At 57.4% G+C, this 228579-nt stretch carries 218 protein-coding genes, 5 tRNA genes, 3 pseudogenes and 1 riboswitch (2 of these 227 cut by a window edge); of the genes and pseudogenes, 63 read left to right on the top strand and 163 right to left on the bottom strand.

The genetic code is table 11. The annotated features are described in order from the left end of the window. Together JZM60_RS09600 and JZM60_RS09595 are read right to left on the bottom strand one after the other, a co-directional pair. Positions 1–113: the beginning of a YtxH domain-containing protein gene (locus JZM60_RS09600; RefSeq protein WP_207162093.1), read on the bottom strand. The gene continues 202 nt to the left of window position 1, outside the view; the window shows 113 of its 315 coding nt (coding positions 1–113); the start codon lies at positions 111–113; its stop codon lies off the left edge, out of view. Between the two features lie 4 nt (positions 114–117). Next, positions 118–684, bottom strand: a complete 567-nt coding sequence (locus JZM60_RS09595; protein ID WP_241426207.1) for a DUF948 domain-containing protein — start codon at positions 682–684, stop codon at positions 118–120. A 54-nt stretch (positions 685–738) separates the two neighbouring features. Next, a riboswitch (SAM riboswitch) is annotated at positions 739–870 on the top strand. 94 nt (positions 871–964) lie between these two features. On the opposite strand from JZM60_RS09595, the gene metX reads away from it, so the two are divergent. Further along, positions 965–2074 carry a homoserine O-acetyltransferase MetX gene (gene metX / locus JZM60_RS09590; RefSeq protein WP_207162091.1) on the top strand — a complete coding sequence of 370 codons (1110 nt, stop codon included), beginning with the start codon at positions 965–967 and terminating at the stop codon, positions 2072–2074. Between the two features lies 1 nt (position 2075). Here metX and JZM60_RS09585 read toward each other — a convergent pair whose 3' ends face one another. Continuing rightward, entirely contained in the window at positions 2076–3098 is a 1023-nt protein-coding gene (locus JZM60_RS09585) for a GPMC system family 4 glycosyltransferase (RefSeq protein ID WP_207162089.1), read from the bottom strand. 129 nt (positions 3099–3227) lie between these two features. Between JZM60_RS09585 and JZM60_RS09580 the strand changes: the two genes are divergently transcribed. The 12 genes from JZM60_RS09580 to JZM60_RS09525 all read left to right on the top strand — a co-directional run bounded on the left by JZM60_RS09580 (position 3228) and on the right by JZM60_RS09525 (position 14692). Further along, positions 3228–3983 carry a GPMC system MBL fold metallohydrolase gene (locus JZM60_RS09580; RefSeq protein WP_207162088.1) on the top strand — a complete coding sequence of 252 codons (756 nt, stop codon included), beginning with the start codon at positions 3228–3230 and terminating at the stop codon, positions 3981–3983. 36 nt (positions 3984–4019) lie between these two features. Next, complete coding sequence (locus JZM60_RS09575) at positions 4020–5864, top strand: TIGR04442 family protein (protein ID WP_207162087.1); 1845 nt, start codon at positions 4020–4022, stop codon at positions 5862–5864. A 62-nt stretch (positions 5865–5926) separates the two neighbouring features. Beyond that, on the top strand, positions 5927–8737 hold the full coding sequence (locus tag JZM60_RS09570; protein ID WP_207162086.1) for a GPMC system transcriptional regulator: 2811 nt from the start codon (positions 5927–5929) through the stop codon (positions 8735–8737). Between the two features lie 199 nt (positions 8738–8936). Next, positions 8937–10220 (top strand): tyrosine-type recombinase/integrase, encoded by a 1284-nt coding sequence (locus JZM60_RS09565; RefSeq protein WP_207162085.1) that lies wholly within the window; start codon positions 8937–8939, stop codon positions 10218–10220. A gap of 13 nt (positions 10221–10233) precedes the next feature. Beyond that, positions 10234–10713, top strand: a complete 480-nt coding sequence (locus tag JZM60_RS09560) for a hypothetical protein (protein WP_207162084.1) — start codon at positions 10234–10236, stop codon at positions 10711–10713. A 99-nt stretch (positions 10714–10812) separates the two neighbouring features. After that, positions 10813–11031 (top strand): helix-turn-helix domain-containing protein, encoded by a 219-nt coding sequence (locus tag JZM60_RS09555; RefSeq protein WP_207162083.1) that lies wholly within the window; start codon positions 10813–10815, stop codon positions 11029–11031. 173 nt (positions 11032–11204) lie between these two features. Beyond that, on the top strand, positions 11205–12020 hold the full coding sequence (locus JZM60_RS09550; RefSeq protein ID WP_207162082.1) for a hypothetical protein: 816 nt from the start codon (positions 11205–11207) through the stop codon (positions 12018–12020). Next, positions 12017–13777, top strand: coding sequence for a toprim domain-containing protein (locus JZM60_RS09545; protein WP_207162080.1), 1761 nt, complete (start codon positions 12017–12019; stop codon positions 13775–13777). The genes JZM60_RS09550 and JZM60_RS09545 overlap by 4 nt, the downstream gene beginning before the upstream one ends. After that, positions 13765–14010 (top strand): hypothetical protein, encoded by a 246-nt coding sequence (locus JZM60_RS09540; RefSeq protein WP_207162078.1) that lies wholly within the window; start codon positions 13765–13767, stop codon positions 14008–14010. The genes JZM60_RS09545 and JZM60_RS09540 overlap by 13 nt, the downstream gene beginning before the upstream one ends. Before the next feature lie 2 nt (positions 14011–14012). Further along, positions 14013–14258 carry a hypothetical protein gene (locus JZM60_RS09535; RefSeq protein ID WP_207162076.1) on the top strand — a complete coding sequence of 82 codons (246 nt, stop codon included), beginning with the start codon at positions 14013–14015 and terminating at the stop codon, positions 14256–14258. Beyond that, positions 14251–14520: a hypothetical protein gene (locus JZM60_RS09530; protein ID WP_207162074.1), complete on the top strand. Its 270-nt coding sequence runs from the start codon at positions 14251–14253 to the stop codon at positions 14518–14520. The genes JZM60_RS09535 and JZM60_RS09530 overlap by 8 nt, the downstream gene beginning before the upstream one ends. 13 nt (positions 14521–14533) lie before the next feature. Beyond that, positions 14534–14692 (top strand): Lar family restriction alleviation protein, encoded by a 159-nt coding sequence (locus JZM60_RS09525; RefSeq protein WP_207162073.1) that lies wholly within the window; start codon positions 14534–14536, stop codon positions 14690–14692. Positions 14693–14746: 54 nt separating this feature from the next. Here the strand turns inward: JZM60_RS09525 and JZM60_RS16860 are convergent, their stop codons facing one another. Then, complete coding sequence (locus tag JZM60_RS16860) at positions 14747–14869, bottom strand: hypothetical protein (protein ID WP_277603695.1); 123 nt, start codon at positions 14867–14869, stop codon at positions 14747–14749. An 80-nt stretch (positions 14870–14949) separates the two neighbouring features. Here JZM60_RS16860 and JZM60_RS09520 point away from each other — a divergent pair, with 80 nt between their 5' ends. Further along, positions 14950–15369, top strand: a complete 420-nt coding sequence (locus JZM60_RS09520; RefSeq protein ID WP_207162071.1) for a DUF5681 domain-containing protein — start codon at positions 14950–14952, stop codon at positions 15367–15369. 192 nt (positions 15370–15561) lie between these two features. On the opposite strand, the gene istB is transcribed toward JZM60_RS09520, so the two are convergent. Then, positions 15562–16323 (bottom strand): IS21-like element helper ATPase IstB, encoded by a 762-nt coding sequence (gene istB, locus JZM60_RS09515; protein ID WP_207162069.1) that lies wholly within the window; start codon positions 16321–16323, stop codon positions 15562–15564. 16 nt (positions 16324–16339) lie between these two features. Further along, positions 16340–17857, bottom strand: a pseudogene (gene istA / locus JZM60_RS09510) (IS21 family transposase); the annotation flags it as partial. A 525-nt stretch (positions 17858–18382) separates the two neighbouring features. Here istA and JZM60_RS09505 point away from each other — a divergent pair. Continuing rightward, positions 18383–20479 (top strand): lytic transglycosylase domain-containing protein, encoded by a 2097-nt coding sequence (locus JZM60_RS09505; protein ID WP_207162065.1) that lies wholly within the window; start codon positions 18383–18385, stop codon positions 20477–20479. Positions 20480–20488: 9 nt separating this feature from the next. Further along, complete coding sequence (locus tag JZM60_RS09500) at positions 20489–21718, top strand: hypothetical protein (protein WP_207162064.1); 1230 nt, start codon at positions 20489–20491, stop codon at positions 21716–21718. Between the two features lie 16 nt (positions 21719–21734). On the opposite strand, the gene JZM60_RS09495 is transcribed toward JZM60_RS09500, so the two are convergent. Further along, positions 21735–22019 (bottom strand): hypothetical protein, encoded by a 285-nt coding sequence (locus JZM60_RS09495; protein WP_207162063.1) that lies wholly within the window; start codon positions 22017–22019, stop codon positions 21735–21737. 62 nt (positions 22020–22081) lie between these two features. Between JZM60_RS09495 and JZM60_RS09490 the strand changes: the two genes are divergently transcribed. The 5 genes from JZM60_RS09490 (at position 22082) to JZM60_RS09470 (ending at position 25904) form a co-directional block, all read left to right on the top strand. Next, positions 22082–22876 carry a phage baseplate assembly protein V gene (locus JZM60_RS09490; protein ID WP_207162062.1) on the top strand — a complete coding sequence of 265 codons (795 nt, stop codon included), beginning with the start codon at positions 22082–22084 and terminating at the stop codon, positions 22874–22876. A 17-nt stretch (positions 22877–22893) separates the two neighbouring features. Then, on the top strand, positions 22894–23838 hold the full coding sequence (locus JZM60_RS09485; RefSeq protein WP_207162061.1) for a hypothetical protein: 945 nt from the start codon (positions 22894–22896) through the stop codon (positions 23836–23838). Between the two features lie 391 nt (positions 23839–24229). Next, entirely contained in the window at positions 24230–25339 is a 1110-nt protein-coding gene (locus tag JZM60_RS09480; protein ID WP_207162059.1) for a hypothetical protein, read from the top strand. Beyond that, positions 25339–25653: a MerR family transcriptional regulator gene (locus tag JZM60_RS09475; protein WP_207162057.1), complete on the top strand. Its 315-nt coding sequence runs from the start codon at positions 25339–25341 to the stop codon at positions 25651–25653. The genes JZM60_RS09480 and JZM60_RS09475 overlap by 1 nt, the downstream gene beginning before the upstream one ends. 2 nt (positions 25654–25655) lie before the next feature. Then, the gene (locus JZM60_RS09470; protein WP_207162056.1) at positions 25656–25904 is read left to right on the top strand and encodes a hypothetical protein; all 249 of its coding nucleotides are present in this window, start codon (positions 25656–25658) and stop codon (positions 25902–25904) included. A gap of 246 nt (positions 25905–26150) precedes the next feature. Here the strand turns inward: JZM60_RS09470 and JZM60_RS09465 are convergent, their stop codons facing one another. The 3 genes from JZM60_RS09465 to JZM60_RS09455 form a co-directional block, all read right to left on the bottom strand. Then, positions 26151–26330, bottom strand: a complete 180-nt coding sequence (locus JZM60_RS09465) for a hypothetical protein (RefSeq protein ID WP_207162055.1) — start codon at positions 26328–26330, stop codon at positions 26151–26153. A gap of 182 nt (positions 26331–26512) precedes the next feature. Then, the gene (locus JZM60_RS09460; protein ID WP_207162054.1) at positions 26513–26941 is read right to left on the bottom strand and encodes a hypothetical protein; all 429 of its coding nucleotides are present in this window, start codon (positions 26939–26941) and stop codon (positions 26513–26515) included. A gap of 35 nt (positions 26942–26976) precedes the next feature. Further along, positions 26977–27522, bottom strand: coding sequence for a Panacea domain-containing protein (locus JZM60_RS09455; RefSeq protein ID WP_207162053.1), 546 nt, complete (start codon positions 27520–27522; stop codon positions 26977–26979). A gap of 603 nt (positions 27523–28125) precedes the next feature. Between JZM60_RS09455 and JZM60_RS09450 the strand changes: the two genes are divergently transcribed. After that, the gene (locus JZM60_RS09450; RefSeq protein WP_207162052.1) at positions 28126–28458 is read left to right on the top strand and encodes a hypothetical protein; all 333 of its coding nucleotides are present in this window, start codon (positions 28126–28128) and stop codon (positions 28456–28458) included. Between the two features lie 229 nt (positions 28459–28687). Here JZM60_RS09450 and JZM60_RS09445 read toward each other — a convergent pair whose 3' ends face one another. Further along, positions 28688–29425 carry a response regulator gene (locus JZM60_RS09445; RefSeq protein WP_207162051.1) on the bottom strand — a complete coding sequence of 246 codons (738 nt, stop codon included), beginning with the start codon at positions 29423–29425 and terminating at the stop codon, positions 28688–28690. 165 nt (positions 29426–29590) lie between these two features. On the opposite strand from JZM60_RS09445, the gene JZM60_RS09440 reads away from it, so the two are divergent. The 6 genes from JZM60_RS09440 to JZM60_RS09415 all read left to right on the top strand — a co-directional run bounded on the left by JZM60_RS09440 (position 29591) and on the right by JZM60_RS09415 (position 32662). Further along, entirely contained in the window at positions 29591–30697 is a 1107-nt protein-coding gene (locus JZM60_RS09440; RefSeq protein WP_207162050.1) for a DUF362 domain-containing protein, read from the top strand. Positions 30698–30837: 140 nt separating this feature from the next. Beyond that, entirely contained in the window at positions 30838–31233 is a 396-nt protein-coding gene (locus JZM60_RS09435) for a type II toxin-antitoxin system VapC family toxin (RefSeq protein WP_207162048.1), read from the top strand. Positions 31234–31245: 12 nt separating this feature from the next. After that, on the top strand, positions 31246–31503 hold the full coding sequence (locus JZM60_RS09430) for a FitA-like ribbon-helix-helix domain-containing protein (protein ID WP_207162046.1): 258 nt from the start codon (positions 31246–31248) through the stop codon (positions 31501–31503). Positions 31504–31724: 221 nt separating this feature from the next. After that, on the top strand, positions 31725–31994 hold the full coding sequence (locus JZM60_RS09425; RefSeq protein ID WP_207162044.1) for a DUF2442 domain-containing protein: 270 nt from the start codon (positions 31725–31727) through the stop codon (positions 31992–31994). Between the two features lie 132 nt (positions 31995–32126). Beyond that, positions 32127–32339, top strand: coding sequence for an antitoxin MazE family protein (locus JZM60_RS09420; RefSeq protein WP_207162043.1), 213 nt, complete (start codon positions 32127–32129; stop codon positions 32337–32339). Beyond that, on the top strand, positions 32336–32662 hold the full coding sequence (locus JZM60_RS09415) for a type II toxin-antitoxin system PemK/MazF family toxin (RefSeq protein ID WP_207162042.1): 327 nt from the start codon (positions 32336–32338) through the stop codon (positions 32660–32662). The genes JZM60_RS09420 and JZM60_RS09415 overlap by 4 nt, the downstream gene beginning before the upstream one ends. A 194-nt stretch (positions 32663–32856) precedes the next feature. On the opposite strand, the gene JZM60_RS09410 is transcribed toward JZM60_RS09415, so the two are convergent. The 14 genes from JZM60_RS09410 to JZM60_RS09345 all read right to left on the bottom strand — a co-directional run bounded on the left by JZM60_RS09410 (position 32857) and on the right by JZM60_RS09345 (position 44362). Next, positions 32857–34542 (bottom strand): ABC1 kinase family protein, encoded by a 1686-nt coding sequence (locus tag JZM60_RS09410; protein WP_207162041.1) that lies wholly within the window; start codon positions 34540–34542, stop codon positions 32857–32859. Beyond that, positions 34536–34853, bottom strand: a complete 318-nt coding sequence (locus JZM60_RS09405; RefSeq protein WP_207162040.1) for a phasin family protein — start codon at positions 34851–34853, stop codon at positions 34536–34538. The genes JZM60_RS09410 and JZM60_RS09405 overlap by 7 nt, the downstream gene beginning before the upstream one ends. 77 nt (positions 34854–34930) lie before the next feature. Beyond that, the gene (locus tag JZM60_RS09400; protein ID WP_207162039.1) at positions 34931–35584 is read right to left on the bottom strand and encodes a zinc ribbon domain-containing protein; all 654 of its coding nucleotides are present in this window, start codon (positions 35582–35584) and stop codon (positions 34931–34933) included. Continuing rightward, entirely contained in the window at positions 35577–36554 is a 978-nt protein-coding gene (locus JZM60_RS09395) for a zinc ribbon domain-containing protein (protein ID WP_207162038.1), read from the bottom strand. Before JZM60_RS09395 ends, JZM60_RS09400 begins: the two co-directional genes overlap by 8 nt. Continuing rightward, complete coding sequence (locus JZM60_RS09390; RefSeq protein WP_207162037.1) at positions 36555–37271, bottom strand: TFIIB-type zinc ribbon-containing protein; 717 nt, start codon at positions 37269–37271, stop codon at positions 36555–36557. It lies immediately after the preceding gene. Between the two features lie 3 nt (positions 37272–37274). Further along, entirely contained in the window at positions 37275–38336 is a 1062-nt protein-coding gene (locus tag JZM60_RS09385) for an SPFH domain-containing protein (protein ID WP_207162035.1), read from the bottom strand. Between the two features lie 89 nt (positions 38337–38425). After that, a complete protein-coding gene (locus tag JZM60_RS09380) occupies positions 38426–38638 on the bottom strand; it encodes a DUF2905 domain-containing protein (protein WP_207162034.1) in 213 nt (70 codons plus the stop codon). Beyond that, positions 38638–39180 (bottom strand): epoxyqueuosine reductase QueH, encoded by a 543-nt coding sequence (locus tag JZM60_RS09375; RefSeq protein WP_207162033.1) that lies wholly within the window; start codon positions 39178–39180, stop codon positions 38638–38640. Before JZM60_RS09375 ends, JZM60_RS09380 begins: the two co-directional genes overlap by 1 nt. Positions 39181–39366: 186 nt before the next feature. After that, entirely contained in the window at positions 39367–40335 is a 969-nt protein-coding gene (locus JZM60_RS16765) for a PEP-CTERM sorting domain-containing protein (protein WP_241426206.1), read from the bottom strand. A gap of 251 nt (positions 40336–40586) precedes the next feature. After that, positions 40587–41312, bottom strand: coding sequence for a DnaA/Hda family protein (locus tag JZM60_RS09365; RefSeq protein ID WP_207162032.1), 726 nt, complete (start codon positions 41310–41312; stop codon positions 40587–40589). A 9-nt stretch (positions 41313–41321) separates the two neighbouring features. Next, positions 41322–42335 carry a Holliday junction branch migration DNA helicase RuvB gene (gene ruvB, locus JZM60_RS09360; protein WP_207162031.1) on the bottom strand — a complete coding sequence of 338 codons (1014 nt, stop codon included), beginning with the start codon at positions 42333–42335 and terminating at the stop codon, positions 41322–41324. Positions 42336–42396: 61 nt separating this feature from the next. Further along, on the bottom strand, positions 42397–42996 hold the full coding sequence (ruvA, locus tag JZM60_RS09355) for a Holliday junction branch migration protein RuvA (RefSeq protein WP_207162030.1): 600 nt from the start codon (positions 42994–42996) through the stop codon (positions 42397–42399). Further along, positions 42993–43487, bottom strand: a complete 495-nt coding sequence (gene ruvC / locus JZM60_RS09350) for a crossover junction endodeoxyribonuclease RuvC (protein ID WP_207162029.1) — start codon at positions 43485–43487, stop codon at positions 42993–42995. Before ruvC ends, ruvA begins: the two co-directional genes overlap by 4 nt. A gap of 131 nt (positions 43488–43618) precedes the next feature. Beyond that, positions 43619–44362: a YebC/PmpR family DNA-binding transcriptional regulator gene (locus JZM60_RS09345; RefSeq protein WP_207162027.1), complete on the bottom strand. Its 744-nt coding sequence runs from the start codon at positions 44360–44362 to the stop codon at positions 43619–43621. Between the two features lie 158 nt (positions 44363–44520). Between JZM60_RS09345 and JZM60_RS09340 the strand changes: the two genes are divergently transcribed. The 5 genes from JZM60_RS09340 to JZM60_RS09320 all read left to right on the top strand — a co-directional run bounded on the left by JZM60_RS09340 (position 44521) and on the right by JZM60_RS09320 (position 49925). Continuing rightward, on the top strand, positions 44521–44919 hold the full coding sequence (locus JZM60_RS09340; protein WP_207162025.1) for a hypothetical protein: 399 nt from the start codon (positions 44521–44523) through the stop codon (positions 44917–44919). 350 nt (positions 44920–45269) lie between these two features. Beyond that, on the top strand, positions 45270–46037 hold the full coding sequence (locus tag JZM60_RS09335; RefSeq protein WP_207162023.1) for an IclR family transcriptional regulator: 768 nt from the start codon (positions 45270–45272) through the stop codon (positions 46035–46037). A gap of 137 nt (positions 46038–46174) precedes the next feature. Beyond that, positions 46175–46483, top strand: a complete 309-nt coding sequence (locus JZM60_RS09330; protein ID WP_207162022.1) for a DUF485 domain-containing protein — start codon at positions 46175–46177, stop codon at positions 46481–46483. Between the two features lie 14 nt (positions 46484–46497). Then, a complete protein-coding gene (locus JZM60_RS09325) occupies positions 46498–48468 on the top strand; it encodes a solute symporter family protein (RefSeq protein ID WP_207162020.1) in 1971 nt (656 codons plus the stop codon). A 245-nt stretch (positions 48469–48713) separates the two neighbouring features. Further along, positions 48714–49925: a putative nucleotidyltransferase substrate binding domain-containing protein gene (locus tag JZM60_RS09320; RefSeq protein ID WP_207162019.1), complete on the top strand. Its 1212-nt coding sequence runs from the start codon at positions 48714–48716 to the stop codon at positions 49923–49925. A gap of 18 nt (positions 49926–49943) precedes the next feature. Here the strand turns inward: JZM60_RS09320 and JZM60_RS09315 are convergent, their stop codons facing one another. The 5 genes from JZM60_RS09315 to JZM60_RS09295 are packed head-to-tail and all read right to left on the bottom strand — an operon-like array spanning position 49944 to position 55587. Continuing rightward, positions 49944–52898 carry a pilus assembly protein gene (locus JZM60_RS09315; RefSeq protein WP_207162018.1) on the bottom strand — a complete coding sequence of 985 codons (2955 nt, stop codon included), beginning with the start codon at positions 52896–52898 and terminating at the stop codon, positions 49944–49946. 6 nt (positions 52899–52904) lie between these two features. Next, on the bottom strand, positions 52905–53396 hold the full coding sequence (locus JZM60_RS09310; protein WP_207162017.1) for a pilus assembly PilX family protein: 492 nt from the start codon (positions 53394–53396) through the stop codon (positions 52905–52907). 4 nt (positions 53397–53400) lie between these two features. Continuing rightward, positions 53401–54405 carry a prepilin-type N-terminal cleavage/methylation domain-containing protein gene (locus tag JZM60_RS09305; RefSeq protein WP_241426205.1) on the bottom strand — a complete coding sequence of 335 codons (1005 nt, stop codon included), beginning with the start codon at positions 54403–54405 and terminating at the stop codon, positions 53401–53403. Positions 54406–54444: 39 nt separating this feature from the next. Beyond that, entirely contained in the window at positions 54445–54831 is a 387-nt protein-coding gene (locus JZM60_RS09300; protein ID WP_241426204.1) for a type IV pilus modification PilV family protein, read from the bottom strand. A 39-nt stretch (positions 54832–54870) separates the two neighbouring features. Continuing rightward, positions 54871–55587, bottom strand: coding sequence for a cytochrome C (locus JZM60_RS09295; protein ID WP_241426203.1), 717 nt, complete (start codon positions 55585–55587; stop codon positions 54871–54873). Between the two features lie 336 nt (positions 55588–55923). Between JZM60_RS09295 and JZM60_RS09290 the strand changes: the two genes are divergently transcribed. Beyond that, positions 55924–57117, top strand: a complete 1194-nt coding sequence (locus JZM60_RS09290) for a pyridoxal phosphate-dependent aminotransferase (protein WP_207162011.1) — start codon at positions 55924–55926, stop codon at positions 57115–57117. A 68-nt stretch (positions 57118–57185) separates the two neighbouring features. Here the strand turns inward: JZM60_RS09290 and JZM60_RS09285 are convergent, their stop codons facing one another. The 3 genes from JZM60_RS09285 to sucC form a co-directional block, all read right to left on the bottom strand. Continuing rightward, positions 57186–58778, bottom strand: a complete 1593-nt coding sequence (locus JZM60_RS09285) for a PAS domain S-box protein (RefSeq protein ID WP_241426202.1) — start codon at positions 58776–58778, stop codon at positions 57186–57188. Between the two features lie 266 nt (positions 58779–59044). Continuing rightward, complete coding sequence (gene sucD, locus JZM60_RS09280) at positions 59045–59920, bottom strand: succinate--CoA ligase subunit alpha (protein ID WP_207162008.1); 876 nt, start codon at positions 59918–59920, stop codon at positions 59045–59047. 85 nt (positions 59921–60005) lie between these two features. Next, on the bottom strand, positions 60006–61163 hold the full coding sequence (gene sucC / locus JZM60_RS09275; RefSeq protein WP_207162007.1) for an ADP-forming succinate--CoA ligase subunit beta: 1158 nt from the start codon (positions 61161–61163) through the stop codon (positions 60006–60008). Positions 61164–61337: 174 nt separating this feature from the next. Between sucC and JZM60_RS09270 the strand changes: the two genes are divergently transcribed. The 3 genes from JZM60_RS09270 to JZM60_RS09260 are packed head-to-tail and all read left to right on the top strand — an operon-like array spanning position 61338 to position 63074. Continuing rightward, positions 61338–61781 carry a tetratricopeptide repeat protein gene (locus JZM60_RS09270; protein ID WP_207162005.1) on the top strand — a complete coding sequence of 148 codons (444 nt, stop codon included), beginning with the start codon at positions 61338–61340 and terminating at the stop codon, positions 61779–61781. A 26-nt stretch (positions 61782–61807) separates the two neighbouring features. Beyond that, positions 61808–62206 (top strand): secondary thiamine-phosphate synthase enzyme YjbQ, encoded by a 399-nt coding sequence (locus tag JZM60_RS09265; RefSeq protein ID WP_207162003.1) that lies wholly within the window; start codon positions 61808–61810, stop codon positions 62204–62206. Further along, complete coding sequence (locus JZM60_RS09260; protein WP_241426201.1) at positions 62193–63074, top strand: alpha/beta hydrolase; 882 nt, start codon at positions 62193–62195, stop codon at positions 63072–63074. The genes JZM60_RS09265 and JZM60_RS09260 overlap by 14 nt, the downstream gene beginning before the upstream one ends. A 24-nt stretch (positions 63075–63098) precedes the next feature. Here the strand turns inward: JZM60_RS09260 and JZM60_RS09255 are convergent, their stop codons facing one another. Further along, on the bottom strand, positions 63099–63437 hold the full coding sequence (locus JZM60_RS09255) for a PilZ domain-containing protein (protein WP_207162002.1): 339 nt from the start codon (positions 63435–63437) through the stop codon (positions 63099–63101). 146 nt (positions 63438–63583) lie between these two features. Between JZM60_RS09255 and JZM60_RS09250 the strand changes: the two genes are divergently transcribed. The 4 genes from JZM60_RS09250 (at position 63584) to JZM60_RS09235 (ending at position 68288) form a co-directional block, all read left to right on the top strand. Further along, complete coding sequence (locus tag JZM60_RS09250; RefSeq protein WP_207162001.1) at positions 63584–64588, top strand: ribonuclease Z; 1005 nt, start codon at positions 63584–63586, stop codon at positions 64586–64588. A 75-nt stretch (positions 64589–64663) separates the two neighbouring features. Then, positions 64664–65974 carry an ATP-binding protein gene (locus JZM60_RS09245; RefSeq protein WP_207162000.1) on the top strand — a complete coding sequence of 437 codons (1311 nt, stop codon included), beginning with the start codon at positions 64664–64666 and terminating at the stop codon, positions 65972–65974. A 3-nt stretch (positions 65975–65977) separates the two neighbouring features. Next, entirely contained in the window at positions 65978–66526 is a 549-nt protein-coding gene (locus tag JZM60_RS09240) for a hypothetical protein (RefSeq protein WP_207161999.1), read from the top strand. Positions 66527–67073: 547 nt separating this feature from the next. Continuing rightward, positions 67074–68288, top strand: coding sequence for an ATP-binding protein (locus JZM60_RS09235; RefSeq protein WP_207161998.1), 1215 nt, complete (start codon positions 67074–67076; stop codon positions 68286–68288). A 66-nt stretch (positions 68289–68354) separates the two neighbouring features. Here JZM60_RS09235 and JZM60_RS09230 read toward each other — a convergent pair whose 3' ends face one another. The 7 genes from JZM60_RS09230 to nudC form a co-directional block, all read right to left on the bottom strand. Further along, the gene (locus JZM60_RS09230; RefSeq protein WP_207161997.1) at positions 68355–68741 is read right to left on the bottom strand and encodes a DUF309 domain-containing protein; all 387 of its coding nucleotides are present in this window, start codon (positions 68739–68741) and stop codon (positions 68355–68357) included. An 11-nt stretch (positions 68742–68752) separates the two neighbouring features. Then, the gene (locus tag JZM60_RS09225; protein ID WP_207161995.1) at positions 68753–69238 is read right to left on the bottom strand and encodes a YchJ family protein; all 486 of its coding nucleotides are present in this window, start codon (positions 69236–69238) and stop codon (positions 68753–68755) included. A gap of 105 nt (positions 69239–69343) precedes the next feature. Next, positions 69344–70426, bottom strand: a complete 1083-nt coding sequence (locus JZM60_RS09220; RefSeq protein WP_207161993.1) for a class I SAM-dependent methyltransferase — start codon at positions 70424–70426, stop codon at positions 69344–69346. Positions 70427–70431: 5 nt separating this feature from the next. Beyond that, positions 70432–71313, bottom strand: a complete 882-nt coding sequence (locus JZM60_RS09215) for a DUF2156 domain-containing protein (protein WP_241426200.1) — start codon at positions 71311–71313, stop codon at positions 70432–70434. Positions 71314–71440: 127 nt separating this feature from the next. Beyond that, positions 71441–73186, bottom strand: coding sequence for a hypothetical protein (locus JZM60_RS09210; RefSeq protein ID WP_207161991.1), 1746 nt, complete (start codon positions 73184–73186; stop codon positions 71441–71443). Positions 73187–73366: 180 nt separating this feature from the next. Beyond that, positions 73367–73807, bottom strand: coding sequence for a DUF4149 domain-containing protein (locus tag JZM60_RS09205; RefSeq protein WP_207161989.1), 441 nt, complete (start codon positions 73805–73807; stop codon positions 73367–73369). Positions 73808–73832: 25 nt separating this feature from the next. Next, on the bottom strand, positions 73833–74708 hold the full coding sequence (gene nudC / locus JZM60_RS09200) for an NAD(+) diphosphatase (protein WP_207161988.1): 876 nt from the start codon (positions 74706–74708) through the stop codon (positions 73833–73835). Between the two features lie 132 nt (positions 74709–74840). Between nudC and JZM60_RS09195 the strand changes: the two genes are divergently transcribed. Beyond that, a complete protein-coding gene (locus JZM60_RS09195; protein WP_241426199.1) occupies positions 74841–76823 on the top strand; it encodes an MASE3 domain-containing protein in 1983 nt (660 codons plus the stop codon). 21 nt (positions 76824–76844) lie between these two features. Here the strand turns inward: JZM60_RS09195 and JZM60_RS09190 are convergent. Together JZM60_RS09190 and JZM60_RS09185 are read right to left on the bottom strand one after the other, a co-directional pair. Beyond that, a pseudogene (locus JZM60_RS09190) lies at positions 76845–78452 on the bottom strand (methyl-accepting chemotaxis protein). 207 nt (positions 78453–78659) lie between these two features. Continuing rightward, a complete protein-coding gene (locus JZM60_RS09185; protein ID WP_207161986.1) occupies positions 78660–80312 on the bottom strand; it encodes a methyl-accepting chemotaxis protein in 1653 nt (550 codons plus the stop codon). Positions 80313–80580: 268 nt separating this feature from the next. Here JZM60_RS09185 and JZM60_RS09180 point away from each other — a divergent pair, with 268 nt between their 5' ends. The 3 genes from JZM60_RS09180 (at position 80581) to JZM60_RS09170 (ending at position 82909) form a co-directional block, all read left to right on the top strand. After that, on the top strand, positions 80581–81636 hold the full coding sequence (locus JZM60_RS09180) for an agmatine deiminase family protein (RefSeq protein WP_207161985.1): 1056 nt from the start codon (positions 80581–80583) through the stop codon (positions 81634–81636). A 2-nt stretch (positions 81637–81638) separates the two neighbouring features. Continuing rightward, positions 81639–82523 (top strand): carbon-nitrogen hydrolase, encoded by an 885-nt coding sequence (locus JZM60_RS09175; RefSeq protein WP_207161983.1) that lies wholly within the window; start codon positions 81639–81641, stop codon positions 82521–82523. Positions 82524–82630: 107 nt separating this feature from the next. Further along, positions 82631–82909, top strand: coding sequence for a cytochrome c7 (locus tag JZM60_RS09170; RefSeq protein WP_207161982.1), 279 nt, complete (start codon positions 82631–82633; stop codon positions 82907–82909). Between the two features lie 55 nt (positions 82910–82964). Here JZM60_RS09170 and JZM60_RS09165 read toward each other — a convergent pair whose 3' ends face one another. Continuing rightward, positions 82965–84473 (bottom strand): glycogen synthase, encoded by a 1509-nt coding sequence (locus tag JZM60_RS09165; protein WP_207161981.1) that lies wholly within the window; start codon positions 84471–84473, stop codon positions 82965–82967. A gap of 161 nt (positions 84474–84634) precedes the next feature. Between JZM60_RS09165 and JZM60_RS09160 the strand changes: the two genes are divergently transcribed. Next, a complete protein-coding gene (locus JZM60_RS09160) occupies positions 84635–85288 on the top strand; it encodes a hypothetical protein (RefSeq protein ID WP_207161980.1) in 654 nt (217 codons plus the stop codon). 107 nt (positions 85289–85395) lie between these two features. Here the strand turns inward: JZM60_RS09160 and JZM60_RS09155 are convergent, their stop codons facing one another. From JZM60_RS09155 to JZM60_RS16855, 22 genes are all read right to left on the bottom strand, one after another. Beyond that, complete coding sequence (locus JZM60_RS09155; protein ID WP_207161979.1) at positions 85396–86445, bottom strand: hypothetical protein; 1050 nt, start codon at positions 86443–86445, stop codon at positions 85396–85398. 10 nt (positions 86446–86455) lie between these two features. Then, the gene (locus JZM60_RS09150) at positions 86456–86707 is read right to left on the bottom strand and encodes a hypothetical protein (protein WP_207161978.1); all 252 of its coding nucleotides are present in this window, start codon (positions 86705–86707) and stop codon (positions 86456–86458) included. A 122-nt stretch (positions 86708–86829) separates the two neighbouring features. Then, complete coding sequence (locus tag JZM60_RS09145; RefSeq protein ID WP_207161977.1) at positions 86830–87021, bottom strand: hypothetical protein; 192 nt, start codon at positions 87019–87021, stop codon at positions 86830–86832. Positions 87022–87443: 422 nt separating this feature from the next. Continuing rightward, positions 87444–88832 (bottom strand): sigma-54-dependent transcriptional regulator, encoded by a 1389-nt coding sequence (locus JZM60_RS09140; RefSeq protein WP_207161975.1) that lies wholly within the window; start codon positions 88830–88832, stop codon positions 87444–87446. A gap of 38 nt (positions 88833–88870) precedes the next feature. Further along, entirely contained in the window at positions 88871–90841 is a 1971-nt protein-coding gene (locus tag JZM60_RS09135) for a cache domain-containing protein (protein WP_207161973.1), read from the bottom strand. 122 nt (positions 90842–90963) lie between these two features. After that, the gene (locus JZM60_RS09130) at positions 90964–93426 is read right to left on the bottom strand and encodes an EAL domain-containing protein (RefSeq protein ID WP_207161971.1); all 2463 of its coding nucleotides are present in this window, start codon (positions 93424–93426) and stop codon (positions 90964–90966) included. A gap of 141 nt (positions 93427–93567) precedes the next feature. Further along, positions 93568–94260 carry a PilZ domain-containing protein gene (locus JZM60_RS09125; protein ID WP_207161970.1) on the bottom strand — a complete coding sequence of 231 codons (693 nt, stop codon included), beginning with the start codon at positions 94258–94260 and terminating at the stop codon, positions 93568–93570. Continuing rightward, positions 94251–95048, bottom strand: coding sequence for an inositol monophosphatase family protein (locus JZM60_RS09120; RefSeq protein ID WP_207161967.1), 798 nt, complete (start codon positions 95046–95048; stop codon positions 94251–94253). The genes JZM60_RS09125 and JZM60_RS09120 overlap by 10 nt, the downstream gene beginning before the upstream one ends. A gap of 202 nt (positions 95049–95250) precedes the next feature. Beyond that, positions 95251–95997, bottom strand: a complete 747-nt coding sequence (locus JZM60_RS09115) for a sensor histidine kinase (protein ID WP_207161966.1) — start codon at positions 95995–95997, stop codon at positions 95251–95253. 238 nt (positions 95998–96235) lie between these two features. Continuing rightward, entirely contained in the window at positions 96236–97699 is a 1464-nt protein-coding gene (locus JZM60_RS09110) for an ammonium transporter (protein ID WP_241426198.1), read from the bottom strand. A gap of 31 nt (positions 97700–97730) precedes the next feature. Then, complete coding sequence (locus JZM60_RS09105; RefSeq protein ID WP_207161964.1) at positions 97731–98069, bottom strand: P-II family nitrogen regulator; 339 nt, start codon at positions 98067–98069, stop codon at positions 97731–97733. A 20-nt stretch (positions 98070–98089) separates the two neighbouring features. Continuing rightward, positions 98090–98842: a hypothetical protein gene (locus JZM60_RS09100; protein ID WP_207161962.1), complete on the bottom strand. Its 753-nt coding sequence runs from the start codon at positions 98840–98842 to the stop codon at positions 98090–98092. Positions 98843–99219: 377 nt separating this feature from the next. After that, entirely contained in the window at positions 99220–100371 is a 1152-nt protein-coding gene (nifV, locus tag JZM60_RS09095; RefSeq protein WP_207161960.1) for a homocitrate synthase, read from the bottom strand. 298 nt (positions 100372–100669) lie between these two features. Further along, positions 100670–101356 (bottom strand): type 1 glutamine amidotransferase, encoded by a 687-nt coding sequence (locus JZM60_RS09090; RefSeq protein WP_207161959.1) that lies wholly within the window; start codon positions 101354–101356, stop codon positions 100670–100672. A gap of 142 nt (positions 101357–101498) precedes the next feature. Beyond that, positions 101499–101831, bottom strand: a complete 333-nt coding sequence (locus JZM60_RS09085) for a cupin domain-containing protein (protein ID WP_207161957.1) — start codon at positions 101829–101831, stop codon at positions 101499–101501. A gap of 92 nt (positions 101832–101923) precedes the next feature. Beyond that, the gene (locus JZM60_RS09080) at positions 101924–102556 is read right to left on the bottom strand and encodes a hypothetical protein (protein WP_207161955.1); all 633 of its coding nucleotides are present in this window, start codon (positions 102554–102556) and stop codon (positions 101924–101926) included. Between the two features lie 174 nt (positions 102557–102730). Next, on the bottom strand, positions 102731–104710 hold the full coding sequence (locus JZM60_RS09075; RefSeq protein ID WP_207161953.1) for a (Fe-S)-binding protein: 1980 nt from the start codon (positions 104708–104710) through the stop codon (positions 102731–102733). A gap of 84 nt (positions 104711–104794) precedes the next feature. Then, complete coding sequence (locus JZM60_RS09070; RefSeq protein ID WP_207161951.1) at positions 104795–106126, bottom strand: electron transfer flavoprotein subunit alpha; 1332 nt, start codon at positions 106124–106126, stop codon at positions 104795–104797. Between the two features lie 23 nt (positions 106127–106149). Continuing rightward, the gene (locus JZM60_RS09065; protein ID WP_207161949.1) at positions 106150–106968 is read right to left on the bottom strand and encodes an electron transfer flavoprotein subunit beta/FixA family protein; all 819 of its coding nucleotides are present in this window, start codon (positions 106966–106968) and stop codon (positions 106150–106152) included. A gap of 201 nt (positions 106969–107169) precedes the next feature. Further along, on the bottom strand, positions 107170–107976 hold the full coding sequence (locus tag JZM60_RS09060; protein WP_207161947.1) for a GNAT family N-acetyltransferase: 807 nt from the start codon (positions 107974–107976) through the stop codon (positions 107170–107172). Positions 107977–107983: 7 nt separating this feature from the next. Further along, positions 107984–108856, bottom strand: a complete 873-nt coding sequence (locus tag JZM60_RS09055) for a radical SAM protein (protein ID WP_207161946.1) — start codon at positions 108854–108856, stop codon at positions 107984–107986. 161 nt (positions 108857–109017) lie between these two features. Next, entirely contained in the window at positions 109018–109146 is a 129-nt protein-coding gene (locus JZM60_RS16855) for a hypothetical protein (RefSeq protein WP_277603692.1), read from the bottom strand. On the opposite strand from JZM60_RS16855, the gene draG reads away from it, so the two are divergent. Both draG and JZM60_RS09045 read left to right on the top strand, forming a co-directional pair. Further along, complete coding sequence (gene draG / locus JZM60_RS09050) at positions 109145–110047, top strand: ADP-ribosyl-[dinitrogen reductase] hydrolase (protein WP_207161944.1); 903 nt, start codon at positions 109145–109147, stop codon at positions 110045–110047. The genes JZM60_RS16855 and draG overlap by 2 nt on opposite strands. Before the next feature lie 113 nt (positions 110048–110160). Next, the gene (locus JZM60_RS09045; protein WP_207161942.1) at positions 110161–111627 is read left to right on the top strand and encodes a cytochrome c family protein; all 1467 of its coding nucleotides are present in this window, start codon (positions 110161–110163) and stop codon (positions 111625–111627) included. Positions 111628–111753: 126 nt separating this feature from the next. Here the strand turns inward: JZM60_RS09045 and JZM60_RS09040 are convergent, their stop codons facing one another. The 7 genes from JZM60_RS09040 to JZM60_RS09010 form a co-directional block, all read right to left on the bottom strand. Continuing rightward, on the bottom strand, positions 111754–112455 hold the full coding sequence (locus JZM60_RS09040; RefSeq protein ID WP_207161940.1) for a nucleotidyl transferase AbiEii/AbiGii toxin family protein: 702 nt from the start codon (positions 112453–112455) through the stop codon (positions 111754–111756). Further along, entirely contained in the window at positions 112449–112964 is a 516-nt protein-coding gene (locus JZM60_RS09035) for a hypothetical protein (RefSeq protein WP_207161939.1), read from the bottom strand. Before JZM60_RS09035 ends, JZM60_RS09040 begins: the two co-directional genes overlap by 7 nt. Before the next feature lie 81 nt (positions 112965–113045). Further along, a complete protein-coding gene (locus tag JZM60_RS09030) occupies positions 113046–113843 on the bottom strand; it encodes an NAD(+)--dinitrogen-reductase ADP-D-ribosyltransferase (protein ID WP_207161938.1) in 798 nt (265 codons plus the stop codon). 63 nt (positions 113844–113906) lie between these two features. Then, a complete protein-coding gene (locus JZM60_RS09025) occupies positions 113907–114236 on the bottom strand; it encodes a NifB/NifX family molybdenum-iron cluster-binding protein (protein WP_207161936.1) in 330 nt (109 codons plus the stop codon). Between the two features lie 98 nt (positions 114237–114334). Continuing rightward, the gene (fdxB, locus tag JZM60_RS09020; RefSeq protein ID WP_207161934.1) at positions 114335–114598 is read right to left on the bottom strand and encodes a ferredoxin III, nif-specific; all 264 of its coding nucleotides are present in this window, start codon (positions 114596–114598) and stop codon (positions 114335–114337) included. A gap of 88 nt (positions 114599–114686) precedes the next feature. Beyond that, a complete protein-coding gene (gene nifX / locus JZM60_RS09015; RefSeq protein WP_207161932.1) occupies positions 114687–115073 on the bottom strand; it encodes a nitrogen fixation protein NifX in 387 nt (128 codons plus the stop codon). Positions 115074–115203: 130 nt separating this feature from the next. Continuing rightward, positions 115204–117963 (bottom strand): bifunctional nitrogenase iron-molybdenum cofactor biosynthesis protein NifEN, encoded by a 2760-nt coding sequence (locus JZM60_RS09010; protein WP_207161930.1) that lies wholly within the window; start codon positions 117961–117963, stop codon positions 115204–115206. Positions 117964–118359: 396 nt separating this feature from the next. On the opposite strand from JZM60_RS09010, the gene JZM60_RS09005 reads away from it, so the two are divergent. From JZM60_RS09005 to JZM60_RS08985, 5 genes are all read left to right on the top strand, one after another. Next, complete coding sequence (locus JZM60_RS09005) at positions 118360–118911, top strand: cytochrome c3 family protein (protein ID WP_207161928.1); 552 nt, start codon at positions 118360–118362, stop codon at positions 118909–118911. A gap of 208 nt (positions 118912–119119) precedes the next feature. Beyond that, a complete protein-coding gene (locus tag JZM60_RS09000) occupies positions 119120–119575 on the top strand; it encodes a Fur family transcriptional regulator (RefSeq protein WP_241426197.1) in 456 nt (151 codons plus the stop codon). Positions 119576–119632: 57 nt separating this feature from the next. Continuing rightward, positions 119633–120133, top strand: a complete 501-nt coding sequence (locus tag JZM60_RS08995; RefSeq protein WP_207161925.1) for a rubrerythrin family protein — start codon at positions 119633–119635, stop codon at positions 120131–120133. 43 nt (positions 120134–120176) lie between these two features. Beyond that, positions 120177–120752 carry a rubrerythrin gene (gene rbr / locus JZM60_RS08990; RefSeq protein WP_207161924.1) on the top strand — a complete coding sequence of 192 codons (576 nt, stop codon included), beginning with the start codon at positions 120177–120179 and terminating at the stop codon, positions 120750–120752. 131 nt (positions 120753–120883) lie between these two features. Further along, positions 120884–122386 carry a sensor histidine kinase gene (locus tag JZM60_RS08985; protein WP_241426196.1) on the top strand — a complete coding sequence of 501 codons (1503 nt, stop codon included), beginning with the start codon at positions 120884–120886 and terminating at the stop codon, positions 122384–122386. 40 nt (positions 122387–122426) lie between these two features. Here the strand turns inward: JZM60_RS08985 and JZM60_RS08980 are convergent, their stop codons facing one another. From JZM60_RS08980 to nifH, 7 genes are all read right to left on the bottom strand, one after another. Continuing rightward, positions 122427–122867 (bottom strand): response regulator, encoded by a 441-nt coding sequence (locus tag JZM60_RS08980; RefSeq protein ID WP_241426195.1) that lies wholly within the window; start codon positions 122865–122867, stop codon positions 122427–122429. Beyond that, positions 122860–124308 carry a sensor histidine kinase gene (locus JZM60_RS08975; protein ID WP_207161922.1) on the bottom strand — a complete coding sequence of 483 codons (1449 nt, stop codon included), beginning with the start codon at positions 124306–124308 and terminating at the stop codon, positions 122860–122862. The genes JZM60_RS08980 and JZM60_RS08975 overlap by 8 nt, the downstream gene beginning before the upstream one ends. Positions 124309–124317: 9 nt before the next feature. Further along, positions 124318–125268 carry a substrate-binding domain-containing protein gene (locus JZM60_RS08970; protein ID WP_207161921.1) on the bottom strand — a complete coding sequence of 317 codons (951 nt, stop codon included), beginning with the start codon at positions 125266–125268 and terminating at the stop codon, positions 124318–124320. A gap of 126 nt (positions 125269–125394) precedes the next feature. Next, the gene (locus JZM60_RS08965; RefSeq protein ID WP_207161912.1) at positions 125395–125823 is read right to left on the bottom strand and encodes an FKBP-type peptidyl-prolyl cis-trans isomerase; all 429 of its coding nucleotides are present in this window, start codon (positions 125821–125823) and stop codon (positions 125395–125397) included. 111 nt (positions 125824–125934) lie between these two features. Continuing rightward, entirely contained in the window at positions 125935–127404 is a 1470-nt protein-coding gene (gene nifK, locus JZM60_RS08960) for a nitrogenase molybdenum-iron protein subunit beta (protein ID WP_207161910.1), read from the bottom strand. 90 nt (positions 127405–127494) lie between these two features. Beyond that, complete coding sequence (nifD, locus tag JZM60_RS08955) at positions 127495–128940, bottom strand: nitrogenase molybdenum-iron protein alpha chain (RefSeq protein WP_207161908.1); 1446 nt, start codon at positions 128938–128940, stop codon at positions 127495–127497. A gap of 151 nt (positions 128941–129091) precedes the next feature. Then, a complete protein-coding gene (gene nifH, locus JZM60_RS08950) occupies positions 129092–129961 on the bottom strand; it encodes a nitrogenase iron protein (RefSeq protein ID WP_207161907.1) in 870 nt (289 codons plus the stop codon). A 426-nt stretch (positions 129962–130387) separates the two neighbouring features. Here nifH and carB point away from each other — a divergent pair, with 426 nt between their 5' ends. Next, positions 130388–133588, top strand: a complete 3201-nt coding sequence (gene carB, locus JZM60_RS08945; protein ID WP_207161906.1) for a carbamoyl-phosphate synthase large subunit — start codon at positions 130388–130390, stop codon at positions 133586–133588. A gap of 130 nt (positions 133589–133718) precedes the next feature. Here carB and JZM60_RS08940 read toward each other — a convergent pair whose 3' ends face one another. After that, the gene (locus tag JZM60_RS08940) at positions 133719–134243 is read right to left on the bottom strand and encodes an ANTAR domain-containing response regulator (RefSeq protein WP_277603690.1); all 525 of its coding nucleotides are present in this window, start codon (positions 134241–134243) and stop codon (positions 133719–133721) included. Positions 134244–134457: 214 nt separating this feature from the next. Here JZM60_RS08940 and JZM60_RS08935 point away from each other — a divergent pair, with 214 nt between their 5' ends. The 5 genes from JZM60_RS08935 to JZM60_RS08915 are packed head-to-tail and all read left to right on the top strand — an operon-like array spanning position 134458 to position 139616. Continuing rightward, complete coding sequence (locus JZM60_RS08935; protein WP_207161901.1) at positions 134458–135444, top strand: HlyD family secretion protein; 987 nt, start codon at positions 134458–134460, stop codon at positions 135442–135444. A 9-nt stretch (positions 135445–135453) separates the two neighbouring features. Next, complete coding sequence (locus JZM60_RS08930) at positions 135454–136380, top strand: ABC transporter ATP-binding protein (RefSeq protein WP_207161900.1); 927 nt, start codon at positions 135454–135456, stop codon at positions 136378–136380. Then, entirely contained in the window at positions 136377–137351 is a 975-nt protein-coding gene (locus JZM60_RS08925; RefSeq protein WP_207161899.1) for an ABC transporter ATP-binding protein, read from the top strand. Before JZM60_RS08930 ends, JZM60_RS08925 begins: the two co-directional genes overlap by 4 nt. After that, the gene (locus tag JZM60_RS08920; RefSeq protein ID WP_207161898.1) at positions 137348–138481 is read left to right on the top strand and encodes an ABC transporter permease; all 1134 of its coding nucleotides are present in this window, start codon (positions 137348–137350) and stop codon (positions 138479–138481) included. Before JZM60_RS08925 ends, JZM60_RS08920 begins: the two co-directional genes overlap by 4 nt. Before the next feature lie 4 nt (positions 138482–138485). Then, the gene (locus JZM60_RS08915) at positions 138486–139616 is read left to right on the top strand and encodes an ABC transporter permease (RefSeq protein WP_207161897.1); all 1131 of its coding nucleotides are present in this window, start codon (positions 138486–138488) and stop codon (positions 139614–139616) included. A 58-nt stretch (positions 139617–139674) separates the two neighbouring features. Here JZM60_RS08915 and JZM60_RS08910 read toward each other — a convergent pair whose 3' ends face one another. Next, on the bottom strand, positions 139675–140022 hold the full coding sequence (locus JZM60_RS08910; RefSeq protein ID WP_207161896.1) for a ferritin family protein: 348 nt from the start codon (positions 140020–140022) through the stop codon (positions 139675–139677). A gap of 239 nt (positions 140023–140261) precedes the next feature. Here JZM60_RS08910 and JZM60_RS08905 point away from each other — a divergent pair, with 239 nt between their 5' ends. Further along, on the top strand, positions 140262–141404 hold the full coding sequence (locus JZM60_RS08905) for an IS256 family transposase (protein WP_241426420.1): 1143 nt from the start codon (positions 140262–140264) through the stop codon (positions 141402–141404). Between the two features lie 247 nt (positions 141405–141651). On the opposite strand, the pseudogene rplQ reads toward JZM60_RS08905, so the two are convergent. The 68 genes and pseudogenes from rplQ to JZM60_RS08565 form a co-directional block, all read right to left on the bottom strand. Continuing rightward, a pseudogene (gene rplQ, locus JZM60_RS08900) lies at positions 141652–142165 on the bottom strand (50S ribosomal protein L17). Between the two features lie 33 nt (positions 142166–142198). Next, complete coding sequence (locus JZM60_RS08895; RefSeq protein WP_207161892.1) at positions 142199–143221, bottom strand: DNA-directed RNA polymerase subunit alpha; 1023 nt, start codon at positions 143219–143221, stop codon at positions 142199–142201. Positions 143222–143254: 33 nt separating this feature from the next. After that, on the bottom strand, positions 143255–143881 hold the full coding sequence (rpsD, locus tag JZM60_RS08890) for a 30S ribosomal protein S4 (protein ID WP_207161884.1): 627 nt from the start codon (positions 143879–143881) through the stop codon (positions 143255–143257). 42 nt (positions 143882–143923) lie between these two features. Next, a complete protein-coding gene (gene rpsK, locus JZM60_RS08885; protein ID WP_207161877.1) occupies positions 143924–144319 on the bottom strand; it encodes a 30S ribosomal protein S11 in 396 nt (131 codons plus the stop codon). A 23-nt stretch (positions 144320–144342) separates the two neighbouring features. Further along, a complete protein-coding gene (gene rpsM, locus JZM60_RS08880; protein WP_207161876.1) occupies positions 144343–144711 on the bottom strand; it encodes a 30S ribosomal protein S13 in 369 nt (122 codons plus the stop codon). 24 nt (positions 144712–144735) lie between these two features. After that, on the bottom strand, positions 144736–144849 hold the full coding sequence (rpmJ, locus tag JZM60_RS08875; RefSeq protein ID WP_011365704.1) for a 50S ribosomal protein L36: 114 nt from the start codon (positions 144847–144849) through the stop codon (positions 144736–144738). A gap of 29 nt (positions 144850–144878) precedes the next feature. Further along, entirely contained in the window at positions 144879–145625 is a 747-nt protein-coding gene (map, locus tag JZM60_RS08870; protein ID WP_207161875.1) for a type I methionyl aminopeptidase, read from the bottom strand. Continuing rightward, a complete protein-coding gene (locus JZM60_RS08865; RefSeq protein ID WP_207165548.1) occupies positions 145626–146273 on the bottom strand; it encodes an adenylate kinase in 648 nt (215 codons plus the stop codon). It lies immediately after the preceding gene. A 20-nt stretch (positions 146274–146293) separates the two neighbouring features. After that, positions 146294–147601 carry a preprotein translocase subunit SecY gene (secY, locus tag JZM60_RS08860; RefSeq protein WP_207161874.1) on the bottom strand — a complete coding sequence of 436 codons (1308 nt, stop codon included), beginning with the start codon at positions 147599–147601 and terminating at the stop codon, positions 146294–146296. Next, positions 147598–148044: a 50S ribosomal protein L15 gene (gene rplO, locus JZM60_RS08855; protein WP_207161873.1), complete on the bottom strand. Its 447-nt coding sequence runs from the start codon at positions 148042–148044 to the stop codon at positions 147598–147600. Before rplO ends, secY begins: the two co-directional genes overlap by 4 nt. Before the next feature lie 20 nt (positions 148045–148064). Then, positions 148065–148244 carry a 50S ribosomal protein L30 gene (rpmD, locus tag JZM60_RS08850; RefSeq protein WP_207161872.1) on the bottom strand — a complete coding sequence of 60 codons (180 nt, stop codon included), beginning with the start codon at positions 148242–148244 and terminating at the stop codon, positions 148065–148067. Positions 148245–148267: 23 nt separating this feature from the next. Next, a complete protein-coding gene (rpsE, locus tag JZM60_RS08845; protein ID WP_207161871.1) occupies positions 148268–148756 on the bottom strand; it encodes a 30S ribosomal protein S5 in 489 nt (162 codons plus the stop codon). A 24-nt stretch (positions 148757–148780) separates the two neighbouring features. Then, complete coding sequence (rplR, locus tag JZM60_RS08840) at positions 148781–149149, bottom strand: 50S ribosomal protein L18 (RefSeq protein ID WP_207161870.1); 369 nt, start codon at positions 149147–149149, stop codon at positions 148781–148783. A gap of 20 nt (positions 149150–149169) precedes the next feature. Then, entirely contained in the window at positions 149170–149709 is a 540-nt protein-coding gene (gene rplF, locus JZM60_RS08835) for a 50S ribosomal protein L6 (protein ID WP_207161869.1), read from the bottom strand. A 28-nt stretch (positions 149710–149737) separates the two neighbouring features. After that, positions 149738–150136, bottom strand: coding sequence for a 30S ribosomal protein S8 (rpsH, locus tag JZM60_RS08830; protein ID WP_207161868.1), 399 nt, complete (start codon positions 150134–150136; stop codon positions 149738–149740). A 35-nt stretch (positions 150137–150171) separates the two neighbouring features. Next, positions 150172–150357 carry a type Z 30S ribosomal protein S14 gene (locus tag JZM60_RS08825; protein WP_004514249.1) on the bottom strand — a complete coding sequence of 62 codons (186 nt, stop codon included), beginning with the start codon at positions 150355–150357 and terminating at the stop codon, positions 150172–150174. Positions 150358–150375: 18 nt separating this feature from the next. Beyond that, positions 150376–150915: a 50S ribosomal protein L5 gene (gene rplE / locus JZM60_RS08820; protein ID WP_207161867.1), complete on the bottom strand. Its 540-nt coding sequence runs from the start codon at positions 150913–150915 to the stop codon at positions 150376–150378. A 14-nt stretch (positions 150916–150929) separates the two neighbouring features. Further along, positions 150930–151256 (bottom strand): 50S ribosomal protein L24, encoded by a 327-nt coding sequence (rplX, locus tag JZM60_RS08815; RefSeq protein WP_207161866.1) that lies wholly within the window; start codon positions 151254–151256, stop codon positions 150930–150932. A 21-nt stretch (positions 151257–151277) separates the two neighbouring features. Beyond that, complete coding sequence (gene rplN, locus JZM60_RS08810; RefSeq protein WP_207161865.1) at positions 151278–151646, bottom strand: 50S ribosomal protein L14; 369 nt, start codon at positions 151644–151646, stop codon at positions 151278–151280. A gap of 13 nt (positions 151647–151659) precedes the next feature. Then, entirely contained in the window at positions 151660–151917 is a 258-nt protein-coding gene (gene rpsQ / locus JZM60_RS08805) for a 30S ribosomal protein S17 (protein ID WP_207165547.1), read from the bottom strand. A 10-nt stretch (positions 151918–151927) separates the two neighbouring features. Then, positions 151928–152116, bottom strand: coding sequence for a 50S ribosomal protein L29 (rpmC, locus tag JZM60_RS08800; RefSeq protein ID WP_207161864.1), 189 nt, complete (start codon positions 152114–152116; stop codon positions 151928–151930). Further along, positions 152106–152528, bottom strand: coding sequence for a 50S ribosomal protein L16 (gene rplP, locus JZM60_RS08795; RefSeq protein ID WP_207161863.1), 423 nt, complete (start codon positions 152526–152528; stop codon positions 152106–152108). The genes rpmC and rplP overlap by 11 nt, the downstream gene beginning before the upstream one ends. Positions 152529–152546: 18 nt before the next feature. Continuing rightward, a complete protein-coding gene (gene rpsC, locus JZM60_RS08790) occupies positions 152547–153182 on the bottom strand; it encodes a 30S ribosomal protein S3 (protein WP_207161862.1) in 636 nt (211 codons plus the stop codon). 19 nt (positions 153183–153201) lie between these two features. Next, positions 153202–153534, bottom strand: coding sequence for a 50S ribosomal protein L22 (gene rplV / locus JZM60_RS08785; RefSeq protein ID WP_207161861.1), 333 nt, complete (start codon positions 153532–153534; stop codon positions 153202–153204). 21 nt (positions 153535–153555) lie between these two features. Next, positions 153556–153837, bottom strand: a complete 282-nt coding sequence (rpsS, locus tag JZM60_RS08780) for a 30S ribosomal protein S19 (protein WP_207161860.1) — start codon at positions 153835–153837, stop codon at positions 153556–153558. A gap of 28 nt (positions 153838–153865) precedes the next feature. Further along, positions 153866–154690 (bottom strand): 50S ribosomal protein L2, encoded by an 825-nt coding sequence (gene rplB / locus JZM60_RS08775; protein ID WP_207161859.1) that lies wholly within the window; start codon positions 154688–154690, stop codon positions 153866–153868. Positions 154691–154717: 27 nt separating this feature from the next. Next, the gene (locus JZM60_RS08770; protein WP_207161858.1) at positions 154718–155002 is read right to left on the bottom strand and encodes a 50S ribosomal protein L23; all 285 of its coding nucleotides are present in this window, start codon (positions 155000–155002) and stop codon (positions 154718–154720) included. After that, positions 154999–155622 carry a 50S ribosomal protein L4 gene (gene rplD, locus JZM60_RS08765; RefSeq protein WP_207161857.1) on the bottom strand — a complete coding sequence of 208 codons (624 nt, stop codon included), beginning with the start codon at positions 155620–155622 and terminating at the stop codon, positions 154999–155001. Before rplD ends, JZM60_RS08770 begins: the two co-directional genes overlap by 4 nt. A 23-nt stretch (positions 155623–155645) precedes the next feature. Beyond that, complete coding sequence (gene rplC / locus JZM60_RS08760) at positions 155646–156278, bottom strand: 50S ribosomal protein L3 (RefSeq protein ID WP_207161856.1); 633 nt, start codon at positions 156276–156278, stop codon at positions 155646–155648. A 28-nt stretch (positions 156279–156306) separates the two neighbouring features. Then, positions 156307–156615: a 30S ribosomal protein S10 gene (rpsJ, locus tag JZM60_RS08755; RefSeq protein ID WP_004514236.1), complete on the bottom strand. Its 309-nt coding sequence runs from the start codon at positions 156613–156615 to the stop codon at positions 156307–156309. Between the two features lie 18 nt (positions 156616–156633). Next, positions 156634–157824, bottom strand: a complete 1191-nt coding sequence (gene tuf, locus JZM60_RS08750) for an elongation factor Tu (RefSeq protein ID WP_207161844.1) — start codon at positions 157822–157824, stop codon at positions 156634–156636. A gap of 29 nt (positions 157825–157853) precedes the next feature. After that, positions 157854–159932 carry an elongation factor G gene (gene fusA / locus JZM60_RS08745; protein ID WP_207161855.1) on the bottom strand — a complete coding sequence of 693 codons (2079 nt, stop codon included), beginning with the start codon at positions 159930–159932 and terminating at the stop codon, positions 157854–157856. Between the two features lie 38 nt (positions 159933–159970). After that, positions 159971–160441 (bottom strand): 30S ribosomal protein S7, encoded by a 471-nt coding sequence (rpsG, locus tag JZM60_RS08740; protein WP_207161854.1) that lies wholly within the window; start codon positions 160439–160441, stop codon positions 159971–159973. Between the two features lie 22 nt (positions 160442–160463). Beyond that, positions 160464–160835, bottom strand: coding sequence for a 30S ribosomal protein S12 (gene rpsL / locus JZM60_RS08735; RefSeq protein ID WP_011365696.1), 372 nt, complete (start codon positions 160833–160835; stop codon positions 160464–160466). A gap of 120 nt (positions 160836–160955) precedes the next feature. Beyond that, entirely contained in the window at positions 160956–165134 is a 4179-nt protein-coding gene (rpoC, locus tag JZM60_RS08730) for a DNA-directed RNA polymerase subunit beta' (RefSeq protein WP_207161853.1), read from the bottom strand. Positions 165135–165211: 77 nt separating this feature from the next. After that, positions 165212–169324 carry a DNA-directed RNA polymerase subunit beta gene (rpoB, locus tag JZM60_RS08725; RefSeq protein WP_207161852.1) on the bottom strand — a complete coding sequence of 1371 codons (4113 nt, stop codon included), beginning with the start codon at positions 169322–169324 and terminating at the stop codon, positions 165212–165214. A 163-nt stretch (positions 169325–169487) separates the two neighbouring features. Beyond that, positions 169488–169871, bottom strand: coding sequence for a 50S ribosomal protein L7/L12 (gene rplL / locus JZM60_RS08720; protein ID WP_207161851.1), 384 nt, complete (start codon positions 169869–169871; stop codon positions 169488–169490). A 47-nt stretch (positions 169872–169918) separates the two neighbouring features. Further along, on the bottom strand, positions 169919–170443 hold the full coding sequence (rplJ, locus tag JZM60_RS08715; RefSeq protein ID WP_207161850.1) for a 50S ribosomal protein L10: 525 nt from the start codon (positions 170441–170443) through the stop codon (positions 169919–169921). 178 nt (positions 170444–170621) lie between these two features. Next, complete coding sequence (rplA, locus tag JZM60_RS08710; RefSeq protein WP_207161849.1) at positions 170622–171326, bottom strand: 50S ribosomal protein L1; 705 nt, start codon at positions 171324–171326, stop codon at positions 170622–170624. A 19-nt stretch (positions 171327–171345) separates the two neighbouring features. Next, positions 171346–171771: a 50S ribosomal protein L11 gene (rplK, locus tag JZM60_RS08705; RefSeq protein WP_207161848.1), complete on the bottom strand. Its 426-nt coding sequence runs from the start codon at positions 171769–171771 to the stop codon at positions 171346–171348. Between the two features lie 64 nt (positions 171772–171835). Further along, complete coding sequence (nusG, locus tag JZM60_RS08700; protein WP_207161847.1) at positions 171836–172363, bottom strand: transcription termination/antitermination protein NusG; 528 nt, start codon at positions 172361–172363, stop codon at positions 171836–171838. Positions 172364–172377: 14 nt separating this feature from the next. Next, the gene (secE, locus tag JZM60_RS08695) at positions 172378–172563 is read right to left on the bottom strand and encodes a preprotein translocase subunit SecE (RefSeq protein ID WP_207161846.1); all 186 of its coding nucleotides are present in this window, start codon (positions 172561–172563) and stop codon (positions 172378–172380) included. Between the two features lie 26 nt (positions 172564–172589). Beyond that, positions 172590–172666, bottom strand: a tRNA-Trp gene (locus tag JZM60_RS08690). A 52-nt stretch (positions 172667–172718) separates the two neighbouring features. Further along, positions 172719–172868, bottom strand: a complete 150-nt coding sequence (rpmG, locus tag JZM60_RS08685; RefSeq protein ID WP_207161845.1) for a 50S ribosomal protein L33 — start codon at positions 172866–172868, stop codon at positions 172719–172721. 70 nt (positions 172869–172938) lie between these two features. Beyond that, the gene (gene tuf, locus JZM60_RS08680; protein WP_207161844.1) at positions 172939–174129 is read right to left on the bottom strand and encodes an elongation factor Tu; all 1191 of its coding nucleotides are present in this window, start codon (positions 174127–174129) and stop codon (positions 172939–172941) included. Positions 174130–174190: 61 nt separating this feature from the next. Further along, positions 174191–174266 (bottom strand) — tRNA-Thr (locus tag JZM60_RS08675). 13 nt (positions 174267–174279) lie between these two features. Further along, positions 174280–174356, bottom strand: a tRNA-Gly gene (locus JZM60_RS08670). Between the two features lie 108 nt (positions 174357–174464). Next, positions 174465–174550 (bottom strand) — tRNA-Tyr (locus tag JZM60_RS08665). Between the two features lie 23 nt (positions 174551–174573). After that, positions 174574–174649, bottom strand: a tRNA-Thr gene (locus JZM60_RS08660). 200 nt (positions 174650–174849) lie between these two features. Next, a complete protein-coding gene (locus tag JZM60_RS08655) occupies positions 174850–176661 on the bottom strand; it encodes a YgiQ family radical SAM protein (protein ID WP_207161843.1) in 1812 nt (603 codons plus the stop codon). Between the two features lie 9 nt (positions 176662–176670). After that, positions 176671–177711, bottom strand: coding sequence for an N-acetyl-gamma-glutamyl-phosphate reductase (gene argC, locus JZM60_RS08650; protein WP_207161842.1), 1041 nt, complete (start codon positions 177709–177711; stop codon positions 176671–176673). A 126-nt stretch (positions 177712–177837) separates the two neighbouring features. Beyond that, positions 177838–178230 (bottom strand): 30S ribosomal protein S9, encoded by a 393-nt coding sequence (rpsI, locus tag JZM60_RS08645; protein WP_207161841.1) that lies wholly within the window; start codon positions 178228–178230, stop codon positions 177838–177840. Between the two features lie 34 nt (positions 178231–178264). Beyond that, positions 178265–178696 carry a 50S ribosomal protein L13 gene (gene rplM / locus JZM60_RS08640; RefSeq protein WP_207161840.1) on the bottom strand — a complete coding sequence of 144 codons (432 nt, stop codon included), beginning with the start codon at positions 178694–178696 and terminating at the stop codon, positions 178265–178267. A gap of 104 nt (positions 178697–178800) precedes the next feature. Beyond that, entirely contained in the window at positions 178801–179535 is a 735-nt protein-coding gene (gene truA, locus JZM60_RS08635) for a tRNA pseudouridine(38-40) synthase TruA (RefSeq protein WP_207161839.1), read from the bottom strand. An 87-nt stretch (positions 179536–179622) separates the two neighbouring features. Further along, entirely contained in the window at positions 179623–180642 is a 1020-nt protein-coding gene (locus tag JZM60_RS08630) for an aspartate-semialdehyde dehydrogenase (protein WP_207161838.1), read from the bottom strand. Positions 180643–180645: 3 nt separating this feature from the next. Continuing rightward, a complete protein-coding gene (asd, locus tag JZM60_RS08625; protein WP_207161837.1) occupies positions 180646–181746 on the bottom strand; it encodes an aspartate-semialdehyde dehydrogenase in 1101 nt (366 codons plus the stop codon). 38 nt (positions 181747–181784) lie between these two features. Beyond that, complete coding sequence (gene leuB / locus JZM60_RS08620; protein WP_207161836.1) at positions 181785–182873, bottom strand: 3-isopropylmalate dehydrogenase; 1089 nt, start codon at positions 182871–182873, stop codon at positions 181785–181787. A 261-nt stretch (positions 182874–183134) separates the two neighbouring features. Then, a complete protein-coding gene (locus tag JZM60_RS08615) occupies positions 183135–184220 on the bottom strand; it encodes a cytochrome C (protein ID WP_241426194.1) in 1086 nt (361 codons plus the stop codon). A 12-nt stretch (positions 184221–184232) separates the two neighbouring features. Continuing rightward, positions 184233–186365 carry a PKD domain-containing protein gene (locus JZM60_RS08610; RefSeq protein WP_207161835.1) on the bottom strand — a complete coding sequence of 711 codons (2133 nt, stop codon included), beginning with the start codon at positions 186363–186365 and terminating at the stop codon, positions 184233–184235. Between the two features lie 272 nt (positions 186366–186637). Continuing rightward, positions 186638–187741, bottom strand: coding sequence for a NapC/NirT family cytochrome c (locus JZM60_RS08605; RefSeq protein ID WP_241426193.1), 1104 nt, complete (start codon positions 187739–187741; stop codon positions 186638–186640). Positions 187742–187753: 12 nt separating this feature from the next. Beyond that, entirely contained in the window at positions 187754–190168 is a 2415-nt protein-coding gene (locus JZM60_RS08600) for a PKD domain-containing protein (RefSeq protein WP_207161834.1), read from the bottom strand. 342 nt (positions 190169–190510) lie between these two features. Beyond that, positions 190511–192016 carry a B12-binding domain-containing radical SAM protein gene (locus JZM60_RS08595; RefSeq protein ID WP_207161833.1) on the bottom strand — a complete coding sequence of 502 codons (1506 nt, stop codon included), beginning with the start codon at positions 192014–192016 and terminating at the stop codon, positions 190511–190513. Positions 192017–192232: 216 nt separating this feature from the next. Then, positions 192233–192586, bottom strand: coding sequence for a hypothetical protein (locus tag JZM60_RS08590; protein ID WP_207161832.1), 354 nt, complete (start codon positions 192584–192586; stop codon positions 192233–192235). Positions 192587–192605: 19 nt separating this feature from the next. Continuing rightward, a complete protein-coding gene (locus JZM60_RS08585; protein ID WP_241426192.1) occupies positions 192606–193856 on the bottom strand; it encodes a LuxE/PaaK family acyltransferase in 1251 nt (416 codons plus the stop codon). After that, positions 193853–194680: a cytochrome c biogenesis protein gene (locus JZM60_RS08580; protein ID WP_207165543.1), complete on the bottom strand. Its 828-nt coding sequence runs from the start codon at positions 194678–194680 to the stop codon at positions 193853–193855. The genes JZM60_RS08585 and JZM60_RS08580 overlap by 4 nt, the downstream gene beginning before the upstream one ends. 67 nt (positions 194681–194747) lie before the next feature. Beyond that, positions 194748–195266, bottom strand: a complete 519-nt coding sequence (locus tag JZM60_RS08575; RefSeq protein ID WP_207161831.1) for a hypothetical protein — start codon at positions 195264–195266, stop codon at positions 194748–194750. A 31-nt stretch (positions 195267–195297) separates the two neighbouring features. Further along, positions 195298–196614, bottom strand: coding sequence for a cytochrome c biogenesis ResB family protein (locus JZM60_RS08570; RefSeq protein WP_207161830.1), 1317 nt, complete (start codon positions 196612–196614; stop codon positions 195298–195300). A gap of 43 nt (positions 196615–196657) precedes the next feature. Further along, entirely contained in the window at positions 196658–198715 is a 2058-nt protein-coding gene (locus tag JZM60_RS08565; RefSeq protein ID WP_207161829.1) for a right-handed parallel beta-helix repeat-containing protein, read from the bottom strand. Between the two features lie 97 nt (positions 198716–198812). Here JZM60_RS08565 and JZM60_RS08560 point away from each other — a divergent pair, with 97 nt between their 5' ends. Together JZM60_RS08560 and JZM60_RS08555 are read left to right on the top strand one after the other, a co-directional pair. Further along, positions 198813–199040: a type II toxin-antitoxin system RelE family toxin gene (locus tag JZM60_RS08560; protein WP_207161828.1), complete on the top strand. Its 228-nt coding sequence runs from the start codon at positions 198813–198815 to the stop codon at positions 199038–199040. Then, a complete protein-coding gene (locus JZM60_RS08555; RefSeq protein ID WP_207161827.1) occupies positions 199024–199371 on the top strand; it encodes a helix-turn-helix domain-containing protein in 348 nt (115 codons plus the stop codon). The genes JZM60_RS08560 and JZM60_RS08555 overlap by 17 nt, the downstream gene beginning before the upstream one ends. Positions 199372–199574: 203 nt before the next feature. Here the strand turns inward: JZM60_RS08555 and JZM60_RS08550 are convergent, their stop codons facing one another. Continuing rightward, entirely contained in the window at positions 199575–200480 is a 906-nt protein-coding gene (locus JZM60_RS08550; RefSeq protein ID WP_207161826.1) for a serine hydrolase, read from the bottom strand. A gap of 41 nt (positions 200481–200521) precedes the next feature. Continuing rightward, the gene (locus JZM60_RS08545) at positions 200522–201064 is read right to left on the bottom strand and encodes a hypothetical protein (protein WP_207161825.1); all 543 of its coding nucleotides are present in this window, start codon (positions 201062–201064) and stop codon (positions 200522–200524) included. Between the two features lie 186 nt (positions 201065–201250). Between JZM60_RS08545 and JZM60_RS08540 the strand changes: the two genes are divergently transcribed. Beyond that, on the top strand, positions 201251–202729 hold the full coding sequence (locus JZM60_RS08540) for a tetratricopeptide repeat protein (RefSeq protein ID WP_207161824.1): 1479 nt from the start codon (positions 201251–201253) through the stop codon (positions 202727–202729). On the opposite strand, the gene JZM60_RS08535 is transcribed toward JZM60_RS08540, so the two are convergent. The 11 genes from JZM60_RS08535 to JZM60_RS08485 all read right to left on the bottom strand — a co-directional run. Then, positions 202726–203772, bottom strand: coding sequence for an ankyrin repeat domain-containing protein (locus tag JZM60_RS08535; RefSeq protein WP_207161823.1), 1047 nt, complete (start codon positions 203770–203772; stop codon positions 202726–202728). The two genes, JZM60_RS08540 and JZM60_RS08535, sit on opposite strands and share 4 nt — an antisense overlap. A 217-nt stretch (positions 203773–203989) precedes the next feature. Further along, positions 203990–212470, bottom strand: a complete 8481-nt coding sequence (locus JZM60_RS08530) for a CxxxxCH/CxxCH domain c-type cytochrome (protein WP_207161822.1) — start codon at positions 212468–212470, stop codon at positions 203990–203992. A 44-nt stretch (positions 212471–212514) separates the two neighbouring features. Further along, entirely contained in the window at positions 212515–215127 is a 2613-nt protein-coding gene (locus JZM60_RS08525) for a CxxxxCH/CxxCH domain c-type cytochrome (RefSeq protein ID WP_207161821.1), read from the bottom strand. Between the two features lie 359 nt (positions 215128–215486). Beyond that, positions 215487–216317 carry a cytochrome c biogenesis protein gene (locus JZM60_RS08520; protein WP_207161820.1) on the bottom strand — a complete coding sequence of 277 codons (831 nt, stop codon included), beginning with the start codon at positions 216315–216317 and terminating at the stop codon, positions 215487–215489. Beyond that, entirely contained in the window at positions 216310–217638 is a 1329-nt protein-coding gene (locus JZM60_RS08515; protein ID WP_207161819.1) for a cytochrome c biogenesis ResB family protein, read from the bottom strand. The genes JZM60_RS08520 and JZM60_RS08515 overlap by 8 nt, the downstream gene beginning before the upstream one ends. 2 nt (positions 217639–217640) lie before the next feature. Continuing rightward, positions 217641–218207 carry a hypothetical protein gene (locus JZM60_RS08510; protein WP_241426191.1) on the bottom strand — a complete coding sequence of 189 codons (567 nt, stop codon included), beginning with the start codon at positions 218205–218207 and terminating at the stop codon, positions 217641–217643. Positions 218208–218257: 50 nt separating this feature from the next. Continuing rightward, a complete protein-coding gene (locus JZM60_RS08505) occupies positions 218258–222868 on the bottom strand; it encodes a CxxxxCH/CxxCH domain c-type cytochrome (RefSeq protein WP_241426190.1) in 4611 nt (1536 codons plus the stop codon). A 296-nt stretch (positions 222869–223164) separates the two neighbouring features. Beyond that, positions 223165–223620: a hypothetical protein gene (locus tag JZM60_RS08500; protein ID WP_207161817.1), complete on the bottom strand. Its 456-nt coding sequence runs from the start codon at positions 223618–223620 to the stop codon at positions 223165–223167. Between the two features lie 14 nt (positions 223621–223634). After that, positions 223635–224468 carry a cytochrome c biogenesis protein CcsA gene (ccsA, locus tag JZM60_RS08495; RefSeq protein WP_207161816.1) on the bottom strand — a complete coding sequence of 278 codons (834 nt, stop codon included), beginning with the start codon at positions 224466–224468 and terminating at the stop codon, positions 223635–223637. After that, positions 224469–225401 carry a cytochrome c biogenesis ResB family protein gene (locus tag JZM60_RS08490; protein ID WP_207161815.1) on the bottom strand — a complete coding sequence of 311 codons (933 nt, stop codon included), beginning with the start codon at positions 225399–225401 and terminating at the stop codon, positions 224469–224471. 68 nt (positions 225402–225469) lie between these two features. Next, positions 225470–228579 carry the 3' portion of a CxxxxCH/CxxCH domain c-type cytochrome gene (locus tag JZM60_RS08485; protein WP_207161814.1) on the bottom strand. It continues 2080 nt past the right edge of the window, so only the last 3110 of its 5190 coding nucleotides appear in the window; the start codon falls outside the window, past its right edge — the gene reads right to left on this strand; its stop codon occupies positions 225470–225472.

The raw sequence follows: 228579 nt of genomic DNA, 5'->3' as shown, positions 1-228579 counted from the left end.
TCCTTGCCGGTTTTCGGCGCCAGCAGGAGCCCGAGCCCCGCGCCGACCGCGGTGCCTGCCAGAAATGAGAGGAAAACCGTCCCGACACTTATCCCTTTTTCGTCGTCTGCCATGACATTACCCCCTTCTAGTAATAATTCGCTGTGTAAGAAACTTGCCTGCCGCCCTCGCGCCGGTAAGCCAGATCGACGAGGTGGCCGCCGCTTGCGCAACCGACCCGACAACGGCATTGATGGTGCGAAGGTTGCGACCGGTGTCGCCGACAGCCTCCATGAAGGTCTGCACATCCTCGCGCTTTTCGGCGATCCCTGCGGTTACCGTACGCAGTTCGGTCAGGGTCCGCTCAAGCTCGATGAGCACCGGCTTCAGTTCGCCTCCGGTCTGACTTACGAATCCCCGCAGATCCGCCGCGGCCTTCCGGATCTCAATCAGGGTCGGGATCATGAAAGCCACCAGCACCACAAGAGCAAGGGCCAGCACAACCACGGCAAATGCAGTCACACTCATGTAGAACTTTTCCTCCAGAATGGAAAGTAATGTAAGTATAGAATAGAAGCTGGACAATGCAAGCATCCGGCCGGGGCCGGAAGTGGGGGTAACTATACCCCATCCCCCGCGGCGTTTGCAAACGAAATGCTCAGCAGTGGCGCGGAGTTCGCCCCATGGGCCGACACAAATTTTCATTTGACAAACCCAGGAAGCTTTCGTATTCTCTCATGAAAACCAAATAGAAACGCATTCTTATCAAGAGTGGTGGAGGGACAGGCCCTGTGAAACCACAGCAACCGGCCTTTTCCGGCTCGCATTCGATCTCGAAGACGAACCGGAAGGTGTCAGGTGCTAAATCCTGCCGGCAGGCAAAGATGAGAACGGCGCTTAATAACAGCCATAACTGTAATAAAGCCCCTTCTCGCCACCGCTGGAAGGGGCTTTGCTTTTACAACCACTGAATCAGGATTGACGAATGTCCGTCGGCATCGTGCAAAAAAAATCTGTGACCTTCGACTCCGAACTCCGGCTGGAGAGCGGCCGTATCCTCGGCCCCATCACGCTGGCCTACGAGACCTACGGCGAGCTCAATGCCGAGCGCTCCAACGCGGTCCTGGTTGCCCACGCCTGGACCGGCGACGCCCACCTGGCAGGGAAACACAGCGAAGACGACACGAAACCGGGATGGTGGGACGCAATCGTCGGGCCGGGGCGGCTTTTGGACACCGACCGCTGGTTCGTCATCTGCTCCAACGTAATCGGCTCCTGCTACGGCTCCACGGGCCCAGCCTCCATCAACCCCAGGACCGGCAAGCGCTACAATCTCTCGTTCCCGGTAATCACCGTCCGCGACATGGTCAAGGCCCAGGCAATGTTGCTGGATTACCTGGGAATAGACCGGCTCGTCACCGTGCTGGGGGGGAGCATGGGGGGGATGCAGGCCCTGGAATGGGCAACCCAGTTCCCCGACCGGGTCCGCTCGGCAATCGCCCTGGCCACCACGAGCCGCCCCTCGCCCCAGGCCATCTCCCTTAACGCCGTGGCCCGCTGGGCCATCTTCAACGACCCCACCTGGAAAAAGGGTGAGTACCGGAAGAACCCGAAGGACGGCCTGGCCCTGGCCAGGGGAATCGGGCATATCGCCTTTCTTTCCGACGAATCCATGTGGCAGAAGTTCGGCCGCCGCTTCAGCGCCCGGGACGGCCTCTTCGACTTCTTCGGCCAGTTCGAGGTGGAGCGCTATCTCTCCTACAACGGCTACAACTTCGTGGACCGCTTCGACACCAATTCATTCCTCTATCTGGCCAAGGCCCTTGACCTCTACGACCTGGCATGGGGATACGAATCCGTTGAGGAGGCGTTCGCCCAGGTAAAGGCGCCGATACAGTTCTTCGCCTTCACCTCCGACTGGCTCTACCCCCCCTACCAGACCGAGGAGATGGCAAACGTCCTGCGCTCCCTCGGCAAGCCGGTGGAGTACCACCTGATCGAGTCGGCCTACGGACACGACGCCTTCCTTCTGGAGCACGAAACCTTCACCCCCATGGTTCGGGAGTTTCTGGACAAGGTGGAAGAATCGCCGTAAATCAGCGCGACAGCACCCTGCAATACAGATCGCGATACGCCGCCGCCTCCCGCTCCACCGAGAACTGCTCCCGCACAAGCCGGCTCCCCTCATCCCCCAGCCGCCTTCGCAGTGCGCCGTCGCGCAGCAATTTTTCGGCTTTTTCCAGGAATTCCGCTTCGTGCCGGAACAAAAGCCCCGTTTTCCCTTCCTTGACCAGGGACCGGTTCCCCTCGATGTCCGCAGCCAGCACCGGCCGCCCGAAAGCCATGGCCTCCAGAACGCTGTTGGCCATTCCTCCTTCGAAAACCGAGGTATTGAGCACGACATCGGCCCGCCGGTAGAGCGCCCCGATGGCACCACGGCCGACAGCCCCCAGATAACGGGCAAAGGGGTAACGTTCCAGTTCCTCCAGCAGCTGCGCTCCGTATGCAGGATCAAGGACGGGTCCGGCCACCAGCAGCCGGATTCGGGGATCATTTCGATGGAGTTCGGCCAGTGGGGCCAGGGCGGAATCGATGTTCTTTACCGGACGAAGCCCTGCCGGGAGAAAGAACACGAACTCGCCGCCATCGAAGCGCTCAGGCCCCCAGGTGAAATCCTCGCCGGGGAGTTCAACCCCCTGGGGGATAATCTGGATTTTTTCCGCGAGACTCGGGTGGTGGCCGGCAATTCGCTGCTTTACGCTCGAGTCGAAAACCACGATGGCAGCAGCGTCACGAAGTACGGCCAGGGTTTCCCCCCTCCGGCCGTCCAGCATGGCCTCATAGACGTCGGAGCCGGTAATCGTGACGACATAGGCGACACCGGCGGCAGCGGCGATCTCCCTTGCCGGCCGCCCCCCGTGAAAGGCATGGAATCCATGAATGACATCGGGGCTCGTCGGCAGGACTTCCCGGAGGATATCACCGGCAGTCAGCGCGTCGAGGGAATAGACTGCCGTCTCGCAGCCGGCAGCGGCAAGGTTGCCTGCTATGCGCCTGACGGTGACGGCGTTCCCCCTGACGGGGGGGTTATAATACGGTGTGATGAAGGCAATCTTCATGGTTGCGGCCGACTCCTTTCGCGGCACAGATAGTAGCCCGCCGGAGCCTTCGGATGCAAGGACAAAGCCCTTGCGCCACTGCTCCGCCTCATGATATTTTCTGCCATATATCAGAGGGAATTCAAGTCCATGAAAATAACCATCTTAGGCAGCGGCACCTCCACCGGGGTCCCCATGGTCGGCTGTCACTGTTCCGTCTGCTCGTCCAGCAACCCGAAAGACAAACGGACCCGCGCTTCCATCATGATCGAGACCGGTGGAAAGTACATCCTGGTGGACACCTCTCCCGATCTGCGCCGCCAGGCCCTTCGGCAACAGATTCCCCACATCGACGCGGTGCTACTCACCCACCCCCACGCCGACCACGTGAACGGCATCGACGATCTCCGCGGCTACCACTTCATTCACCGCAGGGTGATTCCCTGCCACGGCAGCCGAGCGACCATGGATGCGGTAAAAAGCAAATTTCCCTACATTTTCAGAGGTTTTGAAGCAGCCGGCTACGCCCCCCTCATGGAAGCCCACACCACAAATGATCCGTTCACCCTCTTCGGGCAGACAATCGTACCGGTTCACCTCTACCACGGTTCCATGCCCGCCACCGGCTACCGGATCGACGGCGCCGCCTATCTCACAGACTGCAGCCGCATTCCCGAATCCTCCCTGGCGCTTCTGACAGGTCTCGACATCCTCATTATCGACGGCCTCCGCTACACCCCCCACGCAAACCACTTCAATATTGAAGGGGCGCTCAGGGTCGTTGAGCAACTGAAACCGGGACGGGCCATTCTTACCCACCTTACCCACGAGGTGGCCCACGCCGACGAGACGCGGCTCCCCGCAGGAGTTGAGTTCGCATATGACGGCATGGAGATTGCTTTGTAGCGGTTGCCTCGCCATCACATTCGACACAAGGTTCCCATGAACAAGGACATCCGCCTCCACGGACATATCGACGAACGAATCGAATATTACGCCATCGTGGCAGGCGAGGATGCCCACCGGCGCTACTTCTTCAATGCCGCAAAGGGAGAGGAAGCCGAACTCCGCCTGTTCTCCCCCGGAAACGAATTCGTCATCACCCGCAACGGCATAAGGCATGCCGGCAACGGGGGCTCCTTCTGCGAGTACATGTTCGGGGTCGATCAGCCGGTGGCCGACCTGGCAAAAGGCGACGTCATCAACCGCCTGGTGATCTATGGCGCCCATTCAGGCGATGAGAAGGGATATCTCCACTTCAGCGGGCAAACCGGCGGGCATCTCGATTACGACAGGGTATTCTTCGAAGGAAATGCGGTTGCGAACTACTTTTTTTTCATTGCCTCGGAGAGTCTCGGCGCAAGCCTTCCCATGCAGCAGGAAGCAATCGTCCGGAGTATCGGCAAAGCCCTCAAGCGTTCACCCGCCGTAGGTTTCCAGGACGAAAACGCCATTATCAACGAAGTGCTCGGGCGCATGGGCGATCCTGGCGCCCTTTTTTTCCTCTTCAAGCTTGTGAATGTCCACCATCGGGAATACTACGACACTTTCCGCCGCCTCTATTTCGCCAATAAAAAGATTTCAGACGATGATTTCAACGGGCTTATCGCCATTGCCGACCGCCATAACATAGATCGGTACCAACAGGAACGGATCCGCATCGATGTAATGTACAAGCATCCGGCTAACCGGCGCATCGTCGACGAATACCGCAGCATCCTCATCGCGTGCCACCGCCGGGGAGAGATCAACTCCCTGGAAAATGCGCGGCTCACCCGCCTCAAGACCCTGTCGGTGCGGAACAAGATCCCCAGCGCGCTCTTTTTTGCCCTCGACGACATGTTGAAAAAAGACAAAAAAATCGTTGGTGCGGAAGAACATGAATCCATCGCCGAAACCCGGCAGATACTCGCAGGACTTTTTCTGAGGGAGCGGGACATCGAGAGCGTCATCAACCGGGACGACCTGGTAAAGCTCCTCTTCGCCAAAAAACATGCGTCGGAAGACCGGGACCACACCTTCGAGGAAATCCTCCTCGACGCAAGCAAGCAGTGCGACGAGAGAATCCGCGACGGAGCCGACATGTCGCTCCTGGAAGGGTTTTCCCATATCATCACCTATTTCGACCGGTATGACGCCACGTCCCAGATGGTCAACCAGCTGGCATTCATGGAAAACGTGCGCATCTCCGAAGACATGATAAGAAGCCTGATGGGCAACAGGTACGCATTCGAGGAACTGAAGCCGGGGCTGTTCGGGGAAATATTCATCGATGGCCTGATGAAAAACAAATACCTGGGGCGATACGGGCAGAGAAAAGTCGCGGCACTCATTAAGGGCCTTCGGCTCATCGAGGAAAACCGGCTCACAGTTACAACACTGCTGGAAGAGCTTCTGACCATCGACCGGGAAGAGCGGCTCGCCATAGCACTGCTCAACCATGTGCGGGAGAGGATCAGGAACTTCTATTCCAATTACTCCACCAGGGAGGACCAGGAGGCCCTCAGGCGCGAAGTGACCGAAGATCTGCGCAACAGCAAGCTCATAAGCGGCGGTGTACCTGACCGGCTTTTCGATGAAGCCATCGTCACCATCAAGAAAGAGGCCATGTATCTTCACAACCTCTTCCCCATCATCCTGGCCCGCAAAGACAGCTCACTGCGGGAGGATTTCCTGGATAACTCCGGTCTCGACCGTTTCTACGTGGAGGAACTGGAACGGGAATACTTCGAACTCCACCAACTGGACATGGAAGAGTTGTACCAGATACGGAAAGGATTGAGTTGACTTCCCCTTCCCCATTCCTCTACACTTCCCTCTGAGTACATTTTCTACACTCAGAGGTTCCCATGAACACCATAAAAGCACAACTCGCCCACCTGCGCGAGCGGGTAGAGGGGTACGGCAAGGAAAACCTTGAAGAGATGCTCCATGCCGTTGCCGAGGGAGTCCATCTCGTTTCGGGCCAGGATCGGGTCCGCATCTATCTGGAGGACCTGACCAGCGGGGTCCTTTCCTGCGTCTACGCATCGGGCTCCATGGCCGACGAAATCCGCTCGGTAAGCTTCCCCATCATCTCCAGGGAGACAACGGTTTCCAGCGTCTTCGTCACCCAGTACCCGGCCGAATACAGACACGCTCCAGCCGGCGGAAGCACCTTCGACAACGGCTTCGCGGAACGCTTTGCCATCGGCGTATCCTCCCTTCTGCCCGTAGTAAGCCAGGGGAAATCCATCGGCGTCACCTGCATCGACCGGTTCCAGCCCGCGGAACTGCTGCGAGGGAAAGAAAAAGCGATCCTGGGCGAGTTCATCACGTCCGTGGCAGACCGGATAGACTCGGCCCGCATCTACCACCAGCAGCTCCTCCTGGCCCGGCGGGTCGATGAGTACAAAAAACGCGAAGCCGCCTCCTTCATGGTGCAGTCGGCGGTGCGGCTCATCGACAAACTGATGCTCGCCTCAGTCCTCGTACCGGTAACCGGTGATGACGGGACATCGCGGCTCGCTATCCTTGCCAGCCACTCGGAAGATCCCGCATTCTCTTCCCGCTACGAAGAACAGGGTGAGATCGCGCTCCAGCGGGGCACCTCCCTCATCTCCCGCTTCATCGACGACAACGCGGTAATCTCCGACGAGCGGCTTTTGCGGCCGCTTTTCATCCCCGATCTCACCCAGCATGCATTGCAAAAAAAAGCGCTCACCGAAGAGATGTCGCTCCGCTCCCTCTACGTGGTACCCCGCTATGAGCCGTCGAGCCGCAAAGTCATCTGCCTGGTAAACTATTTCACCCGCGAGCTCTACCGCTTCTCCGACTTTGAAATGGGGCTTCTCCAGACCCACGCCGAGATGGCTGAGCGGGCCGTGAATGAAATCGGCGGCGAGCACCTGGAGATCCGGGTCCTGGCCGAAATCACCGAACTCCTCCAGGAACGCGCCGAGGAGCTTCAGCCCTTTCTCACCAAGGTCCTCTCCAAAGCCACGGAACTCATCGGCGCCGACACGGGGAGCATCGCCATCGTAGAGGAACGCGAGGGTGGAAAATGGCTCGTGGTGGAAGATGAAGAGGGGACCATCGTCGGCGCCAAGAACAAGGCGTGGCTGAAGAAATACATTCCCCCCTTCCGGATCGGCGGAACGGAGCTCCCCCCTGAAGAGCGAAGCCTCACGGGCTACGCGGCCTGGTCGAAGCAGCCGAAGATCATCGCCCACGTTGCCGACGAGCAGAGCGGCGGAGGGTTCCACCGCTCAATGCACGAGCAGATTAAAAGCGAAATCGCCGTCCCCATCGTCTGCGACGACGAAGTAATCGCCGTGGTCTGCCTCAACTCCCTGAAGCCGGCCTGGTTCACCGAAGAGCACAAGCGGATACTCCAGATCATCGAACGGCTCACGGCCCGGCATATCTCCGACCTTCAGCGGATCGAGGGACTCCAGAGCGAGGTAACCCGGCTCAAGTCCGACGTGGCCTACAAGGACCCCCAGATATCCTCCTACCGCCTCGGCAACATCATCGGCAACAGCCGCAAGGCCCAGGAAATAGTCGACTTCATCGAGACCGTTTCGGTCCCCCTCTTCAACCGGATTACCCTCTGGAGCAAGAACGTTCTCCAGGAAGCCACCATCGGCCTCCCCTCCATTCTGGTACTGGGGCAGACCGGCGCCGGCAAGGAATTCTTCTTCAACAACCTCTACAACAAGCTGAACGAGATGTACCAGGAAAAGCTGAACCCAAACGGCCAGCTCCCGGTAAAGAAGACCAACATCGCCGCCTACAGCGGGGACCTCACCTACTCCGAGCTCTTCGGTCACAAGAAGGGGGCTTTCACGGGCGCCTACAGCGACCGCAAGGGAATCCTGGAAGAGGCGGCGGGGGGGATAGTGTTTCTGGACGAAATCGGCGACGCCGACCCCAAGACCCAGGTGCAGCTGCTGCGCTTTCTCGACAACGGCGGGTTCGTGCGCCTTGGCGACAACCAGGACCGCTTCAGCCGGGTCCTGCTCGTTGCCGCCACCAACAAGGACCTGACCGAAGAAATCCGGATGGGGAACTTCCGGGAAGACCTCTACCACCGCCTTTCAGAGCTTTCCATGCGGGTTCCGTCCCTGAACGACCGGCGCGAGGATATCCCCGACCTCGCCACCCACTTCCTCGGCAAGCTCTACCGCACCTACCGGGGCGACGAGCCGAAGGAGGACACTCCCGTACTTGCCCCCGAGGCCAAGCAGATATTGATGAACCACCACTACCAGGGCAACATCCGGGAACTGCGAAGTATCCTGCTGCGGGCACTCTTTTTCCGCAGGGGAAAAGTTCTGACCGCCGACGACATCCGCCATGCCCTGGCCGCAGGCATGCGGGAGCTACCCACTGCCAACTCCGCCCAGAAACTCAACGAACGGCTGGCAATGGAAATCATACAGCGCATCATCAACGGCGAAACCTTCTGGGATGCGGTCTATGAGCCCTACTCCGAAAACTCCATCTCCAGGGACGTGGTGCGGCTCGTCATAGAGCGGGCAAAGGAAGCGGCAGGCAAAGCCATGCCCCAGGTGGCCCGCTATCTCAAAGCCGTAAAGGACGGCGAAACGGAAAGCAATGAAGAGCGGAGAAAATTTTTCAAATTCAAAAATTTCCTCTACAAGACAGTGAAGATATGAGGGTTTGAGCACAGTTTTTAACTGTTTTGAAATATGTTTAAAAATAAGCATGTTGCAACTTGACTTCGTACCTTTTACCCGCTAATCTTTAGGACAGATTAAGCGGGTTTTTTATTTTTCTTCGTACCTATATCGTACCTTTTTCACCGCAGACTAAAAAGGTACGAAAATTTGACTTGAACCCAGAAAGGACGCGGTTATGCCTAAGATCAAGTTTGATAAACGCAGTATTGACAAGCTTTCGCATCCCTCAAAAGGTCAGGAGGATTACTTCGACACCGAAACACCCGGGCTAGGGTTACGGGTGAGCACGAAGACGAAAACCTTCTTCGCCAAAACTGACGTGCGGGACACCAGCAAAGTAAGCGGCTATCGAACCGTCAAGAAGACCCTGGGCCGGTATGGGGACATTACCCTTGAAGAAGCAAAGAAGATGATGGAGGGAAGGACCGAGGTTCAGAACGGGGAGCGGGTCTTTGTTCCTGGCGCTCGAATGGAACTCAAGAAAGGGCCAACCGGCAACGGGACCACGGTCACGCTTGACGATATGCTAGACTTCTACTTCTCGGAGAAGAAGCGAGGCGACGGCAGACCTTTTAAACCGGCTACCGTCAAGGGGTATACCAGGATCATCAAGCGGCACTTTGAAAACTGGCTACCTCTTACCCTGCCGGAAGTCACCAAGCTGACGCCGGAGATGGTGATTGCTCGTCACGGGCAGATTGCCGGAGAACATGGGGCTTATGGTGCCCGTAACGCCTTCGTCATGCTCACGGCAATCATCAACTATGCCCTCATTCGTCACCCTGGGGCCATTGCCGTGAACCCTTTGAACGTGCTTCGCCTGGGCAAGCACATGAAGAAGATCGAGGCACGGACGGAAAAGCTGGACGGAAACGACTTCAAGACCTTCCTGGAGGGGTTACAGAAGTTCAACGAGATCACGCGGGACTGTTACCTTGTCTGTCTCTATCAGGGGCTACGGAGCGAGGAAGCGGCAAGTTTGAAGTGGGACCATGTAGACCTTGACAATCAAGTGCTACGCATCCCCGACACCAAGAACCGGAACCCGCTTCACGTTCCCCTCTCTCGGCAATCCTTGGCGATCCTCAAGCGGAGAAAGGAGCAGAACCCGGAAGGAAACCCGTTTGTGTTCCCTTCCCTCCCCCGACCCCAATGCCTGAACAAGACCGGCCACGTCCGGCTTATGGCGGCTGAACTCAGGGCAAAGACCGGATTGCAGATCACCGTTCACGGTTTGCGGCGCACCTTCATCACCACGGCGCGGCGGCTCAAAATCTTTGAGGACGCGGAACGCCTGACAAACCACGTTGACAATACGGTGACGGGCAAGCATTACGACGGAACCGATGTTGAAGACCTTCGGCAACCGTTGCAAAACATCTGCAACGAGATAGAGCGGCTTATGGTTGAGGGTGTAGGGGCGAAGGTGGTTCAACTGCCGACGGCACTGGGCCAATAGGGGGAGGGTATTCGTGACGGATGCAGAGATCGAATTCAAGGAGCGCGTAGAACTTGTCATGAAACTGTTGAACGGCGACAAAGTGACAGCTGCTATAAAAAAACGGATTCACCAACTAACCGGAATGTCGGCAATAGAATTGACACGGCTTAACACGGCGGACGGACGTAAGCACGCAGCTGAAAACTTGATAGGCAGGCGGATATGGGTGTCGCCACGAGTAAGGACGCAGGGCGGCAGGAAAACCGGTGGGAATATTGGCAAGAACATAGAATTTGCAAAAACCTACCAAAAAATAAAGGACTCCGGTGACAAGATCACGCAGGTAAAGGCTATCGAAGCAACTTGCGAGCAATTAGACGTCTTTATGGAAGAGGGAACCGCAAAAAACCATATACGCAAAGGCCGGAAACATGTGGACCCGGAGGAAGTAATAAATGACATAGCCGAAAGCTTGCAACGAGTATATGAAGCACAAGTAAAATTAAAATAAGTTCACGCCGTTTCTGGCTACCTGCCTAGTTTGAGCCCCCTTGATAAGGTTTGCGCAACGGATTTAATCGTTGCCAAACATCAGCAAGGGGGCTTTTCCATGTCAAACAAAATCAACATCGATGAGCACGAAGCCGCGGCACTTTATGGCCCTTCTGTGCACTGGTTCAGGAGGGCGCGCTGGGCTGGTGGCGGCCCTCCCTTCATCAAACTTTCGGGGAGGGTTCTTTACCGTGTCGAAGACCTTGATGCCTTCTTCGCCGGACGTGTTCGGCGGTCCACTGCCGACCCTGGCCCGGCAGTTAGGGGGCAGCGATGAGACCTCCCTTCCCCCTAACCTGGCTCGAACGTCGCGCCCTGCGTAGGATCGAGCAACGGCTCGCCGGAGTCGCCGAGCATGACCGAACGGCGGACAACCTTCTCCGGTGTGTCATTTCCCTCATTTTCGCGGACAGAGACGCCCGCCGGCGGGAGAGGTAAACGAGCCCCGCCATGACATTCATCCCCTCATCCATCACGGGTGGCTTCGCCAAGTCCTACCGAAAGGAACTGCACTCCGACGTCTGGATGATGCCCCCGATTTATCACCGAGTCTGGTACTGGCTCCGGCTCAATGTCCAGCATGAAGTCTACCTTTTTCCGACGCGTGAGAAGTTCGGTATCTGGGTGGTGCCTGGACAGCGGATCACCAGTCTTCAGCAGATTGCCGAGGGGGTCAAGTGGACGGAATGGGGTAAGGAAAAGGTCCCAAACAAGCGGACGATCAAGGCGGTTTTGGACTGGCTGGAGGGGCAGAAAATGGTAACGGTGGAAAGTAACGCGAAAGGAACACTTATTTCTATCGTTAATTGGCACAGTTACAACGATTCACCCCTAGAGAAAGTAACGGCCAAAAGTAACGCGCAGTATACGCGCTCTGCACACAAGGAAGAAGGAGTAGAAGGAATAGAAGTAAAAACAAAACCTCTTTCTTCCCCCGAAGCCTCCCGGCTGTCGGGTGTGTTGGCCGACCTGATTCTCCAAAACAACCCGGGCAACACAAGGCTGAACAACGGGAAGAGAGAGGCCACGGTGAAGCGGTGGGCGGTGGACATTGACAAGCTCGTGCGGATCGACGGGAAGCTCCCTGAAGAAATTGAGCGGGTCATCCGGTGGTGTCAGTCGGATTCGTTCTGGAAGTCTAACATCCTTTCCGGCGCAAAGCTCAGGGAGAAGTGGGACCAGTTGATAGTGAAGATGCAGGGGAACGGAAAAGCTGTGCATTCCATCACTGATGGAGAGCCGCGTAAGTTGAGGGTGGCGTTATGAGCAAAGACTGGACTGATTTCGGTATCACGATCCCTCAGGGGAAAACCGGCGAGGTCGCTACAACCTGCCCCCAGTGTTCGCCGCACCGGAAAAAGCAGAACGTCAAGTGCCTATCTGTCAACGTCGATAAAGGCGTCTGGCACTGCAACCACTGTGACTGGCGCGGCACCCTCAAGAGCGGGGCGGAAGAGCGAAGCAACCCCTACGCATGGACCCCGAAAACCTACCGCAAGCCGGAATATCGGCCTGAGCCTCAACCGGAAAGCGGCTCTCTTGTGGATTGGTTCGCGGCTCGTGGCATCCCCCTTGAGGTTGTCAAACGCAACCGGATCACCATCGGCAAGGTCTACATGCCGCAGCTCGAAGAGGAAGTGAACGCGATTCGCTTTCCCTACTACCGCGCCGGAGAGGTGGTCAACATCAAGAGCCGCGACCACCGGAAGAATTTCCGGATGGAGACCGGCGCCGAGCGGATCCTATACGGCCTGGATGATTGTGCTGGAGCCGACGTCCTCATCATCGTTGAGGGTGAGATAGACAAGCTATCCCTGGAAGTTGCCGGCTTTCTCAACTCTGTGAGTGTCCCGGACGGAGCACCGTCACCGAAGGCGAAAGACTACACCTCGAAGTTCTCCTTTATCGAAGGGGCCGAAGACTTCCTGTCAGGATTTCAGCGGATCATTCTCGCCGTCGACAATGACGAGCCAGGGAAGAAGCTTGAAGAGGAACTGGCGCGACGACTCGGACGAGAACGGTGCTGGATGGTCCAGTGGCCGGAGGGGTGCAAGGATGCAAATGACGTTCTCGTGAAGCGTGGCCGGGATACGTTGCGGGAGTGCATCGAGCAGGTGCGTCCCTACCCGGTTCAGGGGCTCTTCGACGTGGCTGACTTCTCGCCGCAGATCGTGAGGCTTTACGACAATGGCCACGTGTCCGGAGCCAAAACCGGCTGGCCTTGCCTTGATCGTTTCATTACCTTCGCCCCTGGCCAATGGTCCCTTGTCACGGGAATCCCAGGGAGCGGCAAGTCAGAATTCATTGATGCACTATTGGTCAATCTGGCCTTGGCCTACGGATGGACCTTTGCAGTGTTCAGCCCCGAGAATTACCCGCTGGAACTGCACGTCCAGAAGCTCGCGGAGAAGTTCGTCGGCAAGCCGTTCTTTGGCCGCTCCCGGATGGACCGGACGGAGCTCGACAAGGCTGTCCGCTGGGTGAATGAGCGGTTTACGTTCATGCTGCCAGAGGCCGACGAGTTGACCGTTGATCGCATTCTCAATCTGGCCAAGATAGCCGTAAGAAGAAAAGGCATCCGGGGAATTGTGGTTGACCCGTGGAACGAGATTGACCACAACCGTCCCGCTAACCTCAGCGAGACGGAGTACATCAGTCAATCACTTTCGAAAATACGTCGTTTCGCCAGAGAGCATGACATTCATGTCTGGGTTGTAGCTCACCCCGCCAAGCTCAGGAAGGAGAAAGACGAGGCGGGCAGGATGGTCTACCCGGTTCCAACACCCTACGACGTGTCCGGGTCGGCTCACTGGCGGAATAAGGCAGACAACGCCGTGACCGTTCATCGGGAAATCGGGTCCGATGACTCTATGGTGCAGGTTCATGTCCAGAAGGTTCGATTCAAGACATGCGGCAAACCTGGGGTGGTTGAACTGCGGTACGACTACTTTACCGGCAGATACAGCGACCCAGAAGGGCGGACTGTTCGCAGCATCGGAGGGAATGACGAATGTCCGTACTGATCAACAGCGCGAAGCTCAACCGGATCGTCCGCGTCTGTGACAGTCGGCAGGACGCACGGCAAGCCTGGCAGGATCACGCAGAAGACCGCGGAAGCATCTACCTCGCCTCCGAGGTCCGCTTGATGGGCGGAATCAGCGACGAGGCACTGGAAGCGGTCCAGATGGTCAAGGACGTATTCCTGGGGGCAAGAGTGCAGCGGTTCGACCCGGTGGAGACACAGTTAGGAGAGTGAGCATGAAAACACCGACGTTCATCGAAACAGACAATCCTTTTGAAGTGGCCTGGCTGGCGGCGCGGGGATTCAGCTACGAAATGGAGAAAATCGGACTGCGGTTCACCTTCATGTTCCCAGCATCCCCAGGATTGGAGCAGGCCCGCAAAGAATTTGAAGAGGACGAACCGTTTCAACGCTATGTCCGTTGCCGCAAGGAACTTGGCCGGAAGATGTGGAGGAAAGGGAGGAGCAAAGACCATGAGTAAAGGAGCAAAGACCATGAGCACTGAGAAACACCCCAACGAACTGCACTACCTCAAAGCCATTCGCCAAGCCTGCCCGCTCGAAACGTGGCAGGAGATCATGGCGAAGACCGTTGAGCAGGCCAAGGCCGGAGACGCGGACGCCCGGCTGTTCCTGGCCTTCTTCCTGGTAGGTCGCCCCACTCGACCATCAACACCCCTCTCGGGGATCGCCAGCGCCGAGGACGGAATCAAGTTGAATGAGATGCTCTTTGGCCAAGCCTGAAAGGAGGGGAACCATGGATACTAAGACCGAATGTCCCTTTTGTGGCGGGGAAATGATAACCCTAATCGAGGACGGCCGGCAGTTTTGCTGCATGTGTGGCGATTGCTATGCCCAAGGGCCGACCGCAAGCACCAAGGCCGGAGCGGCAGAAGCCTGGAACGAGCGAGCTTGACCAGACGGGAGCAGGCAAGTGACTGACGAGCAAATCCAAGAGAACAACGAAATCCTAGCCGCTTTCCTTGACGCGGTACTGGAAGGCGGGCCGGTTCCCCACGACATAGCGGCGGCAGCATGGGGTGTCTGGGCGTCCCGAAGTTACGAGGATACTCCGCAGCATGGACCAGACCATTGTCGACCTCGAAACCGCGCTCTATTTCGAGAGACTGCCGGGCGGCGGTTCGGCCTGATCTAATCAGGGAAAGAACAGAGATGGCACAATTCGCAAAAGGAAAATCTGGCAATCCGGGCGGCCGGCCGAAAGGACTGAAAGACAAGAGGACCGAACTCCGTTCTCTGTTTCAGCCGCATGCCACCAAGCTCATTGAACAAGTTGTGAGCTTGGCGCTTAAAGGCGACACAACCGCGCTTCGACTTTGCCTCGACCGGATATGTCCACCACTCAAGCCGCAGGCTGAACCCGTCACAACCCATGCGGCCGGTACGCTGACAGAGAGGGCCGAGCAGATATTCGTAGCGGCTACGACCGGAGAGCTTACCCCCGACGCTGCGCACGACCTCATGATGCTGATTCAGATGCAGGCCAAGGTGGAAGAGGTAGAAACGATGAAAGCAGAGATCGCCGAAATCAAAGCCATGCTTCAGGCCGCAGGCCACGGGGAGAAGAGGTGAAGTCATGCAGATCACAGCAGAACTCAAAAAGATCAAGGGGAATGCCGAGGTTGAGCGAATTAAGCGGATTGCGTATTCCGGTGAAAGCGGCCAGTCGAACTGACGTGATGGCGGCCACCGTTCCGCTGTGAATACGGCCAGCGTTCCGGTGATTCCGGCCAGTGGTGAGAGAGAGTCTCGGGGTGTGGGTTTTTACTCTGTCACAGTTTCTGTTTTCTGGTCAAGCACGGATCGTTTTCGTCTCATGGATTCACCCCTCAGTTCCAGCTTGTAGGCATTGTGCACCAGTCTGTCCAGTATGGCGTCAGCCAGAGTCGGATCCTGCATGGCATCATGCCAGGCCCTCACCGGCAGCTGGCTGGTGATAACGGTTGCCTTGCGGTCATAACGTTCCTCGACGATCTCCAGCAGTTCCCGCTGTTCCTCCCGCGTCAGGGGAGAGATGAGCATGTCGTCCAGAATCAGCACCTCGCATTTGGTTAGCGGCGCAATGATCTTGTTGTAGCGGCCATCGAGCCTGGATACCGCGATCTCCTGAAGCAGCCGCGGCACTCTCTGGTAGAGAACAGAGTGACCGTCCCGGCAGGCTTTCTGTGCCAGCGCACAGGCCAGGTAACTCTTGCCGGCGCCGGTCGGCCCGGTCACCAGGATGTTGTGATGGCTCTTCACCCACTGATTCCCGGCAAGGGACATGACCTGTGAGCGGTCAACACCTCTTCCCTGGCGGAAGTCCAGATCCTCGATCGAGGCAGACAGCCTGAGCTTGGCGTTCTTGAGTCGGTTCTGCATCCGCCGGTTTTCCAGATCGGTCATCTGGTAGTCCACGATCAGGCCGAAGCGCTCTTCAAAGGAGAGCTGTGCCATGTCCGGGCATTGCATCTGGTCCGCAAAGGCCCTAGCCATGGCTGTCAGTTTCATCGAGTTCAGCTTCTCGATGGTCGGTTGTGTCAGCATACAGTTTCCTTTCGTCGTTGTAGTAATCCGTGCCCCTGATGTTCTCGTGGGCAACCGGAAGTAGTTCCATCTGTTTGGGTAGCGCCTTCTGATCCAGGTTGTTCTCTAGGATCGACTTGATGCTTCTGTAGGTGACGCCTTTAATGGTGACTGCCCGTTCACAGGCCGCCTCCAGACGTTCTTTGGTATAGCGCTTCGCAAGCGAGATGATCCCCATGCAGGATCGGAAGCCGTGCTCGGGATATGCCTTGCGTGACAGAATGGTTTCCACCACCTGTGCCGTCGCTGTTCCGGTCTGGGCGGCCCAGGAGATGATCCGCTCCGGTGTCCACTCGGCGAACTCACGGTGGGCTTTGGGCATATGCTCCGGTGTGGTGGTGTGTTTGCCCTGGACAGATGACTTGGGATGGGAGGCAACCCGGTTTCCCTTGTAGAAGCACTCGACGATCGTCTCGGTGTAACGCACATCCACCTGTTCCTTCACCAGGCGATGCGGGACGCTGTAGAAGTGCCCTTCCAGTTCGACATGGTAATCGATGTGCACCCGGGCCTTCTTCCACTGGGCATACTCATAGGGTGTTTCCGGTAAAGGCAGCATGGCCGGAAGGTCAATCTCCTCGAACCGGCTCTGTCGGCATCCGGGCAGCTTCCTGAAGGGGCGGTTGTTCAGAAGGAGAAGGCGTTCACGAATGGCGGCATTGGCTTCGGCCAGGCTGAAGAAGGTCCGGTTGCGCAGGCCTGCCAGGATGAAACGCTGGGCAATCAGCACGCCCCCTTCGACCTTGGCCTTATCCTTGGGATGGCGTACACGGGCAGGAACGATGGCGGTGCCGTAATGATCGGCAAGTGCCGCATAGGTGGGGTTTATATCGGGTTCATAGCGGCAGGTCTTGGTGACGGCGGAGAGCAAGTTGTCGGGAACGATGCAATGCGGGACGGCGTCCATAAAACCGAACGCCCGCACATGGGATCCGGTCCAGTCTGCAAGTGACTGGGTCCAAGTGGCATCGGCATAGGTCTGGTTGCTGCCGCCCATGACACCCACGAACATCTGGGCGTCCCGGACCTCGCCGGTGGTGGCGTCCACAACCGGTACCGTCTGGCCACTGTAGTCGACAAAGAACTTCTCGCCGGCACGGTGCTCCTGGCGCATGGAGCGGTCGAGCTTCTTTCTCCATTGCCGGTACAGTTCGCAGAACTGGCTGTACTGGTAACCGGAGGGTTCGCCCTCCTTGTACTCCTGCCACAACAGCATGAGGGTGAGCTTCTTATGTTTGACAAGTTCATCGTGCAGAGCCCGCCAGTCGGGTTGGGGCAGCTTGCGGGAGGCTGGGTTGACAACGGGGGGATAGAGGCGCAGTTCAAGGGCTTCATCATCGAGATCGGCAGGCAAAGGCCAGGAAAAACCGGCGGCGACTGCCCGGTTGATGGTGTCATCCACGGTGCTCTTGCCGACACCGCAGGTCCTGGATGTATCACGCCGGCTCTGGTTACACGACCAAACAAGGCGGAGTATCTCTCGTATCTTTCGCATGGTAACTCTTTCTCTCGGCATCACGCCCTCCTCGTTATTCAATCAAGGAAGGCAGGATACCTGTTGGAGTTACCCCGCGACTACACTCTCATTTTACACTGGCCGGATTGCTCCGGAATGGTGGCCGCAATCAAATCGGAATGCCGGCCGGTTTCCCGTCGGAACGGTGGCCGCTTTCCCGCCGGAATGGTGGCCGGATTCGTCCGGAATACGCAGGATGGAGCAGAGCATTGAGAAGATATTAAATTACGATGGGCGGTGGGCCGTCTGTCATCCAATGGAAGGCCTTCTGAGATTGACGCAGCTTACTAACGCTGAGTCCGATTACCTTGGAAGGAAAATGGGATGGGATATCCCATATTACGGCGGAGTCGACTGGGACAAGGTCCCTACGAATTTCTTAGCGGTATGCGCTGCCTCCCCCGATGGTATGGATTGGCTACGGTTGCTCTATCCAGCGCCGGCGCAAGAAGCGTCTGACCGCACAGAGAGTACAGCGACGGACAGAATTGGAGGACACGACAGATGAGTACACTTGGTGTAGACGTCAAAGTCAATTACCGGCAGCTCCAAGAAGCCAGCAAAGCCGTTACGAACCTCAAGAAGGAACTGCGCGACGTTTCCGGCACTCCGCACAAAATCAACATCCACGAGCCGAAGGCGGGCATTCCTGATGCCTTGTTTCCGCAACGGGCGGCATCGGCAGCCGTGATAGAGCGGCAGAACAGGATACTCGAACAGTCACTCCGGGACACAGTAAACGAGGTCAGGCGCTCTACGTGGCGAGACCGGTACCGCATTGGCCCCCCGGCTGGGAGTGGAGGAGAAGGCGACGGTAACGGCGGGCTCATTCCTGGAAGCGTCGGTGTAGGAGGCGGAAGTTTGCTGGGCCGGTTTGGGAAAGCTGGTCTTGCACTGGGGTTTGCCGGTGGCGCCGTCTCCTTCCTGGCGAACTCACGCCGGCAGTTCCAAGAGCTGGTAGACATCGAGGCCGTTCTTGCCACCCGCGGCGCCGGGTACGACCGGGGGGGCTCCCCCTATGGATACGGACCGGCCGCAGAGGCAGAGATGGCAATGGCCCTCAACCGCTCTTCTGGCTACCTCGGCAATGGCGCTGCCCGGAGTGTCCAGCGGTTCGCCCGGGCAACCGGCACCGACGCCACCGTTGGCATCGGTTTCATGGGTGAGATGTACCGGATGACCGGAGCCGGCGCCGACAAGCAAGGGCGGATGATGGACGTGTTGGTGTCGCTGAAGGAGAATAGCAAGGACAAGCGCACCGAGGAGATACTGAAGCTCATCAACACCAACCTCGTGACCCTGTTCCGCGCCCAAGGCAACAAGGCCTTGACCGATTCCCAGATTGCCGGAGTCATGTCAACCACCATGGGTGTCTATAACAAAGGCGGCACCATGGGGAACAGCCCTGAGATGTTTAACACCATGCAGGGGGCCTTGAGGTTCGGCGGTGGTGACACCGTGGGCGACCTCTTGCGATGGAGGCTTATGGGGGGAAACGACGGACCCATGACCGCCGACAAGCTCCTTGAGATGCAACGGCGGCAGCAGATGGGCCTCCTTGACCCGGCCATGAGGGCCGAAGCGAACAAGATCATCAGCAGCGCCAGGAGCCGGGCAGAGAAGAACATCCTCGTCCAGCGGTTACTCCCCGGCAGCATCAACAATCCAGCCAACCAGCAGATCGCTGACATGTACATTGACCTGTTCGGCCCCGGTGGCAAGCTGACCGGCAAGAACGACCCCAAGCAGCAAAGCAAGGTCCTTCGTGACTACATTTCAGGGAAGCGGTTGAACCCGGCAATCCAGCTCGGAGCCGAAAAGCTCTTAGGTATCTACTCTCAAACGGCAGGGGCGAGAATAAGTCAGCGCCATGCCACCCGAGAAAACGCCAGGGCGGCCACGGGTGAGAACCTGGAGGACATCTTTGGAACTTGGGAGGACGTCACAACGAATACAGCTGCCGACGTTCTTAACAGCGGCCTATTGAAGGATGCAGCCAAGTTCCTCAACAAGAACGGCGCTGACTTCGTGGCCGGTGTCCGCGGCAATCGGATGGACCCGGTCTTCATCCAGATGGGGAAAAAGTACAACATTGACCCCAGCCTCCTGAAGGGGATTGCCGAGACGGAAAGCCAGTTCAAGTATGACGCCCGTTCGCCGAAGGGGGCACTCGGCATCATGCAGCTTATGCCAGGGACCACAAAGGACATGGGCGTCAAGGACCCGTTCAACCCGGTTCAGAGCATCGAGGGCGGTGCAAAATATCTCCGGTCGCTTCTCAATCGCTACCACGGCGACACGGACAAGGCCCTTGCGGCCTACAACTGGGGGCCGGGAAATGTTGACCGAAGTGGCGTCATGTCGCTCCCTGCCGAGACGAGAACCTACCTCAGCAAAGTCCATGCGGCTCAGATTCGGTATGGAAGCACAGAGGCGAATCTTGACCCCACCGCGCCTTCAGGCGGCCCCGGCATTTCGGATACCAGCTTTCTCGGCTGGGCCGGTCTTTTCAAGCGTGCTGTCGATTGTCTTGAACAGCTTGTCACCAACACCACCCCCGGAATGCCGCAGCCAACACCGCTCTCCGGATCCGTGAAATAGAGGTCTCACATGCGCACCTACTCCCCCAGGCACAGAGTCACCATCAAGGATATGCAGACCGGCCGAGTCAAACACGACCTGACAGGGGACCTGATTACCATCGCGACCAGCAAGACCAATGGTCGCGCCTTCGGAACGTGGCAGATCACGGCCACCTACCGGCACCCGCTCAACACCATCATCGCCCCCAACGACGTGGCACTGATCGAGCTGGATGCCGGCGACGGCTCCGGAATGCAGGCGGTCATGCTGGGGCTTGTGGATCGCGTAGCCCGGTTTCAAACCGTATCCGGCGACCAACCGACCCGTGTTTGGAAGGTGAGCGGAAGCGATATGGGAAAGCTCCTGGCAAACATTGATCTTGGGTGGGACATTTCCGGCCTTGCCGCCCGGCAGCAGTTCAACCAGATCGCCGATGCTTCAGTGAACAGAATCATGCTGCAAAGCGGGACACCGGGGCAACTGGTTCAACAGCTCTTTGACGTCTTCAGAAACCAGACGAAAGGCGCGTACTACCTTCAGCACATAGACGCCGACTGGCTGAATACGGACGACTCATGGATCCTCTTCGACCCTTACCTTGCCGTAACCCGTAACACGCCTGCATGGAGCGCCATGAAGCGGGTAGCAAACGAACCATGGAACCGATTATTCACAGAGACTGATTCAAAGGGAAAGTTTCACCTTGGCCTTGAACGGCAACCCATCAAGGACAACGGCAAGCTCAACCCGCGGACTTTCCACACCGTCGATTACAGACACATCGTTGCTGAAGACCTCGGGGTGTCCGATGACAGCCGAGTGAACCTCTTGGCCCATTGGCCGGCCAACTACCAGACCGTTGCCAACAACCAGCTTGACGTCATTCTCACCCACCCGGGACTCACCAAGTACGACGAACCGTCTGCAATCGCCGCCGGTGTCCAGCCGCATGTTATCGACACACCCTTCGTTCCCAAAAACTTCTATCTCAACGACGACCCCGTTGGGCAGGGTACGGATGAGGCCATAGAGCGGGCAGAAATCTATTGGAATTGGTACCGCAATAACCACACCTACGAATCAGGAACCATTACCACCCACGGGTGGCCGGAAGTGCGAAGCGGCAACGGGTTAATCAATGAGGCCACCAATACTGAATTTATGATTGAGCAGGTTCAGCACTCATATTCCGTATGGCCGCAGCCGGCATTCACCACCACCCTTCACTTGACCCGGGGGCAGCAGCACGGACAGTAGAAAACCCAGTCTGTTTCTACCTGATACCGGCGAGGAATATTGTCCCGAAAGCGGTGACCAATCCATAGATGCAGTAGAGGATGATAACGGCCGGCAGTGACGCGAGTGAAGCCTTGACCATGAACTTGACCATAGACCAAAACGGCACATTGAAATCAACGACATGCACGTACTGTCCGTTACGTCTCGCAAGAATATCAGCTTGTTTTTCCTCAGACTTGCGACGATATGTCTCTTCTTCGTTGTTTCGCCGCTGCCGCTCTTCTTCTGCCGCGTCATGGATTTTGTCAAGAACCCCCATCGCACACCTCCAAGAAAGGATTTGCCATGCTAAATGAAAATGGCTCAAGAAATCAAGAAAGCATGTACCGCAACCCGGCCGTCCAGGAGGTCCGGGAGTGCTTCTATACCTTGCGCGGCGTAATTCAACCCAATGGCGTGCTGTTCAAGGACGCTCCCCTGAACAAGACCGGGCAAACATTGGTGAATATCTCCCTCCTGGGCGGATACCCGGATATCTACCGTGTCCCTCTGGCATGCTCAAAGGCGAACCCAGATAACGGCGAGGAGTGGACCCCGGAACCCGGCGACCAAGTGTTGGTGCAATTCATCAACGGCAACTTTCATGCACCGGTGGTAACTGGCTTCCTCTATCAGCCGGGCAACAACCTCCAAGCCAATGCAGACGAAGCCCCCCGCTCCCACCGCAGGCGGAACGGTGTGGATGAGGTAATCACCAAGACGGGGAGCCGAGTAGTCCACATTGCCGAGCACGATAATCTGACAGTGGTGGGCGACGGCACCGTGACGATCCACGGCAGCGCCTCAGTGCATGTCTACGGTACCGCCGACATCACCGTGGACGGGGATACCACAATCACGACTCCAAACGCTATCGTCCATGCCGCTACAAAGGTACAACTCGACACGCCTCTGACGGAATGCACCGGCAACCTCAATGTAAACGGCGGCATTACCTGCCTAGGGACTTACGGAAGCACCGGCGGGAAGATCCAGACCCCCGGCGACATCGAGAGCACCGGCGGCGAAGTGAAGGACCAGGTAAGGGCCATGAGTGCCGACCGGAGCATATACAACTCGCATACTCATCCAGGCGACTCCGGCGGCACAACCGGCACGCCGACGCAGCAGCAGTGACGAAAGGAGAATGAACTATGGAAGTATCTGACATCAGACGAAAGGTCATTTCCGCAATTTCGCGGCATGCAGGCGCCATGAGTCGGGAGCAGATCGACCAGGCACTTGGAACATGGGACCGCGCCGTAAAGCACGACCTCATGAAGAGCGGAGACCTGACCATCGACACCACAGCAGCCGATAAGCGACGGGAAGAGCGGGAGGCTAAAGAGAGAAGAATCGGGAGGGGGCCAGCAGACAACATGAGCTTCATGGACCGTCTCAAGTCCAAGCACCGGCTGCCAAGAGGAGACAAGGGTAAGGACGATAGACCGCTGTCTCCTACCTTTTGGAAAGTTAAGCACCCTGACGGCAGTATTTGGGATTACAAGCTATCACCTTCCGGGGCGCTGTCATCTCGGGAGGAGGGGCAATACAAGATTCCAGTTTACACATTGGAAGAGTGGCAGAAGCTACACCAGAACATCCTCAAGAAGTCAAAAAAGGAAATGCTTATTCGAGGCCGGGCACTCATAGCAATCGGCTTCTCACCGAAAGAAGCGGCGAAAATGGCCGCTACGAGTTATCGAAAGGAGACTACGCTGATGAAGACGAAAAGCAAACCCGGGCCACGGCAACCATGGGGACAGTCAAGAAGCTTGTGGGGCAACCAGCCTGCCGAGACTTCAGCACCGGTGCAGCAGACGCAACCGACCCCGCAATCAGCACCCACCCGGCAACCATGGGGTACTCTCCCCCGGACCTTCGCTGGCAGGATACCGACAGCCGGACTAACGGGACACCAGGCCGCAGCTCTCCGGTGTGGCGTTGATATCGATAAGGTGTCTGCCTCTACTCTTGCCAGTATGGACCATAGCCAGATGCAGACCCTTGCTGCAGAACAGGTAGCGGTATCTGTCTCAGGCCTTGCGGAAAAGGCCAGCTTGGCTTACGTGCGGGACCCTCGCCAGCGTAGATGGTAAGAAGGTTCACCAAATGCAATGGCCGGGCTTCCTCCCCCGGCATCCCTTTCCCCCTGGTTCCTCCTTCCAGGGGGTTTTTTGTCATTTCTTTGTCAGGAAATTTCACCAACGGCATAAGCTCAGATTATTGCAGATGATTTCATGTTGGGGTGGTGGGCTCAGTACCCGCGTCTTTTTGATATGCGCAACATACTGATTCTATTAATTTTTTACATATAAAAATTATTTCAACCTGCATATTTGTCTAACTTGTCGGATTGATTCACATTAATTCATATATGTTGCGCATATCAAATGTAACTATGTGATTTTATTGTATTTTTTACATTGACAGGTTAAGTATTGATTGATACGCTCTGATTCAGATTATTGCAAATAAGGAGGGTCAAACATGTTGTGCATAGCGGTCACTATCTCAAAACCAACTACCCGCAGCACCGCATACAAAACCACCGTCCAAGTCGTCAACGGTGACGACCTCCAGCCGCGTCAGAAAGTCATGTTCAAGCCCACTGGAGCACCGCGGAAAAGACGTGGAACGGTCATAGGTCGGGACACCGCCGGCAACTGGCATATTGAAGGCGCACGGCAGGCGCACACATTCGCCCCTGAGCGGTTCACCCTCCCCCGAGAGCAGATATGGACCCCCGAAGAGCACGAGGCCCAGAAACGGCAAGCGAGGAGTACCAGGGAGGTAACGTTGGGTCATGGCCGGCAGGTGACGACCGCCGAAAGCAACCGCCGGGCGATTCGAGGATACCGCGCCCTTGGGATTACCGAAGACCAGATCATGAGCAACCCGCGGATTCTGGAAAGCGCCCGCGCCGCCCTGGCTGCCGTCGCCTCCCGCAACAACAACCTTTCCTCCGCATTCACCGTGTCCGGCGGCACTCTCCGCAACAATGACCCGGAAGCCATGACCCTCTACAGCGAATACGTGACCGCTGCCATTACCAACCTTCGGGGCCTGACGTCTACGGCGCCCAGGGAAGATCTGGAGGCCTTCCGCGCCTATCTCGCCGGCGAAGACGTCTCAAGCCGTATCGCGTACAACATCCTCCGTTCCGGCCGCACCGCTGCCATTCGCTACTTGCGCCGGCAGCACGAGGAGCAGGCGCGGGAGCAGGAATACATTACCACCGCTGAAGACGACAACCTGTCAGGGATGCGGCGCGTTGCCTCTACCGTGGCCCATTCCCCCTACCACGAGAGCGGCTTGGCGCGGAAGATCGCCATGGAACACGCCATAGAGAAGCAGCTTCACCAGGTTGCCCCCTTCGCGGCTGACCTGATCCGCCGCAAGTTCGCCCTGGGGGATTACGACCAGGAGCAGAGCAACGAGCAGATCGCCCGGGAGTTGGGAGGGACATGGAACAGGATGAAGGTAGGGACCGCCGTCAAGGATGCCTTGATGAAGTTTGCCCACACTGAAGGGGTAGAGGCGTTGCGCGGTTTCCTGAAGAACGTGAAGGACTGGACTACAACGAAAGGAGGAGACTGATGGAGAATGCCGAATTTTGTGCTCTGGTGGGGATGATGGCTGACTACCTCACCAAGCACCCGAAGGACGGAGCCGAACGCTTACGGGAGTTTCTAGGTAGCGGGGACAAGCTGCTTTCAACGGATGACGTGATGGCGTTGACGGGATGGAGCCGCGCCCATGTGGTCAGACTGTGCAAGCAAGGGTTCCTCCCCCACATTCCCAGCAATCCCCACAAGTTTCTTCGCGGACCGCTCATGCAGGCGTTACATGAGTTGCAGGTTGGCGGAGTGTACGGTCGGCAGAAGAGCAGGACCAAAAAGAAAGGAGCATGACCATGGATTGCGTTTTCAAACGGAGGGATTACCCGGAGTTGGCAGAGCGGGCAGAAGAGGCGGCCGGAGACATCCGGCGGGAGATCATGGAGCTACGGGACCAACTCACCGCAACCTTGACCCCGGATCAGCGGGCGATTTTCACTAAGCTGGACGACTTGACCGTTTCCGAGGGCGTGGCGTTGCAAGATGGAATGGCGCGGGCTTTGTGTGGTTGTCCGGAGTGCAGGGTGCTGGCGGTGGCGGCGTAGAGGAGGCCCCCTGCATCATATTGTGCAGCGGGCTTTACGTGGGTGAGAACATAGGCAAAGGCTTGATTGAGCTCTTCTGTGACCATTGCTATAATGGTTTCTGTAAGACGGTCGGCTTGCGATGCCTCCCCATCGGTTCGCGCAGGCACGAGGCCCACTGCAATGGGGTTTGCAGTGGGCGTTGCTTTTTCTGGTGTTTTTTTGTTCGGCATGATGGTCTTGTACCGTAAGATCTGCGGCAGTAGATCATCCCCGTCTTTCTGCATTACCAGAAAAGCCAAGACGGCTGGCCGTTTCCCTTTCCTGCTTTGCCGGCTTTCTCTCCGGCTTCTTGCTTTGGGGTGGATCGTCCCCCATTCTCCGCACCTGCTCTATGGCGTCCTGTACCATTTTCAGCTTCGCCGCCCGAATGTCTTTCGTGTCCACGGGCTTCCTCCTCTTGGTTTCGAGTAAAAAAGCACCGGTGCAGTGTGATGAATGTGGGGCCGCTGTCAGATCGGGATGTTTCGTCAAGGCAAGTGCTCCGAGGCCGGCGCCAAGGAGGAGGGCCGTTGTAGGAGTGCATCTCGAAACCACTGAGAAAATTTCGACTACAGAAATGGCCTGAATTAGAGGAGTCCGAATTGATTGCGAAGTTTCGCCGGGATGGATTTTGCACCAGCTACCTTAGCTTTTGCGGCATCCAGTGTAACAGGCGGAATCTCACCGAGATATACGTCGCCATCATCGCAGAAAATCCGCTCTATCTCTTGGGTAGACATTTTGAAGATATGCGAACAGTCGAGGTAAGAATCGTGCGCTAAAAACCCATAGTCAGCACATGCAAGCGGTAGTTGGAGCGCTTGCAACTCCGGGGTATTCAGACAGTTTGTGTTAATTTCAGAGTTAATATAAAGACATCCTGCAAGCGCATATTGTCCATCGTTACAGGTGGCAATTACGACTAAAATTTTAATTTTGGGAGGGTTCGTGTTGCAGACAAAAAGACGAAATACTGCGCCAGGGCGAACTTGGCGAGCACAAAAATCCTCCCGCATGTGTGCAGGGAATCTATCACCGAGTGTAGGGGCTGTCATCGATTACGAGCTACAGCAGTTTCCAGTTCAATACGTGAAGTGACATATTTGAGTAACTCAGGGGAGGCACCCGATACTTTTGCAATTTCACGTATAAGAATACGTCCATTGCGTGTCGAGCGTTCGTAAGCGTTGTCGTGGGATTTATTACGGAGTTGGGCGTAGTTGAGTCTGCCATTTTCCGCTATGGACTCATCGAGAGCCTCAATATCGGATTCCGACAATTCGTCTAAATCGGGGTCACGGCGCGGAGTTACGTAGTAATTTTGTACGCAAAAAAAGTCATCAAATTGGCCTGTTAGGTGATCGCGCACATCCTTGAGCATGTCGTAGATTTGTGACGGCACGGGGCCGTCTTTCATCGCGATATAAGTATCCCCGATAACCGGACGGCCAAACTTGGCAATATGCTTTTGATCCGCAAAATATAGAACCTTAAAAATCCGGTGCATATCGGGTTTGCGCGGAGTGCTTCCGAGCTTCTTAGCGATGTAAAGCACTGTTGCTATTGCTCTATTTTTGTCGTACGCGAACGCAAACATTGTATACAAATCTCCTCTTTTACAAATTACCACAACTATCAACTATTGTAAACGACGCTAATTTGTATCAATGTATACATATCGCAATTCTTGCAGCTCTTGAGTTAAGCCTATTGACGTGAAGCGTCTGATGATGGATACCAAACATCTTCCCGCTCTTCACCTTGGGTGAATCGGGCTTGTGAGCCTCCCGCAAGGGAGCCACCCTTGGCAACTACGATGATAAGCTAGCCAGGTGTGCCGTTTCAAAGCCTCGTGTCTGACCGGCACGGGGCTTTTGTTTTTTTGTCGCGTTCGTACCTATATCGTACCTATAAGTTGCAAGTTGCCAATATCACATAAATATTCAAGAATTTCCTCTACAAGACGGTGAAGATTTAGCCCCGACAATTTAGGCACTATTATTGCGGCATATTCAATCAGCCGATACAATATTACACATTCACCGGACATGACCGGAAAATTCAGTGACAAAATCCGTCATGCCCCGATTCTTCCATGACAAGATCTTGCAAAGCCAGCCATTTCCGCCTCGCGCGGACTGATTCTCCGGAAAAAAACCGGGAATAAGGTACTTTTATGAATCCGACCATAGAATGCCGGATGGAAAGAAGTAAACCGTACCTGTTCCTCTACTTCGATGGTCACCTCTCGGAAGATGACACCATGGAGGCTATACTTAAAATAATCTCTCTGTTCAAGGAGTGTAAGGGCAAGACCACCATGGTCTGGGAATGCACACGCATGACCGGTTACGATGAGGAGTCCAGGGAGATGTGGCAGGAATTCATGAAGGATATCAGGACCAGGCTGGAAGAGGTGCACCTCATCTCGCGAAATGTGCTGATACGGGTGGGAGGGTCGGTGGTGGGCATGTTTGCCGGCATGAAGATCACCACATGGTCAAGCATTGAGGAATTCCGGACAAAGCATTGACGGATTCCCCGCTTCACAATGCGAAAAGGCTGCAATAGCAATAGCTATGCAGCCTTTTCTCGAGACGATATCGATCCGGCACGAGCCGGAGATTCCGGTAGGCGTCAGCCTACCTCAGGTGCTACAGCAAGTTTTTCTGGACCGCTGTTTCGACCTGCGCCTCCTTTCGGATGCCTGCTCTGGTTATTTTTATCGGCAGGCACGGAGGAAACTTGAGGAATATTTCTCCTCAGCCCCGCCGCCGCAGGTATGAGGCGAATTCCTCCCGCGTCAGTTCTTTTTTCCTTACCAGATGCTCAACCTGACGGCTAAGAGCAATCTTCTCGCCTTCCTTCATGGCATCCTTTACCAGCACGAAAAAGGGGACATTCCTCACCTGCGGGTAAAGGCGGAATCGCTCCATGAGCTCAAAGGCCGACATATCGGGGAGCGTCACGGAGCAAAATGCCATGTAAATGCGCCCCGTGGTGGCCAGGGCGACCGCCTCCTTGCCGGTATAGGCGTTCACCACCTCGAAGCCGAGGGAGGTTATCGTTCTGGAAAGGGACTCCTCGCCCCGCTTCGTAACCACCATGACCTGCAGATCCCAGGTATCGGCTTCTTCCGTAAGCCCGAGCACCGCCAGTTTGGTAGCCAGGTAATCCGGCTCGATGGGAAGTGTAAAAAATCCGACTGCGGGAAAAACACTGCCCACCGTCCCTTCCTGACTGAGGAATACCGGCAGTATCGGCACGTCGCGGGTGGCCGGGTTGTTTTTTATATCGAGCAGGATTCCCCATCCGTCCTTCGAGAAGGGGGAGAGATCGAGGACGACCCCCAGGGGCCTCCCCTCCGCAAAATCATCGAGTCCGCGGCACACCACCCGATATCCGGCATACGCAAGATATTCACGCACTTTAGCCGAACGTTCCTCATCACATCCCAATCCCATAAGCCAGATTTCCGGCTGTCTCTGCATATCATCCATGGAATCCTCCGGACCTAGCGGGTAACCTGTTAATGAGTAAAATAACAGACTTTCCGTCAACCGCAAGGGGACGTGTGACAGAAAGCCCCAAAACATTGAAAACATGACAACCATGTGTTAGCGTTTCAAAGACATAACGACAGACAATTCCAGGGGGAAACGATCATGCCGAGTACAGTCTATTTCGCCGACATGCGGGCCGGGCACAAGGAAAATCTCTTCGCCAAAATCGGAAAGCTGATGATACTGGCCGGCATCAAGCAGCGAATCTCCACCGGCGATCTCGTGGCAGTGAAAGTCCATTTCGGCGAAAAGGGTAACCACACGTTCATCCGCCCCATCTTCGTCCGCCGCGTAGTGGACGAAATCAAGGGATGCGACGCCAGGCCGTTCCTGACCGATTCATCAACCCTCTACCCCGGCGAGCGGAAGGAAGCCGTTTCCGCCCTCAACTGCGCCATCGAGAACGGCTTCGCCTATGCGGTAGCCGGCGCCCCCCTCATCATGTGCGACGGCCTCAGGGGGAACTCGGCGGTCATGGTGGAAGTGAACGGCGAACTCCTCAAAAAAGTTCCCGTCGGTTCCGCCATCGCCGAAGCGGATGCCATGGTAACGGTCTCCCACTTCAAGTGCCATGAGCTGACCGGCTTCGGCGGCGCCCTCAAAAACCTCGGCATGGGATGCGCCAGCCGCGAAGGTAAGATGACCCAGCACTCAACCGTGGCGCCCAAAATCGCCGAGAAGTACTGCACAGGATGCTCCCTCTGCATCAAGGCCTGCGCCCACGACGCCATCGCCATCATCGAAGGTAAGGCGAAACTCGATCCGGCCCGCTGCGCCGGTTGCAGCCGCTGCATCACCATCTGCCCCACCACTGCCATCCAGATCCAGTGGAACGAGGCCGCCGACCTGGTCATGAAGAAAATGGTGGAATTCGCCAAGGGGGCCGTAGCGGGAAAAGAGAGCAAGTCTCTCTTCCTGAACTTCATCACCCAGGTTTCCCCCGCCTGCGACTGTTACGGCCACGCCGACGCCCCCATCGTGAACGACATCGGCATCTGCGCCTCCACCGACCCGGTGGCCCTGGACCAGGCCTGCGCCGACCTCGTCAACGAAGCAGTGGGAAACCAGAACACCGCCCTGGAAACCGGCCATGAACCGGGAGGCGATAAATTCCGCGGCGTCCACCCGGACATCGACTGGGAGGTGCAACTGGAGCACGCCGAGAAGATCGGCCTGGGGACTCGGGAGTATGAGCTGGTAAAAATCTAGTCTGGACGAAGTGGAAAAAGTGGAGCGGATCGTAGAGGGCAGGCGGAGCCGTCCCATTGCTGTAATTTTTCATTTGACACCGTCACAACGTGATAGCACTATGTATCCATAAAGTGACAGCACTACATTCAGGCGGGCATATGAAGCGGATCATCCTCGATACCAATTTTTACTCGGCCTTCAAGAAAAATGACGCTACTGCATTAGAGCTATTGAAACGCGTTGAATATATCGGCGTCAACACTGTCATTCTCGGCGAACTGCTGGCGGGCTTTCGCTGTGGCAACAGAGAGCAGCAGAATCGGCTTGAGTTGGATCAGTTTCTCGATTCTCCAAGGGTTGCCACGATTGCCATAGATGACGAAACGGCCGAATTCTATGCTCAAGTATTTTCAGAATTGCGCCAGAAAGGCCGACCCATTCCGTCAAACGATCTCTGGCTGGCTGCCTCGGCACTGCAGCACGGACTGGCCCTGGCGACCTATGACGACCATTTCAGCGCTATCAGTGGTCTGCTGTTGGCAGTAAGAGTTTAAGGAGAGCGAACAATGACTACGATGACGTTACGGGGCGTCGACGACGCCATCGCTGGGGCTTTGAAGGAAAGAGCCCGGCAGGAAGATTCCAGCGTTAATGCCGTCATGCTCAGGATTCTCAGGGAGTCATTGGGAATCGAGAAAAAGAAACGTGGTGTTGTTTATCACGATCTGGACCACCTGGCCGGCACCTGGAGCGACCAGGACGCTGCCGAGTTCGAGGGAGCCACTGCGGTCTTCGAAAAGGTGGATGCGGATATGTGGAAGTGAATGACCTTAATTGTTCCCGATAAATCGGGCTTGTGAGACTACCGCAAGGTAGCAGCCTCGACACTCGCTGACACACCGTCGGGGGACTTGGATGGGCCTCATGCTTCACAGCATGGGCTTTTGTCGTTCTTTGCGGGATTACGGCTGGAGCACGCCGAGAAGATCGGGCTGGGGATTCAGGAGTATGTGCTGGTGAAGCTTTGAGTTGAAGGCCGGTATTTATGTGGCACGACATAACTGGGTTCAGAAAACTTGGTGGTTATCGGCTGGAACTTGAATTCGAGAACGGGCGCAAAGGTGTTGTGGACCTCAAGTCCTATGCCCAGCGCAAGGGGGTGTTTTCAAGATTTGCCGACATGGACTACTTCAACGCAGTCTCTCTCAACACAGAGTTGGGCGTTCTTTGCTGGCCTGATGGCGTAGACATTGCTCCGGAAACGATCTACGAAGCGGCCATGGTTGCCGAGGAGGGGGAGCGTTACGAACCCTGACTTGGTGAGTGCGGACGGTTCTGGTATCCGACGGCCCCGAGCTGTCGGACACCGCCTCAATTTTATTCGGCACTCCTTGACATCGACGGACAAAAGCGGAATGTTACATGTAACCAACAATAGAGAAAGATCATGCAACATCTAACGGTCAAAGAACGTGTCAAGTCGCATCGAAACAGGCTTAGGGAGGCGGGTTTCAAGCCGGTCCAACTATGGGTACCGGACCCCAAAATCCCCGGCTTTGCGGCAGAGTGCCGCCGCCAGTCGCTCATAATCATGAACGATCAGGCTGAAATGGCCGATCTGGAGCAGCTGGTCGAATTGGCCGACTGGGGGGATGAATGAGGAGAGGCGACCTGGTTCTGGTGGCGACGCCGGGCGACTGCGACAAGCCGCGCCCGGCGCTGATCGTTCAGTCCGATCTTTTTTCCGAACATCCGAGTGGCACGATCTGCCTGCTGACCACACACCTCCAGCCGACCCCCCTCTTTCGCCACGAGGTTACTCCTACCGCCGACAACGGTCTGGTATCGACGTCACAAATTCAGGTGGATAAGATCATGACCGTCCCCAGAGCAAAGGTCGCTCAAGGCATCGGTCGGCTGACCGACCGGCAAATGAATGAGATAACGAAACTGCTGGCGCTCTGGATCGGTATTGCGGATTAGCACAAACTGTTTCCGATAAATCGGGCTGGTGATATCTAGGAAAGCATCCTCAAGATAACCACCAATGCCACCCGGCATGACGGTTGACCGAACAATCTCATGGGATAAAAAAACGCCCCGCCGGAATGAATCTGGCAGGGCGTTTCTGCGTCCAATGTAACCTGGCTTTAGTTCGGGCAACTGTTATGATATCGCTACAACCTCCCCGACCGGATGATGGCGAAGACCCACCAGAGGCCGATGAAGCCGGCTATTGTGTAGCCCATGAAGGCAAAGAGGGGGAATTCGAAAATCTTCGGCCCCTTGTCGGTCTGCATCACGATGGAAGAGCCGATGATGAGGGCGGCAATTATCAGGCTGAAGGAGAGGCGGTTGATGGATTTGTCGAAGTCCCTGAGAGCCTTGTCGAGCCCCCGGTGCTCCAGGTCGATCTTGAATTTGTTGCGGTTGATCCGGTTGAGCAGTTCCTTCAGGTCCCGGGGGAGATTACGGAACAGAGTCACATAGGACAATACGTGCGAACCCATTTCCCGCACGAGCTGTTCCGGCGAGTACCGGTCACGCATGGCCTTTTTCATGAACGGGCGCAGGTGTTCCACCATGTCGAAGGCGGGGTCCAGCTCCCGTCCCATCCCCTCGATGGCGACCAGCGACTTTGCCAGAAGCATCAGATCCGGCTGGAAGCGGATGTGGTACGTGGTGATAACCTCAAGGAACTCCAGGAGCATCCGCCCCACCTCGATCTCCTGGAGCGGCACCTCGTAGTAGCTGTCTATGAGTCCGGAAAGGTCCCGCCGCAAGGCTCTGGTATCGAGGGTGTCGGTAATGTCCCCGGAATAGAGGAGGATTGAAATCACCTCATCCACGTCCCGCTGGACAATGGCCAGGAGGATATCGGTCAGGTATCGCTGGAGCTGGGCGTCAAGACGCCCGACCATGCCGTAGTCCAGAAGGCAGATGACGTTATCGGGCAGAATCAGGACGTTGCCCGGATGGGGATCGCCGTGGAAAAAGCCGTGGGTGAGGACCATCTTGAGGAAGGCGTCGGCGCCCCGCCGGGCGATGAGCCTGCGATCGAGCCCCGCGGCGTCCAGTGCCGCCGTATCCGACACCTTTATCCCGTCGATGTGCTCCATCGTGAGAATCCCCTTGGCGGTCTGGTCCCAATGGACCGTGGGGAAATGGAGGGTCTGGTCGCCGGCGAAGTTCTCGGCAAATTTGCCGATGGTATGGGCCTCCCGGGAGAAGTCCATCTCACGCCGGATGGTTCGGGCGAACTCCTTCACGAGCCCAACGGGGTCGTAGATGTCGCTTCCGGGGATGTGCCGCTCGGCCAGTATTGCGAGCCCCATCACGGCGTCGATGTCGGTCTCCACCTTCCCCACAACCCCCGGGCGGCGGACCTTGATGACCACTTCCTCGCCGGAAACGAGCCGGGCCCGGTGGACCTGGGCGATGGATGCGGCGGCCAGCGGCTCCGGATCAATGAAGGAATAGCACTCGGACGGCTCCCTTCCCAGGTGCTTGCGGATCTGCTCTTCCACCGCTTCAAAGGGGAATGACGGCACCTGGTCCTGAAGTTTGGAAAACTCCAGGATGAAGCTGCGGGGTACCACGTCGGGGCGCGTGGAGAGTATCTGGCCGAGCTTCACGAAGGTGGGGCCCAGTTCCTCCAGGGCAAGGCGCATCCGCTCGGCCGGGGAGAGGAGGGCAAGCTCCGACGCCGGCCTGCGGAAGAGCTTGCGCCCCCGGGCAACGAACTGGGAGAGCCCCATGAGCTCCAGGGCATGGTCGAAGCCGTATTTAAAGAGGACCCGGATAATCTGCCGGTAGCGCCTCAGGCTCCGGATGTTGCGGTTGAGCTGGATGACGCTCAGCATTCAGTACCGGGTTCCTTGCTCGCAAGCTGCGCTTCCAGGGCATCCACACGCTTCAGCAGGCGGTCGTACTCCTCCCGGGGGACGAGGCCGAACCGCTCGATGGCCCCCTTGACCTCCTTGTCGGCCATATCGGCTACCCGCTCGCGGGCATCCTTGGCCATATTCTGGAGCTTCTCCACGAGAGCCTTCCCCTCGTCCTCACCCACCTTGTACTTTTCCTTAAGGTCAGTAACAAGCTCCTCGGCCTTCTTCTGGGAAAGTGACATAACCCCCAGGCCGGTCAGAACCGCTTTCTCGATAAGCTCGATCATGGTTGAATCCTCCTTAAAGTTCAGTCATCACACGAAATAAAGTTAGCAGGAATGCAGGAAAAGACAACCCTTGGCCCCTATACCTCCAGATCGAGATCGGGCTGATGGAGCCTCCCGTCCCGTTCGTCGAAGGGAATTGAAAGGAGACGACCACGGCTGCACCGTACCGAAAAGGATTCCAGGAACCGCGGGTTCACCCGCCGCTCCGTTGCGACGGTGGCAAGCACCACCGCTTCCGCCAGCGCCAGGGCATCGCTTTCGCGGAAAACGATGGGGACGACACGGGGAGGGACGGCGACTGAACGGCCGAAGGAAGGTGAGCGGAGCGTCAGGAGCCTTCCGGCCCGAAGAAGTGATACGGACTTTGCGGCGAATGCCGGCACAAAGACCAGTGGAGGCTTTTCCTCCCGGCCGGGAGACAGTTGCGCGACAGAGCCCGCAAGTGACAAGTACTCGCGGAGGGTGGCCACCTCCCCACCAGCCGTGGCCGCCCGGAAGGGGAACACCCAGAAGGGAAGCCGCAGCATCTCCCGCCGGCTTGCAGGGGGCGCGTCCAAATCTGGGCCGGCCGTGTGGAGCATCTCCCGCAGCACCAGTTCCTCCCCCACCAGTTCCCGCCAGGTGCCGCAGGAGCGGCAGGGGAAGATGACGTCATCGCCGCCGGCGGAAAGTGGGGAGCCGCACGCCGGACAACGGAGGGGAATGACGCGGAGATCGTGCCGGTCAGCCAAGGTCCACCTCCCCCTGCCGCTCCGCCAGGGCGAAAAACCAGGCCGCAAGGCGCTCGGGCGAAAGCCCACCGTTGGCGGCAAGCCACCCCAGGAACCCCAAGGCAAAGACCACGCCCAGCAGGTGATGGATCGTGAAGGCGAACACCAGGAGCGTCACCGTGAGCAGGGGGCGCAGAATCGTAAGCCGTGCCGCCGCCGGAAATCGCCCCGAAAGGACCCGGCCGTTCACCCCGTCTATAGTGACGGGATAAATTCTCTCCCCACGGGCAAAAGAGAGGCTCCAGACCGGGTAGGAAATGAGGGAAAGCCGCTCGCCGCACAGGGAGAGTCGCGCCGCGGAGCGGAGCACTCCCTTGCCCCCGCCATGGGCCCTGGCCTGGGCCACCGCCTCCCGCCGCACCTCGTCGGGTCCCTTAACCGGATCGAACACCGTCCCCCGCCTGGAGACAAGGGCGAAATCCATCCCCCGAAGGGGAAGGACGGCGCCGGCCACGGCAATCCCCCGCAGGCCGAAGCGCGACACATCACAGGCGGGAGAGCTGTAATCCACCGCCATCATGACACTCTCGGTCGTACACTGGCTGGGGCCCCGCACCTCCCGCACCGTCTTCATTCCGTTCTCGTCATATTCTTCCTCGCGCGTCACCGTTTCCCGCTCGCTCCAGAGCCAGCCGGCGGCATGTCCCCGCAACCGCCAGAAGGGGAGAAAGCAGAGCTCACCCCCTTCGAACCGGAGCCGCTCCACCACCCGCGGGTCGCCGCCGGCTTCGGCCACGGCCCGGCGGGCATTGGCCCGGGCCTGGGGCAGGTCGGTCCGCTCCTCGATCCAGAAGCGGGCAATTCCCGCCTCCCCGGAAAGGGCGAGGGAAGTGCCGCAGGATGGGCATCGGGCGTTGCGGTCCCCCTCCCGGAAGGAAAAGGGGCTCGCACACTGGGGACAGGAGATGGTGATGGTCTGCTGTTCCGCCATTCAGCCCTCCCGCCGCAGAAAGGCAAACAGGGAAAGATAGGAAACGCCGAAGATAACGGCAAAGGCAACGGCCCGGTGGAGATGGTTCCTCATCGACAGCCCCACGATGACGAGAAGCAGAGCATAGGCGGAAATCAGTGCCACATGTCTGAAGGGAAGCGTAACTGCCCGCCGGGGAGGAGAATCCAGGAGGTACACCCGGCGGTCCGTCGCCGAGACCACGGCCCGGCACTGGCTGCCGCCGGCCCGGAAGGAGAGGAGATAAAGGGGGAGGTGAACGAGGGACAGGGAGCCCGACTCTTTCCCGGCACCCTCCCCCAGGGCTTCGGCGGCGGTGATATCGGGAGGGGTGAAATCGCTCCCCTCGGGCACGAAAAGGAGATCGCCCCCCGGCAGAACGAGGGAGGACTCCCCTAGCCAGGGATGCCGCCGGGCGGGAACGAGGCGTCGGCCACCGTCCGGACGGGAAAGCCAGAACGGCGCCACGAGATAGTCGCAGCTCTCCTGCTCCACCGATGAATCGGCCCCCTCAACCTCCAGGGTCGAAACGAGGGCGCTCCATGCCAGCCGGTCGTCGCGCCCGTGGGCCAGGTGGTATTCGGCAATCCCCACCCCCGCTTCCGCAACGAATGAGGAGGTGCAGAAGGGGCAGTGGAGGAAGCGGGTTTCGGTGCGGGCCTCGACCGGCGCACCGCATTGGGGACAGGAGATGGTCACCGGCTACCCCCCGGCGGGCCGTCCGCATCCGGGGCAGAACCGGGCATCCCCCGGCAACTCCTTGCCGCAGCCTGCGCAGAAGCCGGTCCCCGCGGCGGCTCCGCACTGGTGGCAGAATTTTGCCCCGGCCACCAGAGGTGTCGCGCAGCGGGGGCAGGCGCCACCGGTTGGCGCCGGAGCCGCTTTCGCCCCCCCTCCCCCCATGGCGCCCGCCACCATGCCGGGAAGGATCATGCCGAGACCGGCACCGAGACCGAGTCCCATCCCCTGGGCCGCCTCCCCTCCACCTTCGGCCGAGGCCGCCTTCTCAATGCTCTGGGCCGCCTTGAACTTGAGGTATCGGTCCACATCACCGGCCGCCTCCATGGAGCTCCGCTCGTCGATGACCTTCTGGACCTCCGGCGGGGGCGTGACCGAGTTCACGTACAACTCGGCCAGTTCGATGCCGAAGCCGCCGAAATCCTTGGCAAGTCGCCCCTTGAGGGCTGCGGCCGTTTCGTCATAACGGGCCGGGAGGTCCAGAACCGTGTCGGTGGTTTCCCCCAGATAGTCGTTGAGCCGCGCCACGATGATATCCCGGAAAAACTCCTCCAGCTCGGCGCTCGTGTAGAGGCCTCTGGTCCCCACCAGGGCATTCACCAGAAGCTCCGGGTCCACAACCTTGAGAGTGTAAGAACCGAAGGCCCGCAGGCGCACCATGCCGAAACGGCTGTCCCGGAAGGGGACCGGCTCCTTGGTTCCCCACCGCAGGTCCGTGAAGGTATGCATCCCCACAAAGCAGACTTCGCAGCGGAAGGGGGAGGTGAATCCCCAGGGGAGCGCCAGGATCTTCGTCAGAACCGGGAGGTTGGCGCTGGTGAGGGTATGGCGGCCGGGACCGAAGCAGTCGGCGGCCTTGCCGTCCTTGAAGAAGACTGCTCGCTGGCTCTCCCGCACCACCAACTGGGCGCCGAACTTGATCTCCGCCGACCCCTGGGAAGGAATGCGGCGCACCATCTCCCGGCCGCTGTCGTCGAACCACTCGATAACTTCGAGAAAGACCGCATTCATCTCATTAATCGCCACGGGAACCTCCGGAAATGTTCTTGGTCAAGGGACTGCTTTGCTTTTCGACCGACAGGGACAAAACTTGAGAAATTTTAACAGAAAAGAGATTACTTTCTCAGGAGCCAGAGGATGAGGGAGAGAATCACCGAAACGAGGATGCTCGTGGCAAGGGGGAAATAGAAGGTGAAGTTGTCGCGCTTCACGTAGATGTCGCCGGGGAGCCGGCCGAGCCAGGGGATCTTGCCGGCGAAGGTAAGGACAACCCCCAGGGCGGCGATGATGAGCCCGAAGACGATGAGCGATTTGCCGAGCCCCGGCATCACTTCGCACCCTCCCGCGGATGGTACCGCTCCTTCTCGCTGTAAATGCAGCCGCAGTACTGCTGCCGGTAGAGCCCCAGCTCCTTGGAGAGGCGAATCCCCTCCTGCCACCCCCGCCGGTAGTCGTCGTAATAAAAGGATACGCTGTGGCGCTCGGCGGCCCGCTCGGCACAGTCGCGGATGGCATCGTGCTTCTGATAGCGGCTGTAGAGGAGCGTCGAGGAGAAGGCGTCGAAGCCCCCCGCGGCGGCGGCAGCCGCAACGGCATCCAGCCGCGAGAAGTAGCAGTAGTAACAGCGTTCATCAGGGTTCTGGGCCACGGCGGCCAGGAATTCCTCCAACCGGTACTCGTCGCGCCAGATCATATCGAGCCCCACCTTCTCCGCATAATCCCCCGCCGTGTCCCGGCGGCGGACGTACTCCTGGTAGGGATGGATATTATGGTTGAACCAGTAGCCGGTCACCGCCGCGCCCCGATCCCGGAGCTGGGCCACCGGATAGGCGGCGCACGGCCCGCAACAGATGTGGAGGAGAATTTTCATGCCTGAACCCTTGAGAATGACTGGTTTTTGAATGTACTCCGGCAATAGTACATCAAGTTACGCCGATGGCTCAAGCACTCATCTCAGGGACTACGCATGGGGACATCGAGAAGGGTCGCGGAAGACGCAAAAAAAGGGGGGCGAAGTATCGCCCCCCTCGTACCGGCAAACCGGCAGATGTTCCGCTTATTTTTTCGCCTTTCTCCGTCCATAGAGCCCAAGGCCCAGCAGTCCGGCACCCAGAAGCACAACAGTGGCCGGCTCGGGAACAGGCGGCGGCGGGGGGGTCACCGCGATAGCGCCGGTAAGGAATATTTCCTCGAACCCGTCGGTCAGGTTAGCCATATCGAAATGGGTAACGAAAATGAGGTCCCGATCGAACAGGCTCAGGTCCATCGTTGGGGCATAGGCAATGAAATCGGCTTTACCGCTGCCCAGGTTATGGTTCACCGTCCCGTAATCATAACCGGACGCACCAACCAGCGGGCCGATTTCCCCTGCCGCCAGCGCGGGGAAATCGGGGTCGTAATTGCCGTCACCGGCTTGCGGATTGCTGTCCAGCGCCCACGTATGCACGCGATTGCCGTTGGCATCGAGCAGATAGACCTCGCCGCCGAAGAAGAGGGAAGCTTCTTTGCCTATCTGGTTCAGATCCATGTAAAATACCGGGATACTGTTCAGGGGGTTGAACGCATGGAGATAATCGAGAACCTGGCCCACAGTAACCGGTCCGTTCACGTTATCGGGAATACCGTCATTTTTCTGATCGTTCTGTCCCCACCATCCGGAAACAAAGTTTGCGCCACCCGCCGGAGTAGGAGTCGGATTTTCGAAATTGAAGGTGCCGCCGGGGCCGGTTCCCAGGTTATCGGCACCGTTAGCACCGGTATACAGAATCAGGTCAAGGCCGCCGGTGCCAGTGGCGAAACCGAAATCGCCATAGGTCGAGATTGGCAGATACTGAGGTTGTTTATCCTGGATCGTGCGAAGGATCTGGTTGGAGTATGACCAGAAGTCATCGTACATGATGGCGGTCTGGATACCGTCCACAAAGCCGGGAGGCGTGGGAAGAGTTACCGCCGCCGCCGGTGAAGCATAGATCCCCGCGGCACTAAGGATAAGAGCGGATGCCGTAATTAATTTTTTCATTTTCATGATAGACCCCCTTCACGGCGTAATTCTTCGTATTTACCCCTCTATTCAGCAAAAAACACGCCAGAAACAACCACTTGATATCACTTGGCATTTTAACGACACATCGGGAACCCTCCACAAAATGTAAATTTAGCCGACGTTTTCCTCCACGAAAGTTTACAAAAAGGTTTCAGATCAAAAAAAATTGTTAACAATCGGGCTGGAGCAGATGAAAAAATCAATGGGGAAAAGGGCTAAAAGCCGCGGGAGCCTTACAGCACCAGCGCCTCACGGGTCAGGCGGACGGAAACTTTCCGCTTGGCGGCCAGTGCATAGCGGCTGATGGCATCGAGAGCCTCGATGAGGGAGGGTACGTCGCGACGGACGTGGAGCAGAAGATAGTCGATGACGTCGGAGGGGAGGACGATCTGCCTGTCGCCGGCAAGTTTCTTCATTATGAGGCGGCGGGAGTCGTCGTCGGAAATGTCGACACGGGCAACCAGCCCCCAGAGGAGGCGTGAGATAAGGTGGCCGTCAAGGGTGGGAAGTTCTTTTGGGGGGTAGAAACCGGTAATGGCAATGGGACGACCGGCCTGGTAGAAATCGTTGAACAGCTGCCAGAGCTCGACCCGCACGGACTGCTGGTCGGGGATGAGATGGATGTCGTCCACGAGAAGCGCCGGCGCATCCCGAAAACACTCGGCCAGTTTCGACACCGCCTCAGCCGGATATTCTCCGCCGTAGACCTCATCAACATCCTTGAAGGAGATGCAGGGAACCGACGAAAGTCCCACGCGCTCGCTGAACCGGGCGCCAACCGCCATGAGGAGGTGGGTCTTTCCGGAGCCGGATGGGCCATGGAGGTATAGAAGGTTCTCCGGCTCCCCCTCGTCCGTAAGGCGCTCGGCAAAACGGTAAGCGGTTTCATTGCCGGAGCAGACGACGAAATTGTCGAAGGAGTACTTTGGATTTACAGGAAAGTCGAAGACAAGCTGCATGGTAATGCTCTAAAAAAGGGTGCCTTGGGCTGACGGCGGCGCAATGCGGCCGAAGTGCTCAAAGGCGGTCCTGGTAGCCACGCGCCCCCTGGGAGTGCGGTTGATGAAACCGTGCTGGATGAGGAACGGCTCGTAGACATCCTCGATGGTGTCCCGCTCCTCGCCGATGGCCGCGGCAATGGTGTCGAGTCCCACGGGTCCGCCGCCGAACTTGTCGATGATGGCCAGCATTATGGTCCGGTCCATCTGGTCAAACCCCTTCTCGTCGATCTCCAGGAGTTTCAGGGAATCATCCACCACACTGGCGGTGATTACTCCGTCGGCCCGCACCTGGGCGAAGTCACGCACCCGGCGCAGCAGCCGGTTGGCGATGCGGGGGGTGCCGCGGCTCCGGCGCGCCAGCTCCCGGGCACCCTCCGGCTCGATGCCGATATCCAGAATCCGGGCCGAGCGGGTGACGATGGTGGTGAGCTCGTCGTCGGTGTAGAACTCCAGCCGGGAAATGACCCCGAAGCGGTCCCGCAGGGGCGAAGAGAGGAGCCCCGCCCTGGTGGTGGCCCCCACGAGGGTGAATTTCGGGAGGTCCAGCTTGATGGTGCGGGCACTGGGCCCCTGGCCGATGATGATGTCGAGCTGGTAATCCTCCATGGCGGGGTAGAGGATTTCCTCCACCACGTGTGAAAGGCGGTGAATCTCGTCGATGAAGAGTACGTCGTGGGGTTCCAGGTTGGTGAGAATCGCCGCCAGGTCGCCGGGGCGCTCGATGACCGGCCCTGAAGTCGACTTGATGTTCACCCCCATCTCACAGGCGATGATGTTGGCGAGGGTCGTCTTTCCCAGGCCGGGGGGGCCGTAGAGGAGGACATGATCCAGGGCTTCGTTCCGCTTCCGGGCGGCGTCGATGAATACCCGCAGGTTACCCTTGGCCTTTTCCTGGCCGATGTAGTCGTCCAGGGCCCGGGGGCGCAGGGACGATTCGATCATGTCGTCTTCAGTTATGTCAGGAGTCACGAGTCGGGTCATAACGGTCTGTCTTTAGGGTCAATTCGACCGCAAGGGCAATTCATGAATTGCCCCTGCATCGTCATTTCATCAGTATCTTCAACGCCTGCCGAAGGACCGCCTCGGTGGAGGCGCCGGGCTCGATGGTCATCTCGGCCAGCACCTTCCGCACCACAGCTTCCTTGTAGCCGAGGTTCACCAGGGCCGAGGCAACGTCGTCGGCCACCTCGGGGGCAGATTCGACGGGAGCCGACTCCTTTGCCGACGGCGCCACATCCATCTTGCGCACCTTCTCCTTCAGCTCCAGCACGAGCCGTTCGGCGGTCTTTTTCCCGATTCCCGGGATGGCCGACAGCCGGGCAAGGTTTCCCTGCACGATCGCGGCAGCCAGTTCGTCCGGCTGGATATTGGAGAGAATATCCCGCCCCATCTTGGGGCCTATGCCGGACACGGAGATGAGAAGCTGGAAGAACTCCTTCTCAACCACGGTCCGGAACCCGAAGAGGCTTATGGCGTCCTCCTTCACGTGGGTGTGAATGGAAAGGGAAACGGTATTTCCCTCATCGGGGAGCTCATAGTAAGTGGAAAAGGGGATCTGTACCCGGTAGCCGACGCCGTTCACATCAATAATGATGGCGTCGGGGGTTTTGTGGGCGAGCCTGCCGGTGAGAAGTGCGATCATCTGGCGCTCCGGAGGATGTTTTTCATGCCGGCCGAGTTTGCATGGCAAACCGCCACGGCCAGGGCATCGGAGGCATCGGCCTGGGCAATTTCAGGGAGATTCAGGAGGGATTTGACCATCTGCTGCACCTGCTCCTTCCGCGCATGACCGTACCCCACGACCGCCTGCTTCACCTGCATGGCGGTGTACTCGCTTACCGGGAGCCCCGCGTTTACCCCGGCCACGATGGCCGCCCCCCGAGCCTGGCCCAGTTTAAGGGCGCTTTGGGCATTGTGGGCCAGGAATACCTGCTCAATGGCCATTGCATCGGGGCGATACTCTTCGATAACCCCGCAGAGACCTTCGAATATCCGGTGGAGACGTGATGCAAAATCCTTGTGGTCGCCAGTATAGATGGCGCCGTTATCCACATGAACCAACCGGTTGCCCACCTTCTCGATGATGCCGTAGCCGGTAATGCGCGAACCGGGGTCGATGCCTAGAACTCTCATGGGGAAGCATTCTGCCACAGAGGGGACGGAGAGCACAGAGAAAAAAACGCGGAAGGAAAGACCTGGCTTCCAACTTCCGCGCTTAACCTTTTAGATATACTGAAGTGGGGGCGATGCCCCCCACCTTGCGGCTACATCAATTTTTCCATCTCTTCCATGGAAATATCGAAGTTGGCGTAGACGTTCTGGACGTCGTCGTTGTCTTCCAGGCGGTCCATGAGCTTCAGCATGTTCTCGGCGTTCTTGCCGTCGAGCTTGATCATGGTCTGGGGAATCATGGTGACTTCAGCCGACTCGTACGCAAACCCGGCCTTTTCCAGAGCTTCGCGCACTTCGATGAACATTGACGGATCGGCGAGGACTTCATACTGCTCCTCCTCATCGGTCACGTCTTCGGCGCCGGCCTCAAGGGCGACCTCGAAGAGTTTCTCGAAATCGGCATCCTTGCCGACGACAATGAGCCCCTTCTGATCGAACATCCAGGAGACGCAGCCGGTTTCCCCCATGTTGCCGTTGCACTTGGTGAAGGTGCTGCGCACGTCGCTGACGGTACGGTTGCGGTTGTCGGTCATGCACTCCACGAGCACGGCCACTCCGCCGGGGCCGTATCCTTCATAGACGATTTCCTCGTAGTTGACCCCTTCCAACTCGCCGGTACCCTTCTTGATGGCCCGCTCAATGTTGTCCTTGGGCATGTTCTCGGCTTTTGCCTTATCAACAGCGCTGCGCAACCGCGGGTTCCCGGCGGGATCACCGCCACCAAGCTTGGCGGCCACGGTAATCTCCTTGATAATCTTGGTGAATATTTTACCCCGTTTGGCGTCGGCAGCCCCTTTTTTATGCTTTATGGTGCTCCATTTATTATGTCCCGACATTGCGACTGCTCCTTCTGTTAATCGATGTATGGCGGTGCCCGAAATTGGCAGATATTAGCACGGGAAAATCTTGGTTGTAAAGGTCGAAAGTTCATGTAAAATGGACCATGCAGCGCCATTTAAAGGGCCTGTCACACCACTCTCTGCGAGGTACGTCCATGTCCCGTTTCGCCATCTCCCCCGGAGCCGCTTCCACCAAAACCGGCAGGCTCATTCGTCTCATGGCGGCCTCAGCCCTCCTCACCGCGTCCTGCGCCACCCTGTCCCCCAACACCGCCACCGATCCCAACAGACTCCCCCCTATCCTCGCCCAGGACGAAATCATCCAACCCTACACAAAGCTCGGTACCGTCGAGGTCAGCCGCGAACGGCTGGGCCACATTGACGATCTGAAAAACGAATCCGACGAATGGGCCTACGATGCATTGGGAGCCGAAGCCGCCAAGATGGGTGCTGATGCTGTCATACTTCCCGAAGTCCGTGCGGAAAAAGGGACGTACCTGTTCATTCCGTCAACATCCATCAAGGCAAAGGGGATAGCCATCAGGTTCAACTAACACCCTCCACACCCCCCTCTCTTTCGTCGCCCCACTGCGCCCACCGCCCGTTTTCCATCAAAACAAACGCCATCACACCAAGTTTTAAATGCTCAACGCGACAAACACTGACAACATGAACTGATTTTACGAATAAACCATGTTTCACCATAAAAAAAACGCATCAGCTCATTGTCTATATACAACGCATATATTCTCTAAATAACTGTTTATGCTGTATTTTTTAGCAAACAACAACTTTTTATCAAAAATACGCTTGACGCCAATAAAACGTCGTGTTAGAAATTAAATAAAAGTATAACGCTGTTTATAAAACAAGGCTGCACATCCAACTTTTTAGGAAGGCAACCATGACCAGGGAAAAAAGCTCATACGCGGTACAAACCGTTGAAAAGGCCCTGGATATCCTTGAGACTCTCACCGAAGAGAGCCGGGACACGACCCTTCCTTATCTTGCGGAAAGGCTGAACCTCTCCCGCAACAAGGCGTTCCGTCTCCTGGCAACGCTCGAGAGCAAAGGGCTCGTGGAGCGCGACGAAGCCAGCGGCATTTACCGCCTGGGCATATCATCCGTGGAACTCGCGCAGAGACTTTTAAACAGCACCAGCCTGATCCGCCACGCCCACCCGATAATGGAAAAACTGGCGCGCAAACACGATGAAGCAGTATATATCGCCGTCATCAAAGACGATGAAGTTCTCTTCCTCGACATGGCTGACTGCGACCAGGCCATCAAAACCGCTCCCCTTGTCGGGAAGCGTTTCCCATTTTTCAACAACGCGGCCGGCAAGGCCATCAAATCGCTTGAGTCTTCGGACCTCCTGGAAAAATTCTTCAGGAAGCGGAGAAACGGCGACGTTATCGATCAGTCCACTCTTCATTCCGAGTTGAAAGAGATTCGCGAACGGGGTTTCGCCGTGGACTTCGACGGTCTCGGCGAAGGGATCGTCAGTGTTGCGGTAGCGGTGAGGGACTACGCCGGCAAGGTAATCGGCGCCCTTACCATGCTCGGTCCGTCGTTCAGACTAATGGCCTCGCGACTTGAGGACGAGATTGTTCCATCCCTCAGCGAAGGGGCCGAAATGCTCTCTCTGAAGTTCGGCTACGCCAAGTTTTAGCGAATGCCCGAGTAGTACGGAACCAACCCATTTAACGAAAGGAGGGGAGACTCGACGAATAAGGAAAACCATCAGAACCCGGGGCGGGACGCCGCTCCATGGCTGTATGAACATTTTAGAGAAAGGAGTAACAAACCATGGCTGACAAACAGTACGATTGGGGCGCAATTGCCAAGAATCCCAAGTTCGTCGAACTCCACCGCAAGAAAACCACTTTTCTCGTCGGATGGTGGGTATTCTCCGCCGTTTTCTATTTTCTTCTCCCGATTGGAGCCGCTTTTGCTCCGGGACTGTTTAAAATCAAGATTCTCGGCCGGATAAACTTCGGTTATCTCTTCGCGCTCTCCCAGTTTTTCGTTTCCTGGGGGATCGCCATTTACTATGCCCATGTGGCCAACAAAGACTTCGACCGGCTCACCCGTGAGCTGGTGGATGAGTTCAAATAGGAAGGAGGACTGAAATGAAAAAACTGCTTGCTGGTATCACTTTGGCCCTCTCTTTGGGCTCGTTCGCCTTCGCTGAAGAGCCTGCAAAGGCTCCGGCGGCCCCCGGGGCTGCCGTAACAGCACAAACCGCCGCCACTGCTGCACCCGCCGACGTCACCGGCGCCGCCAAGGTCGCCACCCCGGCCCCGGCCCCTGCGGAAGAGTCCAAGACAACCATCAAGGCCAACCCGATGGTCACCATCCCGATCTTCCTGGCCATCATCGGCGTTACCATGTGCGTCGTCGTCTGGTCGGCCAAGCGGACCAAGTCGGCTGCCGACTTCTATACCGCCGGCGGCGGCATCACCGGCACCCAGAACGGCTGGGCAATTGCCGGCGACTACATGTCGGCCGCCTCCTTCCTGGGAATTTCGGGCATGATCTCCCTCTACGGCTATGATGGGTTCATGTACTCGGTCGGCTGGCTCGTGGCGTACATCACGGTGCTCCTCATCGTGGCGGAACCATGCCGCAACGCCGGCAAGTTCACCCTGGGAGACATTCTCTCCTTCCGCACCGAGCCGAAAATCGTCCGGGCCGTCTGCGCCATCTCCGTTGTGGCCGTCTCCACCTTCTACCTCACCGCCCAGATGGTCGGCGCCGGGAAGCTCATGCAACTCCTGCTCGGGATCCCCTACAAGTTCGCCATCGTCGGCGTCGGCATCCTCATGGTGGGCTACGTGGTTTTCGGTGGCATGACCGCCACCACCTGGGTACAGATCATCAAGGCCGGCCTCCTCATGACCGGTGCAGCCGTCCTCTCGGTGCTGGTCGGCATCAAGGCCGGCATGAACCCGTTCCAGTTCTTCAACGACATCGCCACCAACCCCAACATCATCGAGCACGTGCAGAAGACGGTCCTGAAGGACCCCGTTGCAGTGGCGGGCTTCGACTACGGGCAGCGCTTCCTTGAGCCGGGACTCTTCATGAAGAACCCCCTCGACCAGATCTCCCTCGGCATGGCCCTGGTGCTCGGCACCGCCGGTATGCCCCACATCCTGATGCGCTTCTTCACCGTCCCCACCGCCCAGGCTGCCCGCAAGTCCGTTATCGTAGCCATGTTCATCATCGGCTTCTTCTACATCCTGACGACGCTACTCGGTTTCGGCGCCGCCATCCACTTAACCCCGCAAGGGATCTCCGCCGTTGACAAAGGCGGGAACATGGCCGCCATGATGCTCGCACAGAAACTGGGCGGCGACATCTCCCCGTTCCTGGGCGACCTGCTCCTGGCCTTCCTCTGCGCCGTTGCTTTCGCCACCATCCTCGCCGTAGTGTCGGGTCTCGTTCTGGCTGCTTCTGCCGCCATCGCCCATGACATCTACGTTAACGTCATCAAGGACGGCCACGCCGACCAGCACGAGCAGGTCATGGCCGCCCGGATCACCTCCCTCTGCGTTGGCGCCGCCGGCATCCTGATCGGTATCGCCGCAGAGAAGCAGAACGTCGCCCACCTGGTGGCTCTGGCTTTCGCCGTTGCATCGTCGGGGAACCTGCCGGTCATCGTCATGTCCCTCTTCTGGCGCAAGTTCAACACCGCCGGCGTCGTGTCCGGCCTCGTGGTCGGAACCATCGCTTCCATCGCCCTGGTTATGGTCTCCCCCAACATGACCTATCCGAAGAAGGTTGCTGAAGACGCCCAGAAGGTGGTCGTGAAGCTGGAAGAGAAGCAGGCTACTGGCGCGATGCTCACCGCTAAGGAAATGAAGGATCTCGACAAGGCTAAAGCCGACTACGCCAAGAACAAGGACGGCAAGTCCATGCTCGGCCTCGACAAGCCGCTCATCACCCTCAAGAACCCGGGCATCATCTCCATCCCGCTCGGCTTCATCGCTGCCATCGTCGGCTGCCTCGCCTTCCCGAGCCGCCGTTCCGAGGAGATGTTCGACGAAATCTATGTGCGCCAGAACACCGGCATCGGCATAGCCAAGGCAGTAGACCACTAAGAACGTACTGCATCGGCATAATGTATGCTAATCTTGGGGGAAAGCGTTGCTTTCCCCCATTTTTCATTGGATGAATGCTTTCCCTGACAGGCTGTTGAAAAATGTTGTGAGGAGGCCGGGATGCTAGGCGCAAGTGAGCAAAAAAGCGAGGCGTACCCATTGGTACGTTGAGCTTTTGAGTGAACGGCAACAACGCAGACCGGCCCCGCAATAGTTTTTCAACGGTCTGTTAATCGAGGAACTGCATGCACGACGACACTATCCAGGCAGCCGTGGCTGAAACAATGGCCGGAATCAATGAATTCGTTCGCCTGCTGGACCGGGACGACATCCCGCTGATTCTGAACCATCTCAAAGATGAGATCGACCACGAGATTGCCCTTACGGGGGAGGTTGCCGGGCGAAGACGGGAACTGATGGCCCGGATCAGCCACGAGGCGGACTGTAATTCTCTGCGCGGAATTCATGAAGAACTGAACGGGTTGGAGCTGGAACGGTTTCTGAAAATCCAGTCAGTGGGCGCGCTTCACGAGTCATGCACGCAATATCGGGACATCCTTGCTGGGCGGGCTCTGGAATTGGTTGAGCAGGAAATGCTGGCAACGGGGAAGGGAGATCCCCCCGTCCCCTATTCCCTTTGCAGCATGGGAAGCGATGGGAGGGAAGAGCAGACTCTCATCACCGATCAGGACTATCTGATCGTCTACGGCGACGGCGGCGGCGAAATCGCCGACCAGTGGTTCAAGGAGTTCTCAGAGGCACTGGTGGAGTGCCTGGCGGATATGGGTTTCAAGAAATGCACCGGCGGCATAATGCCGTCCAACCCCACATGGCGCGGGTCCTACAGCCAGTGGAAGAAAAAGCTGATGGCCATCGTCCGCTACGAGTACGAAGATTACGCCAAGAACCTCATGGACCTCATCGTCCTCTCCGACGCCCGCCACGTGGGAGGCGACCGGCGGCTTGCCGGCGATCTGGTTGAACTGATCCGGGGGCTGGAGAAGGACTACTTCCAGGTGCTGTGGGGGATGGCCAAAGCGGCCACCGAGATGAAGCTGGCCCTCGGGTTCCTTAACCGTATCTGGACCGAGGGGTCGGGAGATCACAAGGGAGAATTCAACCTGAAACTGCTGGCGTGGGCGCCGCTCGTCATGAACGTCCGGATTCTTGCCATAAACCAGGGGATACCCGCGACAAACACCATCCGGCGGATTGAACTGCTCCAGAACGAGGGGAGCTTCTCGGCAACCTTCGCCCAGGGGCTCGTGGACGCATACACCATCCTGACCCGCCACCGGATACTGCTCCAGATAAAGGTCATCAAGGGTATCCAGGACAGCTCATACTACCTGAACCCATACACCCTTCCCACCGATGAACGGGAGAAAATCCGCCAGGCGCTCATCAGAATCGAGGATCTGCAGCGTACTATTCATACGAACTTTTCCATCATGTAACCAGCCAACACATCACTGCTAAAGCGGCAGAAGCTGCCGCCAGCTTCGTAGCCCAAACTGAAAGGGCACTCCTGTTGCGGGAGGGGTCATTATCGCCGCCTCGATGTCATGGAAATAGATCTTATCCCCCAGAATGGTCAGCGACGCCACGGACCCCGTAGACAGACGCAGGCCCGAAGGAATCCGCGACGTGTCCCCCACGGGGACGGTGCCGTCCGATCTTTCAGGGACCATATATACCGGAGCCTTCAATTCCCCTCCCGTCTCCATGTTGACCTGCATAAGCCAACTGAAGCCCCCCGGCAGGCAGGGATCGGTGGATGGCGTGAAGGTGGTGAAAATGATCTTGGCGGACTGGGAGGTTCCGGTGGCGACAGGTTGCGTGATGACCCGTTCGCCGTTTCCGGGAAGATCGAGGTACCACCCCTTCTTGCTGCCGACCGTTAAACTGGAGAGGGTACGGTATAGAGTCCCCGAATAGGTAACCTCAGTGATTGCCTGCCCCACCAGATCGGTACGCGTCAAATTCTTTGTCATATTATTGTCCTTCACCCCATAAAAGCTCTGGGTGAACGACGTCGCCTTGTCCCCCTCGTCAAGATATCTCCCGGTGCCGAAGAAGACGTACTGGTAGCCGAGGCGCACTACCACATCAGGTGCAGCGGTGATCGGCTGGGTGCCCCCCGCTTCAAAGAGGCGATCAGCCTTCCACTGGGCCTTTTTAGCGCTGCTCACGTCGAACCGCCACATGTTCCCATTGAGGTCCCCGGCATAGAGGGTGTCGGCAAATCCGTCCATATCCTTGTCAATAGCTGCGGGCGTAGCAAGACCGTTGGGGGAGGGACCGCTAAACGCGGTGTTGTCGACGACGATCTCGCTGACTACCGCTCCCGTGGCGAGGTCCACGATGATGAGTGACGCAGCCTTGCTGCTTGTGGGTCCCTCGTAACCGTTCGCAAGGGCCGCAACCCAGCGGAATCCGCCAGCAGCGTCCTCGTCCCTCAACTTGAGGATCAATGGTGTTGCGAATGAGTACCCCAGACCATTCGAGGTGGCCGATGATGTGGCGGTAAGCTCCCATAACGGTATCGGATTGGCCTCATCAGTGATATCGAGGGCAAAATACCCCTTTCCTCCGTCGCGCAGGCCACAGACGACTATGGAACGCCACTCCGTGGAACCGGCAGGGGTCCCGTCAGCATTTTTCGACTGGATATAGGCATCCGCGACAGTAATCGCACCGTTGACATAGCTCGTATGCGTATAGGGATCGTTGCTCAGGAATTTCAGCTTGTTCAAGAGGATATTCGGGATGAACGCCCATGCTTCCTCACCATCATCGGCATTGAAGGCATGGAGCATTCCATCGTTGGCACCAACCAGTATCAATTCTTTCCGATCCTTATATTCCTTCTTGAATTGTTTGTATGCAACATCGGTGTAGGCACCGTCAGGGGGACCAAAGACAACGGGCGATGACGAGATGATATCCCCCAGTTTGCCGGTCCGCACGCGATACCCGGCAGGTGTTGTATTCCCGTAAAGGTCTCCCCGAACATACCCGATGAGCGTGGCGGCCTGCGTGGGCGAGAAATCCATGAATCCGGCGCCAGCCAGCGTGGCCACATTAGCTGTACTGTACTCGAACCGCTTGTATCTGCCCCCGTCCACGCCGGCGGTATAGATTTCCCGGGCAGTTGAGCGACCATCTAGTAGAGAACCAGCCTCCCATTTGGGTGCGTTCGGATACCCGACAATGGCCCCGGTAGCGGCGTCAAGCCCGAAGGACTCCAGATAACCAACCCAGTCTCCTGACTTGAACCGTGCCCGATAGAGCTTGCTGTTGGAGTTCAGGGATGAGGTATTGACGGCAACACTGCTTCCTGCCGCAACCTTGGAAATCATATCCTTTAAGGCATTCTGGACGGCGGTAGCAAGATTGATTCCTGACGTCGTCGTGAAATACTTTCCTCCTCCGTTCGTCGCCGTTTCGTCGAGAAGTTTGCTGTCAATCGTCATACCGATGGTGTAGGTCGAGACGTTCTGGACATGCTCCGAGGACGACCCAGCGTTGTTGTCATACATGTACTTCGCCACGTCGGCCAGATAACTCGTGGCATTCTCGCCATCGGTACAGCCGTAAGCGAAAGGTTCTTTATAGCAGCCGTCGTAGGTTGGCTCCCCGTCGGTAATAATGAGTGTGTAGTTCTTCTGGCACCAGTTGGTAATGGGAGACGTATAGGTTCCCGAGTTATAGAGGGAATCCCCTCCCTTGAAGTACTGCCAGATTTCCGAAAGGGCCTCCCCCAAGGGCGTCCAGGTATTTGCCACGATCCCGTCCACCGCAGCATCAACGGTCGCCGGGGTCAGATCGCCGCAATCCTTTACCTTGCTCCCCCCTTGGCTGTCGTTCAGCTTGAAAAGCCCGAACCTGACACCTGACACGTTTTTGACCACGTCACTGATAACGGCTCTTGCCGTCTGGATTCTCGTCACCCGGATCGCTGCATCGGTGGCAAGGGCGCCGTACTGGGCCTCTGTTGCATGGAAAAAGAGCCAGTTCAGGTAGTTGCCATTCCACCGGGTACCGACATATGGAAACGGGAGCGTAATCGTGCGGCCATTGACCGTGTACTGATTTTTACTATTACCATCAACGATATGCCCAGATTCATTGCTCACCAGGTAATAGGGATCTCCACTCTTCCAGTAGTCAATTCTGTTCTGGTAATACTCTTTTCTCTTGAACGTACCGGTATAAGCGACGTTGGGATCATAGTCCCGATGCTCCATGATCGTGTTCATGCTGCCGGAGTTGTCTAAGAGAATCATGACGTTAGGCTGCACGCTGCCGGTCAGGAACAGGGGGTACTGGGAAATAGCGGCAAAGGCCATGGCCGCAAGAACGCCGGCGGCGCAAAGGATTACGGTGAACAGAAGGATTTTTCGTGTGTGAGGATTGAAAATTCTCATGGCATGTTACCAGTAGGCAGTCGTCACGACCTGAACCTGCCTGTGCACCAGATAGGTGCTGTTTGCTCCTTCAGCCGTAATGCGGTAGTAGTGCTCGATGCTTTTCGGCCCCTTGGAGTCCATGCCGATTATGGCGCTCATGTTGTAGTTCGGGGCGTCTTTCAGGTGCTCCACGTAGTACCGGAAATGGATATCCTCCACCGACTTCCAAGAGCACCACATGGCATCCTTGCGCGCCACCGTCCCGTCATAGAACCAGCTGGGAGCGATACTGTTGCTTTCCGGTGGGGAATCTTCCTTTCCAAGCCATTCCAGGGCATCGCGGACCCCTGCGTCAGCTGCGTAGAAAGCCCGATGGGATTCCTGATAGGTCCGGCTTGAGACCATTTCGTACAGGGTAGCACGATTCAGTACCGCCATCAGAATGGTGAGGACCATCAGCAGCATGATCGCCACCACCAGCGCCGCACCCCGCTCGTTCAGTACCCGTGTCCCCATGCCCCTAGCCCTTCTTATCCCGGAACCCAAGGTTGCGCACAGAGATGATCGTGCTCATGGCCATCCTGCGGTAGCCGGCCGAATTTTTCACTCCGCCATTGCCATAGGAGCCCGTCAACTGGAGAGATTGTCCGGGATAGCGGGGGTCGGCATTTTCGGTCCTGACAATGATGCTCACCTGCACCGCCCGGATGTTCCTCGCATCGAAACCGGCCTCGCCGGCATTCTTCCAAGTGCCGTCCAGGAACTGATACCTTATCTGGAGGTCCTCGACGCCGGCGGCAACTATTCTCGTGCGCTTGTTTGCCGGCGGATCGACCAGGCTGAGGTCTTCGACGGTCTTGATCAGATTCTGGCGGGCATCCACAGAGTAGGAAACCCTCTTCGCCTGCATGCGCCTCAGGTTGACAACCTTACTCCCAATCCCGTATTCAATATCGAGAACTCCTCCTGAAGGATTATACCCTCCAGGGTTGTGATGGATCATGCCGGGAGTTGCAACTTTTGTCGCCTGGAAGCGAGTTGCCGGCTTCACTAGATCACTCGGATCGTAGACGAGAAACAGGTCTCCTTTTTCGAAATCATCATTGATCGTGCGCGAAGGAGGGACGGAGCCAACGGCGCTGACCAGCATGATCGTTGAACTTGTAGGGTGATCCACGGAAACGAAATAATCATATCCCACGTCGCTCTCGGCCCCGCTGTACAGGACCTTGATCGAATCGGGGTCAGTGCCACCATCCGAGGCCTCGACCACCTGCCAGGAAGGAGTCTCCTCACCGTAAACCTTTATAGTCAGGTCGCCCATATCCATAAGGCCGTAGCCGGTGTTTTTAAGCTCCCGCTCCATCTCGTTCATGGCCTGCCGCGCCTGCTGCTGCATCCTGATGGTGGCCTCGCGTACGCCATACTCCTTCTGCCCGGTGATGAACACAGTGGACAAACCGGCACTGACCACCGCCAGAATAACTAAGACCACAAGCACCTCGACAAGCGTGTACCCCCCCATAGATCTTGGCTGCTCTGTCAACACCTTACACGTCATTGTCTAGTACTCACTCCGCCTGATCATGGTGAAATCCCTTGTTTTCCTGGAACCGTCCTTCATCCACGTTATCCTGGCAGTTATGATCTTCTTGCTGCCGGCCGACGACACTCGCCACTGCCGCGCCTCGAAAGCGGCGGCAGCCAAGCTCCTGTCGCCGAACGGCTCCGGGTAGGGCTCGAAACCGTTCGTTTCCGACAGATCGTTATACTTCATGGTGCCAACCCGCTCCAGGATGTCCTGGCCGAGGTTTGCCGCGGTTGTCATGTCGCGGCTGAATCGCCCCGACGTAGTGGAGGCCCAGAGCACCAGAAAAACCGACAAAAAACCTATCACCAGCAGGAACATGGCGATCAGCATCTCGATGAGTGTAAATCCGTTCGGGTTCAATCGGCAACTCATTGCAGCACCATAACTCCTCTCCGGCGATTATCGCTTTGTCGGCGGGTACGGCGAGCAGCGCTTCTCCGCCGCAGCCAGGCGATCCATTATTTCTTCTGCGGAAATAGGAGAAGGATCGTTAATCAATGACCGCTCCATGCACTCCTCGTAACTTCTGAATCGCTCTCGGGAAGCAGGCACGGAACCACTTGACTGCTTTTCCGGCTGTTTTGCAGGCCTGGACACGCTGCCGGTCGGCGCCGAACGCCGGCGCCACTGCTTTTTTTCGGCAGGGGGAAGGGTCCCCTTCCGGACAGGATTATCGGTAAAGTAGGCGCTCCCGTCTTGCGACGGCAACCGGTAGACAACCGTAGGCGGAGGCGACGGCTTTTCCTCTTCTTTTTCTTCCTCTTTTTCTTCCTCTTCCTCATCATCGCCGGCATCTGAGGTTGAAGTTCTGCGGACACTCCCCTGGGACGCGGATGGTTTCACAGCCCCTTGACCGGAACGGTTACTCTCATCGCCGGCCACCTTGGGTGCAACCCCGGAATTGGCGGCCCCTTTCTTTGCGGCGTCATCCTGCCCAGGCAGCACGAAACCGTTTTTGTAGAATGCGACCCCGAAATCATTCAGCTCCGGAATCCTCTGACGGTGACAGGAGCCACATTTCATGCCGTATTTACGCGAAAAACCCGCCATGGCATGGGCAGTCCCGAGAAAGGGACCACAGACAAGCATCACCACAATCAAAAGAAGTAACACCACGAAGGGTCTCATTTTTCTCTCACCATCAGCATCAAGCATTTTGTCGGACCGTTCGCCCAGGAAGAACCGCACCGTACGACCCTCATGAGATTTATGCAAGATTTTTTCCACAATTAGCTCCGGAGCAAAGAATTTGTCCATTAACAGCATGCAAGCACGTTCGCGCCTGATGTATGAAAAACGTGCGTTGCGTGATCGGTCAAAGCAGCAGGCGCAGGAAGGCCGATTCACAGAGTAAAAGATTGCACGTTTCCAACCTCAAGACAACCCATTCTTGCCCCTCCCCGACTCCTGTGTTACAACATTCCAAACACTATTCACAGCGAGGTTGTCACCATGCCCATCGCCACCAAAATCGCCGGTCACATATCAAAATCATCGTGGATCAGGAAAATGTTCGAGGAAGGGGAACGCCTGCGCCAAATCCACGGGGCCGAAAACGTATTCGATTTCACCCTCGGCAACCCCGACACGGAGCCACCTGCCGAGTTCCGGCAGGAGTTCGCGCAACTGGCCACCAATCCCATTCCCGGCATGCACGCTTACATGAACAACGCCGGATACCCGGAGACCCGCGCCGCGGTGGCCGAAGTAATCGCCGAAGCCGCCGGTTTCCCCGTGGGCGCCGAGCATGTGGTTATGACCTGCGGGGCGGGGGGGGCACTGAACGTGGTGCTCAAGACCATCCTTAACCCCGGCGAAGAGGTGATAATCCTCACCCCCTATTTCGTGGAGTACAAGTTCTACATCGACAACCACGGCGGGGTGCCGAAGGAGGTCTGGACCAACCGGGAGACTTTCCAGCTGAATATCCCGGCCATCGAGGCGGCCATAAACAAAAAGACCCGGGCCGTCATCATCTGCTCCCCAAACAACCCCACCGGGGTCATCTACCCGGAAGAGAGCCTGAAGGCCCTGGGCGAGATGATGGCGCGGGCGGAGCAGCGCTACGACCGGCAGATATACGTCATCTCCGACGAGCCCTACGCCCGCATCGCCTTCGACGGCAAGCACGTGCCGAACATCTTCCGGTATGTGGAAAGCTCCATCGTTGTCGCCTCCCACAGCAAGGACCTGGCACTCCCCGGCGAGCGGATCGGCTACCTGGCCATCAATCCCAAAGCACGGGGCGTGGGGCTGTTCATGGAGGGGGCGGTATTCAGCAACCGGGTCCTCGGCTTCGTGAACGCCCCGGCCCTCATGCAGCGGCTCGTGGCAAAGCTCCAGCGGGCCTCCGTGGATATCGGCGAATACCAGGCCAAGCGCGACATCCTCTACGACAGCCTCACCGCCATGGGATTCGAGATGGTGCGGCCCGACGGCGCCTTCTACTTTTTTCCCAAGTCACCCCTGGCCGACGACGTGGAGTTCGTCAAAATGGCCCAGAAACACCTGATTCTGCTGGTGCCGGGGGCGGGCTTCGGCGCTCCGGGCTACTTCCGGATCGCCTACTGCGTGGACAGGGGAATGATTGAACGGAGCCTTCCCGCCTGGAGAAAGCTGGCCGTGGAAGCGGGACTAAAGGGGTAGGATTCTGCCGCAGAAAAAGGGCGGTGCCGGACATGGCATCGCCCTTTTCAGCATTCAGGACAACCATCTCATGCCGGGGAAAGCGTGAACGAGAAGGTTGCCCCCTGATTCGGCGCCGCATCGGCCCAGACCTCGCCGCCGTGGCGATGGATTATCCGGCGCACCGTGGCGAGACCGATGCCGGTCCCCTCGAACTCGTCGCTGCCGTGAAGCCGCCGGAAGGCGCTGAAAAGCTTATCAGCATAAGCCATATCGAAACCAGCACCATTATCCCGCACAAAATAAACCGCCTGCCCTTCGCGCATCTCCCTGCCGAACTCGATTATCCCCTCATCAACCTTGCCGGTGAATTTCCAGGCATTGCCCATAAGGTTCTCAAGCACTACCCGCAACAAGCGGGCGTCACCCGTGGCCCTGACCCCATCCTGGATGGTAACCGCCACTTTCCTCCGGGGCTCCGATTTAGAGAACTCCTCCGCAATTTCCCGGGCAATGCCGCTCATATCCACCTGTTCGAACGTCATGTAGTCGCGGGTATATCGCGCAAGCTTGAGCAGGGCGGCCACCAGTTCTTCCATCCTCCCCGTGGCGCGTACGACCCGCTCAAGATATCCCCGGGCCGTCTCGTCGAGGGTCTCGGCGTAGTCCTCCATGAGGATATTGGCAAACCCCTCGATGTGCCGCAATGGGGCACGCAGGTCATGGGAGACCGAATAGCTGAAGGATTCCAGCTCGCGGTTGGCCGCCTCAAGCTGGGCGGTCCGCTCCTTGACCCGTTGCTCAAGTTCGGCATGGAGCCGCCGGTTTTCCTCCTCCGCCCGCTTGAGGGCAGTGATATCCCTGTTGCTGGCACGGCGTCCCCGGCTGCGCCCCTCGCTGTCGTAAACGGTCTGGCAGACATGGGATATCCAGCGGGTCTCCCCCGTTTTGGTGATGATGCGCAACTCCATCGCGTGTCTTTCGTTGGCGGTCTGAGCTTCCTCGTTGTGCCGCGCCATTAATTCCATGTCGTCGGGATGAACTATTAAGCTGTTCAGCTGGGGGTTTGCGTAGAACTCTTCGGGGGCATAGCCGGTTATGTCCAGGCAGGCGGGAGACACGTAGAAGAGGCTGTTGTCGGGAGCCAGCCAGAAATCCCAGTCGGAGGAGTAGTCGGCAACGATCCGGTACCGCTCCTCGCTCTCACGCAACGCCTCCTCGGCACGTTTGCGCGCCGTTATGTCGGTGGCAATGTGGATGACCTTATCGACCTTTCCCCCTTCGTCAAACACAGGGGTGCATGACACAAGATAGACGCCGCCAAAGGCATCCGCTTCCATCTCGACCGTTTTCACGCAATTTGACCGGAGCATCTTTTCCATGGGGCACGAATGCTGAGGCTCGGTGCATCCGGAATTGTGAAAGATCTCATAGCACTTCCGGCCGACGATTTCCTCTTCGCTCACCCCTGAAGCCATCACAACGGCCCTGTTCGCGGCCACAACCACATGGTTGGCATCGAGGATTACCGTAGGATGGGCAATCCCCTGGAAAATGCCCTCCCACCGGCGCTGGGCGCGGGTCAACTCCTGATGCACAAGGCCGCATTCAACCTCCCGCAACTCATAATCCCGAATTCTGGCACGCAACGCCTCAACCTCGCGTTGCAGTTCAATAGTCATATCCGGCTCCCCAACCATTCCGCCTCCATCACGCAAAACCGTTACTGCTGCCGGATTACCGAAGAGCGTCGGCCCTGGCAAGACAAGTTCTGGCTTCCATCCATCTGGGAGGATACACAAATTTCCGACCAAAATGAAGGGCCATGCTTCACGGACATGGCCCTTCGCCACTAAAACCAAACTGCCGGCGCATCTTAGAACTTGTCCATAAACAAGCTTTGCGGTCCCGCATCCCGTATTCACGGCAGTTGTTTACGGACAAGTTCTTACCTTCCGACCAGGGCCTCCTGCATGGCCGCCCCCATTTTCGTGGGACTCGGGGCCACTACGACCCCGCATTCGTTCAGGGTACGGATCTTGTCCTCCGCCTTTCCCTTCCCGCCGGTGATGATGGCGCCGGCATGGCCCATCCGCTTGCCCGGAGGGGCGGTGACGCCGGCGATAAAGGCGGCCACCGGCTTCTTCATGTTCTCCCTGATCCACTCGGCGGCGTCCTCCTCGGCGCTGCCGCCGATCTCGCCGATCATGAAGACTGCGTCGGTGTCCGGGTCTTCATTGAAAAGTCTGAGGACATCGATGAACTGCATGCCGATGATGGGATCTCCCCCTATGCCGACGCAGGTGGACTGGCCTAGCCCCTCCTCGGTGATCTGCTTCACCGCCTCGTAGGTGAGGGTGCCGCTGCGGGAAACGACGCCGATCTTCCCCGGCTTGTGGATATAGCCGGGCATGATTCCCACCTTGCACTCGCCGGGGGTGATGACGCCGGGGCAGTTGGGCCCCACGAGCCGCGTTTTTGTCTGCTGGATCACCCGCTTCACCGGCACCATGTCGCGCACCGGAATCCCCTCGGTAATGCAGACCGCCAGGTCGATCCCCGCGTCGGCCGCCTCCAGGATGGCATCGGCAGCCCCCGGAGGCGGCACGAAGATCATGGAGACATTGGCGCCCGTGTACTTCACCGCCTCCTCCACGGTATTGAAGACCGGAATCCCCTCGATATGAATCCCCCCCTTGCCGGGGGTGACGCCGGCAACTATTTTGGAGCCATAGTCCCGGCACTGCTGGGTGTGGAAGAGGCCGCTGCGCCCCGTGATACCCTGGACGACTATCTTTGAATCCCTGTTGATGAGTATGGACATTTATGATCTCCGATTGTGATTGTAGGGGCAAACCTTGTGTTTGCCCTAAACACGGGCGATCACGAGGATCGCCCCTACGACGCCATTACCCCAGCATCTGGACGATACGGCCAGCACCCTCGCCGAGGGAGTCAGCGGTCTGGACGTTGAGCCCCGACTCCACCAGGAGCTGCTTCCCCTCCTCCACCTTGCTCCCGTCCATCCGGACCACGATGGGGAGCGTACAGTGCACCTCGCTTGCCGCCTCGATGATCCCCTGGGCGATGACGTCGCAACGCATGATGCCGCCGAAAATGTTGACGAAAACCCCCTTCACGTCCCCATCCTCCAGGATGATCCTGAAGGCCTCGGCCACCTTCTCGCGGGTGGCGCCCCCCCCCACGTCGAGAAAATTGGCCGGCTCGCCGCCGCACTCCTTGAGTACGTCCAGGGTCGCCATGGCAAGCCCGGCGCCGTTCACCATGCAGCCGATGTTGCCGGTGAGCTTGATGTAGGAGAGGTCATACTTGCCGGCGTTGATTTCCAGCGTATCCAGTTGCGAGTAGTCCATCATGTCGGGGTATTCCCGGTGCCGGAAGATGGCGTTGTCATCGAAGTTAATCTTGGCATCCATGGCCATGAGCCAGCCGGCCCGGGTCACCACCAGGGGGTTGATCTCCACCAGGGAGCAGTCCTTGTCGAGAAGGACTTTGTACAGATTCAGCATCAGCTCCACGCAATCCTCGCAGAGGCTCCCCGAAAGACCGAGAGCCAGGGCGATCTTGCGGGCCTGGTAGGGGCGCAAGCCCGTGTAGGGATCGATGGTGAGGACGTGGATCTTCTCGGGAGACTTCTGGGCCACCTCCTCGATGTCCACCCCCCCCTCGGCGGAGGCGATGAGGCAGTAGCGGGACGTTGACCGGTCCAGAGTGATGGAGAGATAAAACTCGCTGGCGATCTCCACCGCCTCCTCCACGAGGATGCGGCGGATCTTCAGCCCCTCGGGACCGGTCTGCGGTGTCACGAGGCGTTTGCCGAAGAGCTCCTTGCCGTAATCCTGGGCCTGCTCCGGGTGATGGACCAGCTTCACCCCGCCGGCCTTGCCCCGACCGCCGGCGTAGATCTGGGCCTTGATGACGCAGCGCCCCCCCATCTCCTTGGCGGCCCGCTCCACCTGGTCCGACGTGAGCGCCACCCGCCCCCGGGGAACCGGGATGCCGTAGGAGCTCAGTATTTCCTTTGCCTGGTACTCATGGATGTTCATGCCCCTCCTCCTCACCATTTTTATTATTAGCAGCGCAAATTTGAACAACGGAACGCCACAAACCCGGGCCGCGCAGTGCTCTCACCACATAGAGCGAGAAAAGACCGAGAAAAGAGGTTTACAGCGACCATTCAGCTTTTATAATACTACCAGACTCTTGAACAGGAGGAAGCGATGACCGGCACAAACGTTGAGCAGCTCATCGCCAGGGGAATCCGTGCCGCCAACAGCGGCAAGACGGCCCTTGCCCTCGAATTCTTCGAAGAGGCGGTGAAACTCCGCGACTCCCCCACCACCTGGTCCTATCTGGCATTCTGCCTCGCAAAGGAGCGCCGCGAGTTCGAGCGTGCCGTCCAACTCTGCCAGGCGTCAATCCGGAAAGACCCCCACAGCTCCGTCCACTACCTGAACCTGGGAAGAGTGCATCTGCTTTCGGGACACCGGAGCGAAGCCATCCACATATTCCGCCAGGGACTCCTCTACGAGCACAATCTCCAGATTGAAGCGGAACTGCGCAAAATCGGCATGCGCAAGCCGCCGATCATCAGCTTCCTCCGCCGGGATCACCCCATTAATAAATATCTCGGCATTTTTTTGAAAAAATTAAGACTCCGGTAAATTTAAATAAGAACGGGGGGGAATGTATGTTCAGATACCTGGAAGTGCGGAGCAAAGCCCAATCGGAGTTCATCGACATCACTCACCTGGTGCGGGAGCAGCTCCAGGGCTCCGGCATCACGAGCGGCGTCTGTCACCTCTTCGTGCTACACACCACTGCGGGCATCACCATCAACGAAGGCGCCGACCCCGCCGTCCAGCGGGACATGCTGACCTTTCTCGACCGCATGGTTCCCCGCGACCCCTATTTCGCCCACAAGGAAGGGAATTCCGACGCCCACATCAAATCGACCCTCACCGGCACTTCCCAGACGGTCTTCTTCAACGAGGGAAAGCTCATGCTCGGCACGTGGCAAGCCATTTACCTCTGCGAGTTCGACGGACCGCGCCAGCGCAGGATCGCCCTCAAGATTGTCTCCTGCTGACGCCGCCATGACCGGCACTGCTTCCGAGCGCCGCACCTTCACCTGCGAACCGGGCGTCGACATAAGCTACCGGGTGGCCGGCCACGGCCCGGTGCCGATCGTCTTCATCCACGGCTTCGCAGCGGCCCTCACCACCTGGGACGACATCGCCCCCCTCTTCCCGGCAGAGCGCTTCACCCTCTACCTCCTCGATCTGAAGGGGTTCGGCTTTTCCTCCAAACCCCGCGGCGGCTCCTACTCCGTGGAAGAACAAGCGGCAGTGGCAACCGCTTTCATTAAGGACCAGGGGCTTACGCAGGTCGTACTGGCAGGGCATTCCCTCGGGGGGGCCATCGCCCTTCTCGTCACCCTCCAGGCCAGGGACCGGGGGAATGCCGCCATGGTTTCGCGGCTCATCCTCATAGACTGCTCCGCCTACCCCCAGAAGCTGCCGCGGCTGATGAAATGGCTCACCATCCCGCTGCTCCCCCGCATCGGCATGGCCCTCATACCGGTGCGGCGCATTGTCCGCTACACCCTCGAGAGGGTCTTCCACGACAAGACCGCCATCACCCCGCAGCGGATCGCGCGGTACGAGCAATGCTTCGGTCGGCGGGGCATGGCGCGGGTTCTGATCCGGAGCGCCCTGGCCATCGCCCCGGACAGCTACGGGGCAATAACTTCACGCTACCGGGAAATAAACGTCCCGACCCTGATTGTCTGGGGGAAAGAGGATAGAATCGTGAAAATCAGTCAGGGAAAACGGCTTGCGGACGAAATGCCGGATGCCCGGCTCAAAGTGATCGGCGGGTGCGGCCACAACCCCCATGAGGAGCGGCCCGGAGAAACCTTCGGTGTGATTATGGAATTCCTGGGAAAGGGAGAATAGGGCCGACGAGGGGGAAACGGCTTCTTATCTGGCGTGAAGCTCGTCGATAAAGCTTCGATAGGCCTGCTCACCGGCAATGAACTTGGTGATCATGATCCCCATGCCGCTCTTTTTCATGAGATGAATCATCTGGGGGGGAACCTTCTTGGTCCAGCGGACCATCCCCTCCAGAAAGACCGAATCCTCGCCGGGAAGGGTCAGTTCAATCTGGATGCGCGTTCCCGGCGGGCAAAGGTTTGTGGTCTTTATGAAGAGGCCGTTGGCCGACACATCCTCGGTGTAGGCGAGGCGCGTGGGGGTAACCGTACCGAACCGGAGCGTCAGGCGCTTCCGGTGTCTTGTGATATCGCGTTTTTCAGCCATGGCCCGGTTCCTTTGCCGCAAGTTTAATGAACGGCCGCATACTAGCATACCCTGCACATCGAAATGCAAGGAAAACCAGTGTTACATTAGCCTTTTTCCTATTCGGCACCCGAAACCTCCCCCCTCACGTTCCCCGGAGGCGCACCATGCCACCCCTCTTCCACCCAACCACCGTAAACGGCCCCTTCGACGACCCCGGCGTCTACGTGGACTTCCTCTACGAGCGAAGGGCAATCCTCTTCGACCTGGGGGATACCACCCCCCTCCCCCCGCGCAAGATCCTCCGCATCTCGGACATCTTCGTTTCCCACACCCACGTGGACCACTTCATCGGCTTCGACCGGGTGCTGCGCATCTGCCTGGGGCGGGAGAAGCGGCTCCGCCTCTACGGCCCTCCCGGCTTCACGGACCAAGTGGCCCACCGGCTGGCCGGCTACACCTGGAACCTGGTGGAAAGCTATCCCACCGACTTCACGGTGGAGGCGACGGAACTGACGCCGGGCGGCGGGGCCAGGACGGTGGAGTTCCGCTGCCGCCGCCAGTTCGCGCCGGAGAACGAGCGCTGGGGCCGGATCGCCGGCGGCGTCATCCTCGACGAAGAGAGTTTCCGGGTGCGGGTCGCCTTCCTGGACCACGGCACCCCCTGCCTCGCCTTCGCTCTGGAGGAAAAACAGCATGTGAACATCCGCAAAAACCGCCTGGCGGAGATGGGGCTGCCCACGGGCGAATGGCTCAGGGAGTTGAAAAAGGCAATACTGCGGGGAGCGCGGGACGACCTTCCCTTCAGGGTCTGGTGGCGGGAAGGGGGCACCGTGCGGGAACGGACCTATCCCTTGGGGGAGCTGCGGGAACGCCTGGCGGGCATCGCGCCGGGCCAGCGGGTCGTCTACGTAACCGACGCCGGGCTCACCCCGGAAAACGGGGCGCGGATCAAGGAACTGGCCCGGGAGGCCGATTACCTCTTCATAGAAACGACCTTCCTCCACGCCGAAGAAGAGCGGGCAAGGCAGCGGAGCCACCTGACCGCCCGGCAGGCGGGAGAGCTTGCACGGGAAGCAGGGGCAGCAAGGGTGGTGCCGTTCCATTTTTCGCCCAAATACCGGGGGATGGAGGAGATGCTCCGGAAGGAACTGGAGGAGGCGCTTTTTTAATCTCGAATAACCCTTGACTCACCGATATACCGGTTATAATTATAAGGCAAATATCAGACATACCGGTGACACATTATGCAAACGACCAAGCTCTACGAAATCCTATCCTCCTACAATCGCTATTGGACCACTGGCAACATTGATGCCGGCATCGAGCGGGATATTCTCCCTGACTGCCTCAAGCAGCTTGATTCCAGGGAAATTATTGTCCTCAAAGGTGTTCGCCGGTGCGGCAAGTCAACCCTCATGGCTCAGGTGATTCGGGAACTGCTTGCCCGTAAGGTGCAGCCGACCTCGATCCTGCGGATCAACCTGGAAGAGCCGCTGTTCTCCTCGGAATACTCGGTGGAACTGCTGGAACAGATATATCGCACCTATCGGGAACGGGTGCAACCGGAAGGAAAGTGCTGGCTCTTCATGGATGAAGTGCAGAATGTACCAGGCTGGGAGAGTTGGGTACGGGGTCGCAGCGAAACCGAGGATATCAAGATATTCGTCACCGGATCATCGTCACAGATGCTGTCCCGCGAGATTGGCACCAAGCTGACCGGCAGACATGTGTCGTTTGAGGTCTACCCGCTTTCGTTTCAGGAATTTCTGCGGTTCAGTAATCTGGAAGTCGGAACTGAGCTTGACTATACAGCCCGGAAAGCAGTTGTCAGAAAATCGTTCAGTGATTACCTGAAATACGGCGGGTTTCCGGAAGTGGCCCTGAGGGAATCAACCGATGACAAAGAACTCCTGCTCAAGAACTATTTCGAGGATTTGCTGTACCGGGATATTGTTACCCGCTACGAGATCAGGGATGTGTCCAACCTTCGCAATCTGGCGGTATACCTGCTGACCAACGTCGCCAAACCGACCAGCATCACCAAGTTGAAGAACAACTTCAACATCTCCCAGGACAAGACTGAGAATTACGTATCGGCCATCATGGAAAGCTATCTGCTGTTTCAGTTGCAGATGTTCTCCTATTCCCTCAAGAGCACCATGCGGGCCGGGTTCAAACCGTATGCCATCGACACGGGACTGCGCAACCGGGTCGCCTTCGAGTTTTCCGAGGATATGGGCTGGCTGGTGGAAAACGCGATTTTCTGCCACCTGAAGCGGCATCATGAGGAAATCTACTATCACTCAAACGGCAGCGATACGGACTTTGTGGTCAAGGAGGGGATGAAGATCACCAAGCGGATTCAGGTCTGGTATGAAGATGTCTCCGTGACCAGCATACCGGAGCGGGAACTGGCCTGTTTCCATAAACCGCTGGAAGGGCATGAGGCGGCAGAATCAATACTTGTGACCAACGACTATGAAGATGTAATCGATACCGCCGGCCGCAGGGTTCAGTGCATTCCGGCGGCAAAATATCTGCTGAAAGGGAAATAAACCATGCTCCATATAATCAAGCTACTGCTCATATTCAGCATACTGGCATGCGCCGGTTGCACCGCAATCTGCCGTATAGACGGCCCTTATGAGGGCAAAGTGGTTGATGCGGAAACGAAGCAACCGCTGGAAGGCGTAGTAGTGCTTGGGGTCTGGCACAAAACTCAACCAAATTTTGCAGGTTCAACCTTCAAGATATATGACAGTATAGAGATGCTCACAGGGAAAAATGGTGAGTTTAAAATACCAGGGAAAGGTCTCATGTTACTATCAAACATTGATGAAATTGACTTAGTAATTTTCAAAGCTCAATATAACAAAATAGAAGGACGGTGGTCTGATTTTAAAACTAACATCGGTAGTAAGAACATACATTGGGATGGCGACAAGGCAATTTTTTATTTAAGTAAACTAAATTATAATGATAGAAAAAAAAGAAGTTTGGGCCTACCATTATTTTTAGACACAAAAAAAATGCGCAACTTAATATTTGAAATAAATAAAGATTTAAAAGAATTGGGATATGACCTGTACATTGAGGACTTAAATTAAAATATAATTTTTGCTTTTATATTATTTGTAATATTTTAATCAGAATTGTTTGCATGGGGCAACGAGTAAAATCATAAAGACACCAGCATTATTGACACAATAAGAAACTACAAACAATGGGGAGGCGCTGGTTTCACTTTGGTGAATGAAGATCAAAGTTTACCTGATAAACGGTGTAATTTTGACACTTTACCATAGGTCAGAGCAGCAAGGATTTCACAGGATGCAACCGTAAAGCAAAAATAAAGAGGGGTCATCTTCTGGAAGAGAAATCCACTCTGCACAATATAATAAAACTGCTGCTGACATGCAGCATCCTGGTATGCACCGGTTGCACCGCAATCTGCCGTATAGACGGCCCTTATGAGGGCAGGGTGATTCATGCGGAAACGAAGCAACCGTTGGAAGGCGTAGTGGCACTCGGTGTCTGGACAAAAATGGCGGGTTAAAATAGGGAGCAAAGGGCTTAAAAGACAAAAAAATCAGTTTTGTTGCATTCCCTGAAGGATCTTGTAAAATGCATTTTACAAATACTAAGGGGAAATGCATGGAAAATCTTTTCAGGGAGCAGCAAAGGCTCATTGAGGCGGTAAGCCGGACCAAACGGTATCTCTACGACCGTATTGACTGGAATGAGCGCTGTATCGGCATCCTTGGGGCACGGGGCACCGGCAAGACAACCCTGATGCTCCAGCATGTCAGAGAGCGTTACGCCGCAAGCGACAGAGCCCTCTACATCTCTGTCGACAGCCCGTTCTTTCAGGCCCACGACCTCTTTGAATTCGCTCGCGAGTTTCACCAGATGGGTGGAGAGTTGCTGCTTGTGGACGAGATCCACAAATACCCGGATTGGTCTGTGCATGTAAAGGCCATCTATGATTCGTTTCCTGCGCTGAGGGTTGTTTTTTCGGGTTCCAGTCTCCTGCAGATTACGAATCAGAAAGCCGACCTTTCGCGTCGTGCCGTCATTTTCAACCTGCACGGCCTCTCGCTGCGCGAATACATCAACTTCACCCTCGACAAAGAGTATCCGGCCTATTCCCTGGAAGAAATCCTTTCCAATCACCAGCAGATTGCCGGTACGGTCAGCAAAGACATCAAACCGCTACGCGAGTTCAGAAGTTATCTCCAGGGTGGCTATTACCCGTTTTTCCTCGAAGGGGGATCCTTTTACAAGCTCAAGGTTCGCGAGGTGATCAACCATATCCTGGAGGTGGATCTCCCCTTTGCGAACCGTATAGAACCACGGCAGGTATCCAAGATCAAAAAGCTTCTGTACCTGTTGTCAACGGGCGTACCGTTTGTGCCCAACATTGCCAAGCTGGCTGAAGCGACGGAGATATCCCGCCCCCGTCTTTACGAGTACCTGGAGAAGTTGCAGGATGCGCGGCTGTTGAATCTGGTGAGGTCACAGGGGAGAGGTTATGCCGTCCTGACGAAGCCGGAAAAGATTCTGCTGGAAAACAGCAACCTGATGTACGCCATTACCGATGACGTGAATACCGGGACATTGCGGGAACTGTTCTTTGTCAACCAGTTACGAAATGCCGGCACTATCCACCCGCAGCTGATCGAAAGCACCGTTGAGTTGTCAGGTCAAGGCGACTTTGTCGTTAAAGGGGGGTACACGTTCGAGATCGGCGGCAAGGGAAAGGGTTTCCGGCAGATTGGCGGCATCGCTGATGGTTTCGTGGTGGCGGATGATATTGAGGTGGGCTTCAAGAACAAGCTGCCGTTATGGCTGTTCGGCTTCATGTACTGAAAAGGGCTCTGCCGTGCCTGAACGGTTTTTCCGTTTTCACCTCAATGGTTAACTGCTTTTTTCGGGTTAAGCGACAAACCGGACCCGCGGGATGAGGGAAGGATCAACCTCCCCCATCCGCTCGGGTCCCATTTTTTCCAATGCCCGGTGGAACCGGGCGGCATCGTGAAGCAGCGCTGCCACGTCCACCCCCTGGCAGACCGGCTCCACGCGGGCCAGTAGTTCCCCGGCAGAGCCCAGCAGGAACATGGCGCCCCGGAAGTTGCCCTCCCGCCAGTGGTGGAGCGCCACCGCCACCTGGAGAATCCCCTGGTAGAGGTGGCGTGCGTCCCCCTGCTCCCCGGCCCAGAGATCCTCAAGGGTCTCGTGGGCCTCAAACCAGTCACCGGCGTTGAACCGGTCTATCCCCTGGCAGAGCTCGGCGGGGGGTGGGTCGTTGCAGAGCCGCGGCATGGCGTTCCCGCCTATTTACCGCAGCACTTTTTGTACTTCTGGCCGCTGCCGCAGGTGCAGGGGTCGTTTCGCCCCACCTTGGCGCTGGCGACCGGGGCGGATTTCACCCCCACGCCGTCGGTGAAGTACCAGGCGCCATCCCGTTTTTTGAAATCGGCCAGTTCGTGATGGGTCCGCCGCACGGCGCTGTCGCGGTAACGGGCGATGAACTCCACCTTCCCCTCTTCATCGTCGGGGCCTCCGGCCAGGGTCGAGATGATCTCCAGCCCCTCCCAGCGGGAGCTCTCCGCCCACTCGCGGGTCCCCTTCTCGTCGAAATCCCCCCGGTGCTCCGGGTGGGTAGTATCGCGGATATAATCGACATCCACCTTGGTATAGGCGGAGTAGCGGGAACGCATGAGCTCTTCGGCGGTGAGGGGAGTGCTCTTTCGCGTAATGAACGGCTCGCAGCAGTCGGCGTAGGGGCGGCCGGTGCCGCAGGGACAAAGGTCTGACATGGGATGCTCCTTGAAACGGTGGAATCGGTGGTCCGGTCCGGACCGGGTTATTGATACCGTCCCGCGCCCTTCGTGTCAACCTTAAGCTTTCCCCGCTCCCGGCTTCTAGCGAAACGCCACCAGAAAGAGGGCATCGAGAAAGGGACGCGCCCGCTCCAGCTCCTGCGGGTTAAGAGATGCGACGGCAACAGGACTGATAAAGCGGCGCAGGAACCTTTTTTCGGCAAAGCCGAGGCGGGGATTCCGGCGGCCGAGCCGGGGCACAACCACTACCGGTGCCAGGCGAAGGCATCCCACCGCCTGGCGGAGCGCCGGATTGAGCATGAGCCTCGCATCGGACGCGGGACCGCATCCGCCGATGGGCTGGCGCCCGAGATAGAGGATGAAGTTGGGGGTTTCTTCCCCTCCCCCTTCGAGGCGCCGCAGCCGCGACACCTCCTCCGTCACCGGGGGGAGGGCTCCGTCGTGGGCGAACATGAGGGGGGTGAGCCCCGTATCCCCCACCAGGGCCATGAACTCGTCAATGCGGTAAGTGCGGGTCCGTGGATGGAGGAAGGCATCGGCAATGCCGGCATCGAAGGCGGCCTCGCTTGAAGCATCCACGTACCGGCGGAAACGGGAACCTTCCGGCGCCCGCCGGATGAGCCCCTTGATCGCCGCCACATCCCCTATCTTCAGAAGCCTCAGGGCGGTACGGATCGACTCGGCCCCCCTCCGCGCCCCCCGGCTGTAAACCATGAGCCGCAGGATTCCACCCGGGGCCAGCCGCCGCTCAAGGGCCCGGACTCCTTCCAGGGGGTCCGCCAGATGATGGATGACTCCGAAGGAATCGATGAAACCGTATTCCCCCTGGGCCGCCACAGGGTCCAGAATGTCTCCCCGCTGGAAATCGATGCCGAACCGGCCGTGGAGAAAACAGTGGAGCCGCGCCCGCCGCAGGTTGGCGGCCGAGAGATCCAAGGCCGTTATGGATACGCCGGGGTTGGCAAGTGACGTTGGATACGGGGAAAAGCTCCCGCACCCGGCCAGGAGGATGCGACGGGCATGGCTGCCGGGAAGCGCGCCGTTGAAGCGGGCGTAGAGGGCGTCCAGGTTCAGGGCGTAGGTGTCCCAGGGGGGGATCGACGCGGCAAGGGGGTAGCGGGGGTAGACCCACCGCTCGTAGTGGCGGCGCAGTTCCTCGTTCATGCCGCTCATCCCCTGCGCGCCCGGTATTTTTTCACCAGCTCCACCGGATGGTACGAGAGCTTCGCTGCACGGAGCCCCGGCTCCCCCAGGTCCTGTTCGCGGTTTATGTAGGTGCAGTCGGTGAAGAGGAGCCGGTTGAACTCCCGGTCAACCAACTGGGACACCCCCTCCATAAAGGGATCGCTCTTTTCGAAATGGCAGACTGCGGTGTCGAGGCTCAGCCGCTCCCCAAGGGCGAATGCGGCGACCCGCCCTTCCACCAGTACCACTACCCCTTCAAGGCCAAGGCGGTCCGAGAGCATGAGGGCCTCGGCTGCCGCCTTCGTTTCCAGATCAAGGGATGGGCTGTCAATGCCATCCCGGACCCGGCGCCACTCGTCGAGGAGCGCCAGGCATCCCTCCCGATGGCGCGCACCGTACACTTCTACGTTGAAGGAATGTCTTGCGGAGAAATAATTGATACGGTTTTTCTTCTTGTGAAACCGGTTTCCGGGAAGTTCCGCCATCTCCTGCCGGAGGTGGAGATAGTCGAAGGCGTCCCGGTCCTCCTCCACAATCATCCCCTCGCCGGTCAGATACCGGGCCACAAATGACCCGTCGGCCCCGTAGAGGGTCATCCCGCCGTCAAGGAGCATCAGGAGGGCACCGGCCACATCGCCCCCCAGGGGAGGGAGAAAATACTCTACGCCGCCATATCCCCGGCCAAGCACCACGGGGGAATCTCCCACAAGGGTGAGCCGGTAGGCGTGGGCTTCCCGGAAAAGATAGAGGTTGGCAAAGGTAAGCTCCGAAACCCGCGGCTGAAGATCGACAAATAGAGCATCGAGCCTGGGCTTGTCGCCAAAAGCCAGGGGGCGCGATGCCGGAAAGCGGGGTATGTCGGTCATGGTGTCCATGGGGAGAAAGTATAACAGATGCCGTGGAAAGAACGGCGGACAATTTCCCTCAAGCATAAACGCCCCTCCGGTAAAGGCCGGAGGGGCGTTGTGGGCAAAGGACAACCGTAATGCTACATTACTGGTTGTTCCATGCCGCCATAAAGGCGTCAAAGGCGGTCTTGTTGAAGTTCATTCCTTCCTCTATTTGGGGAACATTGGCGTACTCCACATGTCCCTGCTGGATGCCGCCGTTCATGACAAAAAATATCAGCTCTTCGTTCATGTCAATATCCATGAACTCCCTCTTGTAACCTGCCGGCACCGTGACGGTCAGGATGGGTTGGCCATGGACGAGGCTCAGTTTCCAGACACCCTTAAGGGGAAGGAGAACTGGGGTGTATGAGAACGGAGCCGTGTAGAACTCCACCACTCCGGCATCCTGGGCGGTTTGGGCACCAAACCGGAAGCCGAAATCCTCACCTACCACGACACTGAAGTTACCTCCCGCTGTGTGGGCGGCCATGAAGTCATTCAGGTTCGCAAAGCTCGGGAAGCGTGAACTGTCGTCCATAAAGCTATATACATCCTGGAGCGGCGTGAAGGTCATCTTGTAGAAGATGGACCCTGCCGGATAGACGGCACCGGAATTGCTCACCCCGTCACCGGAGGGAAGCATGATCGGCTTGCCCGCCATATTCATGGCGCTGACGACGATCCTCTCCTTGAGCTGGCTTTGGGTCCGGGTCCAGACGGCACTGCCGTCGGCGGCGAACGAAACGGTTCCTGCTGTGACAGAGTCGCTTTCCTCAACCCAGGCGCCGGAAATCAAAACGAACTCGCTGTCGGTGGAATCGCCCGGACCCCAGACGCCCCCGTTCAGGCGGAAGAACTGCTCGGAAAGTGGGAAACCAGATCCGCTCGCGGCCCCAAGCTTGACGACGCCGTATTCATAGGTCAAACCGTACATATCATCCATTTCATCAAACCAGTAGAAACCGTCGCCGGAAAGAGCATCCTTGAAGGAACTGGAAACGGCAGGGGCCTTTTGCTCCTGTTCGGCGATAACCTCGGCGATAGCGCTCTGGTCGATGACGACCTGGCTGGAGAGGCTCATCATGATATTTTCAATGTTGACGCCTCCGGTAACGGGGTTTACGCCGATCTCTATCGCCTCGGACACCTGCCCCACGATGAGGGGCAAGTTATCGGTAACCTGCGCGAGCGCCACCTTGAGGGCAATATTGGTATCGGCCGAATTGCCGACCACCGCCAGGTTTTCCCTGACAACAGCCGCCACCACCTTGGCTATTTCATGGGCCTTGGCGTAGTTGGCCTGATCCTCGGCGGAGTTGCCGGAAGCCTCCTTCTCGGCAACGTAATCCTTGAAGAGGTCAATCGTGGTGCCGGTCATCCCCATTTGGGACTTGACCGCATCCTCGGCAGCGCTTACGCCAAGGGCCGGATTCTCCTCAAGCTGATTGTGGACGAGGGTGGTTAAAGGACTCACGAACTCAGGCAAGCCCGGAGGGGCCGACATGAGGTATTCGCTGCCGACCTGTGTATTGGTATCTTCATCAACTGCATTGGCAGGAACCCGAACCACGACCGGGTGTGCCGCCACATCTGCGCCTGTTACCCCCTCAAGGGTGTAGAGGCCATGCTCACCCGTGGTAGCCTTGGGCTCACCTTCATCCCAGACCTTATTGTCATTTAAATCCAGAAAAACCTCGGCTCCCACCAGATAGCCGTCGGCAACGACCCCGCTGACGCTGGAACCGGTTACGGAACTCCCACCACCGCCACCGCCGCCGCACCCGGCGGCCACCAGCATAGATCCCGCTACACACCCCATTACAAACAGTTTCAGAACCTTCTTCCCCATCCAGTGTCTCCTTTCGCGCCGAGCCCACCCCCCTTGACAAACATCAAGAGAGGCTCCGTAGGTAATACTCTTCTTATCGTCAGGAGAGACAGGAAGCTTGAGGGAAAACTGTTCATTAAAATAGCCGCTTCCCCAATAAAGGGAGCGGCTATTTTAATGGCAGCTGAATGGATTTTTTCGTCAGAGCAACAACACCAGCACCACACCCCCGGCAATTACCGAGAGGTTGCAGGCGGCGGAAATGCCGTGGAGCTTGGAGAACTCACGGCGCATGGGATGATCCTTGGGGGTGGTTTCGAAGGAGGGAATCTGCTGCTTTATTATGGCGGCCTTCGGTTCGACATGAAAGGCCTGGAAGGCGGTAACGGCCAGCATTACGACGAGAAGGGCGGCTGCCGGAATCCAGTGCTTGCCCCGCACGATGAGGAGCGCCACGAGTGCGACAGCCCCGCAGGCAAGCCCCCAGCGGAAGTAGCCTGGAAAGAGATAGCCGACGATGCGGCCCGCCACGTCGCGGGTTTCGGTTTTGAAGATGGTGGGGGTGAGCACAAAGGTGAAGAGGGCGGCGCCCCCCACCCAAAGGGCGATGGCCAGACGACAGAGTGCGGAAACAAATGACACGGCAATCCTCCTTGATGATTATTGGCTATGGTTTTTCCCGGTCCCCGATGGCAAAGCGATCAATAATCCACCGGGCTATACTCCGCCGGGGAGGTATCGATTCAGGCATGGCGGCGGGGCTGAACCAGCGGGCATCCTCCAGTTCCGTGGTATCGATGCGAATCTCCCCCCCGGCGTACTCGGCCACGAAGCCCGCCATGAGCTGGCTGGGAAAGGGCCAGCACTGGCTCCCCACGTAGCGGATGCCGCTGATCTCCACGCCGGTTTCTTCGCGCACCTCGCGGCGGGCGCATTCCTCCAGGGATTCGCCGAAGTCGAGGAAGCCCGCCACCAGCCCATACCGCCCCGGCGCCCATTCGGGTTTGCGGGTGAGCAGAAACTCGTCGCCACGTTTAACGAGGATGATGGCGCAGGGATGGATATGGGGAAAATGCTCGACGCCGCACGGCGCGCACCGTTTTCCCCAAGTGCCCGGCACCCGCTCCATCGAGGTTCCGCACCGGGAGCAGAAGCGGCTGCTGCGCTCCCAGTGGAGAATCTGCTGGGCCATCCCCCCCAGGGTGAGAGTGGCGTCGTCGAGGCGCTCGACCGTTGCGTTAAAGGGTTCAGCCATGAACGGAAACGGCAGGATATCGCGGCCGGATATGCGGGCAACCCGCAGGGGGCGGCCGTGCCAAAGGCCGATGGGAATGGAGGGGATGTCAGCGGGGAGCCACTGGGGACGATCCCCTTCGGGAAGAGAGAGACACCCTTCGCGATTCTGCACCACAAGGGCGTTTCCCTGGATAACGGCCCATGTGCCAGGACCGCCGTCATCAGCGCTGCCGGGGGGTACAGCCGTGAAGCCGTCGGCAACAGCGGACGCGTTGAAGGGAAGATTTACGGTATCGGGATAAGGCATGGAAAGACCTCCGGTGAACTCGCTCAAGGATACCCGCCTAAACACATTGACGCAACAATCCATAGACGGCACACCTAACGTTTCATTTAATAAGGGAAAAACCTGTTGCCGCAAACACTCCTAAATGTATACTTGACGAAACATTACCATCCGTTCATGCTTTCCGGCACCATTTCAACAGGACAACGGAATCGAACCATGACCGAGGAGACAACCGTCCCGTGGCCCAGTGCCGCCGCTGCTGCTGCAATACTCGGCGGCCTATGGATCACAAGCCATAACAACTTTTTGCTGTTCCACACCCTCGCAGAGATGTTCTCCGTGCTGGTATCGGCGGGAATCTTCGTCATCGCCTGGAACGCCCGCCACTTGCCGGCCAGCCGCTTTTTCCTCTTCATCGGCATCGCCCATCTCTGCGTGGCCGGCTTGGATCTTCTCCACACGCTGGCCTACAAGGGGATGGGGGTCTTTGCCGACAGTGCCGACATCGCGACCCAGCTATGGATCGCGGCCCGCTACCTGCAGAGCATCTCATTTCTTGTGGCCCCAATCTTCATCAGCCGCCGGTTATCGGCCACTGCAACCCTGGCAGTATACATAGTCATCACGGCAGCCCTGATTGCCTCAATCTTCGGCGGTGTTTTCCCTTCCTGCTACAGGGAAGGCACCGGCCTCACCCCCTTCAAGATTGCCAGCGAGTACCTTATTGCCCTCACCTTCGTTGCAGCGTTTGTCGTCTTGAGATTCAAGCGGGAGGCCTTCGGCCAGCGCTTCGTAAACCTTCTTTCGGCAGCCCTTGTGCTTATGGTAATGGCCGAACTGGCATTCACCTTCTACGTTGATGTCTACGACATCAGCAATCTGGCAGGACACTTGTTCAAGGTAATGGCGGTATTCCTGGTCTACAAGGGAACGGTGGAAATCAACCTGAAGCGGCCATACGACCTGCTGTTCCATGAGGTGAAGCGTAGCGAGGAGAAATTCGCCAAGGCTTTCAATACCGCACCAACTATCATGATCATAACAACCTTAACAGATGGGCGTTATATTGAGGTAAACGAGGCCTTCGAGACAACGCTGGGATGGAAGCGCCGGGAAGTGCTAGGCAAGACCTCGCTTGAAATGGGCATCTGGCCTGATCTCAACCAGAGGGATGAAGTAGTGAGGGCCATCGAGTCCGGAGAGCAGGTCATCAACCGTGAAATAACCTTACACGGAAAACGGGGAGAAATCGTTGAAGGTCTCTATTCGGCTGTAGGCATTGAGCTGAACGGCGAGAAATGTCTCCTCAGTCTCGTGCGGGACATGACTGCGCGAAGGCGTGCCGAACGGGAAGTGGAACTCCTCAACTCAGAACTGACGATACGTGCCCGCCAACTGGAGGAAACCAACTGCGAACTTGAAGCGACGGTCGAACAACTGGAATCCGTCAACATGGAACTGGAAACCGCGAACAAAGAGCTTGAGGCCTTCAGTTACACTGTGTCCCACGATCTGCGGAACCCACTCTCAAACATAAACGGGCTTGCACAAGTCATCCAGGAATTGTTCGGAAAGAAACTTGAGCCCCAGTGCCTGGAGTTTATCGGCAAGATTCACCGGGAAACCCTGCGCATGAACCGGCTTATTGATACACTGATCAGGTTCGCCCGCATCTCCCGCTGCGAACTCGTCCCCGAGACGGTGGACTTGAGTGCCCTTGCCATGGAAATAGCGGCAGATTTTCAGCTTGCCGAGCCTCATCGGCAGGCAATTTTCAGCATAGGCAAAGATCTGACCGTTCACGGCGATCCCCGGCTCTTGAGGCTCATGCTCGACAATCTCCTTGGAAACGCTTGGAAATACACCGGTACACGAAACAAAGCCCATATCGAATTCGGAACGATAGAGCAGGGGGGGAGCAACGTGTTTTTCGTGCGCGACAACGGCATCGGCTTTAATATGGCCCATGCCGACCGGCTGTTCCTCCCCTTCGAACGCTTGGAATCCAACAACTCGTTCAGGGGCGAGGGGATCGGCCTCGCAACAGTGTTCCGGATTGTCCAGCGCCATGGCGGGCGTGTATGGGCCGAAGGAGAAGAAGGGAAAGGGGCCACCTTCTACTTCAGCCTGTAACCGTGCATCCTCATTCCGATTCTACCCCGCCAGCTTGAACTGCCCCACGAGCTGCTGGAGCTCTCCGGCGAGGGCATTGAGCCGGCTGGCGGCGGTAGCCGACTCCTTTGCGCCCTGGGCGCTGTCCTCAACCACGGAGGTAATCTGCTGCATGTTGTTAGATATCTCGCTGGTCGTGGCGGTCTGCTCTTCAGCGGCGGTGGCAATCTGGCTCACCTGAACCGCCACGGCATTGACCTGATCGAGGATATCCCTCAGGGCCTCTCCCGAACGGGCAGCCTCGGCCGTACCCGCTTCCACGTCATGAACCCCTTCCTCCATGGAAGCGACAGCTGTACGTGTCTCGTGCTGAATGGCCCGAATCATGACGGCAATCTCTTTGGTGGCTGACGAGGTCCGCTCGGCCAGTGCCCGCACTTCGTCGGCAACAACGGCAAACCCTCTCCCCTGTTCGCCGGCTCTGGCAGCCTCAATGGCCGCGTTGAGGGCCAGCAGGTTCGTCTGGTCGGCGATATCCTCAATGGTGCCGACTATTTCCCCGATCTTGTCCCCCTGCGAACCGAGACTTGCCACGGTTTGTGCCGACTCCTTCACCCGATCGGCTATCCGGTTCATAACCACCACTGTTTGCTCCACCACCAGGGCACCGGCCGTGGCCGAACCGGACGCGTTGTGGGCACCTTCGGCAGCCAGGGCACAGTTTTGCGCAATTTCAGACGAAGTGGCCGCCATCTGCTCGCCCGCGGTGGCAGCAGTTACCGCCTGGGACGCCACTTGCTCCGAGCCGTTGGCCATCTGCTCCGCGGTACCGCGCACCTGTACCGACGCAGCCGCCAGCTGCTCGACAGTCTGGGCGACCACGGCAATAATGCCGTGAAGCTTATCCATGAAGGTATTGAATGAGCGGTTCATCTCGCCGACTTCATCCTGTTCGAGATAATCGAGCCGCCGCGTCAGGTCACCCTCGCCCTAGGAGATGTCGCGCAGCACGTCGTGAAGCCGGTCGAGGGGCCTGAATATCCGAAGAACGATCATCGTGGACACGGTCCCGGCCACCAGGATCAAAAGCACGGCAATGCCGGCAAGTATCCACTGGAGTCTATCGTAGGAGGCAAAGAAATCGCTTTTCTTGACCCCGACGTAAAGGGCCCCGATTACCTCTCCGGCAGGGTTCCTGATCGGGTCATAGGCGGCAAAGTAAGGTACCCCCAGGATCTCGACCTCACCCCTGAACGATTTTCCGTCACGGATAACCGAATCGTATGCCGGCCCCTGGAGTTTTGTCCCCACCGCTCGCGCACCGTCTTCCTTCATGACGTTGGTGGAAACGCGAGTGTCTCCCATGAAGATCGTGGCGCTTCCTCCCATGAGCTCTTTCAGGCGGTCCGGAAGTTCGTAATTGCCGTTGAGGACGTATTCCCCCGCCATAAGGTTGCCGTCAACTACTTCGAAGGTGCTCCCCTTGTGCCGCAGAAGCTCCCAGAACGTCTTGAGCCGGGAGTCCTGGGAGATCATTGCCTGACGACCCAACTCGCGGTTGAACTGCATGAGGCTGGCGGTAGTGACGCTGACAAGGGCCAGCCCCACCACCACAATGTTCACCAGGACAAACTTCGTTCTTATCCTCACTATAATCCCCCTCCAAAAATGACGTCATTCGCATTTCACTTACATGCAACTATATCGGATATTATATTCGTATACTTTAATGTATACGGCGTATACATTTCCCCTGATTTCGTCCGCAGCGGCGGCCCTCTTTAACCCCCTGAAAACACTAAAGCCGGTCGAAAGACCGGCTTTAGTCATAGTGCGGCTATTCTATTGTTTGACAGATTACACAGCCAGCTTGAACTGCCCCACAAGGCTCTGCAAGTCTTCTGCAAGCTTTGCCAGCTGCTCCGCGGCCTGCGCCGACTCCTCCGCCCCCCGTGCCGTGTGCCCGACCACATCGGTAATCTGCCGGATATTCTCGCTGATCTCGCAAGTGGTGGCGGTCTGCTGCTCGCTGGCCGTGGCAATCTGGCTCACCTGCATGGTAACGCCGCCGATCTGCTCGAGAATTGCCTGGAGCGCCTCGCCGGACATGGAGGCATCGGTGGTGCCCTTCTCCACCTCCATCACCCCTTCTTCCATGGATGTTACCGCCCCTTTGGTTTCTCCTTGGATGGCCTTGATCATCTGGGCGATTTCCTTGGTGGCTTTAGTGGTCCGCTCGGCCAGCGCCCGCACTTCATCTGCGACCACGGCGAAGCCGCGGCCCTGCTCGCCGGCCCGGGCCGCTTCGATGGCGGCGTTCAAGGCAAGGAGGTTTGTCTGGTCTGCAATATCCTCGATGGTACCAACGATTTCTCCAATCTGATCGCTCCGCGCTCCGAGGCTACCCACGGCCTGGGACGATGAGCGGACCCGGTCGGCAATCCGGTTCATGACAACGAGGGTCTCCTGAACCACCGACGAGCCTGTTTCCGCCCGTTCGTTGGCATGGCGGGAGCTCTCGGCTGCCATGGTGCAGTTCTGGGCTATTTCCGCCGACGTGGCGGCCATTTCCTCGCTGGCAGTGGCGACAGTGGCGGCTTGCTGGGCAACTTCCTCGGCACCGGTCGACATCTGGATGGCAGTGGCGTGGAGTTGCGTTGCGGCAGCCGTCACCTGGGAAGCATTCTGGGTAACATGTCCGATAATCTCGTTCATTTTCTCCGCCGTTGTGTTCACCTGGCGGGAAAGAATGCCCATTTCATCGCGGGTATCCACTTCAGCTCTGGCCGTAAGGTCTCCGGACGCCACCCGGCTCAAGATGTCGAGCACCGTATTGAGGGGACGGCTGATGGAGGCGGCAATGGCTCCACCTCCGGCAAGCGCCAGGAGAATGGAGACAACCATGACTAGCGCCGACTCCACAATGGCACGGCGATAGGCCGCCATATCCCGCTCATACATCTCTTTGCTTTCCTTGACATTGGCTTCCACAAGGGCAGCTATGATTTTCGCCGGCTTTTCGTAAAGCGGGGCAACGCTCTCCGTCGCAAACGCAGTGGCTTCGGCGCGGGAAGCAGCATCTCCGGCGGCAGCGGCTGAACGGGCCATCTCCGCGAGCTTGGTACCGCCGGCCATATAGGCTTCGTACCCTGCCTTGAATTCAGCAGCTTGAGCCTTTTCAGTTTCGTTAATATCCGACTTCAGAAACTGATCGATAGAATCTTTTAGCGAGGCCGCACTTTTCTTGAACTCGTTTTCCTTCTGCTCAATCTTGCCGGCATCCGTCAACGCCAGCATATAAACCAACGCAAGCCGCATATGGAGAAAATCACTCTTCATTTCAGAGACTTGGGCAACATGTCCGATCCCCGCATTGAGATCTCCCATGTGCTTGGACAAGCCTCGCATGTTGACAAGGCCAAATCCCCCTACCACCACGAGAGAGAAGCAAACGCCGCACACCATTATCAATAACTTTGCCCTGACTTTGAGATTGTTCCAAAAGCTCATACAGGAACCCCTTTCTGCAGTGATATCGTAGAATTAAGAGCCGCGGGACTCTCCTCGAATCCAGCACTCCCCTTTCTTATCGGACAAGAATTCAGGCACTTGAGCGATAAATGGGAAAAAATTGCAAAACACCTGTTCTACCAAGTATAACAGGCATCCCAACGAATAAGCCCTGACCACTGGAGCAATTGAAATCATCCATTGTATTTTCAGCGCATTTTTTATAGGATTTCTTACTTTACAGGCAATTGACCCAGAGGAATCAAACATGATCACACGACTCCCCGCCGAATGGGAAGAACAGGACGGCGTCCTCCTTGCCTGGCCCCACGCGGAAAGCGACTGGCTCCCCTGGCTTCCCATGGTTGAACTTGTTTTTGCCCAGATCGTCAAAGCAATCGCCCGTTTCGAAACCGTGCTCGTTGTCGCTGCCGAAGGGGAACGGACCTCCGCCATCCTCTCCGCAGCAGGAGCATCGATGGAGCGGGTGCGAATTGTGGAAATTCCCACAAACGACACCTGGGCAAGGGATTTCGGTCCGCTCACCGTGGAGCGTAATGGCAAGCCCGTGCTTCTTGACTTCGGATTCAACGGCTGGGGATTGAAGTTTGCCGCAGACCGCGACAACCTCATCACCGGCCGTCTTCACCGGGCCGGCGCTTTCGGAAATACCGCGCTGGAAACCGCAGGCCTCATCCTGGAAGGCGGAAGTATCGAGAGCGACGGGAAAGGGACGATCCTCACCACCGCCGAGTGCCTCCTGAACCCCAACCGCAACCCCCACCTGTCGCGGGAGCAGATCGAAACCGCCTTGAAGGAGCGGTTCGGCGCAGATCGTATCCTCTGGCTGGAGAACGGCTGGCTGGCCGGCGACGACACCGACTCCCACATCGATACCCTGGCACGGCTCGCCCCCGACGACACTATTGTGTACGTCCGGTGCGATGACGCCACCGACGGGCACTATCCGGCCCTTTTCCTCATGGAGAAAGAGTTGAAAGCGATGCGAACCCGGGAAGGAAACCCCTATCGCCTGATTCCGCTCCCCTGGCCGCGCCCCTGCCATGATGAGGATGGCGAGCGGCTTCCGGCCACCTATGCCAACTACCTGGTCATAAACGGCGCCGTCCTGGTTCCCACATACGGCGATCCCAGCGACGATGCAGCCCTGGCGGCCATCGGCCAGGCATTTCACGGCAGGGAAGTCATCGGCATCGACTGCCGCCCCCTCATCCTGCAACACGGCTCGCTTCACTGCGTGACCATGCAACTGCCGAAGGGGACCCTTGCACCGGAACCAAGAAAAGCCACCCGAGAGGTATGAAAATGTCAAAGCTTACCGTCGGCCTCGTGCAGCAGAGCTGCACCAGCGATAAAGACCTGAATCTGGCCAAGAGCATCGAGAACATCCGCAAGGCGAGCGCTCTGGGAGCGAAGCTCGTGGTGCTCCAGGAGCTCCACTGCGGCCCCTACTTCTGCCAGAGCGAGGAGACAGGCCACTTCGACCTGGCCGAAGAGATCCCCGGACCCACCACCGAGCTCTTGGGGGGCGTCGCCAGGGAGTTCGGCGTGGTGCTTGTCTCTTCCCTCTTCGAGAAACGGGCGCCGGGAATTTACCACAACACCGCCGTGGTCTTCGAGAAAGACGGCTCCATCGCCGGGAAATACCGCAAGATGCACATCCCCGACGATCCCGGCTACTACGAGAAGTTCTATTTCACCCCCGGCGATCTGGGCTTTGAGCCCATCCGCACCTCGGTGGGAAAGCTCGGCGTCCTCGTATGCTGGGACCAGTGGTATCCCGAAGCGGCCCGCCTCATGGCCCTTGCCGGGGCCGACCTCCTCATCTACCCCACCGCCATCGGTTGGGACCCCAGGGACGAGGACGAGGAGAAGGTCCGCCAGAAGGAAGCCTGGATCACCATCCAGCGGGGGCACGCCGTGGCCAACGGCATCCCGGTGGTAAGTGTGAACCGGGTGGGCCACGAGGCTGATCCTTCCGGCGTGCTGCCGGGAAGCCTTTTCTGGGGTTCCAGCTTTGTGGCCGGCCCACAGGGAGAGATTCTCACCCAGGCCTCCAACGACCGGGAGGAACTCATTTCTGTCGAGATTGATCTTGCCCGCAGCGAGGCGGTTCGCCGCATCTGGCCGTTCCTGCGGGACCGGCGGATCGACGCCTACCAGGATCTGCTGAAACGGTACCGGGACTGACCGCCGCTGAGAGGAGAGGGGCAAAAGCACAGCATGACCGCTTGCAATCGGGTCAGCACCGGGTAGACTGTCAGACAGATTTTTTTGACCGTCGAAAGGAGAGACCCATGAAACAGATTATCGCAGCAGCAGCCCTCACCCTGTTTTGCGCCGCCGGCGCCCTGGCCCACGACAAGGTGGTTGTTCTGGAGGCAAAGAACGGTAACGTAACCTTCGAGCACGCCAAGCACCAAGGCGTAAAGGGCGACTGCAAAGCCTGCCACGATTCCGAGGCCGGCGGCAAAATCGAAGGGATGGGGAAGGACTGGGCCCACAAGACCTGCATCGGCTGTCACAAGGAAATGGCGAAAGGGCCGCAAAAGTGTGGCGAATGCCACAAGAAATAAGCTGACGTAAGTGAACCGAGAGAAAAAGGGGGAGGCATCGCTGCCTCCCCCTTTTTTATTTATTGCCGTATCGCCGGTCGAACGCCCTCGCGCCCAGCCGTTTCCGGAGCGCCCTTTCGTAAAGCACCTCGTATTTGGCCGCCGCATCCTCCCACGTGAAGCGCTTGGACATGGCGTTGGCAATGAGCTTTTCCATGGCACCTTTGCGGTGGTACCAGGTGTGAACCGCCCAGCCGACAGTGTCGAAGAGGGCGCCGGCGTCATGGCTCCAGAACTTGAAACCGGTGCCGGCAAGGGTCTTCTCGTCGAAGTTCTCCACGCTGTCGTCGAGCCCGCCCGTGGCCCGGACGATGGGAAGGGTGCCGTAGCGCAGCGAGTACATCTGGTTGAGTCCGCACGGCTCGAAGGCACTCGGCATGAGGAAGAAGTCGGCACCGGCCTCGATCTGATGGGAGAGGGAATTGTTGTACCCCACATAAATGTTGAATTTCTCCGGATAGGCGTTCCTGATGTCGCCGAAGTAGAAGTGGGTCCAGGGCTCCCCGGCCCCGAGCATGACGAACTGGACATCGAGGGCAAGAATGCGGTGGATCGCCTCGGCCAGGATATCGACCCCCTTCTGCTTCACGAGCCGCGACACCATGCCGAAGAGGGGTACGTCATCACGCTCGGGGTGGCCGAAGGTCCGCTGTAGATCCCGCTTGCAAAGCTTCTTCCCCGACAGTTCGGCGGCTGAATAGCGGGCGGCGATGTGGGGATCCACCTCCGGGTTCCAGTCGTCATAGTCGACGCCGTTCAGGATACCGTAAAGGTCGGCGGCCCGCTCCCGCACCACCCCGTCGAGCCCCCAGCCGTAGGCAGGGGTCTGCATCTCCCGGGCATACCCCTCGCTCACGGTATTGAGGACCGTGGCATGGTAAATCCCCCCCTTGAGGAGGTTCACCTCTCCGTCTTTCTCCAACCCCAGGAAGGTGAAGTGCTCCCAGCCGATGCCGAGCACATCCATGAGCCCCTCGTAGAAGTTCCCCTGGTGCTGCATGTTGTGGACGGAGAGGACGGTGGCCTTACCACCGACGTAAGGGTCCGAGGCATAGGTGGTATTCACAAGGACCGGGATGGCCGCCGTGTGCCAGTCGTGGGCATGGATGAGATCGGGTTCGAAACCTATCATCTTGGGGAGCTCCAGGGCTGCCTTGGAGAGGAAGACGAACCGGTTGTCGTTGTCCAGGTACCCCTCGTTGTTCACCTCGTAGAGGCCGTCGCGACCGTAGTACCCTTCGTGCTCCAGGAAATAGACCGGCACGTCGCTTCCCGGTATCCGCCCTTCCCAGACGGAGCAGTACTGGTTGCCGATGACCCCCATGGGAACCACGAGGACGCCTGGAAGCTCCTTCAGTCCGCAGCGGTCGCGGTCAATCCTCTTATAGCGGGGCATCACCACCCGCACATCGTGTCCCATGCGGGCCAGGTGCTTGGGAAGCACCCCCACCACGTCGGCGAGGCCCCCCTCCTTGGCAAAGGGAACGCATTCGGAAGCAGCCATGAGAATCTTCAGTTTTTTCATCGACAGGGACTCCCTCGTATATTGGCACCTGAATCCGCTGGATTGTACCCTGAACCGTTCCCGCCAGCCAAGACAAAACAAGGCGCCGGATCATTCTGCCATTGGTGCGGCAAGCGTTCTGTGGTATCAATCAGAAGATAATCGAACAAGGAGAATCGATCATGACCGACATCCCCAAATCATCGGGCGAACGCTTCATCGAACGCATAATGGGAGAGCTTGACCCCTCATCGGAGCGCTTTCAGGTGCTGGAGACCGCCAAGCGCTTCAAATCCTCGTGGGTGGAACTGGGCGACAAGCTTCTGGCGGTAAATTCCGGCAACCTTTACCGGGAATGGGGGTACGGAAGCTTCGAGGACTACTGCACGAAAGAAATCCGGATAAAGAAGGAGACTGCCCAGAAGCTGACCCTCGCCTACCGCTTCATGGAGAAGAACGAGCCGGAACTCATGGCCCGCCGCGAAGAGCCCCGCCCCTTCCCCGACTACCGCTCCATTGACCTCCTGCGCCAGGCCCGCGAAGAGAAGGGGTTTTCCGACGAAGAGTACGCCGACCTGCGCAAGAGCGTTGTGGAACAGGAGCGAAGCCATCCCACCGTCCTGAAGCAGTTCAAGGAGGTGGCTAAGACCCGGGAAGAGCCCGTGAGCGACCCGTCGGTTCCCCTGAAAGCGGCCCTCGGCGCGGCCCGGCGCCTCGACACCGCCCTGCGTGGAATGGAGGAACTTCCCGGCGACTACCGGGAGATGGTGGAGCGGCTCATTGCCACCCTGGAGGGGGAACTGGATGGGATGCAGGTGGTGGTGGAGCACCGGTAGCAGAACAGTGCACAAGCGCAAAGAGGCGACGGGAAATCCCGCCGCCTCTTTTTTGTTTTCTTCAGGTTATTCCCGGTCCCCGATTACCGGTCCCAGGTCCCTGATTTTTAGTGTTTTTGCTCTACCGCACTCTTGGCGGGGCCGTTCATCCGGATGGCCGCGGAGAATTCCATCCAGAAAATCAGGTAGATGGAAATCATGAGGGAAAGGCCGATGTTCTGGCTATCCACGCCGAGGGCCTTGGCCAGGATCGGAGAAGCGAAGCCGGCGCCGAGGGTACCGGTGAACCGCTCCAGGAAGTAGAAGGCTACAAGGGTCAGGGCAGTGCCGACGAACATGATGGCGAGGCCACGGCCGCGCTTGATCCAGTACTTGGGAGAGAAGCCGAACATCCGCATGAAGATCACAACCCAGATAATCCAGACCGAGTAGTCTACCGCCGCATCGGGGAGGGCAAGCTTGCTCTTCACCAGGAAGAGCTCAAGCACGGTCACTGCGCCCAGGAGGATGAACATCCAGGAGAACTTCTCATTGGCCTGGGTCTGCCACTGGCGGCTGTCTGGGGCCGTTGTCTCCTGTGCGGAGTGGGCATGGGTTCCCAGGGCGGAGAAGAGGATGGCAAACCAGATGCCGGCGTTGTGGAACAGAAGTGATGCGTGGTTGCCTGCCACGTTGGCGATACGCGACATGGGGTCAGTGGCGAAGTCGGCGGTGATACGCATCAGGAAGAGGTTAACGATGATGGAGCAGCAGGTGATGACGGCAAGGGTGAATATCTTGCGCGGCAACAGATACGGATCGACCCGGTCGGGGAAGCCCAATATGAAGGCGAACCAGATCAGGTACATGATAAGGGGGATGCCGTAGCAGATCCCGTAAACCGAGTTGCCGGCAAAATCGCCCGCCTGGGCGTAAATCTCATAGTTGTTGGCGGGGTCGGCATCGGTGTTTGCGGCCTTGACCACATCCTTGGCCACCTTCTGAACATGGGGGAGCAGCCCCATGGCGTACCAGCCGTGGTCTCCCTGGGTGGTATCGACGACCCAGTACTGGTCGCCCATCATCTCATCCAGTCCCTGGAACATCCTCATGCTGAATGCGGCACAGATGGCCACCACCACGAAGAGCAGGATTGCGTTCTTGATTGACATCGGCATGGCTATTCTCCTAGTCCTTATGGGTTGTCCAGAACATGGACACCGCGTTCGCAGCAAACAGGCCATAGAGCCACATGGTGTTCCAGGCCGGCCCGCTCCAGTGGCTTCCGTGTCCGCCGCCCACAACGCCCGAGGCGACGATGATCCCGATCATGGCAGTGCCGGCCACCATGGCGACTGCACGGAGGATGGCGCTGTTGCGCCAGGTGTGCCGCTCCAGTTGCTCGATTCTAGCCAGCAGTTCAAGCTCTCTTTCGCTCATCTCTCTTCTCCTTTACCAAAGAAATAACCGTTAAGGCCGCCACGATCGTCAAGGCATACAGGATATACGGTCCGTCGAGATGCAAACTCAGGTTGTACAGCATGACATCCTCCTTTTATTGTTCAACACTTTACCGGTGTAAGTATCTCGTGGGGAAACCGTTCCGACAGTTCCAGGTACTTCATGCACTCGCGATACCGGCAGCTGCAGAACTTGATAATCATGTTGACATCATGGGGCGAAATGTAGCCGCACCCCACATCACAGATGTCATCACTTTTGCCGTAGAAGGGGCAGACAATTCCGTCCTTCATGGGAACCTCTATCACTAAACCGTTTCGGTTTTGCCGACGCGCATGGGAGAGATGCCGGTTCATCTGGTCGTCACCATCCCCGGCTCCGACCCATGCATTCAAAGGAGTAACTGACTTTGGTAAGAGCAACCTGTATACCAAATCGGTAAAAATCTTTTCAGAAATAATTTACGCCCGTCATTTCAACTAGTTACAACAAAAAAGACACCGCAAGAGCCAAGACGGGGGAGAGTTCGGCCAAACATTGTTTTTGCAGACATGCGAGGAGAGATTGCCCCCCTTCGCAAGAACGGGGAGCGCATAGAGAGGCTAACAGGCTGGATTTTCAATCATATCGGCGTTTAACAGGAGGAATACCGGCCCCCTCGCAGGGGTGCGAGGGGTGTATTAGAAGCTTTTGCAAAAATGCGAAGAAGAGGATCTCAGGAATACTCCTCCCGGCGCAGGTTGTATTTTTTCATCTTGCGGTAAATGGTGGCCATGTTCATCCCCGCCTCGCGGGCGGCGGCCTCCACATTGCCGTGGTTTTTCCGCAGGAGCCCCTTGAGGTAGTCCATCTCGAAACGGGAGAGGGCCAGGGCGTAATCCCCCTCCTCCCCATCCGCCTCGGCTGCTTGCTCCTCAAGGGGTTCGGGAAGCTCGATGAACTGGGAAAGGACCGGCAGGGTGATGTAGTTGCCGTTCTCCATGGCGGTGCAGGCCTCTATCACGTTCCTGAGCTGGCGGATATTGCCGGGCCAGGCAAAGCCGGCGGCCGCCTCCAGGGCATCGGGAGCCAGTCCCTTTATGGAAGTTGAAAACTTCTTGTTCTGCTGGGCGATGAAGTGGGCCGCCAGAAGCGGAATATCCCCCTGACGCTCCCGTAGGGGCGGGAGATGCAGATTCACGACATTGAGCCGATAGTAAAGATCCTCCCGGAAAGCGCCGCTCTTGACCCCTTCCTTGAGATCGGCGTTGGTGGCCGATATGACCCGCACATTGACCTTGGTAGGGGTTGTGTCGCCAATGCGAAGGAACTCCTGCTCCTGCAGGAAGCGCAGTAGCGTCTTCTGAACGTTCATGGGGAGGTTGCCCACTTCGTCCAGGAACAGGGTCCCGCCGTCGGCCGCCTCAAGAAGACCCTGGCGGTTTTCCCTGGCTCCGGTGAAGGCTCCCTTCCGGTAGCCGAAGAGCTCGCTTTCAAGAAGCGTTTCCGGCAACGCCCCGCAGTTGATGGCCACGAACTTCTTCTCCTTGCGGGCCGAGTTGTAGTGGATTGCCTGGGCGATGAGCTCTTTGCCGGTACCCGACTCGCCGGTTATGAGCACGGAGGTGTCGCGGATGGCTATTTTCTGAACCTTTTCCAGGACTCCCTTCAGCCCGTCGGAAGCGCCGATGATATTATCGAAGCGGAACTTCCCCACCAGCTCCTCCCGCAGCTCCCGGTTTTCCTCCAGCAGCTCGGTGTGCTTGAGGGCGTTTTTCACCCGGTAGAGGAGCTCCTCCGGCTCGAAGGGCTTGGTCAGCATATCGTAGGCCCCCCGTCGAAGGGCCTGTATCGACATCTCAACAGTCGCGTAGGCGGTGACCATGATTACCGGGATTGCCGGATCCGCGGCCTTTATGCGCTGGAGCACCTCAAGCCCGTCCATGCCAGGCATCTTGATGTCGGTGACTACCAGATCCCACTCGCCCGGCCTGAACTCCTCCACAGCTTCAAAGGAACGGACGTACCCCTTCACGGCGTAGCCGCTGTCGGAGAGCACCGCCTCCATCATCCGGCAGAGCCCTTCCTCGTTATCCACAATCATGATGCGCTTATTCTCTGGCACGGCAAATCCCCTGTAAAAAGAAGTCAATCAAGCGGCCATTACAACATGTCATCGCGCTCCACGGGCAGCTTCACGATAACATCGGTCCCCTTCCCCACCTCGCTCAGGATGCTGATCTTGCCGTGGTGCATCTCGATTATCTGCCGGGTGATGGCAAGTCCGAGCCCGGTCCCCTTGGTTTTGGTGGTAAAGAAAGGTTCGAAAATCTTCTCCAGGTCTTCGGAAGGGATGCCCGCGCCGTTGTCGCTGAAGACGAGCGTCACGTACCCTTCCGCATCCAGGAAGGACTTCACCGTCAGGGTGCCTTCCCCCAACATGGCAGCGCCCGCGTTCAGTATCAGGTTGATGGCCACCTGGCGAATCTGGTCGCCGTCCACCATGATGCGAGGCAGGTCGGGGGAGAATTCCTTGACGACCGTCACTTGATGCATATCCGTGTGGTTGGCGGCGAAGTCCACTATCTGCCCCAGGAGATCGTTCACATCGGTCCACTCCAGGGCCGGCTTGGGCGTGCGGGCATAGGAAAGGAGATCCTGGACTATCTTCTTGCACCGCTTGCTCTCGCGCTTGATCTCGTGGATGTATTTGTAGTTGGGGTCTTCCTCATTGGTTTTCCCCTCGATATATGAAGCATAGCCGAGGATGACGCCAAGGGGATTGTTGATCTCGTGGGCCACGCCCGAGGAAAGCACGCCGAGGGACGCCATTTTCCCCTGCTGGGCAAGGCTCGCCTCCATCTCCTTGTTCTGGCGGATCATGGCGGTCATCCGGTTGAACGCCGCAGCCAGCTCTCCCAGCTCATCCCCGGTATCCACCTCCATCTTCTCGTCGAGACGCCCCTTTTTGACCTGGCGGATTACCTCTATCATGTGCTTGATGGGATCGGTAAGGACTTTGGACGCCAGAAATACCAAGCCGGTGGCCACGAGAATCGTGACGATGGTAAACAGAGTAACGGAAGCCGCAATCCTCCCACGGATCTTGTTGGCCTCGCCGTAAAATTCGTCCTCATAGGAACCGACGGCAACAATCCATCCCCAGGGTTTGAAGTAGTCATAGCGGACGATCTTCATGCGCGGGGTCTTCTCTCCCTCGTTGAGCCAGGGATAACGGATCCAGCCGCGTTTTTTCTCCGCCATTTCCTTGATGAACTTGTGACCGTTGAAGTCCACGGCGCCGAGAAAATTCTTCCCCTCGCCATCGGGATGAACGGTGAAAGTCCCCTTCTCGTCCATGCAGAAGATATAGCCGGTCTCACCCACCTTCTTGCTCTTGATCTTGTCCTTCAACTCTTCGAAGGAACGCCGCTCGAAGGCCAGGTCCTCATAGGTTTCCTCCAGATAGCCGCCGGAGGCGATAATCCAGTCCCACTCCCGGAAGTAGCGGTAGGCAACCACCTTGTTGCGGGGGTGTTTGTCGCCGAGGATCTCGTTGCGCCACGGGTAGACTATATAGAGGGTTTCGCCTGGTTTGGACTTGAGGGCGGTTTCGCACATGACCTGAATGAAGGGGCGGCCGTTCTCATCCTTCTCGTGGTAGACATTCTCCCCCTCCCGGGCGATATGCACCTCCAGCTTCCCCTTGGTGCTCATGGCGTAGATGTAGCCGGTCGCCCCCACGTTGACCCGCTTGAGGGCCTTGCGCGCCTCTTCCTTGGCGGTGCGGAGATCGATTTTGCCGCTCTTGTACTGGCGGTGCTGGGCCTCCACCAGGTTGTAGGCGAGGGTGGTAAGGGTCGCCAGCTCCAGGTTGGTGGTCCTCTGCTTGTCCTGCTTGTACACCTGGAACTGCTGATAGTGGGAGTTCAGAAGATCGATGGTGAAGCCGGCCATGTGAGCAAGGTCGTCCTTGCTGGTCTGGGTAATCCCCAGATAGGCCTGTTTGGTGGAAATGTAGCTGATTACACCGCCGACAACGATTATGGGGAGGGTAACGAGAGGGAGTACGAGCACCAGCATCTTCCAGCGCATCTTCAGATTGTTCATGAAGGCGAAGAGGTAGCGGCGCACGAGAATCCCCTGTCTTGAAAAGTCTGTAAAGTCAGGGAGTATAGTATGTATACGTCATAAAAAAATCCAGTACTATTTGCAAATTTGCAAAAAACTTCGAACAGGGGGAAATAGCGGCAGGATCAGGGTGCTTCCAGATATTTACCGAGCGCCTCCGGCAACTGGGGACGGGCAAAATAGAACCCCTGCACCTCGTCGCACCCGCGCTCCCGGAGCAGTTCCAGCTCATCCTCATGCTCGACCCCCTCGGCCAGCACCCGCAATCCCAGGCTGTGGGCCATGGCAATGATTGCCTCGACGATGGCGCGGTCGTCAAGGTCTTTGACGATGTCGCGGACAAAGGAGCGGTCAATCTTGAGTCGGTCGATGGGGAAGTGCTTGAGATAACTGAGAGACGAGTACCCGGTGCCGAAATCGTCTATGGCCAGGTGAATCCCCCGGACTTTCAGATCGATGAGGGTCATGATGGTTTCCTGTTCCCCGGCCATGAGCGCGCTTTCCGTCAATTCCAACTCCAGAAGCTCGGGATTGAGCCCCGTCTCATGGAGGACCCGGTCCACCATCTCGATGAACCCCGGCTGGTTGAACTGATGCCCCGAAACGTTGACCGCCACCCTCACCGGGGGAAGGCCGGGCTGCTGCCATTGCCGGCATTGCCGGCAGGCCGCCAGCAAGACCCACTCGCCAAGCCGGCGAATGACACCCATCTCCTCGGCAACCGGGATGAAACAATCGGGAGGAATGAGTCCGTCTTCGGGATGCTGCCAGCGCAGGAGCGCCTCGAAACTGAAAACCCTGCCGGTGCGGAGGTCTATCTGCGGCTGATACTCCAAGAAAAACTCCTCGTCGGCAAGGGCCCGGTGAAGGTTCCCTTCCAGTCGCCGCCGCTCGTGCGCCTCCTGGTTCAGTTCCGCAGAGAAAAATCTGAACGCATTCCGCCCCTGCTCCTTGGCCGCATAGAGGGCCATGTCGGCATGTTTGAGGAGGGTTTCACCGTCGTAGTCATCGTGATGGGAGAGGGCGATCCCCACGCTGGTGGAGATGAACATCTCCTTGCCGTCGATCTCGAAGGGGGATGCGAACAACTCTAGCACCGTATGGGCAATGGTACCCGCGGTTCGTTTATCGCTGAGTCCGCTGATCAGGAATACGAATTCGTCGCCGCCGAGACGGGCCAGGAAGTGCGAAGGCTTGAGATTTTTCCTGAGACGCTCGGCAACGGCCATCAGAAGCTGGTCGCCGTAAGCGTGGCCCAATGTATCGTTGACATCCTTGAAACGGTCGAGGTCCAGAAACATGATGGCGATCGCGCCGCCGTCCTGTCGGCTTTCCAGCAGCGCCTGGGAGAGACGCTCATGGAAGAGACTGCGGTTGGGGAGCCGGGTGAGAGCGTCATAGAAGGCAAGCTGGATGATTTCCTCTTCGGTCCGCTTGCGCTCTCTGATGTCATGGGCTATGCAGACCGTCCCCTGGATATCCCCGGCAAAGTTTCTCATGAGTGCGCCCGAAACCGACACCGGGATGCAGTTTCCATCCTTGGCCCTGTAGATGAGGTCCCGGTCCGGCACATGCCCCCGCTCTGCCATGTCGCGCAGAAGCTCTCGTTCCTCTGCGCCTCTGGCGACTATTAGCCCGAAAGGTTTACCGGCGAGCTCATCCGCATCGTATCCCAGGAGATGACAGAGAGCCGGGTTTACCGTGACGATTTTCCAGTCGGTGGAGAGCACGACAAGGGCATCGGCCATGGAATTAACGACATTGTCGAGGAAGTTCTTCGCCACGGCAGTCTCATCCTTGGTGAGTTGCAGGTCCCTCGTCATACGGTTGAAAGCCGCGGCAAGGGAACCGATCTCATTGTTGGCCGTGACGTTTATCCTGGTATCCAGATCCCCCGCTCCCACTTGCGTGACCCCCTCTTGAAGAAGCGCAATGGGACGGGATATGGACGCGGCGAAGATCGTACCGCCGCCGATGGCGAGAATGAAAGCAACCAGCGAAGCTGCAATTATGGTGAGTTGTGCGGTCCCGATGGCGCGGCGCACCTCGTCCTTGGCCTCCATGAGTTCTTCATTCTCATGGGCAAAGGCCTGGCTGACCGCAGCCAGGAAGGCGCGCTCTTCGATCTCGAATTGTTTCCGGACTCCGCGGAGCTCCCCATCCGGCGCTCCCGCCAGAACCATCCGCAACTGCACCCGGCTGGTCTTGAGAAGCATCGCGCCCGTACGCTCCACATCGGCCATGATGCTGCGCTCATCGGGATGAAAACCGCTGCTCAGCGCCTTCAGCCGCGCCAGGGCATCTTCGAGGGTCTCGATTCCCGCCGAGACCATGACGACCTCGTCGCCCCGCTGTTCGGCATTTCCCTGCTGTTTCATATTGAGGGAATATTCGGCTGAGGAAGAAACGATCCGAAGCCCGGCAAAACGGAGATCCTCAAGGGTCTTCAGAATGGGCAGCACTTCATCCGCCGCCAAGTCGAACTCACCGCTGATCTTGGTAATGGCACGGCCGCCGAAGTATCCCACCAGGGCGGTCAACAAGGCAAAAATGAAACAGCCGGCCATGAGCGTGGTCCGTATCCGCATCCAGTTCGACTTTCCTTTCCCGGCGGCGGGTCACCCCTTCAAACTGCAAGCGGGGAATTGCCCCCGGTTGCTGCTGCACACCCGAGATTTACACTCTTCCGTTTCTATCGGCAGAAAAGCCGCATCACTCCAGCGGCACGGCTAGATCGGGCTGCCAACCCGGCCGCTTACGCAAAAAACTTCGAGCTCGGCCCGCTGGCCATCACTCATTTCCACAAACTCGACCCCGGCACCGGGCACCCCCGGCACATCGTTCCACTCCTTGCGCCATCGGACATCAACCCCGATCGGTGCAGGGTCCGACAGGTTCGGCATCTTCACCCAGAGCCGGCGTCCCCTTGTCCACTCCCCGGTTCCGATAATGAAGCACCCGTTTGCCGTAAGATTCAGGGTTGCTGTTTTTATTGCAGCCCCTTCGGGAAAAGACGGGTCGGGAGAAACCAGAATGTTCAGCTGAAGAGCTGCCCGCTCGCTCTGTCGGGTCGGCCGGGGGAGGAAACCGGCACACTGCTCGCGTACAAAGGTCTCAACCCCGGCGTCCGGCCCGGGAACGGAATCGTAAAAGAGCGCACGAACCGTGGAATTGCGGTGGTCCCACTTGACGCGAAGCGTGGGGAATATGTGAATCAGATCGTACAGAGCCGCCTTATCGTCCTTGGTGGCCCGCACCAGAGAAGGGACGTCCAGGAAAATGCCGCTGCACGCCTCGCGCTCCATCGTGGCAAAGAGCTCCTTTATGGACGACACCACGATGAGTTGGTCCACGGCCCCACGGATAGCTGCAATGTATGGCTCAAGGGCGAAGCGCTCCTCCACAACGAAAATCAGACGCATGCTTCCGCCCTTTCCTGCTGTTCGAGAACCGCAAGCATCTCGTAGTGAATGAAGCCGTTGGAAGCCAATATCCGGTGATCGTCTATGGCATAAGGTTCACCGGCATGGTTCGTGACCCGTCCCCCCGCCTCGGTAACCAGAAGCTGGCCGGCAGCCACGTCCCACGGATTCAGCTTGATCTCCCAGTAGCCGTCAAGGCGGCCGGCGGCCACATAGGCAAGATCGAGGGCGGCTGATCCCGCTCGGCGAATGGCCCTGGCGGCAAACTGGAAGTTGAAGAAATTGGCGAAGTTGTTCTCGTTTTCAGCGGTCCGGTCATAGGGAAAGCCGGTCGCGAGAAGGCACTGCTTAAGGGGCTGGCGGTCAGAAACCCTGAGCGGCCTGCCGTTCACAGACGCCCCCTCGCCCTTCACGGCGGTAAAGAGTTCGTCCATAACCGGCTGATAGATGACGCCGAGCATTACATCGCCGTCGATTTCCAAAGCGATGGAAACGCAGAACCACGGGAAACCGTGAGCATAGTTGGTGGTGCCGTCAAGGGGATCCACAATCCAGCGGTGGCGCGAGGTACCCACATCCCGCGTCCCCTCCTCTGCCAGAATACCGTGGCCGGGATGAGCCGCGCGAATTGAAGCGACAATGAGATCCTCGCATGCCCGGTCCACCTCGGTTACGAGATCAACTTCCCCCTTGAAGCGAATGTGATGCTCGCCCCAGAGCCGCTCCCGCTGTATGGCGCCGGCACTTCGCGCTGCCTTGATTGCCGTGTCCAGAAATGCCTTTATCATGGTTCCCCCCATGTTTTCATCTCTCTTTCGAGGGCTTGCCGGCGTCCTTTTCACCCTCAACGGAAGGACGGCCCCCGGAAAAAACTTTTCATTTTTACGTTTATAGCAAATCAGGCAGGCTTAGAGCGACAAAAAAAGCCCGCCAGAAACTGGCGGGCAAAGGAGGTAGCCGGATGATGGCGGCTACGCTGTGAAATGATTACTATTCTGTAACCGGAAAGGTCAGGGTAAAAGTAGTCCCTTCGCCGACTACGCTTGTTACGGCGATGGTGCCGCCGATTTCCTCCATGAGCCTGCGGGTTATGAAGAGACCTAGTCCGGTACCGTCGCCCAAATCCTTGGTGGTAAAAAATGGGGTGAAAATCTGCTCCTGGACGGCGGGCGGGATGCCTGGACCGGTATCGGAAACCTGCACGGTAACGGTCGATTCAGTCTCCTGGGCCGTGCGGAGCAAGAGGGTCCCATCCTCTCCCATGGCCTGGAGAGCGTTCATCACCAGGTTGATGATTACCTGCTTCACGCGGTTGGCGTCGGCGGCAATGAATGGGAGGCGGAAGTCGAGGTCCTCAATGACGAGGATGGCGCGTTTTCTGGCTTCGAAGCGGAGAAATGTCATGACTTCGCCGGCAACCTGGTTCACATCCGCTTCGGCCCGCCCCGCCCAATCCCTGCGGGCAAAGGAGAGAACCCCTTTGGTCATCTCCGCAAGACGATGGGCTTCTTCGTTGACCCGTTCAACCATCTCGCGGACGGACTCGGACAAATCCTCCTCCCGGAGAATCATCTGAGTAGCGGAGACTATGACCGACAGGGGAGTGTTCAGCTCATGAACGACTCCGGCCGCCATCCTCCCCAGCTCGGCCATCTTCTCATTGAAGGCCAGCAGTTCCAGGAGCTCTCCTTCAACGTTGCCGTTCTCGGAGAGATATTTTGCCAGTGCATCCGCCATGGGGACCTCTGGTCGGGACCGATTTGTTGAGTATCAAACGGAGAACCGCTCAATTTATTGTAGGCACGAGGCATGCCAGAAATAACTTGCGCTTTATCGCACAGTTGCAAAACCGCCTAACCGAACGCCAGCCAACATGCTTACCAATTAGGCAACAAACCGCTCATAATTAAGGCACAAAGAAGGCCGCCCCCGAGGGAGCGGCCTCTTGTTGATGCACCTGATCCTGCCAAAAAGATCAGTTGTAAGCGGATTCGGAATGCTGGGTCTGGTCGAGGCCCATGATTTCGTCTTCCTTCTCCACGCGGAGTCCGATGGTCTTGTCCAGGACGAATGCTATGACCAGGGTGACTATGAATGCGTAGGAACCTGCCGACACAACCCCGATAACCTGGGTGATGAACTGGGAGACATTGCCCGAAAGAAGCCCGGTAGCCCCTACAGTGGCGAACACGCCGGTGACGAGGGCCCCGAAGGTGCCGCCAACGCCATGGACGCCGAAGGCATCGAGGGAGTCGTCGTACTTGAGCTTTGCTTTCAAGAGGATGGCAAGGTAGCAGATAACGCCAACGCACAGGCCGATGATGATGGCAGCGCCCGGCTGGACGAAACCTGCCGCGGGGGTGATCCCCACAAGCCCCGCCACTATGCCCGAGCCGAATCCGAGGGCCGACGGCTTGCCGGTATGTATCCACTCGGCGAGCATCCAGGCAAGGCCACCAGCCGCCGGAGCTATGGTGGTGGTGGCGAAGGCAAGGCCCGCCAGTCCGCCTGCGGCGTCCACGTTATTCACGCCCACCACTGCTGAACCCGCATTGAACCCGAACCATCCCAGCCAGAGGAGCCCCACGCCGAGCATGGTGAGGGGAAGATTGTGGGGCGCCATCCGCTCATTGGGGAAACCGTGGCGCTTGCCGAGGAAGATGAGAAACGCCAGGGCCGAAATACCGGAAGAGAGATGGACGACGGTGCCGCCGGCGAAGTCGAGTGCCCCTTTCTTGAAGAGCCATCCGTCCGCCATCCAGACCCAGTGAGCCAGGGGATCATAGACCAGGGTGGTCCAGAGAAGGACGAAGACGCAGTAGGCGGAAAACTTGACCCGCTCGGCCATGGCGCCGGAAATGAGCGCCACCGTAATCATGGCGAACATTCCCTGGAACATGGCGAAAACGTACTCGGGGATGGCATTGGGCTCGCTGGTCACGTTCTGCCAGAGGGTGTAGACCGGCGCCCCGTCCTTGAAGCTGATCATCCCGTCCAGAAGAGCCCGGCTGAAATCCCCCACAAGGCCCATTCCACCCATGTCCGGACCGAAGGCGAGGGAGTAGCCGATCACGGCCCACTGCACGCCGACGATTCCCATGGCCACAAAGGAATGCATGAATGTGGAGAGAACGTTTTTACTCCGGACCATGCCGCCGTAAAAGAGTGCCAGGCCGGGGAGCATGAGAAGAACGAGAGCCGCGCTGACGAGCATCCAGGCGGTATTGCCGGTATTGAGCACCGGTTCGGCAACTTTCGGAGCCTCCGGCGTTTCAGCGGCGGGTGCGGGTGCGGCCGCAGGCTCTGCCACCTTGGCCGACGTCGCGGCAGCCTGAACCGGCGCGGTGCTTCCCGGGGCTTCCTCGGCGAGGGTGAGCACCGGGACCAGAGCGACGGCCGCTGCCAGGGCAACAGTTATAAAAGGCAGTTTCCACTTCATGGTATACCTCCAGTGATTCATTGATCGTTTTCTAAATGGCGTCGGCACCCTTTTCGCCGGTCCTGATCCTGACCGCCTCATCGAGGGGAAGGATGAATATCTTGCCGTCACCGATGCGGCCGGTCTTGGCAGCACTTTCTATGGTCTCCACCACCCGGGCCACCATCTCGTCGGCCACGGCCACCTCAAGCTTCACCTTGGGGATAAAATCAACCACATACTCGGCACCCCGGTAGAGCTCGGTATGTCCCTTCTGGCGACCGAAACCCTTTACTTCGCTTACCGTAATCCCTTCCACGCCGATCTCGGCGAGGGCGTCCTTCACTTCATCGAGCTTGAACGGTTTTATGATCGCTTCTATGAGCTTCATGGCGTGCCTCCAGTTCCGCGCTAGGGGAGATTGATGTCGAGCTGGGTGGTAATGGTGTTTTTGCCGCCGGTAGCCGACTCGTTATAGATGTCGTAGCCTACGATGAGCGACACGTTCTTGGAGAAGGCCCAGGAGACACCAAAGCTCAGGGCGCCCATGCTGCTGTTCCCACCCTGGTAGTCGACGGCGGCCCAGAGCTTGTCGGAAATCTCGGTCAGAGGACGGTCCCAGGAAAGGAGCACGCCATCGTTGGCGTTGTCGCCGTCGGAATCGTTCATCACGGCGCTGTTACCCACAAAGTAGCCGGCAGACAGGCGGCCCACAACGGGGAAGGTCTTGGCCAGAAGGGCGTAAGTGATGTTCTGGTCGCTCACATCCGTCTTGGTACCCGCATTGTAAATACCGACGGCCATGGCGGGCGAACCGCCGAAGAGGGAGCCTTCGGGGGTGCCGAGTTTGGCGTTGAAGAAGACGGGATAGCTGTCGCCCGGCTCGGTACCGGTTACCATGTAATCGGCTCCCACCTCCAGTTGCAGCTTTTCAAAGGGAAGGACCCCCACCGTGATGCCGGCGTCGTAGGTGTTGGGAGCTTTCTCGCCATCGGCGTTGTCGGCGACGCGGATATAGTTGTCGATACCGAGGTGCACCGTGCCGAACGCCTGAACATCGGTGGAGGGTATCCATATCTGGGTGGAAGGAGTTGCCAGTGCGGCGCCGCAAGTGGCGGCCACCAGAGTCAGTGCCAGGGAAAAAGTCTTCAGTGTCTTGTTCATGTCCATACTCCTTTGTAAGTTTTATTTGATTGCATTCGCACTGCACTGTTTCACGGGGTTCAGCACACGCCTCCTTTCATCAAAGTAAAAGAAAAAGGGCGCCTCCGCTCAGTAGCGGAAGGCGCCCTTGCCTTGCCAATCAAATTGCTTTTCAAGCCGTTCTCCGGCTGGACGGCACAATCTTTGTGCCTCCGGCTTCTGACGAATAGTTAGCATAAGCCATGCCACCTTGTTCGCCGGAATTTCACCCTTGTGATTACGGTAAGTTAGTAAATAACGGACGATAATCCCGATAAAAAAGAGGGGGCAGATCGCTCGCGCCCCCTCTTTTTGCACATTTTATAAGCACCCTCAGCCACAGGAACGGCATGTTGTCATCACGCAGCCCTAAGGGTGAGTTGCATCGAATCATGGAGACTCCGGAGCTCTCCGTCGGAAAGAGAGCGCTTCACCCGCTGCGCCATGGTCCGCACCGCCCCCATGAGGGATGTCGCCTCATCCCGCGACAGCTCTATCCCCAACTCCCGGTAGCGCTCCACGAGACCGCTCGTCCCCGAATGCTTTCCCACCACGATGTGGCGGCGAAGCCCCACCTCGGACGGATCGAACCCCTCATAGTTGCGGGAATCCTTGATGACGCCATCGGCGTGGAGCCCCGACTCGTGGGAGAAAACCCGCTCCCCCACCACCGCCTTCCAGGGGGGGACCGGTCTTTGGGAGGCCCTCCCCACAAAGCGGGATATCTCGTGGAAACGGTGGGTATCAATCGCCGGATCGATGCCGCAGGCAAGCTTGAGCGCCATCACAACTTCTTCCAGGGCCGCATTGCCGGCCCGCTCGCCGAGGCCGTTCACGGTAGTGTTCACAAAACGGGCACCGGCCTTGATGCCGGCAATGGCATTGGCGGTTGCCATCCCCAGGTCATTATGGGTGTGAACTTCGATATCGAGTTCAGGGACGGCGGTGCGGAGGGCTTTCACCTTCTCATACATGGTGAACGGATCAAGAATGCCGAGGGTATCGCAGAAGCGGAAGCGGTCTCCGCCGAGGGCGCGGGTAATTTCCATAAGTTCGGCCAGGAACGACAGGTCGGCCCGGCTCGCGTCCTCCCCCCCCACGGAGACGTAGAGGCTATGCTCCTTGGCAAAGCCCAGCGCCCGCTTGAGCTGTTCAACGACCCCGACCCGGCTCGTGTGCAACTTGTGGGCGATCATCTGGTCCGAGACCGAGAGGGAGATATCCACCGCGCCCACGCCGCAGGCAAGGGACGCTTCGATATCGGGGATCACGGCCCGGTTCCAGGTGATGAGTCGGGCATTCAGCCCCAGGTCCACCAGAGAGCGGACCATGTCCCGCTCCTCTTCTCCCATGGCCGGAATGCCGCATTCCAGTTCCTGCACCCCGATTCCGTCCAGCAACCGGGCAATGGCCAGCTTTTCTCTTTTGCTGAACACGACTCCGGCGGTCTGCTCGCCGTCACGCAGAGTGGTATCGTCGATGATGACCTTACTTTGGTTCGCGCTTTCCATGGCAGGCTCCTTTCCGTAAAAAAAGAGCCCCGAAACTGATGTTCCGGGGCTCCATTGCCGATTTAATTGAGATTGTTATCAAATGAAAAGCACAAGCCATGCCACGCTCGGCACCCAAGAAATTCAAGGCACGGAATACGTTGTCACCGATGGCTCCAGGCCCTAACCACGGCCGCTTTCCTCTTTTTTACAGATAAAATATCCGGTTCCATTTTCTTGAGTCCTTTGCGGCTGAATGGGTTATACCGGCCTTTACCGGAATGGTTCTGCCTTTTTTTATGGCAGACTCAGGAAAAATTCAGACAAGGGAGGCAGCACGAAGGAAATTGAGGAGAAGCCTTCTGGAAGTTTCGCGGGACGAAGGCTCCGAAGCAGTGAACTCCGCCACGAAGCGTTCTCCCCGGGGGGCCGTCTCCTCGTTCCATTGTGCCCACGCGGCGATGATTTCCGCGGTAACCTCCGGATGGAACTGAAGCCCCCAGGCCCGTTCTCCCACGCGAAACGCCTGATTCTTACAGGCGGAGGACGAAGCGAGGAGGGTACCTCCGGCGGGGATGGCAAAGGTATCGTTATGCCACTGGAACGTGATGAACGAAGCGGGAATGCCGGCAAAGAGGGGATCATCGCACCCGGCGGGGGTAAGCGTCACTGAGAGCGTCCCCTTCTCGCCGCTGCTCCCCGAAGTCACCACCCCCCCGAGGACATCGGCCAGAAGCTGCCCCCCCAGGCAAATGCCGAGATAGGGGACCCCGGCGGCTAATGCCCCGCGGATGAACGACTTGACGGCAACGAGAAAGGGGTGCAGTGCCTCGTCGTGGATACCCATGGCTCCGCCGAGCACCAGGACAGCTGTTACCGCTTCCGCCGGCGGAAGCTCCTCTCCCATGAAGGGACGAACAATAAGGAAGGAAACTCCCAATTCCTCCAGGTGGTCGCCATAGGCCCCGACCGGAACCTGGGGATCGTTCTGCACTATAAGAAGCATGGCACTCCTCCATTTGCATGGGGTTTGGGCAGAAAAGGGGCTCACGCCCCCGCCTGCCATTCCCGCTGCATGGAACAGGCCCAAAGACAAAAGGACCCGCGTCAATGCGAGTCCTTTTCATCGGAAACCGGGAGAATGGTAATTATGCCCGGATCATCACCAGGAGCATCTTGAACGGAGTCACTGCCCTAAGGGCGTGGGGCTGATTGGCCGGCATGATGATGAACTGCCCCTCCTTCACCCGGTGGCCGGTACCGGCAATGGTGATGTCAGCCTCGCCGTCAACGATTTCCACGAAAGCATCGTAGGGGGCCGTATGCTCGCTCAGCCCCTGCCCCTCGTCGAAGGCGAATAGGGTGATTGTGCCCACTTTCTTGTCGTTGAGGGTCTTGCTCACAACGGAGCCGTCCTGGTATGCGATGAGTTCCTTCAGATCAATGGCGCGTCCCACAAGGGACTCAGTCGTGCCGCTCATGGTTTCCTCCTCGAGGGTGTATTGGCTTCCATCTGGTATAACTTTACACCACAGGAATGCCGATGGGCTTGATCTCTGTCAAAAAAGAGCTCTTACGCCTCGGGGAATTCGTCCAGCCCCAGGAGGGTCTCCCGCAACTCGTACCGGGCGACGGCGAAGAGCTTCTCCAGAAGCCGCTCCGTGAGGGCCGGTGGATAGAGGGGAAATGACAGCCGGTAGACGAGGTCGAGATAGTTATCGTTATTGTTCTCCTCCAGGAAAAGGGCGCCGTAGGGATAGATGGGCGCATAAATGAGCGCTTCCTCCATGACGGTATCGTCATCGCTCCAGAAGGGAAGAATCATCTCCAGGGAAAGACAGAGTCCGTGCCCCGTGGGGTCGTCGGCCACGAACAGGAGCAGTTCGTCCTGGGGAGTGCCGCCATGGGCCAGCACCTCGGGGCAAACATCCGCGGCGGGAAGCACCATGAGCCGTCCGTGCTGCGGATCGAGCCCGTAACGCCATCCCCGGCGGGCCAGGTGACGCTCAATCACCTTATAGGATTTGACGTGCCACTCGCCGATTCCCCGGTAGAAATCGGCGCTCAACTCATCCCGTCTTGAAACCAGCTCCTCGAAGGGGATGCTCGCCGGGTCTCCCGTGGCGGGACGGCCACCCCTGGATTCCGGATTGTTCACAACCAGTCTGAGATGGGACCTTTTCCGTTCGTCCTTGTCCTGCATCATAGGCGTTATGTCCCTTTCCCGTGCCGTCTTGCCGGCTGACGTCCGTTTCCCCGGAAGTATACTCCGAAACCCTTTCAGTGCCTATACCTGTCAAGCCTTCCGGCCAAAGCGAGATAATAAAAAAGGGAGCCCCCAAGAGGAAGCTCCCTTTTTTCCTATCCCGCTGGCCCGGGGCTAACGCACCGGCAGAATCCCTTCTGCCACAACCTCTGCGATGTCCCGGACTTTGGTCTGGGCGGCCTGCTTGTCCTTCAACCCGTCCTCGAACATGGTCATGCAGTAGGGGCAGGCAACGCAGATGGTGTCTGGATTCTTCGCGAGGGCCTCGGTAACCCGGTTCAGGTTTATCCGGGTGCCGCTCTGCTCTTCCATCCACATCCGGCCTCCACCGGCGCCGCAGCAGAACGATTCTTCCCCGGCACGGTCGAACTCAACGGGAGCCGTGCCGGTAGCCGTGGCAACTACCTGCCGGGGAGCCTCGTACACGTCATTGTGGCGCCCCAGGTAACAGGAATCGTGGAAGATGACCTTGCCGAGGCTGCTCACCTGCTGGTTCATTTTCAGGCGTCCAGAGGCCAGGAGTTGCTGAATCAGCTCGGCGTGGTGAATCACCTCCAGCTCGATGCCGAACTGGCGATAGTCGTTTTTCAGGGTAGTGAAGCAGTGGGGGCACATGGTAATGACCTTGGCCACCCCCCGCTCCTGGAACATGGCAACATTCTCCTTCGCCATCCGGTCGAAGATGTACTCGTTGCCGAGCCGCCGCAGGCTGTCGCCGCAGCATTTCTCATCCTTGCCGAGGATGCCCCAGGAAACCCCGGCCGCATCGAGAATCGCCGCCAGGTTCAAGGTAACCTGCTTGACCCGCGAGTCAAAGCTGCCGGCACATCCCACATAGAGGAGATATTCGGTCTTGCCCGCCTCGAAGGGCTTCACTTCCATCAGGGATGTCCATTTTGCCCGCTCGCTGGGGGCAATCCCCCACGGGTTGGAGCGCTGCTCCATATTTTCGAAAAGATTCAGCAGTTCTTCGGGGAATTGAGCCTTCATCTCCACCAGATAACGGCGCATGGCAACCAGCTTGGAGGGATGCTCGATCATTACCGGGCAGGCCTGAAGGCAGGCACCGCAGGTAGTGCAGGCCCAGATGGTCTCTTCGGTATTGGTCCCTTCCCCCTCTGCCCCGATGAGGGGAACCCGCGGAGGCTCCCCCGCCTTCAGGGCCGCCGCATTGGCAAGGAGGTTGGTTTTCAGGCTGTGCACCATCTGCCGTGGGTTAAGGGACTTGCCGGTGGCGTTGGCCGGGCAGGCATCCTGGCACCGGCCGCACTCGGTACAGGAGAAGGAGTCGAACAGATCCTTCCAGGTAAAGTCCGTTACCTGCTCGGCGCCATAACGGTTGCCGGGGGCAAATTCCTCCCGGCGCTGGGTGCTGGTGCTTCCCAGGTTCTGGAAAAAGCAGTTGGGGATTGCGGTGAGGATGTGCATATGCTTGCTCATGGGGAGGAAGCATATGAAGGCCAGAAGCACCAAGGCATGGAGCCACCAGAAGAAGGCGCCCCATGCCGGCAGGCTGTCGCCGGTCGCCGCGAGGATACCGGCGGCAACTGAAGACACCGGCATGAAGGCGGACGGCTCAAGGCCCAGGGCAATCTTGACTCCGTTCAGACCGAAGTAGGCGACCATGAGCAGACCGATGAACGAAAGGATCAGAAACGCTTCAAAGCTTCTGGCATGCACATAGGCGCTGTCCAGGTAGTCCGGCTTGAAGATTATCCGCCGGGCAAAGGAGAGGATAATGGCGCCCAGGGCAAGCAGCGACACGATATCGAAGGCGAAAACCAGCGGATGATAAAGGGCCGGGGGGAGAACCTCTCCCAGACGGAAGCCGGGGATGAGCCCTTCCAGGATAAAGGAGCCATTGGCGATGAGAAGCACCACGAAGGACCAGAAAATGACGAAATGGTTGATCCCGAAGGGGCGGGCCACCACCCGCTTCTGGCCGAAGGCGTAGAGGAGCATGTCCCACAGCCGCAACGGCAGGTTATCGAAGCGGTCCTCGGGTTTGGCAAGACGGATGAGGCTCAGTTTTTTGCCGCACTGCCAGATAAAAACGCCGATGGCAATGAGAAACAGGAGAGTAAAAATAGTCATAGCAAACCTTTCGGTGCCAAGCTAAGGGCTTATTTAGGAATTACGGTGAAAGAGGGTGGCGTGAATTTCCGGCACCCTGCTCTATCAACCTTTATTTCGCGATGCTTTCAGTTCCCGCAGCCGGTTGGTAATGGCCGGCACGATCTGGAAGAGGTCGCCCACTATGCCGTAGGTGGCCACTTCGAAGATAGGAGCATCCTTGTCGCGGTTTATGGCGATAACCACGTCGGAATCCTGCATGCCGACAAGGTGCTGGATGGCGCCGGAGATGCCGCAGGCGATGTAGATCTTGGGACGGACGGTCTTGCCGGTCTGCCCCACCTGGCGGTCGTGGGGCATCCAGCCGGCATCCACGGCGCTGCGCGACGCGCCGACCACCCCTCCGAGCTCGTCGGCCAGCTCCTGGAGCATGGCAAAGTTTTCAGGGCCCATCATCCCCCGCCCGCCCGAGACGATGAACTCGGCCCCGGCGATGTCGATGCCCACCTTGGTGTCCCGGATGATTTCAATGACCTTGGTGAGGATGTCGGCCTCATTGAGCGCTATCTGCTCCCGGACGATCTCGCCGGCAGCGCCGTCCTTCTTCTCGGACATCGGCATCACATGGGGGCGCACCGTGGCCATCTGGGGGCGGAACTTGTCGCACATGATGGTAGCCATGATATTGCCGCCGAAGGCAGGGCGGGTCTGGCGGAGGTTGCGCTTGTCGTCCACGTCGAGGCCGGTGCAGTCGGCGGTGAGGCCGGTTTTGACCCGCGTGGCAACGGCGCCGGCAAGGTCGCGGCCCATGCCGGTGGCGCCCATGAGGATAATCTCGGGCTTGTATTTGTCGATCAGGTGACAGCAGGCATCAAGGTAGGGTTCGGTACGATAGAACCGGAAAACCTCCTGATCCATGAGGTATGCCTTGGTGGCGCCGTAGCTGAAGGCCTCCCGGCAAAGGTGCTCAACCCCGTGGCCGATGACGATGGCACAGAGTTCGGTGTTGATTTCTTTGGCCAGCTGGGCACCGACCCCCATGAGCTCCCATGATACAGTGGCCGGCTCTCCTTCGGTCTGCTCCACAAAGACCCAGACGCCGCGGTAGGCGGCAAGCATCTTTGCCAGTGCGGCTTCTTCGGCGTCCTCCTCATCAACAACAGGGGCCGCGCCGGCAGCCTGCTGCTCGGCCAGCTCCTCGAGGATTTTCAACTCCTCGGGAGTGAAGAACATCTCTATTGCCTCGGCCGGACAGACCTTGACGCATTTGACACAGCCGATGCACTTGTCGCTCAGAACGATCGGCTCACCCGCATCGCTCATCTCTATGGCATCCACGGGGCAGGCGCTCTGGCAGCGGGCTCCGCAGGCAATGCATTTCCCCTCGATGAGCCTGGCCTTGCCCCGGGGTTTTTTCAGTTTCTTAGGTTCGGTCATTTCAGTGTCCCCTACATCATTTATCACAACGCAAGCAGATCCTTGCTCAAGAGTTTGTCGATCAGCAGTGCTGCCGTCCCCTGCGGATCATTGGCGCCATCACCGATAATTTCCCCCTTGTCGCGCTCGGGGGAGAAGATCCGGCTCACCCACGTCGGGGAACCTTTCAGGCCGATGGTGTTCACATCCAGCTTCAGCACCTCGTTGTTCCATACCTTCACCGAGGCATCCACGGCGGTAAGCCGCATCGGCACGGTGGGGTAGCGGGGGCGGTTAAGCTCCCTGACGACCGTCAGCATGACCGGCAGCGGTGCCTCCACGATCTCGTGGCGCCCTTCCAGCTTGCGGCTCACCCGGATGGTCCGCTTCTCCATATCAAGCGATAATATCTTGTCGACAAGGGTCAACTGCCGGAAACCAAGCCGCGAAGCAATGCCGGGACCCACCTGGGCCGTGTCGCCGTCGATGGTCTGCTTGCCGCAGAACACTATCCCCACCTCATCACCCGCCTCCTCGGCGATTTTCTTGATGGCGGCCGACAGGACGTTGCTGGTGGCCAGGGTATCCGCCCCGCCGAAACAGCGGTCGGAGCAAAGTATCGCATCGTCGGTTCCCATGGAAAGAGCCTTGCGCAGCGCCGCCTCGGCGTTGGGAGGCCCCATGGAAAGAGCAACGGCCCGGAAACCGAAGCGGTCCTTGACCCGGAGGCTCTCCTCCAGGGCATGAGTGTCGTAAGGGTTGACGATAAAAGGAATCCCCTCGCGAACGAGGGTGTTGGTTGCAGGATCAATCTTCACCTGCGTAGTGTCCGGCACCTGTTTGATACAGGCAATGGCAAGCATGAAAATCCTCCCGCCCCGTTAAGGGCTCGAAAGTATAAAGCTGGTTGCACATGCCGCAGTCACCGTAATAAACGGTATCGCAACGGGACAGTGCCTCCATCTTTAGCAGCAGGCGATAATATCAGAAAAACAGGCGCCTTATCAAGAATATGTTTGCTCAATTTTTAGGCATATTTTTTAATGTGAGTAAAAAATCGACTTTCACCCAATGCTCCCCATGGTCGCAAGGGCAAAAATCCGGTCCGGAACATAGGCCGGCGGCGCGCCCCGGTACATTAGCACCGTACGCCCGATGGCCGTGAATCCGGCGCCGGTCAGAATACGGGCAGCACCCCCATTGCGGGCAGGCACGTCGAGGAGCACCTGCTCCCCCCGCCCCGGACATGACCGGGCGCGGTCCAGGAGCCCCTCGGCCACGCCTTCATCCCCGGCAGCCCACGGACCCGCCTGAAAACCGCCGCCGCAGGGTTGCATAGCCATAAAGCCCCCCTGCTCACATATCATCATTCCCCTTGCCGCCACCGCCGCAAGAATGCCGGAACGGTCATCACCCCAACCGGCGCGGTCAAGGGCAACAAGCTCGTTAAGCGGGACCGCCCCCCCCGCCCGCTCACCTCCACCAGTGGCGGTTCCGCGCCAACGGACGACAGAGTCGATCTCCCGGAAACCCATTTTTTCATATAGGGGCCGACCCTGTTCCGACGCAGTGAGCCAAACCGTTTTCACGCCGGCAGCCAGAAGCTCCTCCAGAGCCCGGCCCATGAGCCGGCTCCCGTACCCACGGCCCCGCAAATCCTTCGCAACGATCAAGTTTCCTATCCAGCCGCTCAAGGTATACCTGACCGCCGTCACAAAGGCAACAGCTGTCCCGTCTTCCGCAGCAAGACACCCGCGGGGGAAGGTATCCATCCCAAACGAGAACTCCCACGGATCGCTAACCCACCCCTCGGCAGCGGCAAGGGCAAGAAAAGCTGGAACATCTCCGGGACTGAAGGGCCGGATATACACGCACCCCTCACATGGCCAGGGGAAGAGCGTGCAGCGGCTCACCCGCCTTAACGTCATGGCCGATGAGCCCCACGGCATCGGCGCGGCACTGGCGGCAATGCTTGAATTGTCCGATAATCAGCTCGTTGCGCTTGCGGACCGCATCCAGAGCTTCCGGCGACGGAGGCGCAACGTGGGCGAAATCGGCTTGGGGGATAAGCGGCATTATGTTCATGACGAAGGCGCCAAGCTCCTTTATCTTGCGGCCGATGAGCGGAACCTGATCTTCATTGACACCGGGGATGTAGACGGTGTTGACCTTCACGGTCATTCCGTACCCGACAGCTCGCCGGATTCCTTCGAGCTGGTTGGCCACGAGAATCTCCGCCGCCTCGATACCGGAATACCTCTTCCCGTTATAGTTTATGTGGCTGTAAATCCGGGCTCCAACCGCCGGATCAAGGGCATTGAGAGTCACGGTCAGGCTATGCAACTCCAACCCATGGAGCCGGTCAATGGCATCGGGAAGCATGAGCCCGTTGGTGCTCATGCACTTGATGAGATTAGGGAACTCCTCGCCCACAAGGCGGAACGTCTCGAAGGTCTCCTCGTTGGCCAGCGGGTCTCCGGGGCCGGCAATGCCGATTACCTTGATGATCGGCCCCACCAGGGGACTCGCCATCACTTCTCTGACCTTGAGGATAGCCTCGGCCGGGGTAATGAGCCGGCTCGTTACGCCGGGGCGTGACTCGTTGGCGCAGTCGTGCTTGCGGCTGCAGTAGCCGCATTTGATGTTGCAGCGGGGGGCAACGGCCAGATGCATCCTGCCGTTTTTTTGATGATTCCCGCCAAAACAGGGGTGCCCCTGAATTTTCTTCAACTGGTCGCATGATGTGGCCATGGTCTACCTCCAGTGGGAAATGTCGCTACCCGAACGAAAAAAGCCCGGCGCGATAAATGCGCCGGGCTCCTGTGCCTGTTTTTTGGACTCATACATCATTGTATGTCCGTTACCATACCCCTTATCATTAAGCGTGCCAGAACGGCAAAACGGGAACAACGTTATTCAACATCCTGTTTTTTATGATTTTTTAGTAATACTAAAAATATTTTCGTTGCCGGTTTTTTGGAAAATCGACCAAAAAAGCGGCAGCAGAGGGGGGCGCGCTTATTGCAAGGTTCTTTTTCCATGCCTCCCACCCTCAACCAACAGGAAATAGTTTCCCGCGCACGGGCAGCCTTTATGGGGCTGGCGGTGGGAGACGCCCTCGGCGCCCCGGTGGAATTCATGACCAGCGGCGAAATCCGGGCCAAATACGGCATCCTGCGGGAAATCGTCGGAGGGGGGTGGCTGCGGCTCAAGCCCGGGCAGGTGACTGACGACACCGAGATGTCCCTCTGCATGGCCAGGGCCATCGTAGCCGCCGGTGGATGGTCGCTGAGAGGCATCGCCGAAGAGTTCGCCGGCTGGCTCAGGACGAAGCCGGTGGATGTGGGCGACACCTGCCGCCGCGGCATCCGGAATTTCATGCTCAAAGGGGCCCTCGAAACCCCCTTCAACGAATGGGACGCCGGCAACGGCGCCGCCATGCGCATGCTCCCCGCCGCCCTCTACACCCTGGGCGACGATAATCTCCTGCGACAATGCGCCTTGGAGCAGGCCCGGATTACCCATAACCACCCTCTCTCCGACGCCGCCTGCATCACCCTGGGGAGGCTCGTCCACCTGGCCATTGCAGGCGCATCGAAAAACCGGCTCCGGCGGGAAGCGGATTCCCTCATCGCCGGTTACCCGACCTTCTCCTTCACCCCCTACCATGGTCTCGCGTCCGGCTACGTGGTTGACACCGTGCAAACGGTCCTGCACCATTTCTTCCGGGGGCGCACCTTTGAGGAATGCCTCGTGAGCACCGTGAACCAGGGTGGCGACGCGGATACCACCGGCGCCATCTGCGGCATGGTAGCCGGGGCATTCTACGGCATGGATGAAATCCCCCAACGGTGGCTGAAGAAGATGGACCGGAAAACCCTGGACGAAATATCCGACTTGTCAGAACGGCTAATCGCCATATCCATGGCCCTTCGCGAATAAACCGGTAATTTGTTGCCTCTTTCTTGACGCTGGGTGCATTTGCTGCTAAACCTTAACCATTATTTATAAAAGCAGCATAATCACTATGGATTCTGGTCAAGGAGGAACAATCCATGAAGCGAACGTCGCGCCTCTTCACCGCCCTCTTCACTTGCTTCGCCCTTGTCGGCGCCGCTGTCGCGGCATTGGCCGCATCACCCGTTTTCCCGGTGGACCGGGAGTTCTATCCCTACTACCCTTCCCTTATCAAGTGGAACAAGTCGTCAGTTCCCTTCAATGCCCCAGAGGTCTGCAGCGGCTGCCACGAGAAGCAGTACAAGGAGTGGAACGGCTCGGTTCACAGCCTCGCCTTCAAGGACCCGGTCTACCAGGGCGAACTCAACAAGGGTGTGAAGGCCGTGGGGCATGAAATCTCCCGGCAATGCGAGGGGTGCCACACCCCCATCGGGGTTGTGACCGGCGAAATCAAGGGGCCCGGCCTTGCGGGGCTTTCCGCCATCGCCCTGGCCGGCGTCTCCTGCGACGTCTGCCACTCCATCAGCGGCGTGACCCACCAGCAGACTCCCGCACGGGTAGCTGAAAACGGCTCCTTCATCATGAGCCCCGGAGTTGAGTCCACCGAAGGCCAGATCCTCATCAAGCGGGGTCCCATTCCCAGCCATGACGAGTGCGGCGGCGGCTTCCACAAGTGCGAGGAATCCCCCCTGCACCTCCAGGCAAACCTCTGCGCCTCCTGCCACCAGGTTTACCACTACGACGACCACTTCCCCATCGAGGCTACCCACAACGAGTGGATCGCCGGCCCCTACGCCCAGAAGGCAATCATGTGCCAGGATTGCCACATGGTAGACATCCCCACCTTCAAGCGGAGCGCCGACCAGTTCGTGAAGCCCGATCGCAAGGAGTACAAGCACTACTTCAGCGGCGCCAACTACCTCCTCACCTACCTGGCCGCCGGGGCGGCAAAGATAACCGGCGATGAAGAACTGGCCAAGAGCCTCATGGCGCAGTACGAAATGGCCGTGGAGCGGCTCAAGTCAGCGGCAGACCTGGAACTCTCCCCCATCTACCACAACGGCAAGCTTGACGAGCTCAAGGTGCGGGTGAAGAACATCCGGGCCGGGCACAACCTGCCGACGTCTCTCACCAACGTTCGCCAAATGTGGCTGGAAATTACCCTCAAGGATGAAGCGGGCAAGGTCGTCATGTCGAGCGGCACCCTCAATGCCGACGGCTCCATCTCCGAAGTCGCCCGCAACTTCGCTTCCGACGGCATGGGTAAGGACTTCCACTTTGCCGTGAACCCGTGGGAGGTTGTCGGTTTCTCCAAGCATGACACCATTCCGCCCAGGGGGTACCGGGACACGTACTACGGACTCCACTTCCCGGCAGACCTGAAGAACGTGACCATCGAAGCCAAGCTCCGCTTCCGCCAGGCCGACCAGAAGGTGGCCGAGGCGCTTCTGGCGGCGGTCCCCAAGGACATCAACCTGGAGCAGATGTACGGCCTCAAAGCGGTGCCGCCGCTCCCCGTGGTTGACATGGTGGTGAAGGAGGCCACGGTGGAGACGAGCAAGTAGTCATCAGACCAGAACCTGAGCAAAAAAACGACCCCGGGGAAATTCTCCTCCGAGGTCGTTTTTTTGCTCATCACAGCCGTTGCTCAACCGAACCGGACTCCAAGATAGACACGCCTTAACCCACGATCAGCTTCCGGCGATCCTTCGCAGCCGTTCCATAACGATGGAAACCCTTTTCTGGCTCGAACCGTCCGGAGGAAGATGCCCTGGCAGGGCGTCCAGAAAGTCTCTGGTGGAAAGAAACGCATTGAGCTGGGTGGCTAGAAAATCCTTCACGTCCCGGGGGGCGGACCAGACTTCCTCGACAACTTCGCTGCGACCGTCAACCACAGAAATTAAATCCTCAAGGTCATGGCTTGCCAGAAAATCACCGTCTCCGCGACCGTGAAACGCTTCTATCTTGGTGGCGAGAAAGTATGGGGCAGTAACCATCCGAATCGTCATATCCTCACCGACATTCAACGGGAACGCTTCCCTCAAGGCCGACCGATACCAGCGGTTGCCGAAACCGAGAACCCCCTTCTCCGTCGGCATGAAGTCAACCTTGATACCGTCCACGATCCAGCGGCAAACGGGAGCGTCTTCTTCCATCGCTTCCGAAAATCCTCGCTGCTTAAGGAGTTCCGAGAGGTCGTAATAGTCCTTCAGAGACCCGGCCTCCACTATGACATCGACATCCTCCGTAAAGCGGACGTCTGGCGCCGCAGTGTCTGTTATCAGAAAAGCTATGGCCGCTCCCCCGAGAAAGACAACCTGACTCCGCAAAGGGCCAAGTCGGTCGGCCACAATCCGGATCATCTCCCGATTATTCTGGAGCGCTGTTACCATTCCTTCACCAGTCGGGCAACAAGTTCCTTCGCCGCCAGATCCCGTTCCCGCGCCCTGCCGTCACGAATCGCATCCACAAGGGCAAGTAACTCGTAAAGCGCCGTGTCGTTGGCAGTGGCCTTTGGGACTGACCGGTAGAGGGGGGAAAACTCGTATCCGCGCACGCCACCTTCGGGATCAGGCCATACCGGCGGAAGGTCATTCGGCTGGACTATCAGATCCTTGAGCGGGGGAGCGGCGTAGCCGGTGGGAATACCACGGGTGACCGGACCGCGGTCGGGTGGATAGGCGTATTTCACACCGTGGATGATGAATTCTTCAAGCGCTTTTATGATGGGAACATTCCGTTGGGAATCGAACAGCCGCGCCTGAGTGGCGCGCTTGATGCCGCCATGAACCTCGGAGGGGCTCATGGCAATCTCAAGAGCCAGTGCGCTGTACGACCACTGCCGATTCCCGAGAGTCACGAGCTTCAGGAGAATCAAGATGTCCTGGGGTTTGAGAATCATGGTTCATATTCTATTCGCGATTCGCGAATTGCGCAAGCAATTTTCAGCCGGGGTTTGCTTAATGCATCTATCTCCACCCAGTCACACCGTGCACATCACCCGCCGCACCCGGTACTCTCCCCCGATAACCAGGTACTCCCCCTCCCCCTTGAGGATACTGTTGGGGAGCAGATCGTCGAAGAAAAACACCTTGGCAAGGGGGGCTCGAATCTCCCAGACCGTGGAGCCGAACTCCCAGGCCCGCTCCTCCACGGAAGTGAAGGAGACGAGGTTGTTGAAGCGGATAATCTTCTCCCTCCGCCCCACTTCCTCAAGAACATCATAATCGTCGGCGCTGAACGTCCCACGGTAGAGGGTTACCCACCGCTCGCCCGGAAAGCGGCGGGCCAGTTCGTACTGACAGAATTCGTAGAGGATATCCAGTTGGGAGTTGATGGCGCTGGTCCGCTTGCTTCCGGCAGTCCGGTCCACCACGTAATCGTAGTAGGACTCGGTCTGTATGCCGGTGATGCGGCTCTTGTGAAAGGTGGGGGCAATCCCCATGCGGCTCTCGACCCACCCCTTGAGGACGGCCCCTTCCACGGAGTTGGAGTCCATCATCCAGCCGCGCAGATAGCGAAGGTAACTGTTTCTAAGGCTCTTGCGGGCCGATGGCGTTGCCTGCTCCTGCCAGAGGTGGAGCTGGAACTTCACCGACATGTAGTCGTTGAAAACCGTGCCCCGCTCATCGGGGGAAGCTATGGCATCGAGCCGGTCAAATAGGAAACGGTTGGCGGGGCGCACCCCCTGGACCTCCAGGGGGAGCGGATTGTCGTTGAAATGGCGGGAGGCAATGACCCACGGCGGCAGATTGCAGAGATTGAATCCCGAGTTGTGCATGGGTCATCACCTCGTTGTGACGGATGGGACGACAGCTGCAAAAGGCGAACGAGAGGTCCGCCCCTACAGAACTTTGGCAATTTCCACAAGGGCCGGCTTGACGGGGCCGTCGGCCGCATAGACGTCGATGCCGAGCCGTTCCATCTCCATCTGGGGGGCCTGGCCGATCTGGGCGCAGACCACCGCCCGGCAGCCGGCCAGGACCGCGGCAATGGCTTCGAGAAGATGGCCCCTCAAGGGGTGATCCACATCATAGGAGCAGTAGCGCTCCACCTTCTTCTCGTCCACCAGCTTCACCTCGTCCCCCTCCACCTCGTAAATGAGGAACCGCTCCGCATGGCCGAAATGCTGATTAATCTCTTTTCCATCCCTGGATGCAACGGCGATAAGCATGGTTGACTCCTTGGTCAGGGACCGGTAATCGGGGACCGGGGACCGGCAATTTCAAATGCCTTTACCGATCCCCGGTCCCGGGTTCCGGGTTCCGGCCTTTACAGCACCACCGGCTCGAAGCTGAAGCACTTCTTCGAACAGGTCCGTCCGCAGGCCTGACAGCCGATACAGTTGCCCGGGTTCGTCACCTTCATGTACATCTTGGCGGAATCGTCTTCGTCCAACTCCTCGAAGGTGAGCACATCGTGGGCGCAGACCTTGAAACAGCGGGCACAGCCAATGCAGGTTTCCTCGTCCACTGAAACGACAAACTGGGGTGTGTATTCGGTCTTGTTCCTTCTCATTCCGGTGATGTAGGCCATGATCTCTATCCTCCGTTTATGGTTTTGTAGGGGCGCTGCTTGCTGCGCCCGTTGGTATGACAGGGCGCGGCAAGCAGCGCCCCTACGTTTAATCTTCTTCGAATGAAACTTCTTTCCCCTTGTTCATGGCCTTGCGCAGCCACGGGGGGGGGGTGCCCTGCAGAACTTCCTGAAGCCGGCCCACCGTTTCTGGAAGGCTGACCGGGGAATTGGTCTTCATGGGATGAATCCTCAGGGCCACCAGCTTGGCGGCCGCCGGCCCGCCGATGGCCATGGTGTAGACAATGGCGCAATCCTTGAGGGCCGCGGCCCGGGCCGCAATTCTGTCCTCCTCGTCGTCGCCCTGCTGACCGATGGTGATGGTCTCCACGAAGGATGAGGCATCGGAGCCGATCTCCCAGATATGGAAATTTTTTGCCATGCCGAAGTGCTCGTCGATCATCTCGCCGGTTGAACTTGTGAATGCGACTTTCATTTGAAAGCTCCTTTTTCACCACGGAGACACAGAGGCACAGAGAAAGCCTTAAAACAACTTTTTGGTTCTAAACCTAAAAGAAAAGTTCTTGTTTTTCTCTGTGTCTCCGTGTCTCCGTGGTGGGTTTTAGTCAGTTGTGCGCCAGTTTCTGCCCTTCCGCTGCGTTGGCCTGGAACAGGTTCGCCGTCTCGAACAAGAGATTCATTGTTCCCCGGTATCCCACCCACATCTTCTGGTGGGCGCCGAGGCGGTCGAATACCGGGAGCCCCGCCCGCAGGTGGGCCTTGATCCCCAGCTTCGCCGCCGCCTGGCGGCCATTGGAGTTGGCCACTATCAGGTCGCTTCCTTCCGCCACCGTCTCCAGGTCTTCCAGATCCCCCACGAAGATGTTGTTGGCCGGCAAAGCATCAAGCCCTTTGACACGGGTGGCCGAGATGGCTGCCTGGATTTCGCATCCCATGCCCGACAGGAAATTCACGAGGGTCTTCAGGTTGTCCCCCTCCAGGGCAATGGTCACCTTCTTGAGGCCGAACTGGTAATGGGAATCGACCATGGCGTCCATGAGGCGGCTGCGCCAGCGGCGGAACTTCTCGGGGATGGGGCGTCCCGAAACAGCCGCAAGGGTTTCCATGAAACGGTCCACTTCGTGGAGCCCGGAGAGGGAAGTGAATCCGTAGTTGGGCATGCCGCATTTTGCTGTCATGGCCTCCGCCGCCCTGGCGAGGGAATCGCCGATGAAGAGGGTGGCCACGCTCCGCCCGGCCTGCCGTATCCGGGCCATGGGGACGCCGCCGGTGGAGAGCGGCGACACCGTCGCATCGATGTGGCCATCCAGGGCATTGGCGATGTCGGGGACGATTATCGGGTCGAGCCCGAAGGCCTCGCAGATCTCCCGCACCTCCTCCACGTCGGCCGGTGTCAGGTGGCAGCCGGGAAGGATGGCAACCTGACCGGGGATCGTCTCACCCGGTTCCGGGACGCTTTTCAATATCGCTTCCACTGCCGCGGCATATCCCTCCTGCATGGATCCGCAGTAGTCCGGGGTCGAGGCCCAGATTACCGGCACCGCGTCATGCTCCGGATTCTCCTTGCGGAAGTGGACGATGGCGCTATGCACATCATCCCCCATGGTTTCGGTGAGCCCCGAAGTCATGACGCCCACCACCTCGGGGCTGAACTTCTCGATTACCTTCTTGAGTCCCTTTTTCAGGTTCTCCCAGCCGCCGAAAATTGCGGTGTCCTCGCTCATGGCGGTGGAATTCAGGGCGGTGGGCTCCTTGAAGTGCCGCGTGAGCTGAAGCCTGATGAAGGTGGAGCACCCTTGCGCGCCATGGAGGAGTGCCAGCATCTGGTCTATGCCGAGGTAGGCGAGGGTCGCGCCCAGGGCCGGGGAGTTCTTCTGGGGATTCACCGTGGCGTTCTTGGTGGGAACCTTGACCCTGGAATTCTTCAAATCCTCACCCAGGTGCGTCGCGGCATGGCCGGCGGCCGCTGCCACGGAAGCCGCCAGCTCCTCGTCGCTTTTCTCCCACGGCGCTTTGGCGTTCAGCACCGGCCAGATGGGGTTGTTCACCGTGAGGTCCAACTGTTTCGCAAAAGTCACCATCCCCTCGTACCCGGCATAGGGATGGGAACGTCCATGGTTTATGTCGAGAAAGGGGGTCAGGGTCTTGAGCGCCAGGAACTTGGTCTTCCCGCCGGCCACGATGAGGTCGGGCATTTTATCGTACATGACCTGGAGCAGCCCCGCACTGGAAGTGTCTTCGATAATCCGGGCATCCTGGTGCATGAGGGCCTTCATCCGGTAGAAGTCCTCCAGGGTCGAGTTCTGGGTCCCGGCGGCCAGGATTTCCACCCCCAGCTCCCGCAGGGCGTTCACCATGGACCAGGTCTTGACCCCGCCGGTAAAGAGGACCGACCGCTTGCCTTCGAGCCGCTGCCGGTAGGGGACGAGCCGTTCGCGGCACTTCGCCTCTTCCTCTTCAATGAGCTTTTCCACCCGGTCCTGCATGATCCGCTTCTCCAGCCCCCCCACGGCGTCATCCAGCTCACGGGCGATGTCCCGCAGGGCCTTTGCCGTGTCGGTAAGGCCGTAAAAGGACTCTTCCAGATAGGGAATCCCGTAGTTTTTCTGCATCTTCCGGGCAAGGTTGGTGAGACTCTTGGAGCAGATGATGATATTCAGCTTCGCCCGGTGGGCGTAGCGCAACTCCTCGAATCTGGCATCACCGCTAAAACAGGAGAGTATCTGGATGCCGAGCCGTTCGAACAGCGGCAGCATCCCCCAGAGATCACCGGCGATATTGTACTCGCCGATGAGGTTGATGGGATAATCGCCCAGCACCGGCGGCTCGGCGGTGCCGATGACATGCTTGTAGAGCACCTCGCCGGCCAGGCGGTTCCCGATGTTCTTGTCGCCGATGAAGCCGGGGGTGTTGACCGGAACCAGGGGGATGGTGACCTTCTTTTGGGCCGCAGCGCAAACCGCTTCCACATCGTCGCCGGTCATGGCGGTAACGCAGGTGGCATAGACGAAGATCGCCTTCGCCTGACCGGCATAGCGTTCGGCCAATTCGAGAATCGCCCGGTAGAGCTTCTTCTCGCCGCCGAAGACCACGTCATTCTCCAGCATCTCGGTGGTGAACCCCCGGCGGTAAAGCTGGGACCCCGACGAGCGGGCTCCCCGGTTATCCCAGGAGTTGCCGGCACAGGCAATCGGGCCGTGCACCAGGTGAATCGCGTCGGTGATCGGCATCAGCACCACGCGGGCGCCGTCGTAGGCGCAGGAGCGCTCGGCCCCCTCCCCCGGTTCCGACTTTTTGCAGAACTTGGGGGCACCTTTTTCATGGGTATCGCAGTCGGATACATCGTAATAATCGGGCTTTGCCATAGTGTCCCTCGAAACGGAAAAAGGCGCCACCATCGGTAACGGATGGTTGGCGCCTTTGCCAATTTGATCATGAATGTGAAGTCCCTGGTGGTTCCGTATATCTATAAAGCACTTGACGTGCCAAACCTGAACAACGCCTCTATCTAGTTGATTTTTAAATCTATTGCAAGTTTACAGCGCCGTCACCGCCCCATGGTTGCCCAATTATTAGGCAGCAATGAACGGAAACAACCATCGCATCCTGCCGAGGCCCCGTGCAAAAACTCAAGCAAGATAAGCCCGTTTGAGAAAGCATTATTTTTTCATTGCCCGCCAAACATTAAAACATTACAATGCTCCAACAAAAGACACCGCTTGTCGAAATTATCACGGACCGTACTTCATAAGGGTGACACCATGGGCAAACCGACGATCATGAAACTTCTCTCAACAGCTGCGGCGATGATTCTCGTCATGGCCCTCGGCACAGACTTTGCCGGCGCAGTGGGGGGCACAGGCTACAACTCCCCGGAAGCCCCCCTGAACCTGAACCTGACTTTCGCCGACTGCACCACTTGCCATACCGCTCCGAATAATGTCGCGCGGCACCACAACCTGATTGCCGAAGATGGCAAGCAATGCCTCGATTGCCACAAGATCGAAAGCTACAACAGCGAGTTCACGGTCCAGGTGGTGCGCGATTGCCAGCAATGCCATACGTCGGCCATGCATGACCAGGTAAAGCATACCATCGTCACTTGCAGCCGCTGCCATGGCGACAACATCGGCGAAATCCATGCGGGGCGCTATGCGGCAACCGTAACAGTGGCGGCATGCTACGTGTGCCACACCAGCACCGACGCAAAAGTTAAGGCAGCCATCGTCAAGGGCCTGAACGGACAGACCGTATACTGCCAGGACTGCCACGGCAGCGACCCGCACAGTTGGGGAGGCATGCGGGGGCTCTAGCCGGAAGCTATTAAACATAGTGCAGCAAAAGAAGGGCCGGAGCGGGATTGTTCCGGCCCTTTCTCATTGCCTGGCCGTAAACACCTGGCGCGGCCGGTTCAGACTCTAATTTCTGGAGATGACTTGACGGCACCCCCCTTATTAGGTATTTTTCTTATCTACAAACTTTTATCAAAAATTCTATCGAACGTTCTCTATGCACGACTGTTTGTCACTCGACAATAAACAACTGGCAGTCTTTGAACGGGCCTGCCGCGATGAAGGCCTCCGGATTACCCACCAGCGGCTGGAGGTCTACCGGGAACTTGCCTCAGCGGTTGACCACCCCTCGGCGGAAACCATCCATCAGCGCCTGCGGCGAAATATCCCGACCATTTCCCTGGACACGGTCTACAGGACCCTCTCGACCCTCGCCCGGCATGGGCTCATCAGCAAAATCGATACAGTTGAAAGCCCGTCGCGATTCGAAGCAACCGGGATCAGGCATCACCATCTCATGTGCAGCGAGTGCAAAAAAATATCGGATTTTCAATGGAATACCGTTGACGAGATTCCGCTCCCCGACGGAATCGAATCGTGGGGGCACATCGCCACGAGAAACGTCGTAGTCTATGGGGTCTGCGGCAACTGCCTTGAAAAACTGGAAAACCGCGCTAAAAAATGAGTTGATAATCTGCAATGGCCGCACTAGCCTGCGGCCCATCAAACAGGAGGTATAAACATGTCCACAAAAGAGAATCTTGCGGAAGCCTTTGCCGGTGAAAGCCAGGCAAACCGGACATATCTGGCATTCGCCAAGCAGGCGGAAGTGGACGGATTCCCACAGGTTGCCAGACTTTTCCGGGCGGCAGCCCATGCCGAGACCGTCCATGCCCATGCCCACCTGCGCGCCATGGGGGGAATAAAGAAAACCACGGAGAACCTGGAATCCGCCATCGAAGGAGAAGGCTTCGAATTCCAGACCATGTATCCCCCTTTCCTGGAAGAGGCGAAGAAGGAGGGGGACCGCCTGGCTGAAATCTCCTTCCGCAACGCCCTGGCCGTGGAGGAGATCCACCACGATCTCTACCAGAAGGCCCTTTCCGCGGTAAAGAGCGGCGGCGATCTGGCAGCACGCCCGGTGTACGTTTGCGAAATTTGCGGCAACACCATATACGACAATGCGCCGGACAAGTGCCCCGTCTGCGGGGTGCCGAAGGAACGCTTCACCCTTATTGACTAACGCTGAACCGCACAGCATATCACCTATCAAAGGAGACCGTCTAATGAGCAGCATCAAGGGTACCAAGACCGAGCAGAACCTTCTGAAATCCTTTGCCGGCGAGAGCCAGGCCCGCAACCGCTACACCTATTTTGCCGCCGCGGCTAAAAAAGAGGGATACGTGCAGATCGCCGATATCTTCGAAGAGACCGCCAACCAGGAGAAGGAGCACGCCAAGCGCTTCTTCAAGTTTCTTGAGGGGGGAGATACGGAGATAATTGCCTGCTTCCCGGCCGGCAAAATCGGCACCACGACCGAAAATCTCCTGGCCGCCGCCTCCGGAGAACACGAAGAGCATTCCGACCTCTATCCGGCCTTTGCCCAGGTGGCCCAGGAAGAAGGTTTCGCCGCCATCGCGGCGGTCTGGCGGGCCATTTCCGTGGCGGAAAAGCAGCACGAGAAGCGTTACCGGGACCTCCTGGCCAACATAGAAGCCGGCCAGGTTTTCACCCGCCCAAATGAAGTAGTGTGGCGCTGCCGCAACTGCGGCTACCTCCACACAGCCACCGGCGCCCCGGACCAGTGCCCCGCATGCGCCCACCCCAAGGCCCACTTCGAGCTTCTGGGAGAAAACTGGTAACATTGCAGACGCTGAAAAGGACTCTTCCCCAAGTGGGGAAGAGTCCTTTTGTCGTTGAATCCGTCAGAGCGCCCGCAAACCCGTACATTGCCGGGTTTGCGACATTCAATCCCATTCAAGGTATCCGTAACATGGAAAACATGCCGTTCGACATCTCCCACCTAGGCAGTGAAGCTCTCGTGGCACTTGTCGAGACCCTGCCGGTCGCTGCCATGTACATGGAAGGCGATAATTTTTTCTTTAACAGTGAGGCGGAGCGGCTAACCGGCTATGGGAGAATCGAGATTCAGTCCATCGACGACTGGTTCCGCAAACTCTACGGCCCGGACCACGAGAAAGTTCGCGGGTACTGTAAAGCTGACAGAGCTGCCGGTTTTTCATCCCCGCGCCGCGTCACCATCACCACCAGGGATGGCTGCCGCCGGGAGGTTGAAGTCAAGTCGGCGGGTATCGGCCGGACCATCTGCGTCATGAACGACATAACCGACCTCGTAACCGCCCAGGAGCAGATGAAGGAAAGCAAAGAGCGCTACCGCCTTTTTTCGTCTCTCACTTCCGACTACGTAAATTTCTGCTCCCGCAAGGGAGATGACACCTACAGGGTAAGATGGCTGGGCGGCGCATTCGAGGCGATCACCGGCTACTTGGAGCAGAGCCTGTTCGAATGGGGCTGCTGGATGCCGCTGGTACACCCCGACGACCAGGAGAGGCTGAGCACTGCTCTTCTCTACATGACCCCTGGCAATACCAGCACCTCAGAGTACCGCATCTTCGCCAAAGACGGCTCAATTCACTGGATACGCCAGACATCGCGCTGCGAAACCGGCGACACCCCCGACGAACTTTTCCTGTTCAGCGCCTGCCAGGACATCACCGAACAAAAACAGGCCGAAGAGGCAATCCGCAAACTGAACGAAGAACTCGACCAGCGGGTTGTCGAGCGGACCGCTCAGATGGAGACAGCCATCAAGGAGCATGAATCCTTCAGCTACTCGGTCTCCCACGATCTGCGCGCACCGCTTCGCCACATCAACAGTTACAGCGCCATTGTAACCGAAGAGTTCGGGGACCGGATTCCCCCGGAGGCTCACCGGTATCTTGACCGCATTGCCGCGGCAAGCAAGCGGCTGGGCCAGCTTATCGACGACCTGCTGGAGCTGTCGCGGGTCAGCCGGGTCGAACTGAATACCGCCACCGTACATCTCAGCACACTGGCGGCGATGACGGTCGCATCACTGCGGGAGACGGAACCGCGGCGCGAAGTGGAATGGATTATCGCCGACAGCCTTAAGGCCAGAGGTGACGCTACCCTGCTGCGGCAACTGCTGCAGAACCTGCTGGGCAATGCATGGAAGTACACTGCCAAGGAGCCCAATGCCCGGATTGAATTCGGCAAAACTGTTATTGACGGCCAGGACGTCTTCTTTGTGAGGGATAATGGGGTTGGCTTCGACATGACTTTCAAGGACAAGCTGTTCGGCCATTTCCAGCGGCTCCATGGCAGCGAATTCGAAGGGACCGGCATCGGGCTGGCCACGGTAAAGCGGATTGTCGAACGCCACGGCGGCCGGGTCTGGGCCGAGGGGCACACCGGCAAAGGGGCAACCTTTTATTTCACCCTTCCGGAGATTTGACTACCCACCCTTTGCCTTGCCCACGGCTTATCCTGCACATTCAAGAACGTGGCGGCCCGATATTCAATGACAGCCAGTACAGGCCCAGTTGCCGCACCGACTCACTGAATTTCTCGAAATTCACCGATTTGCCGATGTAGCTGTTGGCCCCTAAGCGGTAGCTGTCCACGCGATCCCGGTCTTCATCGGATGTGGTGAGAACCACAACCGGCAGAAGTTGGGTACGGTTATCGGAGCGAATTTTTTTCAGCACTTCCAGTCCGTTGAGTTTGGGGAGATTGAGATCCAGCAACACCAGCTCCGGCTGATTTGCCGTATCGCGGTCGGCATAAGCACCCGTGCCGAACAGAAAATCTACCGCTTCGGCGCCGTCGCGGGCCACGACGATCTCATTGCGCAGATTGTTCGCCTTGAGTGCCCGAATCGTCAAGGCCTCGTCGTCGGGGTTATCCTCAACCAGCAAGATCCTCTTCTCATTCACTGATCTGCCCTCCCAGCGTAAAATAAAATACTGCTCCCTTACCTTCTTCCCCTTCCGCCCAAATCTTTCCCCCATGACGCAGGACAACCCGCTGCACCGACGCAAGCCCGATACCCGTCCCCTCGAACTCATCCGCCCGGTGCAGCCGTTGAAACGGTAAGAACAGCTTATCGGCATACTCCATATTGAAACCGGCTCCGTTGTCTTTGACAAAGAACACCGGCCCATGCGCAGTCACCATGTGTCCGAATTCTATCCGGGCAGCAGCATTATTCCGGGAATATTTCCAGGCATTACCGATCAGATTTTCCATGACCGAGCGCATCAGGGTCGGGTCCGCCAGGACCGGAGGAACTTCAGCCACGGTGAATTCGACGGCTCTCTGCGGCTCCACCTGTTTATGCTCTTCCGCAATCTGCCGTGCAAGTTCGCTCAAGTTCACCGGCTTGCGGCAAATCTCGCACCGGGTTATGCGCGAGAGGTGCAGTATTTCATTAATCAACGTCCCCATCCGGAGGCAGCCATTCCTGATCCGGTTGAGATAATCTCTCCCTTGATCGTTCAGCTTGTCACTAAATTCTTCCATCAGGGCAAGGCTGAAACCATCAATACCCCGCAGCGGTGCCCGCAAATCGTGGGAAACCGAGTAGGCAAAGGCATCGAGCTCTTTGTTGGCAACTGCCAGTTGTTCAGTCCGCTCCTCGACTCGCTGCTCCAGTTGGGAGTTGAGTTGTTGCAGATCCAGTGCCGCCTGCCTCCTTTCGGCCGACATCGCCTTGAAGGTGCTGATGAGCTCCGCCACCTCAGAGCTTTCCGGTTTGATATCATTCTCGCTCATGTCGCTCAGCTCGCCATAGGCGCTGAGGGCATTGACAAGGCTGTCCACCTCCCGGGTGGTCCGGCGCGCCAGCACATGGGCCAGCCCGAGACCCGCAACGATTGTCACTCCCCCGACAATGCCGATGGAAATTAACAGAGAGGCCATTTTAGCGTCCACTGCGCGGCGTTTCAGCCCTATGTGCAGAACGGTGTCGGATTCGTCCAGCCTTTTCGCAATATCGTAGACAACCTCCCCTTCGGTAGTCTGAAATTCCCATACCGCCGGAAGTTCGCTGGGGGGAACCCTCTCCAGCAACGCCACCGGCACGCCCTTGCGAAAGGTTGAGACATAGGGCTGCCTATTCTGCGCGATGAACACATACTGGAGGACCGTGCTCATTTTGAGCTCGCTGTCAAGCTGCGCCTTGAGGGCCACCCGGTCATCCCAGAGGATAAGGCGCTGCATGGCCCCCGCAAGCACCTCCGACCTTGTCTTCCACGTGTGCAGGGTCAGCTGGCGGTGGCGCTCCAGGGCAAAGCCCATGAAAAACCCGCTTATGAGCAGGATCATAACCGTCAGGAGCCCGGCGGTCCTTATAAAGATAATCTTTTTCAGGTGCATGGATCCCGCCTAGTCACCTTTTTTCTGCTCCAGCCAACTACTCATCTCACGAACCGTGTCATAGGCCTTATCATCGCCTTCGGCAAACCGGTCGATCTGGAGCTTGGCAAGCAGGGCCGCCGAATCTTTATGTTCATGGAGGGTAAGGAGTATCTGCTTCAACCTTTTTTTGGAAGCCGCATCCATGGCCGGGTGCACAACAATGGGGGGCATGCCGTAGGGGGAGGATTTTTCGATAATCTTCGTGTGGGACGTGAGGGTGGGATCAATGGTGTTCATGAACTCCCATATCAGGGAATCAACAGCGGCGCCATCAGCCTGGCCATCCGCAACCGCCTTGATGGAGTTATCGTGGCTGTTGCTGAAAAAATGTTCCCGAAAGAAGGACTTCGGCGTTTCCCCCCGCTTTGCCAGCATATATGTCGGCACCAGGCAACCGGTATTTGAATCCGGATCGGTGAAGGCAAACTTCTTGCCCCGCAAATCATGCAGCGAGGCATAACTGCTGTTGCGGTTGGCGATGATGTAGGAATAGTAGACTTTGGCGCCATGCACGACCGGCACAGCCAGGAGCTCCATACCGAACCGCTCGTGCCCCTTGACATAGGGACCGGCACAGACAAAGGCGGCATCGACCTGCCGGTTCATGACGAGGTCATTCACTTCCGCATAGGTCCGCCGTTGCCAGAAGACGGCCCGTCTTTCCATCCGGCCGGCCACCAGCCGCAGCAACTCTTCGTAGTACTGCCTGGTGGTCTCGGGCGAAATCATGGCAGCCACGGCAATATGCAAGGGAGGAAGAGCGTTAATTGACTGGTTGCCGCCAATTTCAGGCACTACTTTTTCCATATCTACCCGGGATCTGTCGTTGTCACAGGAGACAACCAGCAGCACCAACGGAACCAGCAACAGTGGGCAGCAGAGCGATGCAAGCCGGCGCACAACGATTGCATAGCTCATCAGGAATTTCTGCAGCAGAGGAGAACCCATGAAAACCTCCAAGGTGCACTTTGCCCGCCCTAATTAGCCAGCAACAATAATGCCATCCCGAGCCGATACTGCAACCCCCGCAGGCAAACTATACCACTACTTCACCCCTTCCAGTTTAAGTGCAAACGTAAGATCATGACCTGCCAGCGGATGGTTGCCATCAAGGGTCACCATATCCTCACCGGCATCAACAACCATCATCACCAGGGCCTGCCCGCCGGCGAAACCGATGCTGAGCTTCTGCCCCACCCGCAACTCCCGGTCACGGGGGAACCGGCCGCGCTCCAGCGTGAGGATGTTTTCCTTCCGCCATCCCCCGAAAGCCTCCTCGGCAGGGACAAGGATGTTCTTGACCTCGCCGGCCGCCATGCCGATAACAGCCTGTTCCAGGGCAGGAAAAACCTGCCCGTTGCCGATAGTGAACTCGTAGGGGTCCCCCCCCTCGGTGCTGTCGAAAATCCGGCCGGTATCCAGGGTTCCGATGTAGTGGACCCTGACGGTTTTGCCATGTTCTGCAAGGTTCATGGGTGTCCCCTTCTGAAGAAAAAACCCGCCGGAAAAATCCGGCGGGCCTTTTCAACTCAAATTTCACGGTATAATCCAAGCATTTACTGTTTGCCGGCCTTTTCCCCGCCTTTACCGCATCATCTCGAAGAAGCGGTCTTCACAGGTCTCGTCCACAACTTCAATAAACTTGTTGCAGATGGCCGACACCATGTTGATGACCCCCTGGTAGCCGATGAGCGGGTAACGGTGCAGGTTCACCCGGTCGAAGATGGGGAAGCCGAAGCGGAAGAGGGGGATATTGGCGTCGCGGGCGATGAACTTGCCGTGGGTATCGCCAATTATGGCGTCCACGGGGCCGGTCATGATGAGGCTCCGCATATGCCACAGATCCTTGCCCATGTAAATTTTCCCCTGTTTGCCGTAGGCGGAGGAGTCCAGGAGCGCCTGGATCTCCTTCTCCACTTTCTTGCTCCCCTTGCTGCAAAGGATGTAATAAGGGATCGCCCCCATCTCCAGGAGAAACGAGACATAACCGATGAGTTGGTCCGGATCGCCGTAGAGAGCGAATTTCTTCCCATGCATGTACTGATGGGCGTCGGTCATGGCATCCACGGCACGCCCCCGCTCGGCCTTGAGGCTTTCAGGAACCGGCTTGCCGCTCAGTTCGGAGATTTTCATCAGGAAAGCGTCGGTTTTGGCGATCCCCAGCGGCATGGGCATTGAAGCGTGTTTGCCCGCGTAGTTGTCCTTGAGCCAGCCATAGGTTTTGGCGGCGGTAAAGGGGCCGAGGTTGATGGTGGCCTTGCCGTTGATGGAGTCGGCCGCATCATCCAGCTTGGTGCCGCCGGCATACAACCGGTATGTGCCGTCCAGGGGCGAGTCGAAGACATCCGAGATATCGCCGAGAATGGTGTACGGTACGCCGAAGGCGTCGAAGATCCGCTTGTACTCCCGGAAGTTCCCCGTGTTGGCATCGAAGCCGGGAACCAGGTTGATCTTGCCGGTGCAGCGCCCCTCCACTTTCTTGCCGGCGGTCAGGCTTTGAAGGATGGACAGGAGCATGGCGTCATAGCCATGGACATGGGAGCCGTTGAAGCTCGGCGTATTGGCATAGGCGACCGGCATATCGGCCGGAACTATCCCCTTGTTCCGGGCATTCTTGATGAATGCGCTCAGGTCGTCACCGATGATCTCCGGCATGCAGGAGGTGAAAATGGAGACCATCTTCGGCTTGTAGAGGGCGATGGCATTCTCCAGCCCCTCGTGGAGGTTGTTCTGGCCGCCGAACACGGCGCCGTCCTCGGTCATGGAGTCTGAGACCGCCGGGGCAGGCTCCCGGAAATGACGGTTGAGGGTCGAGCGGTAGTAGGATGCGCACCCCTGGGAACCGTGCACGAAGGGGAGGCTTCCTTCGAAGGCATGGGCTGCCAGTTCGGCCCCCAGGGGCTGGCAGGCGTGGGGAGGCGCAACCACCAGCGCCTCGCGTTTGAAGTTGAGTTCTTTGTATTCTTCGGTATTGATCCATTCCTTGACCCGCTCAATCTCTTCGGCAGGGGTCTCGGTAACCGGCTTTACTGCAAGGCCCAGGTTGTTAGCCATGATATGTCTCCTTTCGACCGGAACTCATCCGTTCACGGACGATTGATTATTGGTTCTACCTTCACCCTTTCATAAAGGGGGATGCACATCCTAATACGGCGACTTAACCAAAGACCACGTGGGGCTGTTGATCGCCATGTCAATATCCCTGGCAAAGATCGGAAACCCTTTATAGCCGTGGTACGGGCCTGAGTAGTCCCAGCTGTGCATCTGGCGGAACGGAAGCCCCATCTTCTGGAAGACGTACTTCTCCTTGATGCCGGAGGCTACCAGATCGGGCTTCAGCTCTTTAGCGAACTCCTCAAGCTCAAGCTCGGAGGCGTCGTCATAGACAACCGTGGCATCGGGCATTTCCGGCGCGGTCCGGTCGTAGTCATCGGTGTGGGCAAATTCATAGCCGCTGCCGACGCAGATCATTCCCAGATCTTCATAGGCCCCGATGGTATGCCGGGGGCGCAGGCCACCTACATAAAGCATGACCTTCTTCCCTTCCAGGCGGGGGCGGACCTCTTCGATCACCGCCTGCATCTGCGGATCGTATTTGGCGATTACCGCTTCCACCTTCTCCTTGATGGTGTCATCGAACAGCTCCGCCAGCTTGCGGAGGCTCTGCTTGATCTTTGTGGGCCCGAAGAAATTCAGCTCGATCCACGGGATGCCGTATTTCTCTTCCATGACCTTGCACATGTAGTTCATGGAGCGGTAGCAGTGAATGACGTTGAGCTTAACCTGGTGAGTCGCGGCGATCTTCTCCAGCTCCCCGTCCCCGGTCCAGACGGATTTGACGTTGAATCCGCACTCCTCAAGCAACGGTTTCGTGGACCAGGCATCGCCTCCGATGTTGTATTCGCCGATAAGGGCGATGTCATAGGGGCCCACCGGCTCGGGGAACTCGCGGGTCTCGATGATGTAGTCACGGATGGTGTCGTTGGAGATATGGTGCCCCAGAGACTGGGATACCCCGCGGAATCCCTCGCAGTTGCAGGGGATAATCGGGATGTCCAGGTCCTTGGCGCTCTGCTTTGCCACGGCGTTGATGTCATCGCCGATGAGCCCCACGGGGCACTCGGAGAGGACCGAAATCCCCTTGGCCAGGGGGAAGAGTTCCTTGGTCTCGACCAGGAGCTGCTTCAGCTTCTTGTCGCCGCCATAGACGATATCCTTCTCCTGGAAATCGGAGGTGAACTGCATGGCGAACTGGTCGACCCCCAGGGTGCCGGACATCAGGTTGCGCCGGGTTCCCCAGGAGTACCAGCCGCATCCGACCGGACCGTGGGAAACGTGGACCATGTCGCGGATGGGGCCCCAGACCACCCCTTTTGCGCCGGCATAGGCACAGCCGCGGGCACTCATAACACCGGGAACGGTCTTCTTGTTGGATTTAACGCAGGCGCTCCCGCTCTCCGGATCGTTGGGGGCCAGGTGCGGTGACCGCTTCTTGCGCCCCTTTTCCGGATAGACCGCAAGAACCTTGTCGATCATCTCCTGGGTCGATTCCTTCGTTATCCCTTCAACTTTTTGTATTGTTTTGGACATAGGTCAACTCCTGTATGGTTTTGGCTTAAACCAACTGGCGAATGATTTTGAGGTCAGGTCGGCAGCTTCCAAGGAAGAGCGCGGAGGCGTGGCAGCGCCACGTCGCACAAGCGATGACGCAGGAAATGCCGAGATGGCCCAAAAGCGTTCGTCACTTCGCCGCCGCTTCGGCAACGCCCACTATGCTCTCGTCATCGGCTTCCATGATGCCGAACTCCATGAGCAACTCTTCCAGCTCGTCCATCTCCAGGGGTGTCGGCACCACCAGCATCTTGTTCTCCAGGATCTTCTTGGCCAGGGTCCGGTACTCCTCGGCCTGCTTGTGCTCGGGGGAGTACTCGATGACCGTCATGCGGCGCAGTTCGGCGCGCTGAACCTGGTTGTCCCGGGGAACGAAGTGGATCATCTGGGTGCCGAGCTTCTTGGCCAGGGCCTCGATCAGCTCGTCTTCCCGGTCGGTGTTGCGGGAGTTGCAGATGAGGCCGCCAAGGCGGACCTTGCCGGATGAAGCGTACTTGAGGATACCTTTGGCGATGTTGTTGGCGGCATACATGGCCATCATCTCGCCCGAGCAGACAATGTATATCTCTTCAGCCTTGTTCTCGCGGATCGGCATGGCGAACCCGCCGCAGACGACGTCGCCGAGAACGTCATAGAATACGAAGTCGAGATCAGGGGTATAGGCGCCGTTCTCTTCCAGAAAGTTGATGGCCGTGATGACGCCGCGGCCGGCACAGCCGACGCCCGGCTCAGGGCCTCCCGACTCGACGCAGTTGACGTTTCCGTACCCAACCTTCATAACGTCATCCAGTTCCAGATCCTCAACCGTCCCCAGTTCGCGAACCAGGTCCATAACCGTGGACTGGGCTTTGGCGTGGAGGATAAGGCGGGTTGAATCGGCCTTCGGGTCGCACCCTACGATCATTACCTTCTTGCCCAGCGAAGCGAGCCCCGCCACCGTGTTCTGGGTTGTCGTGGACTTGCCGATGCCACCTTTGCCGTAAATCGCGATTTGTCTCATGTTCCTTCTCCTTTCGTCCACTCATCCGTGGACCGTCTGGGAATGTGCGGGGCAACAAAAAAGGCGCCCCAATGATGATATTGGTGGCGCCCTTGCCTGCGTTCAGCAGCGAATACTTCAGCGTATTCTCGTTATCGATTTTGATGAAGATATAGCACTGACCGTGCCAAGAACAAACCAACCGTAATTACAAGACTTTACCCCCATCAATTATTAACAGCGCGCCTCTTTCCTGTTCACATGCACAGAAATCAATCACTTTAAGCAGTGCAAAATCATCTAACGATCGGCAAACAACTCTTTCCATGGATTCGTTGTAACCTCCATCGGCCGTTCCACGCATTCCACCCTTGCGGCTGCCTTATTTTTTTGCGATAGTTGCCCAACCATGTTCACTAATGCACAATTTTAAGGCAAGGAGGCAACATGCCCAGGCGCGACGACGTCAAGAAGGTCCTCATCATCGGTTCCGGCCCCATCATCATCGGTCAGGCCTGCGAGTTCGACTACTCCGGCACCCAGGCCTGCAAGGCCCTGCGCAAGCTAGGCTACCAAATCGTGCTGGTGAACTCCAACCCCGCCACCATCATGACCGACCCCGCCATGGCCGACGCCACCTATATAGAACCACTCAACGTGGAAACCCTCACCGAGATCATCCGCAAAGAGCGCCCCGACGCCCTCCTCCCCAACCTGGGGGGACAGACCGGCCTCAATCTCTCGTCGGCCCTGGATCGGGCCGGGGTGCTCACCGAGTACGGGGTGCGCGTAATCGGCGTGAATCTCGATGCCATCAAGCGGGGAGAGGACCGGGAAACCTTCAAGGAAACCATGACGCGGCTCGGCATCGAGACCGCCCGCAGCGAAATTGCCACCTCCATCGAGGAGGCCCTGGACGTGGTATCCCGCATCGGGCTGCCGGTGGTGATCCGCCCCGCCTACACCATGGGAGGGACCGGCGGCGGCTTTGCCTACAACATGGAGGAGTTCCGGACCATCGCAGCCCGGGGCCTCGCGGCGAGCCCGGTGAGCCAGATCCTCGTGGAGGAGTCGGTGCTCGGCTGGGAGGAGCTGGAACTGGAGGTAGTGCGGGACGCCAGGAACCAGAAGATCACCGTCTGCTTCATCGAAAACGTGGACGCCATGGGGGTCCACACCGGCGACTCCTACTGCACGGCCCCCATGCTCACCATAACGCCGGAGCTTCAGGCCCGGCTCCAGGATTATGCCTACCGCATCGTCGACGCCATCGAAGTGATCGGAGGCACCAACGTCCAGTTCGCCCATGATCCCAAAACCGGGCGGGTGGTGGTCATCGAGATCAACCCCCGCACCTCCCGCTCCTCGGCCCTGGCATCCAAGGCCACCGGCTTTCCCATCGCCATGGTCTCGTCGCTCCTGGCTGCGGGGCTCACCCTGGACGAAATCCCCTACTGGCGGGACGGCTCTCTGGAGAAGTACACCCCGGGCGGCGACTACGTAGTGGTCAAGTTCGCCCGCTGGGCCTTCGAGAAGTTCAAGGGGGTCGAGGACAAGCTCGGCACCCAGATGCGGGCCGTGGGCGAGGTCATGAGCATCGGCAAGAACTACAAGGAGGCGCTCCAGAAGGCGATCCGCTCCCTGGAGATAGGCCGCTACGGCCTCGGCTTTGCCCGGGACTTCAACGCCAGATCGCTCCCGAAACTCCTGGAGATGCTGGCCGAGCCCTCCAGCGAGCGCCAGTTCATCATCTACGAGGCCATCCGCAAGGGGGCGGACATCGATCAGCTCCACCGGCTGACCCACATCAAACACTGGTTCCTGCAGCAGATGAAGGAGCTGGTGGAACTGGAGGAGGAGATCCTCCGGCACCGGGGAAGCCTCCCCCCTGACGAGCTGCTGCTCCGGGCTAAGCGGGACGGCTTTGCGGACCGCTACCTGGCGAAACTGCTGGAGATCCCGGAGCCCCGAATCCGCGAAAAGCGGCTGGCTATGGGTCTTGCCGAGGCGTGGGAGGCGGTGCCGGTCAGTGGCGTGGAGAACGCCGCCTACTACTTCTCCACCTACAACGCACCGGACACGGTGCCGGTCAGCGACCGGAAGAAAATCATGGTGCTGGGGGGCGGTCCCAACCGGATCGGCCAGGGGATCGAGTTCGACTACTGCTGCGTCCACACCGCCTTTGCCCTGCGGGAAGCCGGCTACGAGACCATCATGGTCAACTGCAACCCGGAAACGGTCTCCACCGACTACGACACCTCGGACAAGCTCTACTTCGAGCCCCTCACCGTGGAGGACGTCCTCTCCATCTACGCCAAAGAGAAACCCGAGGGGGTGGTGGTCCAGTTCGGGGGGCAGACCCCCCTCAACATCGCCGCCGAACTGGAGGCGGCCGGAGTGCGGATCATCGGCACCACGCCGGAGACCATCGACCTGGCCGAGGATCGGCAGCGCTTCGCCAGGGTGATGACGGAGCTGGGGATACCCCAGCCCGAATCGGGGATGGCCAGCACCCTGGATGAGGCCCTGGCCGTTGCTGCCCGCATCGGCTACCCCCTCATGGTGCGCCCCTCCTACGTCCTGGGGGGGAGGGCCATGGAGGTGGTCCACGACGAGGAGATGCTCCGGGAGTACGTCACCAAGGCGGTGGACGTCTCGCCGGAGCGCCCGATCCTCATCGACCGGTTCCTGGAGAACGCCATCGAGGCCGAGGCCGACGCCATCAGCGACGGGACCGACGCCTTCGTGCCGGCGGTCATGGAGCATATCGAGCTGGCCGGGGTCCACTCGGGGGATTCGGCCTGCGTCATCCCGCCGGTGAGCATACCCCAAAAGCACATCGCCACCATCGATGAGTACACCCGCAGGATCGCCGTGGCCATGGGGGTCGTGGGGCTCATGAACATCCAGTACGCCATCGCCGACGACACCGTCTACATCCTGGAGGCGAACCCCCGGGCCAGCCGCACCGTGCCGCTGGTCTCCAAGGTCTGCAACATCCCCATGCCCCGCATCGCCGTTCAGGTCATGCTCGGGGCGAAGCTGAAGGAGATGGGGCTCGCCCGCCGCACCTTCCCCCACTTCGGGGTCAAGGAGGCGGTATTCCCCTTCCCCATGTTCCCGGAGGTGGACCCGGTGCTCGGTCCGGAGATGCGCTCCACCGGCGAGGTGCTGGGACTTGCGGGGAACTACGGCCTCGCCTTCTACAAGGCCCAGGAAGGGGCCAACGCCCAGCTCCCTCTCTCCGGGTCGGTCCTCTTCACCATTGCCGACCGGGACAAGGACGGTGCCCTGGCAGCGGCGCGCCGCTTCGCGGAACTGGGCTTCACCATCCGGGCCACGGAGGGGACCTGCCGGTTCCTGGCCGGCCACGGCATTGCCGCCACCCCGGTCACCAAGCTCCACGAAGGGCGCCCCAACCTGGTGGACGAAATCAAGAACGGCGAGATCCAGCTGGTAGTCAACACCCCGGCCGGCAAGCAGAGCGCCCATGACGATTCCTACATCCGCAAGGCAGCCATCGCCAACAAGATTCCCCACATAACCACCGTGGCAGCCGCCGTGGCCGCCGCCGAGGGGATCGCGGCCCGCCGCAACGGCAAGGAGCCGGTCATGAGCCTTCAGGAGTACCACGCCGGTATCCACTGACAGTTACTTAACCTGCTGAAGGCATGATGCACGACGGCCCGCCGGGATATCCCGGCGGGCCGTCGTGCTGCCCCCACAAATCATTTGCGGAAAACTATCATTCCACCTTTCGCTCCGCAACCCGATGGCGCTACGATTCCGTCAGCAAAATCGCTTCTGCAATCTGCCGCATGCTCTTGCGCTTATCCATGGCCAGCTTCTGCATCCTGCGAAACGCCTCGGGTTCGGATAGCCCCTGATTCCGCATCAGGACTCCCTTGGCCTTCTCGATGACTTTACGGCTTTCCAGAGTTTCCTTAAGGTCCTCCACCTCCTCCTTGAGGTTTTCCACCTCATCGGCATGGGCGCAGGCCAGCTCAATGGCGGGCCAGAGATCCTGCTCCCGGAACGGCTTGGCAAGGAAACCGCCGATGCCGCTCTCCTTGGCCCGCTTGACCGTAGCCGCGTCGCAACAGGCCGTCAGGAGAATGATCGGAATCTTCAGCCTCCGCCGGATATCCCGGGCCGCCGTAATGCCATCCTTTTTGGGCATGGAGACATCCAGAATCACGATGTCAGGCATGGTGGCCAGCGCCGTCTCCACCGCCTGCTCACCATCCCCGCATTCGCGGATCTCATCGAAACCAAGTTCCCGGAGCTTATTTTTTAAGCTCATCCTGATAATCGGCTCATCATCGCACACCAGAACACTTTTCAATGAAATCACCACCTTATCATCAATTTATCCTGCAACTGCGCGTACTGCACGTGTAATTCAGCACAAACCGTTCCAAGCCGTGAGGCTGGCGCTTACCGTTTGTATCCTTTACAATGCCCCCCATCGTGACAGAATAGATGCTGAACTCCCCAATGCCACCGGAGGACCGTTCATGAAGAAAAAGGTAGCCATCATTGCCATAGTGCTCATCTGCGCAGCCGCCGTCGCATGGTTCGTCAATCGGCGCACCGGCGACGACGGCAATACCGTTGCCGTTTCCGGGACCATCGAAGTGACCGAGGTGGAGGTGAGCTTCAAGATCCCGGGAAGGGTGAGGGAACGGCTAGTTGACGAGGGGGAGCAGGTAAAAGCGGGGCAGATCGTTGCGCGGCTGGACGATGAGGACCTTCGTCTTGAACTGGCCCAGCGTGAGCGGGATACGGAAGTTATGGGGGCGAACCTGCGGGAGCTGGAAACCGGTTTCCGAAAAGAAGACATCGATCGGGCCGACGCTGCCGTAAAAAGAGTCAAGGCCGATGCCGAACGCCTCAAGGCCGATTTCGCCCGGCAGGAGACCCTTTACCGTCGGGAGGTCATCTCCCGCCGTGACTATGACGCCGCCAAAGCCTCTTTCGAATCGTCCCGGGCCGCCCTCCGTGAGGCGGTGGCCCAACAGGAGCTCATGCACCGTGGCCCCCGCAGCGAACAGATCGAAGCGGCACGGGCACGACTCGCTCAATCCATGGAAGCTTTGGAGTTGGCACGCACGCGCCTCGGCTACACAACCCTCGCCTCCCCCATGGCTGGGTTGGTCCTGGCCAAGCACGTGGAACCGGGAGAGCAGGTTGCCGCCGGCACCCCCATAGTGAGCGTGGGCGACATGGTGAACACCTGGATGCGGGCCTACATTGCCGAAACCGACCTGGGAAGGGTGAAAGTTGGGCAAAAAGCCCGGGTAACGAGCGATACCTGGCCCGACCGTCACTACGAGGGAACCGTTACCTTCATCTCGCCGGAAGCGGAATTCACCCCCAAGAGCGTCCAGACGCAAAAGGAAAGGGTGAAACTGGTTTACCGAATCAAGATCACCATCCCCAACCGCAATATGGAACTGAAGCCGGGGATGCCGGTGGATGCAAAGATCGGGACCGGGCAATAACCTCAGCCAATGGACGCAATCTCGACCGACAATCTCACCAAACGCTTCGGCGACCTTACCGCCGTGGACCGGCTCACCCTCTCCGTCGCTGCCGGAGAGCTCTTCGGCCTCGTGGGCTCCGACGGTGCCGGCAAGACCACCACCATGCGGATGCTTACGGGCATCATGGACCCCACAGAGGGGACGGCCAGGGTCATGGGGCGCCACACGGTGCGGGAGTCGGAAGGGCTCAAGGAAGAAATCGGTTACATGAGCCAGCGGTTCGGGCTATACCCGGACCTTACAGTCATGGAGAATCTCCATTTTTATGCCGACATCTACGGGCTCCCCCGCCGGGGGCGCGACGAGAAGATAAACCGGCTCCTCGCCTTCAGCAACCTCACCCCCTTCGGGAAACGGCTGGCAGGCAACCTCTCCGGCGGCATGAAACAGAAGCTGGGGCTTGCCTGCGCCCTCATCCACACCCCCAAGGTCCTCTTTCTTGACGAGCCCACCAACGGGGTCGATCCGGTCTCGCGCCGGGATTTCTGGCGCATCCTCTACCAGCTTCTGCGGGAAGGGGTAACGGTATTCGTTGCCACCGCCTACCTGGATGAGGCGGACCGCTGCAACCGGGTGGGACTCATCCACCGGGGGAAACTCCTGGCCTGCGACACCCCCGACAACCTCAAGGGACTCATGCGGGGGACCATACTCGAAGTGCTCACCCCTTCCCCCCGCCAGGCGGCGCAGCTCCTGCGGGAGCGGCTGGAGAGGGAATCGGTGGGGATATTCGGAGACCGGCTCCACGTGATGACCCGCAATGCCACGGAAACCGGCACCGCCATCGAAGCCATCCTGCGGGGCGAAGGAGTGCCGCTCCAGAGCCTGCGCCCCATAGAACCGAGCCTGGAGGATGTATTGGTGTCGGTGCTTACGGAGGAGGCCGGCCCATGACCACTGCCGCCTCCGACATGGCCGTCACCCTCCGCGATCTGGAAAAGCGCTTCGGCGACTTCACGGCCGTAAACCGCATATCCCTCGATGTGAAGCGGGGGGAAATCTTCGGCTTCCTGGGGCCCAACGGCGCCGGCAAATCCACCACCATCCGGATGCTCTGCGGCATCCTCCAGCCCACCTCCGGCAGCGGCACCGTGGCTGGCTTCGACATTGTCGACCAGCCGGAGGAAATCAAGAAGAACATCGGCTACATGAGCCAGAAGTTCTCCCTCTACGAGGACCTGACCGTAGAGGAGAACATCGACTTCTACAGCGGCATCTACCGCATACCCGACGCGAAAAAGAAAGAGCGCAAGGAGTGGGTCATCAGGATGGCGGGGCTCACCGAGCACCGCTCCTCCCGGACCGCCATCCTCTCCGGCGGTTGGAAGCAGCGGCTGGCCCTGGGGTGTGCCGTACTCCACGAGCCCCCCATCATCTTCCTGGACGAGCCCACTTCCGGGGTGGATCCCCTGAGCCGCCGCAATTTCTGGGATTTGATCTATCACCTGGCCGGCGGGGGGGTCACCGTATTCGTCACCACCCACTACATGGACGAAGCCGAGTACTGCGACCGGCTGGCCCTCATCTACCGGGGAGAACTCATCGCCCTTGGGACTCCGGGGGAACTCAAGACCCGCTTCATGGCTGAGGAGATAGTTGAGGTGCGGTGCAGCCGTCCCCAGGATGCCATGGAAATAATCGAAGCCCTGCCCGGCATCGGACATGCGGCACTCTTCGGACGGTCGCTCCACGTGGTGGCCGGCCGGGCCGACGCGGCAATTCCAGCCATCGGGCAGGCCCTTTCCGCCGGCGGGTTCACCGTGGACGGCATTGAGCGGATCGTCCCGTCCCTGGAAGATGTCTTTGTCTCCCTCATCGAAGCGCGGGACCGTGGAACCGCCCCCCAGGGGGAATTCAGCCGATGAAGCTCCAGCGAGTGGCGGCCGTGGCCCGCAAGGAATTCATTCACATACTCCGCGACCCCCGGAGCCTCGGCATGGGGATCGCCATCCCGATGCTGCTCCTCTTCCTTTTCGGCTATGCGCTCACCCTGGATGTGGACCGAGTGCCCCTCATGGTCTGGGATCAGAGCGGCACCACCGAAAGCCGCGATCTCATAAGCCGCTTCAGCGGGTCCCGCTATTTCACCCTGACGGGGCACGCTGTTACCTACCGCGAAATCGAGCGGGCCATCGACCGGCGAGATGTCCTCATGGCCCTGGTGATCCCCCCCGATTTCGCCCGAAAGCTCCGCACCGGAGCTGCGGCCCCGATACAGGCGATACTGGACGGCAGCGACGCCAATACCGCCACCATTGCCCTCGGTTATGCAGAGGCCGTAACCCAGTCCTGGTCACAACGGATAACAGTGGAGCAATCGAAGCGCCTGTCACCCCTCCCAACCGTCGGCAGAGTGGATGTGCGCCCGCGGGTATGGTTCAATACCGACATGGCTTCCCGCAATTACATCTTTCCGGGGCTGATCGCAGTCATCATGATGGTGATCTCGGCGCTGCTAACCTCTCTTACCGTTGCCAGGGAATGGGAAACAGGCACCATGGAGCAGCTTATCTCCACGCCGCTACGGGGGCCCGAACTCATCGCCGGCAAGCTCATCCCCTACTTCGCCATAGGAATCCTGGACTTCATCCTTTCGGTCCTGGTGGGTGAATTCATCTTCGACATCCCGCTGCGGGGAAGCCTAGGGCTGCTCTTCGCCATGTCGCTGATCTTCCTCCTCTGCGCCCTGGCCTTCGGGCTGCTCATCAGCATCATAACCAAAAACCAGCGCCTCGCTTCCCAGATAGCCATGGTAACCACCATGCTCCCGGCGTTCCTGCTCTCGGGCTTCATCTTCCCCCTCGATACTATGCCGGCCCCCATTCAGGCCATAAGCCGCATCGTAACTGCCACATATTTCGTCACGATACTGCGGGGAATTTACCTCAAGGGGGTGGGACTCGAGGTCTTGGGCAAGGAAGCAGTGTTCCTGGCGATTTTCGGTGTGGCAGTAGTCGTTATTTCCGTGAAAAAGTTCCGGAAGAAGGTGGAATAAGGAGATGCTCGAGCGGCTCAAGTGCATGCTGGTGAAGGAAATAATCCAGGCGCTGCGTGACCCCCGGATGCGCTTCATCCTGTTCATCATCCCGGCGGTCCAGACGGTAATCTTCGGCTATGCGGTGAATACCGACGTGCGAAATGTGAAAACCGCCATATACGACCAGGACAACACCAGGCAGAGCCGTGATTTGGTTGCCCGCTTCCAGCGCTCGGGTTATTTCCTGATCACTGAGCGGATCGGAAGTGAGCCCTGGGTGCGCGAACTAATGGACCGGGGCAGTGTGAAGGTGATCCTCAGAATGAACCGGGGCTTCGGCGCCAGCCTCGATGCCGGGCGCACGGCTCCGCTCCAGATGATCCTCGACGGCACCGACTCCAACACTGCCGGCATCGTCCTGAACTACGCCTCACGCATAGCCGCAGGATTCAGCGAAGAACTGCAGGCCAGCCAACTCGCCCGCCACATGGGCACCCCCCCGGCAACAGCCGGCGTCCAGCTCCAGAGCCGTGCCTGGTTCAACGAAAACCTGGAGAGCAGCAACTACTACGTTCCTGCGGTGATCGCCAACATCGTGCTGGTAATCACCATGCTCCTCTCCAGCATGGCCGTGGTGCGCGAAAAAGAAATCGGCACCATGGAGCAGATGATCGTCACCCCCATATCAAAGAGTGAGTTCATCCTGGGCAAGACCATCCCCTTTGTCCTCATCGGCTTCATCGATGTGGCGGTTATCACTGCCGTGTCGGTCTTTTGGTTCGAGGTCCCCATTCGCGGCAGTCTTCTGCTCCTCTTCGGCGCCACGGCCCTGTTCCTCATGAGCGCCCTCGGCTTCGGGCTTTTCATCTCCACCGTCAGCACAACCCAGCAGCAGGCCATGATGAGCTCTTTCTTCTTCATCTTCCCGGCCATGCTACTCTCCGGCTTCGCCTTCCCCATCGAAAACATGCCCACCATCGTCCAGTACTTCACATATCTGAACCCGCTGCGTTACTACCTGGTCATCATTCGGGGGATATTTCTCAAAGGGGTGGGTGCGCAGGTCCTATGGCCCCAGATGGCAGGTCTGCTGATACTGGGGGGCATAATTCTGGCTTTCGCCGTGAAGCGTTTCCGGAAGACGCTGTCGTAGGGGATGAATGGTGCAGGGCGGCCGCTGCCGCCCTTTTAGAACAGAGGGACTCAGACTGTCAGGCTTTCATTTTCGACTTGCCGGTTTTGGACCCGGCGGCAGTCTTTTTCAGTTCTCCCGCCATTTCCTCTACCTCTTCGGCCCCCTTGGCATAGAACGTCTCTTCATCGGGGGCCAAGTGGGATAGGAGCTTAAGAAATTCTCCGGCGTGAACTCTCTCCTCGTCGGCAATATCCGTAAGCACGGCCTTGGCTAGCTCATCATCCGTCGACTCGGCCAACTGCATATAGAGCTGAATGGCCTCGTACTCAGCGGCCACCATGAAACGGATGGCTCTGACCAACTCGGCCGGAGACAACTTCCGTCCATGGGCAAGGCCGGAAAAGGGCGTTCCGAAGTCAGGCATGGTATCCTCCCTTAATGAGATAATTTGTCCTTGCCTATGAGAACGGCATACCAAAGGATAACGTAAAATATTTTTCGCTTTTTTAAAATGAAGCACGGCAGTGCCTCGAATCGGTTAGAATTGCGTCGCCAAACGAAAATTCGACCCGAAAGGAGCACGCTGCCGTGGAAGAACATTGTACCCCAAAGGCCCAAATCATCCAACTGAATGAAACTGCCGTCCGCGACCACCTTGGAGAAATGGTCCGCAGTACCGTAGAAGAGACCCTGAACCGAATGCTCGATGCCGAGGCAGACCGTTTGTGTAACGCCGAGAAGTATCAGCGTCATGAGGCCAGAGCCGATACCCGAGCCGGCTATTACCAGCGTAAGCTCCAGACTAAGGCCGGAGAAGTGACGTTAAACATGCCGAAGCTCCGGCGCCAGACCTTTGAGACGGCCATCATCGAGCGCTACCGTCGGCGTGAAACCTCGGTGGAAGAAGCGTTGATCGAGATGTACCTGGCCGGTGTTTCAGTAAGACGAATCGAAGACATTACCGAAACCCTGTGGGGAACCAAGGTCAGTCCCGGCACTATCAGCAACCTTAACAAGAAGGTCTACGCCAAGATCGAGGAGTGGCGAAACCGTCCCATCAAAGGGGAGTTCCCCTACGTCTATCTGGACGGCATCGTGCTTAAGCGCTCCTGGGGCGGCGAAGTGACCAATGTCTCGGTACTAGTAGCCATCGGCGTCAATGACCAAGGATATCGCAAAATCCTCGGTGTCTGCGAAGGGGCCAAGGAAGACAAGGCCGGCTGGTCGAGCTTCCTGCGCCACCTCAAAGAGCGGGGTCTCACTGGCGTGCGGCTGTTCATCACCGACGCTTGCATGGGGCTTGTGGAATCCCTGGCTGAGTTCTACCCGCAAACCAAATGGCAGCGCTGCACGGTTCATTTCTACCGCAATGTCTTCAGCGTGGTGCCGGCAAAGCGGATGGCGGAAGTAGCGGCCATGCTCAAGGCGATCCATGCGTCGGAAGACAAGAAGGCGGCCCTGGAAAAGGCCGAGGCTGTCTTTGCCAAGCTGGAGGCGATGAAGCTCAAGGAAGCGGCCAAGAAGGTTCAGGAATCGATTGCCGAAACCTTGTCTTACTATGACTTTCCCCGCGAGCATCGCATCCGCATCCGGACCAATAACGCCCTTGAACGGATCATGAAAGAGATCCGACGGCGGACGAAAGTTGTTGGCGCTTTCCCCGACGGGCACTCGGCATTGATGCTCTGCGCCGCTAGACTGCGTCACATTGCTGGAACCCAGTGGGGAACGAAACGCTACCTCAATATCGATCTTCTCAGAGAACAGGAACTGAACCAGCAACTCGAAGGGGCTGAGGCTGTCTAACTTTTTGAAGGCACTGCCAAAAAGAAAAAAGCGAAAAATTCTTTACACTACCTACCAAAGCTGTCGCCCATATGTATCCGGCTGGACGATAATAGTGTACTCTCAAGGTACGCCAACGCAACTGGGCACACTAAATCGTCGTCATGAAAAAATAAAAAAGGTGATGTTGCAGACCTACCAGACAGCACAAAAAAAAGGCAAGGTATCCCTTGCCTTTCTCGTTCGACATTTGATTATCAACAGGCGATTAGTCTGCCTTAGCCTCACACTCTTCTGCCGCATCCTTAACGTCGGACTGTACCGGGGCCTCTTCAATCTTCAACGGCAGCCTGCTCAACAACAGGCGCTGCAGCCGGAGTTGCCTCAACCTTGGCAGGTTTAGCTTTCTTTACTCTCTTAGTCACCTGCTCTTCGACCAGTTCGATTACTGACAGAGGAGCATTATCGCCCGGACGAATGCCAAGCTTGACGATACGCGTGTACCCGCCATCACGCTCAGAATAACGCGGTGCAATGGTCGAGAACAGCTTGGTAACAACCTTCTTGTCACGGATGTAGGATGCTGCCTGCCGCAAAGCATGCAGGTCGCCCCGTTTACCCAACGTTATCATCTTCTCGGCAATCGAACGAAGCTCTTTTGCCTTCGAATCTGTGGTGGTAATCCGCTCATGCTCAAAAAAAGAGGTCACCATATTGCGGAACATCGCAATACGATGGCTCGTGGTTCTCCCAAATCTTCTTCCAGCCTTATTGTGACGCATGACCTATAATCCTTTCTTCAGGAAACCTTGCGATTATTCTTCGTCTTTCCGCTCACCGCGGATTCTGCGCATGACTTCCGGGTCAGGAAAGCCATCAAGCTTCATTCCGAGAGTAAGTCCCATGTCTGCCAGAATGTCCTTGATCTCATTCAGTGACTTACGCCCGAAATTTTGCGTCTTGAGCATCTCAGCCTCAGAACGGGACACAAGCTCACCAATCATTTTTATGCCGGCATTCTTGAGGCAATTAGCTGAACGCACGGATAACTCGAGCTCATCCACAGAACGATAAAGATTCTCGTTTATCTTCTCACGCTCTTCTTCGGTCTCAGCTTCTTCCGCAGGCTCTGCTTCCTCATCGAAGTTGATGAAGATGCTGAGTTGTTCCTTCAGAATCTTTGCAGCAAAAGCTACCGCGTCCTCAGGAACAATGCTTCCATTGGTCCAAAGCTCAAGTATAAGCTTGTCATAGTCGGTCATCTGACCAACACGAGCGTTTGTAACGGTGAAATTCACTTTCTTTATGGGCGAGAAGATGGCATCAATCGGGATAGTTCCAACAGGCGCCTTTTCATCACGGTTACGGTCTGCCGGCACATAACCCTTTCCAAGCTTGACCACCATTTCCATCTCAAGATTGGCGTCCTTGGAGCAAGTGGCAATATGATGATCAGGGTTCAGAATCTCGACATTGGCATCAGATACGATATCGCCGGCCTTGATGATCCCGTCGCCCTTATGAATGATTCTCACTACCCGGGACTCATTGCCATACATCTTGAGGCTGACGCCCTTCAGATTAAGAATAATATTCGTAACATCCTCTGTAACACCAGGGATGGAAGAAAACTCGTGAAGAACGCCTTTGATTTTAACCGAAGTAATAGCTGCACCTTGAAGCGACGAAAGAAGCACTCTTCTCAAAGAGTTTCCGAGAGTCGTGCCAAAACCGCGCTCAAAGGGTTCTGCAAAAAATTTTCCGTATGTATTGGTAAGCGATTCACTTTCAACCTGAAGCTTTTTGGGGCTGATCAGGTCGCGCCAGTTTCTGTACATGCATGCCCTCCCTGTTACGGGTCTGTTCGCTTGTTACTTGGAGTAAAGCTCGACGATAAGTTGCTCTTGAATCGGCATCGCAATATCCTCACGAGAAGGAAGAAGTTTCACAACACCTTTGAAGTTATCCTTGTCAAGCTCAAGCCACTGGGGGATACCACGGCGAACGACCGCATCAAGGGACTCGCTGATGCAGGCAATCTTACGGCTCTTTTCCTTCAACTCAATAACATCTCCAGCCTTGAGCTGGATAGAAGGGATATTAGCCTTCCTGCCATTTAGGGTAAAATGATTATGACGCACCAGAATTCTAGCTTCCGTGCGTGAAGAAGCAAAACCAAGGCGGTAAACAACATTGTCGAAACGGCGCTCAAGAAGGGACAACAGGTTCTCACCAGTCACGCCTTTTTTGCGATCAGCTTCCTCAAAATAGCCCCTGAACTGCTTCTCGAGTACGCCATAAATCCGGCGAACCTTCTGCTTTTCACGGAGCTGGATCCCGTAGTTGGAAACCTTCGGCCGCCCCTGCCCATGTTGACCGGGAGGATAATTACGACGTTTAATAGCACACTTATCAGTGTAGCAACGCTCACCCTTCAAAAACAATTCAATATTCTCCCGCCTGCAAAGCCTGCAGGAAGGACCTGTATATCTAGCCAACGCTGACCTCCTTTACTGAAACGTACTCGACGTGCTGAATATTTAGACTCTTCTGCGCTTCGGCGGACGGCAGCCGTTATGCGGAATCGGCGTTACGTCACGAATGAAGTTCACATGGAAGCCAGCTGCCTGAAGAGCACGCAATGCAGACTCCCGGCCAGACCCCGGACCTTTTACATAAACTTCGACACTACGCATCCCATGATCCTGTGCCTTGCGGGCACAATCTTCAGCAGCAATCTGGGCAGCAAACGGAGTGCTTTTACGCGACCCCTTGAAGCCCTTGCCTCCGGCTGAAGACCACGCAACAACGTTTCCGGCAGGATCAGTAATCGTGATAATTGTATTATTGAACGTCGCCTGAATATGCGCAACGCCATTGGGTATATTTTTCTTTTCCTTCTTCTTTTTTACGACCTTCTTAGCTGGGCTAGCCATTATTCCTCCAGACTCCTATTAGTCTATTTCTTCTTACCAGCAACAGTTCTGGCAGGACCTTTGCGAGTTCTCGCATTGGTCTTAGTCCTTTGGCCACGAACGGGAAGCCCCTTCCTATGACGAAGGCCACGATAGCACCCAAGGTCCATAAGCCGCTTAATATTCATGGAAATATCACGACGGAGGTCACCCTCAACCTTGACATTTTTATCAATGTACTCCCTGATTTTTGCGACTTCAGCTTCTGTCAGGTTGTCAGATCGTGTATCAGAATTGATTCCCGATTCAGCTAGAATTTTTTGCGCGGTTGTGCGGCCAATCCCGTAAATATACGTGAGCGCAATCTCTATCCGCTTGTTCCTTGGTAGGTCAATACCTGCAATGCGTGCCAATGCGCGGTCCTCCTCTGTAGTCTCTTAACCTTGTCTCTGAGTATGCTTGGGAGTTTCGCAAATAACACGAACGATTCCCTTGCGCTTGATTATTTTGCATTTGTCACAAATTTTCTTAACAGATGCCCGTACTTTCATGCCTTATCCTTTCAATGCTTCGTATGCAGCTAAAGCTTGGTAAGTATTTCAGGACCATGCTCAGTGATGGCAACAGTATGTTCAAAATGCGCTGACATACCACCATCACAGGTAACAGCTGTCCACCCATCACTAAGGACTTTTACTTCAAAACCCTTTTCATTAATCATCGGCTCAATGGCCAGAACCATTCCGGGCTTTAACTTTACACCTCGTCCCGGCTCACCGAAATTGGGCACCTGCGGGCTCTCGTGGAGTTTTTTGCCTATACCATGACCGACAAAATCTCTCACAACCGAAAAACCGCGATGCTCCACATATTTTTGTACTGCGTGAGAAATATCAGACAACCTGTTTCCAGGAGTCGCAACATCTATTGCAGCGTAAAGTGAATCTTCCGTCACTTTTACTAGTTGCTCAGTGCGAGAATCGATTCTAGAAACCGGAACCGTAATAGCTGCATCACTGTAATACCCGGCAAGCACAACACCGAAATCGAGGCTGACAATGTCCCCCTCGACTAAGCTTCGATCACTGGGCATCCCATGTACGACCTGCTCATTAACTGAACAGCATAGCGCAAACGGAAAACCTCCATACCCCTTAAAAGCGGGAACTGACTTGCGCTTGCGAGCTTCTTTCTCTGCCAGGTCATTAAGATGGCGAGTAGTTACTCCCACCTTTACTTCCGACCTCAGTATATCCAGAATCTCCGCCACAATTTTACCGGCGGACCGCATCTTTTCAATCTCTTGAGGTGATTTAAGTACAATCACCTACCTGCCCACCAGGATACATTGAATAGCCGACTGCACAGACTCAATGGTTCCAAGTGCGTCCACCTTTCTCAACAATCCTTTGTCAGCATAATAGGACTTCAAGGGAGACGTTTGCTCATCATACACATCAAGTCTACGACGAATGGTTTCTTCCTTATCATCGTCACGCTGGAAAAGCTCGCCACCGCAAGCATCACAACGCCCTTCTACAGACGGACGATCAAAAAGCACATGAAAGCCACGTCCGCACGACCTGCACATGCGCCTACCGGTAAGTCGGCCCAGGAGCACGGAATGATCGACCTCAAAAGATATAACATGTGCGATTGCCCGCCCCGCCCCATGCAGCATAGCCCCCAAAGCATCAGCCTGGGCCACGGTACGAGGAAAGCCGTCCAGAATAAAACCACCATCACAATCACTGGATGCAAGACGCTCTTCAACAATACCAACAACAACATCATCCGGGACAAGCAGACCGTCATCCATGTAACGCTTGGCCTTCACACCCATGGGAGTCTGATTTGCCACCGCAGAGCGCAGAATATCGCCCGTTGAAATTTGAGGAATCCCATATTCCTTGGTAACAAAAACAGCCTGCGTCCCCTTTCCCGCCCCGGGAGGACCAAGAAAGATAAGATTCAGAGCCTTGTCAGCACCAGACATTACTTTCTCCCTCTGACCCGAACACCCTTCATAAACCCTTCATAACTTCGGGTTATCAGATGGGATTCAATCTGTGCCGCAGTATCCATCCCCACCCCCACAGCTATCAGAAGGGCAGTACCCCCAAAATAGAAGGGCAGGTTAAACTTTCCTATAAGGATAGACGGAAGGACACAAACAACAGATATATAGATTGCTCCCGCAAAGGTTAACTTTGTCAGGACACGATCCAAATAATCCGACGTCTCTTTACCGGGACGAATACCCGGAATATACCCACCATGCTTTTTTACATTTTCCGCAACATCTACAGGGTTAAAAGAAACAGCCGTGTAGAAATAGCAGAAGAACACGATAAATGCAACATAAAATACATCATACGCCAAGTTGCCCGGCGTCAGGCTCTTTGCTGCATTTTGCACCCACGGGACGTTGATGAAGTTCGCAATCGTCGCGGGGAACATTATTATTGAAGATGCGAAAATTGGCGGTATAACTCCGGCCATATTTACTTTGAGAGGTAAATGCGAAGTCTGTCCGCCATATGTCTTCAGGCCCACCACGCGCTTAGCGTAATGGATGGGTAACCGGCGTTGCCCGCGCTCAACAAAAACAATTGCAGCAATTACTGCAAACATGAAAATAAGGATAAATAAAATTACAAAAAGAGAAATCTGCCCTGTTTTAAGCAAGCGCAACGAGTTACCCAAGGCGACGGGAATTCTTGCGACAATACCCGCAAATATAATCAACGAGATGCCGTTACCGATTCCCTTTTCCGACATCTGCTCACCAAGCCACATAATAAATGCAGTGCCAGCAGTGAGAGTTATTACCGTCATTATCCGGAAGCCCCAGCCAGGACTCGGCACTACAAGTTCCCCAGCTGGACCGCGCATACTTTCCAAACCGATGCTGATACCAAGGGCCTGAACCACACTCAGCACAATCGTACCGTACCGCGTATACTGAACAATTTTCTTACGGCCTGACTCGCCTTCCTTTGAAAGTTTTTCAATGGCAGGCACTACAACCGTTAGGAGCTGGAATATAATGGATGAAGAAATGTACGGCATAATGCCGAGAGCAAATACAGTAAGTTTTTCCAAAGCACCGCCAGAAAACATGTCGAAAAGCCCGAGGAGTGTACCACGGGCTTGAGCGAAAAAGTGAGCAAGTGCGGTGCTGTCAATTCCTGGAGTTGGGATATGACAGCCTATTCGATAGACTGCCAGCATTCCCAGGGAAAATAACACTCGCTTCTTAAGTTCTGGTATTCTGAAGATGTTTTGAAACGCCTCGATCAAAGCGTGATCTCCTCGGCCTTACCACCGGCTGCCTCAATTTTCTCTTTTGCGGCTGCGCTGAATTTATGAGCCTTAATCGTAAGTGCTTTAGTAATATCACCATCAGCAAGCACTTTAATACCGTCCTTAAGCCCCGAAATCAAACCAGCGCTAATCATGGCATCTGCATCGACCACACAGCCATTCTCGAAAGAATCAAGTTGGCCAAGGTTAACAATGGCATATTCCTTACGTGCAAGCGGAGTAAATCCACGTTTCGGAAGGCGACGCTGCATCGGCATCTGACCGCCTTCAAAACCTGCCTTTATGCTCCCGCCACTGCGGGCTTTTTGCCCTTTATGGCCTTTTGTTGAAGTTTTACCATGACCAGAGCCAATACCCCGGCCAATTCTTTTTCTATTTTTAGTCGCACCGATCGCCGGCTTGAGATTATTCAGTTCCATCACAGACACCTCTGAGTAGATTACTCTTCAACCTTAACCATATGGGACACCTTGGCAATCATACCAACGATCTCAGGCGTATTCTTCAAAACAACCGTCTTATTGAGCTTGGTCAAACCCATCCCGTTAAGCACTGCCCTTTGGGATGTCTTAACACCAATCTGGCTTCTGATCAGTGTGATTTTGAGTTCGGCAGACATACGTTTCCTCCAGTAAAAGTGTACTACTCCGCCATCCCACGCCGCGCCATGATCTCTTCGGGACTTCTAAGCTGCTTTAGACCATCAAACGCTGCCTTGACAACATTGTGCGGATTATTGGACCCAAGGCATTTGGAGAGTACGTTATGCAGTCCAGCCGACTCAAACACTGCTCTTGCGGCGCCGCCTGCGATAACACCGGTACCAGCTGAAGCAGGTTTGATAAGCACCCGGCCTGCACCGAAATGGCCCAGCACCTCATAGGGTATTGTCTGACCATTCGAGATGGGAACCCTGATCAGATTCTTTTTGGCTTGTTCCACCCCTTTGCGTATCGCTTCCGGAACCTCGTTGGCCTTGCCCAAACCGTAGCCAACATAGCCATTTCCGTCACCCACCACGACAAGCGCGGAGAAGCTAAAGCGTCTACCGCCTTTAACGACCTTTGCAACTCTGCTGATATGAACGACTTTATCAGTAAGGTTCAGTTCATTGTGATTAATCTTCTGCAAGTTCATGCCTCCTTGTCGTTCCTCCTAGAAGGAAAGACCGTTCTCACGAGCCGAATCAGCAAGAGCTTTTACCCTTCCATGATACAAAAAGCCGTTACGGTCGAATACGACGGATGATATGTTTTTTTCAATCGCTTTCTTTGCGATCTCAGCACCAACATATTTAGCGGCTTCAATGTTTCCAGTGTACTTGAGAGTATCGCCAGCGTCATCCTGAACTGTTGAAGCTGATGCAAGCGTTACTCCAGTTGCATCATCGATAATCTGTGCATAGATATGACGGGCACTTTTGAATACGTTCAATCGCGGCCGTTCTGTGGTACCCCGGATTTTTTTCCTCACCCGCGTCTTACGCTTAAGGTGAGCCACTTTCTTTTGAGCGAGAGGACTCACGTTACATCTCCTTAATAGAGCTATTTTTTACCGGTTTTTCCGGCCTTCCGCAGAATTCTCTCGTCGGCATACTTAACGCCTTTGCCTTTGTAGGGCTCAGGGCCACGGAAAGACCGAATCTTTGCCGCAGTTTGACCAACAAGTTCCTTGTCAATGCCCCTAACAAACACCTTGGTCATCTTGTCAACCTCGACCGTGATGCCTTGGGGCAGCTGATAATTAATGGGATGAGAATACCCGAGACTCAGGTTTAGAACATCACCCTTTGCTTCAGCCCTGTAACCAACACCATTGATTTCGAGAATTTTCTCAAAACCCTTGGTAACGCCCACCACCATATTATTGATAAGCGTCCTGGTCAGGCCATGGGCAGAGCGTGATTTGATCCCGTCATCGGCCCGAACAACGTTGATATTCTTCTCATCTATTTCAAGAGTAATCTCACTCATGATCTCACGCGAAAGCGAGCCTTTTGGCCCTTCCACCTTCAGCATGGGATTATTGAAGAGAATCTTTACCCCACTTGGTATTTCAATAGGACGTTTGCCAATCCTGGACATAGCCTGTATGCTCCTTGACTCTCAGTTATTACCAAACCGTACAGATGACTTCGCCGCCAATACCAGCTTCGCGGGCTACCTTATCGGTAAGGATACCTTTTGATGTTGACAGTATTGCCACTCCCAAACCGTTTTTTACACTCGGAAGGTCATCACAGCCAACATAGACCCTGCTACCTGGCTTACTCACTCTTTTAATTTCTCTGATAACAGGCTCTTTTTCATCAATATAACGAAGGTAAACACGCAAAACACCTTGTTTGTTATCAGCAATAACCTTGTAATTCTTAACAAAACCTTCAGCCTTGAGAACATTCGCCAAGCTCACCTTGAGGTTGGATGATGGAATATCAACCTTTTGGAGCTTCGCCATACTGGCATTACGAATTCTCGTGAGCATATCGGCAATAGGGTCAGTCATCGACATTGAGCGTACTCCTCTTTCTTTACGTGTTTACAGCGTTACCAGCTGGACTTGATAACACCGGGAATCTGTCCGGTCGAAGCCAGCTTTCTGAGGCAAATCCTGCACATATCGAATTTACGATAATAGGCACGGGGTCTGCCGCATAGGGGGCAACGATTATACTCACGAACCTTGAACTTGCTACCCCGTTGTGCCTTTATGATCATCGATGTCTTGGCCACTTGAGTCCTCCAAATATATTAGTTCCTGAAAGGCATCCCAAGCTGCTTGAGCAGAGCCTTGCCTTCTTCGTCACTTTGTGCTGATGTCACTATAGTTATATTAAGCCCTTTGATCTTATCGATCTTATCATAATCGATCTCAGGGAATATAAGTTGCTCTTTAATGCCAAGGGAATAATTGCCGCGTCCATCAAATCCCTTGCCGGAAATACCTTTAAAGTCACGTACACGGGGAAGCGCAACGTTAATGAGGCGGTCCAGAAACTCATACATTTTTTCACGGCGCAACGTTACCATGCAGCCAATGGGCATTCCCTGGCGAAGCTTGAAGCTTGCAATGGACTTCTTTGCCTTTGTGATAACTGACTTCTGACCAGTTATTGTAGCAAGCTCTTCAACGGCAGAATCCAGAATTTTAACATTCTGAATTGCTTCTCCAAGCCCCATGTTCACAATTACCTTCTCAATCTTGGGGACCTGCATTACGTTCGAGTATCCAAAGTCCTTCGTCAACTGAGGGACGATCTCGTTATTGTAAAGCTCTTTCAGCCTAGCCATCTGTTCCTCCGTTCCTATTTATCAAACGAGTCGCCGCATTTGACGCAAACACGAACTTTTTTGCCATCCTCAAGTACATTCATTTTGGAGCGTACCGGCTTATTGCACTTCTCGCAGAACAACAACACGTTTGAAATATGCAGTGGGCTTTCCTTCTCCACAATACCACCCGGCTCGTTCCCACGGGCTTTCATGTGGCGTTTGACCATATTTAGCCCTTCAACAAGCACGCCGTCCTTTTTCGGAAGAATACGAAGCACTTTACCTGTTTTACTTTTATCTTTACCGGCGATAACCGAGACTGTATCGCCTTTTTTAACGTGAAACTTCTTGTCGAGCATGGAATATCTCCTCGAAATGTTTTACAGAACCTCAGGTGCAAGCGAAACAATTTTCATAAATTTGCGCGCCCGCAGTTCTCTTGCAACCGGACCAAATATCCGTGTGCCGACAGGTTCACGCTGATTATTGATTACAACCGCAGAATTATCGTCAAAACGTATATACGAACCGTCGATTCTGCCAATTTCTTTAGCGGTTCTGACAATTACAGCCTTGACGACATCACCTTTTTTAACCTTTGAATTAGGAATAGCCTCTCTTACCGAGGCAACGATGATGTCACCAATACCTGCATATTTTCTCTTGGAGCCGCCAAGCACCTTTATACAAAACAGCTTTCTCGCTCCGGAATTATCCGCAACATCCAAAATAGTCTGCATCTGAATCATGGCTAACTCCCGGTTACTCGAATCTATCGATTATCTGACGAACTCTCCAGCGCTTGTCCTTGCTCAGGGGGCGTGTTTCAACAATCAACACCCTGTCGCCGGACTTGCAGCTGTTTGCTTCATCATGTGCTTTATACTTAACACTGCGTTTAATGTACTTGTTGTACACTGGATGTTTCACAAGATGGGAAACACGCACAACGACAGTCTTGTCCATTTTGTCACTTACAACAACCCCAACCTGGGTCTTTCTGTTCCCGCGCTGACTCATAGCTTCCTCTCTAGCCCCTTCTCTCATTGAGGACAGTATTGACCCTGGCGATATCTTTCTTGATAGCAGAAATCTTCGCTGTATTCTCGAGTCTTCCTGTATGAAGTTGGAACCTCAAATTAAACAACTCTTGAGTTAGTTCCGAACTCTTCACCGCCAGATCATCAACCGACATATTCTTAAGGTCACTAGCTTTCATAACCTTCCTTCCTGGAAATAAATTTCGTACCGACAGGAAGTTTGTGCGCAGCAAGGCGGAACGCCTCACGTGCAATTTCCTCGCTGACGCCCTCCATTTCGTAAAGCACCCTGCCTGGTTTTACTACGCATACCCACGAATCAGGGGAACCTTTACCTTTACCCATACGGGTTTCAGCCGGTTTCGACGTTAGGGGCTTATCCGGGAAAATCCGTATCCAGATTTTGCCGCCTCTTTTAATATAACGGGTCATCGCAATACGGGCAGCTTCAATTTGCCGAGAATCTACCCAACCGCATTCAGTAGCCTGAAGACCAAATTCCCCATAGGACAGCTCAGCCCCACGAAGCGCATCACCCTTCATGCGCCCCTTCATCTGCTTTCTATGCTTAACTCTTTTGGGCATCAACATTGTGAAAAACTCCTGTTTCTATTTTTGACCGGGGAGAACTTCACCTTTAAAGATCAGGACCTTGACTCCAATAATCCCATAGGTGGTCTTGGCTTCTGCAAACCCGTAGTCTATATCTGCACGGAGCGTGTGCAAGGGCACCCGACCCTCTCTGTACCATTCCGTACGCGACATCTCGGCGCCACCGAGGCGACCGGAGCACGTTATCCTAATACCTTTGGCGCCGAATTTAAGAGCTGATGTTACACTCTTCTTCATGGCCCTACGGAAAGCTACACGCCGCTCCAACTGAAGTGCAACGTTCTCGGAAACCAGTTGTGCATCCAGTTCAGGCTTACGCACTTCCTGTATATTGAGGTAGACTTCCTTATCGGTAAGCTTTGCAAGCTCTTTCTTCAGGGTCTCAACTTCGGCACCTTTTTTGCCGATGATAAGCCCTGGACGTGCTGTATAAATATTAATTTTAGCCTTGCTTGCAGCGCGCTCTATCTCAATTTTTGACACACCGGAGTTAAAAAGACGTTTTTTCAAAAAATTCCGAAGCTTGATATCCTCATGAAGCAGCTTTGCATAATCTGCCTCTGCATACCAACGGGAATCCCACGTTCTAATTACTCCAAGCCTGAATCCGATTGGATTTACTTTCTGGCCCAAGACATCACCTCCATTCCGGTTACTTATCAGCCAAAACCACTGTTATGTGGCTGGTAGGCTTTCTGATCTTGCTGGCACGCCCCATTGCACGAGGAGTAAACCTCTTGAGTACAGGGCCAGCATCAACAAAAATAGTCTTAACAAACAGTTGGTCTACGTCCGACACTCCCTTTTGCTCCGCATTAGCCACAGCTGACTGGAGAAGTTTTTCAACCAGCTTTGCTGATGGTTGCGGCGAAAAACGAAGAATCGTGAGAGCATCCTGTATAGCTTTCCCTCGCACCATATCCACAACAAGTCTGGATTTTCTAGGCGAGAGTCGGGCAAATGACAATTTAGCTTGCGCTTCCATTCTCTAGGCTCCTTTTACCGGTTACTTCTTCTTCAGCTTGCTTTTTTTGTCCGCTGCATGCCCGTGAAATGTTCTTGTCGGAGCAAATTCACCAAGTTTGTGCCCAACCATATTTTCAGTCACGAAAACAGGAATAAATTTTTTCCCATTATGAACGGCAAAAGTCAAACCAATGAAATCCGGAGTGATCGTCGAGCGACGCGACCAGGTCTTGAGAACTTTCTTCGAGCCGGCCCCCTCGGCTGCAACCTTCTTTGCCAGGTGCTCATCTACAAAAGGCCCTTTTTTGATTGAACGTGCCATGGTCTTTATCCTTTAAGCAATTTGGGAATTATTTAGTACGCGGCTTTACAATGAACCGCGAGGACGTTTTATTTTTGCGAGTCTTATAACCCTTGGTAGGTATACCCCACGGAGTCACGGGATGACGACCACCGGAAGTACGACCCTCACCACCACCATGGGGATGGTCCACCGGGTTCATGGCAACACCACGGACCTTGGGCCTGCGACCAAGCCAACGGGTACGACCGGCTTTACCAATGGTTACATTCTCATGGTCAATATTGCCGACCTGGCCAACTGTTGCCTTGCAGTCAAGCAGAACAAGCCGGACTTCACCGGACGGCAGCTTTACCTGCGCATACTTGCCCTCCTTTGCCATAAGCTGAGCAAAAGTTCCCGCACTACGCGCAAGCTGACCACCTTTTCCTATTTTTAACTCGATATTATGAATAATAGTACCAAGAGGAATAGCACGAAGAGGAAGCGAATTTCCCGGTTTGATATCGGCATTGACGCTCGTAAGCACCACATCGCCGACCTTAAGATTTAGAGGCGCAAGGATATACCGCTTCTCACCATCAAGATAATTGAGAAGTGCTATCCGCGCACTACGATTGGGATCATACTCAATGCTTGCAACTTTAGCCGGAATATCTATCTTATCCCGACGAAAATCAATGATCCGGTACTTTTTCTTGTGGCCACCGCCGATATGACGGGAAGTGATACGTCCAAAGCTGTTCCGTCCGCCGGTCTTTTTCAGTGACACCAGAAGCGACTTTTCAGGTCTCGACGAAGTAATCTCTTCAAAGGCGGAACAGGTTTGATGTCTGCGGCCTGCTGATGTAGGTTTGTAGGTTTTTATAGCCATGGTATGCTCACTCCACTGCCAAGGTGTTTATATCTCAAAGAAGTCTACGTTATTTCCCTCTTTGAGGGTAACGTATGCCTTCTTCCAATTCGAGCGCTTACCGTAATGACGGCCCACGCGCTTCATCTTGCCTGCCATATTGACTGTGTTAACGCCGCAAACTTCAACTTTGAAAAGCTTTTCAACGGCATTTTTGATCTCGATCTTGTTTGCATTCCGATCGACTTCAAAGGAGATGACGTTTTTGTCATCCTTTTCCAAAGTGGTCTTTTCCGTTACAAGCGGCTTTTTTATGACGTCATAGATATTCATGACTGCAATGCTCCTTCGATCTTCCGAACGGCTGACTGCGTCAGGATGATATTGTTAAACTTTACGATGTCAAATACATTCAGATGCTCAGTTTTTAGAACTTTGACATCTTTAACATTACGAGCTGACAACTCAAGATTCGCATTAGGTTCATCAATAACAACAAGAGTTTTTTCAAGTTCGAACGCTTTCAATACGCCCACAAAACCCTTTGTCGAAATGGAAGGCAGCGCAAAGGCGTCAAGAACGGAAAGTTTGTTCTCTTTGTAGAGCATCGACAAAGCAGAACGCACTGCAGCCTTACGCGCTTTCTTGTTCATGGAAAGCGAGTAGACCTTTGCTTGCGGTCCAAAGGCAACGCCGCCACCAACATAATGGGGAGCACGAATGCAGCCCTGGCGCGCTTGACCGGTGCCCTTCTGCTTATAAGGCTTCTTGCCGCCACCGGAAACAGCCGAACGGGTTTTAACGCCGACGGTCCCGGCCCGGCGATTCGCAAGTTGAACCTTAACTGCTTCGTGAATGAGATATTCCCTCACGTCGCCATTAAAAACAGCGTCGCTCAGCTCCATCTCCCCCACTTTTTTCTTATTAATATCGAAAACGTCGATTGTAGCCATAACTATCTCCAGAAACTGCGAATCTAACGTGCCTTTACACTATCCTTAACGAGCAAAATACCATTCTTTGCCCCAGGAATCGCACCCCGAATAAGCAGAAGATTATCAGCAGCATCTACGCGCACAACTTGAAGCCGCTGCACCGTAACGCGCTCATTTCCTAGCTGACCAGGCATTTTCTTGTTCTTGAAAACACGTGAAGGCCAAGCTGAACTTCCAATCGAACCAGGAGCTCTATGGAAATTGGAACCGTGAGTTGAACGCCCGCCGCGAAAGCCCCACCGCTTTATAACGCCCTGGAACCCTTTGCCTATGCTTGTCCCGGTAACATCAATGTAGTCACCAGGAGCGAAAATCTCAGCAGTAATGACATCCCCAACAGCATACTGGTCGACATCATCAATCCTGAACTCTCTCTGATGTGCAAACACACCTTGTCCCGCAGCCTTGCAGTGCCCCACAAGAGACCGGGAAGATTTGTCTGCATCCTTAGAAAGATATCCAACTTGAATGGCACTATAGCCATCATTCTCTACTGTCTTCTTTTGAAGAACCACACACGGGCCTGCCTCGACAACAGTTACCGGAATGCGTCTTCCATCATCGGCAAATATCTGGGTCATTCCCAGTTTTTTCGCGATCAATCCCTTCTTCATGGTAGAAATTCCTATCCTTGCATTTTCATTAGAGCTTGATTTCTACATCTACGCCAGCAGAGAGATCAAGCTTCATGAGCGCATCAACTGTTTGCTGTGTCGGGTCAAGAATGTCGATAAGACGCTTATGTGTTCTTATCTCGAACTGCTCGCGGGACTTCTTGTCGACATGCGGTCCACGGAGAACGCAATATTTGTTGATAATCGTCGGAAGCGGGATTGGACCAGCAACCCTTGCCCCGGTTCTCTTGGCGGTATCGACAATCTCACCTACGGATTGATCGAGAAGCTTATGATCAAATGCTTTCAGGCGGATTCTTATTTTTTGACTTGGCATCTCTTCCTCGTTCCTGCTTTATTCGATAATAGAGCTGACGACACCGGCGCCAACCGTACGGCCACCTTCGCGGATAGCGAAGCGCAGACCTTCGTCCATGGCGATCGGGGTGATCAGGTTTACGGTCACCGCAACGTTATCGCCAGGCATTACCATTTCGGTCCCGGCCGGCAGGTCAACAACCCCGGTCACGTCGGTGGTCCGGAAGTAGAACTGCGGACGGTAGCCGTTGAAGAACGGGGTGTGACGACCGCCTTCTTCTTTGGTCAGGATGTATGCTTCGGCCTTGAACTTGGTGTGCGGGGTGATGCTCCCCGGCTTTGCCAGAACCTGGCCGCGCTCGATGTCTTCACGCTTGACGCCACGCAGAAGTGCACCGATGTTGTCGCCGGCACGGCCTTCGTCGAGAAGCTTGCGGAACATCTCTACACCGGTTACCGTGGTCTTGACGGTGGCTTTCATCCCGACGATTTCAACTTCTTCGCCGACCTTCACAATGCCACGCTCTACACGGCCGGTGGCTACGGTACCGCGACCGGAGATGGAGAATACGTCTTCGACGGGCATCAGGAACGGCTTGTCCACGGCGCGCTCAGGCTCGGGAATGTAGGAGTCTACTGCTTCCATGAGCTTGATGATCGCTTCGGAGCCGAGCTCGTCCTTGTCGCCGTTGAGGGCTTTGAGAGCGGAACCCTTGATGATGGGAATGTCGTCGCCCGGGAAGTCGTAGGAGGAGAGAAGTTCACGAATCTCAAGCTCTACGAGCTCGAGGAGTTCTTCGTCATCCACCATGTCGGCTTTGTTCAGGAATACGACGATGTAGGGTACGCCTACCTGACGGGCAAGCAGGATGTGCTCGCGGGTCTGGGGCATGGGACCGTCGGCGGCGGAGACAACGAGAATCGCACCGTCCATCTGGGCCGCACCGGTGATCATGTTCTTGACGTAGTCGGCGTGGCCGGGGCAGTCTACGTGCGCATAGTGACGCTTGCCGGTCTCGTATTCTACGTGCGAGGTCGCTATGGTAATACCACGCTCACGCTCTTCAGGGGCGTTGTCGATCTGATCGAACCCCTTGAATTCGGCTTGACCCTGCTCTGCCAGTACACGCGTAATCGCTGCCGTCAGCGTGGTCTTGCCGTGGTCTACGTGACCTATGGTCCCTATGTTGACGTGCGGTTTGGTTCTCTCGAATTTTGCCTTTGCCATGTAGGATCCCTCCCCCCTATGGAAATTAATTACCCTTTTACTTTTGCGATTATTTCTTCAGACACCGACTTGGGCACCTGCTCATAATGGTCAAACGTCATCGTATAGGTGGCACGGCCCTGCGTGGCAGAACGAAGATCCGTCGCATAACCGAACATCTGTGCGAGCGGAACCATGGCGCTCACCACCTGTGCGCCAGCACGACCTTCCATACCCATAATCCTGCCGCGCCGCGAATTAAGATCCCCGATGACATCGCCCATATACTCCTCAGGAACCACAACCTCTACGGACATGATCGGCTCAAGAAGAACAGGAGACGCTTTTGCAGCGGCCTCTTTAAACGCCATTGACCCAGCAATCTTGAAAGCCATCTCGGAGGAGTCAACCTCATGGTACGAACCATCAACCAAGGCAACTTTAAAATCCACACATGGGAAGCCGGCCAAAACCCCTGTATCCATAGCTTCCTGTATGCCTTTATCAACAGCAGGGATGTATTCACGCGGAACTACACCACCTTTTATCGCGTCAACAAATTCGTACCCCTTGCCGGGCTCCTGGGGCTCCATCTCAATCCAGACATGGCCATATTGACCACGACCACCGGACTGCCGCACAAACTTTCCTTCAACCTTAACCTTCTTGGTCACGGTTTCACGGTAAGCAACCTGAGGCTTGCCGACGTTAGCCTCAACCTTGAACTCCCGCATGAGGCGATCAACAATAATCTCCAGATGAAGCTCGCCCATACCGGAAATTATGGTCTGCCCGGTCTCCTCGTCGGTACGAACCCGGAAAGACGGGTCTTCGCTGGCGAGCTTTTGAAGGCTGATGCCGAGCTTCTCCTGATCCGCCTTGGTCTTCGGCTCGATAGCAATTGCAATGACCGGCTCCGGGAACTCAATGGACTCGAGAATAACCGGCGAGTCTTCCGGACAGAGCGTATCACCGGTGGTCGTATACTTCAGCCCCACTGCAGCGGCAATATCACCGGCAAGAACTTCCTTGATTTCTTCACGCTTGTTTGCGTGCATCTTGAGAAGCCGGCCGATCCGCTCTTTCTTACCCTTTGTAGAGTTGTAAACATAAGACCCGGAATTAAGAACCCCGGAGTACACACGAATAAAACAAAGCTGTCCAACAAAGGGGTCAGTCATAATTTTAAAAGCAAGAGCAGCAAATGGCTCGTCATCAGAAGCCTTACGCTCAATTTCAGCCCCGGAATCAGCATCCACACCTTTAATCGCAGGAATATCCACTGGCGAAGGGAGATAGCCAACAACCGCATCCAAAAGGTTTTGAACCCCTTTATTTTTAAAGGACGAGCCACAGACAACCGGGCAGATCTTAATCCCGATCGTGGCATTACGAATTGCCGCCCTAACTTCTTCCTTGGTCAGCTCTTCTCCACCAAGGTACTTCTCCATAAGATCATCGTCATGGGAAGCAATCTCTTCGATAAGCTTCTCGTGGTATTCCTGGGCAAGCTCTTGCAGGTCCGCCGGAATCTCTTCTTCGCGAAATTTCGCACCAAGAGACTCTTCATCCCACACAATCGCCTTCATCTCCACAAGGTCAACGACACCCTTAAACGTATCCTCAGCACCTATCGGCAACTGAAGCGGCACAGGATTAGCTTTGAGGCGATCACGAATCATAGATACACCGCGGAAGAAATCCGCACCAACACGATCCATCTTATTTATAAAGGCAATTCGGGGAACACCGTACTTGTCAGCTTGACGCCAAACCGTTTCAGACTGCGGCTCAACCCCGCCAACCGAACAGAACACCGCAACAGCGCCATCAAGAACACGCAGCGAGCGCTCAACCTCAATCGTGAAGTCAACGTGGCCCGGGGTATCAATTATATTTACACGATGGTCACCCCAGTTACAGGTCGTGGCGGCAGAAGTGATAGTAATGCCACGCTCCTGCTCCTGCTCCATCCAATCCATTGTAGCAGCGCCTTCATGCACCTCACCGATTTTGTGAGTTACGCCAGTATAATACAGAATACGCTCAGTCGTCGTTGTTTTACCGGCGTCTATGTGCGCCATTATCCCGATATTGCGGGTTTTTTCCAATGGAACCTGTCGTGCCACAAAATCCTCCAGTTACCCTACGCTCATTCTATCTAAAACTACCAGCGGTAGTGCGCAAACGCCCTGTTCGCCTCAGCCATGCGGTGCGTATCCTCACGCTTCTTCACCGCGGCGCCGCGATTGTTATAGGCATCAAGAATCTCACCGGCAAGCTTGTCAGTCACAGTCTTCTCAGAACGGTCACTTGCATACTTCACAAGCCAGCGCATAGCAAGAGACACACGACGGTCGGCACGCACCTCAACAGGAACCTGATACGTGGAACCGCCCACCCTGCGAGACTTAACCTCAAGAGTCGGCTTAATATTATCAAGACACTTTTTCAGAACCTTGACAGGCTCCTCACCGGTCTTTTGAGACACCACATCCAGCGCACCATAGAGCGCACGCTCCGCCGTACTCTTTTTACCGCCATTCATTATGACGTTAACCAGTTTCGCAACAACCCGGTCGTTAAACTTGGGGTCAGGAATAATAACCCGCTTTGCTACTTCTCTTCTCCTCGGCATATCACCCTCTCACCAAAGTCGTTTACTTGGGCCGCTTGGCTCCATACTTGGAACGCGCCTGCTTCCGATCCTTGACACCCACCGAATCCAGCGTCCCGCGCACAATATGATACCGGACACCAGGAAGGTCCTTAACGCGACCGCCCCGAATAAGAACAACAGAGTGCTCTTGCAGATTGTGCCCGACACCCGGAATATAAGAACTAACTTCTATGCCATTAGTAAGGCGAACCCTGGCAACTTTACGAAGCGCAGAGTTAGGCTTCTTAGGGGTCGTCGTGTAAACCCTGGTACAAACGCCACGCTTTTGCGGACAGCTTTTGAGCGCAGGGGAATTGGATTTTTCTTTCTTGCTTTTCCTGCCGATACGAATCAGCTGGTTAATTGTAGGCATACTCTATTCTCCCAATAACGACTTCTCCAGAGGGCAGTCTCCCTGCGGAAGCGACAAAGTTATCAGCAACCTTACACCATGTCAAGATTTTTTTCATTTCAACGAAAGATACACCGCTATTTATTCATCGAATTCATCACCATTGTCATCTTCGGGAAAATCTTCATCTATTTCACGAGGAACGACGGCAATCGGCTCCATAATCTCCGCTTGTTCTGCCACAAGCTTCAGGTTGCGATAGCGGGACAATCCTGTACCTGCCGGAATCAGACGCCCCATTATTACGTTCTCTTTAAGGCCCCTGAGCTGATCGACTTTCCCTTCGATTGCAGCCTGGGTCAGCACCTTCGTCGTCTCCTGGAAGGATGCCGCAGAGATGAAAGACTCCGTGGAAAGAGACGCCTTGGTAATACCAAGAAGAAGCGGCTCGGCGATAGCAGGGCGACCACCCTTTGCCATGACACGCTCGTTTTCGTCTTCAAAAACCGTTCTTTCAAGCTGGTCGTCGATGAGCAGGGTGGTATCGCCCACATCTTTGATTCGGACCCGCCGCAGCATCTGACGCACAATGACCTCAATGTGCTTGTCGTTGATTTTTACCCCTTGCAGGCGGTAAACCTCCTGAACCTCGTCCACAAGATATTTGGCAAGTTCTTTTATACCCAGCACCCGCAGGATATCGTGGGGGTTGGACGAACCATCCATGAGCGGCTCACCCGCCCGCACGTAATCATTTTCATGAACGCTGATATGCTTGCCCTTGGGGATAAGATATTCTTTAGGTTCACCAAGTTCCGGAGTAACTATGACCTTGCGCTTGCCTTTGGCGTCCTTGCCAAAGGTTACAACGCCGTCGATTTCGGATATGACCGCAAAATCCTTCGGTTTGCGCGCCTCGAAGAGCTCGGCAACCCGCGGCAGACCACCGGTGATATCCTTGGTTTTCGTGGTTTCTCGCGGTATTTTCGCAATAACATCGCCGGCATTGACAAACGAGTCTTCTACCACCGAAATATTGGCACCTACCGGCAAGTAGTAGCGGCCGATAGTTCCGGCAGCCGAAGCAGTGTCTCCCTCGGGGGCCTTTATGGCTATGCGTGGACGCTTGTCGGCATCCCTCGACTCGATGATGACTTTCCGGGAAAGCCCGGTAACTTCATCGAGCTGCTCTTCCATTGTAACGCCTTCGACGATATCGCCGAATTTAATGCGACCCGCAACTTCAGTCAGGATCGGCATCGTGTACGGGTCCCACTCGGCCAATGTCTCGCCGGGCTTAACCACTTGATCCGGGCTGAATCTTATTTTTGCACCGTAAACTACACCATATTTTTCCCGTTCACGGCCGGTCTCATCAACAATGGCGACTTCGCCGTTGCGGTTCATGACGATGTGGTGCCCGTCAATATTGACAACGCTGTTGATATTGATGAACTTGATTTGCCCTTCGGTCCTGGCTTCCAGCGAGGTCTGCTCTGCATGCCGTGATGCCGTACCACCGATGTGGAAAGTACGCATTGTGAGCTGTGTACCAGGTTCGCCGATGGACTGGGCGGCAATGACGCCAACCGCCTCACCCATATTGACGATATGACCCCGAGCCAGGTCACGGCCATAGCATTTTGCGCATATACCGCGCTTGCTCTGGCAGGTGAGAACGGAACGGATTTTAACCCGTTCGATGCCGGCGTCTTCAATGCGCTTGACGAGAGATTCGTCAATTTCCTGGTTAGCCGGGACAAGCACGTCGCCGGTAACAGGGTCAAGGATGTCATCGAGCGCAACACGGCCAAGAATACGGTCACCGATCTGCTCTATGACTTCTCCGCCTTCAGTCAGAGAAGAAACGGTGAGTCCGTCAAGAGCACCGCAATCCGGTTCCGTAATAATTGCGTCCTGGGCAACGTCAACCAATCGGCGTGTGAGGTACCCGGAGTTTGCCGTCTTGAGCGCGGTATCCGCGAGACCTTTCCGGGCACCGTGCGTTGAAATGAAGTACTGGAGAACATTCAGACCTTCGCGGAAGTTCGCCGTAATAGGGGTTTCAATAATTTCGCCGGACGGCTTGGCCATGAGTCCGCGCATACCGGCCAACTGGCGGATCTGCTGGGCGGAGCCCCGCGCACCGGAATCCGCCATCATGTGAATGGCATTGAAGGACGGAATCTTAACTTCTTCCCCTTCTGGAGAAAGAATCGTATCCTTTGAAAGGTTGTCGAGCATCTGCTTGGCGATGTCTTCAGTGGCCTTGGCCCAGATGTCGATTACCTTGTTGTAACGTTCGCCGTCGGTAATGAGACCCTCTGTGTACTGATTCTGGATCTCCTTGACCTCGTCGTTGGCGCTTTCGATAATCGCCGGTTTCCCTTCGGGAATCACCATGTCATTCATGCAGATGGAGATACCGGCCAGGGTGGAGTACCGGAAGCCGGTCTCTTTCAAGCGGTCTGCAAGGATAACCGTCTCCTTGTTGCCGGCGAGACGGTAGCAGATATCGATAAGGTTCACGAGTTCCTTCTTGCTCATAACCTTGTTGATGGCTGAGAAGGGAACCATATCGGGAAGAACTTCGCGCAGCAGGATACGGCCGGTCGTGGTATCGACGATTGCAGGAAGATCCGCTTCGTCCGACTTGACATTCTTCATGCGAACCCGGATTCGCGCCTGCAGGTCAATCTCCCCCGCATCGTAGGCAATACGCACTTCCTCGGGAGATGCAAATACCTTCCCGTCCCCTTTCGCGAAGTGACGCTCGCGAGTCATGTAGTAAATACCGAGAACCATATCCTGGGTCGGAACGATGATCGGCTTGCCGTGGGCAGGCGACAGGATGTTATTGGTGCTCATCATGAGAACGCGTGCTTCCACCTGACTCTCGATTGAAAGGGGGAGGTGGACCGCCATCTGGTCACCGTCAAAGTCGGCGTTAAAAGCAGTACAAACGAGAGGGTGAAGCTGAATTGCTTTCCCTTCGATCAATACCGGCTCAAAAGCCTGGATGCCAAGACGGTGCAGGGTCGGAGCACGGTTCAACATGACCGGGTGCTCTTTAATAACCTCTTCAAGAACGTCCCATACCTCGGGCCGTTCCTTCTCGACCATCTTCTTGGCACTTTTTATTGTAGTAACGAAACCACGTTCCTCAAGCTTGTTGTAAATAAACGGCTTGAAGAGTTCGAGCGCCATTTTCTTGGGGAGGCCGCACTGATGGAGACGAAGCTCCGGGCCTACGACGATAACGGAACGGCCGGAGTAGTCGACCCGCTTGCCGAGGAGGTTCTGGCGGAAACGGCCGGACTTCCCCTTGAGCATATCGGACAGCGATTTCAGGGGGCGCTTGTTGGGCCCGGCAATGGCACGGCCGCGGCGACCGTTGTCAAAAAGAGCGTCAACGGCTTCCTGAAGCATCCGCTTCTCGTTGCGAATGATAACCTCGGGGGCTTGAAGCTCCATGAGGCGCTTGAGCCGGTTATTCCGGTTAATGACGCGACGGTAGAGGTCGTTGAGGTCACTCGTCGCGAAGCGTCCGCCATCCAGGGGTACGAGGGGACGAAGTTCAGGAGGCAGAACCGGAATGCACTCGAGAATCATCCACTCGGGCCGGTTGCCGGACTCCTTGAATGCATCCACCACCTTGAGCCGCTTGGCAGTCTTCTTCCGTTTCGCCTCGCTCGTAGCTTCAACCATCTCCTGGCGAAGCTGCTCGGAAAGCTGATCCAGGTCGAGAGCCTTGAGGCAGTCACGAATCGCAGCAGCACCCATACCAGCCTCGAACTGGTAATTATGCTCCTCCAGGGCCTTCAGATAACGGTCCTCGGAGAGAACTTCCGCCATGGCCATGCCGGTATTCTTCGGATCAGTTACCGCATACGCCTCAAAGTAGAGAACCTTCTCGAGATCCTTCAGTGAAATATCCAGCAGGTTCCCAATACGTGACGGCAGAGACTTCAGGAACCAGATATGGGCAACCGGAGTTGCAAGATCGATGTGCCCGAGGCGCTCACGACGCACTTTCGAGGGGATGACTTCTACGCCGCACTTCTCGCAGACAATTCCGCGGTGTTTCATGCGCTTGTATTTGCCGCAGTTGCATTCATAGTCCTTGGTCGGACCAAAAATTTTGGCGCAGAACAGACCATCGCGTTCAGGCTTGAACGTACGATAGTTGATGGTTTCTGGTTTTTTTACCTCGCCGAACGAACGCTCGCGAATTTTTTCCGGCGATGAAATGGAAATGCGGATCGCCGAGAAATGCAACGGGTCCTTCGGTTTATCGAAAAAGCTGAAAAAGTCTTCCAATGTATAATCCTCCTCTGCTTAGGAGTGGTTACTGGTCTTGTGGTCGTTCGCCGGGTCAGCCTCTAGGGAAACCAAGCCTAGTCTTCGTCGCCTTCCAGGAGTTCCACATCAAGGCACAGGGACTGAAGTTCCTTAATAAGAACATTGAACGACTCGGGGAGGCCAGGCTCCAGAGTATGCTTCCCTTTGACGATCGCCTCATACATGCGCGTACGGCCAGCCACGTCATCGGACTTAACCGTCAGGAACTCCTGAAGCGCATAGGCGGCACCATATGCCTCCATGGCCCAGACTTCCATCTCCCCGAGCCGCTGGCCACCGAACTGAGCCTTACCGCCCAGCGGTTGCTGGGTAACGAGACTGTAAGGACCAATGGAGCGTGCATGAATCTTGTCATCGACCAGGTGGTGGAGCTTGAGGAAGTACATGACCCCGACCGTAACCTTATGTTTGAAGGGTTCGCCGCTCTTGCCGTCATAGAGGGTAACCTGGGCGGTCTGGTCGAAACCGGCCTTGTCAAGCATGCTCCGGATCTGATCTTCAGAAGCACCCTCGAAAACTGGCGATGCCATCGGGACGCCGCGCTGAAGACGCTTGGCAACACCGATCAACTCCTCATCGCTGAGGGAATCCAGGAACGCATTCATTTCCTTGGAGTCATAAATCTTCTGGAGATACTGCTTCACCGAAGCGGAGGGGGAATGCTTCTCCAGCATTTCCTCTATCTTCCAGCCGATACCCTTGGCAGCCCAGCCCAGGTGGGTTTCAAGAATCTGCCCGACGTTCATACGGGACGGAACGCCCAGAGGGTTCAGCACGATCTCCACGGGACGCCCATCCTCCATGTAAGGCATATCTTCTTCGGGGAGGATTCGGGAGACGACACCCTTGTTACCGTGGCGACCGGCCATCTTGTCGCCGACCTGAAGCTTGCGCTTGATGGCGATGTAAACCTTTACCATCTTTATGACGCCCGGCGGGAGATCGTCTCCACGCTTGAGCTTCTGGACCTTATCGTCGAAGACATATTTTATTATGTCGATTTGCTGCTGAAGCGTGGTGAGGATGGCTGCAACCTTCTCCTCCACCCCTTCACCACCACTCACGGATATTTCATCCCACCGGTCAAGGGGGATTGACGTGAGGGACTCTTCGGTTATGACAGCATCCTTGGCAATAACTGTCTTGCCATTTTTATCCTCAACCTTAACAGCGGCGGTCTTGCCGACAAGAAGCTTCTTCAGCTTGCCTACAGCAGAATCGCGGATGATGCGGACTTCATCCTGTTCATCCTTGCGAAGCTTGTCTTCCTCCATCCGCTCGATCATCTCGGTGCGGGAGTCCTTATCGTTGCCTTTGCGGGAGAAAACCTTGGCACCGATAACGGTACCTTCGACTCCAGGCGGAACCCTCAAAGACGTATCGCGGACATCGCCGGCCTTTTCGCCGAAAATAGCGCGAAGAAGCTTCTCTTCCGGAGAAAGCTGAGTCTCACCTTTCGGCGTAATCTTTCCGACTAGAATATCACCCGGCTTAACTTCCGCACCGATCCGGATGATGCCGGACTCGTCAAGATCCTTGAGCGTTTCCTCGCCAAGGTTCGGGATATCCGACGTAATCTCTTCCTTGCCGAGCTTGGTGTCACGGGCAACGCACTCGAATTCCTCAATATGAATCGAGGTGTAGCGGTCATCCTTGGTAAGTTTCTCGGAAATAAGGATGGAGTCCTCGAAGTTGTACCCGCCCCAAGGCATGAATGCCACAACCACGTTCTGGCCAAGCGCCAGCTCGCCCATATCCGTGGACGGTCCGTCGGCAATGACGTCGCCCCGCTTCACATGGTCACCGACTTTAACCACCGGCCGCTGGTTGATGCAGGTGTTCTGGTTGGAACGCGCGAATTTGATCAGGTTGTAGATATCGACACCGGTACCGGTTTCATCATGCTCATCTTCGTCAATTTTAACAACGATACGGGAAGCGTCCACAGACTCGACGATACCGGTGTGGCGCGCCACGACCGAAACGCCGGAATCCTTGGCAACAACCCGCTCCATGCCGGTGCCGACCAAGGGAGAATCCGCCTTGAGAAGAGGCACGGCCTGACGCTGCATGTTGGAACCCATGAGTGCGCGGTTCGCGTCATCGTTCTCAAGGAACGGAATGAGCGATGCCGCAACGGAAACCAGCTGCATGGGGGCCACGTCCATCAGCTCCAGCTCGTCACGGTGAACGAGGAGGAACTCGCCTGATTTACGGGCGGTAACATAATCGTTTACGAAACGGCCGTCGGCGTCCATCTCTGCGTTGGCCTGGGCAATGGCATGCCCCTCTTCTTCCAAGGCGGAGAAGAACTTCACCTCGCTGGTAACCTTGCCTTCGGTAACGATCCGGTAAGGAGTCTCAACAAAGCCATGCTCATTGATCCGGGCGTAAGTGGAAAGCGAGGCAATGAGACCGATGTTCGGACCTTCAGGAGTCTCAATAGGGCAAACCCGGCCATAGTGAGTGGGATGAACGTCGCGGACCTCGAAGCCGGCCCGCTCGCGGGTCAGACCGCCAGGTCCGAGAGCCGAGAGACGACGCTTGTGCGTAACCTCCGAAAGGGGGTTCGTCTGATCCATGAACTGGGAGAGCTGGGACGAGCCGAAGAACTCCTTTACCACGGCCGAAACCGGCTTGGAGTTGATCAGGTCGTGGGGCATCAGGTTTTCAACTTCCTGAAGACTCATCCGCTCTTTGATGGCCCGCTCCATGCGAACAAGGCCGATGCGGTACTGGTTCTCCAGCAACTCGCCCACGGCACGCACCCGCCGGTTGCCCAGATGGTCGATATCATCAATGGCCCCTTTACCGTTTTTCAGGTCAATGAGGTAACGGACCACTTCAAGGATATCTTCCTTGGTGAGCACCTGGCAATCGAGGGGGACATCGAGCCCAAGCTTATAGTTGAGCTTGAGTCGACCGACGGCGGAAAGATCATAGCGCTCGGCGTTAAAGAAGAGATTGTCAAAGAGAGACTGGGCACTCTTGAGCGTCGGGGGATCACCCGGACGCAGACGCCGGTAAATCTCGATGAGCGCGTCATCGGTCGAATTAATCTTATCGATAAGCAAAGTATCGCGGAGAGAAGATGTCACATGGACGTTATCAATGAAGAGAACTTTGAACTCTCCGATTCCCCGTGCCTTGATCTCATCAAGCTTTGCCTGGGTAATCTCGTCGTTGCACTCGACAATTACTTCGCCGGTGGCGGGATCGACGATATCAGTGGAAGCGAATTTGCCGCAGACCTCTTCCGCCTTGATGGGGATCTCGGTAATGCCATGCTCGGTCATTTTGCGGATAGCCGCCTTGGTGAACTTTCTGTTCGCCTTGATAATGACCTCGCCGGTTTTGGCATCAACGATATCCGAAGAGGTTTTTTGCGTCGTCAGCAGCTCTGGATCGGCCTTCTTCCACATCCGGTCGCCAGCAAGCCCGATCTCTTCGCTACTGTAGAAAAAGTTGAGAAGAGCCTCCGCGCTGTTGCCGAGCGCTTTAAGGAGGACAGTTGCCGGCATCTTGCGGCGGCGGTCAATCCGGACATAGAGAATGTCCTTGTGGTCAAACTCGAAATCCAGCCAGGACCCGCGATAGGGAATTACTCGAGCGGAATAAAGAACCTTTCCGCTGGAATGGGTCTTCCCCTTGTCGTGATCGTAGAAAACACCGGGGGAGCGGTGCAATTGACTCACGATGACGCGTTCGGTCCCGTTTATGATAAACGTCCCGTTTTCGGTCATGAGAGGGATCTCGCCGAAGTAGACCTCCTGCTCCTTAATGTCCCGAATTGAACGGACGCCTGTATCCTTGTTCACATCCCATACAACGAGGCGAACCTTCACCTTCATGGGGGCGGCAAAGGTCATCCCGCGTTGGTGACACTCCTCAACATCGTACTTTGGGGTGCCGAGGCTATAGGAAACATACTCAAGCGAAGCAGTATCGCTAAAGTCCTTGATGGGAAATACACTTTTAAAAACCGCTTCAAGCCCGCTGTTCTTGCGTGCTTCAGAGGGGGTGTCGATTTGCAGGAAACGTTTATAGGAATTTTTTTGAATATCAATAAGATTGGGGATGTCGATAATTTTTTTGATCTTGGCGAAATTCTGGCGCAGAAGCTGGTTATTCGCAATTGAATAAGCCATGTTTTCTCCTTTGGCGAGGCCCATCGAGCCTCCAACCCCCTGGATTTAGTGCTATTTCCGAAGCCGCACAAAGACGGGCATATACGAATCCGGAACGAAAATAGAAGAGCCAAGGCCGCACGTAGCGGCCTTGGCTGATGTGATGACCCAGTCGACTCGAGTCTTATTTAATCTCAACTTCAGCGCCGGACTCGACGAGTTGCTTCTTGGCGTCCTCGGCTTCTTCCTTGGAAACGCCGGTCTTGACGGGCTTGGGTGCGCCATCGACCAGGTCTTTGGCTTCCTTGAGGCCCAGACCGGTGATTGCGCGAACAACCTTGATAACGGCAATCTTGTTTGCACCGGCAGACTTGAGAACGATATCGAACTCGGTCTTCTCTTCAGCAGCTTCAGCAGCGGCAGCAGGAGCAGCAGCAGCGGCAACGGCAACCGGAGCAGCGGCGGATACGCCGAATTTCTCTTCGAGTTCTTTCACGAGCTCGGAAAGCTCAAGAACACTCATATTCTCAATGAAGCTGACAACATCGGCCTTTGTAATCTCTGCCATTTCTGTATTCCTCCGTTAATAACGTTCGTTGTTGGTGTAAAGAAAGGTTAATTGCCTTCCTTTTGAATTTTGATCGCGTTAAGCGCACGGACAAAACTTCCCGGAACCGCAGCGAGAACGCCAACAAAGTTGGTAACCGGTGCATTGAGAGTTCCAAGCAGTTTTGCAATAAGCACTTCGCGGCTCGGCAGATCTGCCAAAGCCTGAATATCGCTTACCGTAATCGGCTTGCCGGACAGTACGGCTGCCTTGAGCTTGAAGGTGTTGGCCTGTGTCTTGGCAAACTTGGACAGGACCTTTGCTGCGGCGACCGGATCGTCATAGCTGAATGCAACGGCGGTCGGACCGGCATAATACGGAGACAGCGATTCCTTGTCGGTCTCCTTCGACGCCAGTTCAAGCAGCGTGTTTTTTACAACCTTGTATTCTACCGAGGCTGCACGGAGTTCATTCCTGAGCGTCGTTGCCTGGTCCACGTTCATACCGCGGAAATCAGCAAGGAAAACTGCCTTTGCCCGGGTGAGCTTATCATGCAGTTCCGCTACCTGTTGCTGCTTAGTTTCTTTATTCAAGCGCCTTCCTCCTTTCTGTTCGGGTTGAGGGCCGGAGCCCCAGCCAAAGTCAGAAAGTGCGGGGTTGGTTACTTTCCGGTGACTACCACAAGTCTCGGCAGGCTGCCTGCGCCATTAAGCACGGGCACAAAGCCCATGCGCCTGCTGTCTTTGACTTTGGCTTTATATTACTAAACGCCTAGACAAGCTTGGACTGAATGTCGGCTATGTCAAGAGTCAGACCTGGCCCCATGGTGGATGAAAGGCTGATCTTTTTGATATAGGTACCCTTGGCCGCAGAGGGCTTTGCCTTGACGAGCGCTTCCACAAGGGCAAGAAGGTTTTCCTTGAGCTTGTCCACATCAAAGGAGGCCTTGCCCACGGGAGCATGAACAATTCCGGCCTTCTCGACGCGGAACTCAACTTTACCCGCCTTGGATTCCTTGACAGCACGCCCCACATCGAAGGTAACAGTGCCGACTTTCGGGTTAGGCATGAGACCACGCGGACCAAGAAGTTTACCAATCTTGCCGACAACACCCATCATGTCGGGGGTGGCAATGGCGGTATCGAATTCAAACCACCCTTCCTGAATCTTTGCCACAAGATCCTCGGCGCCCACATGGTCAGCACCGGCATCCCGTGCCTCTTTCTCCTTCTCGCCCTTGGCGAAAACAAGAACCCGGACATCCTTGCCAAGACCGTTCGGCAGGACAACTGCACCACGGACCATCTGGTCGGCATGGCGGGGGTCAACGCCCAGCCGCACCGCAACCTCGACGGTTTCGTCGAATTTGGCGTAGGCGAGTGACTTGACACTTTCTATACCATCAACGACGGGATAGGTCCGGCTACGGTCAACCTTCGCCAGGGCTTCCCTGTGCTTCTTCGCTGTTTTCGGCATCTCTTAATCCACCCTTTCTCTATTGAACAATTTCAACGCCCATGCTGCGGGCGGTCCCTTCGACCGTTTTCATGGCAGCTTCAAGCGACGCAGCGTTCATGTCGGGCATTTTCTTGACGGCTATCTCTTTAACCTGCTCCGCAGTCAGCTTGCCGACTTTGTTCTTGTTCGGCACGCTTGAGCCGCTTTCAATGCCAACCGCTTTCTTTATAAGGACCGACATTGGCGGAACTTTGGTGATAAAGCTGAAAGAACGATCAGCAAAGACGGTGATGACAACAGGAATAATAGTTCCCTCGTCACTCTGAGTCTTGGCATTGAACGCCTTGCAGAACTCCATGATATTGACACCATGCTGACCCAAAGCCGGTCCGATCGGAGGCGAAGGGTTTGCTTTGCCTGCCGGGATCTGCAGCTTGATGTAACCCGTGATTTTTTTTGCCATTGACGTGCTCCTTGTTCTTCTCCTCGGAGAAGGATATACCGTTTATCAGACAGAGGGGATACCCCTACTGCTTTTCAACCTGCATGAACTCAAGCTCTACAGGAGTAGCCCGTCCAAAGATGCTGACCATGACCCGCAATTTGCCCTTGTCCGGCTTCACATCCTCGACTACTCCGGTAAAATTCAAGAAAGGCCCGTCAACGACCCGAACCGTCTCCCCCACTTCAAACAGAACCTTCGGCCGCGGCTTCTCGGCACCTTCCTCCATCCGACGAGTTATCTTTGCCACTTCTTCATCGGGGATCGCGAAGGGATTATTCCCGCCGACAAAACCGGTAACTTTTGACGTCTCTTTAACGGCGTGCCATGTCTCCTCGTTCAACTCCATGTTAACGAGAATATAGCCGGGGAAAAACTTACGCGAAGAGGTCTTTTTCTCTCCCTTCTTCAGCTCAACCACCGTCTCTGATGGAATGAGAATCTCGCCGAACAAATCTTCCAGATTAAGGTTCTTGATTCGCTCAGCAAGGGAGAGTCGTACTTTATTTTCAAATCCGGAGTACGTATGAACCCCATACCACTTTTTTGACATAATAGTTGCGTCCTTTACCCAAGGATGAGGCGCATAAGCTTCGCCAGAATCAGGTCACAGATCCCAAGATAGATGGATATAATGATGACAATTGCCACCACGACCCACGTTGTGGAGATGGTCTCCTTGCGGGTCGGCCAAGTCACCTTACCCAGCTCAGCTTTCACTTCAGTGAGGAAATCTTTGGTTTTTGCGATCACGTGAGGACCCCGGGATGGATAGAAAATGGCAGGCCAGGAGGGATTCGAACCCCCAACATCCGGTTTTGGAGACCGGCGCTCTAGCCGTTAGAGCTACTGGCCTGCGTCTGCTGGGGCCGCCCACCCTACCCGCGACCCCAAACCTGTGACTTTGGTTACTTGGTTTCCTTGTGGACAGTATGAGTCTTGCAGAAACGGCAGTACTTTTTGAACTCCAGCTTTTGCGGAGTGTTTTTCTTGTTCTTGGTTGTAGTATAGTTCCTCTGCTTGCACTCGGAGCAGGCGAGAGTAATGATGTCTCTCATTGTCTTAACCCTTCATTAGTAAAGAATGTGGGCAGGCATCTAGCCTGCCCACGAAGTTTTCGGCAAACGATTATTCGATAATGGAGCTGACGACACCGGCGCCAACCGTACGGCCACCTTCGCGGATAGCGAAGCGCAGACCTTCGTCCATGGCGATCGGGGTGATCAGGTTTACGGTCACCGCAACGTTATCGCCAGGCATTACCATTTCGGTCCCGGCCGGCAGGTCAACAACCCCGGTCACGTCAGTGGTCCGGAAGTAGAACTGAGGACGGTATCCGTTGAAGAACGGGGTGTGACGACCGCCTTCTTCCTTGGTCAGGATGTATGCTTCGGCTTTGAACTTGGTGTGCGGGGTGATGCTACCCGGCTTTGCCAGAACCTGACCGCGCTCGATGTCTTCACGCTTGACGCCGCGCAGCAGTGCCCCAATGTTGTCGCCGGCACGGCCTTCGTCGAGAAGCTTGCGGAACATCTCTACACCGGTTACCGTGGTCTTGACGGTGGCCTTCATCCCGACGATTTCAACTTCTTCGCCGACCTTTACAATGCCACGCTCTACACGGCCGGTGGCTACGGTACCGCGACCGGAGATGGAGAATACGTCTTCGACGGGCATCAGGAACGGTTTGTCCACGGCGCGCTCAGGCTCGGGAATGTAGGAGTCTACTGCTTCCATGAGCTTGATGATCGCTTCGGAGCCGAGCTCGTCCTTGTCGCCGTTGAGGGCTTTGAGAGCGGAACCCTTGATGATGGGAATGTCGTCGCCCGGGAAGTCGTAGGAGGAGAGAAGTTCACGAATCTCAAGCTCTACAAGCTCGAGGAGTTCTTCGTCATCCACCATGTCGGCCTTGTTCAGGAATACGACGATGTAGGGTACGCCTACCTGACGGGCAAGCAGGATGTGCTCGCGGGTCTGGGGCATGGGACCGTCGGCGGCGGAGACAACGAGAATCGCACCGTCCATCTGGGCCGCACCGGTGATCATGTTCTTGACGTAGTCGGCGTGGCCGGGGCAGTCTACGTGCGCATAGTGACGCTTGCCGGTCTCGTATTCTACGTGCGAGGTCGCTATGGTAATACCACGCTCACGCTCTTCAGGGGCGTTGTCGATCTGATCGAACCCCTTGAACTCGGCTTGACCCTGCTCTGCCAGTACACGCGTAATCGCTGCCGTCAGCGTGGTCTTGCCGTGGTCTACGTGACCTATGGTCCCTATGTTGACGTGCGGTTTGGTTCTCTCGAATTTTGCCTTTGCCATGTAGGATCCCTCCCGGACAACTAATTTTGAGAATTGCTTCCCGTTAAAACGGAAAAGATAATGGAGCCCACAACCGGATTCGAACCGGTGACCTCTTCCTTACCAAGGAAGTGCTCTACCTACTGAGCTATGTGGGCACAACGTAATGTATGGAGCGGGAAACGGGACTCGAACCCGCGACCCTCAGCTTGGAAGGCTGACGCTCTAGCCAACTGAGCTATTCCCGCGAACAACCGTGAAGTTCTTTGAAGCCTCCCACAGAGCCACCGCCCCAGTACTATCGGCCACCCGGCCTCCTGGAATACGACAACACCGCCGAAGCTTCTGAAGGTTTATGGTGGAGGGAGGAGGATTCGAACCTCCGAAGTCGTACGACGACAGATTTACAGTCTGTTCCCTTTGGCCGCTCGGGAATCCCTCCAGACGTAGAAGCGTATTACTAAATGGAGCTGGCGACAGGACTTGAACCCGCAACCTGCTGATTACAAGTCAGCTGCTCTACCAGTTGAGCTACGCCAGCCCAAAAAAATCTATACAGTCTTTTCAATGCGCGGTCAAGCTTTTAGCACAAAGAAGAATGTCTTATAACCCAGAGTTCCACGCGAGTCAAGGGAAATATTTAACCATCACGGACTGCTGTACAGCATCAGCATAATCTATACAGACATATCTCCTTGCAACAGGGCCGGCATTTTCCACAGCGCAACGGCAACACCGCTCTCAGGAACGGCGTTTCCGATCACGCGGCACAGGACGCGACTCCGGCTGCCCCCGGAATTTCCCCAGCAGTTCGACCGCAGACTCCTCGCGTCCGCACATCCGGAGCGCGTCATAAACATTGCGCCTTTCCGCCGGCTGGTGCCACAGCAAGAGCGACTTCTGGAGACGCTTCTCACGATCGCTTCGCGCAACATATACTTGACGCTTAGTGAATGGGTCGATACCCGTGTGGTACATGCAAGTGGCAAGAGTACCGGGCGTGGGGGTAAAATCCTGCACCTGGTCCACACGGATATTGTGGCGTTTGAGAAATATTGCAAGCTCCACCATATGATCCAGGGTACATCCCGGATGGCCCGACATCAGGTACGGAACCACATACTGTTTCCGGCCAAGCCTGGCGCTCTCCTGACCGAAACGGGCGAGAAAACGCTCGAACGCCTCTCTGCCTGGCTTTCGCATCAGATCAGTGACTGCATCGGCAATGTGCTCCGGCGCAACCTTCAGGAGCCCCCCCACATGGTGGGCTAAAAGCTCGCCGAAATATTCCGGCTGGCGCTCAAGAAGGTCATATCTGATTCCTGACGAAACGGCCACATGCTTTACCCCATGCATCGCCCTCACCCGCTTCAGGAGCGACGACGCCCGGCGGTCCTGGGTGACGAGATGGCGGCACACCGAGGGAAAGAGGCAGCTTTCGCGACGGCATCGGCTCCCCCCGTCAGCACTGCCGCAGCGCAAACCGTACATGTTTGCAGTCGGGCCGCCCACATCGCTTATACTACCGCGAAACCACGGCATTTTCACCATTCGCCCGACTTCTTCCACAACCGATCTCTCACTCCGGGACTGAATAAAACGGCCCTGATGATGAGTTATCGCACAGAAGGCGCACCCTCCGAAACAGCCCCGGTGGGTCGTGATCGACGATTTGATCTGTTCGTAGGCTGGGATGGACTCGACATACGAAGGGTGCGGAGCACGGACGAACGGCAGGGCATAGACAGCATCCAATTCCGCCTCAGACAAAGGAGCTGACGGAGGATTACAAACCAGCAATCTGTCACCGTGACGCTGAACAAGGGGCTTCCCGCTGTCGGGGTGCATATCTTGCGATACCAGCCGGAACGCCTCGGCATACCGATGCGGATCATTCATCACCATGTCGCACGATGGTAGCTCCACTGCGCCGGAAGGGACATCTCCACGCATCGCATACGCAATTCCGCGAATATCAGCAAGCTGAGCCATGGAATCGCCCCTGCGCAACCGTTCGGCTAATTCCAGGATGGGCCTTTCACCCATCCCGAAAACCAGCAGGTCCGCCTTTGAGTCAAAAAGTATGGAGCGACGGACTTTATCTTCCCAGTAATCATAGTGCGCGAAACGGCGAAGTGATGCCTCTATACCGCCGATTACTACAGGAACATCCTTGAACGCCTCCTTGAGCCGGGAGGTATAAATAATAGTTGCCCGGTTTGGCCTGGAGCCATGGCGGCCGCCGGGTGTATAGGCATCGTCGTGGCGAAGTTTCTTGAGGGGAGTATAGTGGGCAACCATGGAATCCATGGCGCCGGCCGAAACCGCAAAGAAGAGGCGTGGCCTCCCCAAGGCCATGAACGGCTCCCGTGAGCGCCAGTCGGGCTGAGCAATGATCCCGACACGGAAGCCGCGGGATTCGAGCCACCGGGCCAGAAGAGGGACACCGAAAGCCGGGTGGTCGATATAGGCGTCGCCGGTGACGAAAATAACGTCAAGTTCGCGCCATCCCCGTCGCAACGCCTCTTCTTTCGTAGTTGGAATAAACGGCATGGAAACCTGTCAGGGGAAAACGGGAAGCAGTTCCAGCCCCATCGTCTCGGGAAAGCCGTACATGATATTCATGTTCTGCACCGCCTGACCGGCGGCACCTTTCACGAGGTTATCGATGGCGGACACAACGATGACCCTACCGGTGCGGCTGTCCACGGACAGGCCGATGTCACAGAAATTGGACCCGCGCACATGGGCGGTAGAAGGGACGTTTCCGGCGGGGAGCACGCGAACGAAGGGCTCACCCCCGTAGAATCCGGCATAGAGCTCCACCAGTTCGGCAACAGAGTGATTGCCGGTGAGGCGCGCGTAGATGGTGGAAAGAATTCCGCGATCCATGGGGACCAGATGGGGAGTGAATGTGATGGTTATCCGCTCGCCGGCCAGAAGCGACAACTCCTGCTCAATCTCGGGGATGTGCCGGTGGACTCCCCCCACGCCGTAGGCCTTGAAGCCTTCATTCACCTCGCAGAAGAGATTGTCAACCTTGGCCCCCCTTCCCGCCCCCGAAGTTCCGGATTTTGAGTCGGAAATAATGGTAGACGGATCAATGAGCCCATTTTTCAGAAGCGGCATAAGACCCAGGATGACACTCGTGGGATAACAGCCGGGGTTCCCCACGAGGCAGGCACCGGCAATCTTCTCCCTCCGCACTTCAGGAAGTCCGTAAACCGACACCTTAAGATTCTCGGGGTCCAGATGGGGCTCGTACCATTTTTCATAGACAGCCGCATCACAGAAACGGTAGTCGGCAGAGAGGTCAACAACCCGCTTGCCCAGCTTAAGAAAAGTTGGAACCACCTCCATTGCGGCCTTATGGGGAAGGGCCGTAAAGATGAGGTCGGCCTTCCCGGCTACCCTGACCGGTTCGAGATTTTCGAGCACCTGGGCGTAGCGCCCGCGCAACGTCGGGAACAGATCAGCCACGGGCCGGCTGGCGCTCTGCTCGGAAGTAATGCAGGTTACAGCGACTTCGGGATGACAGTAAAGAAGCCTGAGCAGCTCAACTCCGGTATATCCACTAGCTCCAACAACGGCTACCTTCAGCATGGGTAAACTCCTGTGCGGGAGATTGTCTGAATCAAAGTTATAAGTATAGAGAAAACATATGCAAAGCAAAAGGGGAAAACCCGTATGGATTTTCCCCTCGAACAGCCGTAGCTGAAAATGACGTGTTTAACGCTTGGAGAACTGGCAGCTTCTCCGGGCGGCACGCTTACCGTACTTCTTCCGCTCCTTGATCCGGGAGTCGCGGGTAATGAAACCGGCCTTCTTGAGGGTGCCGCGAAGCTCGACATCGACTTCGAGAAGCGCCTTGGTGATGCCATGCTTGATGGCGCCAGCCTGGCCGGAGTCGCCGCCGCCGCGAACATTCACATAGATATCGAAGTTACCGACTTTTTCAACCAGTTCCAAGGGTTGCTTAACGATCATCTTGGAAGTCTCGCGACCAAAGTAGTCGTCGATGGACTTGTTGTTGATGACGATGTTCCCCGTCCCCGGTTTCAGCCAGACCCTGGCGACCGATGATTTCCGCTTCCCCGTACCGTAGTAGCTGATTGCTGCCATTCGTTATCTCCTGATCGTATATTCTCTGATCCGATTAGATGTCTAGAGTTTTGGGCTGCTGGGCCTCGTGAGGATGCGCGGAGCCAGCATAAACCTTGAGTTTCTTGAGCATATGACGGGCAAGCTTGTTCTTGGGAAGCATTCCCTTCACGGCCTTGCGAATGAGGTCTTCCGGCTTCTTCTCGATCAGCTTGCCGGCAGTGATGGACTTGATCCCGCCGGGGAAACCGGAGTGGCTGTAGTACATCTTGTCAGCAAGCTTGTTGCCGGTGAGCTGAATCTTCTCGGCATTGATCACTACAACAAAATCACCAGTGTCCACACTAGGGGTGTAGATAGGCTTCATCTTGCCGCGCAGGATATTGGCGATCTCAGTGGCCATGCGACCGAGTACTTTGTTATCGGCATCGACCAGAAACCAGTCCCTGGTAACTTCTTCTTTTTTTGCAACCTTCGTCGTCTTCATCGAACCCTCTCAAGCTGGATGGAATAAAGAGTAAAAAACACTTTTCTCAGCGAAGGACGGATAGTACTACGACCTTTGCAAGCTGTCAACCCTAAAAAAGCACATCAATAATAGACTTCCATGAGACACAACCCCTGGGGGGGGGCTGTCGGGCCGGCAGCATGCTCGCCGGGCTGCGTCAGGAGGAGAGCCACGTCCCCGACGCTGCGCCGTCCCCGACCCACATCCACCAGGGTGCCGGCCATGATGCGAACCATATTGCGCAGGAATCCGGAACCCTTTACATCAATGTGGAGCAGATCCCCTTCCTCCGCCAGACCGACAGAGTCTATCCGCCTGACCGTAGTCCGGGCGGCGCATCCCGTGGTGCGAAAAGAGGCAAAATCATGCTCTCCCACCATGCAACCGGCCGCTCTCTCCATGGCAGCCAGGTCGAGCCCCCCCCGAACGTGCCAGGTATAATGCCGGCAGAGGGGTGAACGGCGCGCACCACGGTGAATTGTGTAGCGATAGTGCTTGCCGGTGGCGTCAAAGCGCGGATTAAAGCCCGGCCGGGCTTCGTGCGCCTCCACAACGACAATATCAGGGGGGAGGAGCGCATTGAGCCCATCTGAAAATGCGCGTACCGGAATCCCCGTGTCGGCACTGAAGGCAGCGACCATTCCCCGCGCATGTACCCCGGCATCGGTGCGCCCTGAAGAATGAACGCGAACCGCCCCCTTCAGCATCGTCGCCAAGGCCTCCTCAACCACCTGCTGAATGGTTACTCCGTTGGGTTGAATTTGCCAGCCCGCGTAGTTCGTGCCATCGTATTCAAGAATAAGTTTGATCGTGCGCATACAAAAATGAAGGACGCCCCGGAGGGCGCCCCGTTCTTTGTGACAGGCCCCATGCATCCCGGCCGAGGGAACGCTCGGCCGCCAGCCCTATTTGAGATACTTCCCGATCAGCAGCTCGGCGATCTGGACGGCATTCGTGGCCGCCCCCTTGCGGATATTGTCCGCCACCACCCAGAGGTTTAGGCCATTATCGATGGACTCGTCCTCCCGAATGCGACCCACGAGGGTCAGATCCTGTCCGGCGGCATCAATGGCCATGGGGTAGGATGACGTGGCAGGATCGTCCACCAGCTCCACTCCCGGAGCCTCCGCCAGAAGCTCCCGGGCCTTGGCCACGGTCAGCTTTTTCTCGGTCTCGATATTCACCGATTCGGAGTGACTGTAGAATACCGGCACGCGAACAGTGGTGGCGGTGACCCTAATATCGGCCTCCAGAATCTTCCGGGTCTCGTTCACCATCTTCATTTCTTCCTTCGTGTAGCCGTTGTCGCCGAAGGAGTCGATCTGGGGAAGACAGTTGAAGGCGATCTGGTGGGGATAGACCTTCATCTCGGGAGACTTCCCCTGGAAAAGGGAAACCACCTGCTTCTGCAGCTCTTCGATGGCCTTCTTGCCGGTGCCGGAAACCGCCTGGTAGGTGGAAACCACGATCCGCCTGATGGTAGCGTAATCGTGGAGCGGCTTCAGGGCCACGACCATCTGGATGGTGGAGCAGTTTGGGTTGGCGATGATCCCCTTCTTCCGGTAATCGGCAATGGCATGGGGATTCACTTCGGGAACCACCAGCGGCACATCGGGATCCATTCTCCAGGCGCTGGAATTGTCGATGCAGACCGCCCCGGCTGCAGCGGCCGCGGGGCAGAACTCCCTGGAGCGGTCACCGCCGGCCGAAAAAAGGGCAATGTCGATCCCGTCGAAGGAATCGCGGGTCAGCTCTTCCACCATCACCGGCTTCCCCTTGAACTCCAGCACCTCGCCGGCGCTCCGGGCGCTGGCGAGGCATCGGATGTTCCCCACGGGAAAGTTCCGCTCTTCGAGGCATTCCAACATCTGTCCGCCCACGGCGCCGGTGGCGCCGACGACGGCCACGTTCCACAGCTTCGCCATTCGTTACTTCTCCACGAGGATGCGAAGCATCCGGCGCAACGGCTCGGCGGCACCCCAGAGGAGCTGGTCGCCGCAGGTGAAGGCCTGCAGGTACTGGGGTCCCATCTTCATCTTGCGGACCCGTCCCACCGGCACGGTGAGGAGCCCGGAAACGGCGGCCGGAGTCAGATCGGCAAGGGTTTCCGCCTTGGTATTGGGTACAAACTTCACCCACTGGTTGTCATTTTTGATCAACTCTTCGATATCGGCCAGGGGGACGTCCTTGTTCAGCTTGATGGTCATGGCCTGGCTGTGGCAACGCATGGCGCCGACCCGGACACATATGCCGTCAACCGGGATAGGTGTGGTGGTGCCGAGGATCTTGTTGGTCTCGGCGAATCCTTTCCACTCTTCCCGGCTCTGGCCGTCTTCCACCTCCCGATCGATCCAGGGGAGAACGCTGCCGGCAAGCGGGAAGCCGAATTCCTTAGTCGGCATAGTGCCGCCACGCAGCTCTTCAGTCACTTTACGGTCGATGTCGAGGATGGCCGACGAGGGGTTCTTGAGGAGATCGGCCACGGAGCCATGGAGCACCCCCATCTGGGAGAGAAGCTCCCTCATATTGGGCGCACCGGCGCCGGAAGCGGCCTGGTAGGTCATGGAAGTCATCCACTCCACGAGCCCGGCCCGGAAGAGTCCCCCCAGGGCCATGAGCATGAGGCTCACGGTGCAGTTGCCGCCGATGAAATCCTTCTGCCCCTTGGCCAGGGCAGCATCGATGACGTTGCGGTTCACCGGGTCGAGGATGATGACCGCATTCGGCTCCATCCTGAGGGTGGAGGCCGCATCGATCCAGTATCCCTGCCATCCCTGCTTGCGCAGCTCGGGATGGACCGCCTTGGTGTAGTCGCCACCCTGGCAGGTGATGATGATGTCGAGCTTCTTCAGCTCTTCGATGTCATCGGCACTCTTGAGGGTGCCGGCATCCATGGGGGCGGGCTGCCCCGCCTGGGAGGTGGAGAAGAACACCGGCTCGATGCCGATTTTGAAATCGCCCTCATCCACCATCCGCTGGAGAAGAACCGAACCGACCATGCCGCGCCAACCAACGATTCCGACTTTCATAGGCAGAACTCCTTTTTATAAGGGAAAATGCTTGTTTGTTACAGGGCAGCGATAATGGCGTCGCCAATTTCTTTGGTATTGACGAGCTTCTCGCCATCTTTTTGCTGGAAGATGTCCCGGGTCCGGAAGCCCTGGTCCAGCACCTTGGCCACGGCGTTGTCGATGGCGTCGGCCGCATCCACCATGCCGAAGGAGAAGCGGAGCATCATCCCGGCAGAAAGGATCTGGGCGATTGGGTTGGCGATACCCTGGCCGGCGATGTCAGGGGCGCTGCCGCCGGAGGGCTCGTACATGCCGAAGGTTCCCTCGGCCAGGGACGCCGACGGGAGCATCCCCAGGGAGCCGGTCAGCATGGCGGCCTCGTCGGAGAGGATGTCGCCGAACATGTTCTCGCATAGGATAACGTCAAACTGCTTGGGCCAGCGAACCAGCTGCATGGCGGCGTTGTCCACGTACATGTGGGAGAGCTCCACATCGGGGTATTCCTTGGCGATGCCGGCAACCACCTCTCGCCAGAGGACCGAAGAGGAGAGGACGTTTGCCTTGTCGATGGAGCAGACCTTCTTGCCCCGTTTGCGGGCCGCCTGGAAGGCCACGTGGGTAATTCTCTCGATCTCGGGAACGCTGTAGCGCATGGTATCGTATCCGACCCGGTCGCGCCCCTCGCCGTCGATACCCTTGGGCTGGGCGAAGTAGATGCCGCCGGTCAACTCACGGATGACCAGCACATTGAAGCCTCCCGCGATAACCTCCTCCTTGAGGGAAGAGGCGCCGGTCAGGGAGGGGAAAATGATGGCGGGACGCAGGTTGGCGTAGAGTCCGAAAATCTTCCTCAAGGGCAGGAGCGCTCCCCGCTCGGGCTGCTCGTCGGGGGGAAGGGTCTCCCACTTGGGGCCCCCAACGGAGCCGAACAGGATGGCGTCGGACGCCTTGCAGATATTGACGGTGGTTTCGGGAAGGGCCTTCCCTTCAAGGTCGATGCCGGCGCCACCCACGTTGGCGTGGGTCCGCTCGAATTTCACGTCGTACTTCGCTTCCACGGCGTCCAGAACCCGAAGCGCCTCGGCCATGACCTCGGGACCGATGCCGTCACCGGGAAGAACCGCCACCTTGAAAACCTGAGACATCCCTTCACCCCCACAAAAAAATTAACAAAAGTACCCAATACTATTGAGCAAAGTACGTGATGTCAACAAAAAACAGGTCCAATCACGGCCGTACAGGGCAGGCGCTGGACCTGTTGAGAGTTACATCTGCCAGGGATAAGCGAGGTGAAATCCAGAGGGGTGCGCATGGAGGACACGATACAAAAAAGGGCGCCGACCATTAAACTGTCGGCACCCTTATCTTAGAAACTACTTACTGCTCTCACCGGCTGCACGCCAGCCTCACCATGCCTCGCCGGTCGTATTCCGGTGCGAGCCATGGCAATCCGCATCGCACGAAGGAGTGTCATACCGACTGGCGGACGTCGCCTTGGTATAGCGCAGCAGCCTGTCCTGCAAGCTGGGGGTCCCGCCACCTTTGCCGTCGGGATAGTAGCGGCTCGGCAAGCCCGGAGTAAAGGTCACGATCAGCCGGCTGACTTTGCCGCCGTGGGGGACCCTGGTGTGGCAGTACACGCAGGGGTATCTCGAGTGATTGCTCTCCGAGTGGGTATTGTTGGTATTGGTAATCGGATGGCAGTTTTTGCAGAACAGTCTCGTGTTGCCGGAATCGCTCAGCTTCCAGAACTGGCCGGTGGCGGAATTGTAGGGCCAGTCCCTCCCGACGCCCACCAGCTTCCCGTCGATACTGTGACAGTCGGAGCACTTCATGGTCTGGGTTCCCACGTTGACATTCCAGGGAGCCGACAACTGCGCCTTTGCAAGGGCCTTCGGCGCCGGAGAATTGGGATAATTGTTGAGTCCGGTAACGATGGGGTGCCCGGAGCGGTTATTGGGGTTGAATTCCATGGCCTGGTCGGTCAGCAGGAGCCCCGACGGTCCCAAAACGCTGCTCACGCCATTGGTCGCGGCTCCAAAGCCGCTGGATGAGTGGCACTTGACGCAGACCTGGTACTGCTTGGCCGCGGGAGCCACCTTTGTGTACGATGACGGGGCCGTCCAGTTCCCCCCGTTAACCGGCTCTACGCCGTTATAGGTTGTGAAGTTACTGGCATAATTCCCGTGCTTTGCCAGGTGTGACTCGGCGCCATGGCAGCTGGAGCAGGTATATGCCTGGCCCGCCGCTCCGGCGACAATCGTCTCCTTCACTTCGGCGGCGGTGCTGTCATGGCAGGTCTGGCAGACCGGGGCGGCAAAGCCCCCGTGCTGCGTAATCAGGTTGGTCCGGTGGCAGGTCCCGCAGGTGCCCGTCCCTAGAGTAGCCACGTGTCCCGCCATGGCCGGGGCGGCCATGGCGAGGAGCGCGGCAATTGTGGTGGCTATGCGCTTCATTTCGTTTCTCCATTCGGTTCGCTGGATTCTTTTCACGGTATTCCTCCCTTACTGGATCTGGAAGGCCCCCTCGGCAACGTACAGGCTGCTCGAGGTGGGGGTGACGCGGAACTTCATCCAGCCGTAGCCGTTCATCCGATGGGCGATGGAGGTGACGTCGATGTCCTTCCACCCCGTGCTGTTCGTGCTGAGGCTTGTGGAGTAGCTGGTGTTCACCGAGGTCCCGTCGGATTTGTACGGGTAGATCCGCAGGGTCCGCGAGTAGCTGATGGATGAGACGTATACCCGCAGCACAACCTTGGTGGCGGTCAGGGCGTCACGGTTCAGTTGCATGGCGATGACGTAGCTGTTCCGGCTGCTGTTCTGTAGCAGGTAACGGTCGGTCAGGTTGCTGTCCCGGAATTTGGCGGTTACGTCACTGCTGTTCCGGTCCGAGGAGGTGACGGAATACAGCTGCTGCATGTATTGAACCTGGTCGGCGAATACCGAACCGGTGGTGGCCTGCTCCTGGACCGTGACGACTACGGTGTCGCTGGCGCTGGCGCCGATGTTGTCGGTGACGGTGAGGGTCACGGTGTAGGTGCCGGCGGTGGCGTAGGTTTTGGTTACTGTTATGCCGCTGGCACTGGTGCCGTCGCCGAAGTTCCATACATATGAGGCGATGGTGCCGTCTGGGTCGCTGGAGCCGGCTCCGGAGAGGGTGACGGCCTGGTTGACGGTGGTGGTTACGTCGGCACCGGCAGCGGCGACCGGGGGCTTGTTGCCGTTGTTCGAGTGGCAGGAGCCGCAGGTCTGCGGGATGCCCGCCATGCCGTCGTTGATGGGTTGCTGGTAGCCGGCTTTGCTGTGGCAGGCGAAGCAGTAGACCATTCCTTCTTCGTGCTTGGCGATGAAGCCGGTGGAGCTGTTGAGTACTACCATGTCGTGCTGGACGGCGTGGTTGCCGAAGTTGCCGATCGAGTTGTGGCAGTCGGCGCAGACTACTGGCTGCCCGCCAAGACCTTTCTGGACGGCGGCGGTTACCGCTGCGTTGCCGCTGGCGTGGCAGGCGGCGCACTGGAAGCCGCGCTGCGCGTGCAGCTCGGTCAGGTTCGTGATGTGGCAGCTGTTGCAGTCGGCGTACGGAGCGCTGACTTTGCCGGTGTGGGCCGTGGGGTGATTGTACTGGCCGTGGCAGGTGACGCAGTTGACGATCGTACCGGCCCGGCCGGCGGCGATGGCGTCCTGGACTTCGACCCGGCTGCTGGAGTGGCAGGTGGCGCAGGTGGAGGTCCGGGTCAGGTGCTCGTCAAGGACACTCTTGGTGTGGCACTGGGCGCACTCGGCGGAAGCCTGGGCCTTGTCGTGCTGGGCTACGTGGTTCACCGTGCCGTGGCAGTTGGCGCAGGAGACCTGAGTGCCCGCACGACCCGCGGCGATGGTGGCAAGCACCGTCTGGCTGGTGCTGTTGTGGCACGTGGCGCAGGTGGACGTCCGGTTCGTGTGCTCGTAGACGACTCCCTGCCCGTGGCAGCCGGCGCAGTCCGTTGGCGTCACAACCATGTCGTGCTGGGCTACGTGATCGAAACCGGCATGACAAGACGTACACGTAACCACCTCGCCGGCCTTGGCCGCGAGTATCGTCTGCTGAACCGTGACGTTGGCGCTGCTGTGGCAGGTATAGCACGTTGATGCACGGGAAAGGTGCTCGTTCACCACGCCGAGGTTGTGGCATTGGGCACAGCTCACATCGGCCATGGCGTTATTGTGGTTGGTCTTCGGGTTCATGGCCGAGTGACAGACACCGCAATCGCGCACCACAATCGGCACATAGCTGCCGCTGGCGTCGGCCACCATCTGGTGACAGTCAAGACACTGCTTCCCCTGCTCATCGATCAGTTGATGGTGCCGTCCCTGGTGGACAAGGTCGCCGTGGCAGGCGATACAATCGCGGACCACGACAGGAGCCAAGGAACCGTCCGCAGTTTCCACCATCTGGTGGCAATTGAGACATTGCTTGCCCTGGCTGTCAATCAGGCCGTGGTGTCTCTCGGCAGTTTTCCCCGCCGCATCGTTGTGGCACCCCCGGCAGTTGCCCTCAACGAGGGCAAGGGCATCTGTCCGACCAAGGGCCGACAAGACAAACAAGGCCACCATTGTCAGAAGCAAAAGCCCTCTCTTAGAGCCGTTTTCCGTATTCATGTTATTTTCTCTCCCTTCAACTCCTCTATACTGCCCTTTGAATAAACTGCCATATCCTTTCTGAACTGATTTAAATGTTAGCCATAGTGAATTAGTATTTTTTGTCATTTAAACAAAAACAAAAAAAGGGCGACAGTTTCTATCTGACGCCCACAGCGGTTAATTTGTCCGTTCATGCATGCATGGGACCGGCTCCCTGACTCAAAGGATAGTGTTCATTGAACAATGGCCGGGGGCAAACTCCCCCGGCCACGCTCTTCGCTTAATCAAACCTACCAGGTCTCAGCGCCCGATATGGGGCCATGCTCACCGCAGTTGGTGCTGCAACTGGACTCGCTGTAACTTCCCGATGCGGCCTTCTTGAATGCGGTAACGCGAGGCTTATATCCCCCCTTGCCGTCACCCGTGTAGCGGTCCGGCAACCCGGAGGTAGCTGTACCAATGAGGCGCGACACCTTGCCGCCATGGGGAACCCGGATATGGCAGTCGATGCATTTGACGCCGTCGTGGTCACCCGTGGTATGCACCTGTCCCGCGCCGGAGAAGTTATGGCAGTTCCAGCAGAAGGATGTGGAGTTGCTCCTCATCGTCTGGAAGGTGCCGGTGCTCACCCCGGCCACGGTATAGGGCCACGCCTTGTTGGTCCCCTTCAGGGACCAGATGATTCCGGAGCCCTGGGGGCCGGAATCCACGAACTCGTGGCAGTCGGCGCAGGTCATGGTCTGGTTCCCCACATTGGTCCACGGCGCCTTCATTTCGGTTGTCCTCAGGGCGCGCGGGGCAAGGGAACCGGTCTGGTTGTTGAGGGTCACGACAACCGGGTGGGCAGACCTGTTAGTGGGGCTGAACTCCCAGGCCTGGTCCGTGAGATTGAGGCCGGAGGGGCCAACTACCCCCGACACGCCGTTGGTGGTGGCTCCCAAGCCGTTGGATGAGTGGCACTTGACGCAGAGCTGGTACAGCTTGGCGGCAGGATCAACCGACGTGTAACCGGTCGGGGCAGTCCAGACCGTTGTACCGTAGGTGGGCTCAACCCCGTTGTACATGGCAAAGTTCGCCATGTAATCCGGGTGCTTCTGGGCGTGTGACTCGGCGCCGTGGCAGCTGGAGCAGGTATATGCCTGGCCCGCCGCTCCGGCGACAATCGTCTCCTTCACTTCGGCGGCGGTGCTGTCATGGCAGGTCTGGCAGACCGGGGCGGCAAAGCCCCCGTGCTGCGTAATCAGGTTGGTCCGGTGGCAGGTCCCGCAGGTGCCCGTCCCTAGAGTAGCCACGTGTCCCGCCATGGCCGGGGCGGCCATGGCGAGGAGCGCGGCAATTGTGGTGGCTATGCGCTTCATTTCGTTTCTCCATTCGGTTCGCTGGATTCTTTTCACGGTATTCCTCCCTTACTGGATCTGGAAGGCCCCCTCGGCAACGTACAGGCTGCTCGAGGTGGGGGTGACGCGGAACTTCATCCAGCCGTAGCCGTCCATACGATGGGCGATGGAGGTGACGTCGATGTCCTTCCATCCCGTGCTGCTCGTGCTGAGGCTCGCGGAGTAGCTGGTGTTCACCGAGGTCCCGTCGGATTTGTACGGATAAATCCGCAGGGTCCGCGAGGAGCTGATGGACGAGACGTAGACCCGCAGCACGACCTTGGTGGCGGTCAGTGCGTCGCGGTTCAGTTTCATGGCGATGACGTAGCTGCTCCGGCTGCTGTTCTGCAGCAGGTACCGGTCGGTCAGGTTGCTGTCCCGGAATTTGGCGGTTACGTCACTGACGTTCCCGTCCGAGGAGGTGACGGAATACAGTTTCTGCATGTATTGAACCTGGTCGGCGAATACCGACCCGGAGGCGGCCTGTTCCTGAACCGTGACGACTACGGTGTCGCTGGCGCTGGCGCCGATGTTGTCGGTGACGGTGAGGGTGACGGTGTAGGTGCCGGCGGTGGCGTAGGTCTTGGTTGCCGTTACGCCGCTGGCGCTGGTGCCGTCGCCGAAGTTCCAGGCATACGAGGCGATGGTGCCGTCGGGGTCGCTGGAGCCGGCTCCGGAGAGGGTGACGGCCTGGTTGACGGTGGTGGTTACGTCGGCGCCGGCGTTGGCGACGGGCGGCTTGTTGCTGTTGTTAACGTGGCAGGAGCCGCAGGTCTGCGGGATGCCGGACATGCCGTCGTTGATGGCTTGCTGGTAGCCGGCCTTGCTGTGGCAGGTGAAGCAGTAGACCATTCCTTCTTCGTGCTTGGCTATGAACCCGGTGGGGCTGTTGAGCACTACCATGTCGTGCTGGACGGCGTGGTTGCCGAAGTTGCCGATGCTGTTGTGGCAGTCGGCGCAGACTACGGGTTGGCCCCCCAGCCCTTTCTGGACGGCGGCGGTTACCGCTGCGTTGCCGCTGGCGTGGCAGGCGGCGCACTGGAAGCCCCGCTGGGCGTGCAGCTCGGTCAGGTTCGTGATGTGGCAGCTGTTGCAGTCGGCGTACGGTGCGTTGACTTTGCCGGTGTGGGCCGTGGGGTGTTCGTACTGGCCGTGGCAGGTGACGCAGTTGACGATCGTCCCGGCCCGGCCGGCGGTGATGGCATCCTGGACTTCGACCCTGCTGCTGGAGTGACAGGTGGCGCAGGTGGAGGTCCGGGTCAGGTGCTCGTCAAGGACACTCTTGGTGTGGCACTGGGCGCACTCGGCGGAAGCCTGGGCCTTGTCGTGCTGGGCTACGTGGTTCACCGTGCCGTGGCAGTTGGCGCAGGAGACCTGAGTGCCCGCACGACCAGCGGCGATGGTGGCAAGCACCGTCTGGCTGGTGCTGTTGTGGCACGTGGCGCAGGTGGACGTCCGGTTCGTGTGCTCGTAGACGACTCCCTGCCCATGGCAGCCGGCACAGTCCGTTGGCGTCACAACCATGTCGTGCTGGGCTACGTGGTTCACACTTGCGTGGCAGCTGGAACAGTAAACCGCCGTGCCCGCCTTGCCGGTTGCGATGGCCTGCTGGACTGCGGGGACCGCGCTGGAGTGGCAGGTGGCGCAGGTGGAGGTGCGGGAGAGGTGCTCGTTCACCACGCCGAGGTTGTGGCACTGGGCGCAGTCGGCATTGGCCAGGGCCTTGTCGTGCTGCTGGATATGGTTCACCGTCCCGTGGCAGTTGGCACAGGAAACCAGCGTGCCGGAGCGGCCAAGGGTGATGGTCTGCAGCACCGTCGGGTTGGTGCTGTTATGGCAGGTGGCACAGGTGGAGGTGCGGTTCGTGTGCTCGTAGACGGGGCCCAGGTTGTGGCAGGTGGAGCAGTCGGCGGGAGTGCTCACCATGTCATGCTGGGCAACGTGGTTTACGTTGATATGGCAGTTGTTGCAGTTGACGGGCACGCCGGAGGGCCCCATGCCGATCGAGATCGTGTTCTGGACCTCGGGCTTGGTGCTGCCGTGGCAAGTGGCGCAAGTGGAAGTGCGGGAAAGGTGCTCGTCCACCACACTAAGGCTGTGGCACTGGGCACAATCGGGGGCCGTCTGAGCATTGTTGTGGGCGGCCGCATGGTCAACCATCGAATGGCAGGACCCGCATTCGTTGACATTAAGAATAGTGAACCCGCCGGTGCCGTCGGGAATTGTCTTGTGGCAATAACCACAGTCATAGCCCCGGGCAGTTCCCAAATCGTGATGCATGGTGGCATTCGTGGCGGGCGGCGGCGGGGTATGGCAGCCACGGCAATCAGCCGTGGTCAGCGCCATGGCGGTGCCCGATGCACCTGGCCCGGCCAGGAGCACCATAACCGCCATTGCTCCCGCCACCATCAGCGTCGGCAACAGCTTTCTCAATTTCGTGTACATGTTCGCTCCCTTTCTACTCCTGTTGTTAACTTCTATGGCAAAAACCTTTTACGGTTGCTAATGTGAAACCATGCAAACCATACGGCAACGCGGTTTATCATTGACCTCCCTTCGAAAAATCCGCTCCTTACAGCAACCAAAATTGCTTCCGCCCAGGGGGCACGGCGCCTAATGGCGAAGGCTCTCCGCGATATCGCGGCAACATTCCCCTGGACCGCATACAAATTACATACAGTTTACAGCAATGCCGTTCTATTTAGCATTCAACATGCCAGAGATAACTGCGGCACAGAAAAGCGTTCTTCGCACAAATTGCAGCACGCACTCCACGGGAAGCATAACTCACGGAATGGGTGCAACCGCCTGGTGGGCAACATGCGGATGCTTGCCGACCGTTTTCAGCAGCGCCTTCACTTCCGCCGGCATCTCCTTCCCCTCCTTGAGCATCGCCTTCATCTGGCCGGCCAGGTAGGAATGGTTGATGAGGAGGTCGAGCACCGACAGCATGAACTCCTGCTTCCAGGCCGAAAGATTCTCCAGATTCTGAAACTTGTGCATGAAGAATTTTTGCGATGCCCTGCCCAGATGGCGCTCAAGCTCTTCCATGGTCATATGCTTGGGCTTGATGACCGGCTCCACCAGATTGTACTTGCGGTAATCCTTGGTGCCCACGTAGGGCTCAAGCTCCGGATAGAGCTCGGCGTAGGGCCAGGGGGCGATGGCCAGGAAGAAGGCCATGTCGGGATTGTAGTGCTTGGCCAGCTCAATGGTCTGCTCGATGGATTCGGGAGTGTCGTCGGGCATGCCCAGGACGAAAGAAGTTTCAGAAACAATGTCGGCGCCGTTTATCAGATCAATGGCGGCCTTGGACTGGTCAACCTTCGTATCCTTCTTGAAGAGGTCGAGGGTCTCCTGGCTTCCGGCCTCGACCCCCACGTAGATGTGCTCGACGCCGCCTTCCCGGTACTTGTCCATGATGTCGGCATCGCGCAGGATATCGTCGACGCGGGTCTCCATGAGGAGCTTCACCGGAACCTCCCGCTCCTGCATGAGGTCCAGTATCCTGACCCACCGCTCCCGGTCGAAGGTGGGAAGCTCATCGGAGAGCATGGCCACCTGGACCCCGTGGACATTATGGAGCATCTCCAGTTCGGCCACGAAGTTCTCGGCGCTCCGGGCCCGCCACGACTGGGACCAGAAGAGTTGCTGGGAGCAGAAGGAACACTGGGATTTGCAGCCCCGGGAAGAGGAGACAATGGCAAGACGGGCATTTTTCTTGGCCCGATAGGTGTAGATGGGCCACTCCACCAGATCCCACGCCGTGGGGAGGCTGTCCAGATCATGGATATACGGAGCCTTGGGGGTTACCACCACGCCGCCGTCGCGCCAGTAGGCGATCCCGAGCACCTTCTTCGGGTCGTCGCCGGCATTGAGGCAGTGACAGAGCATGGGGAGAGTCTCCTCCCCCTCGCCCCTGACGATGTAGTCCACCGCGTCGTGGTCGTGGGTGAGAATCTCGTCGTAGCAGAAGGCGGCATGAACGTTGCCCAGCGCCGTCACAATGCGGGGGTTGATGGACTTGGCGAAGCGGAGCAGCTTCACCGCATCCACGATGGAAGCGGTATAGGCGGTCGTGGCGATCATGTCGGGACGGAACGCCTCGATCCGCTTCTGGATATCGGGCCACTTGTGCCACAGGGACATGGCGTCGTAGTAATCCACCTCGTACCCCGCCGCCCTGAGGGCCCCGGCGATATAGACGAAACCGACATTCAGCCAGGTGCCGGCCGACTCCACCACGCCGGAATGGTAGGGGGGGGTAATGAGGGCAATTCTCTTGATTTTCATGCACTACTCCTCGAAGAGGTTAAAACCATAAAGAGTTTTTAAAAGCAAAAATCGGGCCGCACCGGTCCACAGATTAACCAGCACATATATTCCCTTACGCAACGCAAGGTTATCTCTTTGGCGCCGACGGGAGCATCCCGCGACTTCACGGAACACTCCGGCGAATGACGGGGCAGGAAGGAGGGGAAGTGGTAACGGGGAGAGGAAGAATGCCCGTCAGTGGAACACCATCGAATAAACAGCCAGATAGCCGGCGCCGAAGGCCGAGAACAGAACCACGTGCTTTATGATGAGCATCCGGCGGCGGACCCGTTCGGCGTCGGGGCCGTACCAGTTCTCCACATAGGTGAAGGTGCGGCCGGCTCCGGTGGCCACGATGACCACCATGGCAACCACGCTCGTCCAGAAAAATATCCGCTCCAGGCTATTGAGAACCGTTACGATCTCAAGGGGCTGCCCGCCGTGCATCCGGTGGATCAGCACAATGGCGGCTATGGCGGCGAGCCAGATGCCGGCGGCGAAGTCGTGGAGAAAACCGTTCAAAATTACCGCAATGCTGCGAATGTTCATGGAACCGGATTCCTCCATTCTAATCCACCCTCTCCCGCGCGATCATATCCTCGATCGCCTCGCCGCAGGGGCACAGGGGGTCGTCCTTCTTGATCCTGGACACGTAACGGTTGATGGAAAACTTCATATAGAGGTCGAGGAACGAGAAAACCTTCTTCTCTCCCATGGGGCCCACCGGCTTCTCCGACGGCATCGGCGACACCTTGCCGTCCACCACATGGGCCCGGCCGATAATCTCGAACCCGTCATCGGTGCGGTAGCCAAGGTTGTCGGTCTGCACGCCGAGCACCGTCGGCAGGTTGGCCAGGTCGTAGTGGCGCAGGAGCCCCACCTCCCCCGGCGGAAGCACGCGGGAGCAGGTCTCTATATCCATGGCCGCCACCCGGCACCAGGGGAGATCCGGTTTGATCCGCTCCCGGCCTGCACCAGCCAGGAGATCCCTGAGGCTGGAGTCGGCGCTGTTCGTGGCGCTCTCGGCCATGCCGAGGACGTTGAGGCAATAGGCCGGGTCCACGCCGAAGGTGTCCCGGCACCGCTCGTAGTATTCATCGCGATCGCAGTCGCCGAAGCGCCCGCGGTAGCCGCCGCCGTCCACAATGCGGCTCCCGGCGGGGAGCGCGAAGCGGAGGCCGTTTTTCCGACAGGCGTTGAAGAAATAGATGAAGGCGGATGTGGAGCCGATGAGGGCCACCGGTTTTCCCGCCACCACCAACTCCCGGAGCCGGTCCATGAACTCCCGGATGAGAAATCCACGCCGCGTGATGAAAAAACCGCTCTGCTCGGTCCCGAAGGAGCGGATCGTCTCGGCCATGCCGATGGCCATCCCCATGGAGGGGGCCGTCTCGGGGGACGGGGCGAGGACCAGAATCGGCATCCGCTCCCCCTCGGGGAAGACGTAATCCCCCATGACCTTGCGATTGGCCGCAAGAACCAGCTCCCGGCCGTACTCGTCCCGGAAGATTATCCCCCGCAGGTCCGGGTCTGAGGTTCCCCCCGTGATATTGGCCATGACCGTCTTCTCATAGGGGAACGAAATAACCAGATTCTTCTTGAAGGCATCCGAAGGATACGCCGGTATATCCTCCCAGCGGCCTACCCCGGCGGGGTCGATCCCCTTCCCCTCGCAGTAGGCGCGATACGCCTCGTTGGCCCCGTACTGGAAGCGGAACACCTCCAGCGCCAGCGCTTCGAACCGGTCCTCCCCTTGCGGATCAGCGATATAATCGCGAATGGTCTCGAAAAGCTCCTGCCGTCTGGCATCCGGAATCATTTAAAGTACTCCGAATGGACCGAGCCGCCGATCAGCGGCGTCAAGAAGAGGGAGAGGACCGACAACAGGAAGCAGAGGATGTAGAGGTAGGCCGCCGCCTCCCCCTTCAGCCCGAAGAAACGGCGCAGGTGGAGGTAGATGCCGAAGGCCACCCAGGTAATGAGCGACCAGGTCTCGATGGGATCCCACCCCCAGAAGCGCCCCCACGACTCATAGGCCCAGATGCTACCCGCCAGCATGGCGATGGCCCAGAAGGTGAAGCTGAAACCGGCGAAGCGGAAGGCGAGGATATCCATGGTCTCCATGTCGGGAAGGCGGGAAAGCCACAGCATGCCGGTGCGCTTGCGCAGGATGTAGAAAAGGGAAAAAGCCAGGGCCACCAGCAGCGTGCAGACCGATATCTTGTAAAACGTCACGTGGAGCACGAGCCAGACGCTCCGCAGCGTCGGCGGCAGCATCTTCACCTGGGGCTCGAAGAAGATGCCGATGGCGATCATCAGGAAGGCCGCCGGGAACACCAGGATGCTCGCCGGTCTGATCTTCGGCAGGAAGTGGGCAAAGACCATGAAGAGGAAGAGCCCCATCCAGGCCTGGGAAGAAAGGACCTCGAACCGGCCGATGTAAGGGCCGTGCCCGACAATCTTCCACCACCAGAGGATGCCGATGCCGTGGACCGCAAGCCCCGCCCCCACCAGGAGGTAACTGATGCCGGCAGCCCGCTCTTTGCGGAAGATGAGGCCGGCGACATTGAATATGGTGGCGAGAACATAGATAACCACTGCCGCCCAGTGGATAATCGTAATCGTTGAGAAAGAACTTTCCATGAAAAAACGTCCCTCGCAGGAAGAAATGATTCCAGGTTTGATCCACCGGACAGCGCCGGCAGCGCAGTTACCGCACGGCCCCGCCACCGGCAGCGGGAACAGGGGGGACTGCCTTCTTGCCGGCATCCTGCTCCCCTTTAGCCTCCGAAGCGGCATCCCGAACCAGCCAGGCACCGTTCTTCTTCGCCAGGTGGTAATCCATCCGGTAGACGAACCCTTTTTCGTCCCGCTCGACTTTGCCGGTATCGATGTTCACATGCCGGAAATCCCAGACCTCCCTGGTTTTCACCGAGGCGGAGGTGGCGGAGCCAAAACGTACGTCACTGAAGGATATGTCCTTCAGCTCCGACATCATCCGGAGCCGTCCTTCGCCAAGGGCGGCCATGTGGAAGTAGACCTTGGCAACCTGGGGCTCCTCAGCCGCCTGGGTCAGCCCGGTCATGTTCATGGACGCATACCCCCGGGAAAGCAGAGCGGCATACCGCTTCACCGCACCCTTCACCGCGTCCGCATCCCCGGAGCCGATGGTGCTGCACGAAGCCGCCGCAACGGCAAGCAACAGAATTGCAATGAACCTCTTTATCATGCTGTACTGCTCCTCAAAAAAATTATCCCTGCTATTCAGCTTCGGAACCGGAAGGGGTACCCTGCGCCAGAGAGCGAAGTGCTTCAAACTCGTCGCGATAGAGCCGCTCGAAGCGGGTGGCGCGCCAGGAAAGTCGGCACCCTCCATCCACGGGAAAGAGGGAACACTCGCGGGGGGGGCAGAAATAGCTGAGCAGGCCTCCCAGGCAGACGATGAAGAAACCGAAGAAAATCCCCGCCATCCCGGTGGTATCGATAAAAATCAGCCCCCCCCACCGCTCGATCCTGACCAGTTGGGCCGTATAGTCTCCGAGCCGCCCCGTCTCCCCCACCTTCAGGGGAAGCTCTGCGGCAACCTTTCCCCCTTCCATGAGGCGCATCACGAAGAGGGGATTTCTGCCGTCCACGGAGCGCCGGTCGGCATCACCGTAAAATTTCGTTTTCAGGTTAACGGGAAGCCAGGTGAGGGCAAAATCCTTGTATGACGCCCTGTTTCGATCAACGGGATGGTCCAGCATAAAAACCTCGCCATGCTGCCGGCCATCCCTTCCCGTAAACTTCACGAAAAATGCCCTGCCGTGGGATTTCCCCTGAAAGATGCGCACTCCCCGGTACCGGACCGACTTGTTGATATGCATTGAAAACGGCTCGGCCCGGCCGGCGGCATCCACAAAGCTGAAATCTGTGGTGAGCTGCCGCATGTTGTCGTTGTCGTAATACTCCGGCACCACCCGGTCCAGCCGCACCGCGTCGGGGAGCATCAACGTTCCGGCCAGAAGCCCCCGCTCCTCCTTGGCCCACGCAGCCCCGGCATGATGTGTCTCCCCTTCCAGCAGGTCGATCACCGCCCGTTTCTCGTAGAGGAGAATCAGCAGAGACGATGCGATGGAAATCACTATCCCCAGGTGCAGGAGGAAATTCCCCCAGTATCCCCACGGATGCCGGACAAACAGGATGACTCCCTCCCTGACGCCGGTCCTCAGATACCCCAGGGAACGGAGGCCGTCGGCCAGCACGACCGCACTTGCCGACGTTTCGAAAGATTCACCCCCCGCCCCGCCCCCCCTGCTCTTGCGCAGGGCAATCCGGAACTGCTCCCAGGTGGAGAAGCAGAGCGAAACGAGAAACAGCGCCAGAAGCAGCGCGAACCAGGGAGAGGTGTAGACATGGTCGAGGGCGAACCACCGGGACAACTTCGCCAGGGTCGGGTTGGCAAGCTGCCACTTGTCGAGGTCATCGGGGGAGGAAAGAAAACGCTGCGGAAAGAAATAGCCCAGGAGTATCGCCCCGAGCATGAGGAGAATAAGGGTTATGACCGTCTTTTTGGAGAGAAAGAAACGTTTAAGCATCGGCGTACTTTACTACAATTTGCAACCATAATGTAACCGCTTTTTAACGAACCGCGCCATGACGCACCCCGACTCCCTTTGGCGGGGCGGAGAGCACCGGCATCAGCGACACTTCACCCAGGCCGGCATCGGACCTCTTATCGTAGATCCCGGAGTAAATCTTCGCCAGGTCCTTCGTCCCCCACCAGTTGTCGCGGGCCACCACATCATAGCGCTGCCGGTCGCCGAACCGGTAATCATAGCGGCGGTTGCCGCTTATGTCATTGAACCGGATGAGCGGCATCATGGCGTAGGCCGGGTCGGCCTCGTACTCGTCCGGCATGAAATCCACCCGGTTCTGCCCCGAAGGGACGAAGAAAAGCCCCACATCATTATTGCGGATCACGTTGTACTCGATGGAAACCGGCCCCTCCAGCCGGTGGTAGCGAATGCCGTAACGATTATGCTCGATATCGTTATGGGCGATGGTCATCTCGGCCCGCCCGAACCTCACCCCTTCGTCATTATCCGCAAAAACCGAGTCGCTCACCACGGCCCTGGAGAAATGGGCCTGGAACCCCGTGAAGGCGTGCTTCACCTCGCAGTAACGGAGCACGTTCTCCGCCCCCGACGTAAAGACGAGAATGTACGACCAGTCACCCCTCCGGGGCTTTTTCTCGGCGGACATGAACCGAATCCGCTGCCGCAGCGTTCCCTCCGCCACCAGCCTCCCGAGCACCCGCAACTCGCCGTCGCCGATCCCGTCCCGGTCCCGGTCGATCTTCCGGAACTTCACCACCGTTCCCGGCCGGATGGTGAGGGTCGCCCGCCGGGCCACCACCACCCTCCCGGAAATTTCCACCGTGCCGCCCCATACCGTGTCCCGGTCGATAACCGTGTCGCCCAGGCGAAGGAGCGCCCTCCGCCCGCTCGGCCCCATGGGCGTTGCCGCCCGTCCGGAGGGCTCCCGGTGCATGGGGGGAGCCATGACCCGACCGACCGTGATGGCGACATCCTTGAGCTGTCCCGCCACGGTCACCGCGTGGTCCACATTCCCTTCATACAGGCCGAACAGCTCCCCCCGGTGGGGCGATGTGCCGGAAAACTCCCGGGCCATGAGATAGTAGGTCCCCGGCTCCTTCACGGCAATGCTGAACGCGCCGGCTGCATCGGTCCGCCCGATGAACTCGGACTTCAGCCGGGGAATGTTCATCCGGAAAAGCTGCCCCGGCTCCCCCTTGAATGCCATGACCACGAGTCCCGGCGCCGGTTTCCCCTCAACATCGGTGATCCGGCCCGAAATGCCGTAGGCGCCCGGCTCCTCGGCGCTCCGCTCCCGGAACCGCGCCAGCTCGCCCCGAGTCCTCTTGACCGCAGCCCCCTCCGCCAGAAACCCCTTGACGTCATCCTTGGGATAACAGGGGATAGCCACCGTTGTTTCCATCCCATCGGCAACGGCCACCGGATTCCCCGCGTAGTAGCAGAATAGATCCCCCTTGCGCAGCTGCATCACCCCGTCCGACGCCATCCGCTTGCGGGCAACCACGGTATAGTCCCCTTCCACCGCATCCATGGCGAACCTCCCGTCGGCGCCGGTGGTCTGGGTGACAATCCCCAGCCCCTTGTACTGCTGCCCCGAGGGGGGATAGAGCGACACCAGGGCGTCGGCCACCGGCTGCCCCTTGTAGGTGACGATTCCAGCAAGCCGGGGAACTTCGGACTTTTGCAGAACGGCAGTAGTTTTGGGGGTCGCAACGAAGGGGAGCCAGAGCTTCTCGTTGGCGATGTTCACCGGATTGGCGCCATGGAAGGAGAAGTACTCAACCCCGGCATGGTTGCCCGTGGCAACAAGATGGTAGGCGCCAGGGGGAATATCCAGCCGGTAGAACCCCGGCTTGTCCCCCGGCAAGGAACGGTAAAGGGGCTCGCCTCCCCGAATATCCTCCAGGGAACCGTAGGCGGAAACCACGGCACCCTCCAAGGGGCCCTGCTCCACGACCACCACCCCTTCCACCAGCGTTGCGAGAGAGGGGGACGGGAGAAAGGCGAGAACCGCCAGGAACAGGACACCCAACAAAGGAAGCTGCCATCTCTTGTATTGGGCTCTGTCGTTACTGTTCATCAACCTGCTCCATCGAATTCACCGGGTTTCATATTGACCTTTGGTTATAATTGGTTATATTAAAACCATAAATACCGTCATCTGGCAACCGAAAGCCTTGAAACAACTAAAGAAGATAGGCGACCGCTCCATCCAGGAGCGAATTCTTACCGCCACCAGGGATTTAGAAAATTTTCCGGCATGCTCCAACATCAAGCAACTAACAAACCATCAGCATGCATATCGACTCCGCATCGGCAACTGGCGAGTCTTGTTCGACGTCTTCGAAGAAGTCCGCATCGTAAGCATCCAGGAGGTAAAAAAACGCGATGAGCACACGTACTGAATATCAAACCATAGAGCACGGAGGACAACCGGCTTTCGTACTTGTCCCCTGGGAGGAATTTAACCGCATCCGCCCGCTGCTTGAGGCAGAGAGCGCACGGGCCACCGGCATTCCTCAGCCGGTGGTCGAAGCCCATATCCTGCGTGACGTCCCCCCCATCAAGGCATGGCGGGAGCACCTCGGAATCACCCAGGAAGAACTTGCCTCCCGCATGGGAATCTCGCAGGCTGCCGTTGCCAAACTTGAACGGCCCAACTCGCGAACACGTGCCGCAACCCTTGACAAAGTCGCCGCGGCCTTGGGGATAAACAGGGCACAACTGTACCTGTAGCACCCCATGCAACACAAAACCAGGCAAGAGGCAGCTGCATCAACCCTTCAACCCAAACCATTATTTTTACGAGCCATTTCAGTTTACAAGCAATTTTACTCAATGACATGGTCACATCCCCCGCTGTCGCCCCATCTCTCCGTACACTTCAGCGGAAATATCCCGCAGCACCGATGCCAGGCGGGCAAAGTCGTGCCCCTTGGTCATGATGCCGAGGAGATAAGGTCCCCTGGGTGGTAGACGATGCCGAATTCGTGCAACTCCCTGACACCACTCTCGACCAGGGTCTTTTCGCCGAACTTGCTCGCCACCGTCACGCCGGGCGGCACCCCGGCAACAAGACCATCGGCAAAGTCGTTATTGCTCAGGTACTGCAGAGCCTTTTCCGACATCTCGCGATTGAGGTACGTAGCATTGTAGAGGACGCGATAAAAAGAGGAATAGGCCCGGACCGACATGGAGTCCTCCGCCGACTTGGCCGGATCGAAGTTCACATGGAGATCGGCGACGATTGCGTCCAGTTCCCGTGTATCGATATTGTCCAAAAGCAACCGCCACGTGTTATTGTCCGAATAGGCAATCATCCGAAAGATGAGATTGTCGACCGTATAGGAAGTGCCGGGGGTGAGGGTCTCCCGTGGTTTGATGGTCTGCTTGGCGCTCCAGTCGGTGGAGCCGTCGTAGCGAAAGGTGCGGCCAAGCACTGCGGGGTCCCGCTCGGCCCGCTTCAGCCAGGCAATCATGACCGGAACCTTCAGGAGGCTGGCCGGGATGAATTTCTCCCCGGCCTTTATACCGAAAGAGGCGCCACTGTCCAGGTGGCGGAAGTAGATCGACACATGGTCGGCATCACCGGCCTCAACCCTGCGTGCAATAATTCCCCGGATCTTGTACTTGAACGGTTGGAGTTCACTCCCCTCGGTCCTGTCGGCAGCGATCTCACAATCGAGGAGGGGGTTGGTGAAGCGGTAGCCAGCCATATGGGTGTGCGAATGGCGCCGCGTTTCGGACGGACAGGGGAAAAAGCGCCGGTCCGCGAGAATGCCGGCCGCAAACCCGCTTCCGAGTAGTGCAAGCATCACCAGATATGACTTCCATGAACGTGTCATTCGTATGTTTTATTCCCGGCACTGTCCCTTGGCAGCAACAGTCACTTACCCTTGAACGAGCAAGTACCGGCCTCAATACAGCCGTCCCCTAGGCTCTCTCCCACCTGGATACACCCCACTGTCCCCCACGGATTGATCTTCAGCAGGTAGCCATAGCCATGTTCAACACAGAAATTGCTCCCCGCCTTCCCCCTGGCCTCGGGATACATGGGGATCGAATCACGGTCGGCACAGGAGAACCAATCCCTGTTCTTGTCGCTTACAATAAACATATCGGCACTGGGACAATAGTGTGGTACTTCGTTATAGTTGAATATCTGATCGTTAATAATCCCAATCGGAGTACACACCGCGGGCCACAAGTTGTTACTGGTCCCGTCCGGGCAGCATTGCCCATCCTTCTGCGGCACGAGGCCTTGAGCACAGACAACCTCGTCCTCGTCGTCATCGATGGCGGCCACGGCAGGTGGCGGCATGACCGGCTTCACAAGGTTTACCACGCCAGTTCCAGCGGCATGGACATGCAGCACCTGAGCCAGCAGGCCGGCAGCAAGCAGACAGACCATGGTGAACGGAATTTTCATACCTTACCCTCCCTTATCGGCACACCGATTGCTTCCCTTTGGAATACGCATGACCCGTTCGACACCGTTACCGTATACAAAAATACCATTTAACCCCGGCTGGCGGCAAGTCCTGCCAACCAGCATTAATCTGACTACCTTTTCGCTCACAGGAACCCCCAACCGTCCTAAGGCCCGTGTCACACCATGAACCTGCCCCAGCTATCGCGACGCGAATTCATCCTGCTTTCCCTGCAACTCCTCGCCCTTTCCCAACTTCCGGGCTGCCGCTCTTCACAACCGGTCATCGGAAAAGATCCGGTCCCGAGACCCCTCATGGCGGAAGACCATTGCGAAGCCCTGGCCCATTGGGCGGAAAAGGGGGTACGCGATGCCGTCCTGCTCAACTTCGATACTCACGATGACATCCGCTGGGTGCCCAACCACAAAATCGACGCCCTGTCCGACATCTACCGCAGCCGTGATTGGCAGCGTTTCAGACAGGTGTCAGGGATGGGAGAAGACAGTCTCTACCACCTCGGCAACTGGATCTATGCAGGCGGCCGCTTGGGGATATTCCGCGAGGTCTACTGGATTATACCGTTCGAAGTGCTCTCCATGGAAGATCCCGAAGCAAAGATGCGCCTGTTTCTGAAGGAATATGAGTTCAATGACGGGGAAATCAGCTCCTTTTCACTGGTTGGCGGGCGGTTCCGAGGGACCTTCCACGGCATTCCGTTCACGGTCTGCGACATGGGCTCACTTCCCGACATCGGTTCTCCCCTGCTCCTGAGCATCGACACCGATTTTTTCCCGCCCTACTCAACCGTGCACGAAAAGAGCTATCTGCCGTCGCTCCACGACCTGTTCACCGCCCTGTACGGCAAGAAGTACCGGATTCTGGACGCCGTGGTCAGCTACTCGGTCAATGGCGACTACCTGCCGCCGCACCTGCGCTGGATTGGGGACACCATCGGGGCTATCCTGGAAAAACCGGGGCTCATCGATGAAAACCCCACGGAGTTTCTTACCCTGCTGCAGCAGCTGGACAATGATTATCGCGGCACCGACACGGCGGCCATGCTCGGGTATATCGAGGCATGGCAGGCCCGCTACCCCCTGCCGCCGGTCAAGGCCTACCAGGCCCTGGCCCATACGCTGAGAAACGAACCGGAGAGCGCCTTCCGGGCCGCCAGGGAAGCATGCGCCCAGGACCCGCGCTACTGCACCCTCTTCCCCTACATCGGCACCTACCACTACACCGGGGGACGCTACGCCGTTGCCGAAACGTTCTACCGGGCCGGGTTCGCGGCCAACCCCGCCATGACCAACGGCCTGTTCCAGTACGGACACTGCCTGCGGCGGATGGGGCGCATCAAGGAAGCCATTACCTGGTACGAAAAGGATGAGGCGGCCAACGGCCTGTTCCCCACACGCTTTTTGATAACGGAGATGCACCTTTTGCGTGGAGACCGCGAGGCTGCAAGGGCCTCCCTAGCCAAGGCCGTCGACGGCCTGGCGCAGAACCGGTACGCTGACGTCATCAATGACGAAACAGCCCGGGCCATCTACGCGGCCCTGGATTTCAGCGAACGGGAACGGCTTCGGGACCTGTCCGCCGTACTGCGGGCAAATCCCACGGTCATCCGGATGCTCACCACCTATCCGCGGTCATCGCTTCGTTAGTTCTGCTCTTTCCCCTGTTCCTCCAGCAGATCGGCAACCGAGTGCATCTCCCTGGCCCGGGCCACATCCAACGCCGTCAGCCCGGTCGCGGTCCGGACAGTGGTATCGGCATTCTTCTCCAGGAGCTTTCGGGCGACCTCGTCGTTTCCCTCGGCAGCCGAGATAATCAGCGCGGTGACGCCGAAGGCGTTGCGGATATTGACATTGGCCCCGGCGTCGATCAGGAATCTGGCGATGTCGGTATGCCCACGGGCCACGGCAAACATCAGGGCACTGTCCCCCTCCTTGTGAACCTCGTCGATCCGTGCTTTTTTATCCACCAGAAATTTCACCACTTCGAAATGGCCGTTCATGGCGGCCGCCATGAGGGGAGTCACGTCCTCGTTGTTGCTGTTGTTGAGGTAAGCGCCATGGGTCGCCAGGTGCTTTACGATCTCCAGGTTGCCGTTATGGGCCGCGATCCAGAGGGAATTCACCGTCTTGCTGTTCAGATAATTCACCCAGCCCCCCCCCGCAACCAACGCCTTCACGGCATCAAGGCTGCCCGCCATGGTGGCCGCCATGAGGGGGGATAGTCTCTCCACGGAGCCCCCATCGGCCAGGGTAATGCTTTCGGTATAGTTCACGTCGGCCTTGGCCTTGATGAGCTTGCGCACCTTCGCGGCATTTCCTTCCTTAGCTGCGTCAAAGAGCTCACCATTTATGGAACGCTTCTCCGTACTGCCGGCAATCTCATCACCATTGAACACGATCTCGTAGATGCCGTCGCGGACAGAGTCCCCCTCCCGGCAGGTGCGGTAGTCCCCCCGGTAGGTGGTGGTCGTGCCCCGCTTGACGATGGAAACCTTCCTGGTCCCGCCGTCGGCGCAGCGCACCAGCTTGCCGCTGTTTTTCCGAACGGCGTCGTGCCCACCCAGGTCCACAATCATCGCCATCATCCGCTTCGTGGTAGCGTCCTGGGCGGCCTCGTAGCAATGGGCCGGTGAAGGAAAAGCAAACACAATGATTGCACCGGCAATCGCCAGCATATTTATTGTTTTCATGAGCAGTTCCTAAATACGTTCTCAAGGGGAAAACGGCACAAACAGCAAAGGTGAGGCCCGATGTGGACCCCACCTTTACCTTAATGTTCCGGTTCAGTGGTCAGCAGGGGTGAACAACCGCCGAACCGACCACCCGCGGTTTACTGTAGCTGCGCTTTTTCATTGGTCCCATTCTCCTTTCCGCACACAGTCGTGCAGCTTCTGTTTATGCCTGTCCCTACCACGGCGACCGGTTGTTCCAGAGCTGCTGAGCAGCGCCGGACGGGAGCGGGGTACCGGATGACGGGGGAGCCCCACCGGAGGTCGCGGACTGATGGCAGAGGGTCTGGCTCTCGGTGCTGACGTTGTCCGCGGTTCTGCTGGTCACCTTAACCCCCTGGCCGAAGAACCACTTGCCGGCAGAGGTAAGACGCCTGCTTCCGGTACCGCCGCCCCCCTGCGGGAAGCGGCCGAGCCCGCCACCTTTGGAGCCGTTGTTCGTGCCTTCAACCTCAGGCATCCCCGTGCCGGAGGCCACCCGGCCGCGGTGTTTCACATCCAGGCAGTTGGTCACCAGCAGCCGCGGCAGGTACGAGTTGTGGGGCGCATGGCACTTGGAGCAGGTGAAGGCATGCTTCGAGTTGTTGGCGTTGCCGCCGGTGGCGGTGGCCCACCCCTTGACCGAGTTGTGGATCCGCTTCATTGACTTCCAGTTGGTGCTGGAGGCAGCCTCCGTATTCTTGATATCTGCCGGGTTGTGGCACCCGGTGCAGAGGCCGGCGAACTGGGTATCAGTGGTACCCTGCATGGTGCTGGGTGTCTGGCTGGACGCGTTGTTGGGGAAGTTCCAGACGCTACGCGACGCGCCGGAGGCAATCCCCATGCTGTTCTGGTCGATCCGGTAGCCCGGAGTGCTGCCGACACTGAGGGCGTTTCTCCGGTCGCCGCCGCCACGGACCTCGGTGGCGCTGGGCGGCGCCGCGTCCTGCTTGTAGGGCGAGGTGACCCAGGTCCCCTTGAGAAGCGGCACTGCATAGGCCTGGTTGGCTCCCAGGGATGGGCTTACGCCGTGGGGATCGTGGCACGGGGTGCAAAGGCCGTTGATCGGCTTATTGGCGGTGGTGGTGAGACTGGTGTAGACGCCGAAGTGCCCACCCTTGTTGGTGCCGATGGCGGCCTTGTAGGTGTAGGTCTGGGTGGCCGCGAAGGTACCGTCGCCGAAGTAGGGAGTGTCGTTGTAGCCGTGGATCGGCTGCGAGGAACCGAAGGTGCCGCCGCTGGCCGTGGGGCCATAACCCCACGGAACCATGGCGCCGGCGCTGGCGTTGTTGTGGCAGTCGAAGCAGAGGGACGCGCCGGTATTGTAAGCGTTCTTGGTGGACGGGTCACCGCCCGCAACCGGCGCATAGGTGGCGTTGTACCCGCCGACACCCTGGTTGGTGGACTTGAGGATGCCCCCCTTATTGCGGCCTGTGGCGCTGGAGTAACTGCTCATGACGCCGGTGGCCTCGGTGCCGTGGGAGTTGTGGCAGTCAAAGCAGAGGACATTGACAGTGCCGCTGCTGTTGACGGCATACGTTTCGCCGTTGGTGCCGTTGCCCACACCCCAGCCCCGCATGTTCAGATCGGCGCGGCCATGGGCCGAGTACGCCTTGGTATTGTAAGTGGCATCGTTCTTCACCACCGTATTATTGCCGGTGACCTTGCCCCAAAGGGTGGTGGTGGCAACGCTGTATCTCTGGTCGATGCTGTAGCCGTCCCAGGCGTAAGACTTGGGCGTCTTGCCGTCGCCGAAGGGCTGGGTGGCGGCATTGGCGGCATTGTGGCAGCTGAGGCAATGGTTGTTGAGCTTGAGGTATTCCGTTCTCTTCCGCGTTGCTGCGCCGTTTGAAGTATAGCTGGTAAAGGCGGTACCACGCGCTCCAGCGCCCCAGATCACCAGATCAACCGGCTTGCCGGAAGTCCGGTCATGGCGGGCGGTGTTGACGGTTCCATGGGTATCGGCCGCCTCCATGTGGCATGGGTAGCAGTAGCTGTTGCTCATGGCCAGCCCCTGAATATGGTGGGACTCACCGGCAAATTGCGGGATGACGGCCGAGCGTCCCCCCACGTCGCCACTGTGGCAGCCGATGCAGGTGGGCTTGTAGGTTCCCGTGTCGTAGTTGCCGGTGCTGGGGTCGCCCCAGGTGGGGCCGGTAGAAGCCGTGGTGTCATGGCAGAGGATGCTGAAACATTTCTTTTGACCGCTGTCATAGGTTGCGGCCACCCCAACCACAGTGGAGTTGAATACCACATTGATGGAGCCGTTCACGTGGTTGGCCGAGCCGGAACCGGAGCCCAGGTGACATACGAAGCAGTCGATGCCGTAACCACCGAGGGCCGAGCTCTTGGAATGCTTCTCATGGCTGCCGTCAAACAGTGACGTCTGGTTCTTATGGCAGCTTCCGCAATGCGTCGGGTCACCTCCCCATTGTGGAAGCGGGTTCGCATAGTTGCCCCTGCCGTCACTGTGGCAGTAGACCTGGCACGTACCGAAGGTCGCACTCGGTGCAAGGCCGTTCGTCTTGCCGCTGGCGCCGGCGGTGCCGTTGCCGGCGGCCGGGGTATATTTCGGATCGACAACGGCCTGGTTGAGGCGCTGGGCCGTACTGTAGAACTGCCACTCGACCTTGCCGTCCACGTGGTAATTGTTCACCTTGACACCGTGGCAGTTGGCGCAACCGAGGTGCGGCTCACCCCACAAAGTCCCAACGTGAGCGGCGTGGGAACCGCTGTTTCTGTAGGTTTCGCCGGTCACACCGTGGCAGGAGCCGCACTCAGCCTGGGACGAGCCGGCCTCCCAGTTGGGTTGGGTGTTGCTGCCGCCGATAAGGGTTCCACCGTGGCAGTAGAGGTTCGAACAGGTGTTGACCAGTTCCGCGTTCTTGGTACGACGAACGATCGTGCCGGCGTTGTTGGATTTATAGACAATCTTGGGCGTGTAGTTATCGGCCCGGTCCGACAGGGTCGAATAGCCGTAGAAGGTGCCGCTGGTGACCTTGCCGCCATAAGCGTTGAAGCCCATTTCCATGAAGTAGCTGGGCATATCCATGGAGTACTGGTCATGGCAGACGTTGCAGTTGCTGCCGATGTTCGGGTTGATGGCGTGGGCCTGGTGAGCCCCCACCACGCCGGCAGCAAGGGCGCCCAGGGCCGGGACCGTCAGCCCCTTCTCGTCGATGGGGGGGCGGCCGTGGCAGGTGTTGCAGCTGTCAACTGTGCCGTTCACGTGCAGGGTCGGATTCTTGAAGCTGTATCCGTCGCTATTCAGATGTTTGTGGCAGAGAATGCACTGGTTGGCGATGTAAGGCCTGCTGTTGGCATCGTCCCAGTGGGTGTACCCTGGCATGGGAGCCGGTGGCGGAAAGGCGTGACACTTGACGCAGTCGTTGGTGCCGACGCCGGTGAGATAGGGAGAATTCCAGACGGCGGAGGCCGGGGAACCGAGGGTACCGCCATCTTCCACAACTGAGCCGTAGAGGCCGAGCCCCGTGTTGGAGGCCATGCCTCCGCCGTGGCACCAGACGTTGCTGCACTCTCTGGCCCCGTAGTTGTAGGCCGGCTGGTGCTCGGCGCTGGTATAGCCGTTCTGCACGCCGCTCCCCGCGATAGAGCCGAAGGTGACCTCGGCCGGCAGGGCAGTATCGATGTGGCCGGCAGTGTAAGGGCCGGAGGGTTTCAGGTGGCACTGAGAGCAGTCGATCTTCGCCGAATACTTGTAGGGCATGGAGGTTATGTGCTGGAAGTGGGCTCCCACGTACTGGTCGGTCTTACCCGTGGTGCTGCCGGGGCCGGCGGTTCCGTAGAAGCCGGACGGCGCAGGGCTGGTGGTGTGGCACTTCTCGCACAGGGCGATGGAATCGTTTTTGGGGCCCCAGGTAATTGTTCTGCGACCGTGGCAGTTGCCGTTGTAGCAGGTGCCGTAGGGGGCGGAACCCGGGGTCTTGGCGGAGCTGTAAGAGTAGTGGGTATTCTCTCCCAGGCCGCTGAACATGAAGTTGATCTTGCTGTTGCCGTGGTTGAGGGAGTTAGTGCTCCCGCCGTTGTAATGGCAGATGCGGCAGTCGAACCCGGTTACACCTTCCGCCACATGCTGGGGATGGCCGCCGGTCATGTTCGGCTCCGCCTGATGGCAACTGTTGCAGTTGGTGGTCCCACCCCAGGTGGGATTCGCATAGCTGGTCGGGGGGCCGGTGCCGTTATTGGACTGAACGTTACTGTGGCAGTAAAGATTGGCGCAGGAGTTGTAGCCTGAGGGTGCCGTGGGGGCCAGGTTGCCGGTGGAGCCTTTGTTCACGCCGGCATAGGTGGCGATGGTGCTGTTGGCTACCAGATCCCACTCCACGTTGCCGTTGATGTGTGCCGCGCTGGTGGTGTAGTTGCGGAAGCCGTGACACTTGGTGCAGGCGATGCCGTTGCCGTAGCCCGGCTCGGTGCCGGCGTGCTTGGCATGGCTCCCCGACGGCGGAGGCACCTCGCCTGTGGCGGCATGGCATGATCCGCACCCCACCTGGGTAATGCCGGTCCAGGCCGGTTCGGTGTTGTAGCCGCCGTTATTCTCCCAGCCGTGGCAGTAAACGTTGCAGGTCATTATGGTATTGGGTGCCTGCTGGATGGTGGTTCCGGCGGCATTGGTCCAGAGGTAATCATTGCCGGGGGGAAGCGCGCGAAGCGTGCCTGTTCCGACATTGTTCACAAACCCTGGGAAGTTGCTGTTCTTGATGCTGAAGCCCATGTTCAGGTTTGCGTCGGGGGCGGCGGTGGCCAAGTGGTTGGCGTTGCTGTGACACGCCTCGCACTTCACCCCCCGATTGTTGTGCTTATCGTGGGAGCCGGCGTTGGTGGCGTATGGGTAGAGAACATCCGTAGGCGGCACCACCAGTTGCTCCTCGGTCGTGGGAGGATTGCCGTGACAGTCGTCACAGGACTGGCCGCTCGCCTTGGTCTTGAAGCCGATACTGTGGGGGTGGCATTTCAGGCAGTCGCCATTGTTGTTATGGTCTTTCCACGCAACTTTCGTGGAGCTGTACTGATGGAAGCGCGCATTGTGGTGGCAGACCTCGCAGACGTTGGTGGAGACCGTACCACTCCGCCGATCGTTGCCGAAAACCCCGGCCACGTTGGCATTGGCGGCAGTGGAGATAGTATTGAACACCACCGTCCGGTTGCCGTTCGGAGTTGCGATAACTTTCTTCACCTGCTTGATATTGGTGGTGTCAGGAGAATGACAGGTGCTGCACGTATAATTGACACCCCACTTGCCGTACTTCTTGGTGCCTATCTGCATACTGCTGTGCATCATGGTGCCGTACTTGTTGACCACCACCTCGATCGGCTCGGGACACATGGTTTCCCCGCCACTGCTCTTGGTCACTTTTACGTGGAAGGTTTTCAGTGCCCCTTCGGCAGCCCCCGGCTTGGCCGTAAAGGTCAGATGGGTGTATTTCGTGTTGTTGTTGGTGGGTATAGTAAAATTGTTCTCCGCGAAAGTGGCCACGGTGAAGTTGCTGTCGTCCACGTTGGTTCCCTCGGTTACGAGGGAGAAGGTGGTAGGAGCGCAGACACCGGTATCCTTGTTCTTGACGCCAATTGAGAGCGTCACGGAGTTACCCGCTTTGATGTAGGAACCAGTGGGGTTTACCACCAGCTCAGGCAACTCGGTGCAACGGTTTTTGATGCTGGCAATGGCGCTGTCGGTGACGCCGATGCTGATGTTGTTGACCGAATCGATGGTGCAGACGCGGTAACCGTAGTTGACCCCCTCGTCGAGCCCCTTGTCGGTATAAGAGGTCGTTGATCCCTGGTAGACCAGGAAGGTTTTTGCGTTGTCCACGGTGCAGGTGCGGGGGGCCGGGGCGTTACCCAACCCACGGACCACCTTGTAGGCGACCGGCTGGCCGCTGGCATCGGTGCTGCCGAGCCAACTGAGGTCCACTTCAGCCTTGTCGGTATCGTTGTGGTAGGTGCCGGTTTCAGCTGTCAGGGTCGATTCGCCGGGGGGCTCCTCGTCCATCATGACCGTGGCGCTGCCGGCATCGTTCACCAGCAGCTTGTTGGTGAGCCGGGAATGGGTCACCGCCGTCACCCTGGCCTTGACCGTAAAGGTGATGCCCTGATTTCCCTTGGGCGTAAAGGCCACATAGTAGTCGGTGGGGATCTGGGTGGCGGCCAGGCCGGTAACGGGTACCTGCCAATCGTCGTCCATGGTGGGTGCAGTCAGGTGCCCCAGGGAGACACCGGCACCGGTGACGATCTCGACCCGACCCACGTAAGCGGAAATACGCTTGCCTGCCGGCAGCCCGCTGGTGGTGGAGAGGGTAACGGTGACGTTGCGGATCGTGTCGTTAATGCCGCCGTTGGTCTTGAGGCCGAAGGCATCAACCTTGGTGGGACCGGCGCTCCACGGAATAATAACACCGGGGGGCTCCGCCGTTATGAAATCGCTCAGGATAGTGGTCGGCAGAATGGTCAGAGTGGCCGAGGCGCTGTCGTTGTTGATGCCGATCCCCCCGGTGGTGGCGACAGTGAGATCGTCCACGAGCGCCGTAAGGATCACGTTTGTATTGGGGGTGTCGCCGATATCGACCACCACCAGATACCGCTTGATCTTGGTGTCGATGGCCAGGTTCAGCCCCGATATGGTGGCGCTGTTGCCGCTGATGGCGGTGGTAGAGCCGAGAAGGGTATCGTTGCCGTCAAGGGCGCCGATGGTACCGGCCAGCTTGTTGTCCTCGTAGAGCTTCACTTCCTTCACGTTGGTGGAGGTGAAGGGAGCGTCCCCCTTTATGGTAACTGCGGTGACCGTCTTGGCCTTGGCCGCAGTCAGGGTGAAACTGTTGATCACCTTGCCGATGTCCGAGGCGTAGACGCTGGCGTTGGCGATGGTGGTGCCGTTGCCCACGTCCACGTTCTCGTTCTCGGCCGCAGTCTCCTGCACTGTTAGCTGGGCACTGTTGGCGCTGCCGAGGCCGATCCGTATACCGGCGGTTACGCCGATCTGGATGCCTAGCCGGGCGCCCGCCGGCACATCGGTGAAATTCTGCCCCGCCAGGGAGGTGGTATTGGTCCGGCTGGCTGACGAGGTAGTGGTATAGGTGGAAGCAATCGGCGCGTTGACCCGGACGCCGTCGCTCGTCACGTAAAAGAGCCTGAGCGTGACGGTTCCGCCGCCGGAAGGAGTATAGATCCGGTAGACGAAGGAGCCCCCCTTGATGGCCTTCATGACGGAGGGATAACCCGCGCCCGGGAAATATAGCCGAATGAAATCGGCCTGGGCGGTGGTGGTGGAATAGCCGGTGCCGGCAACGCTGGTGCAGGTGTGGGACGGGTAGTTAAAAAGCCCGACGAGGGGAAAACCTGAACCGGCGGTGTTTCGGGTAATACAGGTGGTGTCGGTTATGGCAGGGCCGCCCGATTCGGCAATCCCGGTAAGTGAAGTGCCGCCGTCCCAGTCAGCGGGGTATATCTTCGTGACTGCGGTGCCGCCGTACTGGATATTCGGCGTTGAGGAGAAGGTATCGGCCACGTTAATCACGCCGGTCGCGCCGGTAATCGTAAAGTACGTATTGTTGACGATGCGGGCTCCCACCGTGGTGTTATAGGCCGCATTACGGGCAATGTTGTAAACAATGAAGTAACGCCGGGGCGTTGCGTCGATGGTTTGGGGCGTTGCCAGTTCATAGCCTTGCTGGGTGAGTTGGGTAAAGGTATAGGGGCCGCCTACCATGGTGTCGTGACTGTCGAACAGACCGTCGCTGTCGGCATCCTTGTAGATGGCAAAGGTGACATCGCCCGGCTCGTCTTCATTCAGGTAAATGCTATTATTGGTGCCAATCCGGTCCAGCTTTCCACCGCTCCAGGTGGCCCCGCCACTCACATTGGAGTAAAGGTCCATCTTAAGCATCGGAATATTGCTGTCACCCTGGGTTACGGTGGTGAGTTGGCCGTTGTAGTAGTCGGAGAGGTTGTTGACCGTCACCGAATCGGCCACGTAGGGGGCCTCGGTCACGGTGAAGAAGGAGTAGTTGGTGCTGCTCCCCCAGTAGAAGCGTGCCGACGAGGCAGTGCTCGCCATGCGGCAGGTGATAACCACCTTGACACGGCGGTTGGCGTCGATGTCCTTCGGTTGGGGATTAGTGAAGGTCAGCTCCACCGGCGTCTGAACCGAAGGGTGGGCTTCTTTCTCATCGGATTCCCAGAGCAGGGTGGTATTGCTGGCGGCCCCCTTATTGTCAATGGTGCCTGGGGCCACCGTCGGGTTGTAGGCGTAGACGTAGGCCTTCCAGTAAATATTGTTGGTGGTGCCGTTGCGGTCCCGAAGGCCGATGGTAACCGCCGGAGCCGTGAGGGTCTTCTTGGCGGAGTAGACCGGACCGTAGACACTCATCAAGCGTTGCTCGGTCGTAACGCTTGAAGCGGTAACATACCGTGACGTCGTATAGACGCCGGTCTTCATAGAAATCTTGCCGCCACGGGTGGCAGTGGTGTTGGTATACCCGTCGGCGCCGAGATTAACCCGCGTGGAATCCAGGGTAAAGTAGTAGGTACTGGTAGCCGTATCGCCAATCAGTGGCAAGAAGACGCCCTGGTACAGGAAACAGCCCATGACCAGCATGACAATAATGCCGATTTTGGTCCGCAGCCCCATTCCCCTGATTTTTTTGACGAGTTTCGTTTCCATAAAATCCCTCGTGTGGCAAAGATGACTGAAGGTTTATTCTATCGTTACAGCGACGAGTGGCAACTGACGCACTCGGTCGCTCCGTTGTTGTCGTTCCACTTCACGCTCTGACCGTTGTGGCAGGCGACGTTGGAACAGGTCTTTGTGCTGCTGTCCCACATTGTGGCGGTATTGAGGGCGTTCTTGGCCGTATCGTAGGCTCCGGAGACCTTGTAGCCCACGTTTCGCTTCCAGGCACTGCTGTAGAGTGCGGTGGCAAAGGTAGCCGGCCGCATCTGAGCCTTGGAAATGACTGGAACCGGCTGGAACGCCACGTTTACCAGGCCGTTCACGTGCTTCGACTTGTCGGCGATGGCCGCCGGGTTCCCCGCCGCTGCCCCCACGCTGTTACCTTCATAGTGGCAGCTCTTGCAGACGACGTTGTGGTCGTTGCGGGCCGTGGTGATGGTCTCGTAGTGGCAGATATTGCAACTGATGGTGGTTGACGTGCCGGCGTTGCCGTGGCTGCTCTTGCCCGTTGTCCCCGCCTTGGCCAGGTCGCGGGCGCTGCTGTAGATATTCATGGCATGGATACCGATCTGGTGCCCACCCGCCACGCCGCTGTAACCCAGGAAGCGGGTGTTGTAGTGAGATTTGGACCCGGCAATGGTGCTGTTGGGGGCGTTGCCGTGGCAGTTGGCGCAGCGGTCGCCGGTGAAGGTACCGCCGTACCAGTCAGGGGTAGTGGCGTAGACCAGGTCAGCGGAGTTGCCGTTACTGTGGCAGTAGGCCATGGAACACTTGACACTGACTTTGGTCGTGCCGGTGATACCGCTATTGGCAACGTTGAGCCCAACAGCCGTAGCGCTGTTTTTGGCCCGCAGGGAGCCGACCCCGGCCTCATCCTTCTTGAGGGTCACGTTGATAACCGAATTGTAGTGGTTAGTGGAACTGAGCGGGTGACAGTTGGAACAGCCGAAGTCATATTCCGCCGCCGTGGAGCGGTTGGCAGTGTAGTTGTACATGGTCGGGATAGCGATGGCGCTGATATGCTTCGCATGGGCCCCGCTGGCCAGAAGCACGGAAAGGCTGTGGCAGCCGACGCAGGTGATGGGGGTCGCGGTTCCCCAGGCCGGCGTGGTGGTGTTGTAGTGGCAGGAGATATTGGAGCAGGTATTGTAGCCGTCACCCGGATTCGGAGTGCCGTTATAAACGGCCGAAGCGCCGAAATTAGACGGGAACACCAAATCCACCTTGTAGTTGACGTGCTTCGACGTTGCACTGTGGCACGACTGCAAACAGTTTTCAGAGGCATCAAACGCCAAGCCGCCGACATTGTGACAGACAATACAGCGGTTCTGGCCGGAGTTAATGACTGACGTTGTCAAAGAGGTAAGATGTGTCGTGTGACTGCCGGATGCAATCTCGACACCTCCGGGGGGATGGGTGCTGCCGTGGCAGGAGCCGCACCTGCCGCTACCAGCATTACCCCACGTGGGCTGGGTGTACGTGATACCGACTCCGCCATTGTTCTGGCCGTTGGAATGGCAGTAGACATTGCTGCACTGCCCGTAGGCTGTGCCGGGTTCCTTGGCGTAGGGAGCAGCCTGGCCACCATAGGTACCGCCGGAAGCGGTGCTGAGACTGTTGAAGGCAATGTTGACCTTGGCGTTGACGTGGACGGAGGTGTCAGCAATTGTCATTGACCCGCTTGCGGTAGAGGCATGGCACTTGTTGCATCCAATCGGGTAAACTCTCCCCCCGTCCACATGCCTGCCGTGACTGCCCGTGGCCATGGCGCTGCCGGAAACGTTGTCGGATTTATGACACCCAGTGCAATTGGCCGGCAACGGTGTTCCCCAGGTGGGAACGGTGGAGGTGGAGAAGTTGCCCATACTCTTGCGGCCGTTACTGTGGCAGTACAGGTTGGTACAGGTGCCGAAGGTATTGTTCTGGCTCGGCAGATAGTCGTTGAGAGCCCCGGAATACACACCGTTGCCGTTGTTGGGGGCGGCGGCAAAGCTGATGTTCAGATTGCGATGCCCCGCACTGGTAGCATGCAGAAAGGTGGTGTTGTTGGAATGGCACTTCCGGCAGTTGACAGCACCGGGATAATAGAGATCGTGCTTGGCATGGCTACCGGCCACTCCCGATGCTCCACCGTTTGGCGGAGCGCCGTGACATTTATTGCAGTCGGTCGGCGCACTGAAGGCCGTGCTCCCCCACTGTGGGGTGGTCGCCTCGAAGTGGCAGTTGACGTTGCTGCATGACCCAAGAATTGGAATGGAAGTCTGATTCCTGAAAGTAATTGCCGTTCCGGAGACCTTGTACTGACCGCCGCCGGGAGCCGGCGAGGCATTAATATTGGGTGACAGTTGCGTTTTCCCATCCCTGTGACTGTTGAGATAGCCGGAATTATTGTGGCATCTGGTACAGTCGGCGGCACTGGCGGACGCATCGACGTGGGTGCTGTGATTGCCGGCAAAGCCACCCGTGGAGATGTTGCGGTAAGCGGCGTCCACCGGGGGCATCCCGTGGCATCCGGAGCAACTGCTGATGGTTCCGGCGAAGACCGCACCAGCGGGCATAAGAAGAACAAGAACCAGGACGGCAACAGCAGTTACCGCCGGCACAGCCCACACGCCCCTGTATCGTTTTGTCTCAGTGCTCGTACCCATAAACTACCCCCGCCTTATCCAACTAAGGTTTCTCGAGATCGGTCCGCACATCCCGTCCTGGGGCGGAGAACGGCACCAGGCCGTTAAATCACTAAATCCAGCTGTCAATAAATTGCATACGACTCAGACAAGAACGGTGCTCTCATTATGGCTAACCCGGTTATTTGACTGGATTTCATCATCCAGAACGCAGGTCGGCACCACAGGAAACGCCCTCGTGAAAATATCGCCGCAGCTTTAATGAGGCAAAAGAAGTGCCAATACAAGGAAGGATGCAGGAGAGTTAAGGGATTATAATTGTTAGAAAAAAATAAGGTTTTTACCGCAGGAGAGGGGCTATCGACCTTCTGACTCTAAAATCACCTAAAATACTCGGCATGGATCGAAGTTCCCATATGGGATGTGACAAACAGCGAAACCACTGACATGACAAAACAAAGGACAAAGAACCAGGCCGCACGGTTCCCGCTCATCCGGAAAAAACGTCTCAGATGGAGGTAGCCCCCCATCAACAGCCAGGTAATCAGCGACCACGTCTCGACGGGGTCCCACCCCCAGTAGCGCCCCCACGACTTGTAGGCCCAGATGGAGCCGGCCAGCATGCCGATGGCCCAGAATATGAAACCGAACCCGGCAAACCGGTAGGCGTAGAGATCGATGCCGTCCAGGCTGGGCAACCGTTCCATCCAGGCAGCAGTTATGGGGCGGTTCTTGAGAAGGTGAAAGATTGAGAATGCCAGGGCTATGACCAGGGTTCCAAAGGCTATTTTATAGAAGCAGATGTGCAGGACCAGCCAAATACCGCCGAATGTAGGGGGAAGCGACCGGATGCCGGGGTTGTAGAAATTGGCCAGGGCAACCATGAGGAATACCACCGGAAAAACTATCACGCTCGCTGTCCGGATACGCGGAAAGATGCGGAGAAACACCAGAAATACCACCATTGTAATCCAGGCATCGGCCGACAGCACCTCGCTGGGGGCCATATAGGGCCCATGCCCGACAACTCGCCACCAGTAGGCAATAGCGGCCGAATGCACCAGAAGCCCGAGCCATACCGGCTGATAGCTGCGCTGCTCCACCACCTCCTTCCTGAATATGACACCGCTCACGTTCACTATGGTCGCCGCCACGTAGCAGAGCACCGCCAGCCAGTTCAGCGCCACACAAATCGCAACCTGCTTATCCATGGTTATCCTCAAGTCCCAGAGACTGCTTCAACGATGCCAGTTCATCCATATAAAACCCGGCAAACTTCACCGCTCGCCAGCGAACCATGACAACTCCGCCCGCCGCCTCGCACACCGTCACCTCACGGGGCGGCGCGAAATAATGTAGCACACCTCCCAGGCAGATAATAAAAAAACCAAGAAATATCGCCGGCATTCCAACAAGGTTCACAACCAGCAGCCTCGACCAGGGGGCAAAGGCCTGCAGACGGAACCTGTAAGCGCCAATCACACCTTCTTCCCCGACCGTCAACGGAACCCGGCCAATCTCCCTCCCCCCCGCTTCCAGCCGCAGCGTAAGCAAAGGATCTACCCGGGAGAATGATTTCCCCGCCGCATCAACCAGGTATTTGGCCCTGAGGAGCTGCCCCTCTCCGAGCAGGCCGCTGTAATCATTATAGGCCGGACGGCCCGGCGCTTCAGGGTGCTGAATCTGGAGCTGAAACATCCGGGAGAGGCCATCGGGACCCGTCACTTCGACAAAAAAAGCGTGACCGAATTCTACCCCCTGGTAAAAGCGCATACCACGGTGGATAAGGATTTTGTTGATTTCCACGCTCCCGGTTTCGACCGTCCCGGCATCGGACATAAACGAGAGGTTGGAGCCCAGGCGTTGCACGCTATTGTCCGGACGGAAGCGGTACGTTACGCGATCGAGCCTCAGCGTGTCCGGCAGCACCAGCGGCTTGGCGAGGAGTCCATGCTCCTCGCTCAGGAGAGGGTACGAGGGATACCACGGCGTACCTTCGGCAATCTGGACGACTCCCCGCTGCTGGGTCAACGCAATGAAGAGCGATGCGGCAATGCTCACAACCATTCCGAAGTGGAGCAGGGCATTGCCCCAGTACCCCCAGGGATGGCGGACGAACCTCACCACGCCATCCCCGGCATTCCGCCTCAGGAAACCGAGGGAGGAAATGACCTGGCTGCAATGTTCCACACTCCCCACAACGGCAAAACTTTCAGCGCCCGGCATCTCCGGATCGGGCCGGCACATCCTCCGCCAAGCGGCCAGGCACTGGTCCCGGGTGGAAAGGGAAAGGGAAACCGCCGTTCCTGCCAGGACAGCGGAAAACACAGGATGCGTGTAGATGTGATGGAGACCGAGCAACTCGCTCAAGGAACCGAGCAATGGATGCGCCATCCGCCACGCGAGCATTTTTTCAGGAGATACGAGAAAACTCTGGGGGATGAATGCCGACAGGGTAATGGCGAACAGGGCCGCCGCTATCAGGCAGATGACGGTTTTTCCGGAGAGAAAGAAGCGCCTTACAGAATTCATTGTCAGGGATGTCTGGCCGGTTTGTCGCCGCCTTGCCGCGCAGCGACCACGTTCCCCTTACGGTCCAGCACCGGCCAGGGGATGACCGTATTGGTGCTGGTGCCGCCGATGGTATTGACTTCAGTTATTATCCAGCGCCCATTTTTTTTGCTCAGAATATACCCCATGCGGTAGATGAAATCCTTTTCCTCGGCATATTTCTCGTTGGTTGCCATCCTGTAATGGGTAAAATCCCAGGTTTCTTCCGTCTCGACCGTTGCATCCACGCTGCTGCGCCGCTCCACCTTCGTGAACTTGATATCTTTGAGCTTCGATTCCATCCGCAATTGCCCCTCGCCCAGGGCGGACATGTGGTGATAAAGCTTCAGCGCCTGCTCATCGGTAGTGACCTCCAGCATGGGATTCATGTTCTGGCTGCGGTATCCCTGGGTCACCAGATCATTGTATCGCAGGACAGCGTTTTCGACCTCCCCGCCGGCCGAACTGGTGCCGCTACAGCCAATCATCATGAACAATAGCGGCACCATGCCGAATCTGCACAACAGATCAAGAAACCGATCGACCCTCATGAACGTCCCCCATGTTGCTGTGCCATACTTATCCCCCTTAGCGCCACAAATCACCATGAGTAGGTTTTTGTGGTGTTGTTGGTATGTCTTGCCCCGCATATGGTCGTGCAGCTTACGTCGTTTGCCCCCATATAACCGGTTGCCGGCAGTTGAGCACTGGTCAGGTACGAGCCGGAGAAGGCCCCGCCGTTGCCGTCCGGCTTATAGCGGGGAGGGACGTTGACCCCGGTCAGGAGCCGCGGCACCTTGCCGCCGTGGGGAACCCGGATGTGGCAGTTGACGCAGGCCTTGTTGTGCCCCCCCGACGACTTGGTGTGGCCGTATCCACCTGCGGCCCAGGTGTGGCAGTTGAAGCAGAAGTTGGCGGCGGGATACGTCGTGGTGCCGGTTCCGATCAAAAGCGTTCCTCCGGCAGCCGTGCCGTTAGCAGCCGCCGATGTGAAGGGCCAGTTCTGGTACTTGCCGGTCAGCAGCCATTTGACGGTTGAGCCATGGGGTCCCTGGGCCGTGGCCGAGGTGCTGGTGTCTCTACCGTGACAGTCCGAGCATGACATCACCTCGCCGGGAGCCCAGCCGCCGGTTAGGGCCGCCGCATTCAGGCGCCTGTTGCCGGTTTCCGGCAGGGGCTGTATCACTGGATGATAGGAGACGTTGTTGGGGTTGAACTCCAGCCCGACATTGGTCCAGCGGGCCGCCCCCAGTGAGGCCGACGTCATATTCCAGTAACGCATGGTGTTATGGGTTGTACCAGTCGACGCATGGCACTTGAAGCAGATCTGATACTCGTAAGTGGACTCCTCAACCATACTATAGGTACCGTTTAACCACGCCCCGGAATAGCTGACGCTGGCCCCCGGCACGCCACGCTGGGTCCGCGACACCTTGTTGGTATTGGCTATGATCCGGTAGACGCTGCCGGCAACCGGGGCGACCCAGGTCCCCGTGTATGGGGTGGTGGTGAGAGTCGTGGCGGTATTGCCGGTAATCATAGCCACTGGGGTGGTGGTGCCAAGGGAATCCGAAACCAGGCTTACGTAGTCGCCGGTCCAATAATTGGGAACCCAGCTCTTTTTGCTGTTGACCAGAGTGGTGCTGCTGCCGCCGGTGGCGGTGCCGTAGTCCCCATGGAGCCCGTTTCGGGTCGCATGGGGGTTGTGGCAGTCAACGCATTCCACATGCTTGTTCTGCGCAATATAGGCGAGGGTTTCGTTTCTGGTGGAAGGGAGATGGACCCCGGCAAAGTGTTGTGTCGCATGGCCGAAGCCCTCAGCGCCGGGGTCGGCATAGGACCACGGCACATTGCCCGGAAGCGTCAGGTCGCTTGGGGCATGGCTGCCGAAGTAGAACGAGGCGGTATAGCTGGTCGTATAGGTAGCCGTCGTGTCCAGTTCAAGATCGACGGCAATCTTCTCGCCGGCGTTCAGGGTGACGGCCCCCACGCTCACCGCAATCTGGCGCACGGCGCCGGGGGCGGCAGTGGTGGCGAGTTCGGTGGCGTATGTCGCTCTGCCGATGATTGTGGCCCCCATGGTATCGTTGGCGTTCCACTTGTAAACCATGTACCGGATCTTGGCGTTCTGGGCCGTAGAGGACTCGCGGCAGTATATATTGATCACCCAGATACCGGCGGGGACGGTCGTGGTGCTGTAGACCGCCGGCGAGGTAAAGGTGACCATCCGCCAGTAGTTGGTGCCGACGGCATTGGTGGTCTGGCTCTTGGTCTCGTAGGCGGTAGTGGTCTCCCAGGGGGCCATGGAGCGGCCGATCCAGGTGCCGCCGGCAAACGTGTCGCCGGTGTTATGCTGGTTCGGCATCGGTTCAGCCGGGGTTCCAGCGGCGGACGGCCTGAAGTACAGCTTGTTGGTGGTGCTGTACGTCGAATTTGCCGTCCGGAAGTCGCGGTTTGCGCTGAAAATATCCTCGGCGGCCAGGCTCATGGGCGCCACGCCGTAGAAGTCCTTGTTTGCGACAGTCTTGGGCGGACCGCCCCCCGGATCGTCATCCGTCGTCTGACTGTGGCAGCGGTAGCATATCTGCTCTTCGGCGGTCTCGCCGCCGGCCGCATCCAGCGCCCCCTGGAGCCTGCGGATGCCGCTGTTGTGGTTACCGAAAGAGTAGAGGGAAGTGGCATTCATGAACACCGACGTCTCATTCATCAGGGCGTTGTGGCACTTGGAGCAGTTGCCGTAGACCGTGCTGCCGTCGCTCATGAATTTGGCGGAAACATCATACTGGTGCCCCGAACTGGAGTACTGGGCCTGGGTGATGACCGGCGTCGAGTTTGCCGGAGAGTCGTTGCGGCGCCGGGTGGTATCCTTCGTCTTGGCCGTTGAATGACAGCTTATGCAGATGCCGCCGGCGCCGCCGGCTGATTTTATGAAATCGGTGTTGGCATAACCGCTCGATGCGGTGGGAGCCACCGCAATATCGGTCCGCAGGTTCCCCCCTCGCCCCATGGTATTGGATGCGTTCAGATCGGGACTGAAGATATTGTGGTTCACATGGCACATGGTGCAACGCCGGGCATAGGCATTGACCCCGGTGCTGGCGCTGCTGTAGGGGGATTGCAGCGGATAGCCCGAAGAATAGTTCCGCATGGCATGGTGGAAGGTATTTGTGCTCTGCATATCGATATTGTGGCAGTCGATGCAGAGGCCCTTGTTGTCCCACGTAACCGAGCTGGTAGCACGGGTTTTGGGAGTGGAGGGGTTCGTGGTGACATCCAGGCCGACAGGGTGGCAGGATACATTGGCACAACTGCTGCCCAAAGCGTTGTAACTGTGGGCGAGAGTCACTTTCGTCGAAGTCATGGTGTTGTCGCCGTCGCGGAAGGCCGACGAGAAAACCCCGAAGACAGAGGCAGCGACACTGTAGGTCCTGTTGATGTGAGTTGCGGTATTGGCAACGGATGTATTGTCCCGGGTGGTTGACGCATGGCAGTTGAAGCACTGCATGTAAACGCCGCTCAGGGTGCCGGTTCTGATGTGGCTGCCATGGGCATTCCCCTTGGGCGAGCCCGATGAGTACAGGGGCGCGCCCTTCCGGTAGTCGGAGCCGTAGGTGGCGTTGCCGTGGCATGAGTTGCACGCCAGCGGGCCGGCGGTGCCCCAGTTGACGCTTGTATTTGCCGGGACGGAACCCGAGGATACCGACGTGCCGTTGGAATGGCAGTAGGTGTTGGAGCAGTTGCTGTAGCCATCGCCCGGCTTCAGGGTGCCGTTGTAGGTACCGGCGCCGAAGGTGGAGTCGAAGGCCACATTCACCTGGTAGTTCACGTGCTTGGCGTACTGCGGCGTTCCGTGGCAGTTGGCGCAATCGTCGTCAAGGGTCTTTGATGCGTCCCACTTGTGGCAGACGACGCACTTGATGGAAGAACCGCTCAGGCCATAACTGTACGACAGGTGCTTGGTATGGCTGCCGCTGGCTATGGGAGCGCTTGAACCATCCGCTGCGACACCGCCGTGCCCGCCCCCTTCCCGGTGGCAGCCGTTGCAGACTGCGCTCGCCCCCCAGGTCGGAGTCCCGTAATTGGCCGGAGCGCCGACGCCGCCGGCCCCCTGGACCGTCGAGTGGCAGTAGAGGTTGGTGCACTGGCCGTATGCGGAACCCGGCGCCTTCGTCATGGGAGCGATGACGCCATTGTACCGGGCGGTGCCGATAACCGCGGTGGTGGTGCTGTCGAAGGAAACGTTTACCAGCTTGTTGACATGGTTCGCATACGTGCCGATGGTAGTGCTGTTGGTGGCGGTCGCCTTGTGGCACCGGACGCAGTTGATGCCGAAACTCGCCACGTGCTTGCCATGACCGCCGGAAGCCATGGCATCTCCGGAGACCTTATCGCCCTTATGGCACCCCTTGCAAGTGAGGCTTCCCCCCCAGGTGGCCGCCTGGTTCGGCGCATCGAATGCGCTCCCCTTGTTCCCCGGGCTGTGGCAATAGGTTGAGGTACAGGTGCCGAAGGTATTGCTCTGGCTCGGCAGGTAATCGTTGAGGGCGCCGGAGTAGGTGCCGCTCCCGGCATTGGGGAGCGATGAAAAAGTGATGGAGAGATTACGCTTGCCAGCGCTCGTGGCGTGGGCAAAGGGGCTCCCCTCGGCGGCATGGGCAGGGTGGCACCGGGAGCAGCAGGCAGTGGTCGTTCCGTAGTAGGCGGCGTGCTTGGCCCCCGTCACCGGGTGGCTGCCGGTATTGGGCGCTGCGCCATGGCAACGGTTGCAGTCGGTGGGTGAAGAAAACGCCGCACCGTTCCATGGGGGGGTAGCTGATTCGAAGTGACAGTTGACGTAAGAACAGGTGCCGAGCGTCGGCGTGGCGCTCTGGGCAAAGGATGCGCCGCGGCTGTAGGAAGCCGGAGTTACCGAGCTGTTGATATTGGGGGCCATGGTTACGTCGCCATCGCGGTGGGCGGCAGTATAGGAGGTCACTTCCGAGCCATGGCAGACCGTGCAGTTGTCGGCGGTGGCGCTGCTTCCCATGTGGCTGCGGTGGTTCCCCTTGAAAGCTCCCGTGGAGATATTTCGGTAGGCTGCATCATCGGGACGGTAATCGCCGGTCCCATTGGTCCCATGGCAGTCATAGCACTGCAGCGCCGCTCTAACTGGAGTTGCCGCCCCAAATGCCATTACAATAAATACCGAGATTATCACTGCTATCGACTTCATATCATGTCTCCAGCACCACCAACGCATTTAGTCTGCTTCAGGCCTCCCTGCCAAAAGGCGTCACAGCGACGCTCAGCTTAACACACCAAAGCTCTCTAAATAAATTCAAATTAGCAAATTCTATTCCAGCACCCATAACCAACCGGTATCCCTGCGCCTGCGCGGAGCCGTCCGAAAACAAAGAGGCCGGGAGAAATGATTCCCCGGCCCCTTGTGTCAAAAAAATGTAAAAAAATGCGTCACCCATCGCCATTTGACGGAAATTTGGCAACTACTCAGAAATTAGACAAATCATTTTATTTGTGCCCCTCAAGGGGGTTGACACGTTGCACACGCCATACGTCTCCTTCTTTCTTAAGATCGTAGGAAAGGAGATGAACCACATTCCGGGCTCGAAGACTGTCCTTGCCGGAAGCGGTTTCTATCTGGACAAAATCCCACGATTCCCGAGTTATTGCCCGGGCAGTGCGGGGATTTTTAATCGTCACGCCGGTGAACTCAAGCTTTACCAGACGCGATTCGAGCCGAAGCCGTGCATCCCGCAGGGCTGCCATGTGATGGTTCACCCGGGAAAACTCTTCTTTAGAGGCCACTTCCAGGAGAGGCTCCATGGCCATCCGGGAATAACCTTCGGCCAGCAGTCGGTTGTAACGCCGCACCGTATCGCTTACAGCCTGCTCTTCCCCGGATTGTCCGACACAGCCAACCATCAACACCAACAGGAATAAAACAGAAAAAAGAAGCTTCGTCACTGTGGCGCTCCCTTTTATTTGGCGAACATAAAGCTATTATGCACCGTATTGAGCACATACGGCATGATAAAGAACGAAACCGCCGACACCAGAAAGGCGATTATGCAGTAGATAGCCGCCGGCACCCCCTTAAAGCGATAGGTAATCCTGAGATGCAAGTAGAGGCCGTACACGACCCACGTAACCAGTGACCAGACCTCCACCGGATCCCATCCCCAGTACTTCCCCCAGAGTTGGTTTGCCCAGATGGAACCGGAGATAATCATGACCGACGCGAACATCAAGGAGGCGGCAATCAGCTTGTGGCAGAGATGGTCTGCTCGTTCCGGTTCCGTCAACCGCTTTATATATCCATGTTTTTCCGCATCCACAGCGCGATTCAGGAGTATGGAAATGGAAAGTGCTGTGGCAACCAGGATGCTGCCATAGGTCAACTTGGCGAAGGTTATATGGAGAATGAGCCAGACGCTTTTGTAGGCGGGAGTAAGCTGTGATATCTGAGACGGGGACATAGCCACGGCGCCGACGGTGAGAAGAATGATCGGCATGGCGAAGACACCGATGGAATCGAGATCTTTTCGCTTACGCGTAAAAAGGAGAAAAAATGCGGTAGTGATCCACACATTGGAAAGGAGCACCTCGTAGAAGGTTATGTACGGCCCGTGCCCCTGGTAGTGCCAGCGCACGGCAATGGTACCGGTGACCAGAAGTAGAAAGAACCCGATGAGCTCCTTCCCTGCCTTAAAAACCTTCTCCCGCTCGAAGATCCATCCCACGATGTGCAGAATGGAACTCGCGGCGCAGACAATGATTGCACCGAACAAGAGTGTTTTCTCAAGCTCTGCCATTTATTTCCCTTCCCCGAAAAAAATGCGCCGATAGTACATCCCCAGGCCGGTCAGAAAAAAGGCAAACCCCGCATAGGTTGGCCACTTGCCCACATCCCTCACAACAGTGAGACCGTTCCAGAGGTGTATCCCTGTCAGTTTCAGGCTCCCGTTCCCCAGATCTATGATATCACCCGGCTCTATCTTCCGGGAGACGGTCCTCCCCTTGCCGAGATCGACAGAGATATCGAGCTTTCGATCCGAAAGCCTGTCGTAGGATACCGTGGCTTTGCGACCCGCAAGGGGAATGTCGAAGGTGTTATTCTTGGTTACGTCGCTAACATAGACATAACCAGCATTTTCTCCGGCCGGTGTGATGACGGTGAAATGGGGGGCAAGTCCATAGTAACGGGCCAGGTTAATCAAGAGCGTTCCATGTCTCACGGAGCCGTTAACCCCCAGAACAGCCTCTCGCACATCCACCCCATCACGGAGGGTTATGATGTTGTCGTAATAGCGGATCTGACCGTTGGGCCAGAAGTCGAGATTGATTTTTTTTACCGTAATGCCAATCCCCGTCCCACTACGGGTGCCGAACTGCTGCGTCCACTCAGTGTAGCTTTCCCGCGAATCCCGGAAACCTTCTCCCTCCACCACCTCCACGTAGCCAACGGAATAGGTGAAATAAGTGGCAATGCCGCCGGCAATAATCATAAGGAAGGCCGCGTGAAAGAGAAGAAAGCCCGCTCTCTCCACGGTGAAGCGCCTGGTGGCCTTTAGATGGCAAAACAGGCAGCAGCAGAGATTCAAGACAAGTGGCACCGCAAACGCAATAAAGACTGCGCCGGAGACACTCCTACGCTGCCCCTCAAGAACCGCAAGGGGGATCAACGCCAGCAGTAGCACCACCGTAATCTTCTTGTTTGCCAGGAATGCAATAGCCCTAGAAGTCATTGGAATTACTCATGCAAAAAGAAAGCCCGGACTGTTCCGGGCTCTCAATGCAACAAATCCACTGGTTGTCAATTGCAGTTCTGGTGGGGGCTACAGCTTGATTCCTGCCAGGCTCCGCTTCGGTTCCAGTTGCCGCTTACTGGCGCAATCCCGCCGGTGCCTCCAGTACCGTTATACCGGGCGTTATCCGCAGGATAGTTTGCCGGCATATTGTAAGGCTTAAGCAGATGCGGAATCTGCCAACCGTGTGGAATTTTGATGTGGCAATCCATGCACTGGTCTCCGCTGTGCTTGGATGTGTGGAGCGATCCGTCGTTTCCAGAGAAGCCGCTATTAGTAAAGGTAGAGCTGTGGCAGTTGTAGCACCATATATTGGTATCCCCCACCTTGGAAGCGCTGTTCCAGACCGTATAGGAGCTCCCGGCAGGCACCTTGAGTATCCTTGTGTACGCTGACCCATGGGGACCATTGGGATTGTTCTCGGCATTGTCGGAGCCGTGGCAGTCGGAGCAGCGCATCTTGACGCCGCGCAACTGGGCGTCGGTGTACGCGTTGTAGCGCGGCATCATTTTGTAAACATAGGTGGTATTGAAGTTGCCGTAGGTGGTATCGGCCTTGGCCGCCCCCTTGTCACCCTCCACCCAGTGATAGGAGGCGTTCGCGGTGCTGAACTCCTTGGAGATGTCGGCCCATCCCGTCTTCCAGGAGGTGACCGACGTATTGTAGCCGCTGTGGCACTTGAAGCAGATCTTGTACTCGTCGTCGCCGCCGTTGACCGTCACGTTGGTGTAGCCGGTGGCCGCCGTCCAGTTGCTGGCGCTGTTGGTCGGATCGACGCCGCTGGTCCCCTTGGTGGCGTTGGTGGCGGTGGCGGAATGAACGTTATGGCAATCAGCGCACTCCACATGCTTGTTGGCGGACAAGTAAGTACGGGTCTCATCAGTGGGGCTTGGCCTGTGAAGGCCTGAGTAGCCCGCCACATTATGTTTGTTGGTCTTGGCAAATACGGAAAAAATCTTTTCTGCATCCGAGCTCATCGTTGCCGTCCGGTAATAATCCTTGTTCGCCACCGTTTTGGCCGGTCCGCCACCGGGGCTGGTGTCTGTTGTGGCGCTGTGGCAGCGGTAGCAGAAGTTCTCGTCGTTGCCGTCGGTCAGATTGGCGCCGAGGCTGGCGTAGATCCTTCTCACATCCCGGTCATGGGTAGCCGTGGTCATGCCGGAGAAAACAGCGACCTCGTTCCGGCGGCCGTTGTGGCACTTGGAGCAGTCGGAGTAAAAGATCTTGCTATCGCGCTTCATGGCCGAGCTGATGGCGTACTCGTGGGCCGAGCCGGTGTAGTTGTTGAGCACGATGGCGACCGTCTTGGTGGAGTTGGTCTCATTCTTCACCCGGACGTTGCCGGTGTCCTTGAAGAGCTCGCTGTTGTGGCAGCTTACGCAGATGCCGCCGGAGCCGGTTTTGAAGAAGTCCCTGTTGGCGTATCCCTTGGTGGCGGTGACCGACGAATAGATGGACATCCTCAGGTTGCCGGCGCTGCCGTAGGTGGTGTTGCTGGCGTTGAGATTCGGGCTGAAGGTGGCGTGATCCACGTGGCACATAGTGCAGCGGCGGTTCACGTCGTTGGCCCCGGCAGTGGCGCCCGGTATTGTCTTGGGATAGGAAGCGCCGGAGCCGGAGTAGTTGCGCATGGCGTGGTGATAGCCGGTATTGTTATTCAGGTTGACCTTGTGGCAGTCGTCACAGCTCTGCTTGTCGCTCCAGGGGGCGACATCGGTGGACTTGGCGCCGGACAGGCCGGTGGGGTGACAGGAGACGTTGGAGCAGGTGCTTCCCGAGGCGTTATAGGTATAGGTTGCGGTTACCGCCACTGCCGCACCGCCGATTGAGTCGCCATTGGCAAAGGTACTGCCACCTGAAACGGTATACGCCTTGTTCACATGATTGGTGTAAGTGGTGATGCTAGTGTTGGTGGTTGTGGTTGTAGCATGGCAATGCAGACACTGGGGATCAGTTACTGCCGGAGTGCCTCCCCCGGCGGATTGGTCGGTGTGGAGCTGGTGGGCATTCCCTTTGGGGGCTCCGGACGCATAGAGGGGTGTTGCCCTGCGGTAATCAGTGCCATAAGTTACATTCCCATGGCAGCCGTTGCAGGCGAGGGTCTGCCCGCCCCCCCAGGTGACGGCGGTGACCGGTGCCTTCCCTGTGCCGGTGTATGGTTGGGTGAACGTGGTCCCCTGGCTGTGGCAGTAGATGTTGGCGCAAGCGGTCGTGGAGTTCACATACGCGGAGCCGTCGCTGTTCATGCTGTCCCAAGCCACGTTTTTCACCTTGTTCACGTGCTTCGTCTTGTCGGCGATGGCCGCGCCGTCGGTGGTGGTCAGGTTGTGGCACTTGGCGCAGTTGAACGAATAAGTGCTGCCGTCGGCATGCTTCGCGTGCTTGTTGGTGTTAATGAGAGATCCGCTGGCCGTTGTATAGCTGTGGCACGACTTGCACCGGGTGTTCGTTGCCGAGTTGACGGTCGTCGCCCATGAAACCGCCGTGTTCCCGGCCCCACCGGCTCCGTTGGAATGGCAGTAGGTTGCCGTACAGACGGTATTGCCGGTTGACCAGGCAAAGCCGTTGTCGGCCGTTCCCGCCGTACCGGTGTAGGTGTAGGTCGGCTTTTTGCCGGGGGAGGTGTAGCCGAAGAATACCTGGGCCCGGTAGCTGCCGCTTGCGTAGCCGTTCACATGGGCGGTGGAAGCAGGGTTGTGGCACGAGGCGCAGGTGAACCGGTAGGTGCCGGCGCTCCCCAGGTTGCCGGTGGAGTAGTTCAGATACTTGCCCGGCAGGGTTGCTGTGTCTTCCCAGTGAAGCTTGTGGGCGCTCAGGGGGGTGGCGCCCCAGTTGTTGATGCCGCCGCCACCGGTGGTGCCGGCGTTGGCACTGTGGCATGAGTTGCAGTAGGTGGTCCCGCCCCATGCCAGGGATGCCCCGGCCCCATGGCAATAGGTGGAGGAGCATTTCTTCTGGGCATCGTCATAGGTGCCGCTCGGGCTCAGGCCGCTCAGGTTGAAGAAAACATCGTGATTGGTGCCGTTTACATGGTAGCCCGGAGCGGCAGAGCGAATACTCGTATTGGTCTTGGTGGTCTTCTCGTGGCACTCGACACACTGGATGTTGCTGCTGGTTA

Source organism: Geobacter benzoatilyticus, from assembly GCF_017338855.1.
GTDB lineage: Bacteria > Desulfobacterota > Desulfuromonadia > Geobacterales > Geobacteraceae > Geobacter > Geobacter benzoatilyticus.
This window is presented reverse-complemented; position numbering and strand designations above follow the sequence as displayed.

What these genes read in the sequence shown, in the direction of transcription:
- JZM60_RS09505 (WP_207162065.1), top strand. Translation starts at nt 18,383, where the DNA reads ATGAGTACACTTGGTGTAGACGTCAAAGTCAATTACCGGCAGCTCCAA.
- asd (WP_207161837.1), bottom strand. Translation starts at nt 181,746, where the DNA reads ATGAAAGTCGGAATCGTTGGTTGGCGCGGCATGGTCGGTTCGGTTCTT.
- JZM60_RS09330 (WP_207162022.1), top strand. Translation starts at nt 46,175, where the DNA reads ATGGCTGACAAACAGTACGATTGGGGCGCAATTGCCAAGAATCCCAAG.
- rpmD (WP_207161872.1), bottom strand. Translation starts at nt 148,244, where the DNA reads ATGTCTGCCGAACTCAAAATCACACTGATCAGAAGCCAGATTGGTGTT.
- rbr (WP_207161924.1), top strand. Translation starts at nt 120,177, where the DNA reads ATGAGCAGCATCAAGGGTACCAAGACCGAGCAGAACCTTCTGAAATCC.
- JZM60_RS08510 (WP_241426191.1), bottom strand. Translation starts at nt 218,207, where the DNA reads ATGAGGGTCGATCGGTTTCTTGATCTGTTGTGCAGATTCGGCATGGTG.
- JZM60_RS09025 (WP_207161936.1), bottom strand. Translation starts at nt 114,236, where the DNA reads ATGCTTATCGCCGTTGCATCCAGGGATGGAAAAGAGATTAATCAGCAT.
- JZM60_RS09340 (WP_207162025.1), top strand. Translation starts at nt 44,521, where the DNA reads ATGTCCCGTTTCGCCATCTCCCCCGGAGCCGCTTCCACCAAAACCGGC.
- JZM60_RS09440 (WP_207162050.1), top strand. Translation starts at nt 29,591, where the DNA reads ATGCCGAGTACAGTCTATTTCGCCGACATGCGGGCCGGGCACAAGGAA.
- JZM60_RS09240 (WP_207161999.1), top strand. Translation starts at nt 65,978, where the DNA reads ATGCTCCATATAATCAAGCTACTGCTCATATTCAGCATACTGGCATGC.
- nifX (WP_207161932.1), bottom strand. Translation starts at nt 115,073, where the DNA reads ATGAAAGTCGCATTCACAAGTTCAACCGGCGAGATGATCGACGAGCAC.
- JZM60_RS09595 (WP_241426207.1), bottom strand. Translation starts at nt 684, where the DNA reads ATGAAAATTTGTGTCGGCCCATGGGGCGAACTCCGCGCCACTGCTGAG.
- JZM60_RS08580 (WP_207165543.1), bottom strand. Translation starts at nt 194,680, where the DNA reads ATGGAAAGTTCTTTCTCAACGATTACGATTATCCACTGGGCGGCAGTG.
- JZM60_RS08540 (WP_207161824.1), top strand. Translation starts at nt 201,251, where the DNA reads ATGAACCTGCCCCAGCTATCGCGACGCGAATTCATCCTGCTTTCCCTG.
- JZM60_RS08545 (WP_207161825.1), bottom strand. Translation starts at nt 201,064, where the DNA reads ATGAAAATTCCGTTCACCATGGTCTGTCTGCTTGCTGCCGGCCTGCTG.
- rplA (WP_207161849.1), bottom strand. Translation starts at nt 171,326, where the DNA reads ATGCCGAAAACAGCGAAGAAGCACAGGGAAGCCCTGGCGAAGGTTGAC.
- leuB (WP_207161836.1), bottom strand. Translation starts at nt 182,873, where the DNA reads ATGTCTCAGGTTTTCAAGGTGGCGGTTCTTCCCGGTGACGGCATCGGT.
- JZM60_RS09210 (WP_207161991.1), bottom strand. Translation starts at nt 73,186, where the DNA reads ATGGGGAAGAAGGTTCTGAAACTGTTTGTAATGGGGTGTGTAGCGGGA.
- JZM60_RS08965 (WP_207161912.1), bottom strand. Translation starts at nt 125,823, where the DNA reads ATGAACCTTGCAGAACATGGCAAAACCGTCAGGGTCCACTACATCGGA.
- rpsG (WP_207161854.1), bottom strand. Translation starts at nt 160,441, where the DNA reads ATGCCGAGGAGAAGAGAAGTAGCAAAGCGGGTTATTATTCCTGACCCC.
- rplP (WP_207161863.1), bottom strand. Translation starts at nt 152,528, where the DNA reads ATGTTGATGCCCAAAAGAGTTAAGCATAGAAAGCAGATGAAGGGGCGC.
- JZM60_RS09175 (WP_207161983.1), top strand. Translation starts at nt 81,639, where the DNA reads ATGTCAAAGCTTACCGTCGGCCTCGTGCAGCAGAGCTGCACCAGCGAT.
- JZM60_RS08940 (WP_277603690.1), bottom strand. Translation starts at nt 134,243, where the DNA reads ATGAGCTTAAAAAATAAGCTCCGGGAACTTGGTTTCGATGAGATCCGC.
- JZM60_RS09065 (WP_207161949.1), bottom strand. Translation starts at nt 106,968, where the DNA reads ATGCTTGCCATTGCCTGTATCAAACAGGTGCCGGACACTACGCAGGTG.
- nifV (WP_207161960.1), bottom strand. Translation starts at nt 100,371, where the DNA reads ATGGAAAGCGCGAACCAAAGTAAGGTCATCATCGACGATACCACTCTG.
- JZM60_RS08970 (WP_207161921.1), bottom strand. Translation starts at nt 125,268, where the DNA reads ATGAGCTATGCAATCGTTGTGCGCCGGCTTGCATCGCTCTGCTGCCCA.
- JZM60_RS08575 (WP_207161831.1), bottom strand. Translation starts at nt 195,266, where the DNA reads ATGATAAAGAGGTTCATTGCAATTCTGTTGCTTGCCGTTGCGGCGGCT.
- JZM60_RS09255 (WP_207162002.1), bottom strand. Translation starts at nt 63,437, where the DNA reads ATGGCTGAAAAACGCGATATCACAAGACACCGGAAGCGCCTGACGCTC.
- rplX (WP_207161866.1), bottom strand. Translation starts at nt 151,256, where the DNA reads ATGCTCGACAAGAAGTTTCACGTTAAAAAAGGCGATACAGTCTCGGTT.
- JZM60_RS09170 (WP_207161982.1), top strand. Translation starts at nt 82,631, where the DNA reads ATGAAACAGATTATCGCAGCAGCAGCCCTCACCCTGTTTTGCGCCGCC.
- nifH (WP_207161907.1), bottom strand. Translation starts at nt 129,961, where the DNA reads ATGAGACAAATCGCGATTTACGGCAAAGGTGGCATCGGCAAGTCCACG.
- JZM60_RS09545 (WP_207162080.1), top strand. Translation starts at nt 12,017, where the DNA reads ATGAGCAAAGACTGGACTGATTTCGGTATCACGATCCCTCAGGGGAAA.
- rplD (WP_207161857.1), bottom strand. Translation starts at nt 155,622, where the DNA reads ATGGCTACAATCGACGTTTTCGATATTAATAAGAAAAAAGTGGGGGAG.
- JZM60_RS09575 (WP_207162087.1), top strand. Translation starts at nt 4,020, where the DNA reads ATGAACAAGGACATCCGCCTCCACGGACATATCGACGAACGAATCGAA.
- JZM60_RS09235 (WP_207161998.1), top strand. Translation starts at nt 67,074, where the DNA reads ATGGAAAATCTTTTCAGGGAGCAGCAAAGGCTCATTGAGGCGGTAAGC.
- JZM60_RS09550 (WP_207162082.1), top strand. Translation starts at nt 11,205, where the DNA reads ATGACATTCATCCCCTCATCCATCACGGGTGGCTTCGCCAAGTCCTAC.
- rpsI (WP_207161841.1), bottom strand. Translation starts at nt 178,230, where the DNA reads ATGGCAGCAATCAGCTACTACGGTACGGGGAAGCGGAAATCATCGGTC.
- JZM60_RS09570 (WP_207162086.1), top strand. Translation starts at nt 5,927, where the DNA reads ATGAACACCATAAAAGCACAACTCGCCCACCTGCGCGAGCGGGTAGAG.
- JZM60_RS09155 (WP_207161979.1), bottom strand. Translation starts at nt 86,445, where the DNA reads ATGCCGATGTCAATCAAGAACGCAATCCTGCTCTTCGTGGTGGTGGCC.
- JZM60_RS09010 (WP_207161930.1), bottom strand. Translation starts at nt 117,963, where the DNA reads ATGGCAAAGCCCGATTATTACGATGTATCCGACTGCGATACCCATGAA.
- JZM60_RS09335 (WP_207162023.1), top strand. Translation starts at nt 45,270, where the DNA reads ATGACCAGGGAAAAAAGCTCATACGCGGTACAAACCGTTGAAAAGGCC.
- JZM60_RS09225 (WP_207161995.1), bottom strand. Translation starts at nt 69,238, where the DNA reads ATGTCAGACCTTTGTCCCTGCGGCACCGGCCGCCCCTACGCCGACTGC.
- JZM60_RS09425 (WP_207162044.1), top strand. Translation starts at nt 31,725, where the DNA reads ATGTGGCACGACATAACTGGGTTCAGAAAACTTGGTGGTTATCGGCTG.
- JZM60_RS09265 (WP_207162003.1), top strand. Translation starts at nt 61,808, where the DNA reads ATGTTCAGATACCTGGAAGTGCGGAGCAAAGCCCAATCGGAGTTCATC.
- JZM60_RS08585 (WP_241426192.1), bottom strand. Translation starts at nt 193,856, where the DNA reads ATGATTCCGGATGCCAGACGGCAGGAGCTTTTCGAGACCATTCGCGAT.
- JZM60_RS09250 (WP_207162001.1), top strand. Translation starts at nt 63,584, where the DNA reads ATGCCACCCCTCTTCCACCCAACCACCGTAAACGGCCCCTTCGACGAC.
- rplB (WP_207161859.1), bottom strand. Translation starts at nt 154,690, where the DNA reads ATGGCTATAAAAACCTACAAACCTACATCAGCAGGCCGCAGACATCAA.
- JZM60_RS09100 (WP_207161962.1), bottom strand. Translation starts at nt 98,842, where the DNA reads ATGAACAAGACACTGAAGACTTTTTCCCTGGCACTGACTCTGGTGGCC.
- JZM60_RS08985 (WP_241426196.1), top strand. Translation starts at nt 120,884, where the DNA reads ATGGAAAACATGCCGTTCGACATCTCCCACCTAGGCAGTGAAGCTCTC.
- JZM60_RS09215 (WP_241426200.1), bottom strand. Translation starts at nt 71,313, where the DNA reads ATGACCGACATACCCCGCTTTCCGGCATCGCGCCCCCTGGCTTTTGGC.
- JZM60_RS16765 (WP_241426206.1), bottom strand. Translation starts at nt 40,335, where the DNA reads ATGAAAATGAAAAAATTAATTACGGCATCCGCTCTTATCCTTAGTGCC.
- ruvA (WP_207162030.1), bottom strand. Translation starts at nt 42,996, where the DNA reads ATGATCGCACTTCTCACCGGCAGGCTCGCCCACAAAACCCCCGACGCC.
- fdxB (WP_207161934.1), bottom strand. Translation starts at nt 114,598, where the DNA reads ATGGCCTACATCACCGGAATGAGAAGGAACAAGACCGAATACACACCC.
- JZM60_RS08975 (WP_207161922.1), bottom strand. Translation starts at nt 124,308, where the DNA reads ATGCACCTGAAAAAGATTATCTTTATAAGGACCGCCGGGCTCCTGACG.
- tuf (WP_207161844.1), bottom strand. Translation starts at nt 174,129, where the DNA reads ATGGCAAAGGCAAAATTCGAGAGAACCAAACCGCACGTCAACATAGGG.
- truA (WP_207161839.1), bottom strand. Translation starts at nt 179,535, where the DNA reads ATGCGCACGATCAAACTTATTCTTGAATACGATGGCACGAACTACGCG.
- JZM60_RS09525 (WP_207162073.1), top strand. Translation starts at nt 14,534, where the DNA reads ATGGATACTAAGACCGAATGTCCCTTTTGTGGCGGGGAAATGATAACC.
- JZM60_RS08565 (WP_207161829.1), bottom strand. Translation starts at nt 198,715, where the DNA reads ATGAACAGTAACGACAGAGCCCAATACAAGAGATGGCAGCTTCCTTTG.
- JZM60_RS09035 (WP_207161939.1), bottom strand. Translation starts at nt 112,964, where the DNA reads ATGATTCTCAAACCCCAGGACATCTTGATTCTCCTGAAGCTCGTGACT.
- JZM60_RS09245 (WP_207162000.1), top strand. Translation starts at nt 64,664, where the DNA reads ATGCAAACGACCAAGCTCTACGAAATCCTATCCTCCTACAATCGCTAT.
- nifD (WP_207161908.1), bottom strand. Translation starts at nt 128,940, where the DNA reads ATGTCCAAAACAATACAAAAAGTTGAAGGGATAACGAAGGAATCGACC.
- JZM60_RS09520 (WP_207162071.1), top strand. Translation starts at nt 14,950, where the DNA reads ATGGCACAATTCGCAAAAGGAAAATCTGGCAATCCGGGCGGCCGGCCG.
- rpsL (WP_011365696.1), bottom strand. Translation starts at nt 160,835, where the DNA reads ATGCCTACAATTAACCAGCTGATTCGTATCGGCAGGAAAAGCAAGAAA.
- JZM60_RS08910 (WP_207161896.1), bottom strand. Translation starts at nt 140,022, where the DNA reads ATGCCTGACTTCGGAACGCCCTTTTCCGGCCTTGCCCATGGACGGAAG.
- rplV (WP_207161861.1), bottom strand. Translation starts at nt 153,534, where the DNA reads ATGGAAGCGCAAGCTAAATTGTCATTTGCCCGACTCTCGCCTAGAAAA.
- JZM60_RS09150 (WP_207161978.1), bottom strand. Translation starts at nt 86,707, where the DNA reads ATGAGCGAAAGAGAGCTTGAACTGCTGGCTAGAATCGAGCAACTGGAG.
- rpsJ (WP_004514236.1), bottom strand. Translation starts at nt 156,615, where the DNA reads ATGCCAAGTCAAAAAATAAGAATCCGCCTGAAAGCATTTGATCATAAG.
- JZM60_RS09090 (WP_207161959.1), bottom strand. Translation starts at nt 101,356, where the DNA reads ATGCTTCTTATAGTGCAGAACGATCCCCAGGTTCCGGTCGGGGCCTAT.
- JZM60_RS09495 (WP_207162063.1), bottom strand. Translation starts at nt 22,019, where the DNA reads ATGGGGGTTCTTGACAAAATCCATGACGCGGCAGAAGAAGAGCGGCAG.
- JZM60_RS08610 (WP_207161835.1), bottom strand. Translation starts at nt 186,365, where the DNA reads ATGAATACGGAAAACGGCTCTAAGAGAGGGCTTTTGCTTCTGACAATG.
- JZM60_RS09500 (WP_207162064.1), top strand. Translation starts at nt 20,489, where the DNA reads ATGCGCACCTACTCCCCCAGGCACAGAGTCACCATCAAGGATATGCAG.
- argC (WP_207161842.1), bottom strand. Translation starts at nt 177,711, where the DNA reads ATGCTGAAGGTAGCCGTTGTTGGAGCTAGTGGATATACCGGAGTTGAG.
- JZM60_RS09165 (WP_207161981.1), bottom strand. Translation starts at nt 84,473, where the DNA reads ATGAAAAAACTGAAGATTCTCATGGCTGCTTCCGAATGCGTTCCCTTT.
- JZM60_RS09160 (WP_207161980.1), top strand. Translation starts at nt 84,635, where the DNA reads ATGACCGACATCCCCAAATCATCGGGCGAACGCTTCATCGAACGCATA.
- JZM60_RS09460 (WP_207162054.1), bottom strand. Translation starts at nt 26,941, where the DNA reads ATGCGGGAGGATTTTTGTGCTCGCCAAGTTCGCCCTGGCGCAGTATTT.
- JZM60_RS08905 (WP_241426420.1), top strand. Translation starts at nt 140,262, where the DNA reads ATGGTCCGCAGTACCGTAGAAGAGACCCTGAACCGAATGCTCGATGCC.
- JZM60_RS09325 (WP_207162020.1), top strand. Translation starts at nt 46,498, where the DNA reads ATGAAAAAACTGCTTGCTGGTATCACTTTGGCCCTCTCTTTGGGCTCG.
- JZM60_RS09490 (WP_207162062.1), top strand. Translation starts at nt 22,082, where the DNA reads ATGTACCGCAACCCGGCCGTCCAGGAGGTCCGGGAGTGCTTCTATACC.
- JZM60_RS09120 (WP_207161967.1), bottom strand. Translation starts at nt 95,048, where the DNA reads ATGATAAAGGCATTTCTGGACACGGCAATCAAGGCAGCGCGAAGTGCC.
- JZM60_RS09075 (WP_207161953.1), bottom strand. Translation starts at nt 104,710, where the DNA reads ATGACTATTTTTACTCTCCTGTTTCTCATTGCCATCGGCGTTTTTATC.
- rpmJ (WP_011365704.1), bottom strand. Translation starts at nt 144,849, where the DNA reads ATGAAAGTACGGGCATCTGTTAAGAAAATTTGTGACAAATGCAAAATA.
- rplC (WP_207161856.1), bottom strand. Translation starts at nt 156,278, where the DNA reads ATGAAGAAGGGATTGATCGCGAAAAAACTGGGAATGACCCAGATATTT.
- rplK (WP_207161848.1), bottom strand. Translation starts at nt 171,771, where the DNA reads ATGGCAAAAAAAATCACGGGTTACATCAAGCTGCAGATCCCGGCAGGC.
- JZM60_RS09535 (WP_207162076.1), top strand. Translation starts at nt 14,013, where the DNA reads ATGAAAACACCGACGTTCATCGAAACAGACAATCCTTTTGAAGTGGCC.
- JZM60_RS16860 (WP_277603695.1), bottom strand. Translation starts at nt 14,869, where the DNA reads ATGGTCTGGTCCATGCTGCGGAGTATCCTCGTAACTTCGGGACGCCCA.
- JZM60_RS09030 (WP_207161938.1), bottom strand. Translation starts at nt 113,843, where the DNA reads ATGCACAACTCGGGATTCAATCTCTGCAATCTGCCGCCGTGGGTCATT.
- JZM60_RS09475 (WP_207162057.1), top strand. Translation starts at nt 25,339, where the DNA reads ATGGAGAATGCCGAATTTTGTGCTCTGGTGGGGATGATGGCTGACTAC.
- JZM60_RS09480 (WP_207162059.1), top strand. Translation starts at nt 24,230, where the DNA reads ATGTTGTGCATAGCGGTCACTATCTCAAAACCAACTACCCGCAGCACC.
- rplL (WP_207161851.1), bottom strand. Translation starts at nt 169,871, where the DNA reads ATGGCAGAGATTACAAAGGCCGATGTTGTCAGCTTCATTGAGAATATG.
- sucC (WP_207162007.1), bottom strand. Translation starts at nt 61,163, where the DNA reads ATGAACATCCATGAGTACCAGGCAAAGGAAATACTGAGCTCCTACGGC.
- JZM60_RS09115 (WP_207161966.1), bottom strand. Translation starts at nt 95,997, where the DNA reads ATGGCGGATGCACTGGCAAAATATCTCTCCGAGAACGGCAACGTTGAA.
- JZM60_RS09105 (WP_207161964.1), bottom strand. Translation starts at nt 98,069, where the DNA reads ATGAAGCTCATAGAAGCGATCATAAAACCGTTCAAGCTCGATGAAGTG.
- JZM60_RS09130 (WP_207161971.1), bottom strand. Translation starts at nt 93,426, where the DNA reads ATGCGGATACGGACCACGCTCATGGCCGGCTGTTTCATTTTTGCCTTG.
- JZM60_RS09540 (WP_207162078.1), top strand. Translation starts at nt 13,765, where the DNA reads ATGTCCGTACTGATCAACAGCGCGAAGCTCAACCGGATCGTCCGCGTC.
- JZM60_RS08595 (WP_207161833.1), bottom strand. Translation starts at nt 192,016, where the DNA reads ATGAAAATCAAGAGAATTGCCCTCATTACCCCCCCCTACCATTCCGGC.
- rpoB (WP_207161852.1), bottom strand. Translation starts at nt 169,324, where the DNA reads ATGGCTTATTCAATTGCGAATAACCAGCTTCTGCGCCAGAATTTCGCC.
- JZM60_RS08490 (WP_207161815.1), bottom strand. Translation starts at nt 225,401, where the DNA reads ATGACTTCTAGGGCTATTGCATTCCTGGCAAACAAGAAGATTACGGTG.
- JZM60_RS09555 (WP_207162083.1), top strand. Translation starts at nt 10,813, where the DNA reads ATGTCAAACAAAATCAACATCGATGAGCACGAAGCCGCGGCACTTTAT.
- JZM60_RS08935 (WP_207161901.1), top strand. Translation starts at nt 134,458, where the DNA reads ATGAAGAAAAAGGTAGCCATCATTGCCATAGTGCTCATCTGCGCAGCC.
- JZM60_RS09270 (WP_207162005.1), top strand. Translation starts at nt 61,338, where the DNA reads ATGACCGGCACAAACGTTGAGCAGCTCATCGCCAGGGGAATCCGTGCC.
- rpsH (WP_207161868.1), bottom strand. Translation starts at nt 150,136, where the DNA reads ATGTCGATGACTGACCCTATTGCCGATATGCTCACGAGAATTCGTAAT.
- metX (WP_207162091.1), top strand. Translation starts at nt 965, where the DNA reads ATGTCCGTCGGCATCGTGCAAAAAAAATCTGTGACCTTCGACTCCGAA.
- rpsK (WP_207161877.1), bottom strand. Translation starts at nt 144,319, where the DNA reads ATGGCTAGCCCAGCTAAGAAGGTCGTAAAAAAGAAGAAGGAAAAGAAA.
- JZM60_RS09055 (WP_207161946.1), bottom strand. Translation starts at nt 108,856, where the DNA reads ATGGCCACATCATGCGACCAGTTGAAGAAAATTCAGGGGCACCCCTGT.
- JZM60_RS08920 (WP_207161898.1), top strand. Translation starts at nt 137,348, where the DNA reads ATGAAGCTCCAGCGAGTGGCGGCCGTGGCCCGCAAGGAATTCATTCAC.
- JZM60_RS09180 (WP_207161985.1), top strand. Translation starts at nt 80,581, where the DNA reads ATGATCACACGACTCCCCGCCGAATGGGAAGAACAGGACGGCGTCCTC.
- JZM60_RS16855 (WP_277603692.1), bottom strand. Translation starts at nt 109,146, where the DNA reads ATGGAAAAAGAACCTTGCAATAAGCGCGCCCCCCTCTGCTGCCGCTTT.
- JZM60_RS09450 (WP_207162052.1), top strand. Translation starts at nt 28,126, where the DNA reads ATGGAAAGAAGTAAACCGTACCTGTTCCTCTACTTCGATGGTCACCTC.
- JZM60_RS09405 (WP_207162040.1), bottom strand. Translation starts at nt 34,853, where the DNA reads ATGATCGAGCTTATCGAGAAAGCGGTTCTGACCGGCCTGGGGGTTATG.
- JZM60_RS09395 (WP_207162038.1), bottom strand. Translation starts at nt 36,554, where the DNA reads ATGGCGGAACAGCAGACCATCACCATCTCCTGTCCCCAGTGTGCGAGC.
- draG (WP_207161944.1), top strand. Translation starts at nt 109,145, where the DNA reads ATGCCTCCCACCCTCAACCAACAGGAAATAGTTTCCCGCGCACGGGCA.
- sucD (WP_207162008.1), bottom strand. Translation starts at nt 59,920, where the DNA reads ATGTCCATACTCATCAACAGGGATTCAAAGATAGTCGTCCAGGGTATC.
- rpsS (WP_207161860.1), bottom strand. Translation starts at nt 153,837, where the DNA reads ATGGCACGTTCAATCAAAAAAGGGCCTTTTGTAGATGAGCACCTGGCA.
- JZM60_RS09040 (WP_207161940.1), bottom strand. Translation starts at nt 112,455, where the DNA reads ATGGTAACAGCGCTCCAGAATAATCGGGAGATGATCCGGATTGTGGCC.
- nudC (WP_207161988.1), bottom strand. Translation starts at nt 74,708, where the DNA reads ATGCCTTATCCCGATACCGTAAATCTTCCCTTCAACGCGTCCGCTGTT.
- JZM60_RS08525 (WP_207161821.1), bottom strand. Translation starts at nt 215,127, where the DNA reads ATGGGTACGAGCACTGAGACAAAACGATACAGGGGCGTGTGGGCTGTG.
- JZM60_RS09220 (WP_207161993.1), bottom strand. Translation starts at nt 70,426, where the DNA reads ATGAACGAGGAACTGCGCCGCCACTACGAGCGGTGGGTCTACCCCCGC.
- JZM60_RS09290 (WP_207162011.1), top strand. Translation starts at nt 55,924, where the DNA reads ATGCCCATCGCCACCAAAATCGCCGGTCACATATCAAAATCATCGTGG.
- JZM60_RS09145 (WP_207161977.1), bottom strand. Translation starts at nt 87,021, where the DNA reads ATGAAGGACGGAATTGTCTGCCCCTTCTACGGCAAAAGTGATGACATC.
- ruvC (WP_207162029.1), bottom strand. Translation starts at nt 43,487, where the DNA reads ATGAGAGTTCTAGGCATCGACCCCGGTTCGCGCATTACCGGCTACGGC.
- JZM60_RS08600 (WP_207161834.1), bottom strand. Translation starts at nt 190,168, where the DNA reads ATGTACACGAAATTGAGAAAGCTGTTGCCGACGCTGATGGTGGCGGGA.
- JZM60_RS09455 (WP_207162053.1), bottom strand. Translation starts at nt 27,522, where the DNA reads ATGTTTGCGTTCGCGTACGACAAAAATAGAGCAATAGCAACAGTGCTT.
- JZM60_RS09080 (WP_207161955.1), bottom strand. Translation starts at nt 102,556, where the DNA reads ATGATGCAGGACAAGGACGAACGGAAAAGGTCCCATCTCAGACTGGTT.
- JZM60_RS08995 (WP_207161925.1), top strand. Translation starts at nt 119,633, where the DNA reads ATGTCCACAAAAGAGAATCTTGCGGAAGCCTTTGCCGGTGAAAGCCAG.
- JZM60_RS09085 (WP_207161957.1), bottom strand. Translation starts at nt 101,831, where the DNA reads ATGAGCGGCACGACTGAGTCCCTTGTGGGACGCGCCATTGATCTGAAG.
- nifK (WP_207161910.1), bottom strand. Translation starts at nt 127,404, where the DNA reads ATGGCTAACAACCTGGGCCTTGCAGTAAAGCCGGTTACCGAGACCCCT.
- JZM60_RS09125 (WP_207161970.1), bottom strand. Translation starts at nt 94,260, where the DNA reads ATGCGTCTGATTTTCGTTGTGGAGGAGCGCTTCGCCCTTGAGCCATAC.
- JZM60_RS09045 (WP_207161942.1), top strand. Translation starts at nt 110,161, where the DNA reads ATGAAGCGAACGTCGCGCCTCTTCACCGCCCTCTTCACTTGCTTCGCC.
- JZM60_RS08520 (WP_207161820.1), bottom strand. Translation starts at nt 216,317, where the DNA reads ATGGATAAGCAGGTTGCGATTTGTGTGGCGCTGAACTGGCTGGCGGTG.
- JZM60_RS08770 (WP_207161858.1), bottom strand. Translation starts at nt 155,002, where the DNA reads ATGAATATCTATGACGTCATAAAAAAGCCGCTTGTAACGGAAAAGACC.
- JZM60_RS09585 (WP_207162089.1), bottom strand. Translation starts at nt 3,098, where the DNA reads ATGAAGATTGCCTTCATCACACCGTATTATAACCCCCCCGTCAGGGGG.
- JZM60_RS08515 (WP_207161819.1), bottom strand. Translation starts at nt 217,638, where the DNA reads ATGAATTCTGTAAGGCGCTTCTTTCTCTCCGGAAAAACCGTCATCTGC.
- JZM60_RS09485 (WP_207162061.1), top strand. Translation starts at nt 22,894, where the DNA reads ATGGAAGTATCTGACATCAGACGAAAGGTCATTTCCGCAATTTCGCGG.
- rpmC (WP_207161864.1), bottom strand. Translation starts at nt 152,116, where the DNA reads ATGAAAGCTAGTGACCTTAAGAATATGTCGGTTGATGATCTGGCGGTG.
- JZM60_RS09415 (WP_207162042.1), top strand. Translation starts at nt 32,336, where the DNA reads ATGAGGAGAGGCGACCTGGTTCTGGTGGCGACGCCGGGCGACTGCGAC.
- rplO (WP_207161873.1), bottom strand. Translation starts at nt 148,044, where the DNA reads ATGGAACTGAATAATCTCAAGCCGGCGATCGGTGCGACTAAAAATAGA.
- rplE (WP_207161867.1), bottom strand. Translation starts at nt 150,915, where the DNA reads ATGGCTAGGCTGAAAGAGCTTTACAATAACGAGATCGTCCCTCAGTTG.
- JZM60_RS09345 (WP_207162027.1), bottom strand. Translation starts at nt 44,362, where the DNA reads ATGTCGGGACATAATAAATGGAGCACCATAAAGCATAAAAAAGGGGCT.
- JZM60_RS08655 (WP_207161843.1), bottom strand. Translation starts at nt 176,661, where the DNA reads ATGCCGTTTATTCCAACTACGAAAGAAGAGGCGTTGCGACGGGGATGG.
- JZM60_RS08570 (WP_207161830.1), bottom strand. Translation starts at nt 196,614, where the DNA reads ATGCTTAAACGTTTCTTTCTCTCCAAAAAGACGGTCATAACCCTTATT.
- JZM60_RS09315 (WP_207162018.1), bottom strand. Translation starts at nt 52,898, where the DNA reads ATGAGAATTTTCAATCCTCACACACGAAAAATCCTTCTGTTCACCGTA.
- JZM60_RS09580 (WP_207162088.1), top strand. Translation starts at nt 3,228, where the DNA reads ATGAAAATAACCATCTTAGGCAGCGGCACCTCCACCGGGGTCCCCATG.
- rplM (WP_207161840.1), bottom strand. Translation starts at nt 178,696, where the DNA reads ATGAAGACGACGAAGGTTGCAAAAAAAGAAGAAGTTACCAGGGACTGG.
- JZM60_RS09375 (WP_207162033.1), bottom strand. Translation starts at nt 39,180, where the DNA reads ATGAAAATTCTCCTCCACATCTGTTGCGGGCCGTGCGCCGCCTATCCG.
- JZM60_RS09565 (WP_207162085.1), top strand. Translation starts at nt 8,937, where the DNA reads ATGCCTAAGATCAAGTTTGATAAACGCAGTATTGACAAGCTTTCGCAT.
- JZM60_RS09470 (WP_207162056.1), top strand. Translation starts at nt 25,656, where the DNA reads ATGGATTGCGTTTTCAAACGGAGGGATTACCCGGAGTTGGCAGAGCGG.
- JZM60_RS09380 (WP_207162034.1), bottom strand. Translation starts at nt 38,638, where the DNA reads ATGCCGGGGCTCGGCAAATCGCTCATCGTCTTCGGGCTCATCATCGCC.
- rplF (WP_207161869.1), bottom strand. Translation starts at nt 149,709, where the DNA reads ATGTCCAGGATTGGCAAACGTCCTATTGAAATACCAAGTGGGGTAAAG.
- rplN (WP_207161865.1), bottom strand. Translation starts at nt 151,646, where the DNA reads ATGATTCAGATGCAGACTATTTTGGATGTTGCGGATAATTCCGGAGCG.
- rpmG (WP_207161845.1), bottom strand. Translation starts at nt 172,868, where the DNA reads ATGAGAGACATCATTACTCTCGCCTGCTCCGAGTGCAAGCAGAGGAAC.
- JZM60_RS08590 (WP_207161832.1), bottom strand. Translation starts at nt 192,586, where the DNA reads ATGAACATTCGCAGCATTGCGGTAATTTTGAACGGTTTTCTCCACGAC.
- JZM60_RS09420 (WP_207162043.1), top strand. Translation starts at nt 32,127, where the DNA reads ATGCAACATCTAACGGTCAAAGAACGTGTCAAGTCGCATCGAAACAGG.
- JZM60_RS08535 (WP_207161823.1), bottom strand. Translation starts at nt 203,772, where the DNA reads ATGAAAACAATAAATATGCTGGCGATTGCCGGTGCAATCATTGTGTTT.
- tuf (WP_207161844.1), bottom strand. Translation starts at nt 157,824, where the DNA reads ATGGCAAAGGCAAAATTCGAGAGAACCAAACCGCACGTCAACATAGGG.
- ccsA (WP_207161816.1), bottom strand. Translation starts at nt 224,468, where the DNA reads ATGGCAGAGCTTGAGAAAACACTCTTGTTCGGTGCAATCATTGTCTGC.
- JZM60_RS09530 (WP_207162074.1), top strand. Translation starts at nt 14,251, where the DNA reads ATGAGTAAAGGAGCAAAGACCATGAGCACTGAGAAACACCCCAACGAA.
- JZM60_RS08925 (WP_207161899.1), top strand. Translation starts at nt 136,377, where the DNA reads ATGACCACTGCCGCCTCCGACATGGCCGTCACCCTCCGCGATCTGGAA.
- istB (WP_207162069.1), bottom strand. Translation starts at nt 16,323, where the DNA reads ATGCTGACACAACCGACCATCGAGAAGCTGAACTCGATGAAACTGACA.
- ruvB (WP_207162031.1), bottom strand. Translation starts at nt 42,335, where the DNA reads ATGACCCGACTCGTGACTCCTGACATAACTGAAGACGACATGATCGAA.
- JZM60_RS09070 (WP_207161951.1), bottom strand. Translation starts at nt 106,126, where the DNA reads ATGACCGAACCTAAGAAACTGAAAAAACCCCGGGGCAAGGCCAGGCTC.
- JZM60_RS09445 (WP_207162051.1), bottom strand. Translation starts at nt 29,425, where the DNA reads ATGGATGATATGCAGAGACAGCCGGAAATCTGGCTTATGGGATTGGGA.
- JZM60_RS09005 (WP_207161928.1), top strand. Translation starts at nt 118,360, where the DNA reads ATGGGCAAACCGACGATCATGAAACTTCTCTCAACAGCTGCGGCGATG.
- JZM60_RS09365 (WP_207162032.1), bottom strand. Translation starts at nt 41,312, where the DNA reads ATGCAGCTTGTCTTCGACTTTCCTGTAAATCCAAAGTACTCCTTCGAC.
- JZM60_RS09320 (WP_207162019.1), top strand. Translation starts at nt 48,714, where the DNA reads ATGCACGACGACACTATCCAGGCAGCCGTGGCTGAAACAATGGCCGGA.
- JZM60_RS09435 (WP_207162048.1), top strand. Translation starts at nt 30,838, where the DNA reads ATGAAGCGGATCATCCTCGATACCAATTTTTACTCGGCCTTCAAGAAA.
- carB (WP_207161906.1), top strand. Translation starts at nt 130,388, where the DNA reads ATGCCCAGGCGCGACGACGTCAAGAAGGTCCTCATCATCGGTTCCGGC.
- JZM60_RS08530 (WP_207161822.1), bottom strand. Translation starts at nt 212,470, where the DNA reads ATGGAAACGAAACTCGTCAAAAAAATCAGGGGAATGGGGCTGCGGACC.
- JZM60_RS09110 (WP_241426198.1), bottom strand. Translation starts at nt 97,699, where the DNA reads ATGAAGTGGAAACTGCCTTTTATAACTGTTGCCCTGGCAGCGGCCGTC.
- JZM60_RS08930 (WP_207161900.1), top strand. Translation starts at nt 135,454, where the DNA reads ATGGACGCAATCTCGACCGACAATCTCACCAAACGCTTCGGCGACCTT.
- JZM60_RS08555 (WP_207161827.1), top strand. Translation starts at nt 199,024, where the DNA reads ATGAGCACACGTACTGAATATCAAACCATAGAGCACGGAGGACAACCG.
- JZM60_RS09285 (WP_241426202.1), bottom strand. Translation starts at nt 58,778, where the DNA reads ATGACTATTGAACTGCAACGCGAGGTTGAGGCGTTGCGTGCCAGAATT.
- JZM60_RS08630 (WP_207161838.1), bottom strand. Translation starts at nt 180,642, where the DNA reads ATGGCGAAGCTGTGGAACGTGGCCGTCGTCGGCGCCACCGGCGCCGTG.
- JZM60_RS09410 (WP_207162041.1), bottom strand. Translation starts at nt 34,542, where the DNA reads ATGCTGAGCGTCATCCAGCTCAACCGCAACATCCGGAGCCTGAGGCGC.
- JZM60_RS09430 (WP_207162046.1), top strand. Translation starts at nt 31,246, where the DNA reads ATGACTACGATGACGTTACGGGGCGTCGACGACGCCATCGCTGGGGCT.
- rpsQ (WP_207165547.1), bottom strand. Translation starts at nt 151,917, where the DNA reads ATGAGTCAGCGCGGGAACAGAAAGACCCAGGTTGGGGTTGTTGTAAGT.
- JZM60_RS08915 (WP_207161897.1), top strand. Translation starts at nt 138,486, where the DNA reads ATGCTCGAGCGGCTCAAGTGCATGCTGGTGAAGGAAATAATCCAGGCG.
- JZM60_RS09230 (WP_207161997.1), bottom strand. Translation starts at nt 68,741, where the DNA reads ATGCCGCGGCTCTGCAACGACCCACCCCCCGCCGAGCTCTGCCAGGGG.
- JZM60_RS09310 (WP_207162017.1), bottom strand. Translation starts at nt 53,396, where the DNA reads ATGGGGACACGGGTACTGAACGAGCGGGGTGCGGCGCTGGTGGTGGCG.
- JZM60_RS08505 (WP_241426190.1), bottom strand. Translation starts at nt 222,868, where the DNA reads ATGAAGTCGATAGCAGTGATAATCTCGGTATTTATTGTAATGGCATTT.
- JZM60_RS09185 (WP_207161986.1), bottom strand. Translation starts at nt 80,312, where the DNA reads ATGAGCTTTTGGAACAATCTCAAAGTCAGGGCAAAGTTATTGATAATG.
- JZM60_RS09305 (WP_241426205.1), bottom strand. Translation starts at nt 54,405, where the DNA reads ATGGGGGGGTACACGCTTGTCGAGGTGCTTGTGGTCTTAGTTATTCTG.
- JZM60_RS08550 (WP_207161826.1), bottom strand. Translation starts at nt 200,480, where the DNA reads ATGACACGTTCATGGAAGTCATATCTGGTGATGCTTGCACTACTCGGA.
- JZM60_RS08895 (WP_207161892.1), bottom strand. Translation starts at nt 143,221, where the DNA reads ATGTACAGAAACTGGCGCGACCTGATCAGCCCCAAAAAGCTTCAGGTT.
- nusG (WP_207161847.1), bottom strand. Translation starts at nt 172,363, where the DNA reads ATGTCAAAAAAGTGGTATGGGGTTCATACGTACTCCGGATTTGAAAAT.